173 protein-coding genes and 4 pseudogenes (1 of these 177 cut by a window edge) are annotated in these 230,686 nt (G+C 71.9%); 84 read left to right on the forward strand and 93 right to left on the reverse strand.

Annotated features, from left to right (window positions below):
- On the reverse strand, positions 1–530 hold a 530-nt coding region (locus FXF51_RS15935), incomplete at its 3' end, for a substrate-binding domain-containing protein (protein WP_148435241.1).
- Positions 531–558: 28 nt separating this feature from the next.
- Positions 559–1,728, reverse strand: a complete 1,170-nt coding sequence (locus tag FXF51_RS15940) for an aldose epimerase family protein (protein WP_148435242.1) — start codon at positions 1,726–1,728, stop codon at positions 559–561.
- A gap of 256 nt (positions 1,729–1,984) precedes the next feature.
- Here FXF51_RS15940 and FXF51_RS15945 point away from each other — a divergent pair, with 256 nt between their 5' ends.
- The 4 genes from FXF51_RS15945 (at position 1,985) to FXF51_RS15960 (ending at position 6,894) form a co-directional block, all read left to right on the forward strand.
- Entirely contained in the window at positions 1,985–3,301 is a 1,317-nt protein-coding gene (locus tag FXF51_RS15945; protein ID WP_148435243.1) for an ABC transporter substrate-binding protein, read from the forward strand.
- 64 nt (positions 3,302–3,365) lie between these two features.
- A complete protein-coding gene (locus FXF51_RS15950) occupies positions 3,366–4,244 on the forward strand; it encodes a carbohydrate ABC transporter permease (protein ID WP_148435244.1) in 879 nt (292 codons plus the stop codon).
- Positions 4,241–5,074 carry a carbohydrate ABC transporter permease gene (locus FXF51_RS15955; RefSeq protein WP_222871307.1) on the forward strand — a complete coding sequence of 278 codons (834 nt, stop codon included), beginning with the start codon at positions 4,241–4,243 and terminating at the stop codon, positions 5,072–5,074. Before FXF51_RS15950 ends, FXF51_RS15955 begins: the two co-directional genes overlap by 4 nt.
- Positions 5,071–6,894 (forward strand): glycoside hydrolase family 127 protein, encoded by a 1,824-nt coding sequence (locus FXF51_RS15960; protein WP_148435245.1) that lies wholly within the window; start codon positions 5,071–5,073, stop codon positions 6,892–6,894. The genes FXF51_RS15955 and FXF51_RS15960 overlap by 4 nt, the downstream gene beginning before the upstream one ends.
- Positions 6,895–6,899: 5 nt before the next feature.
- Here the strand turns inward: FXF51_RS15960 and FXF51_RS15965 are convergent, their stop codons facing one another.
- Both FXF51_RS15965 and FXF51_RS15970 read right to left on the reverse strand, forming a co-directional pair.
- Positions 6,900–7,958 carry a LacI family DNA-binding transcriptional regulator gene (locus FXF51_RS15965; RefSeq protein ID WP_148435246.1) on the reverse strand — a complete coding sequence of 353 codons (1,059 nt, stop codon included), beginning with the start codon at positions 7,956–7,958 and terminating at the stop codon, positions 6,900–6,902.
- Positions 7,959–8,015: 57 nt separating this feature from the next.
- Positions 8,016–8,561, reverse strand: a complete 546-nt coding sequence (locus FXF51_RS15970; protein ID WP_148435247.1) for a YciI family protein — start codon at positions 8,559–8,561, stop codon at positions 8,016–8,018.
- Positions 8,562–8,680: 119 nt separating this feature from the next.
- Here FXF51_RS15970 and FXF51_RS15975 point away from each other — a divergent pair, with 119 nt between their 5' ends.
- The gene (locus FXF51_RS15975) at positions 8,681–11,317 is read left to right on the forward strand and encodes a tetratricopeptide repeat protein (RefSeq protein ID WP_187414395.1); all 2,637 of its coding nucleotides are present in this window, start codon (positions 8,681–8,683) and stop codon (positions 11,315–11,317) included.
- A 53-nt stretch (positions 11,318–11,370) separates the two neighbouring features.
- Here the strand turns inward: FXF51_RS15975 and FXF51_RS15980 are convergent, their stop codons facing one another.
- A complete protein-coding gene (locus FXF51_RS15980; RefSeq protein WP_148435249.1) occupies positions 11,371–12,150 on the reverse strand; it encodes a DeoR/GlpR family DNA-binding transcription regulator in 780 nt (259 codons plus the stop codon).
- A 138-nt stretch (positions 12,151–12,288) separates the two neighbouring features.
- Between FXF51_RS15980 and FXF51_RS15985 the strand changes: the two genes are divergently transcribed.
- Genes FXF51_RS15985 through FXF51_RS16005 form a run of 5 tightly spaced genes read left to right on the forward strand, consistent with a single transcriptional unit; the run spans position 12,289 to position 16,922 of the window.
- On the forward strand, positions 12,289–13,269 hold the full coding sequence (locus tag FXF51_RS15985; protein ID WP_148435250.1) for a carbohydrate ABC transporter permease: 981 nt from the start codon (positions 12,289–12,291) through the stop codon (positions 13,267–13,269).
- Positions 13,269–14,114: a carbohydrate ABC transporter permease gene (locus FXF51_RS15990; RefSeq protein WP_148435251.1), complete on the forward strand. Its 846-nt coding sequence runs from the start codon at positions 13,269–13,271 to the stop codon at positions 14,112–14,114. Before FXF51_RS15985 ends, FXF51_RS15990 begins: the two co-directional genes overlap by 1 nt.
- Positions 14,115–14,157: 43 nt before the next feature.
- Positions 14,158–15,495 (forward strand): ABC transporter substrate-binding protein, encoded by a 1,338-nt coding sequence (locus FXF51_RS15995; protein WP_187414396.1) that lies wholly within the window; start codon positions 14,158–14,160, stop codon positions 15,493–15,495.
- A 57-nt stretch (positions 15,496–15,552) separates the two neighbouring features.
- The gene (locus tag FXF51_RS16000) at positions 15,553–16,245 is read left to right on the forward strand and encodes a glycerophosphodiester phosphodiesterase (protein ID WP_148435253.1); all 693 of its coding nucleotides are present in this window, start codon (positions 15,553–15,555) and stop codon (positions 16,243–16,245) included.
- Entirely contained in the window at positions 16,242–16,922 is a 681-nt protein-coding gene (locus FXF51_RS16005; RefSeq protein ID WP_148435254.1) for an HAD family hydrolase, read from the forward strand. Before FXF51_RS16000 ends, FXF51_RS16005 begins: the two co-directional genes overlap by 4 nt.
- 17 nt (positions 16,923–16,939) lie before the next feature.
- On the opposite strand, the gene FXF51_RS16010 is transcribed toward FXF51_RS16005, so the two are convergent.
- From FXF51_RS16010 to FXF51_RS16060, 11 genes are all read right to left on the reverse strand, one after another.
- Entirely contained in the window at positions 16,940–17,638 is a 699-nt protein-coding gene (locus tag FXF51_RS16010) for an RES family NAD+ phosphorylase (protein ID WP_148435255.1), read from the reverse strand.
- A 1-nt stretch (position 17,639) separates the two neighbouring features.
- Positions 17,640–18,287 carry a hypothetical protein gene (locus FXF51_RS16015; protein WP_148435256.1) on the reverse strand — a complete coding sequence of 216 codons (648 nt, stop codon included), beginning with the start codon at positions 18,285–18,287 and terminating at the stop codon, positions 17,640–17,642.
- Positions 18,288–18,306: 19 nt separating this feature from the next.
- Entirely contained in the window at positions 18,307–19,908 is a 1,602-nt protein-coding gene (locus FXF51_RS16020) for an Hsp70 family protein (RefSeq protein WP_148435257.1), read from the reverse strand.
- Between the two features lie 10 nt (positions 19,909–19,918).
- Positions 19,919–24,013: a CHAT domain-containing protein gene (locus FXF51_RS16025; RefSeq protein ID WP_148435258.1), complete on the reverse strand. Its 4,095-nt coding sequence runs from the start codon at positions 24,011–24,013 to the stop codon at positions 19,919–19,921.
- Positions 24,010–25,143, reverse strand: coding sequence for a vWA domain-containing protein (locus FXF51_RS16030; RefSeq protein ID WP_148435259.1), 1,134 nt, complete (start codon positions 25,141–25,143; stop codon positions 24,010–24,012). The genes FXF51_RS16025 and FXF51_RS16030 overlap by 4 nt, the downstream gene beginning before the upstream one ends.
- A 186-nt stretch (positions 25,144–25,329) precedes the next feature.
- Positions 25,330–26,958, reverse strand: coding sequence for a TRAFAC clade GTPase domain-containing protein (locus tag FXF51_RS16035; RefSeq protein ID WP_148435260.1), 1,629 nt, complete (start codon positions 26,956–26,958; stop codon positions 25,330–25,332).
- Positions 26,959–26,985: 27 nt separating this feature from the next.
- Positions 26,986–29,421, reverse strand: coding sequence for a GTPase-associated protein 1-related protein (locus tag FXF51_RS16040; protein ID WP_148435261.1), 2,436 nt, complete (start codon positions 29,419–29,421; stop codon positions 26,986–26,988).
- 1 nt (position 29,422) lies between these two features.
- Entirely contained in the window at positions 29,423–30,628 is a 1,206-nt protein-coding gene (locus FXF51_RS16045) for a TRAFAC clade GTPase domain-containing protein (protein ID WP_148435262.1), read from the reverse strand.
- Positions 30,629–30,631: 3 nt separating this feature from the next.
- Complete coding sequence (locus FXF51_RS16050) at positions 30,632–33,277, reverse strand: hypothetical protein (protein WP_148435263.1); 2,646 nt, start codon at positions 33,275–33,277, stop codon at positions 30,632–30,634.
- A gap of 15 nt (positions 33,278–33,292) precedes the next feature.
- Entirely contained in the window at positions 33,293–34,912 is a 1,620-nt protein-coding gene (locus tag FXF51_RS16055; protein ID WP_148435264.1) for an Hsp70 family protein, read from the reverse strand.
- A gap of 22 nt (positions 34,913–34,934) precedes the next feature.
- On the reverse strand, positions 34,935–35,669 hold the full coding sequence (locus FXF51_RS16060) for a nucleotide exchange factor GrpE (RefSeq protein ID WP_148435265.1): 735 nt from the start codon (positions 35,667–35,669) through the stop codon (positions 34,935–34,937).
- A 673-nt stretch (positions 35,670–36,342) separates the two neighbouring features.
- Between FXF51_RS16060 and FXF51_RS16065 the strand changes: the two genes are divergently transcribed.
- On the forward strand, positions 36,343–37,017 hold the full coding sequence (locus tag FXF51_RS16065) for a hypothetical protein (protein WP_148435266.1): 675 nt from the start codon (positions 36,343–36,345) through the stop codon (positions 37,015–37,017).
- Positions 37,018–37,019: 2 nt separating this feature from the next.
- On the forward strand, positions 37,020–37,736 hold the full coding sequence (locus FXF51_RS16070; RefSeq protein ID WP_148435267.1) for an RES family NAD+ phosphorylase: 717 nt from the start codon (positions 37,020–37,022) through the stop codon (positions 37,734–37,736).
- Here FXF51_RS16070 and FXF51_RS16075 read toward each other — a convergent pair.
- From FXF51_RS16075 to FXF51_RS16095, 5 genes are read right to left on the reverse strand one after another with little or no spacing between them, the layout of a single operon-like run.
- Positions 37,717–41,277 (reverse strand): CHAT domain-containing tetratricopeptide repeat protein, encoded by a 3,561-nt coding sequence (locus FXF51_RS16075; protein ID WP_148435268.1) that lies wholly within the window; start codon positions 41,275–41,277, stop codon positions 37,717–37,719. The two genes, FXF51_RS16070 and FXF51_RS16075, sit on opposite strands and share 20 nt — an antisense overlap.
- Before the next feature lie 28 nt (positions 41,278–41,305).
- Positions 41,306–41,770 (reverse strand): FHA domain-containing protein, encoded by a 465-nt coding sequence (locus tag FXF51_RS16080; protein WP_148435269.1) that lies wholly within the window; start codon positions 41,768–41,770, stop codon positions 41,306–41,308.
- Positions 41,767–43,605 (reverse strand): AAA family ATPase, encoded by a 1,839-nt coding sequence (locus tag FXF51_RS16085; protein WP_148435270.1) that lies wholly within the window; start codon positions 43,603–43,605, stop codon positions 41,767–41,769. The genes FXF51_RS16080 and FXF51_RS16085 overlap by 4 nt, the downstream gene beginning before the upstream one ends.
- Positions 43,602–44,879 carry a hypothetical protein gene (locus FXF51_RS16090; protein ID WP_148435271.1) on the reverse strand — a complete coding sequence of 426 codons (1,278 nt, stop codon included), beginning with the start codon at positions 44,877–44,879 and terminating at the stop codon, positions 43,602–43,604. The genes FXF51_RS16085 and FXF51_RS16090 overlap by 4 nt, the downstream gene beginning before the upstream one ends.
- Entirely contained in the window at positions 44,876–47,131 is a 2,256-nt protein-coding gene (locus tag FXF51_RS16095) for a protein kinase domain-containing protein (protein ID WP_187414397.1), read from the reverse strand. Before FXF51_RS16095 ends, FXF51_RS16090 begins: the two co-directional genes overlap by 4 nt.
- Before the next feature lie 211 nt (positions 47,132–47,342).
- Between FXF51_RS16095 and FXF51_RS16100 the strand changes: the two genes are divergently transcribed.
- The 4 genes from FXF51_RS16100 to FXF51_RS16115 all read left to right on the forward strand — a co-directional run bounded on the left by FXF51_RS16100 (position 47,343) and on the right by FXF51_RS16115 (position 50,743).
- The gene (locus tag FXF51_RS16100) at positions 47,343–47,975 is read left to right on the forward strand and encodes a hypothetical protein (RefSeq protein WP_187414398.1); all 633 of its coding nucleotides are present in this window, start codon (positions 47,343–47,345) and stop codon (positions 47,973–47,975) included.
- Positions 47,976–48,085: 110 nt separating this feature from the next.
- On the forward strand, positions 48,086–48,796 hold the full coding sequence (locus FXF51_RS16105; protein WP_148435274.1) for a hypothetical protein: 711 nt from the start codon (positions 48,086–48,088) through the stop codon (positions 48,794–48,796).
- A 16-nt stretch (positions 48,797–48,812) separates the two neighbouring features.
- Entirely contained in the window at positions 48,813–50,060 is a 1,248-nt protein-coding gene (locus FXF51_RS16110) for a hypothetical protein (RefSeq protein ID WP_148435275.1), read from the forward strand.
- The gene (locus tag FXF51_RS16115) at positions 50,060–50,743 is read left to right on the forward strand and encodes a 4Fe-4S single cluster domain-containing protein (protein WP_148435276.1); all 684 of its coding nucleotides are present in this window, start codon (positions 50,060–50,062) and stop codon (positions 50,741–50,743) included. The genes FXF51_RS16110 and FXF51_RS16115 overlap by 1 nt, the downstream gene beginning before the upstream one ends.
- 13 nt (positions 50,744–50,756) lie before the next feature.
- Here FXF51_RS16115 and FXF51_RS16120 read toward each other — a convergent pair whose 3' ends face one another.
- The 4 genes from FXF51_RS16120 to FXF51_RS16135 all read right to left on the reverse strand — a co-directional run bounded on the left by FXF51_RS16120 (position 50,757) and on the right by FXF51_RS16135 (position 54,434).
- Entirely contained in the window at positions 50,757–51,755 is a 999-nt protein-coding gene (locus FXF51_RS16120) for a hypothetical protein (RefSeq protein WP_148435277.1), read from the reverse strand.
- 31 nt (positions 51,756–51,786) lie between these two features.
- Positions 51,787–52,569 (reverse strand): hypothetical protein, encoded by a 783-nt coding sequence (locus FXF51_RS16125; protein WP_148435278.1) that lies wholly within the window; start codon positions 52,567–52,569, stop codon positions 51,787–51,789.
- Positions 52,570–52,644: 75 nt separating this feature from the next.
- Positions 52,645–53,724 carry a hypothetical protein gene (locus FXF51_RS16130; RefSeq protein WP_148435279.1) on the reverse strand — a complete coding sequence of 360 codons (1,080 nt, stop codon included), beginning with the start codon at positions 53,722–53,724 and terminating at the stop codon, positions 52,645–52,647.
- Positions 53,721–54,434, reverse strand: a complete 714-nt coding sequence (locus FXF51_RS16135) for a TauD/TfdA family dioxygenase (RefSeq protein WP_148435477.1) — start codon at positions 54,432–54,434, stop codon at positions 53,721–53,723. The genes FXF51_RS16130 and FXF51_RS16135 overlap by 4 nt, the downstream gene beginning before the upstream one ends.
- A 169-nt stretch (positions 54,435–54,603) precedes the next feature.
- Here FXF51_RS16135 and FXF51_RS16140 point away from each other — a divergent pair, with 169 nt between their 5' ends.
- Positions 54,604–56,742: a hypothetical protein gene (locus FXF51_RS16140; protein ID WP_148435280.1), complete on the forward strand. Its 2,139-nt coding sequence runs from the start codon at positions 54,604–54,606 to the stop codon at positions 56,740–56,742.
- A gap of 76 nt (positions 56,743–56,818) precedes the next feature.
- A complete protein-coding gene (locus FXF51_RS16145) occupies positions 56,819–57,898 on the forward strand; it encodes a hypothetical protein (protein ID WP_148435281.1) in 1,080 nt (359 codons plus the stop codon).
- Between the two features lie 841 nt (positions 57,899–58,739).
- Here the strand turns inward: FXF51_RS16145 and FXF51_RS16150 are convergent.
- On the reverse strand, positions 58,740–61,001 hold the full coding sequence (locus tag FXF51_RS16150) for a catalase (protein ID WP_148435282.1): 2,262 nt from the start codon (positions 60,999–61,001) through the stop codon (positions 58,740–58,742).
- 241 nt (positions 61,002–61,242) lie between these two features.
- Between FXF51_RS16150 and FXF51_RS16155 the strand changes: the two genes are divergently transcribed.
- A complete protein-coding gene (locus FXF51_RS16155) occupies positions 61,243–61,893 on the forward strand; it encodes a uridine kinase (protein ID WP_148435283.1) in 651 nt (216 codons plus the stop codon).
- A gap of 22 nt (positions 61,894–61,915) precedes the next feature.
- Here FXF51_RS16155 and FXF51_RS16160 read toward each other — a convergent pair whose 3' ends face one another.
- The 9 genes and pseudogenes from FXF51_RS16160 to FXF51_RS63765 all read right to left on the reverse strand — a co-directional run.
- Positions 61,916–63,019, reverse strand: a complete 1,104-nt coding sequence (locus tag FXF51_RS16160) for an alcohol dehydrogenase catalytic domain-containing protein (RefSeq protein ID WP_148435284.1) — start codon at positions 63,017–63,019, stop codon at positions 61,916–61,918.
- Between the two features lie 25 nt (positions 63,020–63,044).
- Positions 63,045–63,917, reverse strand: a complete 873-nt coding sequence (locus FXF51_RS16165; RefSeq protein WP_148435285.1) for an oxidoreductase — start codon at positions 63,915–63,917, stop codon at positions 63,045–63,047.
- Positions 63,914–64,957: a 3-oxoacyl-ACP synthase gene (locus FXF51_RS16170; RefSeq protein WP_148435286.1), complete on the reverse strand. Its 1,044-nt coding sequence runs from the start codon at positions 64,955–64,957 to the stop codon at positions 63,914–63,916. Before FXF51_RS16170 ends, FXF51_RS16165 begins: the two co-directional genes overlap by 4 nt.
- Complete coding sequence (locus FXF51_RS16175) at positions 64,954–66,462, reverse strand: acyl-CoA reductase (protein WP_148435287.1); 1,509 nt, start codon at positions 66,460–66,462, stop codon at positions 64,954–64,956. The genes FXF51_RS16170 and FXF51_RS16175 overlap by 4 nt, the downstream gene beginning before the upstream one ends.
- Complete coding sequence (locus FXF51_RS16180) at positions 66,455–67,810, reverse strand: long-chain fatty acid--CoA ligase (protein WP_148435288.1); 1,356 nt, start codon at positions 67,808–67,810, stop codon at positions 66,455–66,457. Before FXF51_RS16180 ends, FXF51_RS16175 begins: the two co-directional genes overlap by 8 nt.
- Positions 67,807–68,340, reverse strand: coding sequence for an acyl carrier protein (locus tag FXF51_RS61880; RefSeq protein ID WP_222871324.1), 534 nt, complete (start codon positions 68,338–68,340; stop codon positions 67,807–67,809). The genes FXF51_RS16180 and FXF51_RS61880 overlap by 4 nt, the downstream gene beginning before the upstream one ends.
- 69 nt (positions 68,341–68,409) lie before the next feature.
- Positions 68,410–68,550: pseudogene (locus FXF51_RS63760) on the reverse strand (KR domain-containing protein); the annotation flags it as partial.
- Between the two features lie 74 nt (positions 68,551–68,624).
- Positions 68,625–72,929: pseudogene (locus FXF51_RS16185) on the reverse strand (acyltransferase domain-containing protein); the annotation flags it as partial.
- Positions 72,871–73,068: pseudogene (locus FXF51_RS63765) on the reverse strand (beta-ketoacyl synthase N-terminal-like domain-containing protein); the annotation flags it as partial. The pseudogenes FXF51_RS63765 and FXF51_RS16185, both read right to left, overlap by 59 nt.
- A gap of 82 nt (positions 73,069–73,150) precedes the next feature.
- Here FXF51_RS63765 and FXF51_RS16190 point away from each other — a divergent pair.
- A complete protein-coding gene (locus tag FXF51_RS16190) occupies positions 73,151–74,419 on the forward strand; it encodes a cytochrome P450 (protein ID WP_148435289.1) in 1,269 nt (422 codons plus the stop codon).
- Between the two features lie 379 nt (positions 74,420–74,798).
- On the opposite strand, the gene FXF51_RS16195 is transcribed toward FXF51_RS16190, so the two are convergent.
- Both FXF51_RS16195 and FXF51_RS16200 read right to left on the reverse strand, forming a co-directional pair.
- Positions 74,799–76,430: a DUF5722 domain-containing protein gene (locus FXF51_RS16195; RefSeq protein ID WP_222871309.1), complete on the reverse strand. Its 1,632-nt coding sequence runs from the start codon at positions 76,428–76,430 to the stop codon at positions 74,799–74,801.
- Positions 76,431–76,523: 93 nt separating this feature from the next.
- Entirely contained in the window at positions 76,524–77,561 is a 1,038-nt protein-coding gene (locus FXF51_RS16200) for a LacI family DNA-binding transcriptional regulator (RefSeq protein WP_262379564.1), read from the reverse strand.
- A 172-nt stretch (positions 77,562–77,733) separates the two neighbouring features.
- On the opposite strand from FXF51_RS16200, the gene FXF51_RS16205 reads away from it, so the two are divergent.
- From FXF51_RS16205 to FXF51_RS16225, 5 genes are read left to right on the forward strand one after another with little or no spacing between them, the layout of a single operon-like run.
- Positions 77,734–80,946: a glycoside hydrolase family 78 protein gene (locus FXF51_RS16205; protein ID WP_148435290.1), complete on the forward strand. Its 3,213-nt coding sequence runs from the start codon at positions 77,734–77,736 to the stop codon at positions 80,944–80,946.
- Between the two features lie 27 nt (positions 80,947–80,973).
- Positions 80,974–81,864, forward strand: coding sequence for a carbohydrate ABC transporter permease (locus tag FXF51_RS16210; RefSeq protein WP_262379565.1), 891 nt, complete (start codon positions 80,974–80,976; stop codon positions 81,862–81,864).
- Positions 81,861–82,685, forward strand: coding sequence for a carbohydrate ABC transporter permease (locus tag FXF51_RS16215; RefSeq protein ID WP_148435292.1), 825 nt, complete (start codon positions 81,861–81,863; stop codon positions 82,683–82,685). Before FXF51_RS16210 ends, FXF51_RS16215 begins: the two co-directional genes overlap by 4 nt.
- A 38-nt stretch (positions 82,686–82,723) precedes the next feature.
- The gene (locus tag FXF51_RS16220) at positions 82,724–84,166 is read left to right on the forward strand and encodes an ABC transporter substrate-binding protein (protein WP_148435293.1); all 1,443 of its coding nucleotides are present in this window, start codon (positions 82,724–82,726) and stop codon (positions 84,164–84,166) included.
- 6 nt (positions 84,167–84,172) lie between these two features.
- A complete protein-coding gene (locus FXF51_RS16225) occupies positions 84,173–87,259 on the forward strand; it encodes a DUF5722 domain-containing protein (protein WP_187414399.1) in 3,087 nt (1,028 codons plus the stop codon).
- Positions 87,260–87,286: 27 nt separating this feature from the next.
- On the opposite strand, the gene FXF51_RS16230 is transcribed toward FXF51_RS16225, so the two are convergent.
- On the reverse strand, positions 87,287–89,026 hold the full coding sequence (locus FXF51_RS16230; RefSeq protein WP_148435294.1) for a DUF2339 domain-containing protein: 1,740 nt from the start codon (positions 89,024–89,026) through the stop codon (positions 87,287–87,289).
- Between the two features lie 27 nt (positions 89,027–89,053).
- Positions 89,054–89,689: a TetR/AcrR family transcriptional regulator C-terminal domain-containing protein gene (locus FXF51_RS16235; protein ID WP_148435295.1), complete on the reverse strand. Its 636-nt coding sequence runs from the start codon at positions 89,687–89,689 to the stop codon at positions 89,054–89,056.
- 69 nt (positions 89,690–89,758) lie between these two features.
- Here FXF51_RS16235 and FXF51_RS16240 point away from each other — a divergent pair, with 69 nt between their 5' ends.
- A complete protein-coding gene (locus tag FXF51_RS16240) occupies positions 89,759–90,715 on the forward strand; it encodes a zinc-binding alcohol dehydrogenase family protein (protein WP_222871310.1) in 957 nt (318 codons plus the stop codon).
- A gap of 30 nt (positions 90,716–90,745) precedes the next feature.
- Complete coding sequence (locus FXF51_RS16245; protein ID WP_148435296.1) at positions 90,746–91,927, forward strand: FAD-dependent monooxygenase; 1,182 nt, start codon at positions 90,746–90,748, stop codon at positions 91,925–91,927.
- 146 nt (positions 91,928–92,073) lie between these two features.
- On the opposite strand, the gene FXF51_RS16250 is transcribed toward FXF51_RS16245, so the two are convergent.
- Positions 92,074–93,294 (reverse strand): IS110 family transposase, encoded by a 1,221-nt coding sequence (locus FXF51_RS16250; RefSeq protein WP_148435297.1) that lies wholly within the window; start codon positions 93,292–93,294, stop codon positions 92,074–92,076.
- 379 nt (positions 93,295–93,673) lie between these two features.
- Between FXF51_RS16250 and FXF51_RS16255 the strand changes: the two genes are divergently transcribed.
- Positions 93,674–94,702: an IS110 family transposase gene (locus FXF51_RS16255; protein WP_148435298.1), complete on the forward strand. Its 1,029-nt coding sequence runs from the start codon at positions 93,674–93,676 to the stop codon at positions 94,700–94,702.
- Positions 94,703–94,902: 200 nt separating this feature from the next.
- Here FXF51_RS16255 and FXF51_RS16260 read toward each other — a convergent pair whose 3' ends face one another.
- Entirely contained in the window at positions 94,903–95,778 is an 876-nt protein-coding gene (locus tag FXF51_RS16260; protein WP_187414400.1) for an MBL fold metallo-hydrolase, read from the reverse strand.
- A gap of 115 nt (positions 95,779–95,893) precedes the next feature.
- Between FXF51_RS16260 and FXF51_RS16265 the strand changes: the two genes are divergently transcribed.
- Positions 95,894–96,322, forward strand: coding sequence for a MarR family winged helix-turn-helix transcriptional regulator (locus FXF51_RS16265; RefSeq protein WP_148435299.1), 429 nt, complete (start codon positions 95,894–95,896; stop codon positions 96,320–96,322).
- Positions 96,323–96,342: 20 nt separating this feature from the next.
- Here FXF51_RS16265 and FXF51_RS16270 read toward each other — a convergent pair whose 3' ends face one another.
- From FXF51_RS16270 to FXF51_RS16285, 4 genes are all read right to left on the reverse strand, one after another.
- Positions 96,343–97,083, reverse strand: coding sequence for a sulfite exporter TauE/SafE family protein (locus FXF51_RS16270; protein WP_262379566.1), 741 nt, complete (start codon positions 97,081–97,083; stop codon positions 96,343–96,345).
- A 78-nt stretch (positions 97,084–97,161) separates the two neighbouring features.
- Entirely contained in the window at positions 97,162–97,695 is a 534-nt protein-coding gene (locus tag FXF51_RS16275) for an Imm21 family immunity protein (protein ID WP_148435300.1), read from the reverse strand.
- A 1-nt stretch (position 97,696) separates the two neighbouring features.
- Positions 97,697–106,780: a SpvB/TcaC N-terminal domain-containing protein gene (locus FXF51_RS16280; RefSeq protein WP_187414401.1), complete on the reverse strand. Its 9,084-nt coding sequence runs from the start codon at positions 106,778–106,780 to the stop codon at positions 97,697–97,699.
- Positions 106,781–107,052: 272 nt separating this feature from the next.
- Positions 107,053–107,547 carry a hypothetical protein gene (locus tag FXF51_RS16285; protein ID WP_148435302.1) on the reverse strand — a complete coding sequence of 165 codons (495 nt, stop codon included), beginning with the start codon at positions 107,545–107,547 and terminating at the stop codon, positions 107,053–107,055.
- Positions 107,548–107,962: 415 nt separating this feature from the next.
- On the opposite strand from FXF51_RS16285, the gene FXF51_RS16290 reads away from it, so the two are divergent.
- The 9 genes from FXF51_RS16290 (at position 107,963) to FXF51_RS16330 (ending at position 122,156) form a co-directional block, all read left to right on the forward strand.
- Positions 107,963–108,745: a hypothetical protein gene (locus FXF51_RS16290; RefSeq protein ID WP_148435303.1), complete on the forward strand. Its 783-nt coding sequence runs from the start codon at positions 107,963–107,965 to the stop codon at positions 108,743–108,745.
- A 126-nt stretch (positions 108,746–108,871) separates the two neighbouring features.
- The gene (locus FXF51_RS16295) at positions 108,872–116,080 is read left to right on the forward strand and encodes a type I polyketide synthase (protein WP_187414402.1); all 7,209 of its coding nucleotides are present in this window, start codon (positions 108,872–108,874) and stop codon (positions 116,078–116,080) included.
- Positions 116,077–116,487 carry a lipocalin-like domain-containing protein gene (locus FXF51_RS16300; RefSeq protein ID WP_148435305.1) on the forward strand — a complete coding sequence of 137 codons (411 nt, stop codon included), beginning with the start codon at positions 116,077–116,079 and terminating at the stop codon, positions 116,485–116,487. Before FXF51_RS16295 ends, FXF51_RS16300 begins: the two co-directional genes overlap by 4 nt.
- Before the next feature lie 11 nt (positions 116,488–116,498).
- Positions 116,499–117,863 carry a cytochrome P450 gene (locus FXF51_RS16305; protein ID WP_187414403.1) on the forward strand — a complete coding sequence of 455 codons (1,365 nt, stop codon included), beginning with the start codon at positions 116,499–116,501 and terminating at the stop codon, positions 117,861–117,863.
- 17 nt (positions 117,864–117,880) lie between these two features.
- Positions 117,881–118,432 (forward strand): EF-hand domain-containing protein, encoded by a 552-nt coding sequence (locus FXF51_RS16310; protein WP_148435307.1) that lies wholly within the window; start codon positions 117,881–117,883, stop codon positions 118,430–118,432.
- A gap of 271 nt (positions 118,433–118,703) precedes the next feature.
- On the forward strand, positions 118,704–119,177 hold the full coding sequence (locus FXF51_RS16315; RefSeq protein ID WP_148435308.1) for a hypothetical protein: 474 nt from the start codon (positions 118,704–118,706) through the stop codon (positions 119,175–119,177).
- A 73-nt stretch (positions 119,178–119,250) separates the two neighbouring features.
- Positions 119,251–120,624: a hypothetical protein gene (locus FXF51_RS16320; protein WP_222871311.1), complete on the forward strand. Its 1,374-nt coding sequence runs from the start codon at positions 119,251–119,253 to the stop codon at positions 120,622–120,624.
- A 57-nt stretch (positions 120,625–120,681) separates the two neighbouring features.
- Positions 120,682–121,362 carry a HEAT repeat domain-containing protein gene (locus FXF51_RS16325; RefSeq protein WP_148435309.1) on the forward strand — a complete coding sequence of 227 codons (681 nt, stop codon included), beginning with the start codon at positions 120,682–120,684 and terminating at the stop codon, positions 121,360–121,362.
- Entirely contained in the window at positions 121,353–122,156 is an 804-nt protein-coding gene (locus tag FXF51_RS16330; protein WP_148435310.1) for an MOSC domain-containing protein, read from the forward strand. The genes FXF51_RS16325 and FXF51_RS16330 overlap by 10 nt, the downstream gene beginning before the upstream one ends.
- Positions 122,157–122,186: 30 nt before the next feature.
- Here FXF51_RS16330 and FXF51_RS60815 read toward each other — a convergent pair whose 3' ends face one another.
- The 3 genes from FXF51_RS60815 to FXF51_RS16340 all read right to left on the reverse strand — a co-directional run bounded on the left by FXF51_RS60815 (position 122,187) and on the right by FXF51_RS16340 (position 124,632).
- Positions 122,187–122,354, reverse strand: a complete 168-nt coding sequence (locus FXF51_RS60815; protein WP_187414404.1) for a hypothetical protein — start codon at positions 122,352–122,354, stop codon at positions 122,187–122,189.
- A gap of 67 nt (positions 122,355–122,421) precedes the next feature.
- Positions 122,422–123,588, reverse strand: coding sequence for a hypothetical protein (locus tag FXF51_RS16335; RefSeq protein ID WP_262379567.1), 1,167 nt, complete (start codon positions 123,586–123,588; stop codon positions 122,422–122,424).
- Positions 123,589–123,768: 180 nt separating this feature from the next.
- The gene (locus FXF51_RS16340) at positions 123,769–124,632 is read right to left on the reverse strand and encodes an intradiol ring-cleavage dioxygenase (RefSeq protein ID WP_148435311.1); all 864 of its coding nucleotides are present in this window, start codon (positions 124,630–124,632) and stop codon (positions 123,769–123,771) included.
- 81 nt (positions 124,633–124,713) lie between these two features.
- Here FXF51_RS16340 and FXF51_RS16345 point away from each other — a divergent pair, with 81 nt between their 5' ends.
- The 6 genes from FXF51_RS16345 (at position 124,714) to FXF51_RS16370 (ending at position 132,563) form a co-directional block, all read left to right on the forward strand.
- Entirely contained in the window at positions 124,714–126,174 is a 1,461-nt protein-coding gene (locus tag FXF51_RS16345) for an alpha-L-fucosidase (RefSeq protein WP_187414405.1), read from the forward strand.
- A gap of 322 nt (positions 126,175–126,496) precedes the next feature.
- On the forward strand, positions 126,497–127,795 hold the full coding sequence (locus FXF51_RS16350; protein ID WP_148435313.1) for an ABC transporter substrate-binding protein: 1,299 nt from the start codon (positions 126,497–126,499) through the stop codon (positions 127,793–127,795).
- Positions 127,792–128,730, forward strand: coding sequence for a carbohydrate ABC transporter permease (locus FXF51_RS16355; protein ID WP_262379568.1), 939 nt, complete (start codon positions 127,792–127,794; stop codon positions 128,728–128,730). The genes FXF51_RS16350 and FXF51_RS16355 overlap by 4 nt, the downstream gene beginning before the upstream one ends.
- Before the next feature lie 10 nt (positions 128,731–128,740).
- Positions 128,741–129,616 carry a carbohydrate ABC transporter permease gene (locus tag FXF51_RS16360; protein WP_148435314.1) on the forward strand — a complete coding sequence of 292 codons (876 nt, stop codon included), beginning with the start codon at positions 128,741–128,743 and terminating at the stop codon, positions 129,614–129,616.
- 9 nt (positions 129,617–129,625) lie between these two features.
- Positions 129,626–131,077, forward strand: a complete 1,452-nt coding sequence (locus FXF51_RS16365; RefSeq protein WP_148435315.1) for an RICIN domain-containing protein — start codon at positions 129,626–129,628, stop codon at positions 131,075–131,077.
- 58 nt (positions 131,078–131,135) lie between these two features.
- The gene (locus FXF51_RS16370; protein ID WP_148435316.1) at positions 131,136–132,563 is read left to right on the forward strand and encodes a pectinesterase family protein; all 1,428 of its coding nucleotides are present in this window, start codon (positions 131,136–131,138) and stop codon (positions 132,561–132,563) included.
- Positions 132,564–132,607: 44 nt separating this feature from the next.
- Here FXF51_RS16370 and FXF51_RS16375 read toward each other — a convergent pair whose 3' ends face one another.
- Positions 132,608–134,257, reverse strand: coding sequence for an amidohydrolase (locus tag FXF51_RS16375; protein ID WP_148435317.1), 1,650 nt, complete (start codon positions 134,255–134,257; stop codon positions 132,608–132,610).
- A gap of 128 nt (positions 134,258–134,385) precedes the next feature.
- Complete coding sequence (locus tag FXF51_RS16380) at positions 134,386–136,401, reverse strand: primary-amine oxidase (protein WP_148435486.1); 2,016 nt, start codon at positions 136,399–136,401, stop codon at positions 134,386–134,388.
- 60 nt (positions 136,402–136,461) lie between these two features.
- Between FXF51_RS16380 and FXF51_RS16385 the strand changes: the two genes are divergently transcribed.
- Positions 136,462–137,073, forward strand: coding sequence for a TetR/AcrR family transcriptional regulator (locus tag FXF51_RS16385; RefSeq protein ID WP_148435318.1), 612 nt, complete (start codon positions 136,462–136,464; stop codon positions 137,071–137,073).
- 4 nt (positions 137,074–137,077) lie between these two features.
- Here the strand turns inward: FXF51_RS16385 and FXF51_RS16390 are convergent, their stop codons facing one another.
- The 8 genes from FXF51_RS16390 to FXF51_RS16425 form a co-directional block, all read right to left on the reverse strand.
- Positions 137,078–138,667 (reverse strand): GMC family oxidoreductase, encoded by a 1,590-nt coding sequence (locus FXF51_RS16390; protein ID WP_148435319.1) that lies wholly within the window; start codon positions 138,665–138,667, stop codon positions 137,078–137,080.
- Positions 138,660–140,150 carry an aldehyde dehydrogenase family protein gene (locus tag FXF51_RS16395; RefSeq protein WP_148435320.1) on the reverse strand — a complete coding sequence of 497 codons (1,491 nt, stop codon included), beginning with the start codon at positions 140,148–140,150 and terminating at the stop codon, positions 138,660–138,662. Before FXF51_RS16395 ends, FXF51_RS16390 begins: the two co-directional genes overlap by 8 nt.
- Positions 140,147–141,565, reverse strand: a complete 1,419-nt coding sequence (locus tag FXF51_RS16400; protein ID WP_148435321.1) for a purine-cytosine permease family protein — start codon at positions 141,563–141,565, stop codon at positions 140,147–140,149. The genes FXF51_RS16395 and FXF51_RS16400 overlap by 4 nt, the downstream gene beginning before the upstream one ends.
- Positions 141,566–141,687: 122 nt before the next feature.
- On the reverse strand, positions 141,688–142,602 hold the full coding sequence (locus FXF51_RS16405) for a LysR family transcriptional regulator (protein WP_148435322.1): 915 nt from the start codon (positions 142,600–142,602) through the stop codon (positions 141,688–141,690).
- A gap of 68 nt (positions 142,603–142,670) precedes the next feature.
- Positions 142,671–143,801 carry a M20 family metallopeptidase gene (locus FXF51_RS16410; protein ID WP_148435323.1) on the reverse strand — a complete coding sequence of 377 codons (1,131 nt, stop codon included), beginning with the start codon at positions 143,799–143,801 and terminating at the stop codon, positions 142,671–142,673.
- Position 143,802: 1 nt separating this feature from the next.
- Positions 143,803–144,471 (reverse strand): DUF1028 domain-containing protein, encoded by a 669-nt coding sequence (locus FXF51_RS16415; RefSeq protein ID WP_148435324.1) that lies wholly within the window; start codon positions 144,469–144,471, stop codon positions 143,803–143,805.
- Entirely contained in the window at positions 144,468–144,908 is a 441-nt protein-coding gene (locus tag FXF51_RS16420) for a RidA family protein (RefSeq protein ID WP_187414406.1), read from the reverse strand. The genes FXF51_RS16415 and FXF51_RS16420 overlap by 4 nt, the downstream gene beginning before the upstream one ends.
- Positions 144,905–146,188: a flavin-containing monooxygenase gene (locus FXF51_RS16425; protein WP_262379569.1), complete on the reverse strand. Its 1,284-nt coding sequence runs from the start codon at positions 146,186–146,188 to the stop codon at positions 144,905–144,907. The genes FXF51_RS16420 and FXF51_RS16425 overlap by 4 nt, the downstream gene beginning before the upstream one ends.
- Positions 146,189–146,352: 164 nt before the next feature.
- Between FXF51_RS16425 and aztA the strand changes: the two genes are divergently transcribed.
- Entirely contained in the window at positions 146,353–147,066 is a 714-nt protein-coding gene (aztA, locus tag FXF51_RS16430) for a zinc ABC transporter ATP-binding protein AztA (RefSeq protein ID WP_148435325.1), read from the forward strand.
- Here the strand turns inward: aztA and FXF51_RS16435 are convergent.
- From FXF51_RS16435 to FXF51_RS16500, 14 genes are all read right to left on the reverse strand, one after another.
- Complete coding sequence (locus tag FXF51_RS16435; protein WP_148435326.1) at positions 147,005–148,048, reverse strand: FecCD family ABC transporter permease; 1,044 nt, start codon at positions 148,046–148,048, stop codon at positions 147,005–147,007. The two genes, aztA and FXF51_RS16435, sit on opposite strands and share 62 nt — an antisense overlap.
- Before the next feature lie 2 nt (positions 148,049–148,050).
- Entirely contained in the window at positions 148,051–149,052 is a 1,002-nt protein-coding gene (locus FXF51_RS16440; protein WP_148435327.1) for a FecCD family ABC transporter permease, read from the reverse strand.
- The gene (locus tag FXF51_RS16445; protein ID WP_262379587.1) at positions 149,049–150,068 is read right to left on the reverse strand and encodes an iron-siderophore ABC transporter substrate-binding protein; all 1,020 of its coding nucleotides are present in this window, start codon (positions 150,066–150,068) and stop codon (positions 149,049–149,051) included. Before FXF51_RS16445 ends, FXF51_RS16440 begins: the two co-directional genes overlap by 4 nt.
- Before the next feature lie 159 nt (positions 150,069–150,227).
- Positions 150,228–150,497, reverse strand: a complete 270-nt coding sequence (locus tag FXF51_RS16450; protein ID WP_148435329.1) for a WGxxGxxG family protein — start codon at positions 150,495–150,497, stop codon at positions 150,228–150,230.
- A 134-nt stretch (positions 150,498–150,631) separates the two neighbouring features.
- A complete protein-coding gene (locus tag FXF51_RS16455) occupies positions 150,632–151,480 on the reverse strand; it encodes a lysophospholipid acyltransferase family protein (protein ID WP_222871312.1) in 849 nt (282 codons plus the stop codon).
- Positions 151,477–152,208 carry a GNAT family N-acetyltransferase gene (locus FXF51_RS16460; protein ID WP_148435330.1) on the reverse strand — a complete coding sequence of 244 codons (732 nt, stop codon included), beginning with the start codon at positions 152,206–152,208 and terminating at the stop codon, positions 151,477–151,479. Before FXF51_RS16460 ends, FXF51_RS16455 begins: the two co-directional genes overlap by 4 nt.
- Before the next feature lie 112 nt (positions 152,209–152,320).
- Positions 152,321–152,926: a hypothetical protein gene (locus FXF51_RS16465; protein WP_262379571.1), complete on the reverse strand. Its 606-nt coding sequence runs from the start codon at positions 152,924–152,926 to the stop codon at positions 152,321–152,323.
- Positions 152,927–152,945: 19 nt separating this feature from the next.
- The gene (locus FXF51_RS16470; RefSeq protein ID WP_148435332.1) at positions 152,946–154,076 is read right to left on the reverse strand and encodes a WD40 repeat domain-containing protein; all 1,131 of its coding nucleotides are present in this window, start codon (positions 154,074–154,076) and stop codon (positions 152,946–152,948) included.
- A gap of 64 nt (positions 154,077–154,140) precedes the next feature.
- On the reverse strand, positions 154,141–154,641 hold the full coding sequence (locus FXF51_RS16475; protein ID WP_148435333.1) for a GNAT family N-acetyltransferase: 501 nt from the start codon (positions 154,639–154,641) through the stop codon (positions 154,141–154,143).
- Between the two features lie 60 nt (positions 154,642–154,701).
- Positions 154,702–157,251, reverse strand: a complete 2,550-nt coding sequence (locus FXF51_RS16480) for a M14 family zinc carboxypeptidase (RefSeq protein WP_148435334.1) — start codon at positions 157,249–157,251, stop codon at positions 154,702–154,704.
- Entirely contained in the window at positions 157,251–159,284 is a 2,034-nt protein-coding gene (locus FXF51_RS16485; RefSeq protein ID WP_148435335.1) for a M14 family zinc carboxypeptidase, read from the reverse strand. Before FXF51_RS16485 ends, FXF51_RS16480 begins: the two co-directional genes overlap by 1 nt.
- A gap of 50 nt (positions 159,285–159,334) precedes the next feature.
- Positions 159,335–160,393, reverse strand: coding sequence for an alpha/beta fold hydrolase (locus FXF51_RS16490; protein ID WP_148435336.1), 1,059 nt, complete (start codon positions 160,391–160,393; stop codon positions 159,335–159,337).
- 81 nt (positions 160,394–160,474) lie between these two features.
- Positions 160,475–161,275 carry an IclR family transcriptional regulator C-terminal domain-containing protein gene (locus FXF51_RS16495; RefSeq protein ID WP_148435337.1) on the reverse strand — a complete coding sequence of 267 codons (801 nt, stop codon included), beginning with the start codon at positions 161,273–161,275 and terminating at the stop codon, positions 160,475–160,477.
- 49 nt (positions 161,276–161,324) lie between these two features.
- Positions 161,325–162,758: an amidohydrolase family protein gene (locus FXF51_RS16500; RefSeq protein WP_148435338.1), complete on the reverse strand. Its 1,434-nt coding sequence runs from the start codon at positions 162,756–162,758 to the stop codon at positions 161,325–161,327.
- 158 nt (positions 162,759–162,916) lie between these two features.
- On the opposite strand from FXF51_RS16500, the gene FXF51_RS16505 reads away from it, so the two are divergent.
- The 5 genes from FXF51_RS16505 to FXF51_RS16525 are packed head-to-tail and all read left to right on the forward strand — an operon-like array spanning position 162,917 to position 167,276.
- Positions 162,917–164,065: a CaiB/BaiF CoA transferase family protein gene (locus FXF51_RS16505; RefSeq protein ID WP_148435339.1), complete on the forward strand. Its 1,149-nt coding sequence runs from the start codon at positions 162,917–162,919 to the stop codon at positions 164,063–164,065.
- A complete protein-coding gene (locus FXF51_RS16510) occupies positions 164,058–164,864 on the forward strand; it encodes a citryl-CoA lyase (RefSeq protein WP_148435340.1) in 807 nt (268 codons plus the stop codon). The genes FXF51_RS16505 and FXF51_RS16510 overlap by 8 nt, the downstream gene beginning before the upstream one ends.
- Before the next feature lie 20 nt (positions 164,865–164,884).
- Entirely contained in the window at positions 164,885–165,754 is an 870-nt protein-coding gene (locus FXF51_RS16515; RefSeq protein ID WP_148435341.1) for an extradiol ring-cleavage dioxygenase, read from the forward strand.
- Positions 165,751–166,110, forward strand: coding sequence for a hypothetical protein (locus FXF51_RS16520; protein ID WP_148435342.1), 360 nt, complete (start codon positions 165,751–165,753; stop codon positions 166,108–166,110). The genes FXF51_RS16515 and FXF51_RS16520 overlap by 4 nt, the downstream gene beginning before the upstream one ends.
- Positions 166,110–167,276 carry a zinc-binding dehydrogenase gene (locus tag FXF51_RS16525; protein WP_148435343.1) on the forward strand — a complete coding sequence of 389 codons (1,167 nt, stop codon included), beginning with the start codon at positions 166,110–166,112 and terminating at the stop codon, positions 167,274–167,276. Before FXF51_RS16520 ends, FXF51_RS16525 begins: the two co-directional genes overlap by 1 nt.
- Before the next feature lie 122 nt (positions 167,277–167,398).
- Here the strand turns inward: FXF51_RS16525 and FXF51_RS16530 are convergent, their stop codons facing one another.
- Positions 167,399–168,340, reverse strand: coding sequence for an RNA polymerase sigma-70 factor (locus FXF51_RS16530; protein ID WP_148435344.1), 942 nt, complete (start codon positions 168,338–168,340; stop codon positions 167,399–167,401).
- Between the two features lie 174 nt (positions 168,341–168,514).
- Here FXF51_RS16530 and FXF51_RS16535 point away from each other — a divergent pair, with 174 nt between their 5' ends.
- Positions 168,515–169,354, forward strand: a complete 840-nt coding sequence (locus tag FXF51_RS16535; RefSeq protein WP_148435345.1) for an SDR family NAD(P)-dependent oxidoreductase — start codon at positions 168,515–168,517, stop codon at positions 169,352–169,354.
- Here the strand turns inward: FXF51_RS16535 and FXF51_RS16540 are convergent.
- Together FXF51_RS16540 and FXF51_RS16545 are read right to left on the reverse strand one after the other, a co-directional pair.
- Complete coding sequence (locus FXF51_RS16540; RefSeq protein WP_148435346.1) at positions 169,347–169,991, reverse strand: aspartate/glutamate racemase family protein; 645 nt, start codon at positions 169,989–169,991, stop codon at positions 169,347–169,349. The genes FXF51_RS16535 and FXF51_RS16540 overlap by 8 nt on opposite strands.
- The gene (locus FXF51_RS16545) at positions 169,988–170,977 is read right to left on the reverse strand and encodes a hypothetical protein (protein ID WP_148435347.1); all 990 of its coding nucleotides are present in this window, start codon (positions 170,975–170,977) and stop codon (positions 169,988–169,990) included. Before FXF51_RS16545 ends, FXF51_RS16540 begins: the two co-directional genes overlap by 4 nt.
- Before the next feature lie 173 nt (positions 170,978–171,150).
- Between FXF51_RS16545 and FXF51_RS16550 the strand changes: the two genes are divergently transcribed.
- Complete coding sequence (locus FXF51_RS16550; protein WP_148435348.1) at positions 171,151–171,912, forward strand: DeoR/GlpR family DNA-binding transcription regulator; 762 nt, start codon at positions 171,151–171,153, stop codon at positions 171,910–171,912.
- A 166-nt stretch (positions 171,913–172,078) separates the two neighbouring features.
- Positions 172,079–174,391, forward strand: a complete 2,313-nt coding sequence (locus FXF51_RS16555) for a rhamnogalacturonan lyase (protein WP_148435349.1) — start codon at positions 172,079–172,081, stop codon at positions 174,389–174,391.
- A 130-nt stretch (positions 174,392–174,521) separates the two neighbouring features.
- On the opposite strand, the gene FXF51_RS16560 is transcribed toward FXF51_RS16555, so the two are convergent.
- Positions 174,522–175,472 carry a phosphotransferase gene (locus FXF51_RS16560; RefSeq protein WP_148435350.1) on the reverse strand — a complete coding sequence of 317 codons (951 nt, stop codon included), beginning with the start codon at positions 175,470–175,472 and terminating at the stop codon, positions 174,522–174,524.
- An 88-nt stretch (positions 175,473–175,560) separates the two neighbouring features.
- Positions 175,561–176,127, reverse strand: coding sequence for a hypothetical protein (locus tag FXF51_RS63460; protein ID WP_148435351.1), 567 nt, complete (start codon positions 176,125–176,127; stop codon positions 175,561–175,563).
- 564 nt (positions 176,128–176,691) lie between these two features.
- Here FXF51_RS63460 and FXF51_RS16570 point away from each other — a divergent pair.
- Positions 176,692–177,582 carry a phosphotransferase enzyme family protein gene (locus FXF51_RS16570; protein WP_187414407.1) on the forward strand — a complete coding sequence of 297 codons (891 nt, stop codon included), beginning with the start codon at positions 176,692–176,694 and terminating at the stop codon, positions 177,580–177,582.
- Between the two features lie 79 nt (positions 177,583–177,661).
- Here the strand turns inward: FXF51_RS16570 and FXF51_RS16575 are convergent, their stop codons facing one another.
- A complete protein-coding gene (locus FXF51_RS16575; protein WP_262379572.1) occupies positions 177,662–178,690 on the reverse strand; it encodes a LacI family DNA-binding transcriptional regulator in 1,029 nt (342 codons plus the stop codon).
- A gap of 207 nt (positions 178,691–178,897) precedes the next feature.
- Here FXF51_RS16575 and FXF51_RS16580 point away from each other — a divergent pair, with 207 nt between their 5' ends.
- The gene (locus tag FXF51_RS16580) at positions 178,898–181,204 is read left to right on the forward strand and encodes a beta-glucosidase family protein (RefSeq protein WP_222871313.1); all 2,307 of its coding nucleotides are present in this window, start codon (positions 178,898–178,900) and stop codon (positions 181,202–181,204) included.
- A gap of 22 nt (positions 181,205–181,226) precedes the next feature.
- Positions 181,227–183,236 (forward strand): beta-galactosidase, encoded by a 2,010-nt coding sequence (locus FXF51_RS16585; protein ID WP_148435354.1) that lies wholly within the window; start codon positions 181,227–181,229, stop codon positions 183,234–183,236.
- 30 nt (positions 183,237–183,266) lie between these two features.
- Here the strand turns inward: FXF51_RS16585 and FXF51_RS16590 are convergent, their stop codons facing one another.
- Together FXF51_RS16590 and add are read right to left on the reverse strand one after the other, a co-directional pair.
- Positions 183,267–183,914, reverse strand: a complete 648-nt coding sequence (locus FXF51_RS16590; protein ID WP_148435355.1) for a phosphotransferase family protein — start codon at positions 183,912–183,914, stop codon at positions 183,267–183,269.
- Positions 183,889–184,869: an adenosine deaminase gene (gene add / locus FXF51_RS16595; protein ID WP_148435356.1), complete on the reverse strand. Its 981-nt coding sequence runs from the start codon at positions 184,867–184,869 to the stop codon at positions 183,889–183,891. The genes FXF51_RS16590 and add overlap by 26 nt, the downstream gene beginning before the upstream one ends.
- A gap of 91 nt (positions 184,870–184,960) precedes the next feature.
- Between add and FXF51_RS16600 the strand changes: the two genes are divergently transcribed.
- Positions 184,961–185,704 (forward strand): alpha/beta fold hydrolase, encoded by a 744-nt coding sequence (locus FXF51_RS16600; RefSeq protein ID WP_148435357.1) that lies wholly within the window; start codon positions 184,961–184,963, stop codon positions 185,702–185,704.
- A gap of 77 nt (positions 185,705–185,781) precedes the next feature.
- Here the strand turns inward: FXF51_RS16600 and FXF51_RS16605 are convergent, their stop codons facing one another.
- Positions 185,782–186,549 (reverse strand): class I SAM-dependent methyltransferase, encoded by a 768-nt coding sequence (locus FXF51_RS16605; protein ID WP_148435358.1) that lies wholly within the window; start codon positions 186,547–186,549, stop codon positions 185,782–185,784.
- A gap of 205 nt (positions 186,550–186,754) precedes the next feature.
- Positions 186,755–187,762: pseudogene (locus tag FXF51_RS16610) on the reverse strand (RNA polymerase sigma factor); the annotation flags it as partial.
- 93 nt (positions 187,763–187,855) lie between these two features.
- Here FXF51_RS16610 and FXF51_RS16615 point away from each other — a divergent pair.
- Positions 187,856–188,557: a TetR/AcrR family transcriptional regulator gene (locus FXF51_RS16615; protein ID WP_148435360.1), complete on the forward strand. Its 702-nt coding sequence runs from the start codon at positions 187,856–187,858 to the stop codon at positions 188,555–188,557.
- A gap of 10 nt (positions 188,558–188,567) precedes the next feature.
- Here FXF51_RS16615 and FXF51_RS16620 read toward each other — a convergent pair whose 3' ends face one another.
- The 3 genes from FXF51_RS16620 to FXF51_RS16630 are packed head-to-tail and all read right to left on the reverse strand — an operon-like array spanning position 188,568 to position 192,190.
- The gene (locus FXF51_RS16620; protein ID WP_148435361.1) at positions 188,568–189,668 is read right to left on the reverse strand and encodes a winged helix DNA-binding domain-containing protein; all 1,101 of its coding nucleotides are present in this window, start codon (positions 189,666–189,668) and stop codon (positions 188,568–188,570) included.
- Between the two features lie 16 nt (positions 189,669–189,684).
- Positions 189,685–191,115: a WS/DGAT/MGAT family O-acyltransferase gene (locus tag FXF51_RS16625; protein WP_148435362.1), complete on the reverse strand. Its 1,431-nt coding sequence runs from the start codon at positions 191,113–191,115 to the stop codon at positions 189,685–189,687.
- Positions 191,116–191,140: 25 nt separating this feature from the next.
- Entirely contained in the window at positions 191,141–192,190 is a 1,050-nt protein-coding gene (locus tag FXF51_RS16630; protein ID WP_148435363.1) for a winged helix DNA-binding domain-containing protein, read from the reverse strand.
- Positions 192,191–192,199: 9 nt separating this feature from the next.
- Between FXF51_RS16630 and FXF51_RS16635 the strand changes: the two genes are divergently transcribed.
- The 6 genes from FXF51_RS16635 to FXF51_RS16660 all read left to right on the forward strand — a co-directional run bounded on the left by FXF51_RS16635 (position 192,200) and on the right by FXF51_RS16660 (position 199,390).
- Positions 192,200–193,378, forward strand: a complete 1,179-nt coding sequence (locus tag FXF51_RS16635) for a cysteine desulfurase-like protein (RefSeq protein WP_148435364.1) — start codon at positions 192,200–192,202, stop codon at positions 193,376–193,378.
- Positions 193,379–193,502: 124 nt separating this feature from the next.
- Positions 193,503–194,816: a purine-cytosine permease family protein gene (locus tag FXF51_RS16640; RefSeq protein WP_148435365.1), complete on the forward strand. Its 1,314-nt coding sequence runs from the start codon at positions 193,503–193,505 to the stop codon at positions 194,814–194,816.
- Between the two features lie 20 nt (positions 194,817–194,836).
- Positions 194,837–196,387, forward strand: a complete 1,551-nt coding sequence (locus tag FXF51_RS16645) for a hydantoinase/oxoprolinase N-terminal domain-containing protein (protein ID WP_148435366.1) — start codon at positions 194,837–194,839, stop codon at positions 196,385–196,387.
- Between the two features lie 3 nt (positions 196,388–196,390).
- Positions 196,391–197,461 (forward strand): DUF917 domain-containing protein, encoded by a 1,071-nt coding sequence (locus FXF51_RS16650; RefSeq protein ID WP_148435367.1) that lies wholly within the window; start codon positions 196,391–196,393, stop codon positions 197,459–197,461.
- The gene (locus FXF51_RS16655) at positions 197,458–198,552 is read left to right on the forward strand and encodes a DUF917 domain-containing protein (protein WP_148435368.1); all 1,095 of its coding nucleotides are present in this window, start codon (positions 197,458–197,460) and stop codon (positions 198,550–198,552) included. Before FXF51_RS16650 ends, FXF51_RS16655 begins: the two co-directional genes overlap by 4 nt.
- 52 nt (positions 198,553–198,604) lie before the next feature.
- Positions 198,605–199,390 (forward strand): glycerophosphodiester phosphodiesterase, encoded by a 786-nt coding sequence (locus FXF51_RS16660; RefSeq protein ID WP_148435369.1) that lies wholly within the window; start codon positions 198,605–198,607, stop codon positions 199,388–199,390.
- A gap of 18 nt (positions 199,391–199,408) precedes the next feature.
- Here the strand turns inward: FXF51_RS16660 and FXF51_RS16665 are convergent, their stop codons facing one another.
- Positions 199,409–200,011, reverse strand: coding sequence for a TetR/AcrR family transcriptional regulator (locus tag FXF51_RS16665; protein ID WP_148435370.1), 603 nt, complete (start codon positions 200,009–200,011; stop codon positions 199,409–199,411).
- Between the two features lie 105 nt (positions 200,012–200,116).
- Between FXF51_RS16665 and FXF51_RS16670 the strand changes: the two genes are divergently transcribed.
- From FXF51_RS16670 to FXF51_RS62600, 12 genes are all read left to right on the forward strand, one after another.
- Complete coding sequence (locus tag FXF51_RS16670; RefSeq protein ID WP_262379573.1) at positions 200,117–200,764, forward strand: MFS transporter; 648 nt, start codon at positions 200,117–200,119, stop codon at positions 200,762–200,764.
- Between the two features lie 99 nt (positions 200,765–200,863).
- Complete coding sequence (locus tag FXF51_RS16675; RefSeq protein WP_148435371.1) at positions 200,864–201,292, forward strand: Fur family transcriptional regulator; 429 nt, start codon at positions 200,864–200,866, stop codon at positions 201,290–201,292.
- 23 nt (positions 201,293–201,315) lie between these two features.
- Positions 201,316–203,592: a catalase/peroxidase HPI gene (gene katG / locus FXF51_RS16680; protein WP_148435372.1), complete on the forward strand. Its 2,277-nt coding sequence runs from the start codon at positions 201,316–201,318 to the stop codon at positions 203,590–203,592.
- 272 nt (positions 203,593–203,864) lie between these two features.
- Positions 203,865–204,860: a LacI family DNA-binding transcriptional regulator gene (locus tag FXF51_RS16685; protein ID WP_148435373.1), complete on the forward strand. Its 996-nt coding sequence runs from the start codon at positions 203,865–203,867 to the stop codon at positions 204,858–204,860.
- Between the two features lie 210 nt (positions 204,861–205,070).
- A complete protein-coding gene (locus FXF51_RS16690; RefSeq protein WP_148435374.1) occupies positions 205,071–206,354 on the forward strand; it encodes a hypothetical protein in 1,284 nt (427 codons plus the stop codon).
- A gap of 26 nt (positions 206,355–206,380) precedes the next feature.
- Positions 206,381–207,628 (forward strand): extracellular solute-binding protein, encoded by a 1,248-nt coding sequence (locus FXF51_RS16695; RefSeq protein ID WP_148435375.1) that lies wholly within the window; start codon positions 206,381–206,383, stop codon positions 207,626–207,628.
- Positions 207,629–207,666: 38 nt separating this feature from the next.
- On the forward strand, positions 207,667–208,728 hold the full coding sequence (locus tag FXF51_RS16700; RefSeq protein WP_222871315.1) for a carbohydrate ABC transporter permease: 1,062 nt from the start codon (positions 207,667–207,669) through the stop codon (positions 208,726–208,728).
- Positions 208,718–209,563 carry a carbohydrate ABC transporter permease gene (locus FXF51_RS16705; protein ID WP_262379588.1) on the forward strand — a complete coding sequence of 282 codons (846 nt, stop codon included), beginning with the start codon at positions 208,718–208,720 and terminating at the stop codon, positions 209,561–209,563. Before FXF51_RS16700 ends, FXF51_RS16705 begins: the two co-directional genes overlap by 11 nt.
- Complete coding sequence (locus FXF51_RS16710) at positions 209,560–211,314, forward strand: alpha-galactosidase (RefSeq protein WP_148435377.1); 1,755 nt, start codon at positions 209,560–209,562, stop codon at positions 211,312–211,314. The genes FXF51_RS16705 and FXF51_RS16710 overlap by 4 nt, the downstream gene beginning before the upstream one ends.
- A gap of 108 nt (positions 211,315–211,422) precedes the next feature.
- The gene (locus FXF51_RS16715) at positions 211,423–213,171 is read left to right on the forward strand and encodes a right-handed parallel beta-helix repeat-containing protein (protein ID WP_148435378.1); all 1,749 of its coding nucleotides are present in this window, start codon (positions 211,423–211,425) and stop codon (positions 213,169–213,171) included.
- A gap of 249 nt (positions 213,172–213,420) precedes the next feature.
- On the forward strand, positions 213,421–214,512 hold the full coding sequence (locus tag FXF51_RS16720) for a DUF917 domain-containing protein (protein ID WP_222871316.1): 1,092 nt from the start codon (positions 213,421–213,423) through the stop codon (positions 214,510–214,512).
- A gap of 17 nt (positions 214,513–214,529) precedes the next feature.
- Positions 214,530–216,140 (forward strand): helix-turn-helix domain-containing protein, encoded by a 1,611-nt coding sequence (locus FXF51_RS62600; protein WP_148435379.1) that lies wholly within the window; start codon positions 214,530–214,532, stop codon positions 216,138–216,140.
- Here FXF51_RS62600 and FXF51_RS16730 read toward each other — a convergent pair.
- The 3 genes from FXF51_RS16730 to FXF51_RS16740 are packed head-to-tail and all read right to left on the reverse strand — an operon-like array spanning position 216,137 to position 219,127.
- Positions 216,137–217,231 (reverse strand): LacI family DNA-binding transcriptional regulator, encoded by a 1,095-nt coding sequence (locus FXF51_RS16730; protein ID WP_148435380.1) that lies wholly within the window; start codon positions 217,229–217,231, stop codon positions 216,137–216,139. The two genes, FXF51_RS62600 and FXF51_RS16730, sit on opposite strands and share 4 nt — an antisense overlap.
- A 32-nt stretch (positions 217,232–217,263) precedes the next feature.
- Positions 217,264–218,121 carry a PfkB family carbohydrate kinase gene (locus FXF51_RS16735; protein WP_148435381.1) on the reverse strand — a complete coding sequence of 286 codons (858 nt, stop codon included), beginning with the start codon at positions 218,119–218,121 and terminating at the stop codon, positions 217,264–217,266.
- A gap of 4 nt (positions 218,122–218,125) precedes the next feature.
- Positions 218,126–219,127: an SIS domain-containing protein gene (locus FXF51_RS16740; RefSeq protein WP_148435382.1), complete on the reverse strand. Its 1,002-nt coding sequence runs from the start codon at positions 219,125–219,127 to the stop codon at positions 218,126–218,128.
- 236 nt (positions 219,128–219,363) lie between these two features.
- On the opposite strand from FXF51_RS16740, the gene FXF51_RS16745 reads away from it, so the two are divergent.
- From FXF51_RS16745 to FXF51_RS16760, 4 genes are read left to right on the forward strand one after another with little or no spacing between them, the layout of a single operon-like run.
- Positions 219,364–220,680, forward strand: coding sequence for an ABC transporter substrate-binding protein (locus tag FXF51_RS16745; RefSeq protein WP_148435383.1), 1,317 nt, complete (start codon positions 219,364–219,366; stop codon positions 220,678–220,680).
- A 2-nt stretch (positions 220,681–220,682) separates the two neighbouring features.
- Complete coding sequence (locus tag FXF51_RS16750; protein WP_148435384.1) at positions 220,683–221,570, forward strand: carbohydrate ABC transporter permease; 888 nt, start codon at positions 220,683–220,685, stop codon at positions 221,568–221,570.
- On the forward strand, positions 221,567–222,400 hold the full coding sequence (locus FXF51_RS16755; RefSeq protein WP_262379574.1) for a carbohydrate ABC transporter permease: 834 nt from the start codon (positions 221,567–221,569) through the stop codon (positions 222,398–222,400). Before FXF51_RS16750 ends, FXF51_RS16755 begins: the two co-directional genes overlap by 4 nt.
- Entirely contained in the window at positions 222,397–223,221 is an 825-nt protein-coding gene (locus tag FXF51_RS16760) for a sugar phosphate isomerase/epimerase family protein (protein WP_148435386.1), read from the forward strand. The genes FXF51_RS16755 and FXF51_RS16760 overlap by 4 nt, the downstream gene beginning before the upstream one ends.
- Before the next feature lie 167 nt (positions 223,222–223,388).
- On the opposite strand, the gene FXF51_RS16765 is transcribed toward FXF51_RS16760, so the two are convergent.
- Positions 223,389–224,249: an acyl-CoA thioester hydrolase/BAAT C-terminal domain-containing protein gene (locus FXF51_RS16765; protein WP_148435387.1), complete on the reverse strand. Its 861-nt coding sequence runs from the start codon at positions 224,247–224,249 to the stop codon at positions 223,389–223,391.
- 181 nt (positions 224,250–224,430) lie between these two features.
- Here FXF51_RS16765 and FXF51_RS16770 point away from each other — a divergent pair, with 181 nt between their 5' ends.
- A complete protein-coding gene (locus FXF51_RS16770) occupies positions 224,431–225,162 on the forward strand; it encodes a dienelactone hydrolase family protein (RefSeq protein WP_148435493.1) in 732 nt (243 codons plus the stop codon).
- On the opposite strand, the gene FXF51_RS16775 is transcribed toward FXF51_RS16770, so the two are convergent.
- The gene (locus FXF51_RS16775; protein ID WP_148435388.1) at positions 225,143–225,508 is read right to left on the reverse strand and encodes a VOC family protein; all 366 of its coding nucleotides are present in this window, start codon (positions 225,506–225,508) and stop codon (positions 225,143–225,145) included. The genes FXF51_RS16770 and FXF51_RS16775 overlap by 20 nt on opposite strands.
- An 89-nt stretch (positions 225,509–225,597) precedes the next feature.
- On the opposite strand from FXF51_RS16775, the gene FXF51_RS16780 reads away from it, so the two are divergent.
- A complete protein-coding gene (locus FXF51_RS16780; RefSeq protein ID WP_148435389.1) occupies positions 225,598–226,602 on the forward strand; it encodes a helix-turn-helix transcriptional regulator in 1,005 nt (334 codons plus the stop codon).
- Between the two features lie 165 nt (positions 226,603–226,767).
- Here the strand turns inward: FXF51_RS16780 and FXF51_RS16785 are convergent, their stop codons facing one another.
- Complete coding sequence (locus FXF51_RS16785; protein ID WP_148435390.1) at positions 226,768–228,036, reverse strand: molybdopterin molybdotransferase MoeA; 1,269 nt, start codon at positions 228,034–228,036, stop codon at positions 226,768–226,770.
- Between the two features lie 136 nt (positions 228,037–228,172).
- Between FXF51_RS16785 and FXF51_RS16790 the strand changes: the two genes are divergently transcribed.
- Positions 228,173–229,594 carry an MFS transporter gene (locus FXF51_RS16790; RefSeq protein WP_148435391.1) on the forward strand — a complete coding sequence of 474 codons (1,422 nt, stop codon included), beginning with the start codon at positions 228,173–228,175 and terminating at the stop codon, positions 229,592–229,594.
- 137 nt (positions 229,595–229,731) lie between these two features.
- Here FXF51_RS16790 and atzF read toward each other — a convergent pair whose 3' ends face one another.
- On the reverse strand, positions 229,732–230,686 hold the 3' portion of the coding sequence (gene atzF / locus FXF51_RS16795; protein ID WP_148435392.1) for an allophanate hydrolase. Its footprint extends 764 nt past the window's final position; 955 of the gene's 1,719 nt are visible here — the last part of the coding sequence; the start codon falls outside the window, past its right edge; the stop codon is at positions 229,732–229,734.

The following is a 230,686-nucleotide window of genomic DNA, read 5'->3' on the forward strand; positions in this document are numbered from 1 at the left end:
CCCTGCCCGATGTAGGCCAGCCGCGCGCTGCCCTTGTCGTCGCGGGCCCCGTCGGCGTTGTACGACACCACCGGGATGCCCGCGTCCAGCGCCCGGTTCACCGGCTCGCGGAAGGCCGCCTTGTCCACCACGGCCACCGCCAGCCCGTCGGCCTTGGCGGAGATCGCGGTGTTGCACGCGTTGACCATCTCGGCCACGATCGAGTCCTTCGAGCCCGTCCACTGGAACTCGGTGCCGAGCAGCGCGCAGGCGTCCTGCGCGCCGTACTGGGTCGGGGTGAAGAACGGATTCGTCGTGACATGGCAGACCAGCACGAACTTCCACTTCGGCGTGGCGGGGAAGTCCCCGGCCGTGCCCGCGCCGCCGGTGGCGGCCGGCTTCGGCTGATCGGACGAGCACGCCGACAGCAGCGCGGTGGCGGCGGCCGACGCGCTGACGAGGCCCGCCCCGGTCAGGAGGCGGCGACGCGCGACACGGTTCAGGTGGAGTGTGTCGAGGGCCTCCTCGACCTTCGGGTGGATGTCGTTCATGGATCCTGCCTCAGGAGGTTCTGCCGGTTCAGGACACGGTGGAGAACGCGTAGATCGTCGTGGTCCGGTAGACGTCGCCGGGCCGCAGGACGGTCGAGGGGAAGTTCGCGTGGTTGGGCGAGTCGGGGAAGTGCTGCGACTCCAGGGCGAAACCGGACCGCTTCGGGTAGAGGCGGCCGCCGGTGCCGCGCAACGTGCCGTCCAGGAAGTTGCCCGAGTAGAACTGCAGGCCCGGCTGGTCCGTGATGACCTCGAGCACGCGTCCGCTGTCCGGTTCGACGACCGTGGCCGCCGTCCGCAGGCCGCGGCCGTCGAGGACGTAGTTGTGGTCGTAGCCGCCGCCGCGGACGATCTGCTGGTTCTTGCTGTTGACGCGGTCACCGATGGCGGTGGGCTCGCGGAAGTCCAGCGGCGTCCCGCCCAGCCGGGCGATCTTGCCGGTGGGGATGAGCGTCTTGTCGACCGGCGTGTAGCGGGAGGCGTTGATCTGCAGTTCGTGGCCGAGGATCCGGCCGTTGCCCTCGCCGCGCAGGTTGAAGTACGCGTGGTTGGTGAGGTTGACGACCGTGGGTCTGCTGGTGGTGGCGCGGTAGTCCATCCGGATCCGGTTGTCGCCGGTGAGGGTGTAGACGACCCTGGTCCGCAGTGTCCCCGGGTAGCCCTCCTCGCCGTCCGGGCTGGTGTAGGTCAGCGCGAGCCCCACGCTGCCGCCCCGCGTGAACGGATCGGCCTTCCAGACCCGCTTGTCGAAGCCCTTGGTGCCGCCGTGCAGGTGGTTGGGGCCGTCGTTGGTGGCCAGCCGGTACGTCTTGCCGTCCAGGGTGAACCGGCCCTTGGCGATGCGGTTGGCGTACCGGCCGGTGATGCACCCGAAGTACGGACTTTTCTTGACATAGTCGGATAAGTTGTCGAACCCGAGGGTCACGTTGGCCCGCTTGCCCTCGCTGTCGGGAACCTCGATCGACTGCAGGATGCCGCCGTAGGTGAGGATCTTCACCCGCATCCCGCTCGCGTTCCGCAGCGTGTAGACGTCGATCTTCCTGCCGCCGGCCAGGGTCCCGAAGTGCTTCTTGGAGATGCCCGGCCGGCCGCCGTCCGCGGCCCGCGCCGGGGACACCGCCACCAAGGCGGGCACCAGAGCGGCCACGGCCACCAGGACGGTGGCGAGCCTGGTCCGGGTGAGGGTGCTACTGGGCATGAGGGATCTCCCTTCACATGCGCCGATCTGCGTCAACGCGGACGATCGCGTTGCGTTGACAGCCCGCCGTACGTATGGCCACCGCGCGGGCCAGCCCTGCGGCGCGCTCCCCCTCCGAAGGGCGCCGCCGTTTCGGCCTGCACCTCGGTGTCACGAAATGAAAACGAATGGATGCAATCGTATTCAGTGCCGGTTACGTTGCCATCAGCAGGGGGTCATGTCAACCCGGTCCACTCCAGCGAGAGGAGCCCGGCAAATGAGAACCCATTCCAGGTGGCCTGTCCGGGCGGCCGCGGCGGCACTGCTGATCACAGCAGCCGCCTGCGGACAGGAGGAGCCGCCCCCCGCGGCCCCGCAAACGCAGGCCGCCACGACGACCTGTGCCGCCAAGGGCGCCCTGACAATGTGGGAGCGCTCCGGCGGCAACAAGCAGATGGTGGACCTGCTGGTCGCGGCGTGGAACGCCAAGAACCCCGACTGCAAGATCAACCTGACCTACATCCCGCACACCGAGATGGTGGGGAAGATCGCCCAGGGCGTCGCCTCCGGCGAGGTGCCCGATCTGATGGGCATGGACCTCATCTATGCCCCGCAGTTCGAGAAGGAACAGCAACTCGTCGACCTCACCGGCCAGATCAAGGACTGGCCCGAGCTGAAGACCGCCAGCAAGGGCCACATGACGGTGGCGACCTGGGAGAACCGGCTCTATGGCGTACCCCTCTACGCGGACGTGTCCGCCCTCTTCTACAACAAGGATCTCTTCACCCGGGCCGGGCTCGACCCCGGCAAACCGCCCACGAGCCTGGCCGAGCTGCGCACGTACGCCGACAAGATCACCGCGCTGGGCGGCGGCGTCAAGGGCTACTACCTGCCCGGCAACTGCGCGGGCTGCAACATCTTCACCGTCGGCCCCCTGATGTGGGCCTCGGGAGCGACCATCGAGGCGGCGGGCCCGGGCGACGAACCGCTGGTCGGCGATGGCGTCAAGCAGGTGCTGCAGTTCACCCGCGACATGGTCGCGGCCGGCAACGTCCCCGACGGTGCACGCGCGGAGAACGGCGAGACCTTCCACCTCCAGTTCGGCTCCGGCAAGGTCGGCATGATGGGCACCGGCAACTTCAACATCACGCTGGCGCGCCAGCAGAATCCGAAGATGAACTTCGGCATCGCCCTGCTGCCGGGAATGACGCCGAATTCGTCGGCCTCCTTCATCGGCGGCGACCTCGTGGTGGTGCCCAAAGGCAGCAAGCGGGTCAACGACGCGGTCAACGTGATGAAATTCCTGCTCTCCGACGAGGTGCAGACCGAGGTCTACGCCAAGGCGCTCAATCTCACCACCCGGACCGACATGGTGAACAACAAGTACTTCCAGGCCGAGCCGCTGGTGCAGGACGTGGCGAAGGCTCTCACGGTGGGCCGCACGCCGTACACGGTCACGTTCTTCGAGCAGATCAACTCGCCGCAGGGGCCGTGGCTGAAGATGTTGCAGCGCGCCTATTACCGCGACGACGCCCTCGACACCGTCATCGCCGATGCCAAGAAGGAGATGAAGGCCATCGCGAGCCGGTCCTAGCGCCTCGCGATCCTCGCCGTGCCCACCGGGCGGTGGGCACGGCGGCTCACCGAGAGGAGTCGTCATGCGCCATGGCCCGCGCGGCCGCCTCGTCGGATTAGCCTATGTGGCGCCGGCCCTGCTCTTCGTGCTCGTCTTCACCGCTTATCCGCTGGTGCAGATGGCCTGGATGTCCTTGCACGACTGGTCGTTGCTGTCGCCGCCGAAATTCGTCGGGTCGGCGAACTACGAGCGGGTTTTCAGCGACACCCAGTTCTGGGTCTCCTTCCGCTTCACGCTGCTCTACACCGTCCTCATCACTCCGGTGCTCATCGTCGGCGGATATCTGCTGGCGTTGCTCACCGCCCGGAACACCGCCCTGCGCCGGCTCACCCGTACGGTGGTCTTCATTCCGGTCGTGATCGGCCTCGGGGTGTCGAGCCTGCTCTGGTACTGGCTCTTCAGCTCCGATTTCGGCCTGGTGAACCGCGCGCTGACCGACCTGGGTCTCGTGGCCGAGCCCGTGCTGTGGCTGGGCGTGGACGCCGGCCTGTCCAATGTCGCGATCAGCGCCTCCGTGGTCTGGAAGGTGATCGGCTTCGGGATGATCCTGTTCGTCGCCGCGATCCAGGCCGTGCCTGCGGACGTGGTCGAGGCCGCCCTGGTCGACGGGGCGAGCCACCGCCAGCGGGTCACCCGGGTGATCCTGCCGCTGACCCTGCGCACCGTCCTGCTGGTGACCCTGGTGAGCGTGATCGGCTCGCTGCTCGCCTTCGACCAGTTCTACATCATGACCGCCGGCCAGCCGGGCAACGAGACGGCGACCTCGGTCTTCTACATCTACCTCAATTCCTTCCCCTATCTGAAACTCGGGTACGGCGCCGCGCTGTCGATGATCCTGGCCTTCACGATCCTGATCGGCACCGTGGTCCAGCTCCTGCTGACCCGCCGGAGCCACCAGTGAAGGGGCGCGGGAGATACCTGGCGGCGGCGGTCTGCGTCGCCGTCTGCACGGTCATGCTGATGCCACTCGTGATGTCGGTCCTCGCCTCCGTCAAACCCACGCAAGAGGCGGCGGCCTCGCCGCCGACCTACTTTCCGCACGGGCTCAGCTTCGACAGCTACGTACGGCTGTGGAACTACCAGCAGGGCCTGCCGGTCTATCTCGCCAACAGCCTGGGCACCGCGTTGCTGACCATCGCCCTGACTCTGCTGCTGGCCGTTCCCGCGGCCTACGGGCTGGCCCGTTTCCCCGTCCCGGGAAAAGAAGTGCTCTTCGTGGTGCTGTTGCTGGCACTGATCATCCCTTATCAGGCGCTGCTCACGCCGATGTTCCTGATGTTCGCGAAGATCGGCCTGACCAATTCGCTGCTCGGCCTCGCGATCCTGCACACCGCCATCCAACTGCCGTTCAGCCTGTACGTCCTGCGCAACAGCTTCAGCGCCATACCGGCGGAGCTGGAGGAAGCCGCCATCATGGACGGCTCCTCGTCCTGGGAGACCTTGCGCTGGGTCTTCATCCCGTCGGCCGTGCCCGCGATCGTCACCACGGCGCTCTTCGCCTTCATCACCTCGTGGAACGAATTCCTCGGCGCCCTGGTGATGATGAGCCGCAGCTCCAGTTTCACCCTGCCGCTCATTCTGGCCACGTCGAGAACGGAGACCAGCCTCGGCGGCACCGACTGGGGCATGCTGCAGGCCGGCGTCACCATTTCCATCATCCCGTGCGTCCTGTTCTATTTCCTGCTCCAGCGCTACTACGTGTCGGGTCTCATGAGCGGAGCCATCAAATGAACGCAGGCAGCGTGTGGCCGAGCGCCGCGGCGAAGTCGCGGCTGCACCCGATCGACCCGTCGGGGACGGAGATCCTCGGCGGGTTCTGGGCGCGACGGCAGCGGCTCAACCGTGAGAAGACGATCCCGCACGGCTTCGACCGGCTCCAGCAGGGCGGCGCGCTGGGCAACCTGCGGCTGGCCGCCGGCGGGCAGGGGCGCTACGAGGCCGAGGCCGACAGCGGCGGCACGACCCTCCCGTTTCTCGACTCCGATGTCTACAAGTGGCTCGAAGCCGCCGGCTGGGAGCTGGCTCGCGGTGCGGATCCGGCTCTCACCGCCGCCGCGGAGGAGGCGATCGCGGTCGTGACCGCGGCGCAGCGGCCCGACGGCTACCTCAACAGCTTCGTCCAGGTGGTCAAGGGCGGCCTGCCCTACGGTGATCTCGCCTGGGGGCACGAGTTCTACTGTGTGGCGCACCTGATCCAGGCCGCGGTCGCCTGGCACCGGGGGCTCGGCGACGACCGGTTGCTCACCTGCGCCACCCGCGCAGTGGCGCACATCGACGCCGAGTTCGGCGCACGGGGCAGGCCCGGCATCGACGGGCATCCAGGGATAGAGATGGCGCTGGTGGAGCTCGCCCGGGTCACGGGCGAGGAACGCCACCTCAAGCTCGCCGAACGGATGCTCGGGCTGCGCGGGCACGGACTGATCGGCCCGGGGCGCTTCGGGGCCCATTACTGGCAGGACCACGAGCCCGTGCGCGAGGCGCCGACCGTCGCCGGGCACGCGGTGCGCCAGCTCTACCTGGACTGCGGCGCGGTGGACGCCGCCGTGGAGCTGGGCGACGCGGAACTGCTCGCCGCCGTCCGGCGCCGGTGGAGCGACCTGGTGCGCAGCCGTACCTACCTGACCGGCGGAACCGGCAGCCGGCACCGCGACGAGGCTTTCGGCGACCCCTACGAGTTGCCTCCCGACCGCGCCTACACCGAGACGTGCGCGGCCATCGCGAGCGTGATGCTGGCCTGGCGTCTGCTGATCGCCACCGGCGAGCCGGAGTACGCCGACGCGATCGAGCGCGCCATGTACAACGGTGTGCTGTCGGGCATCTCGCTCTCCGGCGAGGAGTTCTTCTACACCAACCCGCTGCAGCGGCGCACGCACCGCGCCGCCGAGCCGGCCGGGCAGCACCGGCGGGCCCCGTGGTACCCGTGCGCCTGCTGCCCGCCCAACCTCATGCGCCTGCTCAGCTCCTGGCACCACTACCTGGCCACCAGCGACCCGGACGGCGTCCAGATCCACCAGTACGCGGACGCCGACCTGACGGCCGGGGACGTCCGCCTCGCGGTCAGGACCGAGTACCCGTGGCAGGGCCGCGTCACCGTCCACGTCCTCGAGACACCCGACCGGCCGTGGACGCTCTCCCTGCGCGTGCCGGCCTGGAGCCGGTCGGTCAACGGCCCCGTGGTCCGGCACGCACGGCGGTGGGCCGCGGGCGACAGCGTCGTCCTCGACCTCCGGCCGGCGGTCCGGGTCACCGTGCCCGACCGGCGCGCCGACGCGATCCGCGGTTGCGTCGCGATCGAGCGCGGCCCGCTCGTCTACTGCCTGGAGGCCGTGGACGCGCCGGCCACGGCGGAGCTGGAGGACCTGGCCTGGGACGCGGGCCGCCACCCCAGGGAGGTGCCGCGGCCCGACCTCGAACCCGCCATGATCGGCATCGACGTCCCGGTGGTGGACCTGGGATCAGCGTCCGGCGAGAGCCTCACGGCCGGCGCGATCCCCTATTTCGCCTGGGCGAACCGGCGGGCGGACGCGATGCGGGTGTGGATCCCGGCCTGATCGGCTCACCGCGGGGACGGCGGCGCGGTCGAGTCGCGCACGACCAGGGAAGGCTCGAAGATCTCCAGGGCCGGCGGGCGCTGGACACCGGCCGGCTCCCTGGCCAGCCTGACCGCCTGCGTCACCGCGTGGCCGACGATCTGCGAGATCGGCATCCGTACGGTGGTCAGCGCCGGCACCGTGTGGGCCGCGATGAGAATGTCGTCGAAACCGACGACCGACAGCCGATCGGGCACGGTCACGCCCAGGGCGTGCGCGGCGTGCAGCACGCCTGTGGCCACCACGTCCGTCGAGGCGGCGACCGCCGTCGGCGGGTCGGGCCGGTCCATCAGGCGCCGCAGCGCGGCATCGCCGCCGGCCAGAGTGCTCGGGCTGCGCTGGGCATAGCCCGGCGGCACGGCGCCGAACCGCTCGCGCATGAAGGCGAGGTACGCCTCCTCCCGCGCCCGGTACTCGTTGGGCAGTTCCGCGTTGACGAAGGCGATCCGCTCGTGCCCCAGCGACACCAGATGCTCCAGCCCCGCCCGGATGCCCGCGCGGTCGTCGGCGTCGACGGTCGGGAACTCGCGCGGGCTCGTGCCCGGCCAGAGCGCGACCACCGGCACGATCGACTCACGCAGGTCGGCCAGGAGCTGCGGATGCTCCTGCATGTCACCGAGCAGCACCACCGCGTCAGTGTGCCGCGTCTCCAGCACGGTGGTCAGGGAGACGCCCTCATCGCCCGCCCGCCCCGGCACATGCCCCAGCACGACGTTGTAGCCGTGCGCCATCGACTCGACCACGAGCGCCTCGATCACCCCGGCGAAGAAGGGGTCGCTGAAGTCGCGCACCACCGCGCCGATGAGGTTCGTCGAAGCGCCGCGCAACCCGCGAGCCAGCGGGTTGGGGCGGTAGCCCAGCTCGCGCGCCGTCCGCAGCACCCGCTGGCGGGTGGCCGGCGCGATGGGCACCGCCGTGGGCACGCCGCTCAGAACACGGGAGACGGTGCTCTGCGAAACGCCCGCCACGGCGGCGATGTCACGCATCGTGGGCACAGGCCGCTTGCCCGTCGGGTCTTCAGGCATCCGGGCAAGCGTAGCATCATCATGCAGGCATACGATTGCACTCCCTCGGGTTCGTGATCATCGCCGGCCGCCGAACTCCCAGACGTGAACCTCGACATCGGCATACCGGCCCGGCGTCAGGACGGCGCGGGCCGTGTCCCTGTCCGTCGTCCGGATCAGAGCCGCCGTGCCCAGCCAGATGTCGCCGTCGTCGGACAGCAACGGCCCGTACGCGATCAAGTCGTCCAGCCGGTCGGGCGGTGGAACGAGGTCGGCGGCCTCGCCCGTGCCGAAGCCCAGGACCAGATAGCGGTTGCCGCCCTCGCGGCCACCGGGGAAGTCCCACATGGTGCGGCCCAGCAGGTTGCGCCAGCGGCGCAGCATCACGTCCCGATACACGCCGGCCTGGTAGTTGGGCTCGTCGAAGGCGAAGGCCCGCGCGGCGGCGGGGCCCGGCAGGTCGGCGATGTGCACGCTGCCGGTGGCCGTGTCGCCGTCGAGGGTCGGCCCCCGGGCGATCAGCTGCTCGTCGTAGTGGTCCATGTAGGACCAGTGCTCCTCGATCAGCTTCTCGCGCAGGGCCGCGGAGCCGGGCCGGTCACGGTGGTAACAGAAGAACTCCATGTCGAGTTTGTCTACCACGGGTCGCGGCAGGGGCTGACGCGCCGGGGCGTTCTGCGATCGCGGGTAACGCGTTCGTCACTATGGTCCCGCTCGTCCGGGTTCGGCAGCACCCTGGAGGCATGCCGACAGTGGACGACAGCCCCGGCGCCTCCGAGGAGGAGGCGGGCCGTGCCCGGCTGCGGGCGCAGGCTTCCGGTCAGGGCCGGGTGTATCAGTCCGCCAGGGACCAGACCATCCATCACCACTACCCGCCCGCACCGGACCCCGGCCAGATCGTCGAGGGCGACATCCCGCAACGCCCGCCCGGCTTCCAGCCCCGGGAGCTGCTGCTGCGGCAACTCGCCGACCTGCTCGACGACCCGGCCCCGGGTCCCGGCACGCGGGAGACAGACGGCGGGGCGCCGGACCACAACGCGCGGAAGGCAGGCGGCGGGGCGCCGGACCACGACGCGCGGGAAGCGGGTGACGGGGCGCCGGACCACGACGCGCGGGAAGCGGGTGACGGGGCGCCGGACCACGACGCGCGGGAAGCGGGTGGCGGAGCGCCGGATCATGGCGAGCGGAAGGCGGGTGGCGGGGCGCCGGATCGTGGCGGGTGGGAGGCGGGTGGCGGGGCGGCGGTGATCTGCGCGGCGACCGGTACGCCCGGGGTGGGCAAGACCATGCTGGCCGCGTCCTACGCCTGGGCCTGTCAGGCGGCGCGCTGGCCGGTGGTGGCCTGGATCGCCGCCGAGACCACCGACCAGATCCTGACCGGCCTGGCCGCTCTGGCCGAGCGGCTGGGTGAACGCCGCTCCGACGAGGACGCCGCCGCGGCCGCCCGCCGTGCCAGGGCGTGGCTGGCCGCCACCGACCAGCCGGCGCTGCTGGTCTTCGACAACGCCACCGACGTGGCGGCCGTCCGCCGCTGGTGCCCCGCCACCGGCGCGGCCCGGGTGATCGTCACCACCCGCAACCGTGCCTTCGCCCGCGCCTACGCACCGCTGGAGGTGGAGGTGTTCACCGCCGGGCAGGCGGAGTCCTTCCTGCGCCGGCGCACCGGCCTGATCGACCAGGAGGGCGCCGCCGAGCTGGCCCGCGAGCTCGGGCATCTGCCGCTGGCGCTGGCCCAGGCGGCCGCGGTGATCGTCCGCCTGCGGTTGAGCTACGCCGGCTACCTGGAGCTGCTGCGCGGCCTTCCCATCGGCGATCACCTGACCGCCCAGCACGGCGACGCCTACCCGGCCGGCACCGCCGAGGCCGTCATGCTGTCGGTCGCCCAGGCCGAGTCGGCCCTGCCGTTCGCCCGCGAGCTGCTGTCGCTCCTGGCGGTGCTGTCACCCACCGGCGTCCCGCTCGAGGTGCTGTCCGCGCTGAACGGCGCGGGGAGCATCGAGCCGGTCCGCCTGCGTGAGATGCTGGCCGACCTGGCCGACACCTCGTTGGTCGCCTTCAGCGAGGACGGCGCCACGGTCCTGACGCACCGCCTCGTCCAGCGCGTGCTGCGCGACCGGGCCGCCCGCCACGGCGACTTCGAAGCCGTCCTGAGCCAGGCCGTCGCCCTGCTCCACGACTACGCCGACACGCTGCCGGACGGCGCTCGGACCTGGGCGGCCCGCGCCGCGGTCGAGACGCTCATCGACCAGAGCGACGCCCTCCACCGGCGAGCTCCCTCCGGCGAGCTCCCCGAGGATCTCCTGACGCTCCGGATCTGGTGTGGCAAGTCCCTGCACGACCTGGCCGAGCTCGGCCGCGCCGTACACCTGCTCGAAGCCACCCTCGCCGACTGTGAGCGGGTGCTCGGCCCCGACCACCGCCACACGCTGGCCTGCCGCACCAACCTCGCCTTCGCCTACCGGGATGCGGGCGACCTGAAGCGCGCCCTCCCGCTGTACGAGGCGACGACGGCCGACTTTGAGCGGGTGCTGGGCGCCGACCACCCCGAAACTCTGATGAGCCGCAACAACCTGGCCGGCGCCTACCATGCGGCGGGAGATTGGCAGCGGGCCATCGCGCTGCTCGAGGCCACCCTCGCCGACCTGGACCGGGTGCTCGGCGCCGACCATCCCGACGCTCTGGCCTCCCGCCACAACCTGGCCATCGGCTACCAGGAGGCAGGCGACCTGCGCCAGGCCGTCCGCCTGCTCAAGGCCGCCATCGCCGGCCGCGAACACGTACTCGGCTCTGATCACCCCTCGACGCTGTCCTCCCGCACCAGCCTGGCCGCCACCCATCTGGCGGCGGGGAACCCGAGGCGGGCCATCCGGCTGTTCGAGACCACCGCCCGCGACTACGAGCGGGTGCTGGGCGCCGACCACCCCGACACCCTGACCTGCCGCACCTACCTCGCCAACGCCTACCAGGCGGCAGGGCGCCTGGACCAGGCCGTCCCGCTGTTCGAGCGGACGCTGGCCGAGCGCGAGCGCGTGATCGGCCCCGACCACCCCCACACCCTGGCCTCCCGCACCTACCTCGCCAGCGCCTACCAGGCGGCGGGAGACGCGGATCGGGCCGTCTCGCTGCTCGAAGCCGCGCTCAGCGGCCATGAGCGGGTGCTGGGCGCCGACCACCCCGACACCCTGACCTGCCGCACCTACCTCGCCGACGCCTACCGGGCGGCGGGAAACCTGGGCCGGGCCGTCGCGCTGTACACCTCCGCCCTGGCCGCTTGTACGCGAGTGCTGGGAAACGATCACCCCACGACCCGTGTCACCAGGGGGAACCTGGCGGTCACCGCCTCCGAGGCAGCCCTTCGAAGGACGCGTGGGCGGAGGTAGCCGTTGCGCGCGGGCACGACCGTCTCAGCGTCGCGTGCCGGACGCACACCCGGCTAGACCCGCAGCACCTTGGGCCCGGACGCGCCGTAACGCTGCGCGGACGCCCGGGACAACTGCTTGCCGGTGATCACCCAGGACAGCTCCCCGACGTCGGCGAACTTGGCGAAGCTGGCCACCCCGAACCGGGTGTGCTCGCACAGCAGCACGCACTGGCGGGCCGCCTGCATCGCCGCCGTCTTGGCCTGCGCCACCGCCGGGTCCGGGGTCGTCAGCCCGCGGTCGATCGACACGCCGTTGGCCCCCATGAACGCCAGGTCGACGTTCAGCTCCGCGAGCATCGCCGTCGCCCATCGGTCGACGGTGCCCATGGTCGCCGGTCGCAGCCGGCCGCCGACAACGATCACATCGTGATCGGTCTGACGGCCGAGTTCGGCCGCAACGGTCAGGGATCGGGTCACCACGGTCATCCGCTGCAGCCGGCGCATCGGCCCGACGAGATCCTCCGGCAGCGCTCCCTCGTCGAGGAACACCGTGCTGACGTCGGCCATCATGGCGACCGCGGCTTCGGCGATGACCAGCCGCTCCTCGGTCCTGGCCTTGTGCCGGTACGCCACCGGCGTCTCGTAGCGGCCGATGTCGGTGGGGTAGAAAACGCCGTACGACCGGGCGATGAGCCGTTGCGTCTCCAGCGCCCGCAGGTCCCGGCGGAGCGTCGCGGGCGAGATCGCGAACAGGTCGGCGATCTCGGAGACGACCGCGCGGCCTTCGTTTCTGACATGACTGAGGATTCGCTGCTGACGATCGAAGGCACGGCCGTGGAACGAGCTTGACATCCTGTTTTGCACCCTTGCACATGTGATTGAAACGTGCGCGAAATAATCACAGATCGGCCACCATCTGACCAGGTTTGAGCACCTGACCGCCAGTAAAGTCTCCAGCGGTTCAACGCCGATGCGGATGGGTGGTAGCCCGTGAGCAGTGGGGCAAGCGATCTCGAGTCGAGATCAGCTCGGCCGGTCAGCGCCCGCCGACCGGCCGATTCCGGGGGAACCACCTCCGGGCAACGATCAGGGGCGGCACGCCGGCGGCGGCGCGGGTACCTGCTGTTCGCCGCCTTCGCGTTCCCCAACCTGGCGTTGATCGCCGTGTTCTCCTACTGGCCGATCGTCGAGAACGTCTATCTGAGCTTCACCACCTGGGACTTCATCTCGCCGCAGGCCGAATGGGCCGGCCTGCTCAACTACGCGGCCCTGTTCAGCAGCTGGTCCTTCCCCACCGTGTTGTTGCGCACGCTGGTGTGGGTGGTCGTCGTCGTGGTCGCGACGCTGGTCCTCGGCCTGGCGCTGGCGCTGCTGTTCTCGCGACGCATCCGGGGCACCACCGCGGTGCAGACGCTGGCGTTCGCCCCGCACGTGCTGTCGGGGGCGGCGATCGCGACCATCTGGCTGCTGATCTTCGACCCCCATCACGGCCTCAGCCGGCTGGTGTTCGAAGCGCTCGGCGCGACCTCGCCTGCCTGGACGACCGACGGTTCGTGGGCGCTGTGGGCGTTGATCATCGTCTCCATCTGGAAGGGGCTCGGCTTCGTCGCGATCGTCTACCTGGTGGGCATCCAGCAGATCCCGGCCGAGGTGCTGGAGGCGGCCCGGCTCGACGGCGCCGGCCGGTGGGCGCAGTTCCGGCGGGTGGTCTTCCCGCTGCTCTCGCCGACCACGTTCTTCCTGGTGATCACCCAGACGATCTCGGCCTTCCAGGCCTTCGACGTGATCGCCATGATGACCGGCGGCGGGCCCGCCCGTTCCACCACCACGTTGAGCTGGTTCATCTACGACGAGGCGTTCAGCCGTACCAACGTCGGTGTGTCGAGCGCGGCTTCCATGATCATGTTCGTGCTGCTGATGGCGATCACCGTCCTGCAGTTCCGATTCGTCGAGCGGAGGGTCCACTACTGATGACGGTCAAGCCGGCCGCGGTGACACCCGAGCGTGCGCGCTGGTGGGGCGTGGTCGCCCTGGTGATCACGGCCCTGGTCTTCCTGATCCCGCTCTACCTCTTCGTCAGCACGGCGTTCAAGACCGACGCCGACATCAACAGCTGGCCGCCGCGGCTGATCCCGGGGTCGCTGACCCTGGAGAACTTCGTCAACGCCTGGACGCTGGCGCCGTTCGGCCAGTTCCTGGTCAACTCGGTCGTGGTGGCCGCGATCGGGACGGTGCTCAAGGTCGTGCTGGCGATCTTCACCGCGTACGCGTTCGCGTTCCTCCCCTTCCCGGGCAAGCGCTGGCTGTTCGTCTTCATGCTCGGCGCGCTGATGGTGCCGGGGCACGTGACCCTGCTGGTCAACTACATCACCATCGGCCAGCTGAACCTGGTCAACACCTACGCGGGCCTGATCCTGCCGGGCGTGGCGTCGGCGTTCGGAACGTTCCTGCTGCACCAGTTCTTCCGGTCGCTCCCGTACGAGGTGCTGGAGGCGGCGCAACTGGACGGCGCCGGGCACCTGCGGACGATCATCTCGTTCATCGTGCCGATGGCCCGGCCGGCGATCATCACGGTCGGCCTGATCGCCCTGATCGACGAGTGGAACGGCTTCGTCTGGCCGCTGATCGTCACCAATTCCGTGAACATGCGGACGCTGCCGATCGGGCTGCTCTACCTCAAGGAGAACGACGGCATCAACGACTGGGGCGCGCTGATGGCCGGGACGCTGTTCGTCATCCTGCCGGTGGCGATCGTCTTCCTGCTGGCACAGCGCTACATCGTCGCGGGCCTGGCCGGCAGCGTGGTGCGCCGATGATCACCACGTGCCCGCGCTCCGGTTCGACCAGGGAGGAAGCAGCGTGACCGGGACCAGTTTCAGCCGCCGCCGGCTCCTGACCGGCGCCACCGCCGCCGCGGCCGGCCTGGCGCTGGCCGGCTGCGCCGGCCGCAAGGAGGGCGACTACGCCCAGGTGAGCGGGCAGGTGCCGGCGCGGTTCTCCCGCCGCGAGCGGGTCGTGCTGTGGAGCGCGTTCACCGCCCACAACGCCACGGTGCTGCAGTCGATCATCGACGGGTTCAACGCCTCGCAGCAGGACGTCTTCTGCGAGATCCAGCTGTTCCCCGGGTACCCCGCGCTCGACTCGAAGCTGGCCGCCAGCTTCGCCGTGGCGCAGGTCCCCGACCTCGTCACGCTCAGCGACGTGAACTGGAACCGCTACTTCCTCGCCGAGACGCTGGAACCGCTGACCGGCTACTTCGACGCCGGCTTCGGCCCCGACGCCTTCCATCCGAGGTTCCTGGCCGAGGGCACCGTCCGCGGCCAGGTCTACTGGCTGCCGTGGGCCCGCTCGACGCCGCTCTTCTACTACAACAAGGAGATCTTCGCCGGCGCCGGGCTGCCCGACCGGGGGCCGAAGACGTTCACCGAGCTGCGGGAATGGGGAAGCCAGCTGAAGAACTACAAGTACCGCGGCTCGCCGGTCAAAATGCGCGGCTACACCGGCAAGGACGACTGGTACTTCCAGGGCTCGACCTGGGCCTTCAACGGCGGCTACTCCGACGGCATGACGCCCAGGCTGGACTCCGAGCAGACCGTCGGCGCCCTGGAGTTCGATCGCGCGTTCATCCACGACGACCGGATGGCGTACCTGTCCGGCGACATCAACGCCGACTTCGTCGCCGGCGTGACGGCGACCATCTGCAACTCCACCGGTGCGCTCACCTCGCTGCTCAAGGCGGCCAAGTTCGAGTTCGGCGCCGCCTTCCTGCCCGAGCAGGACGCTCCCGGCGTACCGACCGGAGGCAGCGGGCTCGCGGTCATGCGCAACTCCACGAAGGCGCGCAAACAGGCGACCTGGGAAGTGATCAAGTACCTGGCCGGCAAGGGCGCGCCCGAATGGAGCCTGAACACCGGCTACCTCCCCGTGACCACCAGCTCGCTCAACTCCTCGGAGATCAAGGAACGCAACGCCGCGACGCCCGCGTACCAGATCGCCCAGGACCAGCTCAGCCGCGCCCGCCAGGCGGACGTGATGCGCCGGTACGTCAACGAGACGATCTCCGAGATGCTGATTGTGCTGGAGAAGGTGTACGCCTCCGACGCCGACCCGTGCGAGGCGCTGCGCGAAGCGGCCCGCAACCTCGACCCGGCCATCCAGCGCGTACTGCCGAAGTACCAGCGCCTGGTCGCGTCCTGACCCCTTCATTCAGAGAGGAAAATCGTGGCATTTGCCATTGTCGGACACCGTGGCGCCATGGCCGAAGCACCCGAGAACACCGTCGCGTCCTACCGCGTGGCGGAAGAGGTCGGCGTCGACGAGCTGGAGACCGACGTCCGCATCAGCTCTGACGGCCGGCTCTTCATGCTGCACGACGCCACCCTGGACCGGGTCGCGGCCGAGCCGTCCGGCAAGGACCTGGGCCCGGTCGCGGAGCTGCCCTGGTCGAAGATCAGCTCGGTGGACGTCGGCGCGGGCGAGCGGGTGCCCACGCTGGAGCAGATGTACCAGGCCACGACGCGGTTCGTCCAGCTCGAGATCAAGGACCTGGCCGCCATCGACGGCCTGGCCGGCTTCTTCCCCCGCCACCCCGCCTACGCCGGACGAACCATCCTGACCGGCTTCTCCGCCGAGGCGATGACCACCGTGGCCGAGAGACTGCCGGACATCCCGCGAGGCATCATCGTGTCCAGATGGACCGACGCCGAGTCCCACCCGGGCGGCTACCGCAAGCTGATCGAGGAGACCGGCTCCTGCCGCATCCACAGCGGCGGGCAAGGGCTGACCGCCGAGATCGTCCGGCAACTGCACGACGAGGGCATCCCCGTGCACGGCTGGCCCACCCGCACCGAGGACGACCTGCGGCACTGGCTCGAACTCGGCGTGGAAGGCACGACCACCGACGACCCCCGCACGGTGCGCCGCTGGCTCGCCGGGGCCCGCCGATGACGGCGGCCCCCCGCTCCGGACCGCTGGAGGCGGCGCTGTTCGACATGGACGGCACACTGTTCGACAGCGAACCCCTCTGGGACGTCAGCCTCGCCGACCTGGCCGAGACGCTCGGCGGCACGCTCCCGGCCGAGACCCGCCGCCGGGTTGTCGGCGGGAACCTGCGGGACACCACCCGGATCATCCACGAGGACCTGGGGGTGGAGGCCGACATCGAGGAGTCGGCCGCGTGGCTGCTGGAGCGCACCCGGCAACTGTTCGCCCTGGGAGTGCCGTGGCGGCCCGCCGCCCAGGCGGTGGTGGAGTCCGTACGGCGGCAGGGCATCGCCACCGCGCTCGTGACCTCCAGTCACCGGGCCCTGGTCTCTGAGGTGCTGGCCCAGTTGGAGCCTGGATTGTTCGACGTCGTGGTGTGCGGTGACGAGGTGGCCCGCCCCAAGCCCGATCCTGAGGGCTATCTGACGGCGGCCGGGCGGTTGGGGGTTGATCCACGCAATTGTGTGGCGCTGGAGGACTCCGCCCGGGGCATCGCGGCGGCGCTGGCGGCGGGGTGCGTGGTCGTGGCTGTGCCTGAGGATGGGGCGGCGCTGGGCGATGGGCATGGCGCCGTGGTGGTTCCGCTGGAGGCCGTCACCGTTGATCGGCTGAGGTCGCTGCTGGCCGACCGGGCCGGCTGAACACGTCCGTCCGCGCCTCACTCATTTGCCGCCCAGGCCGCTGCCCGCCGCGGGCGGGTGAGGTGCGCCCGGTAGGGAGCCAGCCGCTCGTTCACCCAGTCGGCCCCCTCCAGGTCGTCCAGATCCCGCCCGAAGGAGTCAGGCGTCAGTGAGCCGGCCGGGCAGCGGTCACCGAAGAGCACCACGGACGGTTCCCCGCCCTCCCTCTTCGAGGGCCAGATCAGGCCCTGCGCCCGCGGCTCCTGCTCCCTGATCCAGCTCGCCCACCGCCTGGTCGCGTGGTAGTCGCGCGGATCGGCGTGGACGAGCCAGCCGTCCTGGGCCACGGCCGCCCAGGCCACGCCGGACAGCAGGTCGACCAGGATCAGGTCCTCGGTGTTCACCACGACGCTCGCGCGCCGTTCGCGGACGAGGACGCGCGGGATGATGCGGTATCCCCGATCGTTGAAGGGCAGGTCTCGCAGCAGCGTCTCGGCCAGCGCCGTCTCGGCGGCCAGGCCGGCGTAGTAGCTGGGATAAGGGTCGCGGTCGGTGCCGTCGAAGCGGCCGCCGCCGAAGTTGGCGTCCGTCCTTCTGGGCTCGCCGGTGCTCTCCCGGGGGTTGAAGTCGGTGGCCTTGTAGCACCTCAGGTGCACCCGCCAGAGCGAGGTCCCCGCCGGCAGCAGGTAGAGCTGCGGGATCGCCCTGTAGAGGCGGGGCGGAGCGGTGTTCGGCATGTCACACCCCCGCCGTCTCGCTGCGGGCAGCGGCGATCAGGTGTTCGTCGGGCACCCGTCCGATCAGGTTGGCGGGGGCGTCGCCGAGCCAGCCGTTGTCGCTCAGCCACCAGCTCGCCGCCCCGAGGGGGTCGTCGAACGCCTCCAGAATTCCGTTGATCAGTCGTACCAGCGGCAGGGGTGTGCCGTCGGCATCGAATTGGAAGGCCGGCCATCGGCCCGCACCGTCGTCGTTCTGCAGCCGGATCAGTGCGGGATCGCCGGGGTTCTGGCCCAGGGCACGCAACTCGGCGGCCGTCAGCGCCGGGGCCGCGAGCAGCCGGGCCACGGCCTCCCGCTCCACCTCAGCGGGCGAAGGGGTGTGGCTGAGCAGAGCGCGTAATTCGGCGAGGGGCAACGAGGGCTCCGCGATCCCCGCCCACCGCTCCGTGCGCTCGCGCAGGGCTGCGGAGAACGGGTGGTCGCCAGGCAGCCGCCTGCGCAACAGGCCGGCGATCTCGTGGGCGATCTCCTCGGCGGCCTCCTGGTCGTCCTCACGGAGGAGCCTGCCGGCCAGGTCCGACAGCGCCTCGATCGCCTCAGGAGACAGCCGGGAGTGGATGTCGTGCCACTGCTCGGCCAGCACCGCCATCGCTTGCCGTAGTCCCATGGATCTCCCCTATCGCGTCTCAGGAACTGATGTCATGGCGGGCCACCGCCGTCCTGGCCTGGTCGACGGCGGCCTCGTCCAGACCGCCGATCTGCAGCTCGAAACGGACCTCCCGGCCCGACACCGGTTCCGTCGCGTGCACACAGAGCAGCCCCGTCGCCGCCATGGCGAACGTGACGTGGATCGGCGTGCCCTTGGGCAGCCTCGGCGGCAGGCCGAGCAGCATGCCCCGCCCGACCAGCGTGTTGTCCGCCAGCTCCGCCGAGATCTCCCGCCCGTTCTGCTCCCACACCTCCAGCTCGATGCCCGGCTGGTTGTCCATCGCGGTGGTGGCGACGACTGGCCCGGTGTCGGCGGGCAGCGGCGTGCCGGCGGGCAGCAGGTGTATGACGTAAGAACGCGCGCGCAGCGGTTGCGTGGCGGCCAGCGGGTCGTTGTGGTCGAGCACCTTGACGCCGAAGCCGCGCGGGATCACCGTGGTCACCCGTCGCGAGCGCATGTCCTCGGCCTGGGCCTTCGTGATGCCGAGCCGGTCGGCGACATGCTCGCTCTCGTCCTGCTGCGTCTGCCTGATCATGGCGAACATGGCCGCGCCGCGCGCCACCGCGAGATCGGGCTCATGCTGCCTGGGTGTCCTGCCGAGCAGCCGCTCCAGCCGCTCCGCCACCACGGGCATCCGGGTCATGCCACCGACCAGCACGATCTCGTCGATTTCTGCGACGCCCTCGCGGCCGGCCTTCTCCACCGTCTCCTCGGTGATTTTCATCGTCCGGTCGAGAAGGTCGGCGGTTAGCTCCTCCAGCCGGCTCCTGCTCAGCTCCACCCGGGCGGTCTGCCCGGCGAAGCGGAGGTTCTTGCGACGGGTCAGCGCGTTGCTCAGCTCTTCCTTGACCTGTTCGGCCTTGATCCACAGGTCCTGCATGAAGCCCTCGTCCGCGGTGGGATCCAACCGCGGATGTTGTTCGGCGAACGCGTCGAGCAGGAACCGTCTGATCTTCTCGTCCCAGTCGGCGCCGCCGAGCCGCCGGTCACCGTCGGTGCAGACAGTGACGACGTCCTTGCCGTCCACCTTGATCACGGTGGTGTCGAACGTGCCACCGCCCAGGTCGTAGACCAGCAGATGCCGTACGCCGGACGCCGGGTGCTGCTCCTGCCGGGAGATCGCGGCGGCGACCGGCTCGGAGAGCACGTCCAGCACCTTGAACCCGGCGATCTCGCCGGCCTGCCGGGTGGCCTGCTGCTCCGCCACGCCGAAGTAGGCGGGCACAGTGATCACCACCTCGCGGACCGGCGTGCCGAGCTGCCGTTCGGCGGCGTTCGCCAGATCCTTGAGGATCAGCGCCGAGATCGACTCCGGCGTGTACGTCGTGCCGTCAAAGGCGTACTCGACGTCCTGGCGCCCGATCTGCCGCTTGATCAGCTGTACGACGCGGTCAGGGGCCAGCAGTGCCGCGTTCTTGGCGGCGCTGCCGATCACCACGCTCTCCTTGCGCTCGAAGTAGACGACCGAGGGGGTGGTGTACTCGAGGTTCGCGTTCCTCAGCACGACGGGCCGCCCGGCGTCGTCGACGTACGCGATGCACGAGTTGGTCGTGCCCAGATCGATCCCGAACGCGGTCATGGAGGCTCCCTCATCGGCCTTGGTAGGTGAACGCCGCCCACGACTCGGGCTCGTGCAGCGGCGTCTCGTCGAGCAGCCCGGCCAGGTCCTCGCGCAGGGCCGGCGGGACGCGCCGGCGCGGGTCCAGCATCCACAGCTGAGCCGCGCGCAACGCGACAGCCGGGTCGTCGTATCCACAGTTCAGATAGTGGTGGAACATGGTCATGCACAGCAGGGTCGGCAGGTCGTCGACCGGCCAGCGCGTGCCAACCGCGCCGCTGGCTCCCGCACCGAGGAACGCGCTGGTCAAGGTCAGCGCCTCGTCGTGGTGGCCGCTGCTCAGGTCGCTGCCGCAGGCCGCCAGCACGACCAGGCCGCCGGGTCCTCCGGCAGGGCGGGCGCGAGCCTGGCGCAGGATGTCCGTCATCCGCAGGACTTCGCCACCGGCCAGCAGGAGCCGCGAGTCGACAGGACGGCGCTCGGCGGCGGCGTGACAGCCCAGGTGCAGGAGGGTCACACCATCCGTGCCGGCGCCAGGCAGCAGGCTGAGCACGTTGGCAGGGGTGGCCGCCGTGTCCTCGGTGGCGGGGGATGATGTCCGTGAGTCGGTGGCGGACGCCGGTCCTGGGACGGTGGCGGACGACGCTCGGGAAGCGTCGGCGCCGCGGCCGGCGAGCAGCCGTCCGTGCCCGTAGAAGTGGCGATGGAGGGTCTCGGCCTCTTCCCAGGCCCAGTGCAGGCCATGGATGCGGACGAGCGCCGGCTCATCGGCCCATGGGCGGTGGCCGGCCCGCCGGGCATCGACGTACTGGCGGGCGGAGGCGGCGTACGAGATCACGGCGTCCTGGCAGGCGTACCGGGTGAGGCCGTTGCCGGTCACGCGGCGCGCGGCGTGCCAGGGCACGGCGCCGAGCTCCCCGACGGGCACCAGCACCAGCCGCCGGCGGGTCAGGTCGAGGACGTTCGTGAGGGGCTCCATGGCGGCGGTCCACGCCCAGTCGCACAGGTCATCGAGGGCGTACCGCCACCGGCGCAGGGCCCCCTCGCTGTCTTTCCTGTCGCGCTGCGCCCGCGCGAACGCCGCCAGCCTGCTGTCCTGCCCCGTCGCCAGCCGCGGTAGCCGCACGTCGCGGACCTCCCCGTCCGCGTCCACGACGATGGCCAATCCCCCGCGACCGTCCTCGTGAGGCACGAGATAGGCGAGGGCCGCCGCGCCTGCCTCGCTCAGCGACCGCGCGATCTCACCGATCGACGGGGCGGCGAACAGCCTGCGTTCCGTCTGCGTGCCCTCGATGGCCGCCATGACGCGATCCCTGAGGTTGCTCGGCACGCGAGCCTCCGGCAGCCTCTCCACCAAGTTCGCGTGGCCGGCCGTCTCCGAGGCGTCCCAAGGGGCGGGTACGAGCTCCGCCAGCGCCGACTCCCATTCCGCGGCGAGATCGCCGTACCCGGCCTCTCGCAGCAGCGACGTCATGCCCAGGTCGGTGGTCGCGGTGTGCAGAACCATCGCCCGGCCCGACTCCAGCGCCTCGACCGCGCTGTCGAGCAGCCCTCTGGCAACGCACCGCAGCGCCACCTCCGCCGCTTCTCCCGCGCCGGCCACCGCCGCGTCGAAGGCGCGTTCCGCGTCGCTCTGCAGCATCACCCTCCAGGCGCGGATCCGCAGGCCTTCGAGCCCCGCCTCGGCCACTCGCTGAGGGTCGCCGAGGCGCTCGTCGTTGCGCTGGTGGTACAGGTCGCACAACGTCTTCAAGGTTCCGGCCGCGAAGCCGCCGAACGAGTCGGACTCCTGGGCCCGGCGCGCCGCCTCCAGCCGCGCGATGGCATTGGTCAGGTCCGCGCGGTCCCTGGTGATCTCGTACCGCATGGCCAGGCCGTCGCCGATCTGCGACATCAGCACGGGCCTCAGCGGCAACCCGACGGGGGCCGCGTCGTACGCCTCCGCCAGCGCGGCGAGTCCCGCGTTCATCGCCCGCACGTCGCGGCGCACGAACCCGTGATGGACTCTGGCGAACGCGGCCACGCCCAGTTCGGCGCAGAAATACGGGCTGTCGGGATGCGACGTCCGCGCCTTGGCCTCCATCTCGTCGATGAGCGCGGCGAAGCGCTCGGAATCGGCCTGGAAGGCCGTCGGATCGAGGCCCTCGGGCCCGAAAGCCCCACGGGCGAACCGCAGCGCGTGGATGTCACTTTCGATCCGGGGCCGGAGATGGTGTTCCTCGGGCAGCCGGTCGGCCACCGACCGCAGCCTGTCGATCATCTCCTCGACATGGCGGCCGTCGAGCTCGTGCTGGTTGCGCAGGAGCGGGGTAAGGGCTTGCAGCCAGTCCATGGTGCGCAGCGCCGTCGGGTCGGAGTCCTCGCTTTCCTCCGTCTCCGCCGCTATCCGGCGCGCGTAGTAGTCGGCCGCGTCCAGGTGCTCCAGCCCGCCGCCGTACATGAAGCGCTGAGCGAGCACCATGGTCAGCAGAGTCGCCGCGGCCACCTTCAGCCGGTGGCCGGCGGGGAACAGCGTGACCGCGTATTTGATCCGGTCAACGATGTCGTCCGGCCCGCCCGGGTTCTCGCTCAAGCTGCCCTGCATGCACTCCACGAGAACGAGCAGAAACTGGTTGAGCGCGTCGTTCTCCGTGTCGGCGGCCTCGCGCGCGGCGGCGGCGAGCAGCAGTTCCCTGACCCGCTGCAACCGTTCCAGCGAGTACGTCTGCGACAGGCTGCGGATGAGGGATCGGGCCAGCCGGCTCAGCGTGGACGCGCGCTCCGGATCGTCGTCCGGCATCTCCTCCAGGACCTGTTCCAGCAGCCGGAGCGCCGCCTCACGCTCCTGGGGGGCGGAGGCCTCCATGTCCCAGGGGTCGCCGGTCGCGTCGCGGTACTGCCCCAGTACGGCCTGCAGCACGTCACGCAACGGTGTGTCCTCGCCGAGCCCTTCCACCGTTTCGGTGACGGACCTCATGGCCGCGGCCACCTCCTCGCGGCTGCCGCAGTGGGCGGTCCGGGCGGCACGCAGAAGCTGGTGCATCACCTTCAGCTCGGCGCCTGCTCCGTCGCCCTCCGCCACCTCACCCAGGTCCGCCAGGGCTTCGTCCAGCCCTTCGGTGCTCAGATCCAGCCCCCCGGCGGCGGTGGCCGCCATCCGCATCGGCGTCACCAGCTCACGCAGCGCCGAGCCGTCGCTTCGGCCGTTGTCGTCCGGCAGGATGAGCCTGTCCAGGTGCGCGAGCGCGGCCCGCGCGTCCTCCGGGGTGGCCATGATGCGCAACGCCATGACGCGGGCGAAGTGCCGCAGGGTGGCGCCCTGCCCGCCGACGCGGAGCTCCTCCGGAAGCGACCGGTTGAAGTGGAGCAGGGCCATGAAGACGTGGCAGCGATTGGCGATCGCCTCACCCAGCTCAGGCTCCTCGAGTACCGCGCCGAGATCGTCCAGACCTCTCCGCGCGTCCTCGGCACTCCCGCCGAGCATGGCGAAGCGCATGGCGTGCATGATCCCGCGCCAGTATCTGACGGCCGGCCGGTACGGATCGTCGGCTGCCATGCCGTGCCAGCCCTTGTCCAGGGTGCCGACCGCCATGGCCACCCGCCCGCCCAGCTCGCTCCGCTCCCGTCTCCTCTCCCCCGGAACATCCTCCAGCCTGAGTACGTCCCGCTGGGCGGCCATGGCCAGGGTGACGCCGAGCCTGCCGGTCACATGGGCGGCAGGCTCGGCGTCGCCGGGCAGGAGGCCGATCGACCCGTGGAACGCCTCGGCTGCCTCCCGCAGGTCCTGCTCCGCACCGGCGGGGAACCACTCCGCCCGCAGGGCCAGCGCCGCGCCCAGGACGCAGCGCGCCATCGCGAGCTCCAGCGGGCCGTCGGCGGCCGGCGAGTCCTGACCGTCCGCGGCGCAGGCCCGGCGGGCATAGGCGAGGGCGGTTTCCAGCGCGGCCGGGTCCTCGTCGAGCTCGGCGCGCGCCAGCAGTGCTTCGGCGAGCACGGTCAGGTCGCTCGGATCGTCCTCGCCCTCGCCGGGCCCCGGCGGCACGCCTTCTGTGCCGGTCGGGCCTGATGAGAGGTTCTGTGTCCCCGCCGTCCCGGATACGGGCCCGTCCGGCCCGGACGCGGGCTGGACGCGGTCGTCCGCCGTCATCGGCCCTCCAGGCGCTGGCCGGTCATGGTGGCGAACACCGTGCCGTAGATCAGGCCGAGCTGGTCGGCGTCCCGGAACCGCCACAGGGTCGCGCGGCGGTGCCAGCGGTGCGAGCGCGTTGTCAGCCGTTCCGCCGATTCCGGCACCACGAGATGGACATCCTGATAACCGGTCCGCTGCATGATCGGGTCCAGGCGGTAGGCGTCGTCGAAGAACTCGCCGTCGCTGATCACCATCAGGCTGCACCCCCAGGGCTTGACCGGCCGCCTGCCACGCAGCTTCACCAGCAGCCGGATCGCCGGTTCCAGCAGCGTCCCCTCGCCCACCGATCCCTGCGGGTGGTCGGTGACCTGGCCGAGCCTGCGCACTTCCACCGGCGGGACCAGCACTGCGGCCCTGCCCGCGAAGGCCACCGAGCTCAGCAGGTCGCCGTCGGCCATCTCCCGGCAGGCGAACTCGCCCAGCGATCGCAGAGCCGCCGTTCGCAGCCCGGCGTACTGCTCCATGGAGTAGGACAGGTCCACCGCCACCTCCAGGCTCACCGGGCCGCGCACCCGGCGCTCGCCGACCATGCGCGCGGACTCCAGGCTCGCCATGGGGAGCAGCCCGCGCACCGGACGCCCGGCGGGGTCCGGCGGCGCGGCCCTCTCTCGCTCGACCGCGGCGTCCGGCACGGGCACCGCCCGCGCGGAGTGCGTGGCGGAGCGGCGAAGGTGGTAGCCGGCCGCCTCCGGCCCGAGCGCGCGGGTCAGGTCGGCCTCGCCCGCCAGCCCGTACCCGATCTCGCGGAACCACCAGGCCTCCTCACGCAGATAGCATTCGCCGAGCAGGTGCACCGGCTCCGGCGTCGCCGCCCCCGCCGCGGCTCCGGAGAGCACGACCAGGCCGGAACCCACCGCGCAACGCAGGCCGCTCATCCCGGACAGCGATCCGCTCGCGACCTCGGCCGCGAGAACGACCCGCGTGGTTCCCTCGGGCAGCCCTGCCAGCTCCACCATGAGCCTGTGCTCGTCGGTGAGCGTCGCCAGGCACCCGCCCGACGCGTCCTGGAAGACGCCGACCAGTGTGGCGCCGCCCGGCTCCGGCTGGTGCAGCTCCACCGGGACGATCGCCCCAGGTGGCAGCGGCACGTCCTGTGCCTTCCGCAGGCCGCTCCCTCCGCCCGGCATCTCAGCGCCCCGCCACGGCCAGCAGCAACGAGGCCAGGATGGAGACCACGTACAGGGCCGCGACCGCGGTGACGACCACGAAGACGGCCATCCGCCACCGGCTGTACGGGTTGGGGTGCATCGTTGGTTCCCCTCTCGGTTCGGGTATCACGCGGAGTTGTGGACGCGCAGGCCCTCCTTGGCGAGGATCCAGCCGGACAGATCCAGCACGCTGTGGTCGATCAGCCCGTCATGGAGCCAGGAGGAGGTGCGGAAGAAGCGGATCTCGCCGAAGTGCCGGCGCATCGTGCGTACGACGCCGTCCAGTCCGGCGGGCCCCTCGAGCCAGCGGCGGATGTCCTCGCTCCCGTGGCCGACGCCGGCCAGGACGGGACTGTGGCACACCAGGTCGTCCTTGGTCAGCGCCACGATCAGGCGCGCCCGCGTGGTCGCGACGCCGAGCCCCTCGATGTTCTGGACCAACTGCCCGAACACGAAGTCCGTCGGCACGTCGGAGCGGAGTTGTTCCTGCCTGGCCTGTTCCTCGGGCGGTAACGACGCCCAGACGGCGTCCACGGACAGCAGATCGAGGGTGAACAGGAACGTGCGCGCGACCTTGATGTAGCGCAGCTCGCGCAGCAGCTCCGACCTTCCGACGAGTTCGCCGGGCGCGTCGAAGATGTGCAGCAGCCGCGGGGAGCCGCTGGGCGGCGCGACACGCAGCGAGTAGGCCCGCAGCGGCGCGTCCTTGGCCTTGATGGTCTTCCACGTGTGCACGCCGGCGCGCAGTTTGTCGGCCAGGCCGCGGTAGGCGTTCGCCGACTGCTCGTCGGCGAAGCGCGTCGTGGCCCCGTGTCCTCCTGGCCCCTCCACCAGGCCCATGACCAACGCCGTCATGAGGCGGGTCTTGCCTGTGGTGGCCGCGCCGAGCACCGGGATGACGATCTCCGGTACGGCACCGGCGCCGGCCGACATCGGTTCCCCGCAGTGCGGGCAGAACGCCCGCATCCGCCCGTCGCCGCTTCCCATGATCAGCAGAGTGGGCAGCAGCGTCCCGCACGCGCATCTGCGCTTGACCACTCCGAACCGGCCGGGCCTGATGTCGCGGTGCCGCCGCCCGCAACTCGATGCCGAGCAGTCGTACGAGGGGTAGTGCACGTGCTGGTGACAGGACGGACAGCTGGTCCGGACGCCCTTGACCACGCGCATCCCGGAGTCGGCCGCCCGCAGCACGAGCCCGGCGGCGATGACGGCGAACGCCATGAGCCCCACGATTGTCAGTTGGATCAGGCACAACATCGTGACGACGAGGAAGCCGCTGCCGATGCCGACCGCCATGCTCAGCCAGCTCACGATGCCGAGCGGCACCATCAGCCCGGCGGGATCGCGGCCCTGGAAGGTGCGGCGGATCAGGTGGTCGTACCGCCTGCCGACCTGCCACGGCGCTGGTAGGGCCACCCGTGCCGCGTGCCGGAGGTCGACCAGCGCGGGCCCGAACAGGTAATGGACGTAGGCCGGTTCGTTCCGGCCGGCCGGCCGGTCGGGCGGCGGCGGGACAGGCGCGGCCGCCGCCCACCGGCCGACGCCCATGACGGAGGCCAGCCGTTTGAGGTACTCGTACAGGCAGTGTCCCGTGGCGTAAACCACCATCACGGACGCCGCCGGGATGAGCAGCCACAACAGCAGAGGCGACAGGCACATGGCCACCAGGCAGCCGCAACCCACGGCGGCCCCGTCGCCGGATGGGACGGGGTTGCGGCGGTATCTCGACTGAGACCCGCCGTAGTATCCCGACATGGTGTGATCCCCTTCGTGAAGCGGTGCTCAGCTGTGCGACGGCCAGCTCGGGAGCCAGCGCCGCCGGGGGCGGCAGTGTGCCAGCCGCCAGCGCCTGAACTCGTCGGCCATGCGGTTGGAGTGGCCGCGCAGTTCGTGCTCGACGTCGTTGAGATCGCGTTTGCGCCACTCGGACAGGTGGGTGAGCAGAACGTCCTGCAGAGCATCGGCGACGTGCACTGTGTCCCGGTGGGCCAGCGCGGTGTAGAGGGTGGCGAACGCGGTGGCGGCGGTCGCGCCCGCCTGCTCCCCGCCCAACTGCCGGTCCAGGTCATCCAGATAGGCCTGCGCGATCTCCGGGGGCGCGTGCGCGATCAGCGTCGGAAGCCGCTCGTGCGGCCCCGACACCAGTTGCTCCGCCAAGTGCGTCCGCAGGTAGGTCCGGACGGCCGGCGTCTTGGTGGCCGCGTGAAACGCGAGCAGCGTCTGGATGGCCGCGCGCCACTTCTTGTCGTCTCCCTGACGGGCGGCGTCCACGATGCGCCGCTCCGTCTCGTGGATCCGCACCATTTCCGCGACCCGATCCCGCGAGCCGGCCGGCAACGTCCCGGTCAGCGGCAACCTGGCCAGCAGACCGCACAGTGCCGCGTACGAGTCCATCCCCTGGCGGTCGCCGTCAGGCAGCGGCCTGTCCAGCACCGCCGTCACCCAGGCGACCAGCACCGGGTCGCCGAGTGCCGAGGAGGGAAGTCTCCTCAGCATCGCCATGGCCTCGCTCACGGACCAGCCGCCCGGCCAGAGTTCCCTCAGCACGGTCTCGTCGAGGCTGCGGCCCCGCCCGGACAGCAGCGCGAGCGCCGTGTCCACACGGCGCTCCGGCTGTCTGCGGGCGCGGACGAGCAGGGCGGCCTCGCGCAGGGCCGGCCGGGCGAGCAGTTCCTCCTCGGGTATGGCCGTGTCCAGCCCGAGCTCGAACACCTCGCGCAGCGACCGCCCCTCGGCCGCGGCGTGATCGAGGCACGCCAGCACCCCGGAACGCAGGTCCGGCCAGCGCTGCACGGCCTCGTACGTGGCCGGTTCAGGCCGCTGCCGCACCAGTTCTGGGCCGATCGTCCGCAGGCCGCACTCCCGCAGGGCGCGGGCGTCTGGCCTGATGTCGTGCGCCACGGCCAGCCGCAGCAGGCGCAGCACGGTGGCGGGACCGGCCTCGGCCAGTGCCCGGGTGTACCTGTCCGCGGCGAACTCGCGGGCCTTCTGCGACCGCAGCCGCCGGCTGACCGGCACCGCAGGCGGAACCTCGGCCGCGACCCCCGCGTGCGAATCGGTCCCTTCCGGCCTGACCACCTCGGCGACCTGGCGCGTCACCAGGAGCTCCTCCGTCTGCGCGAGCAGCTCCGCCTGCCCGCCCTCGGCGGCTGCGTCGGCCAGGCCGGTCAGGTGGGCGGCGGAGACGGCGTCGTGACCGAGCACGGCCGCGGCGATGGTGGCGAGCATGCCGCCGTCGAGGCGTGGTCCATGCTCCGCCATCCAGGCGCAGACCGCGTCGAGCTCCTCCGGCCCGACGCCCACCCCGCCGTCCAGCAGCGCAGCCGCGACCGCGACCGCGTACCAGTCGGCCAGCCGCACCTCGCCGCCCGCGGCCAGCGCCGCCGCCCGGCGCCAGAGGGGCCCGGCCGCCACCGTCCCGGCCGCCGCCAGCAACACCGGCAGCGGGCCCACCTCCGCCTCGGAGGCCCGGCCTGTCGTGAAGTCGAACAGATAGAACGCCTGAAACGAGCGCTCGTCCGCGACGATCTCCGCTCCTGGCTGCGTGCCGATCACGTGATATCTGCTGTAGGAGGGGCGGAACTGATAGGTCGCGAACGACATGCGGGCGGCCACCGGCGGCGGCAGCAGGAAGGACACCGCGGCGATCCAGCGCGCCACCTCGTCGGCGTCCGCCGCGTAGATCACCACCGAGCGTTCCTCATCGAGCACGGCCCGCTCCACGGCGCTGAGCAGGGCGGGCAGCAGCGACCGGCCGGGTGCCCTGTCCAGGAAGTCATCCACGGCGTCGCGGCCGAGCGGCCCGGCCGGAAGCGGGCTCGGCACGGGCGGCAGCTCGGTGCCGTCCACCGTCTCCCGGGTCCACAACGCTGCCCGCCACAGCTCGATGGGCAGCGGCCCCTGCCAGCTCCCCGCCTCGGGCACGAGCGCGTGCGCGAAATAGTTGCCGAACCTGCCGGAGTAGTCGGTGCCGGTGAAGACGACGTTGGCCGCGATCGGCCGCGGGCCTGGCACGAAGCACAGGTTCACCGGGCAACCGGCGATCTGCTCGGGCGTCGGCGAGTGCCCCAGCGTGCTGGGCGGCTCGTACGAGCTGAGCGCCTCGACCTCGCTCATCACCTCGGGGGCCACGCCCGGCGTGACCGCGTTGAACTGGTAGCCGGCATACCCCGACAGCCCCGATCGGCACGACGTGTAATAGAGCTGGTGGAAGTCCATGTCACCCCTTGGTGGACGGGAGCGCGTTCAGCCGGCTGAGCAGCCACAGAAAGGGGTCGGCCACCCGGTACGGATGGATGCCCCGGGGATCGACGCGGTTGTCGGCCGTTGGGCTGTCGCCCAGGGAGGACAGTCCGAAGTAGCGGTAGGACGCGTAGTGCTTGCGCATGATCTGGTCGATCTGCTCGCCCTCCCATTCGTGCAGCAGCGCCCGCACGTGATCGTGCACGGCCAGGCTGTCGGCCTGGTCGAAGACGGGCTGGTCGGCGGGCGGCTCGCGGAGCAGCGGGCTGCCCGCGGCGAAGCCGTCCCGCAGCGCGTCGATTTTGGACATGGCGACGGCGACCGGGATCTCCAGGCGCCGGTTCGGGCCGCGGCCGTGGGCCTCGTAGAGCACCTCGGTGACCCGGGCCAGCACGTTGACCGGATGATCGGTCTTTGCGTCGGAGTCCGGCAGCCGGACGCCCGGCCGCGCGGCGGCGCGAGCGCCGCGCATCTGCAGGGGGTCGAGGAGCAGGATGATGCCGTCGGCGCTGCGCAGGTAGCGGACGTTGAGGTCCACGCTCTGCTTCGTGATCAGGTCCTCTCCCGCGGTGTCGAAGAACGAGGTGATCGTGTGCCGGTCACGGGTGCCGAACAGCCCCGAGCGGTCGAGGGAGACCTTGAAGACCAGCGGGCGCCGCAGCTCCGCCTGTCCGGGGACCGTCGTGGCAGGCAGCACGCTCTGCCGGTAGAGCATCTCCTCGTACCGCTTGGAGAACTCGCTGCGCGTGTGGTCGTCCGAACCGACCACGGCGGCGTCGAAGCGCCGCCCCACCGTGTGCATCAGCTCGTGCAGCAGGACCGTCATGTAGATGGTCTTGCCGGTGCCCTTGGCGCCGATCAGCGCGATGAGCCGGCTGTCGACCCGGCCGAAGTGCACCGGCAGCTGGCTGTGGCAATGCGGGCAGATGCGCTGGGTCGACTCGCCGCCGCAGCCTGGGCAGCACGCGCTCATGCGCCGGCTGGTAGCCAGCGAGCCTGGGCTGAACACCGGGGGCAGCGCCTCGTTCATCCGGAACCGGCCGGACAACGCCGTGTCGCGCTTGGCCTCACACCTCTTGCCGTTGGGGCCGAGCAACCCGGTGCAACGGAACATGACCTTCCGCGACTGGAATGGCTGGTAGCAGTACGGGCAGGTCAGGGTGGGCAGTAGGGGGATCCTCATCGTTCACCACGTTCCTGGAAGCGGGATCAGGGTCACCACGTCAGCCGTGCCGGAAGCCACGAAACAAGCCAGCCTGGACGGCTTCGCGGCGTGCGGCACCGCGATCCGCAGCGTGAGCGGGCTGTCCGGGCTCAGCTCCTGCGCCGGCACCTCGTGGATCACCTCGCCCTGCTCGGGCCGCAGCGGGAGCACGGTGCCCGCCCGGCGCACGACGACCAGCGGCGGCACCTGGCAGTGTCGTTCCGCGGTCAGGATCAGCACGGCCTCGCGGCGCCGCGACAGCCGGGGGCGGCGAAACTCGTAGCGGACCTCAGGGCCGATGCCTGGGACGCTCGCCGTCACCGGCCTGGAGCGGATCTCGCCGGCCACCGTGCGCACGCTGGCCACGACCGCGCCCGGCCCGATCTCGATTCGGCAGCCGTTGTCCTCGTAGGCACGGCGCCGGCACTCGGCGGTGACCGCCCCTGCGCCCTGCTCCTCCACGCTCGCTCCGGCCGGCGCCCAGGTCACCTCCACGAGCTGGGCGCCGGCCGGCCATTGCCAGCTCAGTGCCATCGTGTCCCCGAGCCGCAGTGCGGTCAGCTCGCGTACCGGCTCCACGATGACGAGCCGGGCGGAGGCACCGATCACCGCTCGACCGGCGCCGACGCTGACCGCGGTGAAGTAGACGCCGGCCAGCGGCGCGCGGATGGTCATCCAGCCGTTCGCGCCCTCTGCGGGCACGGCCGGCACCTCGGAGCCGTACCGCTCCGCCTCGGCCTGCGTGAGCGTCGTGCCGCGCGGCCAGGGCGGCGGGCCGTCCGCGGCGCGGATGACCACCCGCCCGCCGGCCGGTGGGGGCCAGCCGATCCGCGCCGCGGGAGGCTCGCCGTCCAGCTCGACCGTCAGATCCAGGACCGCCCGCGGCGCGCTCTCCGGCAGCCCCGTCAGCACGACGCCGCGTGAGAGCCGCCTCGTGCCGTCGGAGCGTTCGTAGGCGACCTGGACCCGGTAGCGATAGGTCTGCCCCGGCGTCACCCCCACGTCGGCGAACCCGCTCCCGCCTCTGCTCGTCGGCTGCCCGACGTGCGGGTCGAGCCTGCTCACGATGGCCTCCGACGCGCCCGGCGGCAGCCGCCACGTCGCGGTCACCTCCCGCTCCCCCGCTGTCACCGCCGGCGCGATGATCTCGGGCAGCACGGTCAGCCGAGGGGCGAAGACGGGTGCCGACCAGATGCCGGCGGCACGCCCGGCGAACACGGTGTAATACAGCTCCTCGGCGGGTGGCGGTGCCCGGTCCACCAGCTCGTTGGTCTCCGTCTCGCCGACCGTGATGCCATCAGCCGCCCCGCTCGCCGGAGCACCGATGGTGCGCACCACGCGGTAGTGGACGGGGCCGACGTGGGCGGCGCTCGGGGCCCACGCCACTGTCACCCGGCTGCTCTGCGCTCCCGCGCGCACCTCGCCGGCCGGAGGCGGCGGCAGGGCACGCAGCCGATCGCCGATGGCCTCATCGTCCGCTGCGCTCCGCCAGGCCTTGTCGAGCAGCTCGGCCGCCGCCTCCGTACGGCCGGCGGTCAGCTCTTCCGTGGCCTGACCGGTCCACGCGGCGACCTGACGGCCGCGTTCCTCGATGCGACGACGCAGCGGATCGTCGGGCGCCAGCCCCGGCAGCAGGCGCTCGGCGGCACGCAGCCGACCTTCTTCCAGTGCCTCCTGGATCTGATACGCCGGTCCGGCGGAGCGAGGCTCGTGAGCGAGCATCGCCAGCGCCAGCTCCTCCGCCTCCTCCCTGACCAGCCCCAGGGCCGCGGCCTGCTCACTGATCATCTTGGCCGGCAGCCCTGCGGCCACCTGCGGCCGCAGGATTTCCATGACCTCCCAGAGCAGCATCGCGTCCAGCCGCTCCGGTTCGCCCGCCGCCTCCTTCAGGGTGGACAGCACGCTCTCGGTCGCGGCCTTGCGCTCGTCCCTGACCCGAGCCGCCGAATCTCTCAGGACAGCGGCGATCTTCTCCTTGGTCAGCGCTCTCCCGGCCGGCGCTCCGCCGGTCAGCCGGAAGCCGTCACGCAGCCGGAAGCCGCGGCGCACTTCTTCCGTGCCGACCACGACCTCGGCCGACAACCGCAGGCCGAGCAGGTTGAGGGCGTTGCGCATGGTCCGGTGCGCGGGCCAGGGCGGCGTGTCGGGCAGGACCCAGGTCCGCTCGACGATGGAGATGCCGTGCTCGACCAGGATCCGGCGCACCTCGGCCTCCGAGAGGGTGCCTCCTGTGTCGGCGACCAGGTGGTCGAGCGCGGCGCGGCTGATGCGGGATCCGCTGCCCGCCAGTGTGACGGCCGCCTCCGCCAGCCGCGTGGTGGCCGCCTTCACCTGCCGGTCCGTCTCGGCCTTCAGCGCGTCCCAGGTGAGGGCGTTCTGCTCGGTCAGCTTCGCGTGCGCGACGAGCAGTCCGTCGATCAGCTTCGCGTACGACTTCTGCCGTTGCCTGACCGTGCGCCAGTACGCGACCACCTCTGCCAGGTGCTCGGTCAGTCGATCGCCCTGCAGTTTCTCCTCTGGGCGCAGCGCGTACCGCGCGAGCAGGTCGGCAGGCAGCGCGTTGCCCCGGGCACGTGCGGGGTCGAGCACCTCGCGCCGGTAGGCGTCCTTGTCCAACACTTGTGTCACTCGCCAGCCCCGCCGTCACTCCGAGACCGCGTAACGCGCGACCGCTTCCTTGGCCTGCCGGACCTGCGCGTCCGACAGCCCCTGGATGCGTACCTCGATGCGCAGGTCCTTCTTCGTCTGCAGCTCGACGGCGTGGACCGTGAGCGTGCCCAGCTCGTCCATGGCGAAGGAGATGTCGATGGGAGAGTTCTTGCGCAGCCTGGGCAGCTCGGGGATGACGCCCTCGCCGATCTTTGCGTTGTCGGACAGCTCCGGCGATTCGACCGATCCGGCCTGCTCCCAGATCTCGATCTTGATCTCGGTCTGGTTCTCGTACGCCGTCGCGAACCGCTCGGCGCCGGGCGCCGCGGGCAGCGCGGTGTTCGCCTTGAGGACGTGGCTCACGGTGAACACCTCGCTTCCGTCGTCGGCGAAGTCGACCACCTTGACGCCGAACGCGCGCGGCACCACGGTCGTCACCCGCCGGCCGGCCAGCATCCGCACCTTCTCCGGCTCCAGCCCGAGCTGGTCGGCCGCCTGTTCGTACGCCTCCCGCGTCTCCTCCTCCGACAGCTTCTCCGCGTCGCCGGGCAGGCGCACCTTGACCGCCTCGATCAGCGCGAACTTGGCCGCCCCCTTGGCCACCGCCAGGTCCGGATCGTGGAGTTTGGGGTCGAAGCCGAAGCGCTGCCGCAGCCCTTCCGCCACCGCGGGCATCCGGACCGAGCCACCGACCAGCAGCACGTCGTCGAAGTGATCGATCCCGTGCTCGGCGGCCTTGTCGACCGTGCGCTTGGTGATCTCGAACGTCCGGGCGAGCAGGTCCTCCGTGAGGCTCTCGAAGTGCTCACGGGTCAGCTCCACCCTGGCGGTGCCGCCGTCGAAGCGCATGTTGTAGCGCCGCGACATGGCCGCGCTGAGACCCTTCTTCATCTCCTCGGCGGCGCCGGCCAGCTCTTGCAGGAAGTCCTCGCTCCGGTCCGCCGCCGAGCCGGCGTTCTCGGCCATGAAACGCTCCAGCAGATGGTCGGCGATGCGCTCGTCCCAGTCCGCGCCGCCGAGCCGGTGGTCGCCGTCGGTGCAGACCACCCGCACGTCGTTGCCCTCCAGACGGATGACCGTGGTGTCGAAGGTGCCGCCGCCCAGGTCGTACACGAGGATGGTGGTGAACTGCTCCGCCGAGAGGGTCTCATAGTGCAGCGCGGCGGCCACCGGCTCGGGAATCAGGTTGAGCACGTTGAGCCCGGCGATCTCGCCGGCCTTGCGGGTGGCCTCGCGTTCGGCGACGCCGAAGTACGCGGGCACCGTGATGACGACGTCGCGCACCTCCTCGTGGGTGTGCTCGGCGGCGGCCCTGGCCATCTCCTTGAGAATGAGTGCCGACACTGATTCGGGCGTGTGCGAGGCGCCGTGGAAGTCGAGCTCGAACTTCTGCCCCATCTGCCGCTTGATCAGCGAGACCACCAGGTCGGGGAAGAGCTTGGCCGAGCCCTTGGCCTCTTGCCCGACCACGACGTGGTCCGGTGTCTCGAAGTAGACCACCGACGGCGTGGTCTCCTGGCCGACCGCGTTCTTGGTGACGACCGGCCGGCCGGTGTCGTCGAAGTAGGCGATGCAGGAGTAGGTGGTACCGAGATCGATGCCGTACGTTGCCATGCGCGGTGTCCCCCTCGCTCGATCAGGTCATGTCCGGAATCGGGGCGGCCCCGGCTTCCGGTTCCTGCTGCCGCACAGCCTCGGCCGGCTGCACGGTCTCCGCCGCTTGCACGGTCTCCGTGGGCTGCGCGGTCTCCCCGGACTCCACGTGCTCCGCGGGCCCCACGTGCTTCCCTGGCCCCACGTGCTCCGCGGACTGGGTGCGGCGGTACTGGTGGAAGCTGGCTCGCACCGGACGGCGCACCCGGCCCGTCTCCCGCTCCACGAAGCCGATCGCCATGACCTCGGCCACGGTGTTGTCCGCCGTCTCGTCCGGGGCGGGGACGACGGACACCGCGGTGTGCCGGCCCGCGTCGAAGCGGTCTCCCGGCCGGGCCGTGAACTCCTCGAGACCGCAGCGCTCCAGCAACAGCAGCGTGTCGTCGGCGAAGCTCTCCAGCAGCCTGCCGCAGGCCGGGTCCGCGTGTTCGCCGGACAGGCGGGCCGACTCGCGCAGCAGTGAGTCGTACATCCGGATCAGGTCGGTCACCACCGGCTCCAGGATCGTGCGGTGCAGGCCACCACGCAGCACCTGGTTCTCCTCGTGCAGCCGGTCGATCACCGCCTCGCGATGCGCGGACCTGCGGTTGAACTCCGCGACCGCGCTCTCGATCGCCGCCATCCGCTCGTCCAGCCCCGGCTGCTCCGACGCCTGTGCCTGCTCCCCACCCGCTTCGGCCTCGTCCGGCGCGGTGGTCGCGACTTCGTCACTCACCATGGCCCCCTCCGCACATGTCACTTTGGACAGCGCACGCGAGGGCGACTTCGTTACGGACAGCGAGCCCGCGTGCGTGATCTGTATCGAGCCGGACGTCAACGCCCGTCTCGGGCCCGCGCCGAACGCGGCCTTCACCTAACCGGGCGCCCCGCCCGTCATCCTTCGCTTGCATCGTCACCTACCTGGGGGGTGAGGGCCGTCGAGGAACTGGGCCCATTTCCGGAAATTTCCGGCACGACTGGCGTAATTTCGCCTCGCGGGACGAGTGCGATCATTCGGGAAATTCGCCTCTCCCGAAAGTCCGTGAATCGGAGGCGAGGCAACGAAGGTTACTACACATTTTTCGATATCGTGACAAGGTAGCATTTGTCCCGAAATGCGAGGAATGTGCAGAACTAAGGTCGGCTTACCGTTCACCTGGACACCTGCCTAGATCAGGGCGCCCCGCAGCGCCCACTCACGAATCACCGCTACCAAAAGGACGAACGACCCCCGGACGAAGATGCTCCATTCCACGAAAATCCACAATAATCTGGAATCAGGCACTACCCCCACCAACACCGACACCCGTCTATTCTGTACGACATAAGCATGGAATGGCTTTCATCTCATAAAAATCTGTGGCACGCTCGTCGCTCAATGGACTACGACTCAGGAATCGGAGTCCCACCGCATGGACGTGCCCCACTTCCTCAGGACGCTCGCCAAGCACCTCCCTGATGTCCGCTCCCACCTCGACGCGGACGACCAGGACGAGCTGGATCGCTTGTTGTCCGAACTCCAGCGCCCCACCGGCCGCGAGCGCCTGAACGACCTGGTCATCTCGATCATGGACGTGGTGGAGCCGTGGCTTCCTCCCGGACATCCCGTCCGCCGAGCGATCCCCACCGGGATCCGCCGGCTGGACCGGGCGGACGAGCCGGTGGATCAGGTCGGAGCGATGTGGGGCGAGTTGATCGAGAGGTATGGCCACCGGCTGTTCCCCGAGATGCCGGAGCCCTCGCGCTCGCCCGCCGAACTGCTGGCCGCAGTCCAGCGGCGGCTGCTCGGCGCGCCGTCACACCTGCCGGGCGAGGTCGCCGACGGCTACGGCGCCGGGCTGGTCCGCCTGGACACGCCGGAGGGCACGACCCGCCTGCCCGCGTTCCAGTTCGACGCGGACGGCCGCGCAAGACCTCTCGTCCTGCTGGTCAACAGCCTGCTCAACGCAGAGGAGGACCCCTGGGGCGTCGCCGACTGGTGGCTCGGCGGCAACGCCTGGCTGGGCGCGGCGCCCGCGGACCTCATCGGCACAGAGCGCGACGATGACCTCGTGGCGGCCGCCCAGGCCGAGCTGGAAAGGATCTGACCGTGCCGCTCCAACTGCCGCCAGAACGGTGTCCTGGTCAGGTCGCGATGAAGATCCTGCCCTCCGGCACACGGCTCTGGCGGGTGCACAGCGCGCGATACGCGGCCGACGCCTGCAATCCCGTGCCGGCCGACAGGAAGATCGGCGGCGGCCGGTTCGACTGCACGATGATGCGGCCGTTCCCCTACCTGTACGCGGCCAGGGAGCAGTCCACCGCGCTGATGGAGACGGTGGTTCGCAGCCTGCTGTTCGACGGCGAGAACGGGGGCCGGCTCGTGCGGCACGCCAGGCTGGAGGCTCTGCGCATGTCGGCGATCGACGTCGTCCGCGACCTCCGGCTGGTGTCGCTGCTCAGCGCGGAGGACCTCAGCGGCGTCTGCCAGGACGGCTGGCTGCTCGACGCGGAGGCGGAGTACTACCACATCACCCGCCACTGGTCGTTGTGGCTGCACGAACGCGACTGGCGTGGCCAGCACGCCTGGCCGAACCTGGTGCCGCAGGGGTTGATCTGGCAGGCGAAGCGGGATCGTCCGCGTGAGGCCATGATGTTCTTCGGCGACCGGTGCATGGACGCCTTCCAGCCGGTCGCGGACGAGGGCTACCTGCTCGCCGACGAGCGCTGCCACGACCAGCTGACCGGCCTGCTCGCCCCGTACGGGGTCACGCTCGGCCCATCTCCCAAGCGGGCCGACCGGCCGCTCAGCGTCCCTGGTGCGTGAAGGCGGCCCAGATCACCGGATCCGCCAGATCCAGCTCGAAGGCCAGCCGCACCAGCCCCGCCGAGATCCCGGGAGGAAGGTCCTCCCTGCGCGGTGCCAGCGCCCAGACCTGAGTGCGTCGCAGCGCTTCGGCTCGATCACAGGTGGCGAGGAACGCGTGATACATCACCATCAGGAGGGCGGTGCGTGCGTCGTCCTCGACGCCCCAGCGCGACCCGATGACGGTCGAGGCCCCGGCCGCCAGCAGCGCGGTCGCCAGTGTCAACGCCTCGTCGTAGTCTTCGGCGGTGAAGTCGCTCGTGCAGGCGGACAGGACGACCAGCGGCCCGGGGCCGCCCGCGCGGGGCCGGGCGAGCAACTGTCCGACCGTCACCTCGCCGGCCAGCCGGAGCTTCGCGTCCACGGGCGACTGGGTGGATTCGGCATGGCCGCCGAAGTGCAGCAGTGTGGCGGGCCACGTGCCTCCGGGCAGCAGGTCGAGCAGCGTGGCCGGCGTGGCGACCGGCGTCACCTCGTCCCCCTTCCACCGCCCGAACCGCCGCGCGGAGGAGTAGAACAGGCGCGACAGCTCATCGCACTCCCAGCGGCACCAGCGCAGCCTCGCACCTCCTGGGTCGGCCACGATGGCGGGGCGGGCGTGGTGGTCGGGGAACGGCGGCGCGGTGCGGATGAGCTGCCTGGCTGAGACGGCGAACGAGATCACCGCCCGCCGGCAGACGTACCCGCCGCTCGCGGGATCGCCGGCCGCCTGCCACGGCACCGCGCCCAGGGTTCCCCAGGGAACCAGGACCACGCGAGCCAGCGGCCGGCCCGCCGCGATCTCGGTCAGCAACGGCTCCATGACCACGCGCCACGCCCACGCGCCGAGGTCGAGAAGGGCCGCCCGCCACGGTGCTCGCTCGTCCAGGGAGAGCGAGCGCTGGTGAGCCCGCTCATAGGCGCGCACGCGCGCCACCTCCTCGCCGTCGAGCCCGGGCAGCGGCAGCGTCCGGACCGTCCCGTCCGGGCGGACCAACAGTGCCCGGCCGTGGCCGCCCGCACTACTGGGCAGCAGGTATGCCAGGGCGTCCCAGCCGTGGTCGCGCAGCGCCGCCGCGATCTGCGGGACCGTGGGCGGATCGAGGAACCCCGGCTCGGCGGCACGCTCGATCACCGCCCCGCTGCGCACGTCCGTCGGGACGGGGATCGTCCGTCCGCTCGAATCCGGCGCGGGCTCGTCCGGCAGCCCGGCGGTGGCCGCGTACAAGGTCATCCCGCGGGCGAGTTCCAGGGCCTCGACGGCCGCCGCGTCCCGCCCGCCGGCCAGCGCCCGGGACGCGGTTCCCAGCGCGTCCTCGGCCGTGTCGCGTGTCACCGCGAGGGAACGGCTGGCGCGGGTCTGGAGGAGTCCGTCGGCCAGGCGCGCCCGGAGAGCGGCCAGTTCGCCTCTGATCGCCTCGTCGGGTCTGCCGAGAGCCCACCAGGCCCTTGCGGTGGCCGCGTGGGCGAACGTGTCGCCGAAGCGGCCTGTGCGCTGGTCGAAGTCAGCCGCGGCCCGCAGCACCTGGCGGGCGGCGACCTGGTCACCGGGGAAGAGTTCGAGCCGCAAGAGGCCGGCCACGAGATCGACGACCGGGTACCTGCCCTCGATGAGCTCCGTCTCCGGGCCTCTGGCGAGATCGATCATCCGCTGCAACTCGGCGGGGCCGAACCGGGAGCCGCTCAGTGTCTCGGCGGCGTCCATCGCGGGCGCGAGGCCCCGGCGGATCGGCGAGCCGTCGGGAAGGCCCGCGAAGCCGCGTGCGAGTTCATCCATGGCCGTCCGGCGGTCCTGGTCCGTCTTTCCGTACAGCGAGCGGGCGAGGCGTGCCACGCCCCGCGCGATCAGCAGGGCGGAAGACTCCGCCCACGCGGGGTCTCCAGCGAGCTCATCGAAGATCTCCAGCGCGTCGTCCAGGTACTGCAGGTCCTTGTCCACGCTGAAGCGGTCCACCATGGTCATGGCGATCGCGTAGCGGAGCCCCGCCACGTTCGGGTCGGTGGCGGGCAGCAGGTCGATGGCCCGGTTGAAGGAGGCCGTCGCCGTATCGAAGTCGGCGCGGGACGAAGCCCAGATCCCGCGCACGGCGTGCACGACGCCCCAGGCCAGGTGCGTGGCCGCGTCCTGCGGCCCGTCCGGCGCGACGGCGCGCAGATCTTCGGCGAGACGGTCGAGCTCCGCACGCGAGGTGTGCAGCCGCACGCCGTCGAGAACGGCACCGATCAGGGCGGCCATCGCGACGGCCCGCACCGGGTCGTCCGGTGGGAGCGCGGGCAGCGCCGGCACGAGGACACGCATGGCCTCCGCCGCCGCACCTGCGGCCTGCAGCTTCGTCCCGAGGCGGGCGAGGAGCTGCGGGCGCAGCGCGTCCTGGGCGGGCAGCGCCGCGACGGCGGCGCGCAGGTCCTCCTCCGCGGGATCGCGCGCGGTCAGCAGCTCCAGCGCTCTGGCCTGCGGCAGGTCCGGGTGCTGTGCGGCGACCCTGGCCGTGTGGCGGTGCACGGCGTCCAGTTGTTCCGCGGTGGCCACCGGACAGCCCGACAGCACCATCCGGGCGCCCGCCAGGGTGCCGTTGATCCGTACGTCGTCAGGCGCGAGCCGCTCCGCCCGCTCGAGGTGATCGACCGCCTCGGCCAGCACAGCACGGAGCTCCGGCCGCTCCCGCAGCGCCGCCGAAAACGCCTTCAGCCCTTCCGGGGTCACCATCGCCTTCCCGGGCGGAAGGGCGGGCATCAGCCGGCGGATCAGCAGGAAGGCGAGGTGGGCGTGGCGCTCGGCGGAGTGGCGGACCGGCTCCGCGAGCGCCGCCCGAATCCACCGCTCGGCCGCCTCCAGCTCCGGCGAGATGCCCGTCCGAGGCGCCGGCGCCTCGATGAGCACGCTGAGGTTGGCGGCCACCTGCGCCCGTCCAGGTCCGGGATCCATCCGCTGCCATGCCTGCTCGTACAGCGTGATGGCCTGGCCTGGATCGCCTCCCGCGAGGCTGTCCGCGAGACGGATCATCACCTCCGGCCGCATCGGGTGGTCCTCTGGAAGCAAGCCGAGCAGTTCGCCCAGGTCGCCGGTCAGCCGTTGCAGCGTCTCTTCCGCAGGCGTGCCCGCCGAGAGGCAGATCGCGTGGAAGTACAGCGGCGCGATCCGCTCGTGGCCCTCGCATTTCGCCAGGCCCCGTTCGAGCAGAGCCGCGACCTCCGGCGTGCAGGTGCCCGCCTCGGCCAGGAGCTCACCCAGCGTGCCCGCCACGACGTCGCCGTACGGGTCGTCCTGCGGAAGCCGGGTCAGCAGCCGGTCGAGCACGGCGGCGGCCGTGTCGCGATCCGCGGCCGCCCCGTGCGCCCGGTAGCGGGCCAGCAGCAGGACGGCCAGGCCGTCGAGCTGCTCCTCATCGGCCTCGTCCGCGTAGTACGCGGTGGTCAGCGCCTCTATGTCGCGGTCACGATCCGCCGCCCCCTCCGGCTCGGCGAAGCGGGCGACGTGCGCGCGCCAGTCCGGCCATTCGCCGTCGGTCATGGCGTCGTCCACTGGGTGCTCCCGGCGTGCTGACGACCCCTCATGATGGCTCCTCTTCCTCGTTCATGACGGCCACGACCCCTTCAGGGCCTGCCGCTAGGCGGACCAGGTCGCCTCGCGACAGGAGGTGCCGCCGGTTCGGCGGCAACTCCTCACCGTTGCGGAAGGTGCCGTTCGGGGTCTGCTCCGGATCGATCCACGCGCCGCCGTCCGGGTCGAGGCCCACGGTGGCGTGCCGCCGCGACACGTTGCGGTGCGCGGACAGGGAGGTGGCGTACGGCGACCAGAGAGGGTCCCTGCCCAGCCGCACCGGCGAGTCCGGGCACGGGAGGACGTCCCCGAAGGCGAACCGCACCGCGAGCACGCCGGCGGACGCCCCGCCGCCCACCGTCTCCTGCTCTCCCGGATGGGTATCGGCGGCCGGCGACCCGGGCTCGAGGTCGGAGCCGCAGCGCGCGCACATCGTGGTGGAGCCGGGGTCTGCGCAGCCCAAGGGGCACTTCACGGCGACTCCACGCGCAGGGTCACGGGGTCGCCCCCGTCGACGCCCAGGATCCGCAGGGTGCCGCCGGGTGCCGCGTCCCGGTCGAACAGCTCCCGGGCGAGCGGGTTGACGAACGCCGACTCCAGCGCGTTGCCGATGCCCCGCCCGCCGTTCTGCGGCGAGAACGGGCACAGCTCGCGCAGGTCGTCCCTGGCCCGCGAGGTGAGGTCGACGGTGACCCGATGCTGCTCGCCCACCCTGCGGATGATGTTGTCCAGCTGCCCGTCGAAGATCTGCGCGGCGACGGTGGTGGAGATGAAGTCGAAGACCACGATGTTGTCGCCGAACCTGTTGAGCAACTCCGGCCGGTTGAGCTTGTCGGTGAAATGCTGCTTGATCGTGTCCAGGACGGTCTCGCGCACCTCCTCCGGCTCCATGCTCTCGTCGACGGTGCGGACCCTCTCCCCGGTCCGCGGGTCCTCCCTGCGGATGCCGAGATTGGAGGTGAAGACCAGCACGCACTCGGAGAAATGGGTGGTCATGCCCTGGCCGTCGGTGAGACGCCCGTCTTCGAGGATCTGCAGGAACTTGTCCAGCACCTGCGGATGGGCCTTCTCGATCTCGTCGAAGAGGATGACGCGGAACGGCATCCTGCGCACCGCGCTGGTCAGCTCGCCGCCCGCCTCGAACCCGACATAGCCCGGCGGCGCCCCGATCAGCCGGTCGGCGGCGTGCTCGGCGGAGAACTCGCTCATGTCGAAGCGCAGGAACGAGTCGGCCTCCCCGAACACCAGCTCGGCCACGGCCTTGGCGAGCTCGGTCTTGCCCACCCCGGTCGGCCCGGCGAAGAACAGCACGCCGCGGGGACGGGTGCCCGGGGCGGTGGCCTGGGCGCCGGACAGGCCGAGCGCCGCGCGTTTGAGGATGTCGAGGGTCTTGAGCACTGCTCGCCGCTGGCCCCGCACCCGCTCGTGCAGCCAGCTCTCGCCCTCCTGGATGCGCCTGCGCAGCTCGCCCCGGCGCCAGAGGTTGTCCTCGAAGCCCAGTTTGTAGATGCGTACGGCGTCGGGCAGCTCGGTGGCTCCCATGCCGCGGTCCCGCGCCAGCCGGACGATCTCGTGCAGGTCCCGGGTCCGCATGCCGTCCGTCTGGCGCGCGAACTGTTCCATCGCGCGGGCACCGTCCGACCCCGCCGGGGCGTCCAGCAGGCCGAGGTCGACGGCGAGCATCCGGCTGGCCCTCGCGCGCTCGTCCAGGCCGGGCAGTGCCACTCCGATCGTGCGCACCCGCGGCCCGGACGTCATCAGCCACGCCGGCAGGTCGCGTTCTCCGTCCACCAGCCAGATCAGCGGGTTGAACAGCGCCGCCTGCCGCTCCGGCGGTCCGCCGAGCCGCGGGGTGGCCTGCTCCGCGAGTTTGAGCGCGAACCGGAAGAAATCATGTTCGTCCTGGCTGATGTGGGCGGGCGACACCAGCAGGCGGGAGGCGTAGTCGATGACCAACGCCATCCGGGCAGGCCCCTGGGCCACGGCGGTCAGGTGCTTGCGGAGCGCGTCCATGGACGGCGCAGAACCGATGACGCCCGTGCCCAGGAAGCGGGCCACAACTCCCTGCTCGGCCTCCGCGTGTGCGGTGAAGCCGTGCACGGGGTCGTAGCGGATCAACGCCAGGTAGCCGTCGGGCCGCAACGCCTCCCACAGCACTTCCACGAGCGGGAGAGACGAGGGCCTGGGCGGCACCAGGAACCGATCACGCACGTTGCCGTGCAGGATGTACTGGGCGTGGACGGACAGCGTGCCCGCCAGTTCGCGGACGAACGGCGGCCAGTCCGTCAGCCGCTTCGACCAGCCGTTCACGATCGTCTCCTGGCCTTGCGCTCCTGACGCACCCGCGAGATCGGCTCAGGTCGGGCGGCCACTTCGACCTCCTCGTCCGCCGACACCCGCGGCCGGCCGTGCTCGACGCGCAAGCCTGCGGTCAGGCCCTCGAAGTCGCGGGCGAAGTCCTGGCACCGCTCGCGGTCCTGGCGCCGCCCGTCGATGCCGGTGGGCGGCACGCGCCTGACGACACGTCCCCGGACCAGGCGGTCGCCGACGTCGACGGTGGCGTAGTGGCCTGGCCAGTCGCCCCTGGTCAGGGTGAGGACCTGGTCCTCACCGCTGACCTCCCAGCCCGAGGCCCGCATCAGGGCGGCCACGGTCTCGCGCAGGTACATCTGCTGGGCCCGGCACAGCGCCCGGCCGTTCAGCTCCTCGGCCCGGGCGCGCAGCGCCGCGTCGAGCGGCGCGTCGCCCGCGACGACCGCGTTCAGGCTTGCGACCACGCGCGCGGCACCGCCGTCCCCGGCGTCGGGGATGCCGGTGGCCTGGAACGACTGCAGATACGCACCGGCGGTCACCGCGTCCTCGTGGCGGCGCCGCGCCGCGGCGTTGGCGTCGTGGATCAGGCTGAGCAACTGGTCGAGGCCGGACCGCTGGGCCTGCACGGACGTGGCCGTCCGAGTTCGCGCCGCGACCTCGAGGATCTGGGCGTACTCCCGCGTGCTCACGCCGAGGTCCAGCTTGGCGAGCCGCGCGTCGATCTTGGCGGCGGCGCCGACCGGCGAGGCCGCCTTCACCGGCGCCGCTCCTGCCCGTGCCCGGGCGAGCGCCCCGGCCGCGGTGATGACCGGCTCGGCCTCGGCGCCGAGCCGTTGCGCGAGCCGGCGGCACGCCTCACCGGCCACGTGCCCGCTCAGGACGACGCGGGCCTGCGCGAGCCCCTTCTCGGTGTCCGCGCACCAGGACCGGATCATGGCCATGTCGCTGCCCGCCACGTCCAGGGGCTCGGGCAGGGTCAGCGTCACCGGCACCTTGCCGGCCGCCGCACGCAGCGCCGTGATCTGGGCGTTGTGCCGCACCACCATGGCCGTCGCGTCCCGCCACCGGTCCGCGGCGCGGCGCTCGCCGGCAAGGCGTTCGGCCTCCGCGTCCATGGCGTCGCCGAGCATCACCACCCCCTCCGCGGCCAGCTCGGCCCCGCGGGCGGCGGCCCGCGCGATCAGGAAGGCCGCCCCGCCGACCGCCAGCGCGCCCACCGCCAGCGGCAGCACCACCGGGACCGCGATCACCGCCATCGAACCTGCGCTCATGTCCGTCCTCCTCGCTCGTCTTCCTGCTGTTCGCGCCTGGCTCGCGCGAGCTGATCCGCTCTGTCCTCCTCGTCGGCCACCCAGCGGCGCTGCCGCGCCACTGTCCAGATCACCTGCACGACGACCGTCCCGATCGGCAGCAGGGGCGGCAGGAAGGCCGTCGCGGCCAGCACCGCCAGCAGCGCTCCTCCCACCACCGCGAGCCCGAGCCAGCCGTTGCCGCGTACCGGCCTGGCCACCGCCCTGGCCAGCCGAGCGGTGCCGCCGATCAGCGAGTACGCCGGGTGGTAGGGCCCTCCGACGCCGGCCGCGAACGCCAGCTCCACGCCGATCACCAGGACGATCGCCACGATCGCGCAGAGCCAGCCGAGGTCGGTCATGGTCGTGGTCGCGATCGGGATCAGATCGCTCACCACGATCAGCCACACCCAGAACACCGCCACCAGGCAGCAGCCCGCAGCCGCCCAGCCCAGCGCGATCGGCCGGTCCTGGTTCCGGTACCACAGGTGCGTGGCCTCCTCGCGCAGCAGCCAGGCTCGGCGTACGCGGGCCGCGTGCAGGTCGGCGGCCTCAATGCGGGCGGCGGGCTCCAGCAGCAGCGCGCACAGCCGGTCGAGCGGCCCGGCCCGCGCGTCGGTCAGCTCGCTGAACCACGGCACGTCGTGGGGCAGGTCGGCCCGCAGCTCCCCCGCTGTCTGGCGCAGGGCTTCGGCCGACGCGTCCGGGCTGGTCGCCAGTGCCAGGAGGTGTGGCAGCAGCCGCCCTGGCGCGATCCCAGCCAGGGCCTCGCCCAGATCGGGGCGAGCGGCGCGGAGGCGGGCGGTCAGGGCCTGCCAGGAGACGTGCGACTCGCGCCAGCGGGCGTCGGCCTCGGCGAGCCCGCCACCGAGCGGCGCACGGGCCAGTTCCAGCAGTAACCGGTGGTTCCACAGCTGCAGGATCAAGTCGGGCACGTTGCCTGGCGTGCCGCCGAGCGCCTTGCGGGCCAGCTCTGTGACCCGGTCGAGCGTGAGGACCTCGTTGCGGTAGAGGGCGGGTATGGTCGGGTCCAGCCAGCGGACCAGGCGCAGCAGCTTGACGTCCGGCGGCAGGTTCGCCTCCATCGCCGCGAACAGACCATCCGGGTCCCCGCCCAGCCTCGCGATCCAGCCGCGCAGCCGCTGCCATGGCGGCGCCACCCCCGTACTGGTGAAGTAGTACGCCGCCGCGCTGTCCCATTCCCCGGCGAGCAGTTGCGCCAGCTGCCGGCGGCCGGTGACCGCCCTGCCCCGATGGTCGTACGGCTCGAACTGCGGCTCCTCCATGGCGGCGGCGACCACCGGCGGGGATCCGCCCTTCAGCCATTCGGCCACTTCTTCGGCGCCCCACCGGTCGGGGGCGTCCTTGGTCAGCAGACCGCGCAGGAGCAGCCGGACGCGCTCGTCGTCCGCTCCGGTGAAGTCGATGTCGCGCACGTGCTGGAGCGCCATCACCTCGGCGTCCGCCAGGTGGCCGTACGGGTGCCGTCCCGCGCTCAGCTCCAGCAGCGTCATGCCGAGGGCCCACCAGTCGACGGCAGGTGACACCCGCCGTGCCAGGAGCTGCTCGGGCGCCATGTAGATCACTGTGCCGTGGCGGCTGTCGCGGATCTCTGTGCCGTCGGTCACACGGCTGATGCCGAAGTCGATGACGGCCAGCTCCAGGGGCTCACGGGAACGCAGGAGCAGGTTGTCCGGTTTCAGGTCTCGGTGCGGTACGCCCACCGCGTGCAGCGCGTTGAGCGCACCGGCCACCTGTCTGACGATCTCGGTCACCGTCACGGGCGGCAGTCCGCGCGGCGGGTCTCCGAGCAGGGTACGCAGGTCGCCGCCGGCCAGGTGCTCCATCAGCTCATAAGCGCGCCCCGCGACCGTGCCACGCTCGTACACCTCCACCAGGTGGCGTTCGCCGCTCAGCCGCGCCAGCGCCTCGGACACCTCCGGGTCGGGCCCGTGCCCTGCGCGGTAGATCTTGAGGATCCGCTCGCGGCCCTCTGGGTCCGTGACGAGGAACAGCAGCGCCTCCGAGCCGCCCACCAGCTCCCTGACCAGCTTCAGGCGGCCGGCGAGTGCGGTGGGCAGCCTGCCTGCGCCCCAGGCGTCTTCGGTGAGCGGCTCGCGGCCCGCGTCGATGACGGTCGGCGGAACCTCGTCCGTGCCCGCGCGCCCGAGATCCAGCTCCGTCGGGGGCGCGGAGCGTCCCGGATCGAGCTCGGTGGGCGGTGGATGAGACATTCTTCCAGCTTTCGACATTCCATGATTTTCAGAATTTGCCTGGAACGGAAAAGCGACCGACGCCTTGTTCCATGTATTCCAATGCCTTTTTGGAACGCAGGGATGACAGCGCTCACCCAGCCGAAGTATGGCATAGTTTTTCCTATTGCCGCCGAACGCCGTGAAACTCCACAAATTTCCCGGACGTTGCGACGGAGAAAGGAGCATCCACATGACCGCGGTGGACAGGGGCGCCAGGAAAGGGTCACCCGCCGAGGATCCGCCCGCGTTGACCGCCGGACAGCGCAAGGCCGCCATGAGGGAGGGCAGGCGCGCCTCGCGCCGGATCTGGAAGCAGGCGATGGCGCAGAAGAAACTGATCACCGAGCCGATGACGGCCGCGGCTGCCAGCGCGCTGGGCGCCGCCTACGTGCACGAGATGCAGGAGCACGCCAGGGCCGAGTCCAGCGCGGCGCTCAAACGGCTCATCGACCGCCGGGGCGATCTCCTGCGAGAGATCTCCCGCCAGGCGGCCGAGGTCCTGCGCGAGCACGAGGCGAACGGCCAGGCATCCGCCCGCACCCGCGTCAGGCTCCTCGAGCTGATCACCGCCTGGCGGGTCGACGTGGCCTCATGCCACCAGGACGCCCTCGTGCGGCACGGCCGGGCCGGGCAGCTCGTCGCCTGCTACTGGGAGGGCGTGCTGCGCCGGCGGATCCGGCGCAGGAGCAAGGGCGGGGTGACCGTCGGGTCTGTGCCGCTCATCGAGCCCGACCCGCTCTGGGACGCGCCGGACGAGTTGCTTCTCACGCACCTGCGGGGAGCCTCCGGTCCCGTGCGGCGCGCGCTGGACGTCGTCGGATGACCGGGGGAACCGCCATGAACTCACATCGCCCGCCGCCTCCGTCCCCGCTTCCGCCTCGGTTCTTGTCGCCGTCTCCGTTCCCGTCGGGCCGGTTCGCGTCGGCTCTCGCCGTGGCCGCCGTACTCTGCGCCGTGCTCACCGGTTGTTCGGAAGACCGGCTGGCGGGCGTGTGCGACGTCGTCCTCGACGGATCCGGCTCCTCGGAACCGGAAACGGGCTTCGACGCCGAGCAGCGGGTCAAGGCTCAGCTGCCCAAGCAACTCTTCCAGGCCGGCTGCCGGACCGTGACGTTCGAGCCGATCACCGGGGCATCGCGCTCGGCGTACTGCACCGCCGACGATGTCGACCTGGACCCTGACGCGGCGGGCAACCTCGACCGGCCCGCCCTCCGGAACACGCGGCGCGGCCTTGCCGTCCAGCGCGCGAGTGAGCTGCTCGGCTGCGTGCGCACCGATCAGCGCGAGGTTCCCGGCTCCGATGTCCTGGGCGGCCTCTGGAGGGCGGCGGAGGAGCGCCCGACCGGCGGAGCGGGCTATCACCTGATCGTTTTCAGCGATTTCATGGCCACCGATCCGAGAGGCGGCGACCATCCCCTGAACCTCTATGAGGATGATTTGAGCACCCCGGAGAAAAGGCGGGCGATCATCGAGAGGCTGGCCGCCGACAAGCGCATTCCCAACCTGTCCGGCGTGCGACTCGTCACGATCGGATACGGCACTCTGCAAGGCAGGGATCCGGTGGCATTTCCCGCCTTCGACGCCTTCTGGAAAGAACTCCTGAAAGACAAGGCGCATTGCCCTGTCGAGCCGAAGAAAGTCTGACCGGAGGATCACGGGCATGACCCATCCACAGCCTCCCCTGCCCGGCCCCTTCGACATCGGGCCCGTCGGCTACACCGGCGACGGGGTGGCCGAGCGGGCCCATGAGCAGGGAGTCTCCGACGCCCGCGGAGGCATCCTCGACACGTGGTCATTCGACCCCGGCGCGCCGCCGCCCCACCTGAGCGTGCTGCAGGCCGAGGAGGGACGCGTGCTCGCCCGCCTGCCCGCCGACGATCGGACGAGGATGGAAGTTCTACGGGGGCGCATCGCCGAGGGCGAGGCGGCGCGGGCCACCACGGTCGCGCTGGTAGCGGATCTGGAGGCGAAGCACGGCAGGGCGGTGCACGAGGCGGACGACGTCCGGGCCAGGATCGACGCGCTGGCCAGGGACGACGAGCGCCGCCGCAGGCGTGGGCTGCTCCGCGAGGGAGACTCCCACGAGGACCTTCCCGGCGGCGTGGACGCGGCGGGGCCGGAGACGGCCAGGTGGGAGGGCCCGTACACGGCTCCGCCGCTGCCCTCCAGGTTGAAACAGGTGCTGCTGATCGTGCTCGTGGCCATCGACGTGCCGATCCAATGGGCCGTGTTCGACTACTTCCATGGCGACACCCTCATCGAGCAGGTGCTCAGTGGGGTGTTCGCGGTGTCCGTGGCCTCGATCATGGTTCTGCTGCCGCACCTCGCCGGCTATCTCTACAGGGGGCGGCACACCACCGGCGAGGAGCGCAAGGTGATCCTCACCGGGCTGGTGCTGCTCCTGCCCGGCCTCTATCTGGCGGCCGTGCTCGGCTACCTGCGGGCCAGGGTGCTGCTCGTACCGCCCACGGTGGTGAACGAGAGCGGCGCGGTGGTCGAGGAAGGCCTGAAGAGCGCGGCCGAGCCGCTGCACGCCAGTGACCTCAGCATCATCGCGCTGTTCGTCATGCTGCTGTTCATCACGTCGGGAATCTCGTTCCTGTTGGGAACGGCGAGATTCCACCCGCTGCGGACGGCGTACGAGGGTGCCGCCGACGCCCGCGACCTGCTGGCGGACCGGCTCGCGGACGCTCGAGGCCGCCTTGACTCCATCTGCGCGCGGCACGCGGAGCTGCGAGCCGCCTGCGACCGGCTGGAGGCGAGCGCGCAGCAGCGCATGACCGCCGACCAGAACGTGGTGCGCCAGACCTTCAGGACCGCCCGCATCCGTTACCTCGACGGCGTCGCCACGGGCCTGGCCGACGCCAAGGCCACCGAAGCCATCGCCGAGCTGATCAGGACCTTGTGATGGCGGCCACGTTGCGGGTGAACCGCGTCCACAGCCCCGTCATCACACTCGGGTTCGGCCGCAGGCTGGGCATCTGGACGCAGGGCTGCCCGCTGGCCTGTCCCGGCTGCATGTCCCGCGACACCTGGGACGAGGCGGCGGGAGCCGAGGTGCCCGTGGAGGAGCTCGCGCGGCTCTGGAGCGCCGCCGTCCGCGACGGGGCGGACGGGCTGACCGTCAGCGGCGGCGAGCCTCTCGCGCAGCCCGAGGGGCTGGGCGCGTTGTTGTCGGCGGCCGACGTGATCAGGCGACGCGCGGCACGGCCCATCGACCTGCTGGTCTTCACCGGCTACGAGGAGTCCGAACTGGATGACGACCAGCGTGCGGCGGTCAGGCACGCGGACGTGCTGATCACCGGCCGGTACGAGGCGGGCAGACCGACCGGGCTGATCTGGCGGGGCTCGGCCGGCCAGCGCATGCTGCTCAGGACCGAGCTCGCCGAGAGCCGTTACCGGCCCTTCGCCGACCTGGCGCCGGAACGGTCGCCGATGCAGGTCGTGACCGACGAGCACGGCGTGTGGCTCATCGGCGTCCCTGCAGAAGGGACCCTGCCGCTGCTGGAGCGCGCGCTGCGCGCGCAGGGCGTGCGGCTGGAGCCCCCGAGCTGGCGAACCGGGCACGGGAAGGGGCCGCACGGGCGGTGAACGCCGCCGGCCGTCAGCACGCGCCCAGTTGCTCCCGCGCCTCCGCGCAGTACACGCTGTCCTCAGGGAACCAGTCCAGCCGGCTGCGCAGCGCACGCCGCGCCGCTGCCACCGCCTCGGCCCGGTCCGTCCCCGCCAGCACACGGGCCAGTGTCAGTGGCGCCAGACCGGGGTCGATGCCGCCTGGCCAGCCATCCTCTCTGCCCCGGTGCAGCTCACCCGCGAGCCGTGCCTCGGCCTCCGCCTCCGTCTGCCGGCCCGCCGCGAGCAACGCCTGCGCCCGCAGCAGCAGGCCCTGGAGCAAGCGCGGCTCCCGAAGCGCCTGTCTGCCCGTCATGAAGTCGGTGGTCATGCGCACCACCTGGTCAGCCAGCTCCCTGGCCTGCGCGGTGGTGCGCTCACCGGCCGCCGGTCCGAGCAGCGCCTGGCAGAGCGCCACCTTACCGGCGATACCGCGGGCCTCCCAGGTGCGCAGGTCGTCGTGACCGCAGACGACGCTTCTGTGTGCGATCTCCTGGGCGCTCAGCTCCGCGGCCTCGGCCAGGTCCGCGGAGGGCACGGCCTTCACGGTGTGGTCCAGGTGGCCCAACCTGGCACGTTCCACCAGCGTCGTGGCCAGGTCGAGGCGGACCGTTCCCGTCCAGTAGGCCCGCACCGGCAGCGCGGATTCACGACGGGCCAGTTCGGCACGCTGGTGGACCACGGCGTTGTCCAGGTCCGTCGGCTCGCCTCGACGGCCGAGCCACCTGCCGTATCGGGAGACGATCTCCAGATGTGCCGGGTCGTCGGCTTCCAGGGCATCGGCCGCGCAGCGTACGAGCCGCTCCCAGACCGGCACCGACTCGGTCACCGGCCGGGTACGACTGGCGTACGTCTCGGACTTGCAGGCGATGAGCAGGGTGAGCGGGTCCGAGGGCCCCAACTCGGCCGCGGCGCGGTGCCACAGGGCGGTCAGGTCTCGCGGGCAGCCCGTCATCGCGGTCAGCATCTGGGCCCGCAGTTCCGCCACCACCGGACGCCGGCCCCTCTCCTTCGAGCACATGTCAGACCACCGGCGAGTCCGCGCCGGTCTCCCGGCCGGGATCGGTCAGCAGCATCTCGCCGGCGCTCCTGAGCATCTTCCCGATCTCGGCGAGCCGCGGGCCGCTGATGGTCGGGTCGTTGCGCACCGTCTCGATCGCCTCGGCCAGCCGAGCCTGCGCCGCCGTGCCGTTCATCCGCCGCAGCAGGCCGTCCAGCTCGCGCTCCGCGCTGTCGGCGGCCGCCTCGGGCGGCATGCCGGGCGCGGCAGCGACGGACGTGAGCAGGCGGGCCAGCAGGCCGTACAGGGTTTCCGGGCTTGCGCCGCGGCCCAGCACGATGGCGAAGTCCTCCACCGCGCACATCGGCGGTCTGCCTCCTGACGCCCGCATCAGGCCCTGCCACCCGGCGGCGAAGTCGGCGAGCACGAACAGGAGCGCCCGGGCGGCACGGTCGCGGTCGCCGTCGATCGAGCGCAGCCAGCCGGTCCTGTGTGGCCAGTACGCCCACACGGCGGTCTCGTGCCCGAGCCAGGCGGCGACGTTTGGCGCGGGGTACAGCGCGGCCAGGCCGGGCAGCGCCCCCTGGTAGCGCGCGAGCAGCGAGTGCAGCGCGTTGGGCCCGCTCACCGTGTAGAAGGTGCTCTGCCTCCCGCCCGCGAGGGACACCACCTCCTGGCGGTCGGGAAGCTCGCCGGTTCTGGATGAGAGGGACAGGAAGGCGTTGTAGTAGTGCTGGGTCGTGTCCCAGTGACGCCTTCGCTTTTCGTTCTCCGCCCACCACCGGGCGGCAACGCTACAACGCAACGCATGGATCATGTCCACCATGACGCCGAACCGTTCTTTATGTCACTGTAGTTTTCCATCGCACTAAGCTGAAGCTCACTGTACTACAAAGAGGGGCGAAGCATCCGATACTTCGTCAGCGTGGACGTCCCTCACGATGGCCATCAGCCGCCGGGCTGCGGGCCAGCGCCGGGTGAGTGCTTCCCACCGGCCGGCGAGGTCGGCGCGTAACCGTACAGGCAGGGCGAGATCGTCTCCGGCCAGCAGGCGCAGCGGCCCTGTCACATAGGCCGCTGCCAGCGTCGGCAGCGCCGCCAACTCGGGTTCCCGGTGACCGGCGGCCCGCCGCAACGTGCGTCCGGTCAGGCGGAGCCTGCCGGGGAACCCCGGCAGGCGGCCGATCCGCTCGGCGATCCCGTCCCGCAGGCAACCGGCGACCCGGCCCTCGCCGCGCTCCGAACTCTCCAGCAGCGCGACCAGCTCCACCGCCATGGCGTACGACTCGGCGGCGAGCAGGCCGTGCCCGAACTCGGCCGGGTGCGGGCCCGCGAGGGAACCGGACCGGCCTTCTCCCGCCGCCAGATGGTCGAGGTGCGCCCCCTCGTGGATGCCCCGCCAGACCCGGCGGTACGGCTCGGGCGCGCGGCGCGGCACATCGACCAGCACGGCGGGGTGGCCGGGCAGCCGCATCCATACTCGCCTGGCCAACCCGGTGTAGGGACGACCAGGCACTACAAGATGCCCGCGCCGGGCGGAGGGCCGGTACTTCTCGCCCCACCAGAGATGGTCCGCGGCCCCATCGGGTACGCGCGGGTGCCCGCGGCGCGCGGGCAGCGCGTCGCAGAACTCGGCCAGGGCCGCGCACAGGTGCCACGTGCTCTCGGCCACCGGCGGCACCGGTCCTGGCGACTCGGGCACCGGGTAGTAACCCGGCACCGGCCCTGCCATGGCGCGCAGGGCACGCAGCCGCGCGGCGGCGATGCCACCGCGCCGCACACCGCGACCGGCTATCACCTGGTCCAGCCCCGCGAAGGCTCCCGGCCTGGCGAGTACCGCGCAGCCCAGGGCCACCTCGGCCCAGCCGTACACCGTCCATACGGCGGCCTCCGCCCCCTCGGCGGGCACGCGGGCCGCCGCACTCGCCGCGTCGATCGCCCATCGGCGCGCCTCGCTCATGACGTCCACGCCCGTACGCGCAGCAGCAGGCGGCGAGGATCCCGGAAGGACGTACGCGCGTGCATCATGTGGTGGTTGTCGATCACGATCATGTCGCCCGGCCGGTGCTCCAGGCATACCGTGCCAGGCAGCACCCTGAGCAGACAGGCGAACCAGGACGCCACCCTGCGCTGTTCCAGGGTGAGGTCCACCAGGTTGTCGGCGCGCCACCGTATCGTCCCGTCGCCGGGCATGACCGCCGCGCGTGAGCAGGCGCCGTCCTTCCCTCCGCCGAACACCTCGGGCACCCGCCACTGCCACCTGGGCTTCCCGAGCTCGGCCAGGACGCGCTCGCCGAGAGCGTGCCGCCGCAACTCGGCCTCCACCGTGGCAGCGTGGAGCAGCAGCGTCAGGCCCCCGTCCGCCGCCGGCCTGACGACGAACATGCAGACGACGCCCTCGGGGTCGGCCCGGTAGGCCGCGTCGGTGTGGAAGTCCGCCGCGCCCGCCCGTTCCGACAAGGTGGCCGCCGGATCCGTTCGCGACGGCCGTATCGGCCAGATCTCCTGGCCACCGTCCCGACGCGACGGCACCCCGAACTCCCAGACGAGACGCAGCACCGCCGCGTGGTCCACCGCGTCGCCGTCGGTGTGGCGCAGACCTGTGTGCAGCACCGCCCACCCTCGGCTGGCCAGGTCACCTCTGGCGTCGGCGATGTTCGTCCGAATCATCGAATCGCCCCTTCCGTCGTTCCTGGGTCTGCTTTCCAGGCAATCAGCAGGGCCGTCCGCGTTCCGGGCGTATCTCGGTCGGAAGCCGGGCGCCTTGAAGCCATCGCTCGGTCATAGTGGAGTGCACATACTTGGCAATTAGGAGCAATAGTCAGATATAGTTACTTTTATGATCCAGCCTGAGGTGTCCAGCCCGGCTCAGGAACGCAGGCTCGCCGCGATCGCGGCTGCCTCGGCGACGGCTTTCCGGCACAGCGCCTACCACCAGGTGAGGGCGGAGGACGTGGCAGAGCTGGTTCGTCTGCCCAGGAAGGGCACCCGGGGCAAAGCCCGCAGCGCGGTATGGCTCTACAACGAGGTGCGCAGCCGCCGCGTCCTGGTGGCCCTGGCGCTCAAGCACGCGTTCGAGGAGTTCGCCGCGGACGACCCCGAGCCGAGCCCGCCCGAGACCGTCACCGACGCCGAAACCCTGGTCGCCGCCGCTCTCCACCGGATCGCCGCCTTCAGTCAGGCTGAGCGGTTCCTCGTGGGCCAGGTCAGGCTCGGGATCGGGGACATCTCCACCTCGGAGAAGCGTCCCGCCTCCCAGCAGAGCTCCCCCGCGTGGCCGGACGGGCCATACGGGCAGGCCGCAGAGTCGGGATGGGAAGGGCGCGTGACCGCCTACGCGCAACATCTGGCCGCCCGGATCGAGACGGCGGTGTCCGCGGTCGCCGTGCCGCCGGAGGGCTGGGCGCGCAGGAGCGCGGAGCGGCTGTCCGAGCTGGCCTTCCGCGCCTTGGCCGACGACGCGGACGCAGCGATGGAGCGACAGGCCGAGGCACTGGCCGCGTACTGGTTCGAGCGTGACGTCGTGCCACTGGCCGGCCAGTGGGCGAGCAGGCTGCGCACCGCCGAGCGGGCCGCCGCACTGGCCGTCCACGACCACGCGGGCCCCAGGATCAAGGCAGCGGCCCTGGAGCAGGTCCTGCGCATTCTCATCGACGGCACGCCGCTGACCGCGCGCGCGATCCGCGTGGCGGCGGAGCTGGCCCAGTTGCTGGAGTCAACGGCCGGACGCGGGGATTCGGTCGGCGACCTGCGCCTGCTGTGCGACGTTGAGAGCCGGCACGGACTCCTCCTGCTGCGACTCGGCGACCCGGCGGAGGCGCTCTCGCGGCTGGAGCGGTCGCGCGAGGTGGCCGTCAAGCTCCCGGACGTGGAGGAGGCCGAGTCCTACATCGCGCGGGCCGAGCACAACATCGCCGACGCGCTGATCGCCATGGGGCGCCCGGTGGAGGGCGCCGCGCTGCTGCAGAAGGTCGAGGCGGCACGGGCCTCGGACGTTCCCGCCGAGGGGGTGAGCCCGCGGTGGCGAAGACTCACCCTCACCAGGCAGGCCGCCGTCAGAGCCGCGATCAGGTCGGGGCGCGTGGTCCGCGGTGTCCTGCTGGCGGAGGAGGTGTTGCGCGACCGCGTCAAGCGGCTGGGACCGGGCAACGTGAACACCGCCTCGGCACGGGTGGCCCTCGCCGAGGCCCTGCTCGCGGCGGGCGACCCCATCCACGCGCGCAGGCACCTGCTCGAGGCCATGAGCTGCCGGGCGCAGCACCTCCCGGCCAGCGGTTACTGGCGCCAGTACGACAACGTGCGGCTCGCCGAAACCGACCTGACCGCCGGCTTCCCCGCCCTTGCCGTCAACACGCTCGCGGAGTCGGTGGTCAGCACCCCGTGGTTCAGGCAGTGGGTTTCGAGGCGCCTGTCGGAGGAGGCCGCCATCGTGCACGCCCAGGCGCTGACGGCCTGCGGTTCCGCAGAGGCGGCGCTAGGCCTGCTCGACCGGCTCTCCCCCGGTGACAGGGCGGCCTCCCGGGCCAGGGCCGAGGCACTGCTGTCGCTCGGCAGAGCGGACGAGGCGGCGGCCGTTCTGGAGTCGGTGGCCGAGATCGAGCGCAAGCTGGGCGACGACTTCCCAGCTCAGGCGCATACACTGCTGCTGGCTGCCCGTACAGCCGATGCCCGCGGCCGGGCCGCCGACAGCGAGAGCCTCGCCGCCGCGCTGGAGGCGATGGCCGGCGCCGAGCTGGATCCTCAGCACCCAAGTGTGCTGGCGGGGCGCCTGGCCACCGCGGCACGGCGGGTCCAGGCCGGCCTGGTCGGCGAGGTCCCGGACCTGCTGGGGCCGCTGCTCTCACGCACGCCGCTCGACCACGCACGCCCCGCGCTGGCCGAGGGTCACCCGCTCCTGACCGAGGCCAGGGCGCTCGCCGCCCGCCTCGGCACCCCGGTGCCGGCGGCGACCGCGGACCAGCTCTGGGAGGACATCTGATCGCAGGGCCATCACTCCGTGCTTCGCCCGTACGCCTGGCCTGTGCACCCCCTCAGATCGATGCGACGATGAGGCAATGGCACCCGCGATCCGTCACGCGGATCTCGTCGCGGAGCTGAGAACGGTGCGCGAGCGAGGGTTGCTCCGGCTCCGCCATACACCGCTGCCCGCGTTGACCGCGGCAGCCGCCGCGCTCGGCTCGCCGGTCGACGCCGAGCTGGCGCCTTCCTCGATCGCCTCCCTGCTTGACCACGTGGTCAACGGCATGGGCGACGGCACACTCGCGACAGCCTGCGCATACACGTTCGGGGTCATCGCAGGCACCCGCGACTGGCCTGCGCAGAGCCGCAGACGGCGCGCGTCGGAAGTGTACGCCGTCTCGCCGGAGCGCTTCCGCAAGCACCACGAGCGGATGATCATCGAGTATGCCGCCGAGGAGATTCTGCGCCTGTGCGGTGGGCAGGCGCGCCTTCCCACCGACGAGGGCCTGCCGCTGGGCACCCGCCGTCGGTTGTCCCTGGGCCCGCCCGGCCGTGAGCGGCACGTGACCGTCTGCCGCATGCCCGTGCAGGCGCTGCGTGACATGGACATCCTGGTCTCGTCCGAGAACGTGTACCTGGAGATGTCCAAGACCTTCAAGTCGTCCCTGTCCGCCAGCCTGCGCTCGGCCGCCGCGCGCAGGAACGACGTCGGCGAGCTGATCGACGACGTCCTGCAGCGGGAGCTGCACGACTGGTCTCGCGCCCACGGCCGCGAGGGGCTGGCCGTCGCGCCGGGCACCGTGGTCGCCACCTCCTCGGGAGAGCTGGCCCGCACCGGGATCCGGCGCATCTACCACGCAGCAACGGCGATCCCGCGTACTCACACGAATGACTACGACGTCGAACCCACCGGGGTGGTGCGCGCGGTGGGCAACGCGTTCCATCTCGCCGGGCAGGAACGGGACAGGTTCGCACCGCCTCTCCGGTCGATCTGTTTCCCGCTGTTCGGCGCCGGTCGCGGCGGGCTGGACCCCGGGACGAGCTTCGCCTATCTGTGGGCGGGGCTCGAACCCCAGCTGTCGGACGGCTGGGAGGTGTACCTGCTGACGCGCAGCACGGCGAGTTGCGCGGCGGTGCTGCGCTCGCTGACGGACCTCGGCGCGCGGCCCGAGTGACACCCAACGCGCGGTTCACGGCGCGTCCAGTGCTGGCCAACGGGATATCAAAGCCGGAGCGGACTCCGGGAGGCGCCGATACATTGCGCACGCGAAGGATGGATCGCATCACGGGGGCAGGACATGCGCAAGAAGATCGAGTGGGTTCGCGGACGGGTGCCGGTCCGCGCTCTGATACTGGTGGGCGGAACCGCCGCCGCCGTGGCCGTCGCGGTGGCCGTAGGCGGGAGAACGACCACGTCCACCGGCCGGCCGGACTCCCCTCCGCACCCCGCCGGCGCCCAGACGGAAGTCGTCCGCGACGGCGCTCCGGCGGCGTCCCGGCTGTGGCGCAAGCCGAGCGCCGCGCCGGCGCCGGCCGCTGCTCCCCAGGAGAAGGCGGCGCGTCGAAGCGACGAAGCCGGTGTCGCGGTCGGCGAGCAGCATGGTCGCCGACCGCCCGTACGGCCACAACGGCCGGTCGGCACCGCGGGTCATCGTCCGGGCCCGCGCAACAAGCCCGGACGGACCGTCCCGTCCCCGCATTCGCCGGTGCCCCTTGGACGCGATCAAGGCTCATCACTGCTCGGCCTGAGGTGCGACGAGATGTTCCCGCCACGTCAAGCGGAGTTCCGGATGCGCAACGTCGCATGTCATCGCCTCCTGGGCTGAAGCAGCGACTTGCTCCGCCCAGGTGCGATACGCCGTTCAGGTTGATCCGCCCGTGATCAGCCGGCACTCGCCCACCTCGGCGAAGCCGGCCTCGGCCGGCTCACGGCGGAGGAGGGGCCGGGCCAGGCGATCGTAGGAAGCGGGCCGGTCGAAGCCGATGGCAGCGCAACGGTGATCACCTGGGGTCCGGTCAGGCGGCCGCCGGGAACCGCTCCCAGACGCGGTGCGCGCCCATCAGCCCCACCACGTCGCGCAGCACCTGCTCACCGTCCCCGCCGACGACCACGCCGGGAGCCTGCTCGGGCACGCCCGCCTGCGCGAGCGCCTGCCCCGCCGTGCCCCAGCCGCCGATCGCCTTGGCGTGCCGGTAGACCTCCTGCACCATGAGCTTCACGCGCGGGTCCACGGGCTCGTCCGGCAGGCGGTTGCCGGCCTTGGCGTCCCGCGCCCCGTAGGCGTCCTTGCCCGGCATCGGCGCTCCGGCCAGCAGCAGGGCGTCGAACTCGACCGAGCGGGCGGTGAGGAACGTCCGCTGCACCGGCATCGTGCCCAGCATGCCGCCCTTGGGGGCGATGATCAGCGGCACCATGCCGGCGGACAGCACGGCCTGCCGCACCGCGCCCACCACGCCGAGGTCGCACGACTCGTCGGCGACGATGCCGATGATCCGCCCGTCGGCCGGCCACTCCCGGCCCACCTGCGACAGCGCGGGGCTGGGCGCCGGATCGGCCAGCGGCTCGGACGGGGCGGGCTCGGGCAGCCCCAGCCCCTGCGCCACTTCGCGGCACAACACCGGGTCGATGTTGGCCAGCACCCGGAGCTGCCGCTCCTTGATCGCCTGCTCGTAGCACTTGCCCAGCTCGAAGGTGTAGGCGTCGATGATGTGCTCCCGCTCGGGGGCGGACATGCTCAGCCAGAACAGCCGCGCCTGGCTGAAGTGGTCGGCGTACGAGGCCGGCGCCTCGCGTACCTTCCGCCCCGACACCTCCAGCGGCACCTCCACGTACGCGCCCTCGCTCGCGCCCGCGTGGAACGGGCAGCCGCCGTCCAGCGAGTTCGGCTTGTACGGCGCCACCCCCCGGTGCACCGCGTCCTGGTGCCAGCCGTCCCGCAGCATGACGTTGATCGGGGCGTGCGGCCGGTTGATCGGGATCTGCGCGAAGTTCGGCCCGGCCAGCCGGGTGATCTGCGTGTCGAGATAGGAGAACAGCCGGGCGGCCAGCAGCGGGTCGTCGGTGATGTCGATGCCGGGCACCAGGTGGCCGGTGTGGAAGGCGACCTGCTCGGTCTCGGCGAAGTAGTTGGAGGGGTTGCGGTTGAGCTCCATCAGGCCGACCGGCTGGACCGGCGCCAGCTCCTCGGGCACGATCTTCGTCGGGTCCAGCAGGTCGATGCCCTCGAACATCTGCTCAGGGGTGTCAGGGAAGACCTGGATGCCCAGCTCCCACTGCGGGTACGCGCCCGCCTCGATCGCGTCGGCGAGGTCACGCCGGTGGAAGTCGGGATCCACGCCGCTGATCATCTGCGCCTCCTCCCACGTGAGGGAGTGCACGCCGAGCTTGGGCTTCCAGTGGAACTTCACCAGCGTCGTCGCGCCCTCGGCGTTGACCAGCCGGAAGGTGTGGACGCCGAAGCCCTCCATCATCCGGTAGGAGCGGGGAATGCCGCGATCCGACATGTTCCACAACGTGTGGTGGGTGGCCTCGGTGTGCAGGGAGACGAAGTCCCAGAAGGTGTCGTGGGCGCTCTGCGCCTGCGGGATCTCCCGGTCGGGGTGCGGCTTGCCGGCGTGGATGACGTCGGGGAACTTGATGCCGTCCTGGATGAAGAACACCGGGATGTTGTTGCCGACCAGGTCGTACACGCCTTCCGTGGTGTAGAACTTGGTCGCGAAGCCCCGCGTGTCGCGTACCGTGTCGGCCGAGCCACGCGAGCCGAGCACCGTGGAGAAGCGCACGAAGACCGGCGTCTCGGCCCCTTCCGCGAGGAAGGCGGCCCTCGTGACGTTCGAGGCGGTGCCGTAGGAGCGGAACACGCCGTGGGCCGCCGCGCCGCGGGCGTGCACCACACGCTCGGGGATGCGCTCGTGGTCGAAGTGCATGACCTTCTCGCGCAGGTGGAAGTCCTGCAACAGCACCGGGCCGCGCGGGCCGGCCTTGAGCGAGTGGTCGGTGTCGCGCAGCCGTACGCCCTGCGCGGTGGTCAGGAAAGCACCGGTCTGCGCCATCGCCGCCTGCGGCGCGCCGGTCGGCTCGCCGGTCGGGGAGCCGGTGTCCGGGCCCGTCTGGTCAGGCTTGGGGGGCAACGGCTCGCGCGGCTCGGTCGGCTGCTCCAGCGAGGCCGGCTCGCTGTTCGGCGCTCCGGGGATCTCGGCCTTCGACGCCGGGCCGCCATCGGTCACGGCGTCCACGACCTTTCCGACGGCGGACTTGATCGGGTTCGACTCGGTCATTGTCTGTCTCCTCAGCACACGCCATGACATCTGCGGTTTCCGTCAGGCGTCGCCCGCTACCCAGGTCATGGGACGCCATTCCGCCGGGTGCTGCCCATGGGAGTGATCTCGTCACTCGACCTTGCGTGATCTTTGCCCGTGGAACAGCGGCCACTGAACGGCGTGTAGGCTGCCCAGCTCGCGGCGGGCGCCGGGCGATCGGCGGCCTGTCCGGGCAGGCCCGTATCTCAGGAGGTTGCCGATGCGTCTGCATCCAGGCGAGACCATGGCCGTCGGCTGGCGGGTGGTGACCTTGCTCGACGCCGTCCGGCAGTTGCGCGACGCCTCACCCGGCGTCGCCGGACGTCCGAGGGTGATCGCGATCGACGGCCGGGGCGGCGCAGGCAAGACGACCCTGGCCGGGCGGCTACGCGAGGTGGTGCCCGGCTCCGCCGTCGTGCACACCGACGACGTCGCCTGGAACCACGCCTGCTTCGACTGGGGCACCGTGCTGGCCGAGAACGTCCTGCGGCCTCTGCACCGGGGTGAGGCGGTGGACTTCCGTCCCGCCGCCTGGATCGAGCACGGCCGGCCCGGGTCGATCACCGTCCCCGCCGGCGCCGGCTTCGTCTGGGTCGAGGGCACCGGGATCATCCGCGAGGAGCTCGACCCGTGGCTGGACGCCTCGGTGTGGATGCAGGGGGACCTCGATGAGCAGGAGCGCTTGCTGCTCGTCCGCGACGGTGACTCCCCCGGGCAGCGGGAGCATGTGGCGAACTGGCTGCTGGAGGAGCTGCCGTTCCTGGCGCGTGAACGGCCGTGGGCGCGCGCCACCATGATCGTCGCCGGCCCGCCGCACCTCGATCACGACCCCGGCACCGAGCTGGTCGTCTCCCCGCCGTCCGATCGTTAGCGGCCCCGCGCCGTGCCCGGCGTCACGGCCGGAGCACGACGCGCACATGCGCGGAAGCGCCGCCGGCCAGGAGGCCGACGGCACGCTCGGCCTCCGCCAGAGGGTAGACCCGCGTGACCGAGGCGGAGATGTCGAGCCGTCGGTGCGTCAGCAGGCCGGCCACGCGTCGCAGGTCCTCCAGCGGGTAGCCCAGGAACGCGGCGGCGGTGTGCTCACGGTCGTAGAAGCGCCCGAAGTCCTTGATGGCGATCGCTCCCGTGCACACCCCCGCGAGCACCAGGCGGCCACGCATGCCGAGCAGCGACTGGGCCTGATCTCGCGCCTCAGGACGGCTGGCGAAGTCGACGGCCAGGTCGAAGCCGCGACTGCCCGCCAGGGCTGCGGCCCGTGCGGGGGCCGCGGGATCGGCGGGGTCGCAGGCCAGGTCGGCGCCCAGTTCCAGGGCGCGCAGGCGTGCCTGGGGCCGGGGGTCGAAGGCGACGATCGGCGCCGCGCCGGCGAGCCGGGCGATCTGGACGCCGTGGGCGCCGAGGCCGCCGACTCCCCACAGTGCGACGCTCTCGCCCGCTCGCAGGGCGCCGATCCGGATGAGCGCGCGGTAGGGCACGGTGACGGCGTCAGGAACGATCGACGCGGCCTCCGGCGAGAGCTCGTCCGGCACCCTGACCAGCGCGTGATGGGCGGACAGCGTGTACTGCGCCCATCCGCCGTCGACGTCCATGCCGAGGGTGCGCAGTGACGCGCACGGCCCGGACATCGACGTGCACGCCGCGCAGTGCCCGCACCGCTGCCGGGACATGGGCATGACGCGCTGCCCTGCCCGCCAGGCGCCGGGCACGCCCGGTCCGAGTGCGGCGATCGTCCCGGCTATCTCGTGGCCGAGGGTGATGTGGTGCCCCGGCCCTCCGTCGGGTGTGAAGGCGCGCAGGGAGCCGTCGAGGACGTGGACGTCCGTCAGGCAGACGCCCGCGGCGTCCACCCGGATCAGCACCTGCCCGGCGGCGGGACGGGGAACCGGGACCTCGTGCAGGCCGAAGGATCCCGTCGAGGTCTCCAGCCGCGCGGCGGTCATCGTCTCAGGGAGATCGGCCGTGTCACCGGCCTCGGCGTCGATGGTGTGCGTCATGTCGCTCCTGTCGGAATGTACGTGCTCAGGAGGCCAGGGCGGTCAGCCGCGCCAGGTCCGTCTCGCTCATCCGGGCGGCGACCTCGGCTGCGGCGAGGTTCTCCTGGAGGTGGCCGGGGTCCGAGGTTCCCGGGATGGGGAGGATCGCCGGGTGCCGGTTGAGCAGCCAGGCGAGTGCGACCTGCGCCGGTGTCGCCGCGATCGTTTCGGCCACTTCTGTCAGGACGGATGCGCGGCGTTGTGCCGCGGTGCCCAGCGGGAAGTAGGGCACGAACGGGATCCGTTGCGAGCAGGCTTCGAGCACGTCTTCACCGGAGCGGTCGAAGAGGTTGTAGCGGTTCTGCACCGCGGCGACCGGTGCGATGACGGCCGCGCGGGGCAGGTGGCCGGGGACGATGCCGCTGAGCCCCAGGCAGCCGATGTCACCCTTGGTGACCAGGTCGGCGAGAGTGCCCCAGGACTCCTCGAACGGGGTGCGGTCGTGGGCGAGCAGCCCGTCCCCGCCGACTCTGAGATAGACGAGGTCCAAGCGGTCACGGCGGAGCGTGCGCAGGTTGTCGTGCACCTGCCTGGTGAGCTCGGCCGGTGAGCCCGCGGGCAGCCATGCCCGGGTGCCGTCCCGTCGGACACCGACCTTGGTGGCGATCAGCAGCGTCTCCGGGTAGGGGAACAGGGCGTTGTGGACGAGTCGGTTGGCGACCTCGGGCCCGTAGAAACCGGCTGTGTCGATGTGGGTGACGCCGCGTTCGACCGCGGCGCGCAGCACACCGACCGCACGGTCGCGGTCGGCGGGCGGCCCCCACACCCCTGGCCCGGGGAGCTGCATCGTGCCGAATCCGACGCGGCCCACCGAGCGGCCGGCGAGGGAGCAGGAAGTGGACGGTGGTGTCGTGGTCATGGCTTCGCCTCCATGTCGGTGGGACGGCGGAAGACGCCGCACGTCCAGGTGAATCCACCGCCGCCGCTGAGGATCAGCGCTTGCTCCCCCGGCGGCAACGAGCAGTCCGCCGCCGGGAAGGCGGCGAGGTTCGCCAGCAGGTCGCCCGCCCCCAGGTGTCCGGTTCGGTGCCCGAGGTCGAGGCAGGGCACGCCGGGGAGCAGCCGGTCCAGGACCGGGCGGTAGAGGACGGCCAGGGTCCGGGCGCCGACCCGCGGCAGCAGCACCATGCGCGGTGCGGGGCCGCCGGAGTCCAGTCCGGCGTGGCGCAGGGCGGTGCTGATCGCCTCGGCGGCGCCCGTCTGGGCGGCGGTCCGGAAGCTCTCGGCATCGTGCTCGGCGACGAACCGCCGGCGGGTCTCGCGTGGGTGGGGTGTGGCGGGGTCGCCCGGTCGCCGGCCGGCGCGGTGGACGGACTCGAGGTGCGGCGCGGCGGCCGACGCGAGCGCCACGAGGTGCAGATCGTCACGGCCGGACGCGGGCAGGTCGATGACCACGGCGCATCCGGCGTCGCCGTACAACATGATGTCGCCGCGCCAGCGGTCGAAGCCCGGCGCGGCGAACGTGTCCGCCGCCGTGATCAGTGCGGGCCCCGTGTCCGGGTCGGCGGTGAGCCAGGCCGCGGCGGTGTGCAGCGCGGCGGCGGAGCCGTTGCTCATCTGCTGCACCGTCAACGGCATCGCCCTGCCCGCGCCGAGCCGGTCGGCGATGTGGTGGGCCGGTGACCAGAACGGATGTGCCGGCCGGTGCAGCCAGGTGTGAACCAGGAGGCGGATCGCCGAGGACGGCGTGGCGGCCTGCTCCAGAGCGAGGCGGGCGGCCCGCACGGCAAGCGTCTCGGGGGTTTCTCCCGGTTCGGCGGCCGGGAGTCCCTCGTAGCCGCTGGCCGCGCAGTCCTCCGGCCGCAGCAGCCCGCCGGCCAGCGCCTCGGGCACCTTCAGCGAGCGGCCGGGGAGGTGGACGGCGGCTCCGCGGATCGCCAGCGGCGCGCGGAGTCTCATGGCGCGGCAGTGGTCGGGGCGGGCGCACCGGGGCGGGCCGGGGAGCCGGCCGGGAGTCGTCCCAGGCATTCTTCCGGCGCGATCCGGGCCGGGTCGGCTCCCTGGTCGGTGATCCAGCGGATCATCCGGCGGATGGGCTCCACGCAGTCCTGCGGGAGTTCGTGCCGGTAGTGGGCCGCGTAGCCGAGGTCGACGATCCGCTGCACCCCGTACAGGGGGGCCGTGTCGCGCACCGCACGCCGCAGGGACGGCGGGTACACGCCCAGCGTCTGCGTGGCGGAGGTGAGGGCCGGCACCGCGTCGCGGGCGTCCGCCACCGGCACGATGTTCACGACCCGGCCGCTGAGCTGCTCCGGGAAGTCGAGTGCCTCGCCGGTGAGTGAGACCACGACGGCGCCTTCGCCGTCGTGACCGCCGATCACCTGGTACCAGTCGGGGACCGTGCGCAGGGCCTGCAACCGGGCACGCAGTTCCGGGTCGAAGCGCCTGACGGGTGTGCTGATCTGTTCGGGCAGTCGCTGGATCTCGTGGTACACCAGCCGTGCCCACGCGCAGGCCTGGGCGGCGCCCGTCGCGGCGTAGATGATCCTGCTGTTCATGCAGCCGAGCTGGTTGAGCGAGCCGACGTCCGCGGCGGCGCGCCGGGCGGTCTCCGCCATCTCCTCGCCGGAGGTGAAGGCCTCGGGGCCGACGAGGGACGCGCTCAGCTTCGGGTCGAAGGTGAGCAGCTCCAGCCCCGGGCGCAGATACCCGGTGATGTGCCGGACGGCGGCGTGACCGCCCCAGGCGATGATCTTCTCCAGGTGCGCCGGGTGATAGAGCCGCCGCTCCAGCTCGGCGTCGCCGCCCTTCCAGTGGAGCACGCTCAGATGCTTGGTGAGCGGGTGGTCCGGAGCCATGGCGGCGGCGGTGCGGGCGATGGCGGGCGCCGTCAGCGGATCGTTCGACGGGGTCTTGATGATGGCGTCGCCCCGGGTCAGGGCGTTGCGGATGACGGTGAGCGCGGCGATCATCGGGCTGTTGCCGGCGATGATGTGCACCGCACGCGCGCCCATGGCGCGTACGGACGCGCTGCGGCCGTCGGGCTGCCGCACCTCCTGCCAGCCGTCGAGCGCTGCCGCGCCGCCTGCCTGCTCGGCAACGGCGTGGATCGCCTCCCGGGTGAACAGGGACGGCAGATGGGTGTAGGTGCTGCGCAGGAGCGGCGCGGTGAGGTCGGACCAGGCGGACGAGTGCCGGACGGCCTCGGCGATGAGCGGGTTGCCGTCCGGGTGCAGCAGGGGACCGAGCGCCACGAGGTAGTCCTCGATCTCCTGGTAGGGCAGCGCACCGGCATCCGCCATCGCGGCCGGATCACGCAGCGGCAGGTCGCGCAGCAGCGTGTGCGGGTCGGGAGCCTGGAAGCCGCCCACGCCGTCGCGGGCGGCGAATCGGACGGGCGGGCCGGTGACCGTTCTGCCCCGCAGCACGGACGCGGCGTGGGGGAGGTCGCCGGGCTCAGGCACGAGTGTCCTCCAGGTAGCGAAGCGCGTCGGCGTGCGCGTCGGGAGCCGCCGCGCAGGTGATCTTGTCTTCGCCGCCCTGGTCGGTGTCGTAGCGCTCGATCCGCCGGTCGATGTGGGGCGTGGAGCGCCCGCACCGGCACGCGGTGAAGTCGGCCGTCACGCGGTCGCCCGAGGCGAACCCTCCCCAGTGCACCTCCGCCATCAGGTCGAAGAAGGCCGCCCGCCCGGCCTGCACGCCGGTGCGGGGCAGCGGCCGGCCGGTGTCAGGGTCGAGGACGTAGAGGACGACCCAGGGCTCGATGTGGAAGCGGCCCTGCGAGCAGAGGTTGTTGAGCGCCATGACCTCGGACAACGCGTAGATGTGGTGCAACGCCGGAACGCCGAAGAACGCCCGGACCGTCTCCTCCCAGTCGTCCGGCACGGCCTGGTTCTTGGCGCCGCCTCCGGGCATGACCACGGAGCCGGGGGCGAACACCGCCTCCAGCCCCTGGTCCAGGCCGGCGCGGGCGAGGGAGTACAGCAGGTTCCAGGTGTTCATGGCGATGACCCGCCGCCCTCGCAGCGTGTCGGCCAGCTCGCGGGCGAACGACGCCATCGCCGCCCCGGGGCGCTGGGCCTCCTGGAACTCCGTCAACCGGGCGGACAAGCCGGGGACGGCTCTTGCAGGGGCCGCCGAGCGCAGCCCGCCGGCCAGGAACATCACGTCCGCGCTCATCAGGCCCGGATGCAGGCAGTGGAAACGGTCCTCGTGCTGGGCGAACCGTTCGGCCATCGCCCGCCCGCACCGGGCGATCCCGCTGCGCCCGTACCGGTAGGACGGCCACACGACGTCCACGGGCCCCTCTCCCGTCACGAGCGCGTCGAGGCCCACGATCCGGAACAGCTCGTCGAACTGCCGGTGGGTGTGCGGCAGGAAGGACATGGTTCCCGAGGTTCCCGAGGAATGCGCCAAGCGAAGCCCGGTCCCGGTGTCGATGCGCTCCAGCCAGGAGTCGATGCTGTCGCAGCCGGTGGTGCCGACCCCGGACAGGTCCACGGTGGTGAGCCGCTGGAGCCAGGCGGTGAGCCGGTCGTAGCGGGACGAGGCCAGCAGGGAGACGGGGTAGGACTTGTACACGGTGTGCGGGAGCAGCAGCGGGGCGATGTCGTCGAGCGCGCGCACGTCGTGGATGCCGGCGTCGTCGGCCAGCGTGTCGAGCACGGGCAGGCGTCCGCGCAGCGCGGTGTACCGCTCGCGCAACGCGTCGGTCTGCAGCCGGGTGAGCTCCGCCGCCGGCAGTTCGTGCATGGCTTCCCGGGTGCCGAAGAAGCCGATCGGGTCGGCGGGGAACGTCGCGTCGCTGGTCATGCGGTGGCTCCAGTCGTGGTTGCTTCTTCGGACCGGCGTCCGGACAGCAGATCAGCCAGGTGGGCCGCGATCTGGGCGGAGGTGGGCCGGTTCCACAGGACGTTGGCCGGTAGGGCGACGTCCGTGCGTGCCTCGAGCGCGACCCGCAGCCGGACCGCGAGCAGGGAGTCGATCCCCAGGTCCGGCAGGGCGCGTTCACCGTCGATCGCGTCGGCCTGGGTGCCGAGCACCTCGGCCACGGCGGCGCGGACCTCGTCGTACACGGCGGCGCGGAGCTGGTCGCCGTTGAGCGCCAGGAAGCGTGCCGACGCCGCGCCCGCGATGCCGCCGGGCCGCGCGGGGGCCATCAGCCCGCGCAGCAGCGGCGGCCGGCTCGCGTCGTCGGCGCCTGCCTTCAGGCGGAAGACCGCCAGGTGGGGGGCGGCTGCCTGGACGGCGCTGTCCCAGGCCCGCAGCGCCTGGTGCGTGGTGATGTCGCCGGTGCCACGCGCGGCGAGCTCGGCGTCGATCACTTCGGAGGAGGTGGACATGCCGAGGCCACGCCAGCTCGTCCAGGCCAGCGACACCGAGGTGTCGTCCGGCGCGATGGTACGCCGGTGCACGGCCAGGGCGTCGAGGAAGGCGTTGGCCGCGGCGTACGCGCCCTGGCCCGGCAGCCGGAACAACTGCCCGGCGGAGGAGAAGCCGGCGAAGAAGTCCAGGCTGCCCGGCGGGTACAGGGCGTGCAGGGCGAGCGCGCCGGCGACCTTCGCGCGGAGCGTGGCGCGTACGTCGTCGTCCGTGAGCTCAGTGAGCCTGCGTTCACGACGGTCCCGGCCGCGTGGACGACTCCTCGTACGGGAGGCATGCCCAGCGCCTCGGGGTCGAGCAGCCGTCCGAGGGCCGCCTGGTCGGCGACGTCGGCCGCCACGGCACGGATCGTGACGCCTTGGGCCTCCAGCGACCGCACCGCGTCCACGCGCCGGCGTACCGCCGGGTCGGTGACGGCGGGCCAGGCCGTCCGCGGGGGCAGTCCGGCACGGCTCAGCAGGACGAGCCGGCGGGCGCCTCGGGAGGCGAGGTGGGCGGCGACCTCCAGGCCGAGTGCGCCCAGGCCGCCGGTGATGAGATAGGTGCCATCGGCGTCGCATCGCAGTCCTCCCGCGGCGTCCTGGGGGACGCGCGCGGGTGTCAGTCGCAACTCCTCGACCACTCCGTGCCGTACGGATTGGACGTCCCTGTCGTGACGTGTGCCCAGAAGACCGACCAAGGCGGCGACGTCGGCCGTGGTCGGCCGGGCGGGCAGATCGACCAGGCCGCCCCAGATGTCCGCGTGCTCCTCCGCCGCGATGCGTGCGAGCCCCCACATCGGCGCCTGACCGAGGCTGGAACGGTCGGCGGCCTCTCGCACCCCGGTGGTGAGGCACCACAACCGGCCGCCGGTCATGCGGCGCAGGACCCGCAGCATGCCCAGGGTCGTCGCCTCGGCCCGCGCAGGCTCGTCCGTTCCCCGCTGGGCGGCGAACAGCACGGCCGCAGGCGGGCCGGACGGCAGCCGGTCCGGGTCGCCGACCAGGTGCAGCCGGGTGCCGAGTGCCTCGGCGAGCAGCGCGCGGAGCTCGTCGCCGCCGCCGGCCAGGACGACCTGCCCCGCGGGCAGCGGAATCGAGGCGGCAGGTTCCACGGGCCGCCAGACGGGCTGGTAGACCAGCTCGCCGGGCGGCTGAGCGTCGACCATGTCCGGGTCCAGCAGGCCGAACGTGAGCCCCGACAGCCGGGCCGAGGAGGAGCCGTCCTGGGCATGGACGGTCACGTCAACGGTGTCGGGTCCGGTGAGCCTGACCAGGATCCGCGCCTCGGCGGGGGCGGGACCGTCCAGCACGGCGTCGTCGATCGCCGCGGGCATCCGCAGGACAGCCGGGCCGGGGAAGATCGTTGAGACCATCGAGGTGGCGGCGTCGAGCAGACTCGCCCAGCTCCTTCGGACGGGCGACTGCTCCGGGGCCGCGGTCACCAGCCCTTCCAGGCTGCCGGTGGACCGCCGGATCCAGGTGAAACTCCAGGGGAACCCCATCGCCGCCACGCCCAGCTCCGCCAGCCGCTCCCGCACGTGGGCGGGGTCGAGCGGCTCGGCCTGCTCACCTCCGGCCTCCTCCACCGGCGGGCTGCCTGGCGCGGATGGGTCCCCGATCCGGGCGGTGGCGTGCGTGAGCCAGCCCGACGTGCCTTCCGCGCGCGACGCCAGCCGGATGACGCCGTCCTGCCGTACGACCTGAACGTCCCTGGCGGTGTCGGTGCTCACCGGTACGCGCAACCGCACGTCCCGCAGCCTGAGGGAGGAGGACGGCTCGGTGGTCTCCGGGAGCGCGGCGGCGAAGAAGGTGTTGAGCAGCACGGCCGCCGGGACGATCTCGACGCCGAGCACCGGGTGCGACAGCGGGTAGGGCCGGCTGTCATGGTCCAGGTGGGTCGCCCACAGCCGGATGGCGGGCGAGGCACTGATCTCGTGCCCCGCACCCAGCAGGGTGTGCTGGCCGGGGTCGTGGCCTCCGGCCACGGCGGTGGCTGAAGGTCCGTCGATCCAGTACGGGACGTGCTGCCAGCAGGTGGTGGGCAGGTCGGTGAGGCGGCCGTCGGGATGCAGGGCCGTCCAGTCCACCGCCGCGCCGTGCGTGTAGAGCCGGCCGAGATTGCCGAGAAGGGTCACGCGTTCCGGTTTCTCGCGGCGCAAGGTGTGCGCCACGCATGCTGCCGGGCCCGCCTGCGTCCCGGTCAGGGTCTCCTCGATGGAGTGCGCCACCACCGGGTGGGGTGAGATCTCCAGGAACAGCGTGTGCCCGTCGTGCGCGGCGGCGCTGATCGCGGCTCTCAGGCGCACCGGCTCGCCGAGGTTGGCCGCCCAGTACTTGGCGTCACGCAAGGTGTCGGTGCGGGGGTTCTCCAGCGCCGTGGAGTAGAGCGGGATCCGCGCGGGAGAGGGACGGAGGAAGCCGGCCGCCTCGACGAGCCGGGGACACAGCGGCTGCATGTGGCCGCTGTGGAACGCGACGTCGGAGTCGACCCGGCGTACCGCGACGCCCTCGGCGGTCCAGGCGTGGCACAGCTCGTCGATCGTCCGCGCGTCCCCGGACACCACGCAGGTGTGCGGCGATGACTCGATCGCGGCGCACAACACGCCGGGCTCGCCCCCGTTGCGGTGCGAGCGCGTCGCGATCCGCTCGGACGCCTCGTCGAAGGACAGATCCACCTGCGCCATGGCGCCGCGTCCCGCGACCCGTGCGATCAGGTGGGAGCGGCGGCACACCAACCGGGCGCCTTCCCGTGCCGTGATCGCTTCGGCGGCGACCGCCGCGGCGATCTCTCCCACCGAATGGCCGATGACGGCGGCCGGTCGCAGGCCGTGGGCACGCCACAGGGCCGTCAGCCCCACCTGGACGGCGTAGATCAGGGCCTGGACGCGATCCGTCCCGCCGAGTTCCCCCTCCCGGAGCGCTTCGATCGGGGAGAAGCCCATCTCCTGCTCGTAGACGTCGGCGAACCCGGCGAGCGCGCCGGCGAACACGGGCTCGGTGGCCAGCAGTTCCCGGCACATGCCAGCCCATTGGGAGCCGTGTCCCGAGTAGACCCACACGGCGTCCCGTGGCATGTCAGGCGCGGGAGCCGGCCGGCTGCCGGAACGTGCGGCGGCGCGCAGCGCGGTCGTCAGCTCGTCGTGGCCGGCCGCCACGACCGCGATCCGGTACGGGAGATGCTGGCGGCGCAGCGCGAGGGTGTGCCCCACGTCGCGCAGGGCGCTTCGCGGCGCCACGTCCGCCAGCCGTTCGGCCATCGCGCGCACCGCGGCGGCCGACGCGCCCGACAGCGGGAAGAGCCGCGGAACCCCGGAGCCGCTCGTCGCAGGCGCGTCCCCTTCCTCGGGCGCGTGCTCTTCCGCGGGCGCGTGCTCCTCGGGGCCGGGCGCCTCCTCCAGCACCGCGTGCGCGACGGTGCCGCCGTACCCGTAGCTCGACACGCCCGCGCGGCGCGGGCCCTCCGGCCATGGGATGGTCTCCGTGACCAGCCGCAGACCTGCGGAGCCCCCTTTGAGGAAGGAGGCGGGGCCCGTGGTCATCGGCAGTGCGGGGAGGGTCTTGCGCCGCATCGACTCGACGGTCCTGATCAGCCCCGCGATCCCGGCCGCCGCCTCCAGGTGCCCGATGTTCGCCTTCACCGAGCCGATCAGGCACGGCGGCCTGCCGGTCCGCCCCGCGCCGACGACCTCGGCCAGCGCCGTGATCTCCACCGGGTCCCCGAGCCGGGTGCCGGTGCCGTGCGCCTCCACGTAGTCCACCTCCCGCGGGGCGATGCCGGCTTGCGCGTAGGCCCGGCGCATGACGTCGGCCTGCGCCTCGGAGCTCGGCGCCATGATGCCTTCGGTACGGCCGTCCTGGCCCACCGCGCTGCCCCGGATGACCGCCAGGACCCGATCCCCGTCACGGCGAGCGTCGCGCAGCCGCTTCAGCACCACCAGGCCGCAGCCCTCACCACGGCCGTAACCGTCGGCCGCCGCGTCGAACGGCTTGGACCTGCCGTCCGGGGAGATCGCTCCCGCCGCGTCCAGCACGACGGTGAGCCCGGGCCCGGACATCACCAGCACTCCCCCGGCCAGTGCCAGCGGTATCTCACCCAGCCGCAGCGCCTGGCACGCCTGGTGCACCGCGACCAGGGAAGAGGAACAGGCGGTGTCCAGGCTCAGGCTGGGCCCGCGCAGGTCGAGTGTGTACGAGATGCGATTGGCCACCGCACACGGCGACGCCCCGATGCCCGTCCACGCCTCGATGCCGGGCAGGTCTTCCAGCAACCGGCGTCCGTAGTCATCGGACCCGACCCCGGTGTAGACGCCGGTGTGCGTTCCCTCCAGAGAACGCGGCGGGATGCCGGCATGCTCCAGCGCCTCCCAGGCGACCTCCAGCATGATGCGCTGCTGGGGATCGAGCTGCCGGGCCTCGGAGGCGGAGATGCCGAAGAAGGCCGCGTCGAACCCCGCGACGTCGCTCATGAACGACGCCCGGCCGGTCGTCCGGCGCAACACGGCCGCCTGCCGTGGCCCGGATCGGTGGTGGGTCCCAGCGGCCGGACGGGACGTCACGGGAGGCGTCACCGCCTCGCTCGGTGAACTCCCACAGCGCTGCCGGTGAATCTATGTCACCGCTCGCGCGAAATCCCATCCCGATGATCGCGATCGCTTCGGCCGGGTGATCGGCGGAGGTGGGGGTGCGGCTCATATCGCTTGCTCCCATGAGGCTTCCCGTTCGTGGCGCGGGGACGGAAGCCTGGACAAGCCGCCATCTCCGACCCGCAAACCCATGGTAACTTAGAGTAATGAATCAGTCACTCTCTGTGTTCAGAGAAACCGGGAGCGCCTGCGATTCCCCCGGCCGACCCGACCCCGTCGCACTGACACGGCAGGTCGGCGCCTTCGACCACCACGCACCGGAGTTCACCCCGGACCTGGCCCACGCCGTTCACCACGAACTCCAGGAAGAGCAGCCCGTCGCCCGCTCCGCCGCCCACGGCGGGCTCGTGCTGCTCTCCCGGTACGCCGACGTGCGGCAGGCGTTGAAGGACCATCGGCGGTTCAGCTCCGGCGCCGGCGTCTTCTGCCCGCGCGCCCCTGGAACGCCCTACTTCGCGCCCCTGGAATACGATCCGCCCCTGCACACGCAGTACCGCGATCTGATGCGGCCCCCGTTCACCTCGGCCGCGGTGCGAGCCCTGCGCCCGGAACTGGACCGTCTGGTCACCGAGCTGGTGAGCCCGGTCGTGGCGGCAGGCGGCGGAGACCTCGTCGAGGCCGTCTCGGTTCCGCTGCCGCTGGCGGCTCTGTCGCTGGCCGTCGGGTTCTCCGACGACGCCCAGCGGCGCATCCGCACGCTCACCCGCAACACCTGGCAGCGCATGCCCAAGGACTCCCACCCGGACGGCTTCTGGCCGGCGTTCGCCGAGCTCTTCGACCAGGAGATCCGCCGGGCCAGGGAACACCCGGGCGACGACTACCTGTCCGAGCTCGTCCGCGCCGAGTTCCAGGGGCGACCGGTCACGGACGAGGAGCTCCACGTCATGCTCGTCGCCTTCGCGATCGCGGGGCACGAGACGACCATGAACGCCCTGTCGCATCTCATGTGGAACCTGGCGCGAGAACCGGTTCTGCACGACCGGCTGCGCGCGGAACCCCACCTCGTCCCGCACGCCGTGGAGGAGACGCTGCGGATGTGGCCGCCAGTGGACCACGGCTCGCGGCTGACACGAGAGGACGCGGTCATGAGCGGCTCGGTGATACCCGCCGGGTCACGCGTGCTGCTGCTCACCGGCGCCGCCAACCATGACCCCCGGGTGTTCGACGATCCTTGCAGCTTCCGGCTGGACCGGGATCGGCCGCAGCGTCATCTGTCCTTCGGCTTCGGCATCCATTTCTGTATCGGCGCGCACTTGGCACGTGCGGAGCTGGAGTCGGTTCTGACCGAGCTGTTGCGCCACTCTCCGCTGAGGTTGTGCGGGCGGGCGACGCGGCGTTACGAGAACGGCAGGCATCTGGGATTCGACGGGCTTCCGGTGCGCGTGGCGGACACTGCGACAGCCCGTCGCCGGTGATCGTCACGGACGCCCAAGACGGCCCGTCCGTCTACGCGGCGGTGGCCGGATCGAACCAGGTAGCCGAGATCGACACCACCGCCCTCGGCGTCGAACGCCGGATCGGCCTGCCCGGCCACCCGTGCCCAGCCTCTCTCGCGCTGACTCGCGCTGACCTCCGACGGAGCGCGGGTGATCTCGGCGTTCGACACACCGCAGAAGTTCGACGCCTGGGACACACGACCCTGTCCCTGGTGAGCCGCTACGGTCAGCGGCACGAGGCGTTCCCCACGGGGGTGGCGATCAGCTCGGGCGACGCGTACGTCGCACGGCCACGGGCGACCGCACGGTCACGGACGACCGCACGGTCACGGACGACCGTCACCGTGACAGGCGAGCGTCAGGGCAGCGCGTAACCGAGAAGCTGCTCGTACGTCAGCCCCTCACAGCTCGCCTGATCGGTGACGACATGGTCGCCGTTGGAGGCGAGCCGGCAGCGGTACAGCGCCACCGACCCGGCAACCTGGCTGGTGTGGATGTAACCGACCGGCCCCATCGGGAACTGGCCCTCGCATCCGGGATCGCGGCTGAGCATGGTGTGCCCGCCGACCTTGCACTCGTACAGCGCCACGGTGCCGGCGGCCGGGTTGCGCAGCAGTTTCCACGCCCGCTCCTGGGTGAAGCCGGGCGGCAGCAGCCGGGAGCTGGCCACGTGTCCCCTGCTCGCGTTGTACCCGCGCCGGAGCTGCGTGTGGGGCAGCAGCTCGAAGCCGCACGACAGTTGGGCGGGCGACAGGTCGTTGCGGTTGGCCAGCGCCCAGGTGGACCAGGCCGGTTTGGCCGAGCCGTCGGTGCGGCGCAGCCCCACGCCCAGCCCGGCCACCGTCTCGTCCGGGTGGTCGCTCATGCGGTGCCAGATGTAGCTCTCGATGCCGGGAGTGCCGAGGACGTTGCGGAAGGTGTTGCACAGCTGGGACGCCTGCGCCGACTCCGACGAGGGTGAGAGCGAGTTGACGCCGCTCTCGGTGAGCTGCACCTGCCAGGCCGACGGCGTGTTCGGGAACTGCTGCCGCAGCCAGCCCACCAGGACGCCGATGTTGCCGTAGGTGACGCGGGGGAAGTCGTCGGCGGAGAACTGGGGCGCCAGCAGGTTGGGCGGGTAGGGGTGGTAGGCGACCCGCCAGGCCCGGTTGCCCGCTCGCGCCGCGAGGCCCTTGAGCACGGTCATGCCCGACAGCTTCGCCTCCGGCGTGGCCGGCTGGTCGTAGGCGGTGCCGAAGTAGTGGTCGAGCGAGGTGAGCACCTTGGCCGTGGGCTGCTGGGCGATGACGGCGTCGTAGGCGGCGTTGTAGGTCGCGGCGATGGCGTTCAGCCAGGCGGTGGTGTCGCACGGCGTGCCCTGGCCGCAGCCGATGTCGAACCAGGTGTTGCTGTTGACCTCGTTCATGACGACGAAGTCGGCGATCCGGCCGTTGCCGTGCTGGCCGTCGTAGCGCTGGGCCAGCATGCCGGCGAACCGTCCGTACTCGGCGGGGTCGTTCGGCACGCAGAACATCTCGAAGCCGGCGGCGGCCGGCGTGCAGGTGCGGCCCTGCCGCGCCCAGGCCGGGGTGCCGTAGACGACGGCGGTGACGACGAGGCCTCTGCTGGTCCAGTCTCTGATGGCGGCGTCGACGGCCGAGTTGACGGTGTAGCAGCGTCCGCCGAACTCCTGCGCGCCGGCCGCGCACGGCGGTGTCTTGACGCTGGGCTCCCAGTCGGCCCAGACGAGGTTCATGGCGACGCCGCCCGCGTTGTTGCCGGCGATCTCGTTCTTGTCGGGCCAGAAGTCGGGCTGCAGGCCCTTGATGCGGTAGTCGGAGCGGGTCGGGTACGGCAGCGCGGCAGCGGCCGACCCAGTGGCCGACCCAGTGGCCGACCCAGTGGCCGACGCGGTGGCTGACGCGGTGGCCGACCCAGCGGCCGACGCAGCGGCGGGGAGGGTGGGGATGACGAGTAAGAGGACGGCGGCGAGACGGACAACCCAACGCATGGGACCTCCTGGGTTTAAACGTCTCAACAATGAGGCCCAGAAGGCTGCCGATCAAGCCCCCGTTTTCCTGCGGCGTCGCTTCTTGAAACGTGTCTAGGTGGTGGTGGACGCTCTAACCATGAGCGATGGCTGGAACACGATCTCCTGATGCCAGTGGTTCGCGTCGCCCCGCGAGTCGGTGAGCAGCAGCTCCGCCGCCGCCTGGCCGAGCTGCTGCTTGGGCTGGCGGATCGAGGTCAGCGAGGGTGACAGCAGCGCCGCGAACTCCACGTCGTCGTAGCCCATGACCGCCATGTCGCGCGGCACGCCGATGCCGCGCGACTCCAGCCCGCGCAGCGCGCCGAGCGCCACCGTGTCGTTGACGCAGAACAGCGCCGTCGGCCCCTTCTTGCCGAGGGACAGCCGCTGCAGCGCGGCCTCGCCCTCGTGGGGGGTGAGTGCTGGCAGGGTGATCTCGGTGATCACCTCGTCGGGGTCGAGCCCGGCGGCGCGTACCGCCTTGTGCAGCCCTTCCCGCCGGTCGGCACACTGCCGCACGATCGAGGGGCCGTTGAGGAAGGCGATGCGGCGGTGCCCGAGCGACAGCAGGTGGCCGCCCGCCAGCTCGCCGCCCCTGACGTTGTCGACCGCGACCGCGCACAGTTGTGAGTCGGCGCCCGGCCGGTCGAGCAGCACCACGCCGACGCCGCGCCCGCGCAGCTCGACCAGGTGGGAGATGTCGGGCCCGGCGGGTGTGATGAGGATGCCGGGCACCCGGTGCTGCTCCAGGACTTGCAGGTAGTAGGCCTCTTTCTCGAGGGAGTCGCTGGAGCTGCAGAGCATGAGGAGCAGGTGCTCCTGCGACAGCCTGGTCTCGATGCCGGGCAGCACCTCGCTGAAGAACGGATTCCCTATGTCGCGCACCATGACGCCCACCGACCGGGCCGTGCCGCCGCGCAGCTGACGGGCGGGCGCGCTGGGCACGAACCCGAGCGTCTTGATGGAGGCGCGCACCCGGCGCAACGTGCGCTCGGCGACCAGTTCCGGCCGGTTGAGCGCGTTGGAGACCGTTCCCACGGACACGCCGGCGTGGGCGGCGACGTCGACCATGCTGAGCCGCCGACGCTCGGCCGGCTTGTGGATGTCGGTCACCGACGGGGAGCCCTTCTCGTCACCTGGCAGAGGCCATGAGTGTACCTCTTGAAATGTTTCAGTTAGACGACGGTTCCGTGTCCCCCATGTGTGGGGGCATTGACGTGACTAGCTCGCGCTGCTTACGGTGCGCTGTACTTAAAAGGTTTCAATTCCTCTTGGGAGCCCTTTCATGCAGCTCGCCGTGACCGACATGCGCGTGGCAGGACTGGCCGAACCTCTCGGCCTCGACGTGGGCGCGCCGGAGTTCTCCTGGCGGATCACCGGCGCCGGGCGGGGACGGGCGCAGAGCGCGTACCGGTTGATCGTGGCGGAGGAGTGCGACCCGGCGGACGAGAGCGCCGCACGGGTGTGGGACAGCGGCGTGGTGACCTCGCCTGCCACGTACGACCTGCCGTACGGCGGCGCGGCCCTGCGGCCGAGGACGCGCTACCAGTGGCGGGTCATGGTGGCCGACGAGAGCGGCACGTGGTCCGGCTGGAGCCCGGCGCACTGGTTCGAGACCGGCCTCGGCGACGCCACCGGGTGGACGGCGGGCTGGATCGGCACGCCCGTGGTGCCGGGCTCGGAGCGCCTGCCGTCGCTGGAGAACGTGCCGCGCATCTGGGTCGCCGACCCGCTGGGGCCCTCCCCCGCGCCGACGGGGGCGTTCCGCACCCGGTTCACGGTGGCGGGCGGCGCCCGGCCGCTGTCGGCCTGGCTGGTGATCGGCGACAGCGGCGGCGCGGGCGTCGGCGGTGACGCGGGCGTGGGCGTCGGTGGTGGTGTGGGCGTGGGCGACGGCGGCGAGGTCGAGGCGTACGTCAACGGGGTGCCCGTCAAGGGGGAACGGCGGGACGGGGCGTTCGTGGCCGACGCGGGCGACCTGGTGACCTCCGGCGAGAACGTGCTCGCGATCAAGGCCGCCGGGCCAGGACTGTGCGTGCGGCTGGAGGTCGTGGTCGAGGGACGCCCGGCGCTGCCGCAGCTCGTCCCGGTGCCCGGGGAGAGCACGGTCACCGTCACGTCAGGCGGCCGGTGGCGGGCCGTCGCCGACCCCGGGGACGGTTTCGAGCAGCCCGGCTTCGACGACGCCGCGTGGCCGCTGGCCGAGGAGGCAGGGCTGCACGGCGACCCGCCGCTCGGCCGCGAGCCGATCGGCGACCGGCCCAGCCCGTACCTGCGGCACGAGTTCGGGGTGCCTTCGCCGGTGCGCAGGGCCCGTCTGTACGCCACCGCGCTCGGCGTCTACGAGATCCACCTGAACGGCGCCCGGGTGGGCGCGGACCATCTGGCCCCCGGCTGGACCGACTACCGCCATCGCCTCACGTACCAGACCTACGACGTGACGGCGCTGGTGTCGGAGGGACGCAACGCGCTCGGCGCGGTGCTCGCCGACGGCTGGTACGCGGGCAACATCAGCTGGTTCGGCTCCTTCCAGTACGGCCGCCGCCTGGCCTTGCGCGCGGAGCTGGAGATCCTGCACGACGACGGCACCCTCACCCGGGTCCGCACCGGCCCCGAGTGGCGGGCGTCCTCGGGCGCGATCCGTTACGCCGACCTGCAGAACGGCGAGCGGCAGGATCTGGCGGCCGAGCCGCTCGGCTGGAGCGCGGCCGGGTTCGACGACGCGGGCTGGCTGCCCGCGGTGCCCGTGAGCCCGCCCGCCGGCCGGCTGACCGCCGCGGTCGCGCCGCCGATCCGGGTGCACGAGGAGCTGGAGCCGGTGGCGGTGTGGGAGCGCGGCCCCGGCGTGTGGATCGCCGACTTCGGGCAGAACCTGGTGGGCTGGGTCCGGCTCACCGGCCGCGCCGGGCGCGAGCGGCCTGTCGTGCTGCGGCACGCGGAGGTCCTGGACCACGAGGGCGGGCTGCATCTGGCCAACCTGCGTTCGGCCCGCGCCACGGACGAGTTCCTGCCGCGTGGGCAGGAGCCGGAGACCTTCGAGCCGAGGTTCACCTTCCACGGTTTCCGCTATGTGGAGGTCTCGGGGCTGCGCGCGGCCCCGGAGTCGATCACCGCCAGGGTGGCGCACGCGGCGATGGCGCCCGCCGGCGAGTTCGCCTGCTCCGACGAGCGGCTGAACCGGCTGCAGCGCAACATCGTGTGGGGGCAGCGGGGCAACTTCCTGGCCGTCCCGACCGACTGCCCGCAGCGGGACGAGCGGCTCGGCTGGACGGGCGACATCTGGGCCTTCGCGCCGACCGCGCTGTTCAACTACGACGCCGCCGCGTTCCTGCGGAGCTGGCTGACGGACGTGATCGACGCGCAGGGCGACGACGGCGCGGTCACCCACGTGGTGCCCGACGTGCTGTCCGGGCGCGGACTGTCGCCCGGCGCCAAGGAGGCGGGCTCGCCCGGCTGGGGCGACGCGCTGGTGCTGCTGCCGTGGGCGCTGCACCGGCTGCGCGGCGACGCCGGGGTGGTGGCGGCCTGTTTCGAGCCGATGCTGCGCTGGCTGGCGTACCTGGACAAACGCTCCAACGGCGGGATCTTCCCCGAGGAGGGCTTCGGCGACTGGCTGTCCATCGGCGCGGAGACCCCCAAGCGGCTCGTCGGCACCGCGATCTTCGCGCTGTCCGCCCGGCAGCTCGCGGAGCTCGCCGCCGCGCTGGGCCGCGACGCGGACGAGCGGGCCTGCCTGGAGCTGTACGAGCACGTCAGGCGGGCGTTCCGGGCGGCCTTCGTGGAGGGGCCCGGCGTGCTGGCGAGCGGGACGCAGACCGCGTACGTGCTGGCCATCACGGCCGGGCTGCTGGAGGAGCACGAGCTGCCCAGGGCGGCGGCCCGGCTCGCCGGGGACGTCGAGGCCAGGGGGAACCACCTGTCGACCGGGTTCCTCGGCACGCCGTACCTGCTGGACGCGCTCACCTCGACCGGGCGGCTGGACGTGGCCTACCGGCTGCTGACGCAGGACACCTTCCCGTCCTGGCTCTACCCGGTCGTGCACGGCGACGCGACGACCATGTGGGAGCGCTGGGACTCCTGGAGCCACCACCGCGGGCTGCAGGACCCGGGCATGAACTCCTTCAACCACTACGCCTACGGGGCCGTCGGAGACTGGATGTACCGGACGGTCGGCGGCCTGGCCCCGGGGTCGCCGGGCTACGCCGACGTCGTCGTGCGTCCCCGTCCTGGCGGCGGCATCGGCTGGGCGAGGACCGCGCACCGCACCAGGCACGGCCGGGTGGAGATCTCCTGGCGGCTGGCGGACGGCGGCTTCGAGCTGGACGTCGTCGTGCCGCCGAACACCCGCGCCGAGGTGCACGTGCCCGCCCCGCCTGAGCGAGTGACCGAGGGCGGCGGGCCGGCGGCCGAGGCGGAGTGCGTGAGCTTCGACCGGTTCGACGGCGGGACCGCGGTCTACCGGGTCGGCTCGGGCTCCTACGCCTTCCGTACTTCCTGAAGGCACCTCCTGAAAGGCACTTCCATCGTGACCAGCACCAAGGCGCGCCGCCGGATCCCGTGGAGCGTCTATCTCGTCCTCCTGCCCACCTTCGCGCTGCTCGGGGCGTTCGCGTACTATCCCGCGCTCAACGGCATGGTGCACTCGCTCTTCGAGTGGCGGCCCGGCTTCGGCTCGCCGTTCGTCGGTTTCGAGAACTACCTGACGATGCTGGGCGACGACCTGTGGTGGGCCTCCTTCCGCAACATCGGCGTCATCTTCGTCTGGGCCGTCACGCTCATGTGGGTGTTCCCGCTGCTGGCCGCCGAGCTGGTGATGTCGCTGTCCAGCGAGCGGCTGCGCTTCGTGTTCCGCACGCTGCTCATCCTCCCGCTGGCCTTCCCCGCCGTGGTCAACGTGCTGCTGTGGCAGTTCATGTACGACCCGCGCGACGGCGTGATCAACAGCCTGCTGCGCGCCGTGGGCCTGGACGGGCTGGCGGGCAACTGGATCGGCGACCCCGACACCGCGCTCGTCGCCCTGATGACGATCGGCTTCCCGTGGGTGGCGAGCCTGCCGTTCCTGGTCTTCCTGTCGGCGTTGCAGAACGTGCCGGCGGAGATCTACCAGGCCGCCGAGGTGGACGGCGCGGGCCGGCTGCGCCGCTTCTGGAGCATCGACCTGCCGTTGCTGTTCCGCGACGTCAAGCTGCTGTTCGTGCTGGCCGTGATCTCGGTCCTGCAGTACGGCATGCAGGCGCACATCATGACCAAGGGCGGCCCCGACAACGCCACCCAGGTGCCCGTCCTGCGCATGCTCGACGCGGCCTTCCTGGACACGAGCTGGGGGTACGCGGCGACGCTCGGCACCGTGCTGTTCGCGCTGACCCTGGCGGTGAGCCTGGTGGCGCTGCTGCTCGGCAGGAGGGCGGAGGCATGAGCCGCACCCGCAGGATCGACCTGGTGGCCGGCTCCCTGCTGGCGGTGCTGGCCTTCGCCGGGCTGTTCCCTTACCTGTTCATGGTGGCGGCCTCGGTCAAGGACAACGAGCAGTTCTTCACCAGCTACTGGGCGCCCGCCTGGCCGCTGCACCTGGACAACTACGCGGCGGCCTGGGGCCAGGTCAGCCCGTACCTGTTCACCTCGTTCGTGGTGGCGGCGCTGGCCATCGTGGGCACGATGGTGCTGGCCCCGGCGGCGGCGTTCGTGTTCGCCCGTTACCGCTTCCCCGGCCGCACCGCGTTGTTCGGAATGGTCGCGGCGCTGCTGATGGTGCCCTCGATCACCAGCCTGATCCCGCTGTTCGTGCTGATGCGCGACCTCGGCATCCTGGACAGCCGGCTGGTGCTGATCGTGCCGCACGTCACCGCGAACACGGTCTTCGGCATCGTCGTCATGCGCACGTACATGGCGCAGATCCCGGAGGAGATCTTCGAGGCGGCGCGCGTGGACGGGGCGGGCGGCGTCCGGCTGTTCCTGGCCTTCATGCTGCCGCTGGCCCGGCCGGTGATCGGCACCGTGGCGCTGATGACGGTGCTGGGCGTGTGGAACGACTACTTCTGGCCGCTGCTCACGGTGCAGACCGACGAGTTCCGGACGATCCCGGCCGGATTGGCCTTCTTCGCCAGTCAGAACGCGCAGCAGTGGGGCCCGCTGTTCGCGGGTTACGTGCTGGCCAGCCTGCCGCTGGTGGTGCTGTTCACGTTCCTGTCCAAGTGGTTCCTGGCGGGCATTCAGGGCGGCGTCGTCTCCGGCAAGTGATTGAAACGTATCAACTCCAGGAAGGGAAACCTGCTCTCATGCGAACACCCCCCAAGAGCGGGCTGGCGGCCTGCGCGACGCTGCTCGCGCTGACCGGTTGCGGCCTGCTGGGCCCGGGCGGCTCGTCCGGGTCCGGGACCGACGGCAAGGTCACGATCACCCTGGCCGGCCCCAACCAGTGGAACGCCAGCGGCAGCAGCTTCGGGCCCGCCTGGGAGTCGCTGATCGACTCCTTCGAGAAGCGCGAGCCCGGCATCGAGGTCAAGACGCAGGTGCTGCCGCTCGACGGCTTCATGCAGACGATCACCACCCAGCTCGCCGCCGGCACCGCGCCCGAGCTGGTCTTCAACCAGCCGCCGCACAAGGCGCACGAGGTGCACGCGCTCGACGCCGAGCTGCAGAAGCCCAACCCGTACGTGCCGGGCAACCAGCGCTGGATCGACGTGTTCCGCAAGGACTACTTCGGCCCCGGCGTCTCCAAGGCGCTCAGCAAGGAGAGCGGCAAGCTGGAGTACATCCCGTTCAACCTGGTCGCGATCGGCCTGTTCTACAACAAGGACGCCTTCGCCAAGGCGGGCATCGCGCAGCCTCCGGCCACCTGGGAGGACTTCAGGGGCGCCTGCGAGAAGCTGAGGGACGCCGGCTTCGACCCGGTCGCCCTCGACAAGGGCGGCCTGGCCGCGGGCTGGACGTGGGAGGCGGTCAGCACCCAGCTCATCGACAAGTACTACGACGACTGGAACGTCTTCGACGCCACCGGCAAGCCCGGCAAAGCGCCGACCGTGACCGAGAAGTCGATGAGCAAGGTGATCAAGGAAGGCGAGCTCACCACCAAGACGCCCGAGGTGGCCGAGTCGCTCAAGCTCTACAAGGAGTTCTTCGACTGCGGCACGCCCAACTGGACGGGCGTGGCCGACGGCGGCGCGACGGTGGGCTACCGGGACTTCGTCTCCGGCAAGGCCGCCATGTCGTGGGGCACCGACTTCGCCGTCGAGGCGCTGAAGAAGGACGCCAAGTTCGCGCTCGGCACGATGCCGTTCCCGACGATCACCAAGGCGAGCTCGCCGCTGTCGTCCGGCGCGCCGGCCCGCTACGGCGCGTCGATCGGCGGCACCAGCTACATGGTCCCCTCGACGGTCAAGGACGAGAAGTACGCGGCCGCGATCAAGTTCCTGCAGTACATGAGCTCACCGGCGGTCAAGCCCTGGCTGGACGCGACCGGCGGCCTGCCCGCCATCGAGGGCGTCGAGCCGTCGGCCGAGACCGCCGGGCTGATGGAGGGCGAGTGGGGCAAGCCGTTCCGGGTGACGGCGCTGCCCGGCGGGCCCGAGGGGACCTCGTTCCGCGACGTGTTCGACGGCTACCTGCTGGGCGAGCGCTCGCTGGAGGAGGAGCTGACCGACCTCGCCAAGTGGTGGGGCCGCGGCATCGAGGCGGGGATCAAGAAGAACGCCTGGGGCGACGAGGACTGGGCCAAGTAGGAGGACATGAGAATGCGTTTATTGATCGCCTTCGCGCTGGCGATGCTCTGCGTCAGCGTGCCCGCCCACGCGGCGGTGGAAGGCGGGGTGAGCGGGGTCGAGGTCGGCGAGAGCACGATCACGGTCACCGGCACCGCCTCGGGACCGGCCGAGCTGTACGCGCTGGACATCTGGCAGGACACGCACTCCGGGGAGGAGCCGGTCGCCACCGTCGGGGCGGGCGAGTTCCGCGTCGAGGTGCCGCGGATGGACGGCGACCAGGACCGGCTCTACGACAAGTTCCTCGCCGTGGGCGCAGGCGGCCCGCTGGGCGAGGTGCACTACGCCGACAAGCTGAGCTTCGCCGCCGCCAGTCAGACCCCGTACCCCGTGCTGCCGGGCAAGAAGGGTCTGCAGGTGCAGATGACCGACGACGCCGAGGAGATCGGCGTCCAGCACGCCGGCATCAACCTGGCACTCGACTCGGTCATGATGGCCGGGCCCGGCGCGCCGGGCAACACCATCGAGTTCGTCTCCCAGGGCAGGACGTACTACTTCGACCGGGGCGCAGTCGCTGGGCTGGACGCCCAGGTCAAGCCGCTGTCGGACAACGGCGTGCTGGTCAACCTGATCGTGCTGGTCTACAACAGCGGCGCCGCCAACTCGGCCGCCCGCAAGCTCATCCACCCCGACGCCGAGCTGGGCAAGGGGACGGTGTACGCGTTCAACACCAAGACGGCCGAGGGCGAGGCGTACTTCACGGCCGCCATGGAATTCTTCGCCCAGCGCTACAGCCAGGCGGACGAGCGGTACGGCCGGGCGTGGGGCTGGATCGTCGGCAACGAGATCGACGCCCAGCAGTTCTGGTACAACATGGGCCCCCAGGACCGCGACGTCTTCCTGGAGCAGTACGCCAAGGCGATGCGGCTCACCGCGCAGGCCGTCCGCAAGGCCGACGCCAACGCGCGCGTCTACACGTCGCTGACCCACTTCTGGACGGGCGCCGCCAACGCCGACCCGAAGTACACCTACAAGGGCCGCGACGTCGTGGACGGGCTCAACGCGCTCACCAAGCGGCAGGGCGACTTCGCCTGGAACATCGCCTACCACCCGTACCCGGAGAACCTGTTCAACCCGGCGTTCTGGAACGACAAGACCGCCACGGACAGCTTCGACACCATGCGGATCACCTTCAAGAACATCGAGCTGCTGCCGCGCTACCTGGCCCAGGAGCACCTGACCTACGGCGGCGAACGGCGCCGGGTGATCCTGTCCGAGCAGGGACTGAACTCGCAGGACTACTCGGCCAAGGAGCTGGAGCTGCAGGCCGCGGCCTACGCGTACGCCTACTACAAGGTGGCCTTCGCCGACGGCATCGACTCCTTCATCCTGCACCGGCACGTCGACCACAAGCAGGAGGGCGGCCTCCGGCTCGGCCTGTGGACGTGGGACGAGGAGCACAGCGCGCCGTCCAACGCGGGCGAGCGCAAGCCGATCCACGAGGTGTTCGCCGCGATCGACACAGAGCGGTCGCTGGAGGTGACCGAGTTCGCCAAGAAGGTCATCGGGATCTCCGACTGGAAGGACGTCATCCCCGGCTTCGACCCGGCCGCGCTCGCGGTGCGCGAGCCCCCGGCCACCGTCGGGACGCAGCTCGACGCCAAGCCGGTGGCCGAGCGGGTGATCTCCGGCTTCGAGACCGGCACCGGCGGCTGGCGGCCCTCCGACAACGCCGCCGCCGTGGAACAGGTGGCCGTGGACGGCGGGCACGCGCTGCGCGTGCGCTTCGAGCGTGACCTGCCCGGCTGGTCGCAGTACGCCAAGTCGTACAAGGGCGCCGACGTGCTGTTCGGCGAGCCGCTCGACGCCTCCCGCACGACCCAGCTCTCCGTGTCGGTCCGGGTGCCCGAAAGCGCCGACGACGGCTTCAAGCCGGGCAACGTCTTCACCGCCAAGATCCGCGCGTACGGGCGCGACGGCGCGGTGGCGGAGGGCGTCGGCGCGATCGACCCGGCGCTCGGCTGGAACCGGCTCACGCTCGACCTGTCCCGCTGGGCGCCGCGGGCCGCGATCTCCCGGGTCAAGGTCTGGGTGCGGGGCTCGGTGGGCTCGGACTGGGCGGGCTCGTACGAGATCGACCGGCTCAGCCTGGCCGCGGTGGCGCTGCCCGGCAAGGACCGGCGCAACGTCGAGGTGAGCGCGGCCACCGGCGAGCGCGGGCGGATCGGCTCCACGGTGGCCTTCACCGTGACCAACCGGGACGTGCTGCCGATGGCGGGCAAGGTCAGGCTCGGCGCGTGCGACGGGGTGGCCGTCGATCCGGCCTCCCTCGGCGTGACAGGCCTGCGCACCGGCCGGAGCCGCTCGTTCGACACCGCGCTGACCGCGTACGGGCCGGCGAACCAGGACTATCCGGTGGTGTGCGCCTCCTACCTGGGGCACACCCAGCGGGTGACGTTCCGGCTGCCGCCTGAGGCCGCGTACGTGCCGCCCGCCCCTGACGCCTTCGCCAACCAGGAGCTGAACGACGGCTTCGACCAGGCCGGCGACTACCAGGTGCACCGGGTGGAGCCGGAGAACAAGGAGCTGCCGCAGGTGACCTACGCGGGCGGCGCGCTGTCGGCCGCGCACCCGTCGGCGGGCTGGTTCGGGATGATGTCGTCGGGCGTGGCGCCCCGCAACCCGGCGTTCAGCACGGCCATCACCGTCAAGAGGTTCCAGGGCGACTCCGCCGACATGGACACCGTCTACACGGGCCTCGTCGAGGACGGCAAGACGGATGTGGCGGCGTTCTACGTCAACACCCAGAAGTTCGCCGGCTTCGAGGTGCGCGGGCCGCAGGTGCCGGGCGGCCTGGCCGTCTTCGGCGTCAAGCAGGGGGTGAGCATCCCCGACGGCGGGCGCTTCGCGCTGTCGCTGGTGGGGAAGCGGGCGGCGATGTACGCCGACACCGGGTCCGGCTGGGAGCTCGTCACCGCCGCCACGCTGGAACACCTGCCGGCGCTGTCGGATCCGGACGTCAGGGCCGGCTACCGCTACGGGTTCGGGGTGCGCGGCGACGCCGGATCGAGCCCGCTGGTGCTCGACGCGGTGGAGGGACGCAGCATCTCCTGACCCGCACCGCCCATCTGGTCGTCGTGTTCACGGCTTCAGCTCGAGCCTCTTCCTCGACGCGCCCGGGAACACGACGACCAGGTGCTCCTCCCCCATCTCGCCGACCCGAACGTAGACCCGGAGCCGGTAGCGCCCCTTCCCCGCGATCGCCAGGTTCGGCATCGGCGCGCCCGCGCCCACCTCTCCGTCCTCCCCCATCTCCGGCACGGTCAGCCGGCCGGTGCGGCTGACGATCGGCACCTCGCTGACCAGCTCCCACCCGGCCGTTCGCGGTGGCGGGGCGGCGCGGAAAGCCTTCACCGTGAGGCACAGATCGGTGACGTCCTCGACGTGCCCGACGAGCGCCGTGCCGCCACTCACACTGACGAGGGCGTCTTCGTTCATCGGCTCCTCGGCCGCCTCGTCGTCGGGGTCGTGGACCAGGTAGCCGGGATCACCGTCGACGAACAGGAAGTACTTGGCCGTGGCCTGCACGACCCCCTTCCTGCGGGGCCACGGGTCGCGGCACTCCGCGTTCTTCCCGGCGATGTAGGCGGCGTTCGCCTCCGCCGTCTCCTTGGCCGAGCGCAGCAGCTCGGGATGGGTCGCGCCGACGATCTCCGGGCAGACGTAGACGAGGTCCCACGGGTCCGCGCCCCAGGCGGGGCGCTCGCTCCCGGCCCGCGTCAGGAGCGCCGTCCGCTCCTCTCGGTCCTGGGTGCGGCACAGCGCCCGCCCGTACGCGAGGACCGCCTGGTCGGGCAGGGTGTCCGGGAACATGGGCGGGACGCCGCCGTCGGTGCTGCGTGCCAGGCAGAGGAACGCGGCGTCGCGTTCCGCCGGTTCCAGGTCGCCGAAACTCGGCCGGTCGTAGCAGTCCAACGACCAGCCGGTGTAGGTGTGGCGTGCGGCTTCCTCAGGCTGGATCGACGCGATGACCGGCAGCACGGCCACGGTCGCCACCGCGACGCGGACCATCCGCCGCCGGGCGGGCGGGACCTCCGCCGGGGGGCGCTCGGCGGGCATCTCGCGGGCGGTCGCCGCGATCCACACGACGCTGATGAGCTCCAGCGGGCCCAGCATCAGCGCGCTCACCATCATCAGATCGTCACTGGGCGTCATCCCGAACATGAACGGGATCGCCAGCGCGTACACGCCCGCCGACAGCCAACCGGCGGCCAGCGTGCCGCGGCTCCACCGGCCGTCGCGCCGCTGCCCGGCGACCGTGAGGACGGCCGCCCCCACCATGCTCAGCGTCAGGGCCAGCTCCGCGCCGTCGTTCAGGGCCAGCTCCGGCAGGTCCAGCTCATCCAGCAGCTCGTTGGCCATCCCGGCCAGCTCGACCACGAACAGCACTCCGGCCGCCGCGCGCAGCACGCGCGAGCGCCAGCGGATGACGAGCAGGTAGAGGACGTCGATCCCGGTCCACAAGGCGAGCCGGAACGCCGCGTCGGCCGTGTCGGGGAGCAGCCCGATCGGGTACCACAGCACGAGGGCGTACGCCACCGCCAGGTAGAGCAGCCCGCGCAGCGCCTTCGCCCTGCGGTCCAGCGGTCCCGGGACGGGGGTACGCAGGATCAGCCACAAAAGGGCGGCCTTCACCAGGGCGATCACGAGCAGCGCCACGATGTTCGCGGTGTCGAGGTCGCCGCCCCCGCTGCTGTACGGCGACCATCGCGCGGCCATCCACAGCCAGCGGTCGCCGAGCGCCAGGCCCGCGAATGCCGCGATGACGACCAGGCTTACCAGGCCGATTCTGGCGATCCGCCATAAACCATTCGGAGACACGGAACGCGATCTTAGCGTTCGGGGCCGTCAGCGCGACCGGGCCGCGAGCCCGTCGAGAACGACGGCGAGCTGCCGTTCGAACCTCCGGTCCCCGTCGTCGCGCAGGTGCCCGGCGGCCTTGACCAGCTCGGCGCCTTCACCCAGCCACGCGTCGCGCTCGGCGACCGAGTACCGTCCGGGGTCGGCGGCGGCGGACTGGCTGCGCTCCTGCTCCTCGATCACGAAGCCGACGACGAACGCGGTGACCAGATCGACGGCGTCGTCCGCCTCGGCCAGCGAGAACCCGGCCGCGGTCAGCCGTTCGAGCCAGGGGTCCTTCGCCTTCACCACCTCGGGGTCGGACAAGCGCGTACCGCTGAAGATGCGCGCCCCGTCCCGGTGGAGCAGGTACTCCGCGCGCAGGACGCGCGCGTAGGCGGCCATGCCGTCGCGCCAGCCGGCCTCGGGAGCGATCTCGGAGAGGGCGGCGACGACGCGGCGCATGACGAAGGTGCTCATCTCGTCGAGCAGCTCCTGCTTGTTGCGGACGTGCCAGTACAGCGCGGGTGCCCCCACCCCGAGCCGGGACGCCAGCGCGCGGACGGTGAGAGCGTCCATGCCCTTGTCGTTGAGCAGTTCGAGTGCCGCCGCCACGATCCGTTCCCGCGTGATGCCCTTTGCCACGGTTGACACCTTAACAAAGTTCAGGCACGGTGGGTGACGGCAGAATTGAACTTAGTTCAGGAGCGTGTGATGCGTGCCGCAGTCGTCAGCACCCCGGATTCGACCCCCGTCTGCGCGGACTTCCCCGACCCGGAACCCCGGCCTGGCCAGGCGCCCCTCAGGCTCGTGGGCGCCGGTCTGCACCACGTCGTGCGCGGGCTGGCCACCGGCCGCCACTACGGCAGCGGCCAGGCCTACCCGCTCGTGCCGGGCGTGGACGCCGTGGCCAGGACCGCGGACGGGCGGCTGGTCTACACGGGTCTCGCCCGGTCGCCGTGGGGGACGATGGCCGAACGGCTCGTCACCCCGTTCGAGGTGGAGGTGCCCGCCGGTGCCGATCCGCTCGCGGTCGCCGCCGGCATGAACCCCGCCGTGGCGGGCTGGATGCCGCTGGTCGCCCGCCGGAAGGAGGCCGGCGAGCTGGGCACCGTGCTGGTGCTGGGGGCTACCGGCATGTCGGGCGGCCTGGCCGTGCGGGGGGCGCTGTCCCTCGGCGCGCGGCAGGTCATCGCGGCGGGGCGTGATCATGAAGCGCTGGAGCGGCTGCGCGGCCTCGGCGCCGTCACCGTCCCGCTCGCGGCATCCGGAGGCGGGGCGACCGCCCTCGCCGCCGCGGTCGCCGAGGCGCGGCCCACGCTCGTGCTCGACTTCGTCTGGGGCCCTGTCGCCGAAGCCACCTTCGCCGCACTGGCCGGCAGGACCCGCATGGACGACGACAGCACAGCGATCGACTACGTACAGATCGGCTCACTCGCCGGACCCGAGGCCGCGTTGCCCGCGGCGTTGCTGCGCAGCCGGCGGATCCGGATCAGCGGCAGCGGCGCGGGCTCGGTCTCGAAGGCCGAGATGATCGCCGCGTTCCCCGAGCTGATCGCCCGGTTCGCCGACGGCACCTTCGACGTGCCGTACACCGCCTACCCGCTCAGCCGCGTCGGCGAGGCCTGGGCGCATCAGGGGCGCACCCGCGCCGTCGTCGTCCTGGACTGACCGGACCCACCCGAGAGGAGACAGCACATCATGGAAAAACGCGCCTTGGTCGTCGGGCTCGGGATCGCCGGCATGGCCGCGGCGATCGGGCTGCGGCAGGCCGGATGGCAGCCGGTCATCGTCGAACGGGCCCCGCGACGCCGAACGGGCGGCTACTTCGTCGGCCTCATGCCGGAGGGCAGGCAGGCCGCCGCCGATCTCGGCATCGCCGCCCACCTGCACACCCGCAACCCGCCCGGCGGCGGCAAGGCGTGGTCACTGACCCGGCGCGGAACCCGTGAACCGGGCCTGGGCTTCCTGCACCAGCCGGGCGACCCCGCGGCGGTGGTCCGCGGCGACATCGAAGCCGCCCTCTGGCAGGGCATCCACGAGGACGGGACCAGCATCGACGTGCGATTCGCCACGAGACCCGTCGAGATCGACGACACCGGTGGCGACGTGCGCGTGCTGCTCGAAGACGCCGGCGGGTGGTACCGCGAGAGCTTCGGCCTGGTCGTCGGCGCCGACGGGCTGCGGTCGGGCGTGCGCCGCACGGTCTTCGGCCCGCACGAGCGCTACATGACCGACTGGGACGCGATGATCTGCGCGTTCCAGCTCCAGGAACAGGTGCCGTCCTTCGCGCGGGCGGACAGCGTCATCAGCGCCCGCGCGGGCCGCGGGGCGTGGGTGTTCGGCTTCGCCGACCGGCCCCCGACCGCCCTGCTGACCTACCGCACCGCGGACGTCGAAGGACAGTTCACCGGGTCCAGGCTCGACCGGCTGCGCACCGCGTTCGCCGACATGGACGACCCCGTGGTGCGGCACGCCCTGAACGCCCTGGAACAGACGCCGGAGTTCCTGTTCGACTCGGTGCACCAGGTGAAGATGCCCCGGTGGAGCAGGGGAAGGGTCGTGCTGGTGGGAGACGCGGCGTGGTGCCTGAACCTCTACTCGGGCATGGGCGCCACCTTCGCCCTCCGAGGCGGCGCGGAGCTCGGCCGGGCGCTGCGGGACGACCCCGATGACCTCTCCGCCGCGCTGACCGCCTGGGAGTCGCGGCTCCGCCCGTCCGTCACCAGGCATCAGCGCATCGCCCGGGTGAAGCGGCAGTTGTTCGTGCCGTCGAACCGTCCCGCCGAGGCTCTGCGCTCGGTGGTCGTGCGGCTCGCGGCCGCGGCGCGGGAGCGGAGGTCGGCGAAGGGGCGTGCCGCGCCGGGATTTCGGCGGCGCTGATCACGTCCATGGCTCCCCCGTGCCGTTGTTCGCGGACCGGCGTGCGTGGCCGGTGCCTCGTCAGGGAGGCAGGACGGCACCGGGCGGCTTCGGCCGTGCTGCACATCGGCGTCAGGGGCGGGTCAGACATCCCTGGACGTTGGATGTCAAGCGGTGAGGTCGTAGTTGCGGTGTGACCAGGCGGTTGCCCGGTCGTAGTGGCTGTGGGTTTTGAGGCAGCCATGCAGGATGCCGACCAGGCGGTTGCCGACTTGGCGCAGGGCGGCGTTGTGGCTGACGTCGCGGGCTTTGAGCTGGTCGTAGTAGGCGCGGACGGCGGGATCGTGGAGGATGGCGCAGGACGCTTGGAGGTGCAGGGCGTCAACGAGCCGGTCGTTGTGCACGAACCGGGCCTGCACGACCCGTGATTTGCCGGACTGGCGAGTGATCGGGCTGGTGCCGGCATAGTTCTTGCGGGCCTTGGCGGAGGCGTACCGGTTCTCGGCGTCTCCGAATTCGGCGAGCACCCGGGCGCCGAGGACGACGCCGATGCCGGGCTGGCTGAGGATGACCTCAGCGTCCGGGTGCCGGCCAAAATGGGCCTCGACCTCGCCTTCGAGGGTCTTGATCTCGGTGTTGAGGACGGTGATGATCGCGGCCAGGGACTTCACGGTCGAGGCGTAGGCACTGGTGACGAGCGGCGCCTGGCCCAGGTGCTCGGCGCGCAGCACGTCCTGGATCGCGGCGGCTTTGCCGGGGATGTCGCGGCGGCCCTTCAGGCAGGCGCTGATCTGGCCGATCGTCAGTTTGGCCGCGGCTTCGGGGATGGGGGCCTTGGCCAGCAGCTTCAGCACGGCCTCGCTGGTGAGGCCGAGGGGCTTGCAGGCCTCTAGAGCGGCTGGGAAGTAGTCCCGCAGCGCCACGCGCAGCCGGAGCATGTGCCGGGTGCGCTCCCACAGCAGCGTCTGATGCGCCCGCGTGACGACCTTGACCGCCTCGGCGATCTCGGAGTCCCCGTCCACCTCGCGCAGCTGGTGGCTGCGAGTGCGGATCATGTCCGCCAGCGCATGGGCGTCGCCCTTGTCGCTCTTGGCGCCGGAGGAACCGAGAATCTCCCGGTGCCGGGCCGCCTGCTTGGGATCAACCCCGAACACCCGGTACCCGGCCGCGACCAGCGCCCGCACCCACGGGCCCCGGTCGGTCTCGATACACACCAGCACCTGCGACGGGTCGGCATCCTCGGCGACGAACCGGCCCACCAGGTCGTGCAAGCGGGCGATTCCGGCCATCCCCTCGGGCAGCCGCACCCGCTTCAACACCTTGCCTGCCTCGTCCTGAACCTCGACATCGTGGTGATCTTCAGCCCAGTCATCCCCCACGAACAGCACAACGACCTCCCCGATCGACAACAGGACACGGAAGCCCGCAGGAGCCGGTCGGCGACCTAATGGACCAGTACTCACCCCAACCCACAGGGGGCACGACATCCAGTGAGACTCAAGGGGTGGCAGAAGCAGTCCTTTCCAGTGAGATGGAAGGGGCAGGAGGTGCTTCCTTTGAGGCTGACCCAACGACATCCCGGCCCTGCTGATCGGGTGCCCTGTGATGGATCTGTCGCCTCGGCGGGGAGCGTCGCCGAGGGTGCGTGCCAGAGCGGTCGCGCGTGGCCTGATAGGAGCCTGGTCATGCTGGTCCCGTCACTGGTCTGCCCGCCCGGCCGCCTGGCACGCACCGCCACCGATTCTCCCCGACGACACAAGGACGTCCATGACCAAGAAGCCGAAGAAGCGGCGGATCGCCGGCGGGGTCGACACCCACGCCGACACCCATCACGCCGCGGTGGTGCTGATGAACGGCCGCCGCCTGGCCGATGCCGAGTTCCCGGCCACTGCGGCCGGATACGCCGAGCTGCTGGCCTGGCTGCGTTCGTTCGGCAGGCTGCACGCGGTCGGGGTGGAGGGCACCGGATCCTACGGTGCCGCGCTGGCCCGGCACCTGCGCGGCCAGGACCTACGAGTGATCGAGGTCAACCGTCCGGATCGACGGCAGCGCCGCGCCAAGGGCAAGTCCGACCCGTTGGACGCCTACGCCGCGGCCGAGGCCGTCCTGGCTGGCCGGGCCAGCGCGGTGCCCAAGGCCGGCGACGGGATCGTCGAGTCGATCCGTGCCCTGCACCTGGTCCGCACGGGCGCGATCAAGGCCCGCACCGCCTGCGTCAACGAGATGAAAGCGCTGGTCGTTACCGCTCCCGTCGAGCTGCGCGAGCAGCTGCCCACCCGGTCAGCGATCAAGCTCGCCGACGCCTGCGCCCGGCTGCGGCCTGCCGGCGATCTGGCCGACCCGGCCCAGGGCGTCAAGGTCGCGTTGCGCCGCCTGGCCAGTCGTCACCGCTCGCTCACCGCCGAGATCACCGACGCAGACGCTCAACTGGCCGTTTTGGTGAAACAGGCCCGGCCGGATTTGCTGGCCGTCCGCGGCGTCGGTGTCGAGACCGCCGCCCAGCTCTTGTCCACCTGCGGCGATAACCCCGACCGGCTGAACTCCGAGGCGGCATTCGCCTCCCTGTGCGGCGTCTCTCCGGTCCCGGCCTCCAGCGGCAAGACCAAACGCCACCGGCTCAACCGCGGCGGCGATCGGCAGGCCAACCGCGCCCTCTACATGATCGCCATCACGCGCATGGGCCACGACGCCGACACCCGCGCCTACGTCGCGCGCCGCACCACCGACGGATTGTCAACCAAGGAGATCATCCGCTGCCTGAAACGCTACATCGCCCGTGAGCTCTACAAGCTTTGACCAGCCCGGCAGCCCGCGAAAACGATCTTCCAGCAGTCGCTTGACAAGACATAGGAGCATCCATCAGCGATCAAAGACCCCTGACCACCGGTGAGGGCACGATCTGACCCTAGGACTCAAGATCCAGGCGTCGAGAGTGCTCACTCACCAGCGGCTACCAGACACCGAGTCTGCCCGATCAGCAGCCCCGGTAGCTCCCATTAGGCGTCCAGGGGATGCCAGGCGGAGCCGGCGCCGTCCCGGCGGACCTGCCCGAAGACGGCGTCGGCGAAGTGGACGCCGAAGCCGATCGTGCCGGGCTCTTCCAGCTCGGCGACGAGTTGACGACGGTGCTCGGCCGACCGGGCGCGGTCGTGGTCGTAGAGGCAGGACCACTCGGGGTGGTCCACCTGGATCGGGGAGTGCAGGGCGTCGCCGAAGGCGATCAGCCGCTTTCCGCCGCCGGTGATGACGTACTGCGTGTGCCCGGCCGTGTGACCACCGGTGATCTGGACCCGTACGCCGGGGAAGATCTCCTGCCCGTCCGCCACGGTGCGCACGCGCGGCGTCAGCGCGGCGGCCTCCTCCTCGGTGACGCCGTGCGCGGACAGGTCGCGCTGGGCCCATTCCGGCTCGGCCACCAGGTACTCGGCCTGGGTGAACACGGGCTGGTCGCCGCCCGGGGCGAGGTGCCAGGCCCAGCCGAGGTGGTCGATGTGCAGGTGGGTGAAGGCCACCGCCTCGATCTTGTCCGGGCTGCGGCCGAGCCGGGCCAGGCTGTCCAGCAGCGCGCCACCGTGGACGGCGCCGTTCGGGCTTCCCGGCTCGGCCGGCAGCGACACCGGGCCCCACCCGGCGTCGATCAGCAGTGCGCGGTCGCCGTGCTCCACCAGGAGGCCGCCGGTGCTCGCCACGAGATGGCCGGAGGCGTCCAGGTATTGGGGGTGAGCGGCCCAGGTCTCTTCGGTGGTGTCCGGGAGCCAGCTGAGCGGCCTGCCCTGGATGACGCCGTCCGGCACGAAGGACACCTTCGTGCCGCCCAGCCACACCGAGCGGATCGCCGCCGACCGGCTGTGGTCAACCGTGGAGTTCGTCATGGTCGCGTTCCTTCTTCCTGTGTTGCTCGTCAGCGACCAGGCCACCATAAACATCAAGCTTGAACCAGTCAAGCTTGAAATATGCTGGCTTGATGGATTTGCTAGCATGGAGCGCATGACCACGTCCCCGGAACCGCAGGCCGTCGCCGAGCGGGAGCTGTGCGGCCTGGTGAACGGGCTGGCGCAGCAGATCGCCGTTCACGTACGCGAACGCGCCGTCACCTTGGGCCTCACCGCGGCCCAGGCGACCGCGCTGCGGGAGTTGACCGGGCCCATGACCATGCGTGAGCTGGCCGAACGCATGAGCTGCGAGCCGTCCAACGCCACCTTCATCGTGGACAAGCTCGAGAAGCAGGGCTTGATCGAGCGGCGCGCGCACCCCACTGACCGTCGTGCCAGGCAACTCGTCCTCACCCCGGAGGGCGACGGCCTCCGCGAACGGCTCCTGGAGCTTCTCGTCCAGGACTCGCCGCTGGCCGGCCTCAACGCCGAGCAGCAACGCACCCTTCAGGAGTTGCTCGAACAGGCCATCGTCCGGTCATGACCCCTGCCATCCGGGAGCGGTCAACCGGCGTAGGAGTCCCAGCCCAGCTTGATCGCGACCGCGAGCCCGCAGCCGGCCGCGAGGTAGCGCAGGCTGTGGCCGGGCAGGCGGCGCGCGATCTTCGGCCCCACCCACCCGCCGAGCAGGAAACCGGCCGCCAGCGGGAGCGCCGCGCCCCAGTCCACCGGCCCGAAGAGCGCGAAGCCCGCGGCGGCCACCGCGTTGGCCAGGCCGGACAGCACGTTCTTCATCGCGTTCAGCTTGGCGGCCGGGTGGTCGAACATCGCGGACAGGAGGGCGAACAACAGGATGCCGCCGGCCGCGCCGAAGTAGCCGGTGTAGATGGTGACGGCGAACAGCGCGATCCGCCCCAGCGTCCCGTGCTCGCCCCGCCCGGCGCCGGAAGGCGGGCGGATCAGGAGGAGTGAGGCCATCGCGATCAGCCAGGGCGCGATGAGCTCGAACGTCCTGGCCGGCGTCACCAGCAGCAGGAACGCGCCGGTCGCGCCGCCCAGCGCGGCGATCGGGCCGAGCCGGAGCATCCTGTGACCCTCCCCGGCCAGCTCGGGGCGGGATCCGGCGGCGGCGCCGATGCCGGTGAAGAGGAGGGCGACGGTGTTGGTGACGTTCGCGGTGAGCGGGGGCAGGCCGAAGGCGAGGAGGGCGGGGTAGGAGACGATCGAGGCGAGGCTCACGACGGTGCTGACCACGCCGGCCGCCAGGCCGGTGCCGAGCAGGCCGAGGACGGTTCCGATGGTCACCCGTGGGTCTTTCCGTGGGTCTTTCCGTGGGCGGGCCGGCCGTCGAGCGCGGTCGTGAACAGTATGGTGATCTCCTTCTCATCCGGCATGGGGAGATCCGGGGTAGAGCCCGACCAGGGTAACCCAGAGCGCGCTGGCGGCATCGGGTTCGTGATGCGCGGCCCGCACCTCGTACCGTCCCTGCGGAAGATCCAGCCGCAACCTGTCGGGAGCCTCGGCACCGGGATAGACGGAGTCGAAGAGCACCAGCGGCTCCGTCACCGTCAGCCCGGCGATCGGCTCCCACCTGGCCGTTCCGGCGATCGAGCCGATCCCCGAGAGGATCTCCTGATCGCCGGCCAGGGCCAGGCGCTGCACGAGCAGGGAACGGTCGGGCAGGAACGTCGCCGGTGAGGGGTCGTCGGTCAGCGCCAGGGCGGCGTGGCCGGCGTGCTCGAAGACGGCCGCGAGCCCGGACAGCTCGCAGACCTTCCCGTAGTCGGTCTCCTCCTCCGGCGGGTCGTCGTCCTCGTCCGGCCCCACCGCGCCCTGCCAGGTCCCGACGAGGGATTCGGGCAGGGCGACGAGGGGGCCTCCCAGGGAGGTGATCCAGTTGAGGCCGGAGTTCTTCACGCTATGGAGTGTTGACGAATCGCCTGGGCAGGATCAACCCCGACGCGGACTGCCGCCATCCGGAGGGATTTCGCCCGGTGAGCAGCCGCATCGTGAGGTTGCCCTGACGGTTCTGGCAGGTCGCGCAGTGCGGCAGGCCGACCTGCGGGGTTCCCCGCGGGACGAGCCCGGTGATCTCCATGTGGTCGAGGGTCCAGGCGCCCGACGACCGGGGGCTGCTCGCGCCGCAGGAGTGGCAGCCGAACTGCTCTCCGACGCGCTGGACGATCCGCCGCTCTCGCGCGCTCATCTCGCCGAACGTCGACAGGTTCACCGGCTCCACGGCGTTCGGGCCGGGGAACAGGAGGGACGCCTGGTCGGGACGGCACGGGTTGGTGTTGTGGACGAGGACCGGCGTGGCGCCCGTCAGCACGTAGTACGTGTGGATGTCGTCGACGGTCAGGTTGTGGACGCGTTGCTCGGCCGTCCACTTCTCGACTGCCTCGATCTGGACGTACGTGCCGGCGGAGGTGCGCAGCCACATGCCGGGTTCGAGGTCGCCGGCGTCGACCCAGCGGTCGAGCCGCGGCACCCAGAAGGGATGCCCGTCGGTCGCGGTGACGTCGGCGGTCTCGCCGGAACCGAGGTCAACCGTGATCTTGACGAGGTTCTTCTCCCCTTCCCCGGTGATCAGGGCGGTGACCGGTTTGGGTTCGGTGCGGCCGGTCTCCGGGTCGGTGGCGACGACCTGGTCGCCGACCCGTACGTTCTCGATCGGCTTGGCGGTGCCGTCCGCCAGCAGGACTTCGGTGTCCGGGGTGAAGCTGTTGAGTGCGCAGCCGCCCGTGGGCGCGTCCGTCCTGCGGAACCGCTGGGCGATGTCGCCCGCCCGTTCGGACGCCCACTCGACGGCGCGGCGGCCGGCCTGGGTGTTGCCGACGAAGTCGGCGGCGCGTTCGACCACCCTGAGCCTGCCGAGCGTGGCCTCGGCGCCCGCCTGGGCCACCGCCATGCCGGCCTCGGCCGCGCCTTCCTGCCAGGTCTTGCGGCCTTCCGCGATGTCGGTGACGGTGTTGGCGACCGTCCTGGCGCCCTGGTAGGCGCTGTAGGCGGTCATGCCCCACATGACGCCCTTGCCGACGAGGACGGCGGCCGGGACGAGGAAGACCAGGTTGCCGTCCGGGTCGGAGTTCTGGACCGGGTTGTTGTAGCCGTAGCCGTACAGGTTGAGGTTGCCCGGGTTGTAGACGCCGTCGTTGCCCTCGCCGCCGAGGTAGTCCTCGATGACCGGGTCGGCGGACTTCCACACCTGCGTCCGCGGGTCGTAGTAGCGCGAGCCGTGGTAGTAGTACCCGGTCTCGGGGTCGAGCTCCTTGCCGGTGAACTGGTACGGGTTCGGCTGTCCCGGGCCTTCCTCGACCCAGGTCTCGCCGCCGGGGAAGTAGTTGAGGTGCTCGGCGAGCTTGCCGTTGCCGTCGGTGCCGAACGTGGTGGAGCCGACCTGGTCGCCGTGGTAGAAGAACTGGTCCTTCTCGAACACGCCGGACGGCCTGGTGGTCTTCGTGGCGATCCGGGTGGTGCCGACGAAGACGTGCTTGTACTCGGTCTGGTTGCGGGCCGTGTAGTTCTGGTTCGGGTACAGCGTGGTCTGCGAGCTGTCCTTGACCACCCGCTGTCCCTGGTCGTCGTAGGTGAAGCGGACGGTCGGCGGCTTGCGGTGGTCGTCGCAGGCCGAGGGGTCCTGCGGCTGGGTGTCGTTCTTGGCGGTGTCGTGCACGCAGGCCAGGCGGTTGTCCTCGTCCCAGATGAGCTGGCGGCGGGGCTTGCCGTGCTCATCGGACTCCTGGTCGACGAGGTTGCCGTTGCCGTCGTAGCGCATCGCGTCCGGGCCGACCCGGGTGGGCGCGTGCGGGCGGGAGCCGAAGCTGTAGACGTGCGAGTAAGTGGTGTCCTGCTGCACCTTCTCGCTGCCGTTGCTGGCGACGACGGCGTGCCGCTGCTGCTTGCCGACGATGTTGTGGACGGTGTCGTAGGTCAGCCGGAGCGCGTAGACGTCGGTGGTGCCGACGTTCGGCGTGTACTGGCCGGAGGCCTGGGTCAGCCGGTACAGGTTGTCGTAGACGTAGGTCTGCGTGGACGGCCCGCCCAGCTTGGGCGTGGTGGAGCTGTCGGGGATGTTGGTGTCGTTCTGCAGCCGGGTGATGTTGCCGGCGTCGTCGTAGCTGTAGCGGTAGCGCTGGAACTCGTAGCCCGTGGGCAGGGTGGAGCTGAGCAGCGCCAGGCTGCGGTCGGCGGCGTCGTAGCCGAAGGTGGTGCTGGTGCCGTTGCCCAGGGTGACCTTGGTGCGCTGCTCGAACTTGTCGTACTGCAGGTCGCGCAGGTACGGGTAGCTGTGGCCGCCCTTGACGCCGGTGGCGGTGATCACCTGGCCGCCGGAGTCGTAGCCGTAGGTCAGCACCTCCCCGTCGGGGTAGGTGAGCTGCAGCACCCGGCCGAAGCTGTCGTGGCGGTAGCCGGTGGTGAAGGTCTTCGTGTGGTAGCTCGGGCCCGGCAGCGTCTTGCTCTCCGAGACGACCTCGCCCAGCGGCCCGTACTGGCGGGTGGTCACGCCGCCGGCGTCCTCGACCTTGGTGACCCTGCCCGCGCCGTTGTAGGGCGCGCCGGGGCCGCCGTAGGTGTAGCGGACGTCGTTGGCCTGGAAGACCGGGTAGTCGATCTTGACGAGCCGATCGAAGTCGTACTCGTAGGTGATCTTCTTGTCCCGGTCGTCCAGGTTCGCGGTGACCGTGCTGGTCGTGTTGCCGGCCAGGTCGTAGGCGGTGACCGTGCGGCCGGAGTCGGGGCTCGACACCGTGGTGCGGCGGCCGAGGTCGTCGTAGGCGCTGGTCGTCTGGTTGTCCTGGTCGTCGGTGACCTTGGTGAGCTGGCGCAGCGGGTCGTAGACGTAACTGGTCCACAGCGGCGGGCCGCCGTTGACCGGGTTCGGCTCCCGCACCGAGGTCTTCAGCTCCCGCACGTCGGTGAAGGTCGCCTTGGTGTTGCCCTCGGCGTCGGTCACCGCGGTGGAGAACTGCCTGGCGCCGGAACGGTCGTCGCCGAAGCCGTACGCCGTCGTGCTGCTCGTGCCGTCCGGCAGGACGGTCTGCAGCAGCCGGTCCTGCACGTCGTAGCTGCTCGTGGTCGGGTAGACGCGGTCGAAGGCGGCGTTGAGCCGGACGTTGGCGGCGCCCTTGGGCTCGCTGAGCGGGTAGTACTGCTCGGCCGTGCGGCCGAACTCGTCGAAGACCGTCCGGCCCGAGACCGTCATGCCGTCGGCGCCGGCGATCCTGGCGTCCTTCTTGGTCTGCACGACCCTGGCCAGTCCGTCGACGAAGGTGACGGTGTCGATGGTGTCGGCCTTGACGGTGCCGTCCGAGGCCCGGTCGAGGTGGCGGGTGACCGCGTACGGGACCGTCGCCTCGGGGTGGTACTCGAACGCGATGGTCGGCCTGCCCGCGCCCGCGTCGTGCGGCCCGGTCACGGTGGCGACCCGGCCCGCGTCGTCGTAGGTGTGGACCATCCGCTGGTTGTTGATGTCCACCGAGGTCTCGGTCTCGCCGAACCTGAGGTTGTACGTGGCCGAGGACCGGTAGCCGTGGCTGTCCAGGATCGAGGTGACGTAGGTGCCGGTCACCTCGTCGTAGCCGTAGGTGCGCTGGAAGCGCTGCCCCTTGTGGTTGGCCGGCGCGGTGAGTGTGGCGACCGTGCCGTTCGGGTTGTAGGTGGCGTCGGTGACGGCGGCCTTGTCGTCGTCCAGCCTGGCCCGGTGCCGGGTGAGGTTGCCGGTGGCGCAGTCGACGTCGGCCTCGCTGCGCCGCATCACCTTGCCGCCGCCGCGCACCTCCGACTTGTTGGCGATGCCGACGATGTAGGTCTCCGCGCAGGCTGTGTAGGCGGTGGTGGTGACCACGTCGTCGGCGCTGCCGCTCTCGCCGTGGTCGGTGTTCCTGATCTGGTTGCCGTACTTGTCGTAGGCCAGCTCCGTGCGGGTCTGCTTGCCCGGCGTGGGCTGGCCCTCGTACCAGCGTTCATCCGTGCGGACCAGCGTGGGGAAGATGGAGGCGGTGGTGCTGCCGCCGTTGCCCGCCCCGCCGGTGGCCACGTCGCGCAGCTCGTACGTCTGCAGTTGCTCGGTGAACGGCCTGCCTTCGCCGTCGGCCATGAGCGTGCGGGTGAGCAGGCCCTTCGTGTAGTGGCCGGTGGTGTCGTAGGTGAAGGCCTGCGTCCGGTAGACGCCGTCGTTCCTGTCGCGGGCCTGCGCCGTCACCGACGCGTAGCCGCGGAACTCCCGCTCCAGCCGGTCGAACACGCCGCCCGCGTAGGTGAAGGTGGTGCGCTGGACGTCCTCGCCGTCCCCGGCCAGGCCGTCGTGGCTGCTGACCGAGCTGAGCACGAACCGCGAGCCCGGCAGGTCGTAGGTGTTGCCGTCGCGGGTGTAGTCCAGCTCGATCGTCGCGCCCAGCGGCCGCTTGACCGTCTTGAGGAGGTTCGTCCGGCCGGTCTGGTTGGCCGCCACGGTGAGCTGGTCGTCCGCGCTGGAGGCCAGGTGGTCGGCGAAGCCGTCGCCGTTGATGTCCCTGATCATCTGGGAGGCGCGCGAGGCGCCCGTGGAGGTGTCGGCGCCCGGGTTGATGATGACGAACCCGCCGAACCCGAACGCGATCGGGATCGAGATCGTGAAGTACGCGCCCGCGCCCAGCCGGGCGTTGACGTCGCTGCTCACGCCGGACAGGCTGCCCGCGAACTCGACCGGGGCGGCGAACCCGCTGCCGGTGTTGATCGCCACCCGGATCGGCGACCCGGCGAACACCCGGTCGGCCAGGTTGTCGCCGTTGACGTCGGCCAGGGTCGCCGAGGTGGTGCTGTCGCCCTGGTTGAGCGACGCGCCGCCGGCGAAGCCGTAGAAGTCGGTGTTGAAGCCGATGTTCACGCCGGAGTTGTCGCTGCTGCCGTCGTTGAGCGGCCCGCCCGGCCACGGCTCGGGCGCGGCGAACCGGTAGCCGAGGTTCAGCGCCGCGCGCCCGTCCTCGAACACCCGGTCGGGCAGCTCGTCGCCGTTGATGTCGAGCAGGTCGGTCTCGGCGTCGGACGTCCCGGAGCCGAGGTTCCCGCCGATGCCCAGCGGCGGCATGTCGTTGCCGGACGACGACGTGCCGGCCGACCTCGTCCCGCTCGGCGCGGCGTCGCCGCGGCCGGTGGCGATGGTACGGGCCGCGCTGCCCGCGTTGGCGTTGCCGGACCTGTTGTCCGAGGAGCGCACGGCCCCGCCCGGCGTGTCGCCGCGCGTCTGTCCGAGCACCCCTGACGGGTCGGTGTACTGGATGCCGCCCGCTCCCACCACGTCGGGGAAGCCGTCGGCGTTCATGTCGAAGTAGTCCAGCTCGCCGCTGGAGGTGCCGGTGGCGACGCTGCCGCCGACCGTGCCGACCTCGCCGCCGACGCTGCCGGTCACCGAGATCTGCTGCGAGCGCGACATGCGCGGCACGGCCCGCACGCCGGACACGTCCGCCGTCGTGGGCAGCCCGATCGACTGGCCGCCCAGCCGCGAGCTGGTCACCGTCGCGCCCGAGACCGACAGGTCCTCACCGGAGGCCCAGCGGTCGCGGTCCGGCTCCGGCACGAACAGGATGGCGTTCGGCGGGGTGACCCGCGGGTCCTGCTCGAACTCCGCCAGGTCCCGCTCGGGATCGACGTCCTGCGGCAGCTCGGACTGCAGGTCCGCCATGCTGTCCAGGTCGCCCTGCCTGATCGGCTGGGTGGCCCGGTCGCCGTTGCCGTTGTAACCGACGTACGCCCAGCCGCGGTACGGCCGCCCGTAGACGCCCTCAGGGGCGGGGCTGTTGACCGTCGCCGCCGTCTCCACGCCGTCCACCAGCGCCGACCCCGCGGTCAGCAGCCCGGTCGCCGCCGTGAACTCGAAGAACAGCTCGTCCCCTGCGGCGGCCTCGACCTGCAACGGCACCGGCTCCGCGCCCAGCGTGACGTTCTGCTTGGCCAGCAGCGCGCCCGGCTTCTTGACGGTGAAGGTCACCTGGCCGGTGGCGCCGTCGGCGGCGACCGGCTGCGGGGTGATCGTCAGCGTCCCGGCCGCCGCGACGGCGTGCGGCCGCGGCGGGGCGGTCGCGTCCGAGACGGGGTAGGTGTCGATGTCGTACGGCGCGGAGAACTCCTGGCCGAACTCGTCCGGCACCGGCGCGGCCTCGGTGTAGGCGGCCGTCGGCTTCCAGGCCAGGGCGGTCACGTCGATCGGCGAGTCCGTCCTGACCCGCCACGTCAGTTCCTGGCCCTTGGTGACCTGCACCGTCGCGGCCACCGGCACCTCGCCGGTGAAGGCCGCGGGCACCTGCCGCTCGAACACCGGCGTCCCCGCGCGGCTGATCACGATGGTCAGGTCGTCGGTGGTGGCGGCGCTCTTGGTCAGCGCGCCGCCCAGGTCCAGGGTGCCGTCGCGGGGCACGGTCACGCTGGCCGCGCGCCCGGCCAGCGTGAAGTCGTCCGCCGCCGTGTAGGAGGTCAGCGGCAGGCCGTTGGCGTCGGCCGTCTCCGGCAGGCCGGTGTAGGTGACCTTCGGGTTCCAGGTCACCCGGTCGGCGGCGCCGTCGTGCACCGACCCGACCCGGAAGTACAGGTGCTGGCCCTTGCTCACCTCGATGGCGGCCACACCCTGCGGCGCGTGCTCGCCTCGGTCGTCCGCCTCGATCCGCGCCGACCACAGCTCGTCGTTCTCGTGCTGGACGGCCACCCGCACCCCGTCCGGGCCGGCGAACGCGGGCAGCTCGCCCTCGGCCTCGTCCAGCCGGGCGGCGCCGGTGACGGCGACCGTGCCGTCGAACGGGGCGGTCCACCGGCGCACGGTGTCCACCAGCGGGAACGACTGCTCGCGCCGCTCGCGGTCCTGCGCGTAGTCGGGCAGCAGCCCGTCGGCGTCCGCCTCGCTGCCGCCGATCGGCACCGGCGTGTCGCCCGCCGCGCCGAACACCGGCACGCCGTCGGCGCCGACCCGGCCGAACAGCACGCTCTCCCCGTTGACCAGGTCGGTGATGCCGTCGGCGTTGACGTCGCTGAAGTACCGGTCGGTGGTGCTGATCGTGTCGACGTAGTCCAGTTGCACCGCGCCCGCGCCCGGGTAGGCCTCGACGCCGACCGTGCGGGAGCTGGAGTCCTGCTCGAAGATGCCGGGCAGGTTGCGCAGCGGCGTCGTCTGCGCGGCGAAGCGCGGCTCGCCGCCCGGCTTGGACAGGTTCTTGCGGAAGACGTATCCGTCCCCGCCCTCGAACACCTTGTCCGGCAGGCTGTCGCCGTCCACGTCGATCAGGGCCAGCAGCCCCTCGTCGGAGCCGCGGCTGAAGCCGGCCTTCACGCCGACCGAGTTGCGCTTGCTGGGCAGCGGCCCCCAGCCGGTGTAGAGGTGCCCGCCCGCGCTGGTGGAGGTGTTGCCGTTGATCGCGCCGGCCTCGCCCGCGCCGGGACGGACGCCGTTGACCAGCCCGTTGGACAGGCCGTCGTCGGGCGAGGTCCAGTCCACCCGTTCGAACGCGGTGTAGTTGCCGGCGGCGTCGCGGATGTCGTCGAAGTAGCCCAGTTCGTGGCTGTTGAACAGCTTCCCGGCGGCGTCGTACTGCTGGATCTTCGACAGCAGCGTCTTGCCGAACGCGCCCCGCGCGTACACGAAGTCGTAGCGGCGGATCGGCTCCGCGCCCAGCCGCACCTCGATCCGGCGCAGCAGGTCGGCCACCACGTGCTTGAACCCGCCCAGCGCGTTGATCGACACGTCGGGGCGGCGCGGCTCGCCGAGCTCGCGGTCGCGCACGAACGTCACCGAGTACGGGCCGTCGGCGTCGCCCAGGCCCGTGTAGTTCGCCTTCTTCAGGTAGAGCGCGCGGCCGGCGACCGTTCCGCCCGCCACCCCGGTGTCCTCGACGGCCGCGTACTGGTAGCGCATCGTGTTGCCGTTGGGGTCGCGCACCTCGCGCAGCGCCCAGGTGAAGACGTTGCCCGCGTCGTCGGCCAGCACGGCCCCCTCGCCGCCGTACGTGTACCGGGTGCCGGACTTGTCGGTCACCTCCCAGCCGTACGTCTTCGGCGAGTCGCCCTTGCGCACGATCCGCGAGAACTGACCCTCCACCCGCTGGTGGAACACCTTGTCGGCGGTCCGGGCCGCCGGCGTCCCCCGGTGCGCCACCGGGGTGAGCTGCTCCCCGGCGAGCACGTACGTCTCGGTCTCCTTGTCCGCGTCGTAACGCGGCACGCCCCACCGCGTGTCGATCGAGATCGACGGCAGCGACAGATCCCAGCCGACGCCCATCCAGCCGTTCACCGACGCCGAGGAGTAGTTCACGGCCAGCGACGGCTGCATGTCCTCGCGGCCCGCGGGCAGCTCGATCGGGTACGACAGCCGGGCCTCGCCCTGGTTGTTGGCCGACGGCTCACCGATCTGGTTGACCTTCGCCGACGGGTTGCCCGCCTGGATGCCGGTGATCTCCGTCGGGTCGGAGGACACCTGCTCGGGCCCCTCCGGCGCGGTCACCGTGGCGTTCACCATGTCGGTGAAGTGGTCGGTCCTGGAGACGATGAGCTGCTGCTCGGTGTCCACCGCGACCCGCACCAGCGCCCGCCAGCAACTGCTCTCCTCGTCGAAGAAGAACGTCCGCACGTCCTCCGGCGTCAGCCCGGCCGCGGCCAGCTTCTCCGTGTCGTACGGCAGGCTGATCGTGATGTCCTGCTCGAACTCGAACGGCGTCGGCGTGAACCGGTAACCGGCCCGCGGCGCGTCGGTCACGTTGTCCATCCCGGCGCCCAGCACCGGTAGCTCCGCCTCGGTCAGCGGCGTGATGCCGATCTCGGTCGGCTCGTCCAGCGCCGTGCTGCCGATGTCCAGCCGCGCCTCGTCGTGGGTGATCGTCTTGGGGCCCTTGGCGTCGGCGGTCGCCTTGTGGGCCGTCCGCTGAACGGCGGCCGGGCCCGGGGCTCCGGGGATGCAGTCGGTGGGGACGGGCTGCTCCGCGGCTGCGCTCTGGGTGGTCGCGGGGACCAGGACGGCTGTTGTCAGGGTGAGGGATGTGAGCACGCATAAGACGCGTGAACGCATACTGATCACGTTCACCACTCCAAGCTCGGGACTGTTCGCACTGAGGGGGGTGCAGGACTTGGCCGGGGGGCTGCGTAGGTGATCAGCGCCGCGCCTTATCGATAACATCGGCGATCAGGGCTGTCCAGGGCCCAGAGTGGCCACGCTCCGGAGTTGCCGTCTGACGCAGGCCTGTGGCCAGGCAGATCAACTCGGTATTTGATTACGGACCGTAAGGATAAGGGTTCATTCGTCGCGGCCGAAAACGGCGATTACTGCGGTGCGGCCCGTTCGCGGGCGATCCGCCTGATGCGTTTCGTACTCCCCGACGCCGCCAGATGTTCGAGCAGCCGCCGCCGAGGGCTCGTCTCGGCCAGGCGTAGCTGCAGCCAGTCCGACCACCCCGCCTCCGCGTAGCTCCCCTCCTCGCCGTCCCCGGCCGGTTCGGCCAACGCGTCGAGGACGGCCAGATCCCGCGCTCGCGCGTCCGCGTAGTCCCTGTCACCAGGCTGCGGCAGTCGCCGGATCCAGGCGGCTCTTTCACCGGCCGGGACCAGCTCCAGCACTCGCAGGACGACGGTGAGCGCCAGTGCGGCGTCGCGTTCGTGCACGACGGCCCGGCCCAGCGGGTCCATGGCGTGCACGCCCCTGTCCTGGAGTGCTCGCCGGTAGACGCGCCAGCGCTCGTGCTCGTCCGTCCAGTCGGCGATCTCTTCGCCGTGCAGCCGGGCCAGCTCGGCCACCGCCTGGTGCAGGAACTCCGTCAACTCCCGAATGCTCCTCTGCCGTTGTGAACGAGGACATCTGAGCCTCCGGCGGCAACATGAATACGTGTGCGCCAGGTTGTGCACGCGCTGGAAGCCGGTCGTCCACACGGCGGTCGCGGTTCCTCTGCCGCCGTCGGTGTTCACGGTGATCCGGACGAGACTCTTGGCGCCCTCACCGGTGACGACGCCGACGACGGGCTCGGACGCGTCCCGTCCGACATGTGCTATTCACACCGAGGCGGGCCGGCACAGAAAAAGTGTAGACACATTTCCGCGGGCTTCTTGCTGAAAGTTTCCCCAGCCACAATTCCTCCACCAGCACCGTTGCCGACGGCCGTCGCGCGTACCCCATCACTCGACGCTGAATGCCGTACCTTACCTTCGCTCACCACATTCGCCTCATGAAGGAGTCGTCGTGCGTACATGGCCGGCCCGCGCCCTTGTGCCCTTCCTGCTGGTTCCGCTGACGGCGGCCCCCTCCGCCTCGGCTCAGACGGACGCGCGCACGTGCGCGAGAGCGAGCCTGCTGTTCTGCGAGGACTTCCAGGCCATGCCGCTCGGCGGCGCGAGCAGCCTCCGCTGGGGCATCGACACCAAGCACGGCACGCTCACCGTCGAACCCGGCGGCGGGCGGCGCGGGCAGAAGGTGCTGCGGGTGCACACCGAGGGCAACGGCCGCGCGTTCCTGAAGGTGGACGACTTCGCCGCCCCGGGCAACAGCTTCTACGGCCGCGTGCGGCTGCGGGTCGCCGCGTTCCCGGCCGCGCCGGACTGGGCGCACTACACGCTGGTCGAGGCGACCGGCGACGGGCCGGAGATCGTCCGCCCGCTCGGCGGCCAGTACGCCCCGCCGCCTCACGGCGGAGCCGCGTACTGGGGCGTCGGCGCGGACGGCGGCCCCACCGGCGACTGGACGAACTGGCGCACCACCGCGCCGTCCGTCGCCGGGACCTGGACCTGCGTGGAGTGGCGGATGGACGCCGCCGACAACCGGGTCTCGCTGTGGTTCGACGGGGTGGCGAAGCCGGAGCTGACCGTGTCGACGCGGGAGCACGGCGGCAATCCGGTGGACTTCGTCTTTCCGCGGTTCGACACGGTCAAGGTGGGGTGGCAGCTTTACCAGGCGAACCCGTCCCCCGCCCGGTTCGATGTGTGGATGGACGACATCGCGCTGAGCAGTCAGAGAGTGGGCTGCTGAAATCTGTCCTTGACGCCACGCGTCTGTTCCCAACCGACACATAGCTCTATGTGTTCACACGAGTGCACATTGTTATGAGGATCGGAACGGCGAAGGGCATCGATGACCGAATCGTCAGACCTCCCCATGATCGCTGTCATCGGAGCGGCCTGCCGCTTCCCCGGCGGGATCGATTCCCTGGATTCGTTGTGGTCCTTCCTCGCCGACGGCCGCGACGCGGTCAGCGAAGTCCCGCCCGACCGCTGGGACCAGTCGGAACTGCTGGGGCTGCCCGCCGAGGCGGCCGGGCGCATGCGCTGGGGCTGCTTTCTCGACGGCGACGTCTACGCCTACGAGCCAGGCTTCTTCGGGATCACCACGCAGGAGGCGCCGTGGGTCGATCCGCAGCACCGGCTGCTGCTGGAGCTGGCGTGGGAGGCGTGCGAGCACTCCGGGATCGCGCCGTGCTCCCTGGCCGGGTCGCTGACGGGAACGTTCTTCGGCCTGTACGCCAAGGACTACCTGCTGCGGGTGCAACGACCCTTGGAGCGCTCGGAGCCGTACGCGATGTACACGGGTTTCCACAGCGTCGCCGCAGGCCGGCTGGCGTTCCTGCTGGACCTGCGCGGCCCGCAGATCACCACCGAGGCGCAGTGCTCGTCGAGCCTGGTCGCGATCCATCTGGCGTGCGAGAGCCTGCGGTCGGGAGAGTCGGATCTGGCGCTGGCCGGCGGGGTGCTCCTGCAACTCGGCCCGGAAATGGTCGTCATGCCGGCCATGTGGTCGATGTTCTCGCCGACCGGCCGCTGTCACGCGTTCGACGCCCGCGCCGACGGCTACGTGCGCGGCGAGGGCGGCGGGGTGGTCGTACTGAAGAGACTGCCGGACGCCGTGCGGGACGGGGATCGGGTGCTGGCGGTGATCCGCGGCTCCGCGGTCAACCAGAACGGCCGGGGCAGCCGCCTGTCCGCGCCGTCCGCGCGGGCTCAGGAGGCGTTGTTCAGGACAGCGCTGCGGCGCGCGCGGATCGATCCCGCGGACGTCGGCCTGATCGAGACCCATGGGCCGGGCACGGCGGTCGGTGATCCGACGGAGTTCGCGTCGACGGCGGCCGTCTACGGCCGCGGGCGTGGGCGGTGCGCGCTGGGGTCGATCAAGACCAACATCGGCCACACCGAGTCGGCGGCGGGCATCGCGGGGCTGCTCAAGGCGATCGCCTGCCTGCGTCACGGCCGCATCCCGCCGAACCTGCACTTCGAGCGCTGGAACCCGCAGATCGCCGCCGACGGCACCCGGCTGTTCGTGCCGACGGCGCTCTCCGACTGGCCGGTGGACGGGCCGTCGCGGCTGGCCGCCGTCTCCTCCTTCGGGATCAGCGGCAGCAACGGCCACGTTCTCCTCGAACAACCTCCGGCGCGGACCGAACGGTCTGGAACGTTCCAGAGGGCAGTGCACAGCGTGCTGTTGTCCGGCGGCACCGAGCACGCCACCCGGCTGGCGGCGGCACGGCTCACGGACTGGCTCGACGGGCCGGGCGCCGGGACGTCCCTGGCGGACGTCGCCCACACGCTGGCGGCACGTCGCTCGCACGGCCCGCACCGGACCGCGATCCTCGCCGCGACTCGGCCGGAACTGCTGGCGCGGCTGCGTGAGCACGCCGGCGGCCGAGCCTGCGCGGAGGTCGTGTCCGGTCTGGCGCGCGCCGAGCCGGCGGGCGGAACGGTGTGGGTGTTCAGCGGCCACGGCGGCCAGTGGCCGGGCATGGGCAACGGCCTGCTGGACGCCGACGCCTCCTTCACCGAGGTCATCGACCAGCTCGAACCCGTGGTCGCCGCCGAGGCGGGCTTCTCGCTGCGCGGGGTGCTGTCATCGCCCGAGCCCATGACCGGCTTCGACCGCGTCCAGCCGGCCGTCTTCGCCGTCCAGCTCGGCCTGGCGGCGATGTGGCGGGCCCACGGCGTGGAACCGGCTGCGGTGATCGGCCATTCGATGGGCGAGGTGGCGGCCGCGGTGGTGGCGGGCGGCCTGTCCCGCGCCGACGGGGCGCGCGTCATCTGCCGCCGCTCCCGGTTGATCCTGCGGACCGCGGGGCAGGGGCTGATGGCCACGGTGGCCATGGGCCGGGAGCAGACCGAACGGGACCTGGCGAACATGGACGTCCGGGATGTGTCGGTGGCCATCGCGGCGGCGCCCGGTACCACCGTGGTCGCCGGCCCCGCCGGGCAGGTGCGAGCCGCGGTCGAGACGTGGGAGCGCCGCGACGTGCCGGCGCGCCTGATCGACGTGGACGTCGCCTCGCACACCTCGCAGATGGACCCGATTCTCGCCGATCTGCGCACGGCCCTGGCGGACCTCACGCCCCGGCCCGTCGAGCTGCGCTTCTACAGCACGGTGCCGGCCGACCCGCGAGCGCCGGTACGCCATGACGGCGCCTACTGGGCGGCCAACCTGCGTGAGGTGGTGAAGCTGGAGCAGGCCGTGCGTGCCGCCGCCGACGACGGGCACCGCGTGTTCGTCGAGATCGGCCCGCATCCCGTGCTCGCGCAGGCGATGAACGACACGCTCGCCTCGCGCGGCGACACCCTGGTGGCGGCGTCCTTGTCGCGGGACCAGGACGAACGGATCAGCTTCGCGACCCAGGTCGCCGCCCTGCACTGCGCCGGGCTCGCGATCGGCTGGGCCGCCGTCGAACGCGGCGAGCCGGCGGACGTCCCGGCGACCACCTGGGACCGCCGGCGCTTCGTCGCCGACCCGCCACCGCTGCGCCGTCCGCCCGCGGGGCATCCGCTCGCCGGCGTCGAGGTGAGCGACCCTGACGGCAGCGGCCGTCGGCTCTGGCAGGGGAAGCCGGGCCCGCAAGAGTTGCCTTGGCTGTCGGACCACCGGGTCGACGGCGTTCCCGTCCTGCCGGGCGCCGCCTTCGGGGAGATGGCGCTGGCCGCGGCGGCCGGCTTCTTCTCGGAGCCGCCGCAGCGGGTGGAGGTCCGGCAGCTCAGGTTCGACCGGCTGACGCCGCTGGACAGCGCCGGCACGCTGACGGCGAGCGTCGTGCCGCTGTCCGGCGTGGAGGCGCGGTGGGAGCTGACCGCCAGGACGGACGGGAGCGAACCGATCAAGGCGGCGGCCGGTCGGCTCCGGCACGTTCCGCACGGCACGCCGCCGCCTGCGGCCGAGGTCGAGCGGCTGTGGGCGGCGCACCCGGTGAGCGTGCAACCCGACGAGATCTACCGCGCCTTCGGCGAGACCGGCGTCGAGCACGGCCCGGCCTTCCGCGCCGTCCAGGCCATCGGGTTGAGCGACGACGCCCGCTCGGCCGCCGCCCGGCTGAGCCTGCCCGGCCAGGCCCGGCCGGGGCGGGGACGGCTGCATCTGCACCCGGTGCTGCTGGACGGCTGTCTGCAGGTCGTGACCGCGGCCTGGCTGCGCGCGCTGGGCGGCCCGGGCGGGCAGGTCCTGCCGACCGGCATCGACTGCCTGCGCGTCCACGGCGACACCAGCCGGGCGGCCCACTGCCAGGCCACGATCGAGGAGGCGGGCCAGGCGTCGGTCACCGCCCGGCTGCGCCTGCTGGCTGCCGACGGGACGGTGCTGGCCGAGGCCGAAGGCGTGCGCGCCGTCCTGCTGACGGCGTCCGGATCCGGCGTCCGCGACGAACGTTTTCTGGGGCAACGCTGGACGCCGGCGGCCGTCCCCCCGGCGGGGGCGCAGGCCGCCGGGGGATGGCTGGTCATCACCGAGACGCCGGACGACGCGTTCGCCGCCGAGCTCGCACGGCTGCTCGGCGGTGAACACTCCCCCGTCGAGACCGCCGTCGTGCCGTTGGACCAGCCCGGCGACGCGCTGGACGCGTTCGGGGCAGTGCCCGCACGGCTGAGGGGCATCGTCGTCGCGCCTCCCGCCGACGACAGCGCGCCGCCGGACGTCACCGCGGCGACCGGCGGCACGACCTCCCCACCCGCGGGCGGCACGCGGCAGCAGTCGGCCTCCCCACCCGCGGGCGGCACGCGGCAGCAGGCGTCGTCCGCGCAGGCCCGGCTGGCCGAGCGGCGCGTCGGGCGCCTGCTGCGGCTGGCGCAACGCCTGGCGGCCTCCGGCCACGGCGACCACGGGCGGCTGTGGGTGATCACCCGCGCCGGCCAGAGCGTGCACGCCGGCGATCCGGTCAACCTGGATCAGGCAGGGGCGCGCGGCCTGCTCCGGGTGATCGGCTACGAGCACCCGGACCTGCACCCGGGCCTGGTGGACATCGACGCCCGCACCACTCCGGCGGACCTGGCCCGCGAGCTGTCGTCCTGCCCGCAGGACGACGACGAGATCGCCTACCGGCGCGGCGAGCGGCTGGCCGCCCGGCTCGTGCCCGCGCCCTTGGGCGAGGCGGACCGGCGGCGGCGCGCCGTCGACACGAGCGTGCAGGGTGCGGGCCTGGCCGTCGCCCGTCCCGGCGACCTCGGCACTCTCGAGCTGGTGGATCGGCCGCGCCGCGCCCCCGGCCCCACGGAGGTCGAGATCCAGGTGCGCGCCTGCGGCATCAACTTCGCCGACCTGCTGTACCTCATGGGCGTCTACTCCGCCTACTCCAGCGAGGACAGCGCCATGCCGGGCCCCGGCTTCGACTGCGCTGGCGTCGTGACCGCGGTCGGCCGGGACGTGCGGCGGCTGCGGCCGGGCCAGAAGGTGGCGGCCGTCGCCGGCTGGTCGTTCAGCTCGTTCGTCACCACCCGTGCCGACTGGACGCTGCCGCTGCCGGACGAAGCGAACCTGCCCGCCGCGGCGGCGCACCCGCTCGCCTACCTCACCTCGTGGTACGCGCTCACCCACCTGGCCGCCGTACGGCCGGGCGAGCACGTGCTCATCCACTCCGCCACCGGAGGAACCGGCCTGGCGGCGATCAACATCGCCACCTCGCGGGGCGCCCACGTCCTGGCCACGGCCGGAACCGAACGTAAGCGCGCCCTCCTGCGCGACCTCGGTGTCGGGACCGTCATGGACTCGCGCACCCTGGACTTCGCCGGACAGGCCCGCGCGGCCACCGGCGGACGGGGTGTCGATGTGGTGCTCAACTCGCTGACCGGCACCGCCCAGGCCGCCGGTCTGGAGGCGCTGGCCTGTCGCGGGCGCTTCATCGAGCTCGGCAAGCGCGACATCCACCAGGGCACCCGGCTGGGCCTGGAGCCGTTCCGGCGCAACATCACCCTGTCCAGCGTCGACATGCAACTGCTCTATCACCAGGACCCCGGGCTGATCGCCACCCTGATCGAGGAGATCGGCGAGGCCGTCCGGCACGGCGGGCTGCCGCCGTTGCCGTTCACCGCCTACCCGGTCGCCGAGGCCGGGCAGGCGCTGCGCGCCATGGCCGGTGCCGAGCACACCGGCAAACTGGTCCTCACCTGGCCCTCGCCCGCGCCCGCGAACGTCGTCGTCCGGCCGCGGGACCACGCGCCCGTGCGGCCGGACGGAAGCTACATCGTGACCGGCGGCCTGGGCGGTCTGGGCATGCTGGTCACGCGCTGGCTGGCCGTCAGCGGAGCCGCGCGCGTGGTGCTGTGCGGCCGGTCGGCGCCCGATGACCGGACGCGGGCGATCATCGATGACCTGCGGACCGGCGGCACCCGCATCGAGGTGGTTCACGGGGACGTGGCCGAGCAGGGGATCGCCGAGCGCCTCGTGACGGCCGCCACCGCGGACGGCGGCCGGTTGCGCGGAGTCGTGCATGCCGCCGCCGTCGTCGAGGACGCCACCATCGTCCGGCTGGACGCCGATCTGCTGGAGCGCGTGTGGCGGCCCAAGGTCCTGGGCGCCCTGCGGCTGCACGAGGCCACCCGGGACGCGGACCTGGACTGGTGGGTGGCCTTCAGCTCGGTCGCCGCCCTGCACGGCAGCCCCGGGCAGGGCGCGTACGCGGCGGCGAACGCCTGGCTGGACGAGTTCGTCTCCTGGCGGCGGGCCAAGAGCGGGACGGGCACGCTCATTCACTGGGGTCCCTGGGCCGAACACGGCCGCGGCCAGGTCCTGGCGGATCGTGGATATCCGCTGATCACCCCGCAGGAGGGCATCGCGGCACTTGATCGGATCCTGCGTCACGACCCCGTCCGGACCGGCTACTCCTCGGTGCCGCTCGGCCGTTGGCTGGCGCCGTACCCGCGGACGGCTCGCGCGGCCTTCTTCACCGGCATGATCACCGCGGCCTCACCAGGAACGGACGGCGACGACCTGCTCGCCGCGCTGCACCACACGGCCGATGAGCGAGAGCGCCGGACGCTGGCCGAGGAGTGTGTCCGGCGGCACGCGGCCACTGTCCTGCGCCTGCCCGCCGGCCGCATCGACCCCGCCGCGCCGCTGGCCGGCCTCGGGCTCGACTCCCTGCTGGCCCTGGAACTGCGCAACCGGTTGCAGCAGGACGTACGCCGATCCATCCCGGCCACCGCCATCTGGACCCATCCCAGCATCGAGGCGCTCGCCCGCTACCTCCTGCGGCACCTCGCCCCAGCAGGCGGCGAGGACGACGGCCAAGGCGACGGCGAGGCCGCGGCGGCCACCTCGCTCGCCGCCGGGGCGCACGCCGCTCTGCGCCAAGGCGGCGCGGCGGCGGTGCGCACCTTCCTGCACGCCGCCGCGCGCGAGCGTGCCCGGTCCGACGAGCCGGGCAGGCTGGCGGTCGATCCGGTACGGCTGCGGCCAGGCACCGGCGGCGCTGTCGCCCTGGTCTTCCTGACCTCCATCATGGCTTCCGCCGGCCCGCAGGACCACGCCCGCCTGGCTGCCCGGCTGCCCAGCGAGCACCCCGTGTGGGCGCTGCCCAACCCCGGCTTCACGCCCGGCACCGATCTGCCCGCGCACCTGGACGACCTCGTGCACGCCCACGCGCGGGCGGTCCGCCGTTGTGCGGGCGAGGCTCCGTTCGTGCTGCTCGGGCACTCCTCCGCGGGATGGCTCGCGCACGCCGTGTCGTCCCGGCTGCTCCAGACGCGGTGTGCGCCCGCCGGGCTGGCCCTGCTCGACACGGTCGCGCCGGGGCGGTTCTTGCGGAACTTCCTGGACGCCCTGGCCACCACGCTGCTGCACCGGCGCCCTCCCCCGGACGACGCGGGGCTGACCGCCATGGCCGCCTACGACCTGCTGTTCCAGTCGTGGACCCCGGCCCCGCTCGACGGCGTCCCCACCCTGTTGCTGCGCGCCGCCGACGGTCCGTCTGCCGGTCAGGGGCCTGACGGCTCGCAGGTCTGGGCGGCCACGTACGAGAGCGTCACTGTTCCCGGCGACCACGTCAGCATGGTCGCCGGCGACGCCGGCACGACGGTGCCGCCCCTGGAGGACTGGCTCCGGCGCGTCGGCGCGGAGTGCCGGAGCCGCGCATGACGATCGACGACCTGAACGGCGCGTGGACCCTCCGGCACGTCCGGATCAGCGCGTCCGGGCGGCCCGCCGTCCACCTCGGCGAGCCGGAGACGGCCGGTCTGCTCCTGTACGCCGGCGGCCACTTCTCCTGCGTGATCCGCGGCGCGACCCGCCTGCTGGGGACCGGCCTCATCGGCTACGCGGGCACCGCCGAACTCGACGGCGACCGACTCATCCACCGCGTGCTCATCGGCGCCGAACCGGTCCCTGAAGGCAGCGTCCAGGTGCGTCACGCCGTCCTCGACTCGGCGACCCTCACCCTGAGCGGCCAGGTGAAGGACCACGCCGTCGCCCTCACCTGGCGCAGAGCCCCGGCAGCGGCCGGGCCCGAGCCCCAGGACGAGCGCCACGGCCGTGGCCTGTCGTGAAAGGACGACCCGTGGCCGACTCCCGCGCTCGCCCGGCCCCGCTGGCCAAGGGCGGCCTGCTCGGCTCCGCCGCCGACCTGCTGTCCGACCCGCTCAACACCCTGCTGGAGGGCTACCACGCTTATGGCGGCATCGTGCGATTCCGCATCGGCCCGCCCGGCAGCCCCGAGATCCACGGTGTTTCCGGGCCCGCGGCGCTACAGCACATCCTCGTGAGCAACGCGGCCAACTACCGCAAGGACGACCGGCTCTACGACGCCGTCCGCCATGTCGTCGGCGACAGTCTGCTGACGAATCAGGACGAGTTGTGGACCCGGCAGAAGAAGCTCATCCATCCTCTCTTCACCGCGCGGCAGGTGAACGGGTACGTGCCGCAGATGTCGGCCCTGGTCGCCCGGATGGCCGCCCGCTGGCGGCGGGACGCGCCGGCCACGGTCGACCTGCATGCGGAGATGAACGAGCTGACCCTGCGCGTCCTGTGCGCCGTCATGTTCGGAGGCGAGGCCGAGGAGATCATTCAGGTGATCGCGGACGACTGGCCCACCGTGGGCGAGGCGGTCGCCCACCGTGCCTTCAGCGCCGTCCGGCTGCCCGACGCCTGGCCGACGCCGCGCGCCCGCCGTCTCGCCGGCGCCCGCCGCCGCCTGTTCGGGGCCTGTGACCAGCTCATCGGCGCCCGCCGCGGCCGTCCGGCCGGCTCACGTGCTCCCGACCTGCTCGACCTGCTGCTGAAGGCCACCGGCGCGGACGGCGCCCTGTCCGACGAGGAGGTTCGCGAGCAACTCGTGGTCTTCCTCGTCGGCGGGTACGACACCACCGCCACCACCCTCGCCTACGCCTTCCACCACCTGGGCAGCCGGCCCGGCCTGCAGCGGCGAGTCAAGCAGGAGGCCGAGCGGCTGCCGCGCTCCGGCACAAGCCTGGACGCCGCCGCCCTTCCGGACCTGCGCTACACCGGCATGGTGCTGAAGGAGACGCTGCGGCTCTATCCGGCCGCGCCGGTCTTCGGCCGCAACGCCGTCCGCGCCGACACCGTAGCCGGCGTCCACGTCCCCGCCGGGGCGCAGCTCCTGATCAGCCCCTGGGTCCTGCACCGCGACCCCGGGCTGTGGCCCGATCCCGGTGTCTTCGACCCTGACCGCTTCGCCCACGGCGACGACGAGGCCCGGCACAGCCTGGCTTGGCTGCCCTTCGGCGCAGGCCCACGCCTGTGCATCGGGCGTCACTTCTCCCTGGCCGAAGCCACCGTCGCCCTGGCGACCCTGGTCCGCGAATTCGCCTTCACCTGCGACGCCACCGCCCTGACCGCCCCGACCGTACGGCCCGTCCTCATGCCCACCAGCCCCATGATCGCCACCATCTCCCCACATCCGTGAACGCATCAGGAGGATGCATGTCCGACGACGACCTCATCGACGCCAACCTCGCCGCCCAGTTCGCCATCCACGACACCACCGGCGACGGCCTCCTCACCGCAGCGGACTTCCAGCGGCACGTCGACTGGGCCACCACCGCGCTCTCCCTCGACGAACGCCGCAGCCAGGCCCTCCAGGACGCCTACACCGCCTGGTGGCACCAGATCCGCGCCGGAGCCGACACCGACGCCGACGGCGCCGTGACCCTGCCGGAGTACATCGCCTCCATCCGCTCGGGCGTGAACGACCGGCCCGAGTACTTCAGCGTGGTCGATCAGGTGTGCCGGGCCATCTTCCAGTCCGTCGACACCGACGACGACGGGTCCATCTCCGCCGCCGAGTTCGCGCGGTACTGGACGGCCGTGAAGATCGACCCGGACACGACCCGCACCGCCTTCGATCACCTCGACACCGACGGCGACGGCACCGTGTCGTGGGCGGAGTTCCTGGCGGGCGTACACGACTTCTTCACCAGCACCGATCCCGACGCTCCAGGGACCTGGCTGGCGGGAAGGCCACCGAGCGTGTGATACCGGACGGCCTGGGGCGGATCTACGGGCACGAAGGCCACCGCATGACGCCCGCCCGGCATTCCGCCACCACACGGGAGAGCTGAATCCGGTGACGGCCAAGATCGGCGGCGTGTTCGACCTCCGGTTCACGACGTTCACCCCAGCGGCCCGAGCGCGTTCGACAACGCGACTGCCGTGACCGGCCGGGGAAGCCGTCGAAATGGCGCCCTGTACGACAAGCCCTTCCCGGTGTCCACTGTTCGCAGCAGGAACTCACCGAGGAGGGATCATGAGGCACCCGACCGGCTGGCCGCTTCCGGGCAACGCGACTCGCGCCCTTCAGCGAGTCCTCATGCTCTGCGTGCTCGTCATCTCCGCCGTGGCCGTCAACGCGAGCCGAGCCGACGCCGCCGTCACCGTGCACGAAGCCTGGCACGGCTCGGCGGTCAGGCTGCACATGTGGCTCAACTACGACCCGGCCAACGGCGAACGGCTGCGCGCCTGGGCGACCGTCACGGACACCGCCGGTGGGGCGGACTACTCGGTGTCCATCGTCTCGGTGGACGGGCAGCTCGACGCCGATGGGTGGGGCGGGTTCTGGCCGGAGACGGACACGGGCAACGGGCCGTTCAGGTACTGCCCGGAGGTGGGCGGGATCTGGATCACCTACCGCGTGGAGTACGCGTGGATCAACTCGGCGGGCCAGATCACCAGGAACTCCTTCACCGAACCGGCGGGCGGCGGTCTGCGCGTGTGCGACTGACGCGACGGGAGAGCCCTGGAGCCAGTCAAGCGGCATACCCGCGACATACCACCGCCGCCTAGCGTCTTCCGGCATGGAAACCTCCATGGAAACCGGCATGGTCAGCCGCCCCCGGCAGCGCGTGACCCGACCGTCCAGCCCTCTTGTGTCCGGTGCCGCCGCCCTCGTCCTGGCGGCCGCCGTGCTGGCCGCCCCGCACCCCGCGGCGGCGGCCGCCGCCGCGCCGGTGGCCTGCGACCCCGCCGGTGAGACAGCGGCGGACGCGGAGGTGGCCGCGCAGCTCAACGCCACACTCAAGGGCACTATGCGCGGTTCCATGGACGCCTACCGCGTCTCCTGCGCCCGCATGGTGATCAAGGCCACCGCCCAGCTCGGACGGCCGGAGCGGGCCGCCGTGATCGCGCTCGCCACGGCCATCGTGGAGACCGGCGTCCAGAACCTCGGTGAGGATCCCGGCGACGGCGCCCTCGGGCTCTACCGGATGCAGGCGGCGTGGGGGGAGACCACGCAACGGCTCGATCCCGTCTGGGCCACGCAGGCGTTCCACAGCAGCGTGCTCCGGCTCTATCCCGACCGGGCCTGGCTGAGCGCGCCGATCGGCGAGGTGTGCCAGGCCGTCCAGGGCGCGGCCTCCCCCGACGCCTACCAGGCGCAGGCCGCCGACGCGCAGACCATCGTCAACACCGTCTGGCCGCTCGTCAGCGGGCCGACGGGGACGGCCGCGGTCTTCGGGGTGCTGCCGAGCGGGCGGCTGACGTACACGGAGATCGACGCGGCGACGGGGACGCGGACGTCGGGCCCGGTCCTCTCGGGCAGGACGCTGGGCTTCACGCCGAAGGCGATGGCGACGTTGAACGCCAACACGCTGCTGGTGACCGAGGCCGGCCCGGCGGGCAATCTCTACCGGGTCGACGTGCATGACGTGACGGACGACTTCCTGTTCGGCAGGCCGAGGTTGCTCGGGAGCGGCTTCACCCACGACCTGCTGGCCTACGACGGGAGCGGCCTGTACGGGATCACCGGTGGCGTGCTGCGCCGGTACATCATCGAGGTGGCGAAGCCGACCCTGGCCGACATCAAGTACAACACGCTCATCGGGACCGGCTTCCATCTGAAGACGCTCGCCGCCACCGGCCTGGCCTACATCGTGGGCACGACCGCCACCGGCGAGTTGCTCTCGTACAAGATCATGGGAGCGGACCTCTGGCACCGTTACCAGTTGCGGGCCTCCACCTGGCAGGGGTTCGACCAGTTGGTGACGCCGGGTGCGGGCGTCTACTACGGTCACAAGCCTGACGGGTCGCTGCACCGCTACTTCGACATCCATCCCTACGACGGCCAGGGGGCGGACGTGTCCGGGCAGGGTGCGGTCGACGCCTCAGGCTGGAACCAGGTCCTGCTGTCCGCCCAGCCCGCCACCGTGACCCGGGTGCCGCTCACCGGCTGACCGTGACGCGCGGAAAACGAATGGCCGGGAGGCGGGCGATGGGCGACCATTCGTTGCATGGAACTGATCGCGGAAGCGGTCGAGCTGACCAGGAACGCCACCTGCCCCGGTGACTACGACCAGGCGTGGGAGCTGGTGACCAAGGCCACGGAGGATCCGGTGGCGGCGTCCGGGCTGGGATTCTCCCTGCTGAGCTCGGCCGACGGCGTCGAGCGGAAAGTCGGCTGCGACCTGCTGGGCAGCCTGGCGCAGATCGACGAGTCGCTGCGGGAGCCGGTGCTGTTCGCGGTGCTGGGCCTGCTCGCGTCGGAGACCGACCACGCGGTCCACGCCTCGATCGCGCGGGCGCTGGGCTGCACGGGTGACGAGCGGGCCGTCCCCGAGTTGCTGCGCCTGGCCGGGCATCCCGATGGGGACGTCCGCGAGTACGTGGCGTGGTCGCTGCCGATGAGCCCCGACCCGGGTGACGCGGTGATCGAGGTGCTCATCCGGTTGAGCGCCGATCCCGAGGACGAGGTGCGCAACTGGGCGACGTTCGCCCTGGGCGCCCAGTGCGATGCCGACGGCGCGGCGATCCGGGAGGCCCTGTGGGCGCGGGTCGGCGACGCGTACGGCGAGGTGCGGGAGGAGGCGATCGCGGGTCTGGCGCGGCGCGGGGATCGCCGTGTCGTGCCGTCGGCCGCGTGGCGCCCATATCACCGGAGAGCGCTTTCTCCTATCCTTGGCCAATGGAATTAGCGGAGATCCGCACCTACCCCATCAAGTCCGTCCAAGGCACCCACCGTCTCTCCGCCCAAGTCCTCCCCTGGGGTCTGGAAGGCGACCGCCGCTGGGCCGTGGTGGACCCGCGCGGCGAGCTGATCTGGGTCGGCGAGAACCCCCGGCTCCTCTCGGTCTCGGCCACCGAGACCCCCGAAGGCCACCTCATCGTGTCGGCTGAGGGCATGGGCGAGCTCAAGGTCGCCCCGGCCGCCGGCGACACGCTTCCCGTGAGCTTCGCCAACTTCGAGCGGGGCGTCCTCGCCGCCGACGACGCCCATGAATGGTTCACCAGCCTTCTCGGCAAGCCGGCCCGCCTGGTCTGGCAGGACGGCCCGCGACCCCATCCCACTTCCGGGGAACACGACGGCCTCGCCTGGGACGCCGCCCTCCACCTGGTCTCCCGCAGTTCCCTGCGGCGGCTGGACGACTGGATCGCCGAGGCCGCCATGGAACGGCAGGAGCAGCCGCCGGAACCGCTCGACGTCACCCGGTTCCGGCCCAACGCCATCATCGACGGTGCCGAGGCGTTCGAGGAGGACGGCTGGACGTCGGTGCGCATCGGCGAGATCGACTTCCGGGTCTCGGAGTTGTGCGACCGTTGCGTGGCGATCACCTGGGATCCCGCCACGCTGGACGGGGGCAAGGAGCCGTTGCGGACGCTGGCCAAGCGGCACCGGTGGGACGGGCAGTCGTGGTTCGGGATCCGGCTGGTGCCCAGGAACCTCGGGACGTTGCGGGTGGGGGACGAGGTCGTGCCGGTCCGGACGTGACGTGATGAGGGCGCGTCGGTGCTCGGCACGTCACCGCGTGCCCAGCGCCGACGTCCCAAAGCACGTCATCGCACGCATGACGCCGACGCCCCGAGGCACGCCGCACGCACAGCGCCCACGCCCCGGGGCGGCGGGCGACAGGGACAGCGCCAGGAACAGCGCCAGGGCGGAGGCGACGAGGAGGCGGACCTTACGCATGCTTGCTCCTGTCAGCGGGAGAAGGACCGCGCCGGCGGCTTGCGGGGTGACCGCCGGCGCGGCCGGTTCAGCACCAGGTGAGCGTCGAGTTGACCCGGGTGACGTTGCTGATGGTGTTGTTGCTGCCGGTGCAGGGGCTCCACCGGATGTTGGTGTTGGAGACCGTCAGGTTCTGGAACCTGATGCCGGACGAGGGGGCGAACTCGGTGCGGGCCGCGATGCGCACCTCGCCGCCGCCGCTGATCGTGCCCGACGACCCGGCGATGGTGACGTTGTAGCAGTTCTCCACCAGCACGGAGTTGTTGCCGGTGTTGGCGATGTCGACGCGGTCGATGGTGGCGCCGCCGCTCTCGGAGACGCAGAAGATGCCGCGCCCGCCGCCGCGCGCCTTGACGGTGCCGACGCGGATGTTGTTGGGGTAGGAGCTGCCGACCCGGCCGTTGCGGTTGGCCATGCGGAAGGCGGCGTACCCGGTGCCCGCGCCGGCGTTGTCGGCGTCCACGGTGCCGATGGTCGCGTTGATGGTCTGGTTGAGCAGCAGGCCGGACTCGCCGACGCTGCGGGCGGTGACGGTGCCGACGGTGAGGCCGTCCACGCCGTACGTCTCCATGGCGTGCGAGCTGGCGCCCTGGACGTAGACGTTGTCGACCCGCACGTTGCGGGTCCACTGGCTGGTGTCGCCGCGGTTGTCGATGCGCACGCCCAGGCCGGCGCCGAGCCGCATGTCGATCTGGCCGAGCCAGACGTTGGTGACGTTGCGCATGAAGATGCCGTAGATCGGCGTGCCGGTGACGTTGAGGTACGGCACCTCGATGTTGCTGGTGCCGCGCGAGTAGACGGGCGCGTAGTCGCCGGAGCCGGAGCCGGTGACGTTGATCGTGCCGCACACCGACAGGGACGTGTAGCTCGGCAGCGAGATCCGGGTGCCGGCGCTCATGGTGCCGTTGCCGCGTACCACGACCCGCTGGATCGAGGTGCGCCCGGCCGAGAGGCTGCCGATGCCGGCCTGGACCGCCGCCCGGAAGTCGGTGCCGCTGTAGACGCTGCTGCCCGCGCTGTTGCGGGCGGTCCAGGTGCTGCCGCTGACCGTGACCTGTGACTGGAAGGTGCCGTCGCCGCACGCGGCGGACGCCGGTGAGGTGCCGATCACGACACCGGTCGCGGCGCCGGCTGTCAGGGCGGCCAGCGCCGCGACGATCCGGGCGGACCGGCGGCGGGGAGGGGCTGTGGTCATGGGGGTTCTCCGTGACTGATCACTGGGCGGAGTGCTGAATCGATTCAAAGAACAGGCGGGCGGTAAGCGCTTTCCCGCGTTACCGATCGCGACACTAAATTTGCCCGGCGATCGTGTCAAGGAGCTGTCAAGGCAGCGGCCGGGCCACCCAGCGTCCGGCGGCCCGGCCTCGTGAACGTTTCATTCCCGCAGCAGGGCGACGTCGAAGTGGACGGTCCGGAACGGGTTCGGCAATCCTGCCTCGGCCGCCCGCCGCGCGTCGTCCACGACGGGGAAGCTCCGCACCAGGCTCTCCTTGACGCCGAAGACCGCGTCGGAGTCCAGGTAGGGGCTGTCGTCCACGAACAGGTGCGTGGTGACCGGGCGGTGGCCGGGCGCGGTGACGATGAAGTGCACGTGGGCCGGCCGGTTCGGATGCCGCCCCGTCGCGGCCAGCAGCTCGCCGACCGGGCCGTCGTCGGGGATCGGGTAGTAGCGCGGCACGATCGTGCGGAACCAGAACCTGCCGTCCTCATCGGCGGTGAACAGACCGCGCAGGTTCAGCTCGGGCTGCACGCCGGGCTGCTGCACGTCGTAGAAGCCGTCGGCGTTGGCCTGCCACACGTCCACCTGGGCGCCGGGCAACGGCTCGCCGCCGGGGCCCGTGACCTGGCCGGTGATCAGGCACGGCTCGCCCTTGCCGTCCAGCGCGATGGTGTCGCCCAGCTCGCGCGGCGGCGACTCGACCATGTGGAACGGGCCCAGGACGGTCGACTCGGTCGAGGCGCCGCCGGTCCGGTGGTTGATCGTCTCGACCAGCATGGAGACGCCCAGCACGTCGGAGAGCAGCACGAACTCCTGCCGCACGTCGTCGCACTGCTGCCCGGTCCTGGTGAGGAAGCCGATGGCCGCGCTCCACTCCTCCTCGGTCAGCTCCACCTCCTTGACGAAGGCGTGCAGGTGCCGCACCAGGGCGGTCAGCACGTCCCGCAGGCGCGGGTCCGGCGTGGCGGCGAAGCTCGCGGCGACCACGTCCGCCGATCGTCGCTCGCTGAACAGTTCCATGCGTCTCCTCCTCGGCCACCTGGCTCTGCGTACGATCCTTCCGGCCCGCGGTGCGGGTCCGGAAGAGCGATGGAGGAAGCCGTGCAGTTCACACCGTCATGGGAGTCGCTGGAGGGCCGCGGGACGCCGGAGTGGTTCCCGCGGGCCAAGTTCGGCCTGTGGGCGCACTGGGGGCCGCAGTGCCAGCCGGGTTTCGGCGACTGGTACGCCCGCAAGATGTACCTGCCCGGCACCGAGGCGGCCGAGTTCCACCGGAAGCGGTACGGGCATCCCTCGGAGTTCGGGTTCAAGGACGTGATCAACGAGTGGACGGCGTCCCGCTGGGACCCCGAGGAGCTGGTCTCCCTGTACGCGCGTACGGGTGCCAGGTACTTCGTGGCGATGGCCAACCACCACGACAACCTCGACCTGTGGGACAGCCCGCACCACGCGTGGAACTCGGTCCGGGTCGGCCCGCGCCGCGACGTCGTCGGCGAGTGGGCGGCGGCGGCGCGGGCGCACGGGCTGCGGTTCGGGGTGAGCGTGCACGCCGCGCACGCCTGGTCCTGGTACGAGCCGAGCCAGGGCTACGACGGGCGGCTCACCCAGGCCGACGGCGTGGGCACCTGGTGGGACGGGCTCGACCCACGCGAGCTGTACGCGCAGAACCACCCGCCGGTCCCTGGCTTCGAGCAGCCGAAGACCGTCAACGGCAACTGGGACTGGCCCGACCCCGAGCACTGGCCGGACGCCGCCTACCAGGCGAACTTCAAGGCCAGGACGCTGCAACTGGCGCAGGCCTACCGGCCCGACCTGGTGTACTTCGACGACACGGTGCTGCCGCTGCACCAGTGCGGCCCGGTCGGCCTGGAGATCGCGGCCGAGCTGTACAACCTGCACGACGACCTGATCGTGTGCGGCAAGGTGCTCGACGAGCGGCAGCGGCGCGCCCTGACCTGGGACGTGGAGCGCGGCGCCGCCGACCGGATCGAGCCGGAGCCGTGGCAGACGTGCACCTGCCTGGGGCAGTGGCACTACGACGACCGCGTCTTCGCCGAGCACCGCTACAAGAGCGCGGCCGAGGTGGTCGGCATGCTGGCCGACGTGGTCAGCAAGAACGGCAACCTGCTGCTCAGCGTCCCGATCACCGGGGACGGTGAGATCGACTCCGACGAGCGGGCGATCCTGGCGGGCATCGGCGAGTGGCTCGCGGTCAACGGTGAGGCGATCTTCGACACCGTTCCCTGGAAGGTCTTCGGCGAGGGCCCCTCCTCCGACGATCCGCCCGCGCTGAAGGAGCAGGGCTTCAACGAGGGCGGCGCGATGACCGCCGCCGACATCCGCTACACCGCCACCGGCACGGCCCTGTACGCGACCGCGCTCGCCGTCCCTGACGGGCCGGTGGTCCTGCGGCGGCTCGGCCGCGCGGCCGGACTGCTCGACCGCGAGATCACCGCCGTGCGGGCGCTCGGCGACGACCGGCCCGTCACCTGGCGGCAGGAGGAGCAGGCGCTGGTCATCGAGTCGGCGGCGCAGGTCCACCGCATCGAGCTGACAGGCTGACCACAGCCCCCGCCACCAGGCAAGAAGCGCCCCTGCGATGAAACGTTCATCGCAGGGGCGCCTGCGGGATCCCGAAATTTTCGGAATACGACCTGCCGGGCACCCGGCCGCCACCCGGCCGCCCCGCCCTCATCACCCTCATGACCAGCCAAAAGTGCCCGGAGGAAGCCGGGGCGACAAGGCCATCAGACCCGCCTCGCCGCCCGTGTCAGGTGGATTGACTGTGTCAGAAACGCGGCCGTAACCTCACCCCACTGACGCGCAGGACGGCGTGGTCCGCGTTCTGAAACCCCCCTCTTTTGCCTCGTGAAGGGCATGCACCATGACTGTCTCCAGACGGGACCTGTTGCGAACGGCCGGGCTTTCCAGCGTGGCGCTCGGGCTGGCGGCCTGCGGCCGTGGCTTCGGCGGCGGCGGCTCCTCGGGTGGCGGCGTGCAGCTCAACATGGTCTGGTGGGGTGACGCCACCCGGGCGAAGAAGACCCAGGCCGCGTTGGACATCTGGCTGCGCAAGAACCCCGGCGTGACGGTGCGGACGGAGTACCAGGACAGCGGCCCGTACAAGGACAAGCTGGCCACCCGTTTCGCGGCGGGCGACCCGCCGGACCTGATGATGATGCGGATGGACAGCGTCCGCGAGTACGCCGACCGCGGCGTGCTGATGGACATCAAGGCGCAGAACGGCGCCGTGGACGTCTCGGCGCTGAGCGAGCCCGCGATCGGGCTGGCGAGCGTCGGCGACAAGTACTTCGGCATCCCGTCCGGGCTCAACACGATCGGCTTCGTCGTGAACAGGTCGACGGCCGACCGGTACGGCGCGGAGATCCCCGACGGGAACACCTGGAGCTGGAAGGACCTGGCCACCTTCGCCAAGGGCATCACCGAGGCCAGCGGCAAGAAGGTGTACGGGGCGCACTTCGACGCGGGCACGCTGGCCAACCTCATCGTGTTCGTCCGGCAGCAGGGCGAGGACTTCTACACCGCCGACGGCCGTCTGGGCGTCAGTGAGGCGAGCATGACGGCGTGGTTCGAGATGTTCAACGAGCTGCGGGCGGAGGGCGCGATCCCGCCGGCCGGGTTCATCGAGAACCTGGGCGCGTCGGCCGAGCAGTCGCCGCTGGCCAAGGGCCTGATCGCGGCGCAGATCATCCCGACCAACAACTTCGCGGCCAACCAGGCGGTCACGGGCGGCGACCTGGCGCTGCTGCGCATCCCGGGCGAGACCACGGAGAAGCGGCGCGGCCAGTCGATCGACACGCCGGCGCTGTGGTCGGTCGCGGCGGCGTCCAAGCATCCGAAGGAGACGCTGAGCCTGCTGAGCTTCCTCATCAACGATCCTGAGGCGTCCAAGGCGACCGGCACCACCCGCGGCGTGCCCGCGAACGCCTCGGTCGCCTCGGCGATCAAGCCGGTGCTCTCCGCCGACGACCAGGTGGCCACCGACTACCTGCTGGCGCTGCAGAAGGAGGAGCTGCCGCGCGCCTACACCTATCCGCCGGGCTCCAGCGCCATCGCCGCGAGCCTGACGACGATCGCCGCCGAGGTCGAGTTCAAGCGGCAGACGCCGGCGCAGGCGGCCAAGGCGTTCATGGAGGCCGGCAGGAAGGCCCTCGGCAAGTGAGCACCACGCTGGACGCGCCGCCGGCGGTCGCCGGGGCGCGCCCCTCGCCCGCGCGGCGGCGGCGCAAGCCGCGCCGCGACCGGGCGGGCTACCTGTTCCTGCTGCCGTGGTTCGCCGGCATGCTGTTCACCGTCATCCCGTTCTTCGCCTCGCTGTATCTGGCCTTCACCGACTACAACCTGCTGAACGCGCCGAAGTGGATCGGCCTGGACAACTTCACCGAGATGTTCGGCGACGCGGTGTGGGCGCAGTCGCTGAAGGTCACGTTCGTCTACACGTTCGTGTCGGTGCCGCTGTCGCTGGCGGCGGCGCTGGGCGTGGCCATGGTGCTCAACCGCGGCGTGCGGGGGCTGGCGGTCTACCGGGCGGTCTTCTACCTGCCGTCGCTGCTGGGCGGCAGCGTCGCGATCGTGCTGCTGTGGAAGTACATCTTCGGCCTCGACGGCATCGTGAACGGCTTCCTCGGCTGGTTCGGCGTCAACGGGCCGGGCTGGACGTCCGACCCGGACTACGCGCTGACCACGCTGATCGTGCTGCACATCTGGACGTTCGGCTCCCCCATGGTGATCTTCCTGGCGGGCCTGCGGCAGATCCCGGTCATGTACTACGAGGCCGCCGCCATGGACGGCGCCTCCAAGTGGCGCCAGTTCCGCTCGATCACGCTGCCGCTGCTGAGCCCGATCGTCTTCTTCAACCTGATTCAGTCGCTGATCTCGTCGTTCCAGACCTTCACCCAGGGCTACGTGATGAGCGGCGGCGCGGGCGGCCCGGCGAACTCCACCATGTTCTACAACCTCTACCTCTACCAGCAGGGGTTCTCCCAGTTCCGGATGGGCTACGCCTCGGCGATGGCCTGGATGCTGTTGGTGATCATCGCGGCGTTCACCGCGCTCAACTTCCTGACCGCCAGGTACTGGGTCCACTACGACAACTGAGGTCTTCGCCATGTCGGCTCCGTCCTTCGAACAGGACAGCTATGTCGAGCGCATCGGAAGCACCCGGCGCAGCCGCTTCGTCAGGCACGTGCTGCTGTGCCTGGCCGGCGCGGTCATGCTCTATCCGCTGGCCTGGCTGGTGTCCAGCTCGCTGAAGCCCAACTCGCTGATCTTCAAGGATCTGTCGTTGTGGCCGGCCGAGTGGGACCTGAGCAACTACAGCCTCGGGTGGGACGCGCTGGAGCAGCCCTTCAGCGTCTACCTGGTCAACTCGCTGGTGATCGTGGTGCTGAGCATCATCGGCAACCTCGTGTCGTGCTCGCTGGCCGCGTACGGGTTCGCCCGGCTGAACTTCACCGGCCGCAAGCTGTTCTTCACGCTGATGCTCGGCACCATGATGCTGCCCGGCCACGTGCTGCTGGTGCCGCAGTACATCGTGTTCGCCAAGCTCGGCTGGCTCAACACGTACTACCCGCTGCTGGTGCCGAACTTCCTGGCCACCAACGCCTTCTACATCTTCCTGATGGTGCAGTTCATGCGCTCGCTGCCGAAGGAGCTGGACGACGCGGCCCGCATCGACGGCTGCGGCCCGTTCCGCATCTTCTGGCGAGTGATCATGCCGCTGTGCATGCCGGCGTTCGCCACCACGGCGATCTTCACGTTCATCTCGGTGTGGAACGAGTTCTTCGGCCCGCTGCTGTACCTGACGGACACCGAGCTGTACACCGTGCCGCTGGCGCTGCGGCAGTTCATCGACTCCGAGGGCCAGTCGCAGTGGGGGCAGATGTTCGCCATGTCTTTCCTGTCGCTCGCCCCGGTGATCGGCTTCTTCATCGCCGGTCAGAAGTACCTGGTCAAGGGGATTGCCACGACCGGTCTCAAGTAAGGAAGGCTCATGAACCCCCTGTTAAGAATCATCAGCGTCTGCGCCGCCACGGCTCTGGCAGCCACGGTGACGGCGGTTCCCGCGCGGGCCGCCGTCCCGGTGGCCAACGGAACCTACCTGCTGGCATCGGGCTCCAGCGGCAAGTGCGTCCAGGTCACCGGCTCCTCGGCCGACAACGGCGCGCTGCTCACCCAGATCGCCTGCTCCACCACCGCCACCAGCCAGCAGTTCAAAGCCGTCCCCCAGGGCAGCGTCTTCAACCTGGCCAACGCCGGCAGCGGACGCTGCATCGACGTCCCCGACTCCACCACCACCTCCGGCACCCAACTCCAGCAATGGGGCTGCGGCGACGGCACCAAACCCAACCAGCAGTGGACCTTCACCGCCTCCACCGCCGCCAGCGGCAAATACCTCGTCAAGAACGTCGCCACCGGCCTGTGCGTCAGCAACAAGGACGGCTCCACCTCCGGCGGCAACCCCATCGTCCAGGAAACCTGCTCCGACATCGCCCGCATGCAGTGGACCTTCAACCCCACCTCCCCGGGCGGCGGGCGCACCTGGCCGAACAACGCCGACGGGTTCGCCGCGACCAGCGGCAACGGCCTGTCCACCACGACCGGCGGCGCGGCCGGCACCACGGTGACCGTCACGAACTACGCCGACCTGGTCAGATACGCCACCGCCGGCGCCCCGTACGTGATCAAGGTCGGCGGCCCGATCACCGTCACCCCGTACGGCACCGAGATCAGGGTCGCCTCGAACAAGACCATCGTCGGCGTCGGCACCAGGGGCCACATCGTCAACGGCGGCTTCTTCCTCGGCTCCGGCGTCAGCAACGTGATCATCCGTAACCTGACGATCCGCGACACCCGCATGGCCGACGACGACCCGGGTGACGACGCCTACGACTACGACGGCATCCAGATGGACACCGCCCACCACATCTGGATCGACCACAACCACATCACGCGGATGAACGACGGCCTGATCGACAGCCGCAAGGACACCAGCTACCTGACCATTTCGTGGAACGTCCTGGCGGAGAACAACAAGGCGTTCGGCATCGGCTGGACCGAGAACGTCACGTCCCGGATGACCATCCACCACAACTGGCTGCACGACAACAACTCGCGCAATCCGAGCACCGACAACGTGGCCTACGCGCACCTGTACAACAACTACCTGCAGAACATCTCCGGGTACGGCAACTACTCGCGCGGCGCCACCAAGATGGTGATCGAGAACAGCTACTACGACAACGTCAAGGACCCGTACTACCGCGACGACGCCGCCCAGCTCCGCCAGAGCGGCAGCATCGTGGTCAACTCCAGCGGCCAGCAGGAGACGGGCGGCTCGGCGTTCACCCCGTCGTCGTTCTACTCCTACACGCTCGACCCGGCCGCCAGCGTGCCGTCCCTGCTCAGGACGTACGCGGGGCCCCAGGCCAACATCGGCACGTGATCAGCCTCCGGGCCGGTCACGCGGCCGGCCCGGGCACCTCCCGAGAAAGGGTCGCATCATGCGTCAAGGCATACCGGCGGTCGCGGGCGGGCTGGCCGTCCTGATCGCGTCCGTCGTCCTGGGGACCGCGGTTCCCGCGCGGGCCGCCGTCCCGGTGGCCAACGGGACCTACCTGCTGGCATCGGGCTCCAGCGGCAAGTGCGTCCAGGTCACCGGCTCCTCGGCCGACAACGGCGCGCTGCTCACCCAGATCGCCTGCTCCACCACCGCCACCAGCCAGCAGTTCAAAGCCGTCCCCCAGGGCAGCGTCTTCAACCTGGCCAACGCCGGCAGCGGACGCTGCATCGACGTCCCCGACTCCACCACCACCTCCGGCACCCAGCTCCAGCAATGGGGCTGCGGCGACGGCACCAAACCCAACCAGCAGTGGACCTTCACCGCCTCCACCGCCGCCAGCGGCAAATACCTCGTCAAGAACGTCGCCACCGGCCTGTGCGTCAGCAACAAGGACGGCTCCACCTCCGGCGGCAACCCCATCGTCCAGGAAACCTGCTCCGACATCGCCCGCATGCAGTGGACCTTCAACCCCACCTCCTCGGGCGGCGGCACCCCGACGGTCGCCGCCGACGGCACCGGCCGCTACCGGACGGTGCAGGCCGCCATCGACGCGGTGCCCTCCGGCAACACCAGCCGCGTGGTGATCACCATCAAGCCGGGCAGCTACCGCGAGATCGTCACGCTCAACAAGCCGTACGTGACGTTGCAGGGCCTCGGCTCCTCCCCGGCCGACACGTTGATCGTCAACAACCGCTCGGCCTACACCAGCGGCACCTCGGGCAGCTTCACGGCGCAGGTCTCCGGCCGCGACGCGACGCTCACCAACCTGACGGTCTCCAACGACCTCGACGAGAGCACCATCCCGAGCGGCCACCAGGCGGTCGCGCTGCGGCTGGACGGTGACCGCACCACGATGACGAACGTCCGCGTGCTCGGCGACCAGGACACGCTGCTGGTCAACGACTCGGCCCGGGCGTACGTGAAGAACTCCTACGTGGAGGGCACCGTCGACTTCATCTTCGGCGGCGGCACGATCGTCTTCCACAGTTGCGACATCCACGAGAAGCGCAGCACGGGCGGCCCCATCACCGCGGCCAGCACCGCGGCGACCAAGACGTACGGCTTCCTGTTCTACAAGTCGCGCGTCACCGGCTCGGGCACCGGCAACACGACGCTGGGCCGTCCGTGGCGGCCGGACGCGCAGGTGCTGTACCGGGAGTCGACGCTGAGCGCCACGATCGCCACCGCGCAGCCGTGGACCGACATGTCCACCAACTCCTGGAAGAACGCCCGCTTCTCGGAGTACCGCAACACCGGCGCGGGCGCGACCGTCAACGCCAACCGCAAGCAGCTCACCGACAGCGAGGCGGCCAGCTACACGCCGCAGAAGTACCTGGCGGGCGGCGACGGCTGGAACCCGGCCGGTTAGCGGGAGCGCGGACGAGACGCCCCGCCGGGTGTCTCGTCCGCCGCTCAGCCCTCGCGGTGCACGGCCTGACCGTCCACCAGCGTCAGGACCGGCCTGGCCGCGCTGACCTCCTGGAGGTCGGCGAGGATGGGCCGGTCGAGCAGCACCAGGTCGGCCCGGTGGCCCACCGCGATCGTGCCCGTCTCGTGCTCGGCGTGGCTGGCGTAGGCGGAGCCCGCCGTGTAGGCCTCCAGCGCCACCCGCAGGTCGAGCGCCTGAGCCGGTTCGAGCGGCTCGGTCAGGACGCCGTCGCCGACGGCGTGCGGATCCTGCGGCGGGCCGAGCCGGGTCGCCGCGGTGTAGATCGCCCACAGCGGGTTCGGGTCGGTGACCGGCCAGTCGCTGCCCATCGCCAGCCGCGCGCCCGCCCGGTGCAGCGCGCCGAACGGGAAGTGGTGCGGCTCGCGGTCGCGGCCGAGCAGCGGCAGCTTGCGTTCCACGATCTCCTTGTCGCGGCGGGCCCACAGGGCCTGGAGGTTGGCGATCACGCCGAGGGAGGCGAAGCGGGGCACGTCGGCGGGGTGCACCACGTCCAGGTGGGCGATCTGGTGGCGGTTGTCCTGGTCAGGGCCGGCCTGCCGGGCGGACTCCAGCGCGTCCAGGCACTCCCGGACGGCGCGGTCGCCGACGGCGTGCAGGTGGATCTGGAAGCGCCGCCGGTCCAGCTCGCGGCAGATCTCGCGCAGTTCCTCCGGGTCGATGAACGACAGGCCCGACGGAGTGCCGTGGTGCCGGCCGCCCGCGTACGGCTCCAGCATGGCTCCCGTGCAGTTCTCGCAGACCCCGTCCTGCATCACCTTGACCGACGTCGCGCGGAAGCGCCCGATCGTGCCGGCCGCCCGCCGCTGTTCGAGCGACTCGATCTGGGCGAGGCCTTCCCCGGCCTCCCACCACAGCGCGCCGACGACGCGGGCGGTGAGCCTGCCGTCGGCGGCCAGCCTCAGGTACGTGGGCAGCGGGTCGGGCAGGCCCCACAGCGGGCCGACGCAGGCGTCCTGCCAGCCGGTGATCCCCATCGCGTGCAGGTGCCGCTGGGCCGCGAGCACGGCCCGCTCGGCGAGGTCGCCGGTGACCGGCGGCAGCAGGTCGGTGACGAGGTCACCGGCCCGCTCCACGAGGATCCCGGTGGCGGCGCCGGACGCGTCCCTGTTGATCCGGCCGTTGACCGGGTCGGGCGTGCGGTCGTCGATCCCGGCGCGTTCCAGTGCCCGGCTGTTGGCCCAGACGCCGTGGCCGTCGTGGCTGATGAACGCGGCGGGCCGGTCGGGCACCAGCTCGTCGAGGAAGGCCCGGCCGGGCAGGCCACCGGGGAAGGTGTCGCCGTACCAGCCGTTGCCGCTGATCCACTCCAGCTCCGGATGGGCCGCGGCGTAGCCGCCGATGGTGGCGCGGTACTCGTCGGGCGAGTGCGGCAGGCGGGACAGGTCGCAGGTCAGCAACTGCACGCCGGCGGCGAGCGGGTGCACGTGCGCGTCGGTGAAGCCCGGCAGCAGGGTCGCGCCGCCCGCGTCGATGATCTCGGTGCGCGGGCCGGCGAGCCGGTGCAGCGGCTCCGGGGAGAGCGCCGCGACGCGGCCACCCGCGATGGCCACCGAGGTGATGCCAGGACCGGCGGAGTGCACCTGGGCGTTGACGATGATCGTGTCGTGGTTCATCAGGCGTCCGGAGGTGCGGTGTCAGTACTCACGGTGAGGCGCCTTTCGCTGGGGGAGGGAGGGGCGGCGGTGTCGCTCGTGAGCGTGCGTGTCATGCCCGCGGGCGGCAGTGTCGCTCGGAGCGCTCGTCATGTCTGCGGGCGGCAGCACGCGGACTCGGGTGCCGCGCCGGGCTGCCGGTGGGCTCGCGGCGCGGGGGTGTCGAGCGCCGGGTTGGCGTCGAAGAAGCCGGTCGGCTTGAGGACGAACCCGGTCCGGTCGACCGGCATGATCGGCCAGTCCTCCGGTCGCGGGAAGTGGGTGAGGCCGAAGGTGTGCCAGAGCACGACGTCGGCGCCGTCGAGGTCGCGGTCGGCCTGGATCCAGGTGTCGATGCCGGTGCGGCCGTCGTTCTGGTTGACGTACTCGCCGGAGGGGAAGCGCTCGCTCTCGTCGTAGGCGGTGACCCACAGGTGCCTGCGGGTGAACGCGGCCCGCCTGGCGATGGAGGAGCCGTCGTCGGCGAGCAGCGTGGGCAGGCCCTCGGGGTGCAGCGTGTAGGCGACGGGGTGGCCGAGCGCGTTGCGCGACTCCTCGTTGCTGATCTGCCAGACGCGGCCCCGCAGGCCGTCGGCGAGCCTGGCGGCCTCCGACTCGCGCCGCAGCCGGGTGACGCGGCGGGTGAAGCCGTTGCCGTACGGGTTGCCCGGCCCCATCGGGACGCGCTGGGCGTCGATCTCGTCCACCGCGTTGCGCACGCCGTCCACGGTCATGTCGAGGCGGGCCGAGAACAGGTGCTGGTGGAAGGGGGCGGCCACGCCCGGCGCGATCTCGCTCGCCCACGGGTACTCGCCCCCGGGGTGGGCCGAGGCGAAGACGACGCCGGTCGCCTTGCACTCCAGCTCGATCGTGCCGTCGAGGTAGAAGTACCAGTAGAAGCCGTAGTCGTAGTTGCCCACCGTGATGAAGAACGACACCACCATGCGCCGCTGGCGGCGGGTGGACACGCTGCCGTTGTAGGCGTCGGTGTGCTTCCACAGCACGCCCGCGTCCTCCTCGTGCATGCAGATCGCGTTGCGGACGACGCGCGGGTGGCCGTCGTCGTCGTGCAGGGTCGCGTCGAGGTAGTGGATCTCGCCGAGGCAGTCGCAGCCCAGGGTGAGCGAGTTGGCCTCCTTGCCGAGGGAGTACTCGCCCGCGTCGAAGTAGTTCTGCCAGAAGCGGATCGGGCCGGGGTCGCCGTACGGCACCACCATTTCGGCGACCGAGGCCCGGTACACGATCGGCCGGACGCGGTCGCCGTCCTGGAACCCGATCTGGTGCAGGGTGAGCCCCTCGACGGGATTGAAGCCCACCCTGAACTGCCACTTCTCCCAGGTCACGACGTCACCCTCGACGGTGAAGCTGGGCCCGTCCGGCTGGGTGATGACGATGGGCCGCTGCGTGGTGCGGGCCGGGCGGTCGGGGTCGTCGAGGTGGTAGTCGTAGGAGGCGGCGGGGATGGGCATCGGGCCCTCGTCGATCAGCTCGCGGACGCGGCAGGCGATCAGGTCCACGTAGGCGACGACGCCGTCCACCGGGTGGGCCCAGACGTTGTCGTCCGCCCCGAGCTGCTGGAAGGCCAGGCACCGGACCAGGCGCAGGCCCTCCTCCCCCGGGAGGTCGAAGCAGCCGGCGCTGAGCGCGGAGACGCGGACGGCGCGCGGGTCGTGGATGCCGCGCCGCGCCATCGCCGCCGCCCAGCCGGAGTCCTTCCACAGGATCTCCTCGACCAGGTCGAACTCCTCGTGCAGGATCGGTGGCTGCCCTTCCGCGACGACGTCCACCGCCCGCTGCCGCACCACGGACCCGGTGGTCAGCGACACCACGACCTCGTGCACCGCGCCGCTGCGCCGGTCGAGGAGCAGCGATCGCACGCGGCGCTCGACGCGGTCGCCGGGCGTCCAGGCCAGCACGTCGGCCTTGGCGGGCTCGTGCGGGCCGACGAGCGCGAACCGCGTGTGCGCGGTCACCAGCCCGGCTTCGGTGAGGACGGCGCGGTTCGCGGCGATCTCCTCGGCGGTCAAGCGGTCGAGTGGGTGCGTCATCAAGCTCTCCTGCTTATTCTTTGCGGCGTATCGCAAAGAATGCGCGGTGTTGCCAGCCCGTGCAAGCCCTGGAAACATCTTGTTCACCCAGGAAAGCGTGAGGTTTTTCGATGGCTGTCATCAAAAATATGCGGGAACATGGCGCGGCCTAAGGAGCAGACCCGCCGCCGCGGCGAGCTCGTCGCCGCCGCAGGGCGGGCGATCGTCAGGCGCGGGCTGGCGGGGCTGCGGGTGCGCGACGTGGCCGAGGAGGCCGGGCTGTCGGCGGGGCTGGTCAGCTACTACTACCCGGACGTGGACGAGCTCCTGCTGGAGGTGCACCAGGACGCGGTGGACCGCTTCTACTGGGCGCGGGCCCGCGCGGCGGAGGCGGAGCAGGACCCGAGGCGACGGCTGATCCGGCTGGTCGGCGCGGGGCTGCCGCCCGGCGAGGACGACCCGGTGTGCCGGGTGCTGTACGAGACGCACGTGCACGCGGCGCGCAGCCGTACGCACGCGGTGCTGATGACGGCGCTGTGGGACAGGGAGGTGTCCCTCTACATGGCGGCGCTGCGGCACGGCAGCGACACCGGCGTGTTCCGGCTGTCCCTGCCGGTGGAGGACGTGGCCGCCAACGCGGTGGCGCTGGAGGACGCCTACGGCCTGCACATCGTCGGCCGCAACACCAGCGTCCCGGTGGCGCGCGCCCGGGAGCTGGTGCTGCGCTTCCTGGAGACCCAGACGGGCTGCCCTCTCGTGGAGCCCTCCTGACCCGTCAGCCCTTGGGGTGGTCCGACGCGATCAGGTCGGCCGCCCGCTCCGCGACGACCATCACCGTCACCACGGGGTTGACGGAGGTGAGCGTGGGGAAGACGGACGCGTCGGCGATCCGCAACCCCTTGACGCCGTGGACGCGCAGGTCGGGGCCGACGACCGCGGCGGCGTCGCCGGGCGCTCCGATGCGGCAGGTGCCCGACGGGTGGTAGACGGTCTGGTGGGTCGCGCGGGCGACGGCCGACAGCTCCTCGTCGCCGGTGACGTCCGGGCCGGGGAACACCTCGCGCCTGACCCACGACCTCATCGGCTCCGCCGACGCGATCCGGCGGGCCAGGCGCACGCCCGCGACCAGCATCGCCTCGTCGTGCCCGTCAGGGTCGGTGAAGGAGCGGAACTCGATGGCCGGGGGCGCGCCGGGGTCGTTCGAGCGGACCCGTATCCGGCCCCGGCTGTGCGGGCGGGCGACGTTGGGGGCGATCGCGACCGTCGTCTCCGGTAGCGGCGGCGCCCCGGTCTCCGCCAGGTGGCGTTCGGCGTGCACGGCCCACGGTTCGACGGGGAAGTGCATGAGGACGTCGGGCCGCCCGTCGCCGCCGAGGCTCACCACGGCGCCGGCGTCCCAGCCGCTGGCGCGGGTGGCGGGCGGGACGCGGGTGGCCTCCCAGACGACCAGGCCTTCGACATGGTCCTGCAGGTTCTCGCCGACGCCCGGGAGGTCGAGCGCGACGGGGATGCCCGCGTCCTGGAGCACCTGGCGCGGGCCGACGCCGGAGAGCTGCAGCAGGCGCGGGGTGTCGATGGCGCCGGCGCACAGCACGACCTCGGCGGCGGCGCGCAGGTCGCGCTCGGCGCCGTCCGCGTCGCGCACGCGGACGCCGCACGCGCGCAGGCCGCCGCCCCCGCCGTCCCCGCCGCCCTCGTTCTCGTTCTCGTCCTCGAACAGGACGCGCACGGCCCGCAGCCCGGTCAGGACCGCCGGGCCCCGCCCCTCGGCGCGGGCCGGGTGCACGTAGTGGATCGAGGTCGAGGCGCGCACGCCGGTCCGCGGGGTGTAGCCGACCTCGAAGAAGCCGACGCCGTTGGGCGAGTCGTCGAGGCGGCCGTCGTTCCAGCGTTCCTGCACGGGCAACCCGAGCGCGGCGGACGCGCTGGTCACCACGTCGGCCACGTACGGGTTGCGGTCCTCGGGAGCGACGGGCTGGATCGGCGTGCGCAGCCGGTCGTACAGCGGGAGGATCGTGTCGGGGTCCCAGCCCTTGGCGCCCAGGGCCACCCACTCCTCCAGGTCGCCGCGCAGCGGCCGCCAGGAGATCATCGTGTTGGCGGTGGAGCAGCCGCCGAGGATGCGCAGCCGGGCGAGCCGGATGTGGGAGTTGCCGCGCGGGTTCGGCTCGCTGCGGTAGTCGAGGTCGTACTCGCCTTCCAGCATCTCGGCCCATCTGCGCAGCTCGCGGGCGCGGGGCTCGTGCTCGTCGTCGGGGCCCCACTCGACGAGCGCCACGTCGTGCCCCTGCTCGGCCAGCCGGGTCGCGAGCAGCGACCCCGCCGTGCCGCCGCCGACGATCAAGAAGTCGCAGGTGTCAGCCATGGTGGATCCAGGTGGTCTTGAGTCCGGTGAACTTGTCCAGCGCGTGCAGCGAGAGGTCCCGCCCGTAACCCGACTGGCCGAACCCGCCGAACGGGGTCGCGACGTCGAGGGCGTCCACGCAGTTCACCGAGACGGTTCCGGCGCGCAGGCGGCGGGCGACGCCGTGGGCGCGGCTGAGGCTGTCGGTCCACAGCCCCGCCGCCAGCGCGTACGGGGTGCCGTTGGCGACGGCGACGGCCTCGTCCACCGTGTCCACCACGTGCACGGAAAGGACGGGGCCGAAGACCTCGGTCTGCGCGATGGGCGCGTCCGGATCGACGCCGAGCAGCACCTGGGGCCGGACGTAGGTCGGCGCGGGCATGTCAGGCACCAGCCCGCCGCCGTGGACCTCACGCGCCTCCGCCGCCCCCGCCTCCATGAGCTCCAGCACCCTGGCGGCCTGGCGCTCGCTGACCACGGGGCCCATGCCGGTGGCGGGGTCGAGCGGGTCGCCGACGTCGATCGCGAGCGCGCGGCCGATCACGCGCTGGACGAGCTCGCCGGCCACGCCGCGCTGCACGACGAGCCGCGACGTGGCCGAGCAGACCTGCCCGGTGTTGGTGAAGATGCCCGCGGCCACGCCGTCGGCCACCGCGTCCAGGTCGGCGACGTCGTCGAGCACGACCACGGCGCTCTTGCCGCCGGCCTCCAGCCAGACCTGCTTCAGATTGGACTGTCCGGCGTACTGCTGGAAGAGCTGCCCGGTGCTGGTCGAGCCGGTGAACGTCACCACGTCCACGCCGGGGTGCCTGCCGAGGGCCCGGCCGACGACCGGGCCCGCGCCCGGCATGACGCTCAGCACCCCGTCGGGGAGCCCGGCCTCGGCGGCGAGCACGGCCAGGCGCAGCGCGGAGAGCGGCGAGTCCTCGGCGGGCTTGAGTATCACGCTGTTACCGGCGGCGAGCGCCGGGGCGATCTTCCAGATGGCCATTTCGAGCGGGTAGTTCCACGGCACGACGGCGGCCACCACGCCGAGCGGCTCCCTGGTCACGACCGCGAGGTCGGCGCCGCCGGTGGGGGCGACCTCGCCGTAGACCTTGTCCAGGGACTCGGCGTACCAGCGCAGGATCGCGGCCGAGCCGGGCGCGTCGATCGCGATGGTGTCGGCGATGCGCTTGCCGGCGTCGAGGCTGTCCAGCAGGGCCAGTTCCTCGACGTGGTCCTCGATCTTCCGCGCGATGCGGTGCAGGACGGCCGCCCTGTCCCTGGGCGAGGCCGTGGACCAGGCCCCGCCCTCGAAGGCGCGCCGGGCGGCGGCGACGGCGGCGTCCACGTCGTGCTCGTCGCACTCCGTCACCTCGGCGAGCACCGCGCCCGTGGCGGGGTTGACGGTCGTCCGCGTCGCCCCGGACAGGGACGGCACGGGGCCGCCGATCCACGCGGTGGTCGCCGGCTCGATCTTCGCGGCCAGCGCGAGCCAGTCGTCGTGCGTTCGCTCGGTCATACGCCTTCGGCCTCCGCGAGGTCGGGGGCGGTGGCACGCGCGCCGGAGGAGCGGCGCAGGCCACGAACCCAGAAGTAGTAGAGAGGGCTGATGATGGCCAGCCCGGCGATCCACGAGATGTCCACGCCGTGCAGGGCCTCGGCCAGCGGCCCGACGTACAGCGCGTTGGACAGGAACGGGATCTGCACGGCGATGCCGATCACGTAGCAGCCGATCGCCGGGACGTTGTACCGGCCGTAGACGCCGCCGTCCGCGCGGAACAGCGCGGAGATGTCGTACTCGCCGTGCCGGACGAGGTAGTAGTCCACCAGGTTGACCGCCGTCCACGGCACCAGCGCGCACAGCAGCAGCAACATGAAGTTCACGAAGTTGGTGAGGAAGTCGCCCTTGCCGAGCTGCGCCAGGCCGAGCGCGACGACGAACAGGGCGACCACCACGACCGACCGCGCCTTGGCCTGCGGCTGCCATCTCGCCCGCAGCGTCTGGCCGATGGTCAGGACGGACAGCGCCCCGCAGTAGAGGTTCATCGTGTTGGTCGTGACGATGCCGACCACGAAGACGAGCAGGACGACCGCGCCCGCCGGCCCGGCGCCCGCCCGCACGGCGCCGACGGTGTCGAGCGCGGGGAACGCGGCTCCAAGGATCGCGCCGAAGATCATCGGGATGATCGAGCCGAGCGTGCTGCCCCCGTAGGTCGCCCAGAACGCGGCGCGCACGCCGGTGTCGCGCGGCAGGTAGCGGGTGTAGTCGGACACGTAGGGCGCGTAGGCGATCTGCCAGAGCGCGGCCAGCGACACCGTGCCCATGAAGCCCGCCCAGCCGAACCCGCCCGACGACCAGGTGGCCGCGGGGAGGTCCACGAAGGCCAGCAGCATGACGAACGCCAGCACGAGCAGGCTCCCGGCCACCACCGACATCACGCCGGCCATCGCGTGGATGACCTTGTAGCCGAAGATGGCGCCGGCGGCGGAGATGGCCCCGATGACGGTGATGGCCAGGGTCTCGTCCAGCCCTGTCAGGTTCGACAGGCCCTGGCCGCCCAGCACCATGTTCGAGGCGAAGAACGCCGTGTACATGGCGACCACGATGACCACGACCAGCAGCGACCCCTGCGAGCCGAACTGGGCCCTGGTCTGCAACATCTGCGGCACGCCCATCTGGGGGCCCTGCGCGGCGTGCAACGCCATCACGACGCCGCCCGCGAGGTTGCCGAGCACCAGCGCGGCGATCGCCCACGGGATCGACAGCCCGTAGACGAGCGTGCCCAGCAGGCCGGTCGCGATGGTCAGCAGCATGATGTTCGACCCGAACCAGATGGTGAACAACTGCGACGCCCGGCCATGCCGTTCCGCGATCGGGATATGTTCGATCGTCCGGATTTCAAGAGCCTCGTGGGAGGGCGCTGGAGTGCTCATCAACTCTCCTTGTGCAGCACAGTGACCAAGTACACCCTGTGCCAACGGCGAGCCATCTGTCTAACGCGAGAAACCGATCACTTGCATCAAGGAATTCGATGCAGTAACACCCCCGACACAATTCATCCGGTAAGCGAGGCTCCCACTTCACGGCAGACCTCTACAAAGGCCTCCGCCTTACGGGTGAGCCGGGCCTGTCTCATCCGCACCGCCACGACGTCGAGCGCCGGGAAGTCGTCGGCCAGGGCGACCGTCACCAGCGCCCCGCCGCCGTAGGTGTAGCTGTGGGCGGGCCGCTGGTTGAGGATCGCGTAGCCGTGACCTGCGGCGACCATCGACCGCACCGTCTCGTAGCCGGCCGTGCGGTGCCGTACGCGCGGCTCGACGCCGACCTCCTGGAAGAGCGAGTGGAAGTAGGCGGAGGTGTGCGGCAGCTCCAGCATCACCACCGGATCCTCGGCCAGCTCGGCGAGGTGGATGCGTTTTCTGTGCGCCAGGCGATGGCCGGGCGGCAGCAGCAGGTACGGGGGCGCGGAGGCGACCCGGGTGGTTTCGAAGTCCTCGCCGAGTTCGTAGGCGTACATCAACGCGACTTCGCAGGCGCCCGATTGCAGATTCTGTTTCAGGGCGGCGTGCGGGGCTTCCAGAACCTCCATGCTCACGGCCGGGTGCTGGGCGCCGTACTTCGCGACGAGATGCGGCAGCCAGAAAGGCGCGAGCGTGTCGAAACAGCCCACGATAAGCGCGCCTACCAGTTCTCTGCCCGCATTCGCGGCGCTGTCGGCCAGCTCCTGGCTGTGCGCGAGAAAGCCGCGCAGCTCGGTGTAGAAGGCCCTGCCCGCGGGCGTCAGCGCCAGGCCGCGCGCGTGATGGCGCAGCAGGAGCTGAACGCCGAGCTCCTTCTCCAGCTGCGCGACCGCGGTGGAGACGGCCGACTGCGAGACGACCAGCTCGCGGGCGGCGGCCGTCATGCTGCCCAGCTCGGCCGCGGCCGCGAAGTAGCGGAGCTGCACCAGGGTGAACGAGGGGGCCTTCAACGCCGCCCCCTTCCTGCACTCGGCCCAGCGGCAAGCCTGACCAGGCACGATACCAGGGGACGACGGTGTCAGCCCGCGGCGACGTCCAGCGCCGTCCAGGCGAGCGCGGTCGCCGCGTCGAGCAGCGCCTTCTCCGCGTCGCCGCCGACGCAGTGCGCGGCGAACTCCGGCTGGTGGTTCAGCGCCGGGAGCGACCCGATGCCGACGTAGGGGTGGATCGCGGGCACGAGCTGCGACACGTTGCCCATGTCGGTGGAGGCCCTGTTCATCCGCCGGGCCGGCGAGCCGTCGTCGAAGCGGCGGCCCAGCCGCTCCGCGTTGCGCCGGTAGGCGAGCAGCGCCCGCTCGTCGTTGCGGAACTCCGCGTACGGCTTGCTCTCCGGGGTGATCTCCAGCTCGCAGCCGGTGGCCAGGGCGCCGGCCTGGAAGCACCGCCACACCTTCTCCTCCGTCTCGGCCAGCCGCGCCAGGCTCTCGGCGCGCACGTACCATCTGCCCTCGGTGCGGGCCGGGATCGCGTTCGGAGCCTCGCCGCCGTTGGTCATCACCCCGTGGACGCGGACGGTGTGCGGCAGTTGCTGGCGCAGCAGCCCGATCGCGACCTGGGCGATGGTGAACGCGTCGGCGGCGTTGACGCCCTGCTCGGGGTAGGCCGCGGCGTGGGCGGCCCTGCCGCGGAAGGAGACGTGGGAGTGCGAGACCGCGAACGCCTCCGCCTCCGCCACGTCCACGGGTGCCGGGTGCGCCATCATCGCCAGGTCCAGCCCGGCGAACGCGCCGCGTTCGAGCAGCTCGATCTTCCCTCCCCCGCCCTCTTCCGCGGGGGTGCCGTAGACCTCGATCGTCAGCCCGGCCGTGTCGGCGAGCGGCGCGAGGGCGCGGGCCGCGCCGGCGGTGATGGCCGCGATCAGGTTGTGCCCGCAGGCGTGCCCGAGGCCGGGCAGGGCGTCGTACTCGGCGCACAGCCCGAGCCGGAAGGGCCCGCTGCCGTACGTCGCGTGGAAGGCGGTGTCGAGCCCGAGGTAGGCCGGGGTGACGGTGAACCCGGCCTCGTCGAGCGTCTCGGCCACCCAGCGCGCCGACCGGTGCTCCTGCCAGGCCGTCTCCGGATGGGCGTGCAACCGCTCGGACAGCCCGATCAGCCGCCCGGCGTCAGCGGAGACCGACCGCGCCGCGCGTTCCTTCTCGGCGGCCGTCATGTCACTCGTCCCCCGGCACGCCGTACGACGGCGCGGCGGTCGGGTCGAGGCCGCGGGTGACGTAGTCGTCGCGCTGCGGCAGCCACAGCTTCAGCAGCCCGCCCAGCTCGCCGACGGGGTCCTCGCTCCAGTCGACCCGCAGGTCCGTCTCGCGCCACGGGACCGTCCTGACGACCGCCAGCCCGGCCGAGTGCAGGGGGCCTGCCTCTCCCCCGGCCGCCAGCCCGGCGGCGAGCCCGGCGAGCAGCCGCTCCTCCAGCTCTCCCGCCGAGCGTCCGAAGCCTTCGACGACCGCGTCCACCACTTCGGTGCCCGCGAGCATGTTGCCCGCGGCGACGACGCCTGATCCGGCGCGCGCGTGGTGCACGCCGAGGGTCTGGGCGCCGGAGAACGTGGCGGCCTCGCCGTTCAGCGTGAGGACGGTGAGCTGCCGGTACTCGATCAGCTCGCGCCCGCGCACCACGCCGTCCAGCGCGTCGCGGGCGCCGGCGCCGGCCTCCAGGGCGTCCAGGAGCTCCGTGCCGAGCCGCGGGTCGGTGACGTTCTGCGAGGCGGCGCCGCCGACGCCGGCCCGCAGGTGGACGCAGCGGGCCGCCACGGCCGGGCTGGAGGAGGTGACGGCCATCCCGACGGCGCCGTCGCCGTCCACGGCCAGGATCGAGAACGTCACTGTCCGCCCTCCGGGATCACCGCGACGGCGTCCACCTCGACCAGCCACTCGGGGCGGGCCAGCGCCGAGACGACCAGGCCGGTGGAGATCGGGTGCACGCCCCTGGTCCAGCGCCCGATCGTGCGGTAGACGGGCTCGCGGTAGCGCGGATCGACGAGGTAGACGGTCAGCTTGACCAGGTGCTCCATCCGCGCGCCCGCCTCCCTCAGGAGCAGGTCGATGTTGGCCATCGCCCGCTCCGTCTGGGCCTCGACGTCGCCGACGCCGACCGACTCGCTGGTGTCGAGGTCCTGGCCGATCTGGCCGCGCACGTAGACGGTGTTGCCGGCGACCACGGCCTGGCACAGGTCGTTGTCGAGGTTCTGCTCGGGGTAGGTGTCGCGGGTGTTGAACGGGCGGATCCGGGTGTGTCCCCCGGCGACGATGGGTGCGTTCACGTGGCGGCCTTCACAGCGTTGTCCGTCAGGTCGGCGGCGGTCCCGTAGGAGAGGTAGCCGCGCTGGGTGGTGATGTGGTCGGCCACGTACCTGGCGTCGTGCCAGACCCCCCAGATGAAGCTCGATCCGCGCCGCGACAGCCACGGCAGGCCGAGGAAGTAGACGCCCGGCTCCGGCGACACGCCGCGCCGCTGCCGCGGCCTGCCGTTCTCGTCGAACGCGTCCACCTGGAGCCAGCCGTAGTCGGTGGCGAACCCGGTGGCCCAGACGATCGAGGTGACGCCGGCGGCGGCGAGGTCGAGTTCGAGCAGCGGGTCGGTCACGCACTCCGGGTCGGGCCCGAAGCGGCGGGCCAGCGGCTCCTCGGGCAGGTCGAGGCCGTTGCGCGTCACGTAGGCGTCGGCCTCGTCGAGCAGCGCCAGGTAGCCGGCGTCGCCCGCCGCGATGTTCCTGCCGAGGTCGGGCGAGAACCGCACCACGCCGTCGTCGTACGAGGCGGTCAGGCCGGTCAGGTGGATGCCCCGGGCGGCCAGGTCGCGGAAGTCGACGGTGTGGCCGCCGCGCGCGCCGCTGACCGCGATCGTGACGTGCTCCGCGCCCTGGGGCGGCGTCTCCGCGTCCCACTTGCCGAGGACGCCGAGCCACCAGCAGAAGTCACGCCCCCGGTAGCTGCGTGGCGGCCGCTCGTGGGGGCCGACGGACAGGTAGACGCGCCTGCCGGACCGCCGCAGCTCGTCCGCGATCTGCACCCCGGACGACCCCGCCCCGACCACCAGGACGGCGCCGCCGGGCAACTGCTCCGGGTTGCGGTAGCCGCTGGAGTGCAGTTGCACGGGAACCGCGCCGTCGGGGACGATCGGCGGGATGACCGGCTTCTGGAACGGTCCTGTCGCGGCGACGACGAACCGGGCGTCGATGGCGCCGTCCGAGGTCTCTGCGCGGAAACCGGGCCGCCCGTCGTGCTTGCGCACCGACGTCACCTCGACGCCGCACCGGATCGGCGCGCCGATCTTCTCCGCGTACGCGACGAAGTAGTCCGCGATCTGCTCCTTGGACGCGAAGGCGTCGGGGTCGAGGCCGAGGAACTCCAGGCCGGGGAAACGGTCGTGCCAGGCGGGCCCGTTCGCCACCAGGGAGTCCCACCGCTGCGAGCGCCAGCGCTCCGCGACGCGGTGCCGTTCCAGGACGAGGTGCGGCACTCCGCGGTCGGTCAGATGCTCGCTCATCGCCAGGCCGGCCTGGCCCGCGCCGACGACGAGGACTTCGACTTCTTCACTCAAAACCCACAACCTCCACTTCGACTGGAATCCTCGCCCGCCGGGAAGACCCCTGTCCAACAGAAGTTGTTGCGCTTCTACATCTGATTTGTTGATGACCGCACCGGCTCGGGCTCCCGCCGACGGCCCTCTACAATGAAAACCGTTGTCGTTACGAGGGGAGCCTCATGTCGGTCGTGCTCACGGACGTCACGGCCGGTTACGGCCGCAGAACGGTCCTGCGCGGGCTGTCGACCCGCCTGCCCCGCGCGCGCGTCACCGCCGTCGTCGGCCCGAACGGCTCCGGCAAGTCCACCCTGCTCGGCGTGCTGGCCGGGATCATCCGGCCGGTCCACGGCACGGTGGAGCCGGGCGGCGCGCGCCGGCCCGGGTACGTGGTGCAGCGCGACGCGGTGTCCGACGCGTTGCCGATCACGGTGCGAGAGACGGTGGCGATGGGCCGCTGGGCGTCGCGCGGCCCCTGGCGGCGGCTGACGGCGCACGACCGGGCCGTCGTGGACGCCTGCATGGCCGCGCTGGACGTGTCGTCGCTGGCCGGGCGGCGGCTGAGCACGCTGTCCGGGGGGCAGCGGCAGCGGGTGCTGCTGGCTCAGGGGCTCGCGCAGGAGCCTGACCTGCTGTTGCTGGACGAGCCCACGACCGGCCTGGACGCGGCGGCCAGGGAGCACATCGCGGGGGTGATCGAGCGGGAGAGCGCCCGCGGGGTGACGATCGTGCACGTCACCCACGACCCGGCCGAGGCCGCACGGGCCGACCACTGCCTGCTCCTCGACGAGGGGCGGCTCGTCGCCCAGGGCCCTCCCGCCGCCGTGCTGGACGCTACCGGCGCCTCGTCCTGGCCAGCAGCCACAGCAGCAGCGGAGCCCCGAGCGCGCCGGTGACCACGCCGACCGGCAGCTCCACGTCCGGGATCAGCAGCCGCGCGACCAGGTCCGCGCCCAGCACGATGAACGCCCCGGTCAGCCCCGACGCCAGCGGCGGCGGGCAGGCGGCGCGCGACAGGCGCTGGGCGATCTGCGGCGCGGCCAGGGCGACGAACGCCACGGGCCCGGCCGCCGCCGTGCCGAAGGCCACCAGCGCCACGCCCGTCATGAGCAGCGCCAGCCGGGCCGCCTGCACGGGCGCGCCGAGCACGACCGCCACCTCGTCCCCGAGCTGCAGCACCCTGGTCCAGTTGCCGAGCAGCAGCGCGACCGGCACCAGCACCGCCAGGGCCAGCGCGAGCGGGGCCACGTGATCCCAGGTGCGGCCGTTGAGGTTGCCGAACAGCCAGCCCAGCGCCTGCTGGGCCTGGAAGTCGCCGCTGGTGACCATCAGGTACTCGGTGGCGCTGGTGCACATCCACGACAGCCCGATGCCGACGAGCACGATGCGCCCGCCGGTGGTGCCGCGCCGCCAGGCCAGCAGGTACGTGACCAGCGCCGCCGTCACGGCCCCCGCGAAGCCCAGCAGCTCCAGCCCGCTGCCGACCCCCAGCACGATCCCGGCCACCACGGCCACCCCCGCGCCCTGGGTGACGCCGATCATGTCGGGGCTGGCGAGCGGGTTGCGGGTCATGGTCTGGAACAGCGCGCCGGAGACGCCGAAAGCGATCCCGGCGAGCAGCCCGGTCAGCGCCCTGGGCAGGCGCAGCTCGTGCACCACGAACGCGGTGCCCTGCTCGCCGCCGCCGAGCAGCGCGGCGACGACCTCGCCGAGCCCGAGCCTGACCTCACCGAGGCCGATGCCCAGGCAGAACGCGAGGAACGCGGCGACGGCGGCGGCCACGCCGACGAGGATGGTGCGGGGCCGCAGCACGCCGGAGACGGGCGGGACGGCCAGCCGGAAGGGCAGCGCCCGGCCGGGCGACAGGGTTGCGCGCATGTTCACAGCTCCGCGAGGCGTCGGCGGCGGGCCAGGACGACGAAGAAGGGGCCGCCGACGAACGCCACCAGCAGGCCCGCCTGCACCTCGATCGGCGGCGCCACCATCCGGCCCAGGACGTCGGCGGCCAGCAGCAGGCACGGCCCCAGCAGCGCCGCCAGCGGCAGCAGCAGCCGGTGGTCGGCCTCGGAACGGCCGCCGCCCTTGGCCAGGGCGCGGGCCGCGTAGGGCACGACGAGCCCGACGAAGACGACGGGGCCGATGGCGGCGACGGCCGAGCCGGTCAGCAGCATCACGGCCGCCGCGCCCTGGAGGCGTACCAGGCCGACGCGGCGGCCCAGCCCTCTGGCCACGTCGTCGCCGAGCGCCAGGCTGTTGAGCGCGGAGCCGCAGAAGAGGGCGAGCGCCGCGCCTGCGGCCACGAACGGCAGGAGCTGCGGCAGCAGCTCGCCGCCCGCCCCCGACAGCGAGCCGGCCGACCAGAACCGGTACCTGCTCAGCGACTCCGGGTCCACCAGCACGAACGCGCTGGTGACGGAGCTGAGCAGGAACGTGGTGGCGACGCCCGCCAGCGCCAGCTTGACCGGGGTCATGCCGTCGCGGCCGAGCCCGGCCAGCGTGTACACGACCACGCTGGCCACCAGCGCCCCCGCGAACGCGAACCAGACGAACCCGGCGGGCGCCGCCACCCCGAACACGCCGATGGCCAGGACGACGGCGAACGCGGACCCGGCGCTGACGCCCAGCACGCCGGGGTCCGCGAGGGGGTTGCGGGTGAGCGCCTGCATGAGAGCGCCGGACAGGCCGAGCGCCGCCCCGGCCAGGATGCCGACCAGGGTGCGCGGGACGCGTACGGACCAGATGACGTCCAGGACGTCCTGGTCGCCCGCCGTTCCTGCGAGCGCGGCGGCCACCTGGTCGAGCGGGATGGCGCGGGCGCCGAGCGAGAGCGACAGCAGGCACACCGCGAGCAGCGCGACGACGGCCGCCGCGAGCGCTTTCACGAGGTCGTCTTGGTGGCCGGGTCGCCGTCCACGGCGGCGGCCAGCCGCGGGACGAGCGTGTCGAGCACGTACGGGAGGCTGAGCACGGTGAGGAAGGCGACTGCGTCGCTGGGCGGCGTGCCCTCGGGCAGGTAGACCTCGCGGCCCTGCTTCACCACGTCGAGCGCCTTGTAGACGGTGTCGCCGTGCAGGGTCTCCTCGCCCTTGGCGACGTCCGTGACGCTCCAGACGATCACGCCGGTGTCGAGCAGGTCGAGCCGTTCCCGGCTGATGTTGGCGCCGAACTTGTCGCCGATGGCCTGGTCGAGGTTGGCGGGGAGCTGGAAGCCGAGCGAGCCGAGCAGGCGGTTGCGCGGGTCCTGGCTGCCGAAGATGAAGTAGCCCTCGTAGAGGGTGGCCATGAGGCCGGTCTGGCCGGCGAACTCGGGGTGCTTGGCGCGCTCCTCGGCGAAGCGGTCCTCGACCTGCTTGACCAGGCTTTCGGCCTCGGCGGCCTTGCCGACGGCGGTGCCGACCCGCTTGGTGACCTCCTGCCACGGGATGCCGTAGTCGATGTACTCCTTGGGCTGGGCCACGGTCGGCGCGATCTTGGAGAGCGTCTCGTACTGTTCCTTGGTCAGCCCGGAGTACAGGGCCAGGATCAGGTCGGGGTTGAGCGCGGCGATCTTCTCGAACTGGGGGCCGCTGCCGGTGTCCTTGAGCACCTGGGGGCGGGCGGCGCCGCCGAGCTTGGCCTCGGCCCAGGGGCCGATCGCGCCGGGGTACTCGCCGAACCACTCGGTGGTGCCGACCGGGACGATGCCGAGGGCGAGCAGCGAGTCCTGCTCCAGCAGGCCGACGGTGACGACGCGCTCGGGGGCGGCCGGGATGGTGGTGTCGCCGTACTTGTGCGGCAGCGTCACGGGGAAGGCCGCTGACGCGCCGGACGAGGACGCCTGGGGCGCCGGTGTGGCGGCGGGCGGGGTGGAGCCGCAGCCCACGATGGTGATCAGGACGAGCGCCACGAGGGCGAGCACGCGGGTCAAGGACGACTCCTCGGAAGGTAAGGCCACACTAAATAAGGGGAGCCTAACCTTATATGGGAAGCCGATCAAAGTGGTGACACGGCCGACCTGCCGGCAGCCGTGTCACCCGGTGGAGACGCACCCCGGCCCGCAGGCCGGGGCCGGGCCCTGTTACGGGCGCGTGGTGCGGTGCGGGATGTGCTCTGCGGTGCCGACGTGGTTGCGCTGCTTACGCATGCCGGCCATACCCAGCAGGCCGAGCAGGCCAAGCAGGCCCCACAGGCCGGCGTTGCCGCCGCCCTCGTCCCTGTTGTTGTCCTGCGGTGCCGGTGTCACCTGGCTCTGCGCGACCGGCTCGACAGGCGTGTCCGCCGTTGCCGCGGCGGCCGGTACTAGCGTCAAGAAGAACGCCAGGCCCAGCCCGGTGAGCGTCTTGCGCATTGGGTTCCCCCGATCCGGCGGTCTCGATTCAACCGCGGAGACCGCCTATCACGCCTTCCCTGACGAAGGCTTCCGATAGCGGGGCGATCTCCAGATCCCCTGCTAAAGGGCCATCTACCATCGAGATGGCCGCATCAAACGCCTTCTCCTTCGAGGTGGCGGCCCGGGACGCCCGCACGTACGCGTGCCTCGGAGATTCCGGCCAGTTCCGCTCTCGCACGCGGGCCGCCGGAACCGGGCTCGGGCCGTACCGGAGGCAGCAGCGTCACCTCCACGACCAGGTCGCGCGTGGCGGTCACCCGCAGCAGCGACGCGAGCAGCGAGTCGTCGCCGACGAAGCAGGCGCGGGTGGAGGGCAGCGGCCCCTCGCGGTAGCGCAGCGTGGCGGGCCTGACGGCGGCCCCCGCGTCGATCGCCGCCTGGAACACGGCGGGACGGAACCCGCCCATCTCCCGCCCGCACCACGTGGTTCCCTCGGGGAAGGCGACCACCGTGTCCCCCGCCCTGAGCGCGCCGGCCACGGCGGCCACCGCGGACGGCAGCGCCATGAGCCGCTCCCTGTCGATGAACAGCGCCCCGGCCCCCGCCACCAGGGTCCTGATCACCGGCCACCCGGCGACCTCCTGCTTGGCGAGCGGCCTGGACGGCACCGTGGCGGCGACGACCAGCGGATCGAGCCAGGAGACATGGTTGGCCACGACCAGCTCACCGGCACCACCTGTCCCGTGAACCTCCAGGCGGATCCCGAGCGCGCGCAGCATCAGCAGCGCCCACAGCCTCGTGAGCCGCGCCCGGGTGAACGAGCGGGCGACGAGCGCCACGGGCACGCCGCCCAGCACCACCGTGACCGCGGCCAGCAGCCGGGCCGCGCGCCGGACGCGGCCCACTGCGGAGGCCGGGTCCCCGATGCAGGCCGCGGGCGTGCACGGCCCCATGGGGCGCCACGGGTTGAGCCGCGCGGCGGGCGGCAGGACGGTGCTCACAGCGGCTCGCCGAGGAAGTAGCGCAGGTAGCGGGCGTTGACGTTGGCCATGGACAGCAACATGAAGAAGTCGGCCGTGCCGAAGTCCGCGTCGTGCGCGGGCTCCCCGCACACCCACGACCCCAGCCGCAGGTAGCCGCGCAGCAGCGGCGGCGGCACGAACCGGTCGGGCGGCGCCGCCCGGCCCGGCCGCCACGGCGTGCGCGGGCGCACCCGGTGCTCCTCGGGGCCGAGCGGCACCCGCTCCATCACGGCGGCGGCCAGCGCGCCCCCGTCGTCGAGCGGCACCGAGCAGCAGCCCGCCAGCCACTGGTGGCCGCCCGAGACCATGTAGCGGGCGATGCCCGCCCACATCAGGGCCACCACCGCGCCGTCCCGGTGGTCGGGGTGGACGCAGGTGCGGCCGGCCTCCACCAGCCCCTTCCTGATGGGCCGCAGGTTCGCCAGGTCGAACTCGGCGTCGGAGTAGAGCCGCTCGGCGCGCCCTGGCGGCAGCAGCCGGTACGTCCCCACGACCTCGTCCCCTGCCCGGACGAGGAGATGGTCGCAGTAGGCGTCGAACCGGTCGGCGTCGAGGCCGGAGACGGGGCTGTCGAGCCGCGCCCCCAACTCCCCGGCGAAGACCGCGTATCGCAGCCGCTGGGCCGCCTGGAGGTCGGCGGCGCTGGTGGCCATGCCGACCGTGTACCTACCGGTGTCAAGAGAGCCGGTGCCAAGAGAGATCGTCATGGGCGCGCGTCCTTCCCTGAAGGGTCCTCGCGCCAATGTCGACATGCGGACATGACATCCACGTCTCACGTTGGGGGCAGCCAGGCGACCTGGAGAAAAAATCGTCCGACGGTCAGCCCGGCGCGTCCAGTTCGGCGGCCCGCCGCAGGTCCTTGGGACGGCCGATGGCGCGGCGCATCCGGATCAGGTCCTCCCGTGAGGCGTAGTGAACCTCCAGGCCGCCGGGGCCGGACGCGGTGAGCGCGCGGCCGAGGAACTCGCGGGCGTCGAGGTCCCCCCAGGGGAGCGCCGGGGTGCAGCAGTCGCCACCGGCTCCGGTCGCGGTGAACTCCACCTTGGGGCGCAGGAACGACTCGGGGCGCAGCGGCAGCGCGTCGCCCTTCTCGCCGGTGAGCCGGGCGTCCACGGAGGCGAAGGCGGCCGCCAGGGCGGGGGCGTGGGCGGGGTCGCCGTCCCAGAGCAGGTCGAGGTCGCCGGTCAGCTCGGTGGAGCCGTGCATGATGCCGGCGACCTGCCCGATCACCACGGCCCGCACGCCGTTGCGGTGGAGGGCTTCGAGCAGGGGGAACGGGTCGAAGCCGCGGGCGCCGTCCGTGCCGATGGTGCCGGTGTCGTCGTCGGCGTCCTGGTGGCCCAGGCCGGTCCCGGTCCTGTTCCCTGCCAGTTCGCGGATGCGGTGGGCGGCGGTGCTGAGTCGTCGCAGTGGATCATCGAACATCCGCCACATTCAACACCGTTCACCAGGCCGCGCGCGGCGGTTCGCCCTTCTGCGGGGCGATCGGGACCGAGGTGGCGGTGCCGTCGGCGAGAGTGACCCGGTGGGCGCGCCCGCCGTGCACGTACAGGAGGTGCTCGCCCGTCCCCTCGACGCTGAAGCGCAGGCTCAGCGACGCGCCGGGCGGCAGCTCGGGCCGGGCCAGGACGCGCGCGGGCCCGCCCGACACGGCGACGCGCTCGACGGTGTGCCCGGCCGCGTAGATCAGCGCGGCACCGTCGGGGGTGTGGGCGACGGACTCGATCAGCCGGACGCCCTCGGCGTTCATGACGGTCCTGGAGGTGGCGCCCTCCAGGACGGTGCCCGCGCGGGTGAGGTCGAGCACGGCGATGGCCCGGCCACCCGTCACGTACGCGAGCGACCGGCCGTCCGGCGCCCAGGACAGGCCGCTCACCATCGAGTGCGTCTTCGTCGTCCAGTCCCTGCGCCGGCCGGTGGCGACGTCGAGCACCGAGATCTTGGCGCCGCCGCCGAGCAGCGGCGTGGCGTAGGCCAGCCGGGTGCCGTCGGCGCTCAGCGCCAGGTCGTAGATCAGGCGCAGCTCGTCGGGGCCGGTCTGCGTGACGGCCACCGGCTCGCCCGGCCGCCCGTCCTCGCCGAGCCGCACCAGGAAGAAGACGATGGCCGGGTCCCGGCGGCCGGTCCAGCCGGCGATGGCGAACGTGCGGTTGTCCCGGGCGGCGGCCACGAGGTGCCAGGAGCTCTCGACGCCGGGCGGGAGCGGCACGTCCGCGACGAACTCGCCGGTCTCCGCGTCGTGGACGGCGGGCTTGACCGGCGTCTGCCCGGCGGTCTTCGAGTCGCGGGGGAAACGGGCGACGGGGGCTCCCGCCGAGACGAAGAACCGGGGCTCGCCCGTCGGCGCGAGCGGCGCTCCTGTCGCCATGGGGTCGGCCAGGGAGGTGGCCGGCGGGTAGGGGTGGTGGACGGCGGGGCCCGTGGTCCGGTGCCCGGGCTCGGGCGGCATCGTCGTGGACGACGACGGCGACGGCGCGCCCACCAGCGCGACGCGGTCCGTGGCTGGATCCGCGCAGGCGGAGGACAGGAGTGCCAGGGCTAAACCGGCCAGGACGACGGACGGTGAAGTGCGCATGTCACGATCATCGTATGAACGCGGCGGCATCGCCACCGCCGGAAGTGGCGATGCCGCGCCCGGTCTAGCCCGCGGTGAAGGAGATCCACACGTCAGGCGGCACGTCGGGCCGGTTCGGCACGGCCAGCCGCTCCTCCGTCCACGCGGCCCCGGCGACCTCCGTGGCCACCCGCCGCCAGAACGCGACGGCGCCCGCGTTCGAGTCCTGGAAGGCGACCCGCCACGGGCCGGGATGGCGGGAGATCACCTCGCGCACGACGGTCGTCCCGACGCCGGACCTGCGCGCGCCGCGTACCACGAAGAAGCTGTTCAGCACCCGGGCGGGCCCGGACAGCGCGCGCACGAACGCGAACCCGACCGGCGAGTCGCCGCTGGTGAACAGGTAGGCCGCCCAGTCGTCGTGGGTGAGCGCCGAGCGCAGCCGGTCGCTGTGGTAGGTGCCGTCGGCGCTGGGCAGGCCGCCCTGGAAGTCGGCCATGTCATGGCGGAACATGAGCCAGAGGCGTTCGATCGCGGGGCGGTCGGCGGCCGTCAACGGCCGCACGGTCACATTGATTGTGGTCATGAAAACGACTTTCCGGCCGGGAGCGAACCCGGCCGGAAAGGTAGAACATAGCAGGTTCGATCATGGAGTGCCGACGGCGGCCCCCGTCACCGAGGACGACCAGTACAACGCCCTGGCCACCTGCGCGAACAGGCCCTTGGGATGGTTGCGGAACATCGGCTCGGTGCCGAACAGCACCACGGCCGCGCCCCGCTCGTCCCTGCCGCTGACGACGGCCGCCTGCCCTCTGGCGTCCTCCTGGCCGCCGCCCGAGCCGTCGTCCCTGGGCCGCCAGTGGCCGGCGACCAGCGGGCCGTCCGCCGCGTACGACTGCTCGACCGTGACCTCGGCGCCGAGGCCGGTGAACCAGAGCGGCGAGTACACGAACGAGTACGCGGGCAGGTCACCGTTCGCGGACACGGTGCGGACCACGCCGTTGCCGTCGCTGTTGCCCGCGACCGTGGTGGCGGTGAGCAGACCGGCCGCGGTGTTGAAGGTCGCGCCCGTCCGGCCCCGGGTGATGACGCCGCCGGTGGCGAGGAACGCGTCGAGCGCCGTCCTGGCCGCCGGGTTGAGCCCCGCGTGACTGAGGCCGCTGGAGACGTACAGGACGTCCGTGCCGCTCCAGTCGAAGCCCGCGTTCAGCACGCCGGTGGAGACGGGCGTGACGGCGAAGCCCAACTCGCGCAGCGTGAACAGCTCGTCGGCGGACGCGGCGGCGGCGACGCGCACCGGCGCGAGCGGGACGCCGGTGGTCGGCCCCCCGGCGGTGAAGGCGACGCCGTAGCGGTCGGCGACGGCCCTGGCGGCCTGCCTGGCGGAGGCCGGGACGATCGCCCCGCCGCTCCCCCACGTCACCGCGACGCCCTGGGCGAGCAGGTCGTTGAGCGCCCTGACCTCCTTGGCGTCGGTGACGCGCAGCGCGAGCGGGCCGGGGGTGCGCGGCACGGAGCCGGTCGGGGCGGCGGCCTTGACCGGCTCGGTACGCGCCCGCAACGACTCGACCGGCTCGACCGTGGCGCCCCACAGCAGGGCGTGGCTCCAGCCGGAGATGTCGTACATGGCGCCGACCCTGGGTGAGATGTCCGCGCCCGGCTCCAGCATGACGTTGGCCAGGCCGCGTTTCGGCTGGCGCATGTCCACGACGTACGAGCCCGCCGGGTACGTCCTGCCGCCCGAGCGGAACGCGGACTCGGCCCGCTCGACCCGCACGTCGTTCGCGATCAGATGGTCGACCAGGCGGGCGGCGGCCGTGGCCGAGCGCTGCCCGGCCCCGGACGGGATGACGTACCCGCGCGGGAACGTGGTGGTGTAGACGTCCTCGGGCCCGAAGCCGGGCACGATGCCGAGCGGCACGACCTTCGACGGCTCGCCCGCCGCGCCGCGCCTGAACACCTCGATCTGGTCGGCGATCAGCCGGTCGTGCCTGGCGCGCACGAAGCCGTAGGTGGCGCGCACGGCGGCGGCGGCCACGTCGGTGTTGATGGCCGAGCGGCGGCGCAGCTCCTCGACCGGCTCGGTGCTGTAGGCGGGCTCGTTGACGTCGAGGGGGATCTCCACGGTGTGCGCGGCGACCGTGCCGTGGAAGGGGGCGTACTGCGGGGTGAAGATGGGCGGCCAGTCGTCCCAGCCGTCCGTGGAGTCGCGGAACGGGATCTGCACCGGCTCCACGCCGTCCTTCTGCGGGGTGTAGCCGAGCGCGTTGACGGCGGCCTCCATGCCCAGGCCGTTGGCGTAGGTGTGGGTGATGAACAGGTCGTACTCGTAGTTGGCGCCGTGCGGCGGGGTGGTCGGCTCGATGAGCGTGCCGTTGACGTAGCCGTGCAGGTCGAGCAGGGCGACCGGCTGGGTGTCCATGATCGCCTGGCGCATGGCGCGCGCCTCGGGCTGGGAGGCGGTGACGAAGTCGCGGTTCAGGTCGAAGCCGGCGCCGTTCTGGCGCACGCCGTTGACGCGGCCGTCGGGGTTGGCGGTGACGTTGAAGTACAGGCGGGTGCGGGCGAGCAGGGCCGCGACCGCCGGGTCGGTGCTGGTGGCGAGCTGCTCGATGGTACGCAGGGAGGCGTCCGTGCCCTCCCACTCGTTGCCGTGGATGTTGGCGTTGACGAAGATCGGCGCCTTGTACCGCGCGGCCAGGCCGCGGTCCCTGGCGGCGGCGGCCGGGTCGTTCTCGATGCGCTCGCGGATGCGGGCCTGCTCGCGGGCCCGCGCGGCGCTCTCCGGCTCGGTGACGGTGACGAGGTAGAGGTCGCGGCCCTGGTACGAGCGGCCGATGATCTCCGCGCTGACCCGGTTGCTGCGCCGCTGCAGCTCGTTGAGCCTGGGCGCGATGCCGTGGTACGGCACCAGGCCCAGCTTGATCGAAGAGTCGGCCGGGTTCTCCGGCGGCAGCGGCAGGCGGGTCTGCCGCGGGTAGCCGCGGTCGTGGGAGTGCCCGTACGGCTGCGCCTCAGGAAGGGCGGCGGCGTCGAGGGCGGCCGCCTGCTCGGGCACGCCCGCGGCGACGTCGTTGCGCTCGGGACCGTTGCCGAAGTCCCGCGCGGGCGGGGCCGACGGGCCGGGAGCGGCGGAGGCGGGCGAGGGGACGGCGAGGAAGGCGACCGCGAGGGCCGCGGCCAGGAGGCGGCGCATCAGCGCTCCCTGTAGTCGGCGGCGATCCCGATGAGCGAGATCAGGCCGGAGGCGAACTCCATCGCCTCCGCGTGGCCCTCCTCGAACGGCGGCTGGAAGCCGACGCCCTCCCACGTGCCGGTCGCCGGGTTCCACAGGTCGGCGCCGACCTCGAAGTCCCAGCCGTAGACGCCGTAGTCGTACCAGAGCTCGTCGGCGGAGTTCCCGGCCGCCGAGTACAGCACGTCCGTGACGGGCCCGGTCTGCTGCGGCCAGATGACGGTGCCGCGCTCGGCGGCGATGGCCTGCTCGATGGTGCGGGCCGAGCGCAGGAAGTAGGCCAGCTCCTGCTCCGTGGGCCTGGGCAGGGTCACGCGGCCGTCCAGCTTGTACGCGCCGGGAGGCCACATGAAGAAGCCGCCGTAGCTGTGCACGTTCATGGCGAAGCGGATGTTGCGGTACTTCTGCGCCAGCCAGATGACGTTGCGGCTCTCGGGCTCGGAGTGCTCGCCGGGGCCCGCGTACGTGCCGCTCTGGCAGTTGGCCGAGGCGCCGAAGTAGCCGTCGGTCAGCGAGCCGACGGCGTAGTTGCGGTTGACGTCCACGCCCCACGTGTTGCGCAGCGCCGGGTCGGACTGCTGCGCCGGGCAGTGGTTCGTCATGTTCTTCCGCTGGGAGTTGAAGTCGTAGAAGCTGTAGTTCGCGCCGTCGGGGTTGACGGTCGGCACGATGAAGATGTCGGTGCGCTCCAGCAGCCGGCGCGTGGCCCTGTCGCGGGCGTAGTTGCGCAGCAGCCGCTCGGCCGCCTCGATCGTGACCAGCGGCGTCACCCATTCCCTGGCGTGCTCCTGGGAGTAGGCGAGCACGCCGGTGCGCGAGCCGTCGCGGCGCTCGCCGATGCGCAGCGCGAGCACCTGCGCGGGCGCGCGGGAGACGTCGGCCGGGGCGTTGAGGAAGTCGTCGAGCTGGACGGCCGGCGCGGGCGCCAGCACGCCCGCCCCCGGGTCGGTGCGGTAGAGGGAGGCCCTGACCGGGATGCCGGGCACGGCGTTGACGGCCGCGACCACCTGGGCGGCGGTGCTGACCGCCGTGCCTGAGCCGTCGGTGGCCAGGCTGACGGTGATCAGCTTGCCGTTGACGGTGACCTGCAGCGGCCGGTCGGGCGTGCCGGGCGTGACCAGCTCGACGGACAGGTCGTTGCCGCCCTCGGAGCCGTACGCGGCCGAGGTGAACACGACGGCGGCGCCGGGCGGCGTGCCGATCAGCGCCTGGGCGTGCCTGCGGTAGCCGTTCGTCCTGTACGGCAGCGCGATCAGGTCGGTGAGCCTGGGGAACTGCCGGTGCAGCGCCTTGATGCGCTCGTTGAGCTGGGCCGGCGGCATGTACTGAGTGACGAAGTCCTTCTGGTAGCCGCGGCCGGTGTGGCCGGGGCGTTCGCCGTCGGGCCATTCCCTGACCCGGGCGTCCGCCTTGCCGCCGCCGGTGGAGGTGACGGTGATCCGCTGCGGCTGGTCGCCGGCCGGGACGGGGGTGCTGAACTGGTGTCCCAGGTACGCGCCGGCGTCCACGTACGCGATCATCTCCGCCTGGCCGGTCGTGCCGCGCCTGCCCTGCCAGGTGACGGTGAGCGTGGCGGCCTGGGCCGCGCTGCTGCTGGCCTCGACGGACAGGAAGTACCCGTCGCGGGACTTGAACCAGACCGCCCGCTCGACCACGATCTGGTCCTGCTGCGTGGCGGTGGTGGCCTTGCGGGCCGCCTGCGGCGCCTGCCCGGACGCCTTGGTCACGCCCTCGGGCAGGGTGGCGAGCTGGCTCGGGGTGAGGACCGCGTCGACGCGGACGCTGCCGTCCGCCTGCGGGCGGACCCGTTCGGTGAGGTCGGCGCCGGAGGCGACCAGCCGCTCCATGGCGGCCGCGTCCGGCACGGACAAGGTGACCAGGGAGACCGGCTCGGGGTCGGCCGGTCCGGCGACCGCCGGGATCGATGGCGCCGGTGCCAGGAATGCCGTGACGGCGATCAGCAGAACGACCGTGGACGCCCGTAAGCCATGCATGTGCCCCTCCAGGAAGATCCCTTCTGGGGCTCATTGAAAGCCGACAATCCTCAACCGGCAAGACCCAGGAAATTCACCACCTCCCGGACGAACCGCCCCCTGCCGCGTTCGGCGCGGTCGAGATGCACGTAGTGCGTCGCCTCCGGCAGCTGCACCTCGCGCACGTCACGGGCGTGCACGAGGTGCTCGCGCAGCATCGCCACGTCCTGCGGGCGGCTCCAGAAGTCGCGTTCGCTGCGCACGATGAGCGTGCGGGCGGTGATCGTGCCCGCGTCCCAGAGCTGGCGGCCGGTCGCCAGGGAGAAGCTGTCCTCCATGGCGCCGGAGGGGGCGCGGAAGCTGGGCGGCGTGCGGGTGCCGCTGGTGGGGTCGGAGGCGAGCGCCGCCTTGACATAGGCGTCGACCACGGCCGGGTCGCGCCACGTGCTCTTGTCCTGGGCCGGGATGCTGCTGTCCCACGACGGCAGCAGGCCGGCGCCGGTACTGAAGCGGTAGGCGCCGTAGCGGGCGGCGTTGAAGCGGCCCGGGTGCGCCGGGTCCTCGTTGTCGCTGCCGCGGCCCAGCGTGGGGTGGCCGTCCACGGGGCCGTACAGGGTGTTGTAGAGGACGAGGTGGCTGACCCGGCCGGGGTCGGCGGCGGCGTACTGGCCGAACCAGTGGGCTCCGGTCGCCCAGCCGAGCAGCGCGACCTCGCCCTCGGGGGCGATCCTGTCCACGACGGCGGCGATGTCGCGGACCACCTCGTCGGAGCGGACGGCGGGCCGGTTCTGCTCCGGCGGACGGGACAGGGCCGCCGGGCGGGTCGAGCCGCCGTAGCCGCGGGCGTCCATGACGTAGACGCGGTGGCCTGCGCGGGCCAGGTCCTCGGCCAGCGAGCCGCCGGGGACGCGCAGGTCGAAGCTGGCCACACCCGGGACGCGGGCGCCGTGCAGCAGCAGCACCGGCGGCCGGCCGCGCCCGGCGCCCTGGACGCTCACCTCGCGGACGGCGATCCGCACGCCGGGGTCGCTCGTGACCTGGAAGTCCGAGCGTTTCACCTGGTCGCGGGGCTCGGCCCCGAGTGACATGGCGGTGACCAGGCTGATGACGGTGTTGAGGATCAAACGCATGGCCCGATCCTGCCGCCGGGCGGGCCGGTGTTCCGGATTCAGCTCATCATCGAGTGCGATTGATATCCGGAACGGAGGTAATCAGGAGGCGGTCACGTGTGGCACCGCCTCGTACGCCGCCCAGTCCGCGCTGATCGCGCCCGCCGTCTTCAGCAGCAGCGGCAGGTGCTCCTCGGTGAGCTTGTCGATGGAGGTCTCGGCGGCGTGCGCGTTGACGTTCACCGCCGCGATCACGTTGCCGAGACCGTCGCGCAGCGGCGCCGCCACCGACCTGATGCCCAGCGCGAGCTGCTGGTCGGTGACCGCCCAGCCCTTGGCCCGCACCGCGCGCAGCGCCGCCTCGCGCTCCTTGGCGTCCGGCCGCCAGCACGGCTCGATGCCGGAGCGGCTCGGCTCCGACAGCACCCGCTCCACCTCCGCCGGCGGCAACGCCGCCAGCAGCACCTTGCCCAGGGACGTCTGCAGCGCCGGGAACCGGGTGCCGATCTGCACCGACAGGGCGACGATCTTCGGGACGGAGACCCTGGCGACGTAGACGATGTCGCAGCCGTCGAGCTGCGCGATCGAGGACGACTCGCGCGTCTGCGTGACCAGCCGCTCCAGGTGCGGCCTGGCCACCTCCCACAGGCCCATCGAGCGCACGTACGACACGCCCAGCTCCAGCACCCGCGGCGTGAGCGCGAACCCGCCCTGCTCGGGCCTGGCGTACCCCAGCTCCTGGAGGGTGAGCAGGATGCGGCGGGCCGTGGGGCGGGCCAGGCCGGCGGCCGTCGCCACGTCGGTCAGCGACATGACCGGGCGGCCCGGCTGAAAGGCCCTGATGACGTCGAGGCCGCGGGCCAGCGCCTCGATGAAGTCAGGTCCGGTCTCACCACGTGCCATCTACGTCCCCGCTCGCTTCTGGATCTGCTTGATCCGACTTTAGGGGCTGCTACAGGCGGTGGGTGGAGTCGCTGCGGTAGTCGGTGTACGTGTACGGGTTGTCGAGCACCTTCGTCGTGGGGATGTCCGGGTTCATGCCCTTCTCCCATGCTTCCTCCCCCATCTCGCCCTTGAGGTACTCGACCGTGCGCTCGACCCCGGCGCGGGCGGCGGCCAGGTCGATGCCGACCAGCCGGTGCTCGTGCTTGACCACCCGCCCGTTCACCAGCACGGTGTGCACGTCGCCGCGCTGCGCCTGGAACGCGACGTGCCCGAACGGGTTGAGCAGCGGGAACGACACCGGTGACGTGTCGTTCTTGATCAGCACGAGGTCGGCCTTCCGGCCCGGCGCGAGGGTGCCGAGGTCGGCGCGGCCGATGGCGGCGGCGCCGCCCCGGGTGGCCCAGTCCACGACCTGGTCGGAGCGCAGCGCGCAGTGCGTGACCGTCTCGCTCTTGGCGTGCGCCTCCAGGTGCTCGCGGGAACGGTCGGCGCCGAGCGTGGCCCGCATGGCGGAGAACAGGTCGCCGCTCCACCAGACGCTGGTGTCCATGGACAGCGACACCGGGATGCCGTGGGCGCGGATCGCCCACGTGGGCGGGTAGCCCTGGCCCGCGCTCTGCTCGCTCTCCGTGGAGACCGAGACGGAGCCGCCGGTGGCCGCGATGCGGTGGTAGGAGTCGGCCGACAGCGAGGCGGCGTGCACGTAGATCGTGCCGGGGGCCATGAAGCCGTGCTCGTACATCAGCCGGATGCCGTCGTCGCCGGTGGCGCCCCACACGCCGGCGTGCGTGGTGACCGTGACGCCGAGGTCGCGGGCGACCTCGAAGGCGGGCAGCTCGGGGAACGACGGGTCGCCGAGCACGTCGAAGGCCATCTGGAAGCCGAGCATGCCGTCGCCGGTGATCCTCCTGCGGACGAAGTCGCGGAACTCGGGCGCCGTCGCCCACTCGGCGGGCGGCTGCTGGATGTTGCCGTAGGCGAGCACGTACCGGCCCGGCACGGCCCGCAGCGCGTCGGCGGCGGCGTCGGCGTGGTCGGGGGTGCGCAGGCCGTGCGACCAGTCCACGACGGTGGTGACGCCGGCGTCGAGGGCCTCGATGGCGGCCAGCGTGTTGCCCGCGTGCACGTCCTCGGGCCGGAACAGCCTGCCGTGCTCCAGGTAGAACCAGACGAAGTACTGGGTGAGCGTCCAGTCGGCGCCGTAGCCGCGCAGCGCGGTCTGCCACATGTGCCGGTGCGTGTCGATCATGCCGGGCATGACGATGCCGCCGGAGGCGTCGATCTCGGCGGCGCCCTCGGGGGCCTCCAGCCGGGGGCCGACGGCGGCGATCGTGTCCCCCGTGACGAGGACGTCCGTGTCGGGCAGCACACGGCGGCCGTCCATGGGCAGCACGGTGCCGCCGCGCAGGACCAGGGGGCGTCCGGCCTGGAAGTCGTTCATGACACGCTCCTCGTTTGCGAACGAACGTCCGCTGTACAGTCACCGCCACTGTGATGAGCCCGTCGATGCCTGTCAAGGCGGTTGACGACGGCGATGGTGCGTGCTGTGATCGCTTGGGCGGACGTTCGTCCGTCATGCGGACGCGAGGTGGGAGCTGGATGACTGACGGGCCTCTGTCCGGCGTGCTGGTGGCCGACTTCTCCAGGATCCTGGCCGGGCCGTACGCGACGATGCTGCTGGCCGACCTGGGCGCCGACGTGATCAAGGTGGAGGGGCCGCGCGGCGACGACACCCGGACCTGGACGCCGCCCGCGCGCGGCTCGACGTCCACCTACTATCTCGGCGTCAACCGGGGCAAGCGGTCCATCGCGCTCGACCTGCGCGACGACGGCGACGCGCGGCTCGCCAGAGAGCTGGCCCGGCGCGCGGACGTGCTCGTGGAGAACTTCCGGCCCGGCGGGCTGGCCAAGTACGGGCTCGACCACGCGGCCGTCGCCGCCGGCAACCCCGGTGTCGTGTACGCCTCGATCAGCGGGTTCGGGTCGGGGGCCGGAGCGCGGGTGCCCGGCTACGACCTGATGGTGCAGGCCATGTCGGGGCTGATGAGCCTGACCGGGGAGCCGGACGGGCCGCCGTACCGGGCCGGCATCTCCGTGTTCGACGTGATGGCGGGCAACCACGCCGTCATCGGCGTCCTGGCCGCCCTGCGGCACCGCGACACCACTGGGCGCGGCCAGCATGTCGAGGTGAACCTGATGTCGTCGGCGCTGACAGGGCTGGTCAACCAGAGCTCGGCGTACGTGGCCGGGGACGTGGTGCCGTTCCGGATGGGGAACGCGCATCCGAGCGTGTTCCCGTACGAGCCGCTGCCCACCGCCGACCACGAGCTGATCGTGGCCGCGGCCAACGACGGGCAGTTCAGGAAGCTGTGCGAGGTGCTCGGGATCCCCGAGGTCGCCGACGACCCGCGGTTCGCGCGCAACGCCGACCGTACGGCGCGGCGCGAGGAGCTGCGGCCGCTGCTCGTCGAACGGCTCGTCACCCGGGGCGCGGACGAGTGGTTCGCGCTGCTGGTGGAGGCTGGGGTGCCGAGCGGGCCGATCAACACCATCGACGGCGGGTTCGCGGTGGCGGAGCGGTTCGGGCTGGAGCCGGTCGTGGTGGTGGGCGAGGGGGAGCGGGCGGTGCCGACGACCCGGCATCCGATCCGGTTCTCCGAGACGCCCGCCGGGTATGCGCTGCCGCCGCCCGAACTGGACGAGCACGGTGCCGAGCTGCGTAAGTGGCTGGAGGGCGGACATGGGTGACTACCCGACCGCGCTCGGAGCCTCCTCCCCCGAGGAGATCACCCTGCTCGGGCACGACCTCGCCACGGACGTGATGGGCGAGGTGGGCTTCGGCGAGCTGGCGTTCTGGCTGGCCACCCAGCGCAGGCCCGCCCCCGGCGAGGTGCGGGTCTTCGAGGCCGTGCTGGCCGCCCTCGCCGATCACGGGTTCACGCCGACCGCGATCGTGACCCGGCTGACGTACCTGTCGGCGCCCGACTCCGTACAGGGCGCCCTGGCGGCCGGGCTGCTCGGCGGCGGCTCGCGCTTCCTCGGCGTCACCGAGGACTGCGGCCGCTTCCTCAACGACGTGGTCGCCGGACGCGACCCGCTGCCGTGCGACGACTCAGGCTGGGACGCCCTCGCCCTGGACACCCTGCGCGCCCGGCGCGAGTCGGGACGGCTCGTGCCGGGGCTCGGCCACCACGTGCACAAGGACGGCGACCCGCGCACGCCGCGGCTGTTCGAGATCGCGGCGGAGGAAGGGCTGTTCGGCCCGCACCTGTCGCTGTTCTCCGCCATCGGCCGGGTGCACCCGCGCGTGCTCGGCCGCACGCTGCCGCTGAACGGCGCAGGGGCGTGCGGGGCCGCGCTCGCCGACCTGGGGCTGCCGCTGGAGCTGCTGCGCGGCTTCGCGCTGCTCGCCAGGACCGCCGGGCTGATCGGCCAGCTCGCCGAGGAGCTGCGCCGGCCGGTCGCCAACGAGATCTTCCTGTCCGTGGACCTGAACAACCGGTCCGTCCCGCCCGAGCCTTACCCCGATGGAGGCCCGCATGGCTGAGCTCGTCGATGGAGGTCCGCATGGCTGAGGTCGTCGCCGTCATCGCGTCCACGCACCACCCGTTCTACTACCGCGCCAGCACCGCCACCGGCGAGGACCGCCCGCCCTTCGCCGACGAGTGGGTGCGCAAGGTGATGGCGTTCCGGGAGACGCTCACCAACGCCAGGCCGGACGTGCTGGTGATGGTCGGCTCCGACCACTTCCACCAGCTCTGGCTGGACAACATGCCGCAGTTCCTGGTCGGCAAGGCGCCCTTCTACGACGCGAACTTCTACAACGAGGAACGCGAGTTCGGCCTCCCGCGCCTCGTGTGCCGGGGGCAGGAGGACCTGTCGGCCTACATCCTGCGCGAGGGCCTGGACGCGGGCTTCGACCTGGCCTTCTCCAACGAGCTGCGGATCGACCACTCGATCACCTGCCCGATCATCACCCTGCGCCCGCAGAACGACCTGCCGATCGTGCCCGTCTACACCAACATCTTCGCCCCTCCCCTGCCGCAGCCGAAACGGTTCGTGCAGCTCGGGCGGACCATCAGGGAGCTGGTGGAGTCGTGGCCGTCCGACCAGCGGGTCGCGATCATCGGCACCGGGCATCTGTCGCTGGAGCTCGGCGGGCCCCGCCAGTTCGGGCCGCACGGCCCCGACCCCGAGTTCGACCGCAAGGCCGTGGAGTGGATCTCCTCCGGTGACCTCGAGGGCTGCCTGTCCGAGGTCACCCTCGACAGCCTGCACCAGCCGGGCAACGCCACCCACGGGTTCATGGACTTCATGCTCATGATGGGCGTGGCGGGCGAGGGTAGGAAAGCCGACTACGTCGACACCTACGACCTGTTCCACACCATGGAGGCGTACTTCACCTGGTATCCCGCGAACGGAGGCGGCCGGACGTGAGCAAGTACCTGCTGAACAAGTTCCTGTTCACCGTCGATCGGGACCCCGAGCTGGTGGAGCGGTACCGCGCCGACCCGCGCGGCACCGTCGAGTGGTGGGAGGACACCTACGCCAACCGGATCCTGGGGTGTCACGCGGGCGAGTCGTCCACGTGGCTGGGCTTCGACGAGGCCGAGCGGGAGGCGCTGGCCGGGCATGACTATCCGCGGTTGTTCGAGATGGGCGCGCATCCGTTCCTGACGTTGACGTTGTTCATCGCGATGTTCGAGAGGGATCATCCGCCGATGGGGTTCCAGACGGAGTATGCGCGGCGGGTGGCGCACGTGCGGCTCCCGTATCCGGACATCGCGACCTGATGAACGACCGCCCCGCCCACCAGCCTCCCGCCCAGCCCTCCCGCCGGCCTCCTGCGCAGCCTCCCGGCCCGCCTCCTGTGCAGCCTGCCGCCCAGATCACCGCCTGCGGGCAGCCGCCCGTCGTGACCGGCCGCCGCTCCCCCGTGCCCGGCGCAGGGCAGGAGCTGGTGCGGGTCCTCGCCGCCCCGATCACGCCGCTGGACCTGCTGTGCGCGAGCGGGACGTCGTACTTCGGCACGCCCGCGCTGCCGTACGTGCCCGGGGTGCAGGGCGTGGGGTCGGTGGGCGGGCGGCTCGTGTGGTTCCCGACGCCCGCGGGGATGGCGGCGGGCGACGGGAGCATGGCCGGGCTCGCGGTGGTGCGGGGCGAGGACCTGGTGGATCTGCCCGCCGACAGCGACCCGTTCGCCATGGCGGCGCTGGGGTTGTCGGCGGTGGCGGCGTACATGGCGCTGACGTGGCGCGGGGAGCTGGCTCGCGGCGAGCAGGTGGTGGTGCTGGGCGGGGGTGGCGTCGTGGGGCAGGCCGCCATCCAGCTCGCCCGGTTGGCGGGGGCGCGGCGGGTGGTGGCGGCGGCACGCTCGGCGGACGGGATCCAGCGCGCCCGGTCGGCGGGCGCGGACGCGGTGATCCCACTGCGGCCCGTGGCCGCGACCAGCACGGCGACCGGGGCCGTCGACTCGCGGTCGGACGCGCGTGCGCACGCCGACGATCCACGACCGGACGCGGAGGCCGTCGCCGACGATCCACGACCGGACGCGCAGGTCGTCGCCCGCAAGGTGGACGACCTCGCGCGCCGGCTCGCCGCCGCCTGTGACGGGCCGGCGGACCTGGTGCTCGACCCCCTCTACGGCATCCCCGCCGCCGCGGCGGCACGCACCCTGCGCGAGGGCGGACGCCTGGTCAACCTCGGCGGCTCGGCGTCGGAGACCTGCCCGCTCGACTCCGCCACCCTGCGCAGCCGCTCACTGCGCGTCCTCGGCTACACCAACAACGAGCTCACCCGGGAGCAGCGGGCGGCGGCCATCACGTACCTCGCCCAGCAGTCGGCAGCCGGGCGCCTGCGCGTGGCGCACGAGGTGGTGCCGCTGGCGGAGGCGGCGGACGCATGGCAGCGCCAAGCCTCCGGCGCCACCAGCGGCCGGATCGTCCTGCACACCGGCTGACCAGCCGCACCGTCCCACACCACCGGCCGACCAGCCGCACCATCCCACACCGCCGGCCGACCAGCCGCACCGTCCCGCAGCGCCGAGAGTGACCGGACGGCACAACCCTTTCCGGAGACGGGTCAGTTGAGGGTGAGCGGGATCTCGGAGGCGATCCGGGTGAGCTTGTACGGGTTCCGGACGTAGTAGAGACCGGCGATGCGACCATCCTCGACGCTGGCCGCGATGACCCCGTCGATCTCGCCGTTCACCCGCAGCACGAGCGCGGGCCCGCCGTTGACCAGGGTCGGCTCGCCGGTGAGCGTGACCTGCGCCTTGCCGAGGCCGCCGACGATGAAGCGGGCCACCTTGCCGGCCCCGGCGATCGGCCGCGGCGCGGCCTGCTTGACGCCGCCGCCGTCGCTGATCAGCACGACCTCGGGGGCGAGCACGTCCAGCAGCCCTTGCAGGTCGCCGGTCTCGAACGCGCGCTGGAACGAGTGCAGCGCCGCCCTGACCACGTCCGGCGCGACGGCCTCGCGCGGGCGGCGGGCATCGACGTGCCGGCGGGCGCGGTGCGCGATCTGCCGTACGGCCGCCGGGCTCTTGCGCACCGCGGCGGCGATCTCGTCGTACCCGACGTCGAACACCTCGCGCAGCACGAACACGGCCCGTTCGGTCGGCGCCAGCGTCTCCAGCACCAGCATCAGCGCCATCGACACGCTCTCGGCCAGTTCGGCGTCCTCTGCCACGTCCGGCGCGGTGAGCAGCGGCTCGGGCAGCCACGGGCCGATGTACTCCTCCCTGCGGCGCTTCACCGAGCGCAGCCGGTCCAGCGCGCGCCTGGTCGCGATGCGGACCAGGTAGGCGCGGCGGTCGTGCACCTGCTCCAGGTCGACCTTCATCCACTTCAGCCAGGTCTCCTGGAGGACGTCCTCGGCGTCGGCGGCCGAGCCGAGCATCTCGTAGGCGACGGTGAACAGCAGGTTGCGGTGGGCGACGAACGTCTCGGTGGCCGAGTCGGCCGAGCCGCCGCCGGCGGGTGGCTGCCCTGTGGCCGCCGTCGGCTCGCTGTGCTCGTTCATGACCGGCTCCTGTCCGTTCGCTGACCTGTGCTGCTGCTCACGAGACGCCGCCCGGCCCGGCGGTGTGACACCCGGATCGAGTGGCACACGTCACATCTGTCCGATGTCACAGGGGCCGGTGTCGCCGACGTCTCGTGGTCGTCAGGACACCGTAGAAGAAACGGAAGCAGCATCATGAGCAAGGTCTGGTTCATCACCGGTTCGTCGCGCGGCCTGGGCCGTCACTTCGTGCGGGCCGCCCTGGAGCGCGGTGACAAGGTGGCCGCGACGGCCAGGGACACCGCGAGCCTGGACGACCTGGTGGCCGCCCACGGCGACGCGGTGCTGCCGCTCGCGATGGACGTGACCGACAGGGCCGCCGTCCTCGCCGCCGTCCAGCGGGCCAAGGAGCACTTCGGCCGGCTGGACGTCGTCGTCAACAACGCCGGTTACGCCCAGATCGGCGCGGTCGAGGAGCTGACCGAGCAGGACCTGCGCGACCAGATGGAGACGAACCTGTTCGGCGCCGTGTGGGTGGTCCAGGCCGTGCTGCCGCACCTGCGGGAGCAGGGGTCGGGGCACATCATCCAGCTCTCGTCGGCGGCCGGGCTCATCGCGCTGCCGCTCGGCGGCGCCTACCACGCCTCCAAGTGGGCGCTGGAGGGCTTGAACGAGGCGCTCGCCGGTGAGGTCGCCGGCTTCGGGGTCAAGGTGACCATCGTGGAGCCGGGCGGGTTCGCCACCCGGGACGGCAAGAACCCCGACCCGCTCGCCAACGGGCACCTGGCCAAGCCCGACCCGGCCTACGACGGCCTGCGGCAGCGCCTCGGCGCGGTCGCCGGCAAGCAGCCCGCCGGTGATCCGGCCGCCGCCGCCCAGGCGCTGCTCAAGCTGGCCGACACCGAGAACCCGCCGCTGCGGGTGCTGTTCGGGCAGGGCTTCTACCCGATGATCCAGCAGGCGTACGCCGAGCGGCTCAAGACGTGGGACGACTGGCAGGGCCTGTCGGCCGAGGCTCAAGGCGACCTCACCTGAGGTCGCGGAGCTGGGCGACGCCCGAGCGCGGCGACGACAGCACCGGGACGCCGCCGCCCGCCTCCCCCACGATCCGCGCCATGGACGCCTGGGCCAGCACCACCACGTCCACCTTCCCCGCCAGCTCCCGGAAACCGTCGAGGACCAGCGCGTCGTGGCGGGCGGCGTCGCCGGCCCGCAACGCCTCGAACGCCCCCTCGCACAGCCGGGGCACCACCTCCCGCTCCACCTCGCGCCGCGCCGCCGCCCGCTGGACCGCGCGCGTGGTGGGGCCGAGGGTGGTGGCGAGCGTGGCCAGCACCCCGATCCTGGCGCCTTCCCGTACGGACTGATCGGCCATCGGCTCGTCGATCCGCAGGACCGGCAGCCCGGCGAAGGGGCGCGCCCGCTCGGCCGCCTCGCCGATGGACGAGCAGGTCACCAGCAGCGCGCCCGCGCCGGACTCCTCGGCGTAGGCCGCGTACGCCACCACCCTGCGCAGCACGTGCGGCGGCGGGCCGCCGGCGGCGATGCTGTCCTGGAGCAGGCTCTCGTCCACGAAGTGCAGGATCCGGGCGTCCGGGCGCACCTCGGCGGCCAGTTCGGCGAGGGGGGCGGCGAGCACGGGCACGGTGTGCAGCATCGCGATCGTGGTCATCGGGTGGTCCAGGGGCGGGCGTGCTCGTCCACGATCTCCGCCAGCTCGCGCAGGCGCGGCACGGAACGGGAGCGCAATTCGGCGGCCACGTTCTCGCAGCCCACCACGTCGCTCCAGATCGCCCGCCCGGCCAGCATGCCCGACGCCCCGGCCCGGCAGGCGGCCCGCACGGCGGCGGGGAAGTCGTCCCTCGCCACTCCCTGCGAGAGCACCACCCACGGGACGGGGATCACCTCGTCGAGCCGCTCGCACTCCTCCACCAGGCGTTCCTCCAGCGCCGCGCCGCCCAGCGGCACCTGCGCCTTGTACAGGCTCGGCCGCAGCCCGGCCAGTTCCTCGGCCGCCTCCCGGATCGCGGCGGGCCCGTCGAACGCGGCCGGCTCGGCGACGCCTCCGAACCCACCGGCGGCCGGCTTCGCGACCCCTCCGAACCCACCGGCGGGTGACTTCGCGACGCCCGCGAACGCACCGGCGGGCGGTTTGGCGACGCCTTCGAGGACGGACAGCAGCCCGGCGTCCGCGCAACGCCGGACGAACTCGGCGGCGATCTCCAGCCGCCGCCCCCTGCGCTCGTCGTCACGCCAGATGAGCAGCAACTTGGCCGCCACGGCCCCGGCCGCGCGGGCGGCGGCCAGATCGACCCGCTCGTCGATCCCGGTGTCCTCCACCGGCCCGTCGGGCTCCTGCTCCAGGCTGTCCACGGCGACGATCAGCCCGCCGGGCACCATCCGCCGCGCGGCCACCTGTCCGAACCCGTAGTCCTGGTCGATGAGGAACCCGGACGCGTACGGCCCCACCTCCCGCGCCACCGCCAGCTTGAACGAGGTCAGCCGCTCGTCCCCGGCCCGCTCGCCGAGGGCCGCCGCGAACATCTGCCTGAGACTCTCCCGCTGATCCATCGCCACCATCGCGAACCCGCCGGACGGGCGGGCCAGCAGGTCGAGCGTCGGCGCCGGTGTGGTGGCAGGGGTGTGCTGGGCGGTCATGGGTGCTCCTGTCGTCGCCTCCGGCGAGGGCGGCCGCGCAGCCGCCCCGCTCGTCGAAGAAGCCCGCCTTGACGTGGGTGGTTCCCACGTCGATCCCGGCGGTCAGGGTCATGTTGTCACCATAAGTCCATAGTTTGGCGCGAATACGCCAACCTTTGCGCCATACTCTCCATATGAGCAGCGAAGGCACCCTCCGCTACACCTCGGCCCCGCACCGCCGCGAGGCGATCTTGCGGCGCGTCGAGCTGGACGGGTACGTCGCCGCCGCCGACCTGGTCACCGACCTCCGCGTCTCCCCCAACACCGTCCGCCGCGACCTGCGCAGGCTGGCCGAGGACGGCCTGATCAGGGCCGTGCGCGGCGGCGCCACGGCGGCGGACGCGAGCGCCCCGCCCTTCGCCGACCGTTCCGTCCAGGCCGCCGGCGCCAAGCGGGCGATCGCGGCGGCGGCCGTCCGGCACGTCCAGCCGGGCACGACCGTGGCGCTCGACTCGGGCACCACGACGCTGGAGATCGCCAAGCTGCTGCCCGCCGACGCCGGCCTCACGGTGATCACCCATTCGCTGCCCGCGATCGCCGTCCTGGCTCCCCGCCCGGACATCACGCTCATCGGCATCGGCGGCCTGTACGGCCGGGACACCCGCTCCTTCGGCGGCCCCGAGACGCTGGCGGCGCTGGAGCAGCTGAGCGTGCGCACGCTGTTCCTGGCCGCCACCGCCCTCGACGGCTCCGGCGTGTACGGGGCGACGCCGTACGAGGCCGAGACCAAGCGCCGTCTCATCTCCGTCGCGCGCCGCACGATCGTGGTGGGCGACGCGCGCAAGTTCGGGTTGAGCGCGCCCATCCGGGTGTGCGGGTGGGACGCGGCCGAGCGGCTGGTGACCGACGGCGTCCCGGCCGGCTTCACGGGCGTCAGGGTGGAACTCGCCTCGTAGGACGCCTGGGACCTCCGCAGGTCCCCCGGCAGGCGGCTTCCGGAACGTCGGCGGGCGGCAGCCGCATGCCAGGAGATCCGCAGGAAACGGGTCCTTGACAAACCTCACAACCGGCCAATACTCTCCAGCCAAAATTTAATCGATTCAAAAAGCGGAGCTCGTCACCATGAGACCCCCCAGCAGCATCCGCCGCGCGTTAGCCTCAGGGCTGGCGGCCCTGCTCTGCCTGCCGCTCACCGCACTGCCCGCGTCCGCCGACACCACGGGCAACCGCCACGACGGCATCAGGCTGGAGCACCTCGACCGCGGCCTGGTAGCGGCCTCCACCAGCGAAGGCGTCTTCCTGAGCTGGCGCCTGCTCGGCGAGGAGGTGACCGGCTCCGGCGCCACCGGCATGACCGGCGCCGACTTCCGCGTCTACCGCGACGGCCGGCCCATCGCCACGGTGACCGACAGCACCAACTACCGCGACCCCGCGGGCACGGCCACGTCCGAGTACCGGGTCGCCCCGATCGCGAAGGGCCGCGAGGGCCGTCGCAGCGCTGCGGCGAAGCCGTGGCTTAAAACGTTTTACGACCTTCCGCTGAAGAAGCCCGCCGACGGGGTGACCCCGATGGGCGAGGCGTACACGTACGCGGCCAACGACCTGAGCGTCGGCGACGTGGACGGCGACGGCCAGTACGAGTACGTCGTCAAGTGGGACCCGTCGAACTCCAAGGACGTCTCGCAGCGCGGCTACACCGGCAACACGTACCTGGACACATACGAGCTGGACGGCACCCTGCGCTGGCGCCTGGACCTGGGCGTGAACATCCGCTCCGGCGCCCACTACACGCAGTTCCTGGTCTACGACTTCGACGGCGACGGCCGCTCGGAGACGATGCTCAAGACCGCCCCCGGCACGAAGATCATTCGCTACGGGCGGGACGGGCAGGTGGTGTCCGAGCGCTACATCACGATGCCGCGCGAGGACGTCAAGGCCGGATACGCCAACACCGACGACTACCGCAAGAGCGCCGCGGACTATTTCGACCACGTCGTTGAGATGTTCGCGAACTGGCACGAGCACCCGGAGGTCGTCGCCGGGCACTGGCCGGCCACGCTCGAAGAGGCGTTCGGCATCGCGAAGAAGTACGCCTACCCGCTCTCCCACGACGACGCCGTGGAGCTGGCGAACTACTTCGTCGACGTCTACGCGCCGAGCCGCAGCGGCAACAACCGGCTGCGGGAGTTCAACGGGTTCGTGCTGACCGGGCCCGAGTACCTGACCGTCTTCGACGGCGCCAGCGGACGCGAGCTGCAGACCGTCCACTACAAGCCGGGACGCGGCGACGACGGCCTGCTCTGGGGCGACTACGCGATGGCCAGGGTCGAGCCGGGCAACCGGGTGGACCGCTTCCTGTCGTCCGTGGCCTACCTCGACGGCAAGCGCCCCTCAGCGATCTTCGCGCGCGGCTACTACACCCGTACCACGCTGGTCGCCTACGACTGGAACGGCAAGCGGCTCAAGGAACGCTGGTACGTCGACAGCGGCCACGCCCCCATGACGAACCCGTTCAACTCGGGACCGCACGGCGTGGACGGCACCGACCCCGAGTACGCCAAGATCACCACTCAGGGCTTCCACTCGATGAGCGTCGCCGACGTGGACGGCGACGGCAAGCAGGAGGTCGTGTACGGGTCCGCCACCATCGACGACGACGGCGACCTGCTCTACTCGTCCTTTGCGCAGGCCCCTCCGGAAAGCGCATTCCCGGGACAGAACATCCGGCTCGGCCACGGTGACGCCATGCACGTCGGCGACTTCGACCCCGACCGGCCCGGCCTGGAGATCTGGACGGTGCACGAGGGCGGCCGATCCGCCCCGTACGGCTGGGCGCTCCGCGACGCGGCCACCGGCCAGGTCATCCACGGCGGCTACAGCGGCGTGGACACCGGCCGCGGGATGGTCGGCGACATCGACCCCGCCGTCCGCGGCGTCGAGTCGTGGTCGTCCATGCCACCCGACCAGGCCGTCCAGGCGGGGCTGTGGTCGGCGCGCGGCGAGTACCTGGGCCGCGGCGCGCCCGGCACGAACATGAGCATCCGCTGGGCCGCCGACATGACCACCCAGCTCGTCAACGGCACCGCCACCACCGTCCTGCAGACGCCGACCATCGACGACTACAGGCGCGGGACGCTGCTGACCGCCGAGGGCACGCTGACCAACAACTGGACCAAGGGCAACCCGGGGCTGGTGGCCGACGTGTTCGGTGACTGGCGGGAGGAGCTGCTGGTGCGCACCGCCGACAGCTCGGCGATCAGGATGTATGTGAGCACCGAGCTGACGGACCGCAAGCTCTACACGCTGATGCACGACCCGCAGTACCGGGTGGAGGTCGCCAGGCAGCAGACCGCCTACAACCAGCCCGCGTACCCGAGCTTCTACCTCGGCTCGGACATCGACTGGTCGAAGGTTCCCGTGCCGAACCTGAAGTGACCCGTCAGGAAGGCCGGCCTTCGGGCCGGCCTTTCCATGACTCCCAGGCCCAGCCCGCGGCGGCCCCCGCGTCTCGATGTGCTCGGCCAGCGAGCGGCCGTCGATCAGCGACCCGCCGCGCCCCCTTCGCTCAGCCGCCCAGCCCGCCCGCGAACGGCGTCGTCCGCCAGTGCTCGATGGCCGGTTCCAGGTACTCCAGCAACACCGGCAACTCCGGCACCAGCGCGAGGACGGAGACGGCCCGCAACATCCCCACGGTGTCCACGAACGCCATGACGTCCTCGTTCAACGGCCGCATGCCGTTGCGCCGCGCGCCACGGTCGTAGGCGGACGCGCAGGCGGGCCCGAGCGCGGCCAGATCCCACTCGACGGGCCCCAGCGTGACCAGCTCGAAGTCCGAGTAAAGATTCCCGCCCACCCCGTGGAAGATGTTGGCGGGCGGGGAGTCGCCGTGGACGGGCTGGAGGCCGATCCCCGGGAACGCGTTCTCGAACGCGGCCCGCGACCGTACGAGAGGCTCCAGCACCTGCCACTCCCGGCGCGCCCGGTGCAGATCGGCGGGGTCGATGAGGTCAGGGCGCTCGTCGAGGTAGGCGAGGCTGTCGGTGACGAAGTGCGGCTCGGCCGCGGACAGGAACTCCAGCTCTCTCGGGTACGCGCGCATGGCCGCGTGCAGGTCGGCGACGCTCTCCGCGTTCGCCTCGTAGTCGGGCTCCTTGCCCTGATCCTCCTCGACGTACTGCCAGAACGTCATCGAGAAGCCGTCGCGCCGCACGGGTTCCCGTGGCACGAGGGGGCTGGGCGGGATCACTGGAACGCCCTGTTCCGCCAGCCACTGGGTCACGTCCAGTTCCGCCCGCTGGCGGCGTCCGAGGAAGTCGAGGTCCGCCTGGCGGGGCAGGACGGTGGGCACCCGGACCACGACCGGGGCGGGCGCCAGGTGCACGACGACGGAGAACAGGTCGTGCAGCACCCTGGCGCCGGTCACGGTCAGCCCGAGCTCGCGGCCCGCCGCGACGGCGGCGTCGAGCGCGGCGGAGGTACGGCGGGCCAGGTGCTGCGGCGTCAAGGCGTCGGTCATCCTCTGATCGTTTCATGTCTCGGCGCGCCCCCGGACACACGACGAGGGCGCCCCCCGTACGGGAGGCGCCCTCGTCGAAAGCGTGAGATCAGTGGCCGGCGTTCTTGACCGACACCTGCTGCGTCATGGTGGCGTCCTTCTCGGCCCAGGCACCGGTGGAGAAGGCCACGGGGTAGCTCTTCTTGCCGACGCCGTCGCCCCACTTGGTCACAACGTAGTCGATCTTGATGTGGCCCTCGCCCTCGACGCCGTCCACACCCAGGGTGTCCGGGTTGAACGTGCCGCCGGTCAGCTCGGCGAAGGTCTTGGCGTCCAGGTCGAGCATGACGCCGCGGTTGGAGGGGTCGCCGGGGCCGCGGTCGCCGACGAAGAAGGGCAGCTTCTTGCCCTTGTAGACGACGTAGCCCTCGGTCATGAGAGGCCAGGAGGGGCTGGCGACGAGGCCCTTCTGCATGGGCTTGCCGGCAGCCGGGAGGCCGGTGTCACCGGCGCGGCCGGAGGCGTCGTCCCAGAAGTAGGAGGCCGTGGTCGAGCCCTTGAGCAGGCCCCTCTGGTCGGTGTTGCCAGAGTCGGCGTGCGCCGCGGTCGAGCCAATCGTCAGCGCCGTGGCAGCGGACGCGGCGAGCATGGCAATGGCACGCAGGCGAGCAGACATACTGAATTCAGGTCCTTTGTTAGGGGACGGGAACGTTGCGCTCGCAAACGGACGTAGCCGGGCAGCACGCCGTACAGTCGCTACGTGGAGCGCAGGAGATCCAAGATGACGGATCAGAGGTTCCGGGAGGCCCCGGCCTTCCTGATGGAGGTAAGGCGCAGGTCACTCGCCGGCAACACTGTCTAAGTTACCCCCCGAATCGGACAAAGGCAAACGAAACCCCATGAAACGGGCAATGATCTACCTTCGGTGGTAAAGCTCCCCATTGCACGTCCTTCCGTAGCACGCGCAGAACCCCTGCGGCCACGGGGACGACGACCATCCGGCCAGGATCTCCCCATCGGGCCGAGCCGGCTCACGAGACTCCACACCATGGGACCGGCCAGGTAGATCACTATTGCCGCGGGGACCGGCAACCGGGTGCACATCGCCGTGAAGGTGCGGGACGCGGGGCTGCGCTGACAGGCCCACGCCGATGCGGATCGGCGCCATCATGCTTACGCCCCGCCCCCACTTGGGCACATGGAGTGCATGGCCTCTGCCCCTCCGCCGACGGGAACCATCATGCGTCACGACCGGCTGCTGCGCGCGCTGGCCGCCTGGAGCGTGCCCCTCGACCGCGCCGAGCCGCTCCCCGGCGGCTGGAACTCGCTGACCTGGCTCGTCACCTCCACAACCGGTGAGCGGTACGTCGCCAAGCTGGCCGACACGGAGGGCGCCTCCGCGTTCCGCAGCGGCCTGAGGGTGGCCACGCGCGTCCAGGCGGGCGGCCTGACCAGCGGCGCTCCCGTCCCGCTACCCGGTGGCGAGCTGGTCACGACGCTGGACGAGGGGGTGCTGGCGCTCCTGGAGTACGTTCCAGGCCGCGCCCCGGACATCGCCTCGTCCCCGGATCTGCGGAGGATGGGCGCGCTTCTGGCCAGGGCGCATCGCGTGCTCGGCGACGGCGCGGAGGATCTCGGCGAGGAGCACCGGTGGCCGTGGCCGTGGGTGAGCGGGTGTCTGCGGGAGCTGAACATGCCGGAGCACGTGCGGCGGGCGGCGGGGCGGGTGATGGAGGAGGCGCGGGAGGCCGCGCCGCTGTTGCGCGTCGGCGTCGTGCACGGCGATCCCGGTCCCGGCAGTTTCCGGTTGAGTGAGCATTCGCCCGGGCGGGACGGGCTGATCGACTGGGGGGCGGTTCTTCAGGCGCCCGTCCTGTACGACGTGGCGTGCGCGGCCGTGCTGACCCGCGACACCCCGCAGGCGCTGCGGCATTTTCTCGACGGTTACCGCACGGTGGATCCGTCCGTGGCCCGGGATCTGGACCATCTGGATCTGTTCGTGCGGGTGCGGTGGATGGCGAACGCGATCTACTTCGCCGACCGGATCGCGCGCGGGGTGCGCAGGGGGCCCGGTGGGCCGGCCGCCAATGAGGAGGGGCTGGCGGAGGCGTACGCGGGCATGCGGGCTTGAGCGCGGCTCAGGACGCACGCCGCCTCCCGGCCGCCCGCCCGCCTCAGGACGCACGCCGCCTCCCGGCCGCCCGCCCGCCTCAGGACGCGCGCGCCGCCTTCTGACCGTGCGGCGCCGTGCTCCGCCGCACGATGAGCGTGGTGGCCAGCTCGATCCGGGTCCCGGACGGCCCCTTGGGGTGCGTCAGCTCCTCATACACGAGCCGCACAGCCTCGTTGGCCATGTCGTCGAGCGGCTGCCGGACCGTGGTGAGCGGCGGCGACAACGTCTCGCAGAGCAACGAGTCGTCGAACCCGACGACGGACAGATCATCGGGCACCCGCAGCCCCCGCTCGGTGGCCGCCTGATAGACCCCGGCAGCCTGAAGGTCGTTCCCCGCGAAGACGGCGGTGGGCGGGTCGTCGCGGTCGAGCAGCTCACCCCCGTAGGCCTTGCCGCTGCCGACGAGAAAGTCGCCGTAACGGGTGAGCGCCGGGTCGGAGTCGATGCCGAACGTGCGGTGCGCCGCCAGGTAGCCCTCGTACCGGTCGAGGGTGCACTGCGTGTCGAGGGGCCCGCCGATGAAGGCGATCCTGGTGTGGCCGAGCTCCAGCAGGTGGGTGGTGGCCATGACGCCGCCGAGCCAGTTGGTGGCGCCGACGGTGGACAGGCGGGGGTCGCGCTGGCCGACCGGGTCGAGCAGGACGAGCGGTACGTGCAGCAGCTCCTCCAGGGCGGCGATCTCGCGCTGGTCGGCCCGGGAGAGCACCAGGACGATGCCGTCGGTGTTGCGCTTGCGCACCATCCCGATCCAGCGCCGCAGGTCGAAGTCGGAGCGTGCGGAGGAGGTGACGACGAGGGAGAAGCCCCAGCGGGCCGCCGCCTTCTCGGCGCCGCTGATGAGCACCTGGGCCCAGGGGGAGCCGAGCCCGTCGATGAGCAGGTCGACGACGCCGACGCGGGGCGCGGTGGGCGGACGCGGGGCCTCGTAGCCGGAGGTTCTGACCGCTTGAAGAACTTTGTCCCTGGTGGCGGCTGAGACGTGTTTCTTGCCGCTCAGAACCTTGGACACCGTCGGCACCGAGACTCCGGCGGCCGCCGCGACGTCGGCCAGCGTGGCTCGAGGCACAGGACCTCCCGTGTGTGAAACTTTCGGAAAACCACCTGAAACTAGGCAACGCTTTCACCAGGCAAATTGGTGAGCAACCGCCATTTGATACGCGCTGTTGACAGGGCTGCGAGCAGGACCCTACCGTAACTGATCGGCAATGTCACGGTAATCTTTCGGAAAGTACAACAGAAACTTTCCGAGCCGGAAATGCATGAACGAGGGTGTATGCCAGCACGTGTTGAGCAGCCCGAACTCGCCGGACGCCGATCGCGGCGGGTCGAGGAGCTGCTGGCGGAGATGTCGCTCGACGAGAAGCTCGCGCAGCTCGTGGGCGTGTGGCTGAACGTCAATCGCGAGGAGGGCGTGGTCGCGCCGCTGCAGGACTCGATGCAGGGCGAGGACGTGCAGTTCGAGGCGTTCGCCAAGGACGGCGTCGGCCAGATCACCCGCCACTTCGGCACCAGGCCCGTCGATCCGGAGTGGGCCCGCACGGCGCTGGCCGGGCGGCAGCGCTGGCTGCGGGAGAACACGCGGCTGGGCATCCCCGCCCTCGCGCACGAGGAGTGCCTGACGGGGCTGGCGGCGTGGCGGGCCACGACGTATCCGGTGCCGCCGGCGTGGGGCGCCTCGTTCGATCCCGCCCTGGTGGAGGAGATGGGACGCAGGATCGGGGAGAGCATGCGCTCGCTCGGCGTGCACCAGGGCCTGGCGCCCGTCCTCGACGTGATCCGCGACCAGCGGTGGGGCCGGGTCGAGGAGTGCGTGTCCGAGGACCCGTACGAGGTCGCCACGATCTGCGCCGCCTACGTGCGCGGCGTGCAGTCCACGGGCGTGATCGCCACGCTGAAGCACTTCGTCGGCTACTCCAACTCCCGCGCGGGCCGCAACCTCGCCCCCGTGCACGCGGGCCCGCGCGAGGTGGCCGACACGCTGCTGTTCCCGTTCGAGGTCGCGGTACGCGACGCGGGAGCGGGCTCGGTGATGAACTCCTACGCCGAGATCGACGGCGTCCCGATCGCCGCCGACAGCCACTACCTGACCGAGGTCCTGCGTGACCGGTGGGGATTCGAGGGCACGGTCGTCGCCGACTACTTCGCGGTGGCGTTCCTGCACACCCTGCACGCGGTCGCCGAGGACGCCGGCGACGCCGCCGTCCAGGCGCTGACCGCGGGCATCGACGTGGAGCTGCCGACCGGCGTGACCTACCTGGAGCCGCTGCGCGAGGCGGTCGCCGACGGCCGGATCGAGGAGTCGCTGATCGACCGGGCGCTGCGCCGCGTGCTGCGGCAGAAGGCGGAGCTCGGGCTGCTGGACGACGACTACGACCCCGAGCCGTCCGGCCCCGTGGACCTCGACGACCCCGCCTCCCGGGACCTGGCGCGGCGGCTGGCCGAGGAGTCGGTCATCCTGCTCACCAACGACGGCGTGCTGCCCCTCGCGGGTGACCGGAGTGTCGCGGTCGTCGGGCCGAACGCCGACGACGTGGCCGCGCTGTTCGGCTGCTACTCCTTCGTCCAGCACGTGCTGCCGCACTTCCCCGGCGTCGAGACCGGCATCGCCGCCCCCACCCTGCTGGACGCGCTGCGCGCGGAGCTGCCCGGCGCGCGGATCAGCACGGCCAAGGGCACCGGCGTGGACGACGGCGACCGCGCGGGCATCCCCGCCGCCGCCCGCCTTGCCGCGGAGTCCGACGTGGCGATCCTGGTGCTGGGCGACCGTTCCGGGCTGTTCGGGCGGGGCACCTCGGGCGAGGGCTGCGACGCCGAGAGCCTCGACCTGCCGGGCGCGCAGCGGGAGCTGGCCGAGGCGGTGCTGGCCACCGGCACGCCGACCGTGGTGGTGCTGATGACAGGCCGCGCGTACGCCGTACCGTCGATCGTCGGGAAGGCGGCGGCGGTCGTGCAGGCGTACTTCCCCGGCGAGGAGGGCGCGGGCGCGATCGCCCGCGTGCTCAGCGGCGCCGTGAACCCGTCAGGACGGCTGCCGATGAGCATGCCGCGCGGCACCGCCGGCCAGCCCTACAGCTACCTGCACCCCAAGCTCGGCGGAGCCGGCTCGGTCAGCAACCTCGACCCCGCCCCCGTCCTGCCGTTCGGCCACGGCCTGAGCTACACCCGCTTCGAGTACGCCGGCCTCACCGCCGAGGCCGAGGTCGCCGCCGGGGCGCCGATCCGGTGCTCGGTGGTGGTGCGCAACGCCGGTGACCGGGCCGGCGCGGAGGTCGTCCAGGTGTACGCCGCCGACAGGATCGCGTCGGTCACCCGCCCGCTCGCCCAGCTCGTCGGGTACGCCCGCGTCGAGCTGGAGCCCGGCCGCGCCGCGAAGGTCACCTTCGACGTGCCCGCCAGGCTGCTGTCGTTCACCGGCAGGGACGGGCGGCGCGTGGTCGAGCCCGGCGAGGTGGGCCTGTCCGTGCGCCGCTCGGTCGCGGACGTGGTGGGCGAGCGGACGGTCACGCTGACCGGCCCCGTGTACGCGTTCAAGGGCTCCGAGCGCCGCCTGACGGGCGTCTCGATTGAAGATCACAACTAACGGGAGCAGTGACATGTCGCGGATGGAGAATTTCCGGCGCCGGGTGGGCGGTCTCGCGTTCGGCGGTGACTACAACCCCGAACAGTGGGACCCCGGGGTGTGGCGCGAGGACGTCCGCCTGATGCGCGAGGCCGGTGTGAACGCCGTCAGCCTGGGCGTGTTCGCGTGGGCCTCGCTGGAGCCCGAGCCGGGCACGTACGAGTTCGGCTGGATGGACGAGATCATGGATCTCCTCCACGAGAACGGCATCAGCGTCAACCTTGCCACCCCCACGGCCGCACCGCCCGTCTGGCTGACGCACCTGCACCCCGAGGTGTTCCCGATCAGGGAGGACGGCCACCCGTTCGGCTTCGGCAACCGCATGCAGTACGACCCGTCGTCGCCGATCTACCGCGAGTACGCGGCGCGGATCACCACGAAGCTCGCAGAACGCTACTCCTTCCACCCGGCGCTGGCGATGTGGCACATCAGCAACGAGTACGGCCCCACCTCCTACGGCCCGGCCGCCGCCGCGAACTTCCGCACCTGGCTCAAGCGCAGGTACGGCACCCTCGACCGGCTGAACGAGGCGTGGACGACCCGCTTCTGGGGCCAGGTCTACACCGACTGGGAGCAGGTGGACGTCCCGCACATCCCCCGCACCTGGATGAACCCGACACGCCGGCTCGACTTCAAGCGCTTCACCTCCGACGCGCTGCTGGAGTGCTACGTCGCCGAACGGGACATCGTGCGCTCCTTCCGCGACGACATCCCGGTCATGACCAACTTCATGCGCTTCTTCCGCCACGCCGACTACTGGAAGTGGGCGCCCGAGGAGGACGCCGCCGCGCTCGACATCTACCCCAACCCGGCCGACGCCGACTCCCACGTGTCGGCGGCGTTCAACTACGACCTGTTCCGCTCGCTCAAGGGCGGCCAGCCGTGGATGCTGATGGAGCAGTCGAGCAGCGCGGTCAGCCAGTGGCAGCTCAACATCGTCAAGGAGCCGGGGCGGATGCGGCTCGGCTCGCTGCAGGCGCTCTCGCGGGCGGCCGACTCGGTGATGTTCTTCCAGTGGCGGGCCAGCCGTGGGGGCCAGGAGCGCTTCCACTCGGCGATGCTGCCCCACTCCGGGCCCGACTCCCGCACGTTCAGGGAGATCACCGACCTGGGGCGGGAGGTCAAGCAGCTCGCGCCCGTCGCCGGCACGACCTCGCGCGCCGACATCGCGATCGTGTTCGACTGGGACGGCTGGTGGGGGCTGGAGGAGGTCTTCGGGCTGCCGCGCTCCGACTTCAGCTACACCGACACCGTCATGCGGCACTACACGCCGCTGTGGGAGCGGCACCACGCCGTGGACGTGGTCGGCCACGCCTCGCCGCTCGACGGGTACAAGGTGCTGATCGTGCCGAACGCGTACCTGATCGACGACGAGGCGGTCGCCCGCATCCACGAGTTCGCCGCGAACGGCGGCACCGTGATCATGTCGTTCTTCACCGGCGTCGTGGACGCCGACAACCGCGTCCGGCCGAACGGCTACCCCGGCGCGTTCCGCGAGCTGATCGGCGCCAAGATCGACGAGTACTGGCCGGCGCGGCCGCACGAGGAGTTCGGCGTGACGTTCGCCGACGGGCGGCGCGCCACGGCCACCTGGTGGCGCGACGACCTGCACCTGGAGACGGGCAAGGCGCTGGCCACGTACGCGGACGGGCTGCTGGAGGGCCGGGCCGCCGTCGTCGAGAACCGCTACGGCGCCGGGCGCGTCGTCTACTTCGCGACCCTGCTGGAGCAGGACGCCTTCGACGCCACGGTGGCGCAGGTCGTCGAGGAGGCGGGCGTGCGCTCGCGCTTCGAGGGCGTGCCCGCGCACGTGGAGTGCACGGTGCGCGGCGACGCGGCGCACGAGTACGTGTTCCTGCTCAACCACAGCGCCGAGGCGGGCGCGTCCGTCCCCGTGGGAGGGACGGGGACGGACCTGCTCACCGGGCAGCGGGTGGCGGGCGAGGTCAGGCTGGCGCCGCTGGGCGCCGCGGTCGTCCAGCTCGCCCGCTGACACCGCGGTTCACGCAAGCCGGGACAGGCTTCAAGGCAGCCGGGACAGGATGAACTCCTCGTAGCCGTCGGGCACGCGCGTGCCGCTGGACAGCATCCAGTGGACGCGGCCCGCGCCGGTGAGGGCGAGCGTCGCGCGGTACCCCAGCTCGACGTCCGCCCTCGCGAACCGGTCCGTGCCCGCCAGATAGGCGTCCAGCGGGTCGGTGAACGTGCTGAGCGCCAGCGCGGCCAGGTCGGCGCCGACCGGGCCGGCGCTCAGCGTGGCCCAGTCGAGCAGGACGGTGGCGCCGGCGGGGGTGGCGAGGATGTTGCCCGCGGAGAAGTCGCCGTGGGACAGGACCGTCGGGAGGCCTGCCAGGCGGGCCAGCAGGGCGTCCTTCCGGCGCCACAGCCGTTCGATGCGGGGGTCGGCGTCCACCGGGGTCCAGGTCGTGGCGCGCAGGCGTTGGAGGCAGCGGGGGGTTGTCAGGTGCGGGCCCCTGGGAAGCAGGCCGGAGGTGTAAGCGAGGGGCTCGCGGCGCCAGTACGCCCAGTGGCGGCGCCGGAGCTGCCGTGGATCGGCTCGGCGCGGCAGGTGAGAAGCTCGGCTCCCGTGCTGCCTTGCTGGAGAGCCGCGAGCACCTGCGGAGGCAGCAGGCGGGGAAGGCTGCTCACGGGCTCGTCCCCGGCGCACCACGGAGTGCCGCCGGGGTCGCGAGCCATGCGTCCACCTCGGCCCTGAGCCCCGCCTTCACCCCTTCCGGCGCGAACGACGCGTCGATCGACGCCCTGGCGAGCCCGGCCAGCTCCACGTCCCCGAAACCGAGAACCTCCCGCACCCGCAGGTACTCATCAGCCAGCGCCGTCTCCCCATCGGTGTTCAGGGTCACGACCAGCCCCGCGTCCCGCAGCCGTGGCAGCGGATGCTCAGCCAGCGAAGGCACCAGCCCCAGCAGCACGTTCGAGGAGGGACACACCTCCAGCGCCAGCCCGCGCTCCCGCACCTCCTCCACCAGCGCCGCGTCGTCGAGCACCCGGATGCCGTGCCCGAGCCGCTCGGTGTGCCCCACCTCGATCGCCTCCCGGATGCTCCCGGCCCCCGCCGCCTCCCCCGCGTGGTGCACCAGGTGCAGCCCGGCGTCCCTGGCCGCGTCGCACACCTTCGCGAACGGCGCCAGCGGGTGGCTCTCGTCCCCCGCCAGGCCGATGCCGATCACCCGCTCGTGCCGCAGCGCCAGCTCGTACGTCCGCCACATCCGCTCCACCGGCCGCCGCCTGGAGTGGTCGAGCAGCACCCGGCACTCGATCCCGTACCTGGCCTGCCCCTCGGCGAGCCCGTCGAGCACCGCCTCCAGCGGCATGTCCGGATCCCCGACGCGCTCCCCGTGCGAGGCGGCCGTGAACGTGACCTCGACGTACCGGGTGCCCTGGGCGGCCTCGTCGGCGCAGAACTCCACCGCGACCCGCCGGAAACGGTCGGCGGTGATCAGCAGCTCGCGCACCTTGGCCCGCTGGTCGGCGAACTCCCTGAAGGTGGTGAAGCCTCCCTCTGGCTCGGGCGGGCCGCCCCATTCGCGCACGGTGCGCGGGCGTACGGTGCTTTCCAGGTGAACGTGCAGGTGGGCCTTGGGCAACGACCGAACGTCTCTCACGTGCGTCCACCCTATGGGCCGTCCGAATCGCCCGCAGCCCAATATCGGGACGTACGGTCGCAGACGGGGCCCTTCGTGGAGGGAGCGCATCATGACAGTCGTTCTGGTTCACGGTGTGCCGGAGACGTCGGCCGTCTGGGATCCGCTGCGCGCGGTCCTGCGGCGGCAGGACGTACGCGCGCTGCGGCTGCCCGGCTTCGGCTGCCCGCGGCCCGGCGGCTTCGGCGCGACCAAGGAGGAGTACGTGGCCTGGCTGGCCGCCGAGCTGGAGTCGATGGGCGACGACGAGATCGACCTCGTCGGCCACGATTGGGGCGGCGGCCTGGTGGTCCGGCTGGTCAGCATCCAGCCCGAGCTCGTCCGCTCCTGGGTCACCGACGCCCCGGGCCTCGGCCATCCCGGCTTCCGCTGGCACGACCTGGCGCGGGTGTGGCAGACGCCGGAGGCCGGGGAGCAGTTCTTCGAACAGGCCGTGGCCATGCCGGTGGAGGCGCGGGCCGAGGCGTTCGCGGGGATGGGGGTGCCGCGGGAGCACGCGCTGGCGATGGTGCGCGATATGGACACGGTGATGGGCGGGTGCATCCTGGACCTCTACCGGTCGGCGACGCGGGTGGCCGAGGAGTGGTCGCCGGCGTTCACCGGCATTCCCGTGCCGGGGCTGGCGCTGGTGCCGTCGGAGGATCTGTACCTGGCGGCTGACGTGGCGCGGGCGAGCGCGGCCAGGGCGGGGGCGGCGGTGGCCGAGCTGCCGGGAGTGGGGCATTGGTGGATGTTGCAGGATCCGGCGGCGGGGGCGGCGAGGCTGGAGTCGTTCTGGGCAGAGGTGGGCAAGTAGGCGCGGGCCAGGCGGCCACCTTCGAACGGCGTCGGCGCCACAGGCCGGGCACCCGGCCCTCGCCACCCTCGCAACGGCTAGGCGGCCGGCCGCCTGGTGAGGCGGAGCTTGGACTGCTTGTGCGGCGACCGCTCCCAGTCCTCCATGAACTCCGCGTCGAACCCGTACGTCCCGGCCAGCGCGACCAGCGTCTCGGTGCGGTAGTAGAAGTCCTCCCGCAGCACCTGGTGCTCCGTGCCCTCGGTCCGGTCGAAGGTGAAGTCGAACCACCCGCCGGGCTTCATGACCCTGCCCACGTGGGCGAAGCACTCCTCGATCACGTCGAGCGGGGAGTGCGAGAAGACGCTGTGGGCGTGCACGACATCGAAGTGCTCGTCGGGCAGGAACGCCAGGCGCAGGTCGCGCACGGGGGTGAGGTAGGGCAGTTTGTCCGCCAGGTCGTGCTGGACGATCGTCTGCTGGGCGGCCATGAGGATGTCGGGCGAGATGTCGATGCCGTAGTAGTTGCCGGTGTGCAGGTAGCCGATGAACAGGTGGCCGGCCCGCAGGTTGCCGCAGCCGATCTCCAGCATCCGGCATTCGGGCTTGAGGCCGTGCTCCACCAGGTAGTCGAACTGCATGCGGCCCAGCGCCAGCCACCGCTTGTGGTTGTGCGAGCCGACGGCGCCCTCGGGGTCGCGGGCCGTGTCGGACCTCATGACGGCGCGGTAGTAGCCGATGTGGTCGCGCGTGCGCAGCCTGAACCACGTGTCGCGGGCCAGGCGCCGCAGGTGGGGGATGATCTTGTGTGGGTTCTTGATGGCGTACGTCGCTTGGTGGACGACGCTCGATCGGGAGCGGTTCACGTTTCGGAATCTAAGACAGGGGGGCGGGCTGCCATAGGGCCGTCGCGACACTCTTGATGGTCCGTTGGCGCAGCCTTTCTCTCGCAGGCGCGCCTCACACCGAGCCCACCCGGAGGCGCGCCACCCCAGACCGGCGTCCGGAGGCGCGCCGCCTCAGGTTCCCGTGCCCAGCTCAGGTTTCCGTACCCAGCTCAGGTGGTCGCGCCTAGCTCAGGTAGTCGCGCAACGCCAGCGACCTGGACGGATGCCGCAGCTTGGACATGGTCTTGGCCTCGATCTGCCGGATGCGCTCCCGCGTGACCCCGTAGACCCGCCCGATCTCGTCGAGCGTCATCGGCTTGCCGTCCATCAGCCCGTACCGCATGCTGATCACCCCGGCCTCCCGCTCGGAGAGCTGGTCGAGCAGCGACCGCAACTGCTGCTGGAGCAGGGTGAACGAGACCGCGTCGGCCGGTGAGACCGCCTCGGTGTCCTCGATGAGGTCGCCGAACTCGCTGTCGCCCTCCTCCCCCAGCGGCGTGTGCAGGGAGATCGGCTCGCGGCCGTACCCCTGGACCTCGATGACGCGGTCGACCTCCAGCTCGCTCTCCTTGGCGACCTCCTCGGGGGTGGGCTCGCGGCCGAGGTCGCTCTGCAGCCGCCGCTGCACCCGCGCGACCTTGTTGATCAGCTCCACCATGTGGACGGGGATGCGGATCGTGCGGGCCTGGTCGGCCATGGCGCGGGTGATGGCCTGCTTGATCCACCAGGTCGCGTACGTGGAGAACTTGTAGCCGAGCTGGTAGTCGAACTTCTCGATCGTGCGGATGAGCCCTAGGTTGCCCTCCTGGATGAGGTCCAGGAAGAGCATGCCGCGGCCGGTGTAGCGCTTGGCGATGGAGACCACGAGCCGCAGGTTGGCCTCCAGCATGCGGCGCTTGGCGCGGGTGCCGTCGTCGGCGATCCACTGCAGTTCGGCGCGCAGGTCGTCGGCGAGGCCCGCTTCGGTGTCGAGCCGTTCCCTGGCGAACAGCCCCGCTTCGATGCGCTTGGCCAGATCGATCTCCTGCTCGGCGGTGAGCAGGGGCACGCGGCCGATCTCCTTCAGGTAGGCCTTGACCGAGTCAGCGCCGACGGCCGTGCCGCCGTCGGCGACGGTGTCGTCCAGTTCGAGAACCTCTGCTGCTTGGGACAAAACTCTCTCCTCGCTCGCTTTGGATGATTGGACGGCGGCCTAAACTTAGGTCGCGCCTAACTTTAGGTGCCCTCAAGGAGAGGGTCAACCTAAAATAAGGTCGAACCTAAAAATTTGTGGAAGACTACGGCCATGAGCACCGACACCTTGGGGTTGAGGGAACAGAAGAAGCGAGAGACCAGGCAGGCCATCTCTGACCACGCTACCCAACTGTTCCTGGAACGTGGCTTCGACCGGACGACGATCGCCGACATCGCCACCGCGGCGCGGGTCGCCAAGATGACCGTCACCAACTACTTCCCGCGCAAGGAGGACCTGGCGCTCGACCACCACGAGGAGTTCGCGGCGGGCCTGGCGCGGACGGTCGCGAACCGCCCCGCCGGGGAGTCGGCGCTGGGGGCGGTGCGGCGGGCGTACCTGGCGGCGCTGGAGCGGCGCGATCCGGTCATCGGCTTCACCGGGCGGGAGTTCGCGCGGATGGTGGCCGAGAGCCCGACGCTGGTGGCGCGGCTGCGTGATCTGCACGACCAGCGCGAGGAGGGGCTGGCGCGGCAGCTCGCGCACGAGGAGCCGGGCGACCCGGTCGCCGCCCGGGCGGTGGCGGCGCAGCTCGCGGCGGCGGATCGGCTGCTGTTCCGGGAGTTGCAGGCGCGGATGCTGGCGGACGACGACCCACCAGGGGCAGGTGCGGACGCGCACGCGACGGACCGGGGCGCGCACGCGACCGCCGACGCGGCCGTGCGTGACGAACGCATCGCCGCCGAACTCGGCGAGTTCGCGCGCCGGGTCTTCGACCTCCTGGAGCCCGCCATCGGCGGTTACGCCGTCCGCTGACCACACCCCCTCACGAAAGCGCCGCACCACTCCTCGGCGCCGACCATACGACCTCCCCTTCCCCCGCCACCCCCGCGAACGCCATCAGCCGCGCCCCCTCGGCGGCCACCTCCGCCATCACCTCGCCGGACAGCGGCGCGAAGGGCTCGACCTTCAGCACGCCGTCCTTAAGGTCCCACATGCCACCGACAGTTCCGTCGACCAGGAAGGTGGGGTAGACGGCCGCCCCCACGCACACCGCCTTCCGCTGTTCGGCGGTCATCATCCGCCCGCGGTCCGCGAAGGCGACGATGAGGTTGTCGAACCAGGGCAGGAAGCGCACGGGCGCGGGCACGTCGGCGGAGGCGAGCGGCGCGTCGGCCAGGTCGAAGAGGACACGTCCGGAAATATCGTGGTAACGGCGGAGGCCGGGCATCGCCTCCATGACCGGGCGCAGCCGTGTCAGCCCCGACCACGCCTGCACGTCCATCACGCTCGCCGGCCCGTACGCCGCCAGATAGCGCGCCACCAGCCGCTCCACCGGCGGCGCCGGCTCCAGCGGCCGTCCCAGCCACTCCTCCGCCAGCGTGAACGGCGTGGGCCCGCCCTTCCCCCAGATCCCGTTCGGGTGCACGATCGGCAGCAGCGCCTGCGCCGAGAAGCCGAGCGCCGTGCCGTCGGTCCCGGGCCACCGCTCCCGCAGCAGGTCGCGCAGTTGCGGGCGGGTGAGCGTGCGCCCGGCCAGGTGCCCGCGCGCCAGCGTGGCCAGTTCCTCGACGTCCACCCCGCGCATCAGCCGCCCGAACGCCGCCTGCCGGGTACGCGAGAGGATGACCTGCATCAGCGGCCGGATCCAGACGTAGTCGTCGGCCAGCGTGAGGTGCTGCGTCCCGCGCAGCAGCGAGCCGCGCACCACGTGCCTGCTGTGCAGGAGCGAGGCCAGGTCGTCCTGGGTGAAGGAGGCCAGGCGGGTCCACAGGCCGAGGTACGGCGCGTCGATCTCCTGCCCCTGCACGGCCACCAGGCGCTCGACGGCCTGGGCGGCGGACAGCTCGGCGCGGTTCAGCAGCAGTTGCCGCTCCAGCGTGGTGCGGTTGAGCACGCGGAGGTCGAGCTCGCGGATCAGCGTCATACGGGCAGCGTATGAGTCATTGCGGCAAGTCTCCTTCCGCGTTGCGCAGCTCGTTCAGGGCGTCCCGCAGGTGCTCGGTCAGCTCCCAGGCGTCCGGCACCATCTGCCTGTCGGTGACGAGGCCGATGTCGAGGGAGCCGTCGTAGGAGAAGGCCGTGATGTTCAGCCCCCCGCTCACGTCCGTGATCACCGAGACGGGGTAGTGGCAGAGCAGCCGCGCGCCGCAGACGTACAGGGGGAACTGGGGGCCCGGCACGTTCGAGATGATCAGGTTGATCGGCGGCGCGGCCTGCCCCACCAGCGCGAACGCCGAGCGCGAGGCCAGCCCCATGAGCGCGGCGGGCATGGACTCGCTGAACTCGCGCAGCCACCGCGCGGGCGCCAGCGAGAACCTGTCCTTGATCCGGTGCATGGCGTGCCGCACGTGGTGCAGCCGCGCGACCGGGTCGGCGACGTGCACGGCCAGCGGCGCCGTCATGATCGCCACCTGGTTGCCCGGCCCCTCCTCGCCGGCGGCCCGCAGCGAGAACGGCACCCCGGCCACCAGCGGCGTCCTCGGCACCCCGCCGTGCGCGGCCAGCCACGTGCGCAGCCCGCCCGCGCACACGGCCATGACCACGTCGTTGACCGTCACCCCGAACGCCTTGCGCACCTGCTTGATCTCCTCCAGCGGCAGCGACGCGAACGCGAAGCGCCGGTGCCCGGACAGGGGCCCGCTGAACGGCGTCCTCGGCGCGGGCAGCGCGGGCAGCTCAGGCGCGCCGCCGCTGCCCGCCAGGCGGCGGGCGAACCCGGAGACGGCCGCCGCGCCGGGGATCCACGACACGACGGGGATCTCGTCCAGATGCGGCACGGCGTCGGCGGCGAACCGCACGGCGGCGGCCGGGTTGCCCGCCAGCCTGGTCAGGCCGCGCGCCACCATGGCCAGCGGCCCGGGCGGCGGCTCGTCCCGCTCGGGCGGGTACGTGGGCGGCGGCGCGGGTTCCGGCGTCAGGTCGAGCAGCGCGGCCAGCACGTCGGCGCCGCCGATGCCGTCCACGGCCGCGTGGTGGATCTTCGTGTAGAGGCCCATCCGGCCGCCGGACAGCCCGTGGATCAGGTAGATCTCCCACAGCGGCCGGCCGCGGTCGAGCCGCCGGGCGTGCAGCCGCGAGACCTGGTCGGCGAGCTGCCGGTCGTCGCCGGGCGGCGGCAGGCCGATCTCCCTGACGTGATAGTCGAGGTCGAGGTCGTCCTCCTGCACCCAGTACGGATGGTCGAGGCCGAGCGGCACGGTGGCCAGCCGCCGCCGTAACGCGGGCACGTACGGGAGCTTGCGTTCGAGCAGGCCTTGCAGGTCGGTCCGGTTCAGGTCGCCTTCCAGGACGGCCAGGCCGGCGATGTTGGCGATGTTGGTGGCGGTCTCGAAATGGAGGAACTGCGCGTCCAGGGCGGTCAGCTGTGGCATCGTCACACCTCCGCCACCGAACCTGTCAGACTGCGTCCACCGCTTCAAGGGTCAGCGAGGCGGCGTCGGGCTCGGCGAAGGCCAGCAACCGCAGGCCCTCCTCCTCCAGCAGGCTCAGATCGGTCTCACCGAACGGGCTGACCAGCAGCCTCGCCTTCTTGCCCGAGCGCTTGATCTGCCAGGTGCCGGCCGCGAAGCCGTCCACCAGGTAGACGGCCCTGACGCGGAGGTTCTTGGTGGCGACGAAGCCCTTGTGCTCGTCGGCGAGGACGCGGGTGCGGTCGGCGTGGCCGAGGATCAGGGTGTCGAAGTCGGGCAGGAAGCGTACGGGGGCGGGCACGTCGCCGTCCGGCCGGGGCGCGCCCGGAAGGTCGAACAGCTCGCGCCCGGTGAAGTCCTTGACCCGTTCCAGGTCCATGCCGGTCATGATCGGGCGCAGGCCGCGCAGCCCCGACCAGGTCTGCACGTCGGCGGGGGTGGCGGGGCCGAACGCGGCCAGGTAACGCTCGATCAGCGCGGGCACGCCGGCGGGGGCCTGCGGGGCCGCGGGAAGGCCGAAGGACGGGTCGCGCGGGTAGCTCCACCGGTCGTCGGTGGGCTCGATGACCAGCGGGGTCAGCATGCGCACGGCGTACCCGAGCGCCCGGTCGTACCCTCCGGGGAACTCCTCCAGCAGCCGCGGCCGCAGCTCGTTGAACGTCATCGGCCCCGCCGCCAGCAGCCGTTGCGCGGCGGCGGAGACGGCCTCGAAGTCGACGCCGTCGAAGCGGCGCGCGGCGGCCTCCAGCACCGGCGCGACCACCGGCCGGAACGCCGCGAAGTCGGCGGCCGTCACGAGGTGCAGCGTGGCCCGCCACAGGGTGGCGCGCACCAGCGTGCGCGCGTGCAGCGCCGCGTGCAGGTCGTCGCGCTCGAACCCGGCCAGCCGCGACCACACCCCCAGGTACGGCGGGCGCGGCTCCTGCGCCTGGAGCCCGGCGAGCCGGTGCACCACGTCCGCCACGTCGCCCTCGTGACGGGAGAGCAGATGCTGGCGGGCCAGGGTGGCACGGTTGAGGTCGCGAAGGCTGAGCATCTACATATCATGCCCTTCCCCATCAAAGAGGTACGTGCCACGTACCCCGCCCTGTCCGACGGCTACGCCTACCTCGACGGCGCGGCCGGCACGCAGACCCCCCGCCCTGTGATCGACGCCATCGCCACCGCCTACCGGACGGGGATCGGCAACGTCGGCGGCGCCTTCCCTGCCAGCCACCGCTCCGACGCCATCGTGGCCGCCTGCCGCGCCGCCGTGGCCGACCTGGTCGGCGGGCACCCCGACGGGGTGATACTCGGCCCGAACATGACGACCCTGACCTACCGCCTGTGCAGGGCGCTGGCGGGCCCCGGCGACGAGGTGGTGCTCTCCCGGCTGGACCACGACGCCAACGTGCGCCCGTGGACGCAGACCGGCGCCACCGTGCGCTGGGCCGAGGTGGACCCGGTCACCGGCGAGCTGCCCGTCGAGCAGTACGCCGAGCTGATCAACGAGCGGACGCGGGTCGTCGCGGTCACGGCGGCGAGCAACATTCTCGGCACCCGCCCCGACGTGCCCGCCATCGCCGGGCTGGCGCACCGGGCGGGCGCGCTGATGTACGTGGACGGCGTGCACGCCACCCCGCACGGCCCCGTGGACATGCGCGCGCTGGGCGCCGACTTCTACGCCACCAGCGCCTACAAGTGGTCGGGCCCGCACATCGGCGCGGTGATCGCCGACCCGGCGCTGCTGGAGACGGTCAGGCCCGACAAGCTGGCCTCCTCCCCCGACACGGTGCCGCACCGGTTCGAGACGGGTACGCTGCCGTTCGCCGACCTCGACGGGGTGACCGCCGCCGTCGATCACCTGGCCGCCATGGTGCCGGGCACGGGCAACCGCCGCGAGCGGCTGCTGACCTCGATGGCCGCCGCGGAGGAGCACGAGCTGGCGCTGTTCGCGGCCCTGGTCGAGGGGCTGGAGACGATGCCGCACGTGACGGTGTACGGCAAGCCGGCCAGGCGCACCGCCACCGCGTACTTCAACGTGGCCGGCCACACTCCGCGCCAGGTGGCCGAGCACCTGGGCAGGCTGCGGGTCAACGTGTGGAACGGCCACAGCTACGCCTGGGAGCTGACGGCCGCGCTGGGCATCCGCGACACGGGCGGCGCGGTGCGCGCGGGGCTGGTGCACTACAACGACCGCTCGGACGTGGACCGCCTCCTGGAGGGGGTGGCCGGCCTGGCGTGAGGCGCCGGGTGTGCATGATGCACGGTGAGGCCGTGCCGGCTGTGGGATGTCACCACTGACACCCGCTTGACCAGCGCCTATGGTGGGCGGCTAAGCAACACCCCCGCCTGCGAAGGAGCCCGGCATGGCCTCAGCCGTCGGTGTCGACGATTACGCGCTCACCAGGGTCCCCCAGAGCGCCCGCTACTCCTGGTGGTCGGTCGCCGTGCAACGGTTCGGCCAGGTCTCCGCGTTGAGCCAGTTCCTGCTCGGCGCCACGCTCGGCTTCGGGATGGGGTTTTGGGAGGCGTTCCTGGCGCTGACCCTGGGCGCCGTCATCCTGGAGGTGGTGGCGGTCTTCGTCGGCATCATCGGGATGCGGGAGGGGCTGTCCACGTCCATGCTGGCCCGGTGGACGGGGTTCGGCCGGTCCGGGTCGGCGCTGATCGGGCTGGCGATCGGGATCAGCCTGGTGGGCTGGTTCGGCATCCAGTCGGCGGTCTCCGCGCAGGGGCTGGCCGCCCTGGTGGGCGGGCTGCCCGAGTGGGGCTGGTCGCTGGTGTTCGGGCTGGTGGTGACCTCGATCGTGCTGTGGGGGTTCGGCTCCATGGCGTGGACGGCGTACGTCACGGTGCCCGCGTTCCTGGTCCTGGTCGGCTGGTCGATCATCAGCGAGCTGTCCCGGCACGACGTGGGCGCGCTGATCGCCTCGGCGCCGCCGGGGCCGCAGCTCAGCCTGCTGGAGGGCACGACGCTGGTCGCGGGCGGGTTCATCGTGGGCTCGATCATCACGCCTGACATGACCCGGTTCAACCGCAGCGTCGCCGACGTGGTCAAGCAGACGGTGCTCGGCGTGACGCTCGGCGAGTACGTCATCGGCATGGCGGGCGTGCTGCTCGCGCACGCCGTCGGCACCAGCGAGATCACCACCATCGTCACCTCGTCGGTCGGCTGGGTCGGCATCCTGGTGATCGTCGCCGGCACCATCAAGATCAACGACTGGAACCTGTACTCCTCCGGCCTCGGCCTGGTGAACTTCGTCGGCACCGTCTTCGGCAGGCGCGTGCACCGGGGCGTGGCCACGGCGCTGATCGGCGTCGTGGGCAGCGTGCTGGCCGCGGCCGGCATCCTGGGCGCGTTCACCGAGTTCCTGACGCTGCTCGGCGTGGCGTTCCCGCCGATCGCCGGGATCATGGTGGCCGAGTACTTCGTGGTGCGGCGCTGGCGCGGCGACCTGGAGGCCGCCAGGGCGCGCGGCGAGCTGCCGGAGCAGGCTCCGGCCTGGGTGCCGGCCACGCTGGTGATCTGGCTGGTGGCGGCCCTGGTGGGCAGGTTCGCGGAGGTCGGGCTCGGCAGCATCAACTCGCTGGTCGTGGCGTTCGTGCTCTACGTGGTGGCCGGGAAGCTGGGGCTGGTGCGGGGCGTGGGGGCCGGCCGTACCGAGCAGGTGCGGGTCTGAGACAAGTGAGGGGAAATCACGTGCGTATCGGTATCGACGTGGGCGGCACCAACACCGACGCCGTCCTCCTGGACGGGCGGCAGGTGCTCGCCGCCGTCAAGACCAGCACCACCGCCGACGTCACGTCCGGCATCGTGGCCGCCATCGCGGGGCTGCAGGAGCAGCGGCCGTTCGACCCCGCGGACGTGCGGGCGGTGATGATCGGCACGACGCACTTCATCAACGCCCTGGTCGAGGCGCGCAGGCTGGCGCCCACGGCGGCGCTGCGGCTGAGCCTGCCCGCAGGGGCGTCGCTGCCGCCGATGGTGGACTGGCCGGGACGGCTCATCGAGGCGGTGTCCGGGCGCGGTTACCTGGTGCACGGCGGTCACGAGTTCGACGGCAGGCACATCGCCGAGCTGGACGAGGCCGAGGTGCGCAAGGCCGCGGCCGACATGGGCCGGGCCGGGGTGCGCAGCGTCGCGATCACGTCGGTGTTCTCGCCGGTCAACGCCGAGTTCGAGGCGCGCGCCGCGGAGATCGTCGCCGCCGAGCTGCCGGACGCGGCGATCTCGCTGTCGTCCGAGATCGGCCGGATCGGCCTGCTGGAGCGGGAGAACGCCACCATCATCAACGCGGCGCTGCGCGAGCTGGCCGCGCACATCGTGGACGGCCTGGCCTCCTCGGTCACCGGGGCGGGCATCACCGCGCCGCTTTACCTGAGCCAGAACGACGGCACGCTCATGGACGTGGACTTCGCCCGCCGCTACCCGGTGGCCACGTTCGCCTCGGGCCCCACGAACTCCATGCGCGGCGCCGCCGTCCTGTCGGGGCTCGACACCTGCGCGGTGGTGGACGTGGGCGGCACCACCAGCGACGTGGGCGTGCTGCGGCACGGCTTCCCGCGCGAGGCCACCACCGACGTGACCGTGGCCGGGATCCGTACGAACTTCCGCATGCCGGACGTGTTGTCCATCGGCATCGGCGGCGGCAGCCGGGTCCGCGACGGAGCCGTGGGCCCCGACTCCGTCGGCTACGAGCTGACCTCCAAGGCGCTGGTGTTCGGCGGCGGCACGCTGACCGCCACCGACATCGCTGTGGCGGCGGGCCGGGCCGAGATCGGCGACCCCTCCCTCGTCGCGCACCTGGACAAGGGCCTGGTCGAGGCGGCGCTGCGGCGCATCGCGGACGACGTCGCCGACGTGGTGGAGCGCATGCGCACCTCCGCCGAGCCGCTGCCCGTCGTGGCCGTCGGCGGCGGCTCGGTGCTGCTGCCGGACGAGCTGGCCGGCGCGGGCGAGGTGCGGCGGCCCGAGCACTACGCCGTGGCCAACGCGATCGGCGCGGCCATCGCCCAGATCGGCGGCGAGGTGGACCGCGTGTACGCCGTGGAGCCCGGCCGCCGCGACGCCGTCGTGGACGCCGCCAAGCAGGAGGCCGTGGACCGGGCCGTGGCGGCCGGCGCGTCGCCCTCGACGGTGCAGATCGTGGACTTCGACGAGGTGCCGATCCCGTACCTGCCGGGCAACGCCACCCGGATCAGGGCCAAGGCCGTGGGCGAACTCCAGCTCACCGACGCGAAGGGACGCTGACACATGCGCGAGATCACCCTGTCGGACCTGGACGACATCGCGACCGGCGCGGCCGTCCTCGGCACGGGCGGCGGCGGCGACCCGCACATCGGCCGCCTGCTGGCCGCCTCCGCCGTGCGCGAGTACGGCCCGGTGAAGCTCTGCTCCCTGGACGAGCTGCCCGCCGACGCGGCCCTCGTGCAGGTGGCCATGATGGGCGCGCCCACCGTCATGGTGGAGAAGCTGCCCTCGATCGACCAGGTCTCCGCCGCGGCGGGCGCGCTGAGCGGCTACCTCGGCAGCGGCCTGACCCACGTCGCCTGCGCCGAGGCGGGCGGCGTCAACTCGCTCATCCCGGTGGTCGCGGCGGCCCAGCTCGGGCTGCCGCTGGTGGACGCCGACGGCATGGGGCGGGCCTTCCCGGAGATCCAGATGGTCCTGCCCACCCTGTACGGGGTGCGCGCCACGCCGATGGCCATCGCCGACGAGAAGGGCAACCGCGCCGTCCTGGACACCGTGGACAACCACTGGGCCGAACGCCTGGCCCGCTCGGCGACCATCGACATGGGCTGCTCGGCGATGATCAGCTCGTACGCGATGACGGGCGGCCAGGCCCGCGAGTCGCTCGTGCCGGGCACCCTCAGCCTCTGCGCCGAGCTGGGCGCGCTGGTGCGCGAGTCGCGGGCCGCGCACGCCGATCCCGTGGCCGCCGTGGTCGCGAGGCTGGGCGGCGCGACGCTGTTCACCGGCAAGGTGACCGACGTCGAGCGCCGCACCGTGACCGGCTTCGCCCGGGGCACCGCGACGCTGTCGGGCCTGGACGGCGACGCGGGCGGCGAGCTGACGCTGCGCTTCCAGAACGAGTACCTGGTGGCCGAGGTGGACGGCCGGGTGCGGGCGACCGTACCGGATCTGATCTGCACCCTGGACCGGGAGAGCGGCGAGGCCGTCACCACCGAGGCGCTGCGGTTCGGGCAGCGCGTGACGGTCATCGCCGCGCCCGCCGACCCGCGCTGGCACACGCCGGAGGGCCTGGCGCTGGCCGGGCCGCGGTACTTCGGCTACGACCTCGACCCCGTGAGGGCGGCCGGATGAGCTGGGAGCTGACCGAGGCGGACCTGCCGGACCTGGCCAGGGGCGCCGCCGTGCTGGGCACGGGCGGCGGCGGCGACCCGTACGTCGGCCAGTTGCTGGTGCGCGAGGCCGTCCGCGAGCACGGCCCGATCACCGTGCTGGACCCGTCCGACCTGGACGACGACACGCTGGTCATCCCGACCGCCCAGATGGGCGCGCCGACGGTGGTGCACGAGAAGCTGCCGCGCGGCACCGAGCCGGTCGCCGCGCTGCGCGCGCTGGAGTCGCACCTGGGCAGGAAGGCCGGCGCGACGATGCCGATCGAGTGCGGCGGCATCAACTCGATGATCCCGCTGGTGGTGGCCGCCAGGACCGGCCTTCCGGTCGTGGACGCCGACGGCATGGGACGCGCCTTTCCCGAGCTGCAGATGGAGACGTTCGCGGTGTACGGGGTGCCGGGCTCGCCGATGGCCGTGGCGGGGGAGCGCGGCGAGACCGCGATCATCGACACCGGCGCGGACAACGCGCGCATGGAGTGGCTGGCGCGCGGCGTCACCGTCCGCCTGGGCGGCGTGGCGCACATCGCCGAGTACGCGATGACCGGAGCGCAGGTCAAGCGGACGGCGGTGCCGCGTACGCTGTCACTGGCCCGCACGGTGGGCCGCACGCTGAGGCAGGCCAGGGAACGCGCGGCCGACCCCGTCGCGGCGCTGGCCGAGGCGCTGCGCGACACCCTGTACGGGCACCTGCGGGTGCTGTTCAGCGGCAAGGTCACCGACGTCGAGCGGCGCACCGAGGCGGGCTTCGCGCGGGGCAGGGCGGCGGCGGTGTCGTTCGACGGGCGGCACGAGCTGGAGCTGATGTTCCAGAACGAGCACCTGGTCGCGCTGGTGGACGGCGAGCCGCGCTGCATCGTCCCCGACCTGGTGTGCGTGCTGGAGTCGGAGCAGGCCGAGCCGATCACCACCGAGAGCCTGCGTTACGGCCAGCGGATCACGGTCGTGGGCATCTCCACGCCCGCCCTCATGCGCACCCCTGAGGCGCTCGCGGTGTTCGGGCCCGCCGCGTTCGGCCTGCCGTACCCGTTCAGGCCCGTGGAGGAGGTCGCGTGAACGGCGGCGGGTCGCTGTACGGTGGGCACACCTCAAGATCGAAAGGTGTGCCGTGACAACCCCCCTCACCGCGTTACTGCTGGTCTCGTTACTCACCGCGCCGTCCGCCGCCGCCCTGCCCGCGTGCCCGCAGATCTTCGGGCACGGCGGCTACCCGACCGGCGCCAACGCCTGGGAACGCGACCAGATCCGCCAGCCCAACAACCCCACGGCCATCCGCCAGTACAAGGCCTGGGGCTCGGCGGGCGTCGAGGCCGACCTGCAGCTCACCAGGGACGGCACCAAGGGCGTCATGTGGCACAACACCTCCACCTGGGGGCTGACCGGCACGAAGAAGAACATCACCGAGATCTGGTGGGCCACGGGCGACACGAAGCTTCAGGGCCGCACCATCACCCGCGGCCCGTTCCAGGGCGAGAAGGTCCACACCTTCCGCGAGTGGCTTGCCGCGATGCGGTCGGCCGGCCTGGTCGGCCTGGTGGAGATCAAGCCCGAGGCCCGGCAGTCGCTGTTCAGCACGAACGCCACGATCAAGGCGCGGGCCTGGGCCGAGGTGCTCGACCCCGTCAAGGAGAACATCGGGTCGCAGGAGATCATCCTGTATTCCCACGACAGCGGGATCGCCGCCGAGCTGCGCAGCCGGGTGACGGCCGCGGGCCTGACGCGGGTGCTGAGCGGCGGCCCGATCTGGCCCGACGTCACCAAGTGGGAGGAGCCGCCGCCCTCGTGGACGCTGAACGAGGCCGCGTGGAAGACGGCCCTGCAGAGCGGCGCCAGACGGATCGCCACCGACTACCCGGCCCAGCTCCGCAACTGGCTCGTGGGCAAGTGCCAGTGAGCGTGCGCGACCACCCCCTCAGCTGACCCCGGCACGGGCCGCCGCCAGCGCCGCCGCGGCGGCCCGGTCCGCGGCGGCCTCGTCGAGCGGCTCCCCCGTGTTGACCAGGGCGTAGTACAGGGGCGCGGAGACGGCGGCGATCACCCGGGCCGGATCCGTGCCCGCCGGCAGTTCGCCGCGCTCGATCGCGTCGGTGACGCAGCCCGACCACTCCTCGATGCGCACGGCGTAGAAGCGGTGCAGCGCCCGCGCGGCCTCCTCGTCGCAGAGCGAGGCGGCGATCAGCGCCTTGAACAGGCGCCCCTGCCGGGGATCGGTCAGCGTCCTGACGACCAGGCGGGCGTTGTCACGCAGGTCCTCCCCCACGTCGCCGTTGCGGGCGCGCGGCAGCGAGGTCTCCGCCATGTTGTTGAGCAGGTCGGCGGCGAGCGCGCCCGGCGTGCCCCAGCGGCGGTAGACGGTGGTCTTCCCGACTCCCGCGAGGCGGGCGACGTCGCCGAGGTCGATGGCCTCGAACCCCTTCTCGGCCAGGGTGTCGCCGGCGGCCCGCAGGACCGCCTCGCGGACGCGGGCGGTGCGCCCGCCTGGACGGACGGCTCCGGGCTGTGGGTCGGCGGTCATGACAGAACTCCTTATCGGGACACCGGTTCCCTTTAGACGGCTTATGGTGCTACTGTTCCCCCATCTTAACGGAACCAAAGACCCGTTTACAGAGGAAGCGCCGCCATGACCACTACCGCCCCCTTGCCGCCACCTGCCCTTTCCGACCACCTGACCGGCCGGTTGAAAGTCACCCTCGCGGTGCTCCTGGTCGCCCAGTTCATGCTGGCCGTCGACTTCTCGATCCTCAACGTGGCCCTGCCCGCCATCGGCGACGACCTCGGCTTCACGCTGGCCGGCCTGCAGTGGGTCGCCACCGCCTTCGCCCTGTTCGCGGCCGGTTTCACCCTCTTGTTCGGCCGCGTCGGCGACCTGATCGGCCGCAAGCGCATCTTCCTCGGCAGCCTGGCGCTGCTCGGCGTGGCCTCGCTCGTCGGCGGCCTGGCTCCGACCCCGGAGTTGCTCATCGCGGCCCGCGTCGCCCAGGGCCTCGCGACGGCCGCCGCCACGCCCGCCGGGCTGGCCCTGCTCACCACGTCCTTCCCCGAAGGGCCGCTGCGGCGCAAGGCGCTGGGGCTCAACGGCGCCCTCATGTCCGCCGGGTTCACCGCCGGAGCCGTCCTCGGCAGCAGATCGGCATCACGATGGGGACGCCGATCATGTCCGCGATCGCCGCCGCGGCCACGGGAGGGGTGGTCTCCGCGGGGGCGATCCTGCACGGGGTCACCGTCGCCATCGCGGCCAACACCGTCCTTGTCCTGGTGGGGGTGCTGATCGCCGCGATCTTCCTGCGGGGACGGCGAGTCGGGTAGCCCGCGACACCTCCGCGTCTCAAACTTGAACTACTCCAGATTGTGGCTGTATGTTGGCACCATGGCGTCTGACCTCGAGGCGCAGTTGCGATCGGTCTCGTTACGAGTGACCCGGCCGCGGCTGGCCGTGCTCGCCGCGCTGCGCGACCACGCGCACATCGACACCGACACGGTGATCGCCCTGGTACGAGCGGAGCTCCCCAGGGTCTCCCACCAGGCGGTGTACGACGTGCTGCGCGCGCTGACCAGCGCGGGCCTGGTGCGGCGCATCGAGCCCGCCGGCGCGACCGCCCGTTACGAGTCCCGAGTAGGAGACAACCACCACCATGTCGTGTGCCGTTCCTGCGGTGCGATCGCGGACGTCGACTGCACCGTCGGCCACGCCCCTTGTCTCACCCCCTCGGACGACCAGGGCTTCCTGGTCGACGAGGCGGAGGTGGTCTTCTGGGGCACCTGCCCCGACTGCGCGAACAGACGCGGTGCCCAATGAATTGGCAGTTCGGAAGGAAATAAATGAGCGACACCCAGGACAACGCCCCCTCGAGCGCGCAGGGCGTGGATCAGAAGGCGGCGGCCGGCTGCCCGGTCGCGCATGACTCCGTGACCGCGCACGGCAGCGAGAGCGAGAACCCCGCCATCGACTCGCCGGAGCCCAGGCGGAGCGGCCGTCCCCGGACGAACCGGGACTGGTGGCCCAACCAGCTCGACCTCTCGGTGCTGCGTGCGCACTCGTCCAAGAGCAACCCCCTGGCGGAGGGCTTCAGCTACGCCAAGGAGTTCGAGAAGCTCGACGTCGAGGCGCTCAAGCAGGACATCGCCGAGGTGCTCACCACCTCGCAGGACTGGTGGCCGGCCGACTTCGGCCACTACGGCGGCCTGATGATCCGCATGAGCTGGCACGCCGCGGGCACCTACCGCATCCACGACGGGCGTGGCGGCGCCGGTGACGGCGGGCAGCGCTTCGCGCCGCTCAACAGCTGGCCCGACAACGCCAACCTCGACAAGGCCCGCCGGCTGCTGTGGCCGGTCAAGCAGAAGTACGGGCAGCAGATCTCGTGGGCCGACCTGCTCGTGCTCGCGGGCAACGTCGCCCTGGAGTCGATGGGCTTCAAGACCTTCGGCTTCGGCTTCGGCCGCGAGGACGTCTGGGAGCCCGAGGAGATCTTCTGGGGCCCCGAGGACGCCTGGCTCGGCGACGAGCGCTACGTCTCGGAGTCGGCGATGGTGCCGGACGTCGGCGCGACGGAGATGGGCCTCATCTACGTCAACCCGGAGGGCCCCCGCGGCAACGCGGACCCGGCCGCCGCGGCGCACTTCATCCGTGAGACGTTCGGCCGGATGGCGATGAACGACGAGGAGACCGTCGCCCTCATCGCCGGCGGCCACACGTTCGGCAAGACCCACGGCGCCGGCACCGCCGACGACCACGTGGGCCCCGAGCCCGAGGCCGCGCCGCTGGAGGCGCAGGGCCTGGGTTGGCTGAGCAGCCACGGCAGCGGCAAGGCCGGCGACACGATCACCAGCGGTCTCGAGGTGACGTGGACCGACGTGCCGACGCAGTGGAGCAACCGCTTCTTCGAGATCCTCTTCGGCTACGAGTGGGAGCTCACCACGAGCCCCGGCGGCGCCAAGCAGTGGGTCGCCAAGGACGCCGAGCCGATCATCCCGGACGCCCACGACCCGTCGAAGAAGCACCTGCCGACGATGCTCACGACCGACCTGTCGCTGCGCGTCGACCCGATCTACCGGGAGATCTCCCTCCGGTTCCGCGACAACCCCGACGAGTTCGCGCTGGCCTTCGCCAAGGCCTGGTACAAGCTGCTGCACCGCGACATGGGCCCGGTCAGCCGCTTCCTCGGCCCGTGGGTGGCCGAGCCCCAGCTCTGGCAGGACCCGGTGCCGGCCGTCGACCACGAGCTGGTGAGCGAGGCCGACGTCGCCGCGCTGAAGGCGCGCGTGCTGGACTCCGGGCTGAGCGTCGCCCAGCTCGTCTCCACCGCGTGGGCCTCGGCCGCGAGCTTCCGCTCCACCGACAAGCGCGGCGGCGCCAACGGCGCCCGCATCCGGCTGGAGCCGCAGCGGAGCTGGGAGGTCAACCAGCCCGAGCAGCTCTCCACGGTCCTGGACGCCCTGGAGGGCATCCAGCGGGAGTTCAACGAGGCCGGCGGCGCGAAGATCTCGCTCGCCGACCTGATCGTGCTGGCCGGCTCCGCTGCCGTGGAGAAGGCGGCGGCCGACGCCGGCGTGAAGGTGACGGTGCCGTTCCACCCGGGCCGCACCGACGCCACCCAGGAGCAGACCGACGTCGAGTCGTTCAAGGTCCTGGAGCCGCGCGCCGACGGGTTCCGCAACTACCTGCGCCCCGGCGAGAAGACGCAGCCCGAGGTGCTGCTGATCGACCGCGCGTACATGCTGAACCTGACCCCGCCGGAGATGACCGTCCTGCTCGGCGGCCTGCGCTCCCTCGGGGCCAACGCCGGCGGCAGCGCGCACGGCGTGCTCACCGACCGGCCCGGCGTGCTCTCCAACGACTTCTTCGCCAACCTGCTCTCCCCGGGCACCCGGTGGAAGGCGTCGCAGTCCGAGGAGCACGTGTACGAGATCCGCGACCTGGCCACCGACCAGGTGAAGTGGACCGCCACCGCGGTCGACCTGATCTTCGGCTCCAACTCCCAGCTGCGTGCCCTCGCCGAGGTCTACGCCAGCCGGGACGCCGCTGAGAAGTTCGTCGGCGACTTCGTGGCGGCCTGGACCAAGGTCATGGACCTCGACCGGTTCGACCTCGCCTGATCCGTCCGCAAGAAACGCCGAGCCCGGCCGAGCCTCGCGCCCGGCCGGGCTCGCGCGCGTCCGGGTTCGGGCGCGTCCGGGTTCGGGCGCGTCCGGGTTCGGGCGCGTGGGCGGGCGCGTTGACGCCGGGTATGCGGCTCGTATAGCCGGTGCCGTCATCCTGACCAGATGACACGCAGGACGAGGGGCCGCGGCCACCGACGGCCCGCATTTCTGTCTTCCTCTGGTCGTATAGTGAGATCACGCGCGGTCCGGGATGATCAAAGGGAGCCATGGCCAAGGTCGGAATCAGCGATGTCGCCGCCCGTGCCGGGGTCAGCGAAGCGACCGTCAGCCGCGTGCTCAACCGGAGGGGTGTGGTCGCCGCCACCACGCGGCGGGCCGTGGAGGACGCCCTGCGCGAGCTGGGATACGACCGGGGCGGCCAGAGCCAGCTCGTCATCGTCCTGACTCCCGGCCTGGCGCAGCCGTTCTTCGGGCGGCTCTGCGAGCTGATCGAGTCCGCGCTCGCTCCGCAGGGGTTCAAGGCCGTCGTGTGCTCCACGACGGTGGGCGGCCTCCAGGAGATCGACTTCATCACCTCGATGATGGACGTCGGCATCGCCGGAGCGGTCTTCGCCTCGGCCAGCAACACGCTGGACGGCGCCGATCCGGGCCCGTACCGGCTGCTGCAGGAGCGGCAGATCCCGTTCGTCTCGATGAACGGGGCGATCGAGGGCATCTCCGCGCCCAGTTTCTCCACCAACGACAAGGTGGCCGCGGCGCTGGCCGTCGAGCACCTGTGGGGTCTCGGCCACCGGCAGATCGGCATGATCGTCGGCCCGGTGGGCAACCGGCCGAGCGAGCGGCGGCTGGAAGGCTTCGTCGAGTCGATGACCGCGCTGGGCGTGGCCGATCCGCACCGCCACGTCGTGCGCCAGGTGTACAGCGTCGAGGGCGGCATGTCCGCGGCGGAGACCCTGCTCGACCAGGGGGTGAGCGCCATCGTCGCGGCGAGCGACTACATGGCGCTGGGCGCGATCCGCACGGCGGGCAGGCGCGGCCTGTCGGTGCCCGGCGACGTCTCGGTGGTCGGCTACGACGACCACCAGCTCATGGGGTTCGTGGAGCCGCCGCTGACGACGGTCCGCCAGCCGATCGAGCGCATCTCGCAGGCCATCTCGGCGACGATGGTGCATCTGGTGAACCGGCGGCCGGTGCCGTCGGGTGAGCTGATGTTCGACCCGGAGCTGATCGTCCGGCGTTCGACGGCCGCTCCGCGCGCCTGACGTCCTGCTGACGTATTTCTGCAAGGACACGACACAACCGTTTCCTGCTCTTAAGCATGTCCGCGCGCTTCTGCGGTGCAAGTTTATTGACGTGCCATTGACGGGTTTGAAGCAGCTATGTAACACTCGCTCCTCATGACGAACAAGTCGCCATCTGCGGCTTCTCCCGGTCAGCAGCATCCAGCCACGCACGTTCATCTCGATTCGAGCATGACGGATCTTGTCGATTCTTTCATCTGGGCGTCAAAGCGCTCGCTGGAGTGTGTCCAGACCGGGCGGGACGCCGCCTTCCTGCCCAGCTACTGGGCGGCGATGACGGACCGGCCGATGTTCTACTCCAGGGACCTCGCTCACCAGCTGCTCGGCGCCCACCTCCTCGGGCTGGACGCCGAGAACCTGGCGATGCTGCGGCACTTCGCCGCCTCGGCGACCGAGGAGCGCGGCTGGTACCCGCTGTGGGCGTTCGCGTTCGACGGCACCCCCGCCGCGATCGACTACCGCTCCGACGACGACTTCGTCCGCGAGGTCCCCGCACCGTTCGAGCTGGTGGAGAAGGCGGTCGAGCAGTACCGCTGGACGGGCGACGAGCGGTTCCTGCTCGATCCGGCGATCGCCCGGTTCCTGCGCACCACGATGACCTCGTTCGTCGAGCTGCACGACCCGCTCGGGACGGGCGTCGCCGGCGAGCGCGGCACCGGCGACATCTTCGCCGGCACGGCCACCTACAACGAGGTGGAACGGCCGCCGTACCTGCGGGTCGCCGCCGACGGGATCGCCAGCCAGTGGGCGGCGCACCAGGCGCTCGGCTCGGCGGGCCCGCTCGACGAGAGCTTCGCCACCTGGAACCGGGCACGAGCCACCGAGCTGGAGGAGCACTTCTCCGGCTCCTGGTGGTCGCGCGGCGACCGCCACTACACGGCGGGCTTCACCGCCGACGGCCCGGTGCCCGGGTTCCGGCTGGAGAGCACCTGGTTCCCCGCGGTGAAGGGCATCATGCGCGCCGACGAGCGCGCCGCCGCGCACCTCGACTTCCTGCGATCCGGGGTGGAGACCGCGCCGCCGGCCAACATCGAGGCCGTCACCTACCTGCCCGAGGCGTTCCTGCGGTACGGCCGCGACGAGGAGGCGCTGCGGTGGATCCGCTTCCTGGCCGCCTCCCGCGCCGACTACCCGGAGGTGCCCTTCACGCACGTCGCCCACGTGGCGGCCGGGCTCACCGGGCTGGAGCCCGGCGCGGCGCGCGGCACCGTCCGCACCCGGTCGCACCTGCCCGCCGGCGAGTGGATCGAGGTTCGGAACGTTCCCGTCGGCGGGTCACTCGTCGGCGTCAGGCACGACGGCCGGGAGGCCACGGAGTTCGAGGTGACCGGAGGGCCGGGCGTGACCTGGACCGCCACCTGGGACAACGGGCAGGTCCTGTCGATCGAAGTGCCGACAGGCAGCCGGATACGGGCCGGCGCCGACGGCCGCGTCGTCCGGCTCCCCGCCCGTTGACAGATCACCAGCGAAGGAGACCCCCCTTGCAGGCAAAGGCACTCACCGCCGTCACCGTCGCCTCGTTCCTCGCGCTCGCGGCGTGCGGCGGCGACCCGGACCCGGCCACCGGCTCCGGGACCGTCACGATCACGTACGCCTTCTGGGGCAACAACGACGAGGCCGCCACCATCAAGTCGATGATCGCGGCGTTCGAGAAGGCGAACCCGTCGGTCAAGGTCGAGGCCAACTGGATCCAGAGCGACTACGAGCAGAAGCTGCAGACCTCGATCGCCGGCGGGGACGCCCCGACCGTCGCCCAGATCTCCAACACCGCGCTGCCGAGCTTCGCCAACGCGTTCGCCCCGGTCAAGGTGGATCCGGGCGTCTACTACTCGGCGGCCGTGGGGAAGGCCGGCAACGTCGGCGGCACCGACTACGCGGTCCCCTTCGTCGCCAAGAGCAAGGTGATGGCGATCAACAAGGCGGCCTTCGAGTCGGCCGGCCTCGCCGTCCCGTCCGGGTCGGACCCGATGACGACCGCGGACTTCGTGGCGGCGGCCAGGAAGCTGACGTCCGGGTCGGGCGCGGAGAAGGTCTACGGCTCGGCGCCGCTGTGGTACGACGGCTGGCTGGCCGCGGAGGGCGGCTCGTACTACAGCGCGGACGGCCGGACCTGCACCATGGGCAACGCGGACGGCGTCAGGGCCGCTCAGGTGGTGGTCGGCTCCACGAAGCCGGACGGGTTCGCGCCGAGCCCGGCCGACGCGCAGGGCCAGGACATGTTCCAGTGGTTCGCGGACGGCAAGGTCGCGATGCTGCCCGACTTCGGGCCGTGGAACATCGCCAAGATCGCCGCCCTGGACACCTCGAAGTTCCTCATCGTGCCGATGCCGGGCAAGGGCGAGCCGATGGAGGTCGACAGCCTCGGCATCGCCAAGTCGGCGCCGGAGGCCGAGGTCACCGCGGCGAAGACGTTCACCACGTTCATGAGCACCAGCCCCGACGCGCAGAAGCTGCTCGCCTCGACGACGTCCGCGCTCGGCGTGCCGGTCATCCAGAGCTCGCTGGACGCCTTCACCTCGATCGCGCCGCAGGTGAACCTGCGGGCCTTCACCGATGCCGTCACCAACGCCGTCACCACGGCCTATGTGAAGGACAAGGTCAAGATCGAGAGCGCCTTCTCCACGGATCTGAACTCGCGCACCGCGATCGGCTCGGGCGAGGAGGACCCGGCGGTCGTGCTGCCGGAGCTGCAAGCGCAGTGCCAGCAGATGCTCGACGCGACCAAGTAGGCGGCGGAGGCCGCCCGCGGGCGGCAGGGGGAGGCGACATGGGAGACATCGTGCGGAGCCTGGAGGGCCTGCTCGAACGGTTGCACGTCTACGAGGGGCTGAGACCCGTCCTGTCCTTGGTGATCATGCTGGCCGCCGTGTTCGCCGTCGCCTCCGCCATGCTGTGGGGGGCGGCGCGGGCACGCTGGATCTCGCGGAACACGGCCGCGTTCTGGCTCTTCGTCTCGCCGTGGATCGTCGGGTTCCTGCTGTTCACGGGCGGGCCGATGGCCTACTCCCTGTTCCTGTCGTTCACCGACTGGAACCTCATCGACCCGCCGTCGTTCGTGGGGATCGACAACTACGCGGAGGCGTTCTCTGACCCGGACCTCGGGCAGTCGATCAAGGTCACGCTCACGTACGCCGCCGTCAGCGTGCCGTTGCAGACGGTGCTGTCGCTGGCGGTGGCGCTGCTGATGAACGTGAAGGTACGTGGGATCCACGCGTTCCGCACGATCTGGTACCTGCCGTCGCTGGTCACCGGGGTGGCGCAGGCGGTGCTGTTCATCTGGGTGTTCAACCCGAGCTACGGCCTGGCCAACGGGCTGCTGCGGCTGTTCGGCGTGCAGGGCCCGCGGTGGCTGTTCGACGCGGACTGGGCCCTGCCGACGGTGATCATCATGAGTCTGTGGACGGTCGGCGGAAATATGATCATTTATCTGGCCGGTCTCCAGGACATCGCCAAGGAGCTCTACGAGGCGGCGCAGATCGACGGCGCGGGCCGCTGGCGCAGGCTGTGGAACATCACGCTCCCGCAGATCAGCCCCGTGATCTTCTTCAACGTGGTCACCGGGCTCATCTACGCCATGCAGACCTTCACCCAGGGTTACGTGGTCACCCACAACGGCGGCGGCCCGTCCGACTCGCTGCTGTTCTACGTCCTCTACCTCTACAACAACGCGTTCTCCTTCTTCCGGATGGGCTACGCGTCCGCCCTGGCCTGGATCTTCTTCATCATGATCATGGTGCTCACCGCGCTGATCTTCCGCGGCAGCGCCTTCTGGGTCTACTACGAATCGCAACGACCGAAGGAGCGAAGGCAGCGTGTCCATGCCGGTTGAGGGGAGAAGGGCCGGCGGGCCGCTCGGCACCCGGATCCTCGCGCTCGCCCTGCTCGTGATCGGATCGGCCGGATTCGTCTACCCGTTCCTGTGGATGATCGCGACCGCGCTCCGCACGCCGGAGGGGGTGTCGCACGCGGGAGCCGCGCTCTGGCCCGTCCAGTGGCAGTGGTCGAACTTCGCGGGCGGCCTTGAGTCGTTCCCCTTCTGGACCTACCTCCGCAACTCGCTGCTGAGCACGCTCGTGCCGGTCGTCGCGGTGGTCTTCTCCTCATCGCTGGTCGGCTTCGCGTTCGCGCGGATCCGCGCCCGGGGATCCAGCCCGCTGTTCGCGATCGTGCTGTCGACGCTCCTGCTGCCGCAGGAGGTCACCATCGTGCCGCAGTTCATCCTGTTCAAGAACCTCGACATGATCGACACGCTGTGGCCGATCATCGTGCCCACCTTCTTCGGGTCCGCGTTCTTCATCTTCCTCTACCGGCAGTTCTACCTGCGGCTGCCGGAGGCGCTGACGGACGCCGCCCTCATCGACGGGGCGGGCTGGTTCCGCATCTGGTTCTCGATCTACCTGCCGCTGTCCCGTCCGATCATCATCGCCACCGCGGTGCTGCAGTTCATGTCGTACTGGAACAACTTCTTCCAGGCCGCCATCTACCTGACGACGGACCGGTGGAAGACCCTGCCCCTGGCGCTGGCGGGCTTCCAGTCCGTCAACGGGACGGACACGCCACTCCTGATGGCCACCGCCCTGGTGGTCACCGCGCCCTGCGTGCTGCTGTTCTTCATCGCCCAGCGGCACATCATCGGCGGAATCTCATTCACGGGGAGCAAATGACCGACGTCGCATCTCTCACCTTCTGGCTGCCCGGCAGGTCGCAGGCGCCGCCCGAGACACCCGTCGTCCTGGACGGCTCACCTCCCGGGCTCCGGCTCCAGGCGACCCGCCCGGCGGCGGCCCGGGTGCGCGAGCTGGGCGAGGGCGTGTTCGAGGTGCTGTTCCGTACGGACGGCGAACCCCTCGGCCTGACCGTCGCCATCCCCGCCACCGACACCGTCGCCTGGTGGCGGCCCGGCAGCGCCGTGCGGGACGCCGCCATCCCGCCGTCGTGGGCGGAGCCCGACGACGTGACCGCCCTGCGCGGGCTCCCGCTCGGCGCGCTGCTCGCGCCCCGCGACGCCACCCGCCTGGTCTACGCGCTCGACTCCGGCACGAGCCCGACCACGGTGCGGGCGGGCCTGGTGGAGGAGACCGCCGACTTCGCCATCATGGTGCACGTCGACGACGCTCCCGGCGAGGTGCGGCTGCTGCTGGACGCCTCCGGCCGCCCGTTCCCCGAGGCCGTGACCGGCGCCGGGCACTGGCTGCAGGGCGAGCACGGCCACCGCGCCGTCGCCGGCGCCGAGGACGCCGTCCTGTGCACCTGGTACTTCGCGCACCAGCACGTCACCGCCGGCGCAGTGCTCGCGCAGGCCGACCGGGCCGCGGAGCTGGGCTTCGGCACGCTGATCGTGGACGACGGCTGGCAGACGACCACGCACGGCCGCGGATACGGGTCGTGCGGCGACTGGGAGATCGCCCAGGAGAAGTTCCCCGACGCCGCCGGGCTCGTCGAGGCGCTGCGCGAGCGGGGCCTGCGCACCGTGTGGTGGATCGGCACGCCCTTCCTCGGCCACCGCGCCGACGCCGCGGGCCTCGGCCTCCCGACGCTGCGCGACAAACCCTCCCTGGACGCGCGGGTGCTCGACCCGCGCGACCCGGCCGCCCGCGCCCACCTGGCCGGAAGGCTGGAGGACATCATGGCGCGGACGGCGGCGGACGGGCTGAAGCTCGACTTCCTGGAGGAGTTCGAGGACAGGAACGCCCCCGGGTCCGTGGCCGCCGCGGCCGGCGCGATGGCCGAGATCGTCGAACGGCTGCGCGCTCTCGGCGCCGACCCGCTCATCGAGTTCCGCGAACCCTACACGCATCCGGCCGTCGCCCGGTTCGCGTCTATGATCCGCGTCGGCGACTGCCCGCTGAACGGGACGCAGAACCGCATCGGCATCCTCGACCTCCGCCTCGCGCGGCCGGGCACCCCGATCCACAGCGACCCGATCATGTGGGCGCCGGACGACGGCGCGCAGCGGGTGGCCCACCACCTGATCAACGCGCTGCTGGGCGTGCCGCAGGTCTCGATGGACCTGACGCGGCTCACCGGCGAGCAGGCCGACGCGCTGGCGTTCTGGCTCGGCTTCTGGCGGGAGAACCGGGACCTGCTGCTGCACGGCAGGCTGACGCCCACACGGCCTGACCTGCTGTATCCCGTGGTCCGCGCCTGCTTCGGCGGGCGGCACCTGGTCGCCAGGTACGCGCCGCACGCGATCGCGATCCCGGCCGGCGACTGGACGGAGCTGCTGGTCGCCAACGCCGACGACAGCTCGCCGATCCTGCTGAACGAGGGCGGCGACGTGCACGTGCGCCTGGAGACGTGGGACGCCCGGGGGCGGCGCGAGCTCGACACGGAGCTCGTCCTGGGCGAGGGGCCGCATGTGGTGGCGGTGCCGTCCGGCGGGCTCGCCCGGCTGCGGCGGACCGGCGGGAGCTGAGCCATGCGGGCGGCAGGCCGTGACGCTGCTCGACGTGACGCTGCTCGACGTGACGCTGCTCGACGTGACGCCGCTCGACGTGACGCCGCTCGACGTGACGCCGCTGACGTGACGTTGATTGACGTGACCGGCTTCGGCGCCGCGCCTGGCGTGCGGGCGGACGCGGCGCCCGCCGTCGCGGCGGCCCTGCGCGCCGCGACGGCCCAGCCGGGGCCGGTGGAGCTGCGCTTCCCGCCCGGCGACTACCACCTCTGGCCGGACGGCGCGCGACGCCGCGAGCTGTACGTCTCCAACACCGTGGGAGACGACCCGCGCCACCGCGACAAGACGATCGCCTTGCTCGTCGAGGCGGCCGACGACCTCGTGATCTCCGGCCAGGGCGCCCGCCTGATCCTGCACGGGCTCCAGACGACCTTCGCCGTGCTCGACTCCCGGAGGGTCCGGATCGAGGGCCTCGCCTTCGACTTCGCCGTGCCGACCGTCGTGGACGCCACCGTCGTGGCCGCCGGGGTCGCGGCCGGGCGGGCGTTCCGGGTGATCAGCGTCCCGGAGGCGACGCTCTTCCGCACCGAAGGCCGCTCCGTGCTCTGGCACGGCGAGCCGCTCGGCGCGGGCGCGTACGCCTGGCAGGGGCGCGACGCGCTGGAGTACACGCAGGTCCACGACCCGGCGCGCGGCCGGACCCGCCGCGCGCCCAACCCGCTCTTCGACCGGGTCCGCGGCGTCGAGACGGTGGGACGGCGCGAGATCCGCATCGAGTACGACCACGGTGAGACGCCCGCCGGCCTCGGCCTCGTCTACCAGATGCGGCTGACGACCCGGGACCATCCGGGCGCGCTCGTGCTCGACAGCGCCGAGGTGACGCTGTCGGGGCTGCGGTTCGGGTTCCTGCACGGCTTCGGCGTCGTGGCGCAGGCCAGCCGGGACGTCACCGTCGAGTCGTGCGAGTTCCGCGCGCCGCCGGGCACCGGCCGGCACAGCGCGGGGTTCGCCGACTTCGTGCAGTTCTCCGGCTGCTCGGGGCGGGCCGTGGTCCGCGACTGCCTCTTCGACGGGCCGCACGACGACCCGGTCAACGTGCACGGCACCTACCTGCGCGTGTCCGGCCGGCCGGGGCCGCGCACGCTGGAGCTGGAGTACGCGCACCCGGAGACCGCGGGCATGCCCCAGTTCTCCCCCGGCGACCGGATCGAGATCGTCGACCGCGAGACGCTGAGCCCCATCGCCACGGCGGCGGTGGAGCGGGTGCGCCAGCCCAGCGGCCGCGACCACGACGCCCCGCTCAGGACCATCGTCCTGACGGTCGCCGCCGCGCTCCCCGGCGGGCTGGCAGGGCGGGCCGCGGTGGAGAACGTCACCAGGACGCCCGCCGTGCACATCGCCCGCAACGTCTTCCGCAACGTGCCGACGCGCGGCGTGCTCGTCAGCACCCGCCGGCCGGTGCTCATCGAGGAGAACCGGTTCGAACGCACCGGGATGGCGGCGGTCTACGTCTCGTGCGACGCGGCCGAATGGTGGGAGTCGGGGCCGGTGCGCGACCTGACCGTGCGGGGCAACGAGATCGTCGAGCCGGGCGGGCCCGGGGTGTTCGTCGATCCCCGCAACAGCAGGTCCGAGCCCGGCCGTCCCATTCACCGGGGTGTCGTCGTCGAGGCGAACCGGTTCGTGCTGGACGGCGTGCCCGCGCTCGACGCCAAGGACACCGGCGGCCTGCGCTTCCGTGGCAACGAGGTCGTCCGCGCGGGCGTACCGGGCTGGGACGTCGTGCTGCGCTCATGCCCGGACGCGGAGATCGAGGCCGCCGGGGAGCCGCTGAGAGTCACGGCCACCGGTCCGCACCGTGAGAATCGCTCATAGGCGGACGCTCCGCCACGCGAACACGGAGGAATCGGTGCACAACCTGTTACGGCGGCGAGCACGGCAGCATCCCGGGCGAATGGCTGCACCTGGCCCTGGTCCACGACGGGACGCGGCTCCGGATGCTCGCCAACGGCATCTGGGAGATGCTCTCCGTGCCGGTCGAGGGCGCGGCCGACAGCGGCCCCGGCCCGCTCGTGATCGGCGCGCCATGACGGTCACTCCACGGCGTACGGCAAGCTGAGGGACATGCTGCGCATCGAGCTGCCGGACGTGGACGCCCTGGAGCGGGGCGTCGCCGTGCTCGGCTCCGGGGGCGGCGGCGACAGCCGGACCGCCGCCACGCTGCTGCGGCGGCGGCTGGCCGACGGCCTCGACGTCGCCGTCCGCCCGCTCGGCGCGCTGCCGCCCGACACGCGGGTCGTACCGGTGGGCGTCGTCGGCGCGACCGCCGTCTTCGCCGAGAAACTGCCCGGCGGCCAGGAGGTCGCCGCGGCGGTCGAGGCCATCCAGCGGTGGACGGGCGAGCGCGCCGACGCGCTGGTCTCCATCGAGATCGGCGGGCTGAACGGCGTCCTGCCGCTGGTCGCCGCCTGCGACCTCGGCCTGTCCGCGGTGGACGCCGACCTGGCGGGGCGCGGCCTGCCGCGGCTGGACCAGCTCTCCCTCGCCGCCGCCGGCCGCCCGCTCACCCCTGCCGCGCTGGCCGAGCCGAGCGGGCAGGTGCTCGTCCAGGGCACCGGCTCGCCCGCCGACCTGGAGCGCACCGCCCGCACCTTCCTGCCCGCCGCCGGTGGGTGGGCGGCGCTCGCCCTCGCGCCCGTCCCCGCGCGCGTCCTGGCCGCCTGTTGCGTCACCGGCTCCGTGTCGGACGCGGTGCGGCTGGGGCGGCGCATCCTCGGCCTCGGCGAATCGCCCGACCCGTCCCGGCTCGCGTCCGCCACCGGAGGGCGGGTGCTGTCCGTGGGGCGGGTGGTCGAGGTCACCCGGCGGCCCGGCCCGGAGCTGCACGGGCGGCCGGGGTTCGCGCGGGGCAGCGTCACGCTGGCCGGGCACGGGTCGGGTGAGTTGCTGCGGGTGGAGATGGAGAACGAGTACCTGCTCGCGCTGCGGGACGGGCTCGTGGTGGCGTCCACGCCGGATGTGATCGCGGTGCTGGATCGGCGGACGGGGGTGCCGATCGCGGGTGACACGGTGCGGGTGGGGATGGAGGTCATGGTGCTGCAGGTGGCGATCTCGGGGTTCTGGACCGACCCGGACAGGATCGGGGTGCTGGCGCCGCGTGCTTACGGGCTGGACTGCGAGCCGGTGCTGCTGGAGCGGGGCCGGGGGCGTGAGTGACTCGTGGAGGTGGGCCGATGATCAGCGTGCGCAGGCTGCTGGCGCTGCCCGAGTGGAGTGGCGGGGTGCGGGTGCTCGCCGGGGCCGCCGGGCTCGACGCGCCCGTGCGCGTGGTGCGGCCCGTCGCCGATCCCGGGGCGGTGCATGACGTCGCCGCCGATGAGCTGATCATCGTCGCGGGCTCGCCGCCGTCCGCCGGCTGGCGCGTGGACGCGCTCCTGCGACGGGTGGTGGACGCGGGCGGCGCCGGGGTCGTCATACCGGCGGGCGCGGCGGGGGCGGGCGCGGGCGCGGGCGCGGGCACGTCGAAGGCGAGCGCGGCGGGGGCGGGCGCGGGCACGTCAAAGGCGGGCGCGAGTGAGGTGTCGCGGGCGACGTTGCTGCTGGCCGACCGCCTGGGCCTGCCGCTGCTCGGCTCCACCGGCGCCGACCCCCTGGACCTGGTGGTGGCCGCCCGTCTCCTGCTGGCCGAGCCGGAGATCGACCGCGCCCGCCTCGTCCTGGCCGCCCACCGCACCTTCGACGACCGCACCTCCCCACCGGAAGACGTCGTGCACAGGCTCGGAGACCTCCTCGAAGTCCCGGTGGCGCTGCTGGACGACCGGGGCCGGCCCCTGGCCGGGGAGATCTCGGAGCCCGCCGCCGTCCGCGTGGACGAGTTCGTGGCGCAGCGCGTCCCGCTGCCCGACGGCGAGCTGCTGGCTCACCCCGTGCTGCTGCCGCACCCGGCACGCCCGGCGCTCTGGCTGGTGGCCGAGTTGCGGGGAACGGCGGCGGCGCGGGCCGGGATCGTGCCGCCCGCGCTGGCCGTGGCGAGCGCGGCCGTGCAGCGCTGGTTGCTGGCGCACCGCGTGGAGCTGGAGCGCGACGCCCGAGCCCGTACCGCGCTGCTGGGCGACCTGCTGCGGCTGGACGGCGAGCCTTCCGCGCAGCTCCGCAGGCGGGTGGCCGACGCGGGCTGGCAGCTCGGCGGCTGGCACGTCGGCCTGCGCATCGGCGCGGTGCCCACGCTCGACCTGGTGCCCTGGACGGCGGAGATCTCGCGCGTGCTGCGTGCGGAGGGGGTCGAGGCGGTGGTGGTGGAGCACGACGAGGGCTGGACGGGCTGGACCACGTTCGGGCAGGAGCCGACGCCCGCGCGGGTGCGGGCGCTGGCGGCGCGGCTGCGCGCCGCGCACAGGAAGCTGCGCGGCTCGATCGCCGACCACATGGGGGTCGGCCGGCCGCATCCGTGGCCGGAGGGGCTGGCAGGGACGGTGGCGGAGGCGACGGACGCGGCGAGGCTGGCCGCGACCCGGCCGGAGGCGGGGTTCTTCTTGCAGGTGGACCAGCTCGGCATGGCGCAGCTCCTGCTGGAGTGGACCCGTACCGACACGTTCGAGCCGGCGGCCCGCGCGCTGCTCGCGCCGCTGCGCGACCAGCCCGGCGATCTGGTCCGCACGCTGTCCACCTACCTGGACGCCGAGTCGTCGATCGCGGAGACGGCGGCCGTGCTCGGGGTGCACCGCAACACGGTGGCGGCCCGGATCGACCGGATCGAGCGGCTGCTGGGCGTGGATCTCGGGCATCGGGACGAGCGCCTGGCCCTGCACCTGGCCTGCCGCACGCTCACCCTCCCCGGCCGCTAGCCCGGAGGGCGGGGCGGGGCGACCGAGGAGCGCTGGATCAGGCGGGAGCGCAGCGTGTGCATCTCGCGGGCGGGCTCGCCCCCGCCCAGGATGTCGAGCAGCACCTGCGCCGCCTTGGCCCCCAGCTCGTGCACGGGTTGCGCGATCATCGTCAGCGGCGGCTCCATCACCGCCGCCCAGGCGCTGTCGTCGAACCCGATCAGCGCGACGTCCTCCGGATAGGCCAGCCCCGCCGCCCGCAGTGCCCGCAGCGAGCCGGTCATGCCGTCGGTCTCGGAGCAGAACACGGCGGTGACCCGGTCGGGCAGCGCGAGCATCCGGCCGACCTCGGTGACGACGCGTTCCTCGGTCTTCGGCCCGACCATGACGAGCCGCGGGTCGAACGGGATGTGCGCGTCGTCGAGGGCGTCGAGGTAGCCGCGCAGCCGTTCGCCGTCGGTCCACAGGTTGCGGGAGGCGGCGGTCAGCAGCTCGCGCCTGGTGGCGGGGGCCTGGGCCACCGGCGGACCCCAGACGAAGCCGATGCGCCGGTGCCCGGCGGCGATGAGCACCTCCACCGCCTCGCGGGCGGCGTCGCGGTTGTCGATGACGACGGAGTCGAGGTCGAGCGCGGCGACGGCGCGGTCGACGAGCACGACGGGGATGCCGCGGTCGATGGCGGCCTTGAGGTGGGCGACCTGGTCGCGGCCGAGCGCGGCGGAGGCGACGATGACGCCGTCCACGCGCTTGTCGATGAGCACGTTGGTGGCCGCCACCTCCTCTCGCAGGTCCTCGTACGTGCTCAGCACGATCACGTCGAACCCCCGGGCCCGCGAGGTGTCGGAGACGCCCCGCAGCAGCCCGGCGAAGAACGGGTTGCCGATGTCGGCCACGATGACGCCGAGGGTGTGGCTGACCCCGGTGGACATGCTGCGGGCCAGCGCGTTGGCGCGGTAGCCGAGTTTCTCGGCCGCGGCGAGCACGCGGGCGCGCAGCTCGGGGCTGACGTATCCGTAGCCGCCGAGGGTGCGCGCGGCGGTGGCCCTGCCCACGCCGGCCTCCGCCGCCACCTCGGAGATCGTCGGCCCCGCCTGGCCGCGGTCAGTGGGCATGGGTCCCGTCCCTGGTCACTGAATCATGCTAACTACGCGCGGGTACGGCCGTGCCCGAAGGCGCCTTCGACGTAGCACTGGGCGTGCGCGGCCTCGGCGCCCTGGTGCAGGGCCCGTTCGATGGCGGCGGGCGGCGCCGGGCGGCCGGTGGCCCAGCCGTCGCGCAGCAGCGAGACGGCGAAGCCGGCGAGGAAGGCGTCTCCGCAGCCCATGGTGTCCACGATGTCCTCGGCGAGCCAGGCCGGGGCGGACACGGTGACGTTCCCGTCGCAGGCGAGGGCGCCTGCCACGCCGCGGGTGCCGAGCGCGAGCCCGGCCCCCCGGCGTACGGCGTCGGAGAGCAGGGCGGCGGTGGCGTCCTCGTCGAGGTGGGAGCAGGACAGGAGCACCAGGTCGGCGTGCGGGCAGATCCGGTCGAGGTAGGCCGGGTCGCGGTACTCCTCCTCGCTGGACAGGTCGTAGCTGACCAGCGGGCCGAGCCCGGCCAGCTTGGGCAGCTCGGGCTCGCTGCGCGAGTAGACGCTGGAGTGCACCAGGTCGAAGCCGCGCACGTAGCCGAGCAGGTCCTCGTCGAGCTCCAGCGGCTGACGGACGGTGACGCCGCCGCCGTTCCAGCCGAGGAAGACGCGTTCGCCGTCGTCCACGCGCAGGCGGGAGACGCCGCTCTCGCCCGCGCGCACGACGCACCGGTCGACGGCCACGCCTTCGGCGGCGATCGCGTCGCGCAGGAACGCGCCGGGCCCGTCGTCGCCGAAGACGCCGAGGTAGGCGGACTCGGCGCCGAGCCTGCGGGCGTAGACGGCGACGTTGACGCTGTTCCCGCCGGGGTAGTCGATGCCCCGGTCGACGAACCGGTCGACGATGTTGTCGCCGAAGCCGAGCACTCTCATCGGTTCAGTAGTCCATGACCCGGTAGTAGCGGCGCAGGTCGAGGGAGTGGTCGCGGACCCGCTCCAGGTGCTTGCTGACGCGGCTCATGACGGTGTCGAGGACGAGCGGCGCGAGCAGGCCGCGGAACTCGGGGCTGATGCCGGTGAGCGGATAGTCGCGGGTGTCGAAGACGGTGACGTCCTTGGAGACGCGCCTGGCGAAGGCCTCGGCGCGGTCGGTCAGGGCGCGCGTCTCGTCCTCGCCCTGGAAGACGATGACGCTGGTGTCCTCCTCCAGCAGCTCCAGCGAGCCGTGGAAGAACTCGGCGCTGTGCACGCGGGTGGTGCGCAGCCACTGCATCTCTTCGAGGATGCACATGGAGTAGAGGTAGGTGAAGCCCCAGAGGTTGCCGCCGCCGATGAGGAAGTAGTAGTCGCTGTCCTTGTGGGCGTCGGCGAACGCGGCGGCCACCGGCTCGGCCTGCCTGGCCACCTCGACGAGGATCCCGGGGATCCCGGCCAGCTCGCCGGCGAGCTTTCCGTAGCCGTCGAACTCGCCGCGGCGCTCCAGCAGCCTGCCCATGAACAGCAGGAGCTGGAAGTCGAACGGCCAGGTCTTGGGCTGGGAGACGAGCGCCGCGTCCACCTTCGCGGCCACGGGCGAGCCGGGGTGGCCGGTGAAGGAGATCGTGTACGCACCCTTGGACTTGCAGTATTCGATGGCCCGCACGCTGTCGTCGGTGGTGCCCGAGACGGAGGTGAACAGCGCCACCGTGCGCTCGCCGAGCCGGGCGTCACCGGAGGCGATCAGCTCGGCGGCGATGACGGCGCGCACGTCGAGCGCGGAGGTGCGCCGGGCGAGGTGCTCGTACGGCCACATCTGCGCGTACGTGCCGCCGGCGCCGACCAGCAGCAGGGTGTCGAAGCCCTCGTCCACGAGCCGGTCGACCAGCTCCTCGATCTGAGGGCGCAGGGCCACCGCGCTCGCCACCTGGGAGAGAAATTCCGGCTCGTCGAATCCGAGCATCGTCGCATCCTTTCGCAGAACCCGGCGCCCGCCTGATCGGGACCTGATACCGGTATCACGCGACGGTCACGTTGGCACAGCGCACCGTTCGGCGTCAACCACCTGGCCTATCTACCTGCGGATATCTAGGTCACACCGAGTTAACGAATGAAAGATCTTGGTGAACGGGTCTGGTACCGGTATCAGACGAGCTGTAGGGTCGGCCAACACCACGCACCGGTGGAGAAAGGAAGCCCATGCGCCCTCGCGCCCTGCCGACCTTCGCGGCACTCCTCGGGACACTCACACTGGCCGCCTGCGGAAGCGGCGGAACCACCACCCAGGCGCCCAAGGCCGACGCCGCCGCCACACCGGAGTTCTCCGGCACGCTGAGCATCCTCACCAAGTTCGCCGGCGACCCCACGGGCCCCTACTTCGAGAACCTCGCCGCCGCCTACACCAAGCAGCATCCGCAGGTGAAGTTCGAGCTCATCCAGGAGACCGACCAGAGCGTCAAGGACAAGCTCAAGACGCTCACCGCCTCCGACGCGCTGCCCGACATCTACTTCACCTGGACGGGCAACTGGGCCGACAACTACATCCGCGGCGGCCGGGCCGCCGACCTCACCGCCGTGATCGGCCCCGGCACCGCGTGGGGCAGGACGTTCAGCCCCGGCTCGCTGGCCGCCTTCGCCCGCGACGGCAAGAACTACGGGATTCCGCTGTACGGCAACGGCAAGTTCATGGGCTACAGCAAGAGCGCCTTCGACAAGGCGGGCGTCGCGGTGCCCAAGACGTTCGAGGAACTCATCGCCGCCTGCGGGCCGCTGCGCGAGGCCGGGTACGAACCCATCGCGTTCGGCAACAAGGACGGCTGGCCGGCCCTGCACTACCTGCAGCAGCTCTTCGCCTACAACGTGCCGGACGCCACGCTGAGCGCCGACTTCGACCCGGCCACCGCCAAGCTCGCCGACCCCGGCTACGTCACCGCGCTCACTCAGTTCAAGACGCTGGTCGACCAGTGCACCGACACCCGCGAGGGCACCAACGGCGTGCTCTACAGCTCCGCCCAGGAGGCGTTCTCGGGGGGCAAGGCCGCCATGTACTACCAGGAGATCCTCGAGTTCGACAACGCGACGTCGGACAAGGTCAAGCCGGACGACTTCGGCATCTTCCAGCTCCCCGTCCCGGCGAACGCGCCGGGCGACGGCACCGTGCTGGAGGGCTCGCCGGAGGGTTACCTGATCAACGCCAAGTCGCCGAGGGTCGCGCTCGCGGTGGACTTCATGAAGTTCGCCACCAGCCTGGAGAACGCCAAGACGTTGTCGGCGCCGCCGTACGGGCAGCCCAGCACCGTCGTCGGCGCGGTCACCGAGGAGACCTCCAGCAAGCCGGTCCACGAGGGCGTGCAGCTCGTCAACAAGGCGCCCAAGCTGGCGATCTGGCTCGACACCGTCACCGTCCCCGAGGTGGCCGACGCGTGGCTGGCCGGCGGCGAGGCCCTGATCAGCGGCGGGAAGACGGCCGAGCAGGTGCTCGAAAGCGTGCGCCAGGCCTCCGAGTCGACCAAGTAGCCGTGCGCGCCACCCTGCGAAGGACGCTCGGGCTCGCGTGGGTCGTCCCCGCCCTCGTGCTGGTCGGAGTGTTCGTCTACCTCCCCCTCGTGCAGAACCTGCAGTTCAGCACGTTGAAGTGGGACATCTACAGCGGCAGCCAGGAGTACGTCGGCCTGGAGAACTACGCCAAGCTGGTCGACGACCCGGTCTTCTGGTCGTCGCTGGGCAACAACGTGCTCTACGCGGTGATCTCCATCGTCTTCCAGGTGTTCGGCGCGCTCCTGCTCGCCGCGCTCATCGAGGGCGTGCGGAGCGAGCGGTGGCAACGCGCGCTGCGGGCGATCTACTTCATCCCGTCGGCGATCTCGCTGACCGTCGCGGGCCTGCTGTTCTACTTCATCTACGAGCCGAACCTCGGCCCGCTCAACCACGCGCTCAGGGCCGCCGGGCTCGGCGACCTCGCCCAGGCGTGGCTGGGGCAGGAGAGCACGGCCATGTCGTCGATCATCGCGATGAGCCAGTGGCAGGGCTTCGGCTACTCGACGCTGCTGTTCGCGGTGGCGATCCAGCGCATCCCCGCCGAGATCTACGGCGCCGCCGCCATCGACGGCGTCGGCGCGGTGGGCCGCTTCTTCCGGATCACGGTGCCGCTGGTGCGGGAGATGACCGGGCTGATGGCGATCGTCACGCTCTCGGGCGCGTTCCAGGTGTTCAACGAGGTCATGGTGATGACGGCGGGCGGCCCCGACAACTCGACGCAGGTGCTGGGCACCTGGCTGTACCGCAGCGGCTTCGTGCGCAACAACTTCGGGTACGCCGCCGCGATCGCGACCGTCCTGTTCGTGATCACGCTCGGCGTGGCGGTGGCGCAGCTCTGGGTCACCCGCAGGAGAAGGGTGGAGTGGTGAGGCGCCTGAGCTTCCTCGGGGTGATCGCCCGCGTGTTCATGTGGGCGTTCCTGCTGGCCCTGGCCGTGGTCGTGCTCTACCCGCTGCTGTGGATGACGCTCAACGGGTTCAAGACCAACGCCGAGCTGTTCGGCGACCCGTTCGCGCTGCCGCTCGACTGGAGCTTCGGCAACTACGCCAAGGCGTGGAACCGCGGCGTCAGCGACTACCTGACCACCAGCGTGCTCGTCACGCTCACCTCGACCGTCGCCACCGTGTTCATCAGCGCGTGGGCCGCCTACGGGCTCACGCGCGTGGACATCCCGCTGAACAGGACCCTCACGGCGGCCATCCTGGGCGGGCTGATGCTCGCGCCGACCGTCGCGCTGGTGCCGCTGGTGAAGCTGTTCCAGGCGATGGGCCTGTACAACACGTTCTGGGCGCTGCTCGTCCTCTACACCGCCTTCCGCATCCCGTTCACCACGTTCCTCATCCGCGCGTACATGATCGACCTGCCGCGCGAGGTGGACGAGGCCGCCGAGATGGACGGCGCGGGCCGGTGGACGGCGTTCTGGCGGGTCATCCTGCCGATGTGCAAGCCGATCCTCACCTCGACGGTGCTGCTGCACATCCTGTTCACCTGGAACGAGTACCTCTTCGCCATGATCTTCACCAGCGGCTCCGGCGTGCAGACGCTGCCGGTCGGGCTGACGAGCCTGATGAGCAAGCACGGCACCGACTACCCGGTGGTGTTCGCCGGGATGGTGATCGCCGCCCTGCCGGTGGTGCTGCTGTTCTTCCTCGGCCAGCGCTACATCGTCAAGGGCCTCGCGGACGGGATTGGGAAATGATGGAGCTTGCCCGCTTCACCGGATCGAACTTCGCCTACCAGCACCTGCCGTTCGGCCGCTTCCTCGACGACATGGCCGCGCTCGGCCGGGAGCGGCTGGAGTTGTGGGGCATCGCGCCGCAGCTCCACGTGCCCGAGCTGAGCGACGCCGGCGCGCGCGCCGTCCGCCGCCGCGCCGCCTCGCGCGGCCTGAGCGTCGCCTGCCTCACGCCCGAGCAGGTGATGTACCCGGTCAACCTGGCCTCCCCCGACACGGCGCTGCGGGCGCGCAGCGTCGCGATGTTCCGGCGCGCCGCCGAGCTCTGCGCCGAGCTGGAGGCGGAGCTGCTGCTGCTCACGCCGGGACGCGGGTTCGAGGACGAGCCGGTGGCAGCCGCCTGGCGCCGCTCCGCCGACGCGATCGGCGAGATCACCTCGTACGCGGCGGCGCTCGGCGTGACGTGCGTGCTGGAGGCGCTGCAACGCGTCGAGTCCAACCTGGTCAACGACTCGCGGACGCTGGCCGGGATGATCGGCGAGATCGGCGCGCCGAACCTGGGCGCCGTCCTCGACACCGTGGCCATGGCCGTGGCAGGGGAGAGCGTGGACGACTACTTCGACGCCCTCGGCGACCGCGTCCGGCACGTGCACCTCATCGACGGCCGGCCCGCCGGGCACCTGGCGTGGGGCGACGGCGAGCTGCCGCTGGCCGGGTACCTGGAGGCGCTGGAGCGGCGGGGGTATCGCGGGCTGATGACGTTCGAGCTGTTCGGGGACGGCACGTACGCCATGGCGCCGCGCGCCGCCGTGGAGCGCTGCCTGGCGGCGGTCAGCCGGCGATGAAGGTGCGGCCTCCTCGCGGTCGAGCTGGTCGTCGTGGGCCCGCCACACGGGCCCCATGCCACCGCGCCCGAGCAGGCTCAGCCACCGGTACCGGCCCGCCGGCCGCTGCGGGACGTCCTGACTCGCCGGTTCCACCGGCGTCACCCCTCACAGCTCGACCGCTGGGATCATCTCTTAGGGGCGGCATCCCGGTGCAGCAGACCGAGGATGTGCGGCCAGGCGGCCTGGCCCAGCCTCGCGTCCGCGGCCTCGTCACCGCCGTGACGGAACCGCGGCGAGGCCGGAGCGGGCCCCTCCCCCGGCAGGCGGAGACGATGCCCGGCCTCCCCACCGCTGATCAGGCGGACCTGGCGGCCGGCGGCGCGGCGGCGGGCGGCGAGCCGCTCGGCGAACGGCAGGGACGGCCACATCGCGTCGCCCCCTCCCGCCACCAGCAGCAGCTCGGCCCTGGCCGCCTCTACGGGGATCGCGGCATCGGCCATCAGGCCCGCGAACGTGCGTTCGCTGCGCTCGTACCAGCCGCGAATCGCGACAGGCCCGCCGGTCGGCTCGGCGGCGGCCCAGTCGTCGTACGGGACGAAGGGCAGCGGCTGCCCCTTCCACGTCCAGGACGACCGGTACGGACGCTCCCGCCCGTCCCGTCCTGGGCCGACGTTGCCCCAGACCACCGACGTGGGCGACATGGCGACGACGGCGTCCACCCGGGGGTCTCGGACGGCGGTGAGCAGCGCGGCCTCCGCCCCCTTGGAGGCGCCCAGCAGGCAGATGCGCCGCACGCCGGCGGCTTCGAGCAGATCGACGGCGGACACGAAGGTCTCCAGCGGGACCTCGCAGATGCCCGGCGGCTGCCCCGGGCCGCCGAACCACCGGATCGCCAGCGCGGTCACCCCCTGCCCGGCGAGGAGACGGGCCCGCTCGCGATCGACGCGCCCGCTCGACCCCGCCAGGACGAGCACGCCCGTGCGGGTGCCGGGGCCCGCGTCGATCAGGACGCCCTCCCACGGCTCCGTCAGCTCCCGCTCCTCCATGCGCCTCCTCGCCTCCCGGCCCCGCACTCTATCGAGCGCCGGTCGTGATACCGTCTGCGTCGCCGTGCAACACCGCGAACCGGGGAGGTGAGACCGATCAACGCTGTCACAGGTCGGGGCTCCCTCACTCGCATGGCCTAGGGAGCGCCCGCAACAGGCAATCCCGAAAGGCTTGAACGCTGTGCGCTTCACCTCCACGACGTCGCTCGACGGCGTCACAGAACGTCTGTTCACCCTCGGCGACATCCCCGGCGTGCTGTGGACGCCGGACGACGCCGCAGGCCCGCGTCCCCTGATCCTGATGGGGCACGGCGGCGGCCGGCACAAGCAGGCCCCGGACATCGTCGCCCACGCCCGCCGCTTCGCCGCCGAAGGCGGGTTCGCCGTGGTGGCGGTCGACGCGCCGCACCATGGCGAGCGGCCGAAGGGCGAGGAGTTCGGCCGCGTCCTGGCCGGGCTGCGGGCCGGCATGGTCGCGGGCGGCGACAACGGTGGCCCGCTCGCCGCCATGCACGAGTTCCTGTCCGAACAGTCCGTCCCGGAGTGGCGGGCGGTGCTGGACGCCGTCCAGGACCTGGACTTCGTCGGCGCGGGGCCGGTGGGCTACTGGGGCATGTCGATGGGGTGCGGGCTCGGCGTCCCGTTCGTCGCGGCGGAGCCCCGGGTCCGCGCGGCGGTGCTGGGCCTGCTCGGCGTGCACGGCCTCGCCGAGGCCGCCGCGCGGATCACCGTTCCGGTGCGGTTCCTGCTGCAGTGGGACGACGACCTGGTGCCCAGGGAGCAGGGGCTGGCGCTGTTCGACGCGCTGGCCACGGCCGGCAAGACGCTGCACGCCAACCCCGGCAAGCACGGGGAGGTGCCCGCGTTCGAGACGGACAGCTCGCTGCGGTTCCTCATGCGGCACCTCGGGTGAAGAAGTTGACGAGGTTGCCGTCCGGGTCGCGGAACAGCAGCGAACGGTTGCCCCACGGCATCGTGGCGGGCTCCTGGACGACGTCCGTGAGGTGGCCGGTCAGGCTCTCGTAGACGCGGTCCACGTCGTCCACGAGGAACTCGACGATCACGCGGTGGCCGCCGGCGGGTTCCGTGGCGAGCAGCGGGACGGTGCGGGTGCCGGCGATCGCCAGCGTGGCGGCCGGCGTCCTGATCTCGGCGAAGTCCTCCGTCGCCCAGGCCGCCCTGACGCCGGTGGCCTTCTCGTAGAACTCGACGAGGCGTGCGACGTCGCCGGTGATGACGCGGATCGAGACGAAGTCCATGGTTGTTCTCCTTCGGTCGTGCTGACGCGTCGCACGTTACGGCCGATTGTGGACAGAATCGGTCCACAATCGGCCGTAGGCTCGTGCACATGTCCCGACCCACCGGCCGCGTGCTCACCCTCCTGGAGCTGCTGCAGTCGGGCGGCACCCGGACCATGGCCGAGCTCGCCGACCGGCTCGGCGTCGACGGCCGCACCGTCCGGCGGTACGTCGGCCACCTGATCGACCTCGGCGTGCCCGTCGAGTCGGTGCGGGGCCGTTACGGCGGGTACCACCTCGCGCGCGGGTACCGCCTGCCTCCGCTCATGCTCGACGACGACGAGGCGCTCGCCGTCCTGCTCGGCCTGGTCGCGGGGCGGCGCGCCGGGGACACCGCGAGCGAGACGGCGGCGGCCAAGATCCGGCGGGTGCTGCCGGACCGGCTCGCCCGCCGGCTCGACGCGCTGCTGGAGTCCCTGGCCTTCACCGGGCCTTCCACCGGGTCTTCCACCGGGCCTTTTACTGGGCCGCTCGGGGCGCGTGCCGCTCCCGACGCCGAGGTCCTGCTCACGCTCGCCGACGCGGTACGGCACCGCCGCCCCGTCTCCTTCCGGTACGCCGATCGCCACGGCCGGGGCAGCGACCGCACGCTGCACCCGTACGGGATCGTCGGCCATTCGGGGCGCTGGTACGTCCACGGCGAGGACGCGCGGGCGGGTGAGAGCCGCACGTTCCGGCTCGACCGGATCGCGGACGCCAGGGCGCTGCCCGGCTCCTTCGCCGTGCCCGCCGGGGCGGATCCCGTGGAGCGGGTCCTGACGGGATTCGCCACGGCGTCCTACCGGCACGAGGTGGTCCTGCGGATCCGCGCCACTGTCGAGCAGCTCCGCGCCCGGCTGCCCGCCGGTGTGGCGCAGATCGAGGCGGTGCCGGGTCCCGAGGGTGAAGGCTGGTTGCGGGTCCTGTTGCGGGTCGAACGGCTCGACTGGCTGCCCGGGGTGCTCGCCTCGCTCGACCGGCCGTTCGTGATCGAGCGTCCGGACGAGCTGCGCGACCTCGTCCTCGCACTCGCCGGCCGCCTCGCGTCACACGCCCAAGCCGACACCGACGCCTGACCACGCTCCCCCAAGCCCAGCCGGTCTCGCCCTCCCCCTCCCCCAAGCCCAGCCGGTCTCGCCCTCCCCCTCCCCCAAGCCCAGCCGGTCTCGCCCTCCCACTCCACCTGCCCCAGCCGGGCCGCTCCCTGCTCTACCTGCGCGCTGCCGGTCCGCCCTCCCGCTCTACCTGCGCAGGAGCATCAGCGGCACCGGCCCGCCTGGCTCGTGACCGTGCGGGACGGCCGCGAGCGCGTCGCCCAGGGCCGCGCCGTTCAGGAACGCGGGCCGGTCACCGCCGAGAGCCCGCACCCCGGCCCCGTCCCAGACGACCGGCACGATGCGGGTGCGACCGGCGGGCGCCCGCACCCGGGAGATGAGCGGGGCCTGCGGCAGGACGCCGAGCGGGCGGCAGGACAGCCCCGCCAGGAGCGGCCCGAGCAGGGTGTGGGCGGCGGTCAGCGCGGCGAACGGGTTGCCGGGCAGGCCGACGACGTACGGGCCGCCGCGCGGCCTGGCGAGCAGCGCGGGATGGCCCGGCCTGCTCGCCACCGAGTCGACGATCCACCGGGCGTCGCGCTCGGCGAGCAGGCGGCGCAGCCCGTCGGTGACGCCGACCGACGTCGATCCGGTGACCACCACCACCTCGGCGCCCGGCTCGTCCACCGCCTTGGCCAGCGCGGAGGCGGGCTGGTCGGGCACGTGGACGAGGTCGGCGAGGTGGCCGCCCAGCTCGGCGATCAGGGACGGCAGCAGCGGGCCGAGCGCGTCGCGCACCCGGCCGGGCGCGGGCAGGCCGTGATGGGCCAGCTCGTCGCCGGTGACGATCGCCCGGACGGCGGGCGCGCGGCGGACCAGCAGCTCGTCGTACCCGCATGAGGCGGCCAGGCCGAGCAGCGCGGGGCCGACCGGGGTGCCCGCGGGCGCCAGGCTCGCACCGGCGGGCGTGTCTTCTCCAGCGCGCCGGATGTGCTTGCCGCGCTCCAGAGCGGGCCCGGCCACACGGCCGTCACCCGCCCTGCCACCCGCGCTGCCATCCGCCCTGCGACCCGCCCTGCCACCCGCCCTGCCACCCGCCCTGCCACCCGCCCTGTCATCCGCGGTGGCGGACTCGATGGGGAGCACCGCCCACGCACCGGCAGGGACGACGGCGCCCGTGGAGATCTCCACGGCGTGCCCGTTCTCCAGCCGTTCGCCCGGCCATGGCCTGCCGGGGCGCGCACTGCCGGTGAGCGTCCACGGGCCGTCGCCGGCCACGGCGTACCCGTCCATGGCGGAGGTGTCGAAGGCGGGCAGCGGCGTCGGCGCGACGAGGTCCTCCGCGAGCGTCAGGCCCGCCGCACGGCTGAGCGGCGTCCGCGCGGGCGGCGCGGGCTCGGCGGACGCGTGCGCGAACCGCCTCGCGGTCGCCCAGGCGACGTCCCTGCGGGTTGCTTGATCGGCTGCCGTTACCACGCCTCACGTTCCCATCTGTGGTGTCTGACGTGCAAGTCGGCCACTCGGCAGGCCCCCTTGACATATACCCCCCTATGGTATTTATTTGCCCCGCCAGCATACCCCCTAGGGGTAATAGAAGAAGTTTGGAGTTCTCATGTCCGCACCATCACCGAGGCGCTGGGCCGCCCTGGCCCTGATCGCCCTGGCGCAGTTCATCGTGATCATGGACACGTCGATCACCGGCGTGGCCCTGCCCCGCATCCAGCAGGACCTCGGCTTCTCGCAGGAGAACCTGTCCTGGGTCTTCAACGCCTACGTCGTCGCCTTCGGCGGCCTCCTGCTGCTGGGCGGCCGGCTTTCCGACCTGTTCGGCGCCCGCCGGCTCTTCGGCGCCGGCTGGATCGTCCTGCTCGCCGGTTCGCTCCTGGCCGGGATCGCACCCGAGGTGTGGGTCGAGCTGACCGGCCGCGCCGTGCAGGGCGTGGGCGCCGCGCTGATCGCGCCGTCCGCGCTCACCCTGCTGATGACGCTGTTCGGGCACGACCCGAAGGAGCTGACCAAGGCCCTGGCCCTGTACGGCGCCGCCGCGCCGGCGGGCGGCACCGCCGGCGTCTTCCTCGGCGGCGTCATCACCGAATACCTGAGCTGGCCGTGGGTCTTCTACATCAACGTCCCCATCGCGGTCGTCGCGCTGCTGGCCACCGGCCCGCTGATGCCCGCCGCACCGGCCGGGCGCGGCTCCATCGACGTCCTCGGCACGCTGACCGTCACCCTCGGCCTCGGCACCGCCGTCTACGCCGTCGTCCGCGCACCCGAGGCGGGCTGGGGCTCCGCCCAGACGTGGATCGCGCTGGCCGTCGCCGTGGCGCTGCTGGCCGCGTTCGTCGCCGTCCAGGCCCGGCGTCAGGAGCCGCTGATGCGGCTGTCCATCTTCCGCACCCCCGGCCTTGCCGCCGCCAACCTCACCCAGCTCCTGCTCGGCGGCGCGTGGATCCCGATGTGGTTCTTCCTCAACCTCTACCTGCAGCAGGTCCTCGGCTACAGCGCCTTCCCCAGCGGCGCCGCCCTGCTCCCGATGACCGTGCTCATCATGCTCGGCATGATCGTCCTGGCGCCGCGAGCCATCGAACGCTTCGGCCCCAGGACGACCACGGTCGCCGGCCTGCTGCTGCTCACGGCGGGGATGGCCTGGCTGTCGCTGATCAGCCCCGACGGCAGCTTCGCCGCCGACGTCCTGCCCGCCAGCCTGGTGGCCGCGCTCGGCATGTCGCTGGCCTTCATCCCCTCCCTCGGCACCGCCATCTCCTCCGCCCGTCCGGAGGAAGGCGGGCTGGCGTCGGGGATCGTCAACACCAGCTACCAGGTGGGCTCCGCGCTCGGGCTGGCCGCGATGACCGCCGTGGCCGCCGCCAACGGCTCGGGGCGGCTCGGTGACCTGCCGGCGCTGACCGAGGGCTTCTCCTCGGCCTTCGTGGGGGCCGCCGCCATCGCCCTGGTGGGGGCAGTGGTCGCCGCCGCCACCCTGCGGACGCGCACCGGCGCGCCCGCCGACCAGGTCACCGCCTCCCGTGGGTGACCGCTGCGGACGCGGAAGCGCTCACCGCTGGGTGGGCGCTTCCCCGTCGATGGCGCTCACCGGCCGGGGGCGCTTCCCCGTCGATGGCGCTCACCGGCTGGGGGGCGCTTCTCGGGCGGTGGCGCGTGGCAGGTTCGTCACCCGGCCGTCAGCCACGCCCGCCAGCCCCCGTACTTCGTGATGTCCTCCCCCGCCGAAGCCGCCTCCCGCGTGCAGCCGAACCCCACGACCCACCGCCCGTCGGACAGCTCGATCCGCCCCAGCGACATCGGCGCGGGCAGCCCGGCCAGGAACCGGCCGAGCGCCCCCTCCGACAGCGACCAGATCTCACCCTCGACCGGCGCGCCGCCCTCGCCGACCCGCGTCAGTCCCGGCTTCGGCGGCACCGTGCCCAGCGCGTGCAGCTCGTAGGCGGCGGCGGTCCGCGCGGCCCCGCCCCACCGCGCGCCGAGGCCCCGCAGCTCGTGCTCCAGCGGCTGCCCGGCCAGATGGGCGCCGACCACGAACAGCTCGACAGAGCGGACGCCGCCGTCCGCGATCGCCGCAGGCCACGGCAGCGGACCGGCGGGCAGCGGCGGCGCGCCACCGGCGAACTCCGCGGGGGGCTCGGGCCGCACGGCCACCAGGCGGGCGACGTCCAGCGCGACCGCGTCGTGGAACGGCCGCGCCACGACGGTGACGCCGAACTGGGCGATCCCCCGCTCCGGGCCCTCGTCCACCGTCCCGGCCGGCACCGCGACCGCGCACAGGTCGAACAGGTTGCAGAAGTTCGTGTACGTGCCGACGCGCGAGTTGACCGCCACCGGCTCCGCGGCGACCTCGGCCACCGTGGGATGGCAGGGCGCCGTCGGCACGAGCAGCGCGTCGAAGCCGTCGAGCAGGCCCAGGCACTCCTGCCGCAGCCGCTCCAGCCGTTCGAGGTCGCGCACCAGGTCCGAGGCGGCGACGGTCCCGGCGCGGCTGATGATGGCGCCGACCGTGGGATCGACGTCGCCGGGGTGGGCGTCCACGAACGCGCCGACGGCGGCGTGCCGCTCGGCGACGAGCGCGCCGTCGTAGAGGAGCCGGGCGGCGGCCAGGAACGGCTCGATC

Source organism: Nonomuraea sp. PA05 (genome assembly GCF_008086045.1).
GTDB classification, from domain to species: Bacteria; Actinomycetota; Actinomycetes; order Streptosporangiales; family Streptosporangiaceae; genus Nonomuraea; species Nonomuraea monospora.

Coding starts and splice junctions, on each gene's coding strand:
- FXF51_RS16505 (WP_148435339.1), top strand. CDS start 162,917: ATGACTGACGGGCCTCTGTCCGGCGTGCTGGTGGCCGACTTCTCCAGG.
- FXF51_RS16495 (WP_148435337.1), bottom strand. CDS start 161,275: ATGGCACGTGGTGAGACCGGACCTGACTTCATCGAGGCGCTGGCCCGC.
- FXF51_RS16700 (WP_222871315.1), top strand. CDS start 207,667: ATGGGAGACATCGTGCGGAGCCTGGAGGGCCTGCTCGAACGGTTGCAC.
- FXF51_RS16760 (WP_148435386.1), top strand. CDS start 222,397: ATGATGGAGCTTGCCCGCTTCACCGGATCGAACTTCGCCTACCAGCAC.
- FXF51_RS15960 (WP_148435245.1), top strand. CDS start 5,071: ATGAACGCAGGCAGCGTGTGGCCGAGCGCCGCGGCGAAGTCGCGGCTG.
- FXF51_RS16665 (WP_148435370.1), bottom strand. CDS start 200,011: ATGACCGCCGACCCACAGCCCGGAGCCGTCCGTCCAGGCGGGCGCACC.
- FXF51_RS15950 (WP_148435244.1), top strand. CDS start 3,366: ATGCGCCATGGCCCGCGCGGCCGCCTCGTCGGATTAGCCTATGTGGCG.
- FXF51_RS16060 (WP_148435265.1), bottom strand. CDS start 35,669: ATGGTGAGTGACGAAGTCGCGACCACCGCGCCGGACGAGGCCGAAGCG.
- FXF51_RS16190 (WP_148435289.1), top strand. CDS start 73,151: ATGAATCAGTCACTCTCTGTGTTCAGAGAAACCGGGAGCGCCTGCGAT.
- FXF51_RS16340 (WP_148435311.1), bottom strand. CDS start 124,632: ATGGAACTGTTCAGCGAGCGACGATCGGCGGACGTGGTCGCCGCGAGC.
- FXF51_RS16535 (WP_148435345.1), top strand. CDS start 168,515: ATGAGCAAGGTCTGGTTCATCACCGGTTCGTCGCGCGGCCTGGGCCGT.
- FXF51_RS16315 (WP_148435308.1), top strand. CDS start 118,704: ATGAGGCACCCGACCGGCTGGCCGCTTCCGGGCAACGCGACTCGCGCC.
- FXF51_RS16735 (WP_148435381.1), bottom strand. CDS start 218,121: ATGAGAGTGCTCGGCTTCGGCGACAACATCGTCGACCGGTTCGTCGAC.
- FXF51_RS15990 (WP_148435251.1), top strand. CDS start 13,269: ATGACGGTCAAGCCGGCCGCGGTGACACCCGAGCGTGCGCGCTGGTGG.
- FXF51_RS15975 (WP_187414395.1), top strand. CDS start 8,681: ATGCCGACAGTGGACGACAGCCCCGGCGCCTCCGAGGAGGAGGCGGGC.
- FXF51_RS16065 (WP_148435266.1), top strand. CDS start 36,343: ATGGACGTGCCCCACTTCCTCAGGACGCTCGCCAAGCACCTCCCTGAT.
- FXF51_RS16110 (WP_148435275.1), top strand. CDS start 48,813: ATGACCCATCCACAGCCTCCCCTGCCCGGCCCCTTCGACATCGGGCCC.
- FXF51_RS16360 (WP_148435314.1), top strand. CDS start 128,741: ATGTCGGCTCCGTCCTTCGAACAGGACAGCTATGTCGAGCGCATCGGA.
- aztA (WP_148435325.1), top strand. CDS start 146,353: ATGTCGGTCGTGCTCACGGACGTCACGGCCGGTTACGGCCGCAGAACG.
- FXF51_RS16545 (WP_148435347.1), bottom strand. CDS start 170,977: ATGACCGCCCAGCACACCCCTGCCACCACACCGGCGCCGACGCTCGAC.
- FXF51_RS61880 (WP_222871324.1), bottom strand. CDS start 68,340: ATGTCCACCTCCTCCGAAGTGATCGACGCCGAGCTCGCCGCGCGTGGC.
- FXF51_RS16000 (WP_148435253.1), top strand. CDS start 15,553: ATGGCCGAAGCACCCGAGAACACCGTCGCGTCCTACCGCGTGGCGGAA.
- FXF51_RS16655 (WP_148435368.1), top strand. CDS start 197,458: ATGAGCTGGGAGCTGACCGAGGCGGACCTGCCGGACCTGGCCAGGGGC.
- FXF51_RS16480 (WP_148435334.1), bottom strand. CDS start 157,251: ATGCGCCGCCTCCTGGCCGCGGCCCTCGCGGTCGCCTTCCTCGCCGTC.
- FXF51_RS16745 (WP_148435383.1), top strand. CDS start 219,364: ATGCGCCCTCGCGCCCTGCCGACCTTCGCGGCACTCCTCGGGACACTC.
- FXF51_RS16550 (WP_148435348.1), top strand. CDS start 171,151: ATGAGCAGCGAAGGCACCCTCCGCTACACCTCGGCCCCGCACCGCCGC.
- FXF51_RS16435 (WP_148435326.1), bottom strand. CDS start 148,048: ATGCGCGCAACCCTGTCGCCCGGCCGGGCGCTGCCCTTCCGGCTGGCC.
- FXF51_RS16385 (WP_148435318.1), top strand. CDS start 136,462: ATGGCGCGGCCTAAGGAGCAGACCCGCCGCCGCGGCGAGCTCGTCGCC.
- FXF51_RS16510 (WP_148435340.1), top strand. CDS start 164,058: ATGGGTGACTACCCGACCGCGCTCGGAGCCTCCTCCCCCGAGGAGATC.
- FXF51_RS16160 (WP_148435284.1), bottom strand. CDS start 63,019: ATGACGCACACCATCGACGCCGAGGCCGGTGACACGGCCGATCTCCCT.
- FXF51_RS15980 (WP_148435249.1), bottom strand. CDS start 12,150: ATGTCAAGCTCGTTCCACGGCCGTGCCTTCGATCGTCAGCAGCGAATC.
- FXF51_RS62600 (WP_148435379.1), top strand. CDS start 214,530: ATGATCAGCGTGCGCAGGCTGCTGGCGCTGCCCGAGTGGAGTGGCGGG.
- FXF51_RS16220 (WP_148435293.1), top strand. CDS start 82,724: ATGCGAACACCCCCCAAGAGCGGGCTGGCGGCCTGCGCGACGCTGCTC.
- FXF51_RS16690 (WP_148435374.1), top strand. CDS start 205,071: ATGACGGATCTTGTCGATTCTTTCATCTGGGCGTCAAAGCGCTCGCTG.
- FXF51_RS16620 (WP_148435361.1), bottom strand. CDS start 189,668: ATGACGCTGATCCGCGAGCTCGACCTCCGCGTGCTCAACCGCACCACG.
- FXF51_RS16775 (WP_148435388.1), bottom strand. CDS start 225,508: ATGGACTTCGTCTCGATCCGCGTCATCACCGGCGACGTCGCACGCCTC.
- FXF51_RS16390 (WP_148435319.1), bottom strand. CDS start 138,667: ATGGCTGACACCTGCGACTTCTTGATCGTCGGCGGCGGCACGGCGGGG.
- FXF51_RS16260 (WP_187414400.1), bottom strand. CDS start 95,778: ATGACGAACTCCACGGTTGACCACAGCCGGTCGGCGGCGATCCGCTCG.
- FXF51_RS16490 (WP_148435336.1), bottom strand. CDS start 160,393: ATGCGTTTGATCCTCAACACCGTCATCAGCCTGGTCACCGCCATGTCA.
- FXF51_RS16330 (WP_148435310.1), top strand. CDS start 121,353: ATGGAATTAGCGGAGATCCGCACCTACCCCATCAAGTCCGTCCAAGGC.
- FXF51_RS16295 (WP_187414402.1), top strand. CDS start 108,872: ATGATCGCTGTCATCGGAGCGGCCTGCCGCTTCCCCGGCGGGATCGAT.
- FXF51_RS16600 (WP_148435357.1), top strand. CDS start 184,961: ATGACAGTCGTTCTGGTTCACGGTGTGCCGGAGACGTCGGCCGTCTGG.
- FXF51_RS16640 (WP_148435365.1), top strand. CDS start 193,503: ATGGCCTCAGCCGTCGGTGTCGACGATTACGCGCTCACCAGGGTCCCC.
- FXF51_RS15940 (WP_148435242.1), bottom strand. CDS start 1,728: ATGCCCAGTAGCACCCTCACCCGGACCAGGCTCGCCACCGTCCTGGTG.
- FXF51_RS16670 (WP_262379573.1), top strand. CDS start 200,117: ATGACCACTACCGCCCCCTTGCCGCCACCTGCCCTTTCCGACCACCTG.
- FXF51_RS16570 (WP_187414407.1), top strand. CDS start 176,692: ATGCGTCACGACCGGCTGCTGCGCGCGCTGGCCGCCTGGAGCGTGCCC.
- FXF51_RS16180 (WP_148435288.1), bottom strand. CDS start 67,810: ATGACCAGCGACGCGACGTTCCCCGCCGACCCGATCGGCTTCTTCGGC.
- FXF51_RS16205 (WP_148435290.1), top strand. CDS start 77,734: ATGCAGCTCGCCGTGACCGACATGCGCGTGGCAGGACTGGCCGAACCT.
- FXF51_RS16460 (WP_148435330.1), bottom strand. CDS start 152,208: ATGACGATCTCTCTTGGCACCGGCTCTCTTGACACCGGTAGGTACACG.
- FXF51_RS16165 (WP_148435285.1), bottom strand. CDS start 63,917: ATGACCACGACACCACCGTCCACTTCCTGCTCCCTCGCCGGCCGCTCG.
- FXF51_RS16740 (WP_148435382.1), bottom strand. CDS start 219,127: ATGCTCGGATTCGACGAGCCGGAATTTCTCTCCCAGGTGGCGAGCGCG.
- FXF51_RS16090 (WP_148435271.1), bottom strand. CDS start 44,879: ATGAGCGCAGGTTCGATGGCGGTGATCGCGGTCCCGGTGGTGCTGCCG.
- FXF51_RS16155 (WP_148435283.1), top strand. CDS start 61,243: ATGCGTCTGCATCCAGGCGAGACCATGGCCGTCGGCTGGCGGGTGGTG.
- FXF51_RS15965 (WP_148435246.1), bottom strand. CDS start 7,958: ATGCCTGAAGACCCGACGGGCAAGCGGCCTGTGCCCACGATGCGTGAC.
- FXF51_RS16395 (WP_148435320.1), bottom strand. CDS start 140,150: ATGACCGAGCGAACGCACGACGACTGGCTCGCGCTGGCCGCGAAGATC.
- FXF51_RS16020 (WP_148435257.1), bottom strand. CDS start 19,908: ATGACCGCGTTCGGGATCGATCTGGGCACGACCAACTCGTGCATCGCG.
- FXF51_RS15970 (WP_148435247.1), bottom strand. CDS start 8,561: ATGGAGTTCTTCTGTTACCACCGTGACCGGCCCGGCTCCGCGGCCCTG.
- FXF51_RS16515 (WP_148435341.1), top strand. CDS start 164,885: ATGGCTGAGGTCGTCGCCGTCATCGCGTCCACGCACCACCCGTTCTAC.
- FXF51_RS16310 (WP_148435307.1), top strand. CDS start 117,881: ATGTCCGACGACGACCTCATCGACGCCAACCTCGCCGCCCAGTTCGCC.
- FXF51_RS16370 (WP_148435316.1), top strand. CDS start 131,136: ATGCGTCAAGGCATACCGGCGGTCGCGGGCGGGCTGGCCGTCCTGATC.
- FXF51_RS15945 (WP_148435243.1), top strand. CDS start 1,985: ATGAGAACCCATTCCAGGTGGCCTGTCCGGGCGGCCGCGGCGGCACTG.
- FXF51_RS16555 (WP_148435349.1), top strand. CDS start 172,079: ATGAGACCCCCCAGCAGCATCCGCCGCGCGTTAGCCTCAGGGCTGGCG.
- FXF51_RS16145 (WP_148435281.1), top strand. CDS start 56,819: ATGGCACCCGCGATCCGTCACGCGGATCTCGTCGCGGAGCTGAGAACG.
- FXF51_RS16135 (WP_148435477.1), bottom strand. CDS start 54,434: ATGATTCGGACGAACATCGCCGACGCCAGAGGTGACCTGGCCAGCCGA.
- FXF51_RS16115 (WP_148435276.1), top strand. CDS start 50,060: ATGGCGGCCACGTTGCGGGTGAACCGCGTCCACAGCCCCGTCATCACA.
- FXF51_RS16475 (WP_148435333.1), bottom strand. CDS start 154,641: ATGACCACAATCAATGTGACCGTGCGGCCGTTGACGGCCGCCGACCGC.
- FXF51_RS16720 (WP_222871316.1), top strand. CDS start 213,421: ATGCTGCGCATCGAGCTGCCGGACGTGGACGCCCTGGAGCGGGGCGTC.
- FXF51_RS16780 (WP_148435389.1), top strand. CDS start 225,598: ATGTCCCGACCCACCGGCCGCGTGCTCACCCTCCTGGAGCTGCTGCAG.
- FXF51_RS63460 (WP_148435351.1), bottom strand. CDS start 176,127: ATGTCTGCTCGCCTGCGTGCCATTGCCATGCTCGCCGCGTCCGCTGCC.
- FXF51_RS16525 (WP_148435343.1), top strand. CDS start 166,110: ATGAACGACCGCCCCGCCCACCAGCCTCCCGCCCAGCCCTCCCGCCGG.
- FXF51_RS16335 (WP_262379567.1), bottom strand. CDS start 123,588: ATGACCACAGCCCCTCCCCGCCGCCGGTCCGCCCGGATCGTCGCGGCG.
- FXF51_RS16375 (WP_148435317.1), bottom strand. CDS start 134,257: ATGAACCACGACACGATCATCGTCAACGCCCAGGTGCACTCCGCCGGT.
- FXF51_RS16730 (WP_148435380.1), bottom strand. CDS start 217,231: ATGCCCACTGACCGCGGCCAGGCGGGGCCGACGATCTCCGAGGTGGCG.
- FXF51_RS16615 (WP_148435360.1), top strand. CDS start 187,856: ATGAGCACCGACACCTTGGGGTTGAGGGAACAGAAGAAGCGAGAGACC.
- FXF51_RS16685 (WP_148435373.1), top strand. CDS start 203,865: ATGGCCAAGGTCGGAATCAGCGATGTCGCCGCCCGTGCCGGGGTCAGC.
- FXF51_RS16625 (WP_148435362.1), bottom strand. CDS start 191,115: ATGCCACAGCTGACCGCCCTGGACGCGCAGTTCCTCCATTTCGAGACC.
- FXF51_RS16470 (WP_148435332.1), bottom strand. CDS start 154,076: ATGCGCACTTCACCGTCCGTCGTCCTGGCCGGTTTAGCCCTGGCACTC.
- FXF51_RS16130 (WP_148435279.1), bottom strand. CDS start 53,724: ATGAGCGAGGCGCGCCGATGGGCGATCGACGCGGCGAGTGCGGCGGCC.
- FXF51_RS16170 (WP_148435286.1), bottom strand. CDS start 64,957: ATGAGACTCCGCGCGCCGCTGGCGATCCGCGGAGCCGCCGTCCACCTC.
- FXF51_RS16380 (WP_148435486.1), bottom strand. CDS start 136,401: ATGTTTCCAGGGCTTGCACGGGCTGGCAACACCGCGCATTCTTTGCGA.
- FXF51_RS60815 (WP_187414404.1), bottom strand. CDS start 122,354: ATGCGTAAGGTCCGCCTCCTCGTCGCCTCCGCCCTGGCGCTGTTCCTG.
- FXF51_RS16450 (WP_148435329.1), bottom strand. CDS start 150,497: ATGCGCAAGACGCTCACCGGGCTGGGCCTGGCGTTCTTCTTGACGCTA.
- FXF51_RS16140 (WP_148435280.1), top strand. CDS start 54,604: ATGATCCAGCCTGAGGTGTCCAGCCCGGCTCAGGAACGCAGGCTCGCC.
- FXF51_RS16040 (WP_148435261.1), bottom strand. CDS start 29,421: ATGGACTTCCACCAGCTCTATTACACGTCGTGCCGATCGGGGCTGTCG.
- FXF51_RS16580 (WP_222871313.1), top strand. CDS start 178,898: ATGCCAGCACGTGTTGAGCAGCCCGAACTCGCCGGACGCCGATCGCGG.
- FXF51_RS16530 (WP_148435344.1), bottom strand. CDS start 168,340: ATGAACGAGCACAGCGAGCCGACGGCGGCCACAGGGCAGCCACCCGCC.
- FXF51_RS16240 (WP_222871310.1), top strand. CDS start 89,759: ATGCGTGCCGCAGTCGTCAGCACCCCGGATTCGACCCCCGTCTGCGCG.
- FXF51_RS16765 (WP_148435387.1), bottom strand. CDS start 224,249: ATGGAGGAGCGGGAGCTGACGGAGCCGTGGGAGGGCGTCCTGATCGAC.
- FXF51_RS16650 (WP_148435367.1), top strand. CDS start 196,391: ATGCGCGAGATCACCCTGTCGGACCTGGACGACATCGCGACCGGCGCG.
- FXF51_RS16675 (WP_148435371.1), top strand. CDS start 200,864: ATGGCGTCTGACCTCGAGGCGCAGTTGCGATCGGTCTCGTTACGAGTG.
- FXF51_RS16010 (WP_148435255.1), bottom strand. CDS start 17,638: ATGCCGAACACCGCTCCGCCCCGCCTCTACAGGGCGATCCCGCAGCTC.
- FXF51_RS16630 (WP_148435363.1), bottom strand. CDS start 192,190: ATGCTCAGCCTTCGCGACCTCAACCGTGCCACCCTGGCCCGCCAGCAT.
- FXF51_RS16265 (WP_148435299.1), top strand. CDS start 95,894: ATGACCACGTCCCCGGAACCGCAGGCCGTCGCCGAGCGGGAGCTGTGC.
- FXF51_RS16150 (WP_148435282.1), bottom strand. CDS start 61,001: ATGACCGAGTCGAACCCGATCAAGTCCGCCGTCGGAAAGGTCGTGGAC.
- FXF51_RS16320 (WP_222871311.1), top strand. CDS start 119,251: ATGGAAACCTCCATGGAAACCGGCATGGTCAGCCGCCCCCGGCAGCGC.
- FXF51_RS16540 (WP_148435346.1), bottom strand. CDS start 169,991: ATGACCACGATCGCGATGCTGCACACCGTGCCCGTGCTCGCCGCCCCC.
- FXF51_RS16300 (WP_148435305.1), top strand. CDS start 116,077: ATGACGATCGACGACCTGAACGGCGCGTGGACCCTCCGGCACGTCCGG.
- FXF51_RS16195 (WP_222871309.1), bottom strand. CDS start 76,430: ATGCGTTGGGTTGTCCGTCTCGCCGCCGTCCTCTTACTCGTCATCCCC.
- FXF51_RS16045 (WP_148435262.1), bottom strand. CDS start 30,628: ATGAGGATCCCCCTACTGCCCACCCTGACCTGCCCGTACTGCTACCAG.
- FXF51_RS16500 (WP_148435338.1), bottom strand. CDS start 162,758: ATGAACGACTTCCAGGCCGGACGCCCCCTGGTCCTGCGCGGCGGCACC.
- FXF51_RS16705 (WP_262379588.1), top strand. CDS start 208,718: ATGCCGGTTGAGGGGAGAAGGGCCGGCGGGCCGCTCGGCACCCGGATC.
- FXF51_RS16350 (WP_148435313.1), top strand. CDS start 126,497: ATGACTGTCTCCAGACGGGACCTGTTGCGAACGGCCGGGCTTTCCAGC.
- katG (WP_148435372.1), top strand. CDS start 201,316: ATGAGCGACACCCAGGACAACGCCCCCTCGAGCGCGCAGGGCGTGGAT.
- FXF51_RS16560 (WP_148435350.1), bottom strand. CDS start 175,472: ATGACCGACGCCTTGACGCCGCAGCACCTGGCCCGCCGTACCTCCGCC.
- FXF51_RS16485 (WP_148435335.1), bottom strand. CDS start 159,284: ATGCATGGCTTACGGGCGTCCACGGTCGTTCTGCTGATCGCCGTCACG.
- FXF51_RS16245 (WP_148435296.1), top strand. CDS start 90,746: ATGGAAAAACGCGCCTTGGTCGTCGGGCTCGGGATCGCCGGCATGGCC.
- FXF51_RS16035 (WP_148435260.1), bottom strand. CDS start 26,958: ATGTCGGGATACTACGGCGGGTCTCAGTCGAGATACCGCCGCAACCCC.
- FXF51_RS16055 (WP_148435264.1), bottom strand. CDS start 34,912: ATGGCAACGTACGGCATCGATCTCGGTACCACCTACTCCTGCATCGCC.
- FXF51_RS16635 (WP_148435364.1), top strand. CDS start 192,200: ATGCCCTTCCCCATCAAAGAGGTACGTGCCACGTACCCCGCCCTGTCC.
- FXF51_RS16255 (WP_148435298.1), top strand. CDS start 93,674: ATGACCAAGAAGCCGAAGAAGCGGCGGATCGCCGGCGGGGTCGACACC.
- FXF51_RS16365 (WP_148435315.1), top strand. CDS start 129,626: ATGAACCCCCTGTTAAGAATCATCAGCGTCTGCGCCGCCACGGCTCTG.
- FXF51_RS16790 (WP_148435391.1), top strand. CDS start 228,173: ATGTCCGCACCATCACCGAGGCGCTGGGCCGCCCTGGCCCTGATCGCC.
- FXF51_RS16585 (WP_148435354.1), top strand. CDS start 181,227: ATGGAGAATTTCCGGCGCCGGGTGGGCGGTCTCGCGTTCGGCGGTGAC.
- FXF51_RS16100 (WP_187414398.1), top strand. CDS start 47,343: ATGACCGCGGTGGACAGGGGCGCCAGGAAAGGGTCACCCGCCGAGGAT.
- FXF51_RS16215 (WP_148435292.1), top strand. CDS start 81,861: ATGAGCCGCACCCGCAGGATCGACCTGGTGGCCGGCTCCCTGCTGGCG.
- FXF51_RS16710 (WP_148435377.1), top strand. CDS start 209,560: ATGACCGACGTCGCATCTCTCACCTTCTGGCTGCCCGGCAGGTCGCAG.
- FXF51_RS16400 (WP_148435321.1), bottom strand. CDS start 141,565: ATGAGCACTCCAGCGCCCTCCCACGAGGCTCTTGAAATCCGGACGATC.
- FXF51_RS16325 (WP_148435309.1), top strand. CDS start 120,682: ATGGAACTGATCGCGGAAGCGGTCGAGCTGACCAGGAACGCCACCTGC.
- FXF51_RS16095 (WP_187414397.1), bottom strand. CDS start 47,131: ATGTCTCATCCACCGCCCACCGAGCTCGATCCGGGACGCTCCGCGCCC.
- FXF51_RS16025 (WP_148435258.1), bottom strand. CDS start 24,013: ATGACGGCGGACGACCGCGTCCAGCCCGCGTCCGGGCCGGACGGGCCC.
- FXF51_RS16005 (WP_148435254.1), top strand. CDS start 16,242: ATGACGGCGGCCCCCCGCTCCGGACCGCTGGAGGCGGCGCTGTTCGAC.
- FXF51_RS16225 (WP_187414399.1), top strand. CDS start 84,173: ATGAGAATGCGTTTATTGATCGCCTTCGCGCTGGCGATGCTCTGCGTC.
- FXF51_RS16410 (WP_148435323.1), bottom strand. CDS start 143,801: ATGACGGCCGCCGAGAAGGAACGCGCGGCGCGGTCGGTCTCCGCTGAC.
- FXF51_RS16465 (WP_262379571.1), bottom strand. CDS start 152,926: ATGTTCGATGATCCACTGCGACGACTCAGCACCGCCGCCCACCGCATC.
- FXF51_RS16015 (WP_148435256.1), bottom strand. CDS start 18,287: ATGGGACTACGGCAAGCGATGGCGGTGCTGGCCGAGCAGTGGCACGAC.